148 protein-coding genes, 5 tRNA genes, 7 pseudogenes and 1 riboswitch are annotated in these 172975 nt (G+C 68.6%); of the genes and pseudogenes, 86 read left to right on the forward strand and 74 right to left on the reverse strand.

The window, feature by feature from the left end; all coding sequences use genetic code 11:
• Window positions 1-1712, forward strand: a pseudogene (locus tag J7E87_RS12065) (PAS domain S-box protein); the annotation flags it as partial.
• Window positions 1713-1851: 139 nt separating this feature from the next.
• Here J7E87_RS12065 and J7E87_RS12070 read toward each other — a convergent pair.
• The 8 genes from J7E87_RS12070 to J7E87_RS12105 form a co-directional block, all read right to left on the reverse strand.
• Window positions 1852-3498 carry a long-chain fatty acid--CoA ligase gene (locus tag J7E87_RS12070; RefSeq protein ID WP_215092956.1) on the reverse strand — a complete coding sequence of 549 codons (1647 nt, stop codon included), beginning with the start codon at window positions 3496-3498 and terminating at the stop codon, window positions 1852-1854.
• Window positions 3499-3713: 215 nt separating this feature from the next.
• Window positions 3714-4295 (reverse strand): SigE family RNA polymerase sigma factor, encoded by a 582-nt coding sequence (locus tag J7E87_RS12075; protein ID WP_215092958.1) that lies wholly within the window; start codon window positions 4293-4295, stop codon window positions 3714-3716.
• Between the two features lie 205 nt (window positions 4296-4500).
• Window positions 4501-5667, reverse strand: a complete 1167-nt coding sequence (locus J7E87_RS12080) for a lipid-transfer protein (RefSeq protein ID WP_215092960.1) — start codon at window positions 5665-5667, stop codon at window positions 4501-4503.
• Window positions 5664-6059 (reverse strand): MaoC family dehydratase, encoded by a 396-nt coding sequence (locus tag J7E87_RS12085; RefSeq protein WP_215092962.1) that lies wholly within the window; start codon window positions 6057-6059, stop codon window positions 5664-5666. Before J7E87_RS12085 ends, J7E87_RS12080 begins: the two co-directional genes overlap by 4 nt.
• Window positions 6056-7087: an acyl-CoA dehydrogenase family protein gene (locus J7E87_RS12090; protein WP_215092964.1), complete on the reverse strand. Its 1032-nt coding sequence runs from the start codon at window positions 7085-7087 to the stop codon at window positions 6056-6058. The genes J7E87_RS12085 and J7E87_RS12090 overlap by 4 nt, the downstream gene beginning before the upstream one ends.
• The gene (locus tag J7E87_RS12095) at window positions 7087-8001 is read right to left on the reverse strand and encodes a bifunctional MaoC family dehydratase N-terminal/OB-fold nucleic acid binding domain-containing protein (protein WP_374195163.1); all 915 of its coding nucleotides are present in this window, start codon (window positions 7999-8001) and stop codon (window positions 7087-7089) included. Before J7E87_RS12095 ends, J7E87_RS12090 begins: the two co-directional genes overlap by 1 nt.
• A 41-nt stretch (window positions 8002-8042) precedes the next feature.
• Window positions 8043-9233, reverse strand: coding sequence for an acyl-CoA dehydrogenase family protein (locus J7E87_RS12100; protein WP_215092967.1), 1191 nt, complete (start codon window positions 9231-9233; stop codon window positions 8043-8045).
• Between the two features lie 213 nt (window positions 9234-9446).
• Entirely contained in the window at window positions 9447-9749 is a 303-nt protein-coding gene (locus J7E87_RS12105; RefSeq protein ID WP_215092969.1) for a hypothetical protein, read from the reverse strand.
• A gap of 312 nt (window positions 9750-10061) precedes the next feature.
• Between J7E87_RS12105 and J7E87_RS12110 the strand changes: the two genes are divergently transcribed.
• On the forward strand, window positions 10062-10937 hold the full coding sequence (locus J7E87_RS12110; RefSeq protein ID WP_215092971.1) for a bifunctional DNA primase/polymerase: 876 nt from the start codon (window positions 10062-10064) through the stop codon (window positions 10935-10937).
• Window positions 10938-11355: 418 nt separating this feature from the next.
• Here the strand turns inward: J7E87_RS12110 and J7E87_RS12120 are convergent, their stop codons facing one another.
• From J7E87_RS12120 to J7E87_RS12130, 3 genes are all read right to left on the reverse strand, one after another.
• The gene (locus J7E87_RS12120; protein WP_215092975.1) at window positions 11356-12300 is read right to left on the reverse strand and encodes a hypothetical protein; all 945 of its coding nucleotides are present in this window, start codon (window positions 12298-12300) and stop codon (window positions 11356-11358) included.
• Between the two features lie 296 nt (window positions 12301-12596).
• A tRNA-Ser gene (locus J7E87_RS12125) sits at window positions 12597-12683 on the reverse strand.
• A gap of 45 nt (window positions 12684-12728) precedes the next feature.
• Entirely contained in the window at window positions 12729-14240 is a 1512-nt protein-coding gene (locus tag J7E87_RS12130) for a S1C family serine protease (RefSeq protein ID WP_215092977.1), read from the reverse strand.
• 260 nt (window positions 14241-14500) lie between these two features.
• On the opposite strand from J7E87_RS12130, the gene J7E87_RS12135 reads away from it, so the two are divergent.
• From J7E87_RS12135 to J7E87_RS12145, 3 genes are all read left to right on the forward strand, one after another.
• Window positions 14501-15301: a glycerophosphodiester phosphodiesterase gene (locus J7E87_RS12135; protein ID WP_215092979.1), complete on the forward strand. Its 801-nt coding sequence runs from the start codon at window positions 14501-14503 to the stop codon at window positions 15299-15301.
• Between the two features lie 53 nt (window positions 15302-15354).
• A complete protein-coding gene (locus tag J7E87_RS12140; RefSeq protein ID WP_215092981.1) occupies window positions 15355-15954 on the forward strand; it encodes an ATP-binding protein in 600 nt (199 codons plus the stop codon).
• A gap of 273 nt (window positions 15955-16227) precedes the next feature.
• Window positions 16228-17196 carry a DUF5926 family protein gene (locus J7E87_RS12145; protein ID WP_215092983.1) on the forward strand — a complete coding sequence of 323 codons (969 nt, stop codon included), beginning with the start codon at window positions 16228-16230 and terminating at the stop codon, window positions 17194-17196.
• A 194-nt stretch (window positions 17197-17390) separates the two neighbouring features.
• Here the strand turns inward: J7E87_RS12145 and J7E87_RS12150 are convergent, their stop codons facing one another.
• Window positions 17391-18002: a hypothetical protein gene (locus tag J7E87_RS12150; RefSeq protein ID WP_215092985.1), complete on the reverse strand. Its 612-nt coding sequence runs from the start codon at window positions 18000-18002 to the stop codon at window positions 17391-17393.
• A gap of 189 nt (window positions 18003-18191) precedes the next feature.
• Window positions 18192-18875, reverse strand: a complete 684-nt coding sequence (locus J7E87_RS12155) for a bifunctional DNA primase/polymerase (protein ID WP_215092987.1) — start codon at window positions 18873-18875, stop codon at window positions 18192-18194.
• Window positions 18876-19328: 453 nt separating this feature from the next.
• Between J7E87_RS12155 and J7E87_RS12160 the strand changes: the two genes are divergently transcribed.
• Window positions 19329-20879, forward strand: a complete 1551-nt coding sequence (locus J7E87_RS12160) for a PP2C family protein-serine/threonine phosphatase (RefSeq protein ID WP_215092989.1) — start codon at window positions 19329-19331, stop codon at window positions 20877-20879.
• Window positions 20880-20968: 89 nt separating this feature from the next.
• Window positions 20969-22426 (forward strand): aminopeptidase P family protein, encoded by a 1458-nt coding sequence (locus J7E87_RS12165; protein WP_215092991.1) that lies wholly within the window; start codon window positions 20969-20971, stop codon window positions 22424-22426.
• A 68-nt stretch (window positions 22427-22494) separates the two neighbouring features.
• On the opposite strand, the gene J7E87_RS12170 is transcribed toward J7E87_RS12165, so the two are convergent.
• Entirely contained in the window at window positions 22495-22953 is a 459-nt protein-coding gene (locus J7E87_RS12170; protein WP_215092993.1) for an ATP-binding protein, read from the reverse strand.
• Between the two features lie 192 nt (window positions 22954-23145).
• Between J7E87_RS12170 and J7E87_RS12175 the strand changes: the two genes are divergently transcribed.
• From J7E87_RS12175 to J7E87_RS12215, 9 genes are all read left to right on the forward strand, one after another.
• On the forward strand, window positions 23146-23931 hold the full coding sequence (locus J7E87_RS12175) for a hypothetical protein (protein ID WP_215092994.1): 786 nt from the start codon (window positions 23146-23148) through the stop codon (window positions 23929-23931).
• A 96-nt stretch (window positions 23932-24027) separates the two neighbouring features.
• Window positions 24028-24774 carry a YcnI family protein gene (locus J7E87_RS12180; protein ID WP_215092996.1) on the forward strand — a complete coding sequence of 249 codons (747 nt, stop codon included), beginning with the start codon at window positions 24028-24030 and terminating at the stop codon, window positions 24772-24774.
• Window positions 24775-24818: 44 nt separating this feature from the next.
• Complete coding sequence (locus J7E87_RS12185) at window positions 24819-25472, forward strand: SCO family protein (protein ID WP_215092998.1); 654 nt, start codon at window positions 24819-24821, stop codon at window positions 25470-25472.
• Window positions 25469-25954 carry a copper chaperone PCu(A)C gene (locus tag J7E87_RS12190; protein ID WP_215093000.1) on the forward strand — a complete coding sequence of 162 codons (486 nt, stop codon included), beginning with the start codon at window positions 25469-25471 and terminating at the stop codon, window positions 25952-25954. Before J7E87_RS12185 ends, J7E87_RS12190 begins: the two co-directional genes overlap by 4 nt.
• A gap of 15 nt (window positions 25955-25969) precedes the next feature.
• Entirely contained in the window at window positions 25970-27880 is a 1911-nt protein-coding gene (locus tag J7E87_RS12195) for a copper resistance protein CopC (RefSeq protein WP_215093002.1), read from the forward strand.
• Between the two features lie 127 nt (window positions 27881-28007).
• A complete protein-coding gene (efeB, locus tag J7E87_RS12200; protein WP_308312920.1) occupies window positions 28008-29252 on the forward strand; it encodes an iron uptake transporter deferrochelatase/peroxidase subunit in 1245 nt (414 codons plus the stop codon).
• Between the two features lie 27 nt (window positions 29253-29279).
• The gene (gene pheA / locus J7E87_RS12205; protein ID WP_215093006.1) at window positions 29280-30215 is read left to right on the forward strand and encodes a prephenate dehydratase; all 936 of its coding nucleotides are present in this window, start codon (window positions 29280-29282) and stop codon (window positions 30213-30215) included.
• A 590-nt stretch (window positions 30216-30805) separates the two neighbouring features.
• Window positions 30806-32083 carry a serine--tRNA ligase gene (serS, locus tag J7E87_RS12210; protein ID WP_215093008.1) on the forward strand — a complete coding sequence of 426 codons (1278 nt, stop codon included), beginning with the start codon at window positions 30806-30808 and terminating at the stop codon, window positions 32081-32083.
• Window positions 32080-32883, forward strand: a complete 804-nt coding sequence (locus tag J7E87_RS12215; RefSeq protein WP_215093010.1) for an HAD family hydrolase — start codon at window positions 32080-32082, stop codon at window positions 32881-32883. The genes serS and J7E87_RS12215 overlap by 4 nt, the downstream gene beginning before the upstream one ends.
• A 47-nt stretch (window positions 32884-32930) precedes the next feature.
• On the opposite strand, the gene J7E87_RS12220 is transcribed toward J7E87_RS12215, so the two are convergent.
• From J7E87_RS12220 to J7E87_RS12245, 6 genes are all read right to left on the reverse strand, one after another.
• Window positions 32931-33018: transfer RNA gene (locus tag J7E87_RS12220), tRNA-Ser, on the reverse strand.
• A 356-nt stretch (window positions 33019-33374) separates the two neighbouring features.
• A complete protein-coding gene (locus J7E87_RS12225) occupies window positions 33375-34082 on the reverse strand; it encodes a hypothetical protein (protein ID WP_215093012.1) in 708 nt (235 codons plus the stop codon).
• A gap of 273 nt (window positions 34083-34355) precedes the next feature.
• Entirely contained in the window at window positions 34356-35075 is a 720-nt protein-coding gene (locus tag J7E87_RS12230; RefSeq protein WP_215093014.1) for an ABC transporter permease subunit, read from the reverse strand.
• 17 nt (window positions 35076-35092) lie between these two features.
• On the reverse strand, window positions 35093-36004 hold the full coding sequence (locus J7E87_RS12235) for an ABC transporter ATP-binding protein (protein ID WP_215093016.1): 912 nt from the start codon (window positions 36002-36004) through the stop codon (window positions 35093-35095).
• A complete protein-coding gene (locus J7E87_RS12240) occupies window positions 36001-36903 on the reverse strand; it encodes an ABC transporter permease (RefSeq protein ID WP_215093019.1) in 903 nt (300 codons plus the stop codon). The genes J7E87_RS12235 and J7E87_RS12240 overlap by 4 nt, the downstream gene beginning before the upstream one ends.
• Window positions 36900-37865 carry an ABC transporter ATP-binding protein gene (locus J7E87_RS12245; RefSeq protein ID WP_215093262.1) on the reverse strand — a complete coding sequence of 322 codons (966 nt, stop codon included), beginning with the start codon at window positions 37863-37865 and terminating at the stop codon, window positions 36900-36902. Before J7E87_RS12245 ends, J7E87_RS12240 begins: the two co-directional genes overlap by 4 nt.
• A gap of 306 nt (window positions 37866-38171) precedes the next feature.
• Here J7E87_RS12245 and J7E87_RS12250 point away from each other — a divergent pair, with 306 nt between their 5' ends.
• The 5 genes from J7E87_RS12250 to J7E87_RS12270 all read left to right on the forward strand — a co-directional run bounded on the left by J7E87_RS12250 (window position 38172) and on the right by J7E87_RS12270 (window position 43450).
• On the forward strand, window positions 38172-39014 hold the full coding sequence (locus J7E87_RS12250; protein ID WP_215093021.1) for a M24 family metallopeptidase: 843 nt from the start codon (window positions 38172-38174) through the stop codon (window positions 39012-39014).
• A gap of 94 nt (window positions 39015-39108) precedes the next feature.
• The gene (locus tag J7E87_RS12255) at window positions 39109-40878 is read left to right on the forward strand and encodes an SDR family oxidoreductase (protein WP_308312910.1); all 1770 of its coding nucleotides are present in this window, start codon (window positions 39109-39111) and stop codon (window positions 40876-40878) included.
• Complete coding sequence (locus J7E87_RS12260; RefSeq protein WP_215093025.1) at window positions 40875-41792, forward strand: metal-dependent hydrolase; 918 nt, start codon at window positions 40875-40877, stop codon at window positions 41790-41792. The genes J7E87_RS12255 and J7E87_RS12260 overlap by 4 nt, the downstream gene beginning before the upstream one ends.
• A 36-nt stretch (window positions 41793-41828) precedes the next feature.
• Window positions 41829-42770 (forward strand): MerR family transcriptional regulator, encoded by a 942-nt coding sequence (locus tag J7E87_RS12265; RefSeq protein WP_215093027.1) that lies wholly within the window; start codon window positions 41829-41831, stop codon window positions 42768-42770.
• A gap of 122 nt (window positions 42771-42892) precedes the next feature.
• The gene (locus J7E87_RS12270) at window positions 42893-43450 is read left to right on the forward strand and encodes an RNA 2'-phosphotransferase (protein WP_215093029.1); all 558 of its coding nucleotides are present in this window, start codon (window positions 42893-42895) and stop codon (window positions 43448-43450) included.
• 69 nt (window positions 43451-43519) lie between these two features.
• Here J7E87_RS12270 and J7E87_RS12275 read toward each other — a convergent pair whose 3' ends face one another.
• Window positions 43520-44419 carry an LLM class flavin-dependent oxidoreductase gene (locus J7E87_RS12275; protein WP_215093031.1) on the reverse strand — a complete coding sequence of 300 codons (900 nt, stop codon included), beginning with the start codon at window positions 44417-44419 and terminating at the stop codon, window positions 43520-43522.
• Window positions 44420-44515: 96 nt separating this feature from the next.
• Between J7E87_RS12275 and J7E87_RS12280 the strand changes: the two genes are divergently transcribed.
• A complete protein-coding gene (locus J7E87_RS12280; RefSeq protein ID WP_215093033.1) occupies window positions 44516-45364 on the forward strand; it encodes a Cof-type HAD-IIB family hydrolase in 849 nt (282 codons plus the stop codon).
• Window positions 45365-45388: 24 nt separating this feature from the next.
• Here the strand turns inward: J7E87_RS12280 and J7E87_RS12285 are convergent, their stop codons facing one another.
• The 5 genes from J7E87_RS12285 to hisC all read right to left on the reverse strand — a co-directional run bounded on the left by J7E87_RS12285 (window position 45389) and on the right by hisC (window position 54121).
• Entirely contained in the window at window positions 45389-46438 is a 1050-nt protein-coding gene (locus J7E87_RS12285) for a M23 family metallopeptidase (protein ID WP_215093034.1), read from the reverse strand.
• 143 nt (window positions 46439-46581) lie between these two features.
• A complete protein-coding gene (gene cydD, locus J7E87_RS12290; RefSeq protein WP_215093036.1) occupies window positions 46582-50268 on the reverse strand; it encodes a thiol reductant ABC exporter subunit CydD in 3687 nt (1228 codons plus the stop codon).
• Between the two features lie 15 nt (window positions 50269-50283).
• Entirely contained in the window at window positions 50284-51285 is a 1002-nt protein-coding gene (gene cydB, locus J7E87_RS12295; protein ID WP_215093038.1) for a cytochrome d ubiquinol oxidase subunit II, read from the reverse strand.
• A 22-nt stretch (window positions 51286-51307) separates the two neighbouring features.
• Complete coding sequence (locus tag J7E87_RS12300; RefSeq protein WP_215093040.1) at window positions 51308-52816, reverse strand: cytochrome ubiquinol oxidase subunit I; 1509 nt, start codon at window positions 52814-52816, stop codon at window positions 51308-51310.
• Window positions 52817-53041: 225 nt separating this feature from the next.
• Window positions 53042-54121 (reverse strand): histidinol-phosphate transaminase, encoded by a 1080-nt coding sequence (hisC, locus tag J7E87_RS12305; protein WP_215093043.1) that lies wholly within the window; start codon window positions 54119-54121, stop codon window positions 53042-53044.
• Window positions 54122-54490: 369 nt separating this feature from the next.
• Between hisC and J7E87_RS12310 the strand changes: the two genes are divergently transcribed.
• The 3 genes from J7E87_RS12310 to J7E87_RS12320 all read left to right on the forward strand — a co-directional run bounded on the left by J7E87_RS12310 (window position 54491) and on the right by J7E87_RS12320 (window position 57969).
• A complete protein-coding gene (locus J7E87_RS12310) occupies window positions 54491-55603 on the forward strand; it encodes a LacI family DNA-binding transcriptional regulator (RefSeq protein WP_215093045.1) in 1113 nt (370 codons plus the stop codon).
• A 173-nt stretch (window positions 55604-55776) separates the two neighbouring features.
• Window positions 55777-56994 carry a metallophosphoesterase gene (locus tag J7E87_RS12315; RefSeq protein ID WP_215093047.1) on the forward strand — a complete coding sequence of 406 codons (1218 nt, stop codon included), beginning with the start codon at window positions 55777-55779 and terminating at the stop codon, window positions 56992-56994.
• 147 nt (window positions 56995-57141) lie between these two features.
• Window positions 57142-57969: a hypothetical protein gene (locus tag J7E87_RS12320; protein ID WP_215093049.1), complete on the forward strand. Its 828-nt coding sequence runs from the start codon at window positions 57142-57144 to the stop codon at window positions 57967-57969.
• A 49-nt stretch (window positions 57970-58018) separates the two neighbouring features.
• On the opposite strand, the gene thiC is transcribed toward J7E87_RS12320, so the two are convergent.
• A complete protein-coding gene (gene thiC / locus J7E87_RS12325; protein WP_251017323.1) occupies window positions 58019-59815 on the reverse strand; it encodes a phosphomethylpyrimidine synthase ThiC in 1797 nt (598 codons plus the stop codon).
• Window positions 59808-59965: riboswitch (TPP riboswitch) on the reverse strand. It overlaps the preceding gene by 8 nt.
• A gap of 71 nt (window positions 59966-60036) precedes the next feature.
• Here thiC and J7E87_RS12330 point away from each other — a divergent pair.
• Window positions 60037-61380 (forward strand): YibE/F family protein, encoded by a 1344-nt coding sequence (locus J7E87_RS12330; protein WP_215093051.1) that lies wholly within the window; start codon window positions 60037-60039, stop codon window positions 61378-61380.
• A gap of 11 nt (window positions 61381-61391) precedes the next feature.
• Here the strand turns inward: J7E87_RS12330 and J7E87_RS12335 are convergent, their stop codons facing one another.
• The 4 genes from J7E87_RS12335 to J7E87_RS12350 form a co-directional block, all read right to left on the reverse strand.
• A complete protein-coding gene (locus J7E87_RS12335) occupies window positions 61392-61826 on the reverse strand; it encodes an SsgA family sporulation/cell division regulator (RefSeq protein ID WP_215093265.1) in 435 nt (144 codons plus the stop codon).
• Between the two features lie 121 nt (window positions 61827-61947).
• Window positions 61948-62718 carry an IclR family transcriptional regulator gene (locus J7E87_RS12340; protein WP_215093053.1) on the reverse strand — a complete coding sequence of 257 codons (771 nt, stop codon included), beginning with the start codon at window positions 62716-62718 and terminating at the stop codon, window positions 61948-61950.
• A gap of 195 nt (window positions 62719-62913) precedes the next feature.
• Complete coding sequence (locus tag J7E87_RS12345) at window positions 62914-63126, reverse strand: DUF5326 family protein (RefSeq protein WP_215093267.1); 213 nt, start codon at window positions 63124-63126, stop codon at window positions 62914-62916.
• Between the two features lie 126 nt (window positions 63127-63252).
• Window positions 63253-63570, reverse strand: a complete 318-nt coding sequence (locus tag J7E87_RS12350; RefSeq protein WP_108150174.1) for a cupin domain-containing protein — start codon at window positions 63568-63570, stop codon at window positions 63253-63255.
• Window positions 63571-63620: 50 nt separating this feature from the next.
• Here J7E87_RS12350 and J7E87_RS12355 point away from each other — a divergent pair, with 50 nt between their 5' ends.
• From J7E87_RS12355 to J7E87_RS12370, 4 genes are all read left to right on the forward strand, one after another.
• Window positions 63621-63998: a phage holin family protein gene (locus J7E87_RS12355; RefSeq protein WP_215093055.1), complete on the forward strand. Its 378-nt coding sequence runs from the start codon at window positions 63621-63623 to the stop codon at window positions 63996-63998.
• Between the two features lie 116 nt (window positions 63999-64114).
• On the forward strand, window positions 64115-65260 hold the full coding sequence (locus tag J7E87_RS12360; RefSeq protein ID WP_215093057.1) for a cystathionine gamma-lyase: 1146 nt from the start codon (window positions 64115-64117) through the stop codon (window positions 65258-65260).
• A 318-nt stretch (window positions 65261-65578) separates the two neighbouring features.
• A complete protein-coding gene (locus tag J7E87_RS12365) occupies window positions 65579-66469 on the forward strand; it encodes a LysR family transcriptional regulator (RefSeq protein ID WP_215093059.1) in 891 nt (296 codons plus the stop codon).
• A gap of 52 nt (window positions 66470-66521) precedes the next feature.
• Window positions 66522-67001: an NUDIX domain-containing protein gene (locus J7E87_RS12370; RefSeq protein ID WP_215093061.1), complete on the forward strand. Its 480-nt coding sequence runs from the start codon at window positions 66522-66524 to the stop codon at window positions 66999-67001.
• Window positions 67002-67097: 96 nt separating this feature from the next.
• On the opposite strand, the gene J7E87_RS12375 is transcribed toward J7E87_RS12370, so the two are convergent.
• Together J7E87_RS12375 and J7E87_RS12380 are read right to left on the reverse strand one after the other, a co-directional pair.
• Complete coding sequence (locus J7E87_RS12375) at window positions 67098-68984, reverse strand: globin domain-containing protein (protein ID WP_374195164.1); 1887 nt, start codon at window positions 68982-68984, stop codon at window positions 67098-67100.
• A 284-nt stretch (window positions 68985-69268) separates the two neighbouring features.
• Entirely contained in the window at window positions 69269-69919 is a 651-nt protein-coding gene (locus tag J7E87_RS12380) for an HAD family phosphatase (RefSeq protein ID WP_215093065.1), read from the reverse strand.
• 77 nt (window positions 69920-69996) lie between these two features.
• On the opposite strand from J7E87_RS12380, the gene J7E87_RS12385 reads away from it, so the two are divergent.
• The 4 genes from J7E87_RS12385 (at window position 69997) to J7E87_RS12400 (ending at window position 72438) form a co-directional block, all read left to right on the forward strand.
• The gene (locus tag J7E87_RS12385) at window positions 69997-70542 is read left to right on the forward strand and encodes a DUF2269 domain-containing protein (protein ID WP_215093067.1); all 546 of its coding nucleotides are present in this window, start codon (window positions 69997-69999) and stop codon (window positions 70540-70542) included.
• Between the two features lie 5 nt (window positions 70543-70547).
• Window positions 70548-71402, forward strand: a complete 855-nt coding sequence (locus J7E87_RS12390) for a GNAT family N-acetyltransferase (protein ID WP_215093070.1) — start codon at window positions 70548-70550, stop codon at window positions 71400-71402.
• A gap of 114 nt (window positions 71403-71516) precedes the next feature.
• On the forward strand, window positions 71517-71975 hold the full coding sequence (locus tag J7E87_RS12395; RefSeq protein WP_215093072.1) for a MarR family winged helix-turn-helix transcriptional regulator: 459 nt from the start codon (window positions 71517-71519) through the stop codon (window positions 71973-71975).
• Window positions 71976-71985: 10 nt separating this feature from the next.
• Window positions 71986-72438 (forward strand): GNAT family N-acetyltransferase, encoded by a 453-nt coding sequence (locus tag J7E87_RS12400; protein ID WP_215093074.1) that lies wholly within the window; start codon window positions 71986-71988, stop codon window positions 72436-72438.
• 355 nt (window positions 72439-72793) lie between these two features.
• On the opposite strand, the pseudogene J7E87_RS12405 reads toward J7E87_RS12400, so the two are convergent.
• The 6 genes and pseudogenes from J7E87_RS12405 to dnaB form a co-directional block, all read right to left on the reverse strand.
• Window positions 72794-73070: pseudogene (locus tag J7E87_RS12405) on the reverse strand (hypothetical protein); the annotation flags it as partial.
• Window positions 73071-73134: 64 nt separating this feature from the next.
• Entirely contained in the window at window positions 73135-73788 is a 654-nt protein-coding gene (locus tag J7E87_RS12410; RefSeq protein ID WP_215093076.1) for a response regulator transcription factor, read from the reverse strand.
• A 4-nt stretch (window positions 73789-73792) separates the two neighbouring features.
• Window positions 73793-75301: a histidine kinase gene (locus J7E87_RS12415; protein ID WP_215093078.1), complete on the reverse strand. Its 1509-nt coding sequence runs from the start codon at window positions 75299-75301 to the stop codon at window positions 73793-73795.
• 84 nt (window positions 75302-75385) lie between these two features.
• Entirely contained in the window at window positions 75386-76615 is a 1230-nt protein-coding gene (locus J7E87_RS12420) for a Clp protease N-terminal domain-containing protein (protein ID WP_215093080.1), read from the reverse strand.
• 595 nt (window positions 76616-77210) lie between these two features.
• Entirely contained in the window at window positions 77211-78044 is an 834-nt protein-coding gene (locus J7E87_RS12425; RefSeq protein ID WP_215093083.1) for a PIG-L family deacetylase, read from the reverse strand.
• Window positions 78045-78366: 322 nt separating this feature from the next.
• On the reverse strand, window positions 78367-79833 hold the full coding sequence (gene dnaB, locus J7E87_RS12430; protein ID WP_215093269.1) for a replicative DNA helicase: 1467 nt from the start codon (window positions 79831-79833) through the stop codon (window positions 78367-78369).
• A 442-nt stretch (window positions 79834-80275) separates the two neighbouring features.
• Between dnaB and J7E87_RS12435 the strand changes: the two genes are divergently transcribed.
• Window positions 80276-81613: an MATE family efflux transporter gene (locus tag J7E87_RS12435; protein ID WP_215093085.1), complete on the forward strand. Its 1338-nt coding sequence runs from the start codon at window positions 80276-80278 to the stop codon at window positions 81611-81613.
• A 127-nt stretch (window positions 81614-81740) separates the two neighbouring features.
• Here the strand turns inward: J7E87_RS12435 and rplI are convergent, their stop codons facing one another.
• The 4 genes from rplI to rpsF form a co-directional block, all read right to left on the reverse strand.
• A complete protein-coding gene (gene rplI / locus J7E87_RS12440; protein WP_215093087.1) occupies window positions 81741-82187 on the reverse strand; it encodes a 50S ribosomal protein L9 in 447 nt (148 codons plus the stop codon).
• 17 nt (window positions 82188-82204) lie between these two features.
• Complete coding sequence (gene rpsR, locus J7E87_RS12445) at window positions 82205-82441, reverse strand: 30S ribosomal protein S18 (protein ID WP_003956534.1); 237 nt, start codon at window positions 82439-82441, stop codon at window positions 82205-82207.
• Between the two features lie 42 nt (window positions 82442-82483).
• The gene (locus J7E87_RS12450; RefSeq protein WP_215093088.1) at window positions 82484-83089 is read right to left on the reverse strand and encodes a single-stranded DNA-binding protein; all 606 of its coding nucleotides are present in this window, start codon (window positions 83087-83089) and stop codon (window positions 82484-82486) included.
• 74 nt (window positions 83090-83163) lie between these two features.
• Window positions 83164-83454 (reverse strand): 30S ribosomal protein S6, encoded by a 291-nt coding sequence (gene rpsF / locus J7E87_RS12455; protein WP_215093090.1) that lies wholly within the window; start codon window positions 83452-83454, stop codon window positions 83164-83166.
• A gap of 259 nt (window positions 83455-83713) precedes the next feature.
• On the opposite strand from rpsF, the gene J7E87_RS12460 reads away from it, so the two are divergent.
• The 3 genes from J7E87_RS12460 (at window position 83714) to J7E87_RS12470 (ending at window position 86384) form a co-directional block, all read left to right on the forward strand.
• Window positions 83714-84028 (forward strand): hypothetical protein, encoded by a 315-nt coding sequence (locus J7E87_RS12460; protein WP_215093092.1) that lies wholly within the window; start codon window positions 83714-83716, stop codon window positions 84026-84028.
• A gap of 120 nt (window positions 84029-84148) precedes the next feature.
• Window positions 84149-85267 (forward strand): peptidoglycan bridge formation glycyltransferase FemA/FemB family protein, encoded by a 1119-nt coding sequence (locus J7E87_RS12465; protein ID WP_215093094.1) that lies wholly within the window; start codon window positions 84149-84151, stop codon window positions 85265-85267.
• Window positions 85268-85352: 85 nt separating this feature from the next.
• Complete coding sequence (locus J7E87_RS12470; protein WP_215093096.1) at window positions 85353-86384, forward strand: alanine racemase; 1032 nt, start codon at window positions 85353-85355, stop codon at window positions 86382-86384.
• Window positions 86385-86495: 111 nt separating this feature from the next.
• On the opposite strand, the gene J7E87_RS12475 is transcribed toward J7E87_RS12470, so the two are convergent.
• From J7E87_RS12475 to J7E87_RS36130, 3 genes are all read right to left on the reverse strand, one after another.
• Complete coding sequence (locus J7E87_RS12475) at window positions 86496-88025, reverse strand: glycosyltransferase family 87 protein (protein WP_215093098.1); 1530 nt, start codon at window positions 88023-88025, stop codon at window positions 86496-86498.
• A gap of 112 nt (window positions 88026-88137) precedes the next feature.
• A complete protein-coding gene (locus tag J7E87_RS12480) occupies window positions 88138-90501 on the reverse strand; it encodes a transglycosylase domain-containing protein (RefSeq protein WP_308312912.1) in 2364 nt (787 codons plus the stop codon).
• Entirely contained in the window at window positions 90498-90791 is a 294-nt protein-coding gene (locus J7E87_RS36130; protein ID WP_308312913.1) for a hypothetical protein, read from the reverse strand. Before J7E87_RS36130 ends, J7E87_RS12480 begins: the two co-directional genes overlap by 4 nt.
• Before the next feature lie 406 nt (window positions 90792-91197).
• Here J7E87_RS36130 and J7E87_RS12485 point away from each other — a divergent pair, with 406 nt between their 5' ends.
• The 4 genes from J7E87_RS12485 (at window position 91198) to J7E87_RS12500 (ending at window position 95950) form a co-directional block, all read left to right on the forward strand.
• Window positions 91198-91914 (forward strand): PadR family transcriptional regulator, encoded by a 717-nt coding sequence (locus J7E87_RS12485; protein WP_215093102.1) that lies wholly within the window; start codon window positions 91198-91200, stop codon window positions 91912-91914.
• Window positions 91915-91973: 59 nt separating this feature from the next.
• Entirely contained in the window at window positions 91974-93056 is a 1083-nt protein-coding gene (locus J7E87_RS12490; protein WP_215093104.1) for an inositol-3-phosphate synthase, read from the forward strand.
• A gap of 76 nt (window positions 93057-93132) precedes the next feature.
• On the forward strand, window positions 93133-94401 hold the full coding sequence (locus J7E87_RS12495; RefSeq protein WP_215093106.1) for an MFS transporter: 1269 nt from the start codon (window positions 93133-93135) through the stop codon (window positions 94399-94401).
• A 340-nt stretch (window positions 94402-94741) separates the two neighbouring features.
• Window positions 94742-95950 (forward strand): IS110 family transposase, encoded by a 1209-nt coding sequence (locus J7E87_RS12500; protein WP_215093108.1) that lies wholly within the window; start codon window positions 94742-94744, stop codon window positions 95948-95950.
• A 153-nt stretch (window positions 95951-96103) separates the two neighbouring features.
• Here J7E87_RS12500 and J7E87_RS12505 read toward each other — a convergent pair whose 3' ends face one another.
• Complete coding sequence (locus J7E87_RS12505) at window positions 96104-97546, reverse strand: CCA tRNA nucleotidyltransferase (protein ID WP_215093110.1); 1443 nt, start codon at window positions 97544-97546, stop codon at window positions 96104-96106.
• Between the two features lie 168 nt (window positions 97547-97714).
• On the opposite strand from J7E87_RS12505, the gene J7E87_RS12510 reads away from it, so the two are divergent.
• The 7 genes from J7E87_RS12510 to trxA all read left to right on the forward strand — a co-directional run bounded on the left by J7E87_RS12510 (window position 97715) and on the right by trxA (window position 107232).
• Window positions 97715-100075 (forward strand): DUF6049 family protein, encoded by a 2361-nt coding sequence (locus tag J7E87_RS12510; protein ID WP_215093112.1) that lies wholly within the window; start codon window positions 97715-97717, stop codon window positions 100073-100075.
• Between the two features lie 45 nt (window positions 100076-100120).
• Window positions 100121-102304 (forward strand): murein biosynthesis integral membrane protein MurJ, encoded by a 2184-nt coding sequence (murJ, locus tag J7E87_RS12515; RefSeq protein ID WP_215093114.1) that lies wholly within the window; start codon window positions 100121-100123, stop codon window positions 102302-102304.
• A gap of 119 nt (window positions 102305-102423) precedes the next feature.
• Window positions 102424-104124, forward strand: coding sequence for a protein kinase family protein (locus J7E87_RS12520; protein WP_215093116.1), 1701 nt, complete (start codon window positions 102424-102426; stop codon window positions 104122-104124).
• Between the two features lie 25 nt (window positions 104125-104149).
• Window positions 104150-104854 carry an RNA polymerase sigma factor SigM gene (gene sigM / locus J7E87_RS12525; RefSeq protein ID WP_215093119.1) on the forward strand — a complete coding sequence of 235 codons (705 nt, stop codon included), beginning with the start codon at window positions 104150-104152 and terminating at the stop codon, window positions 104852-104854.
• Window positions 104851-105756, forward strand: coding sequence for a hypothetical protein (locus tag J7E87_RS12530; protein WP_215093121.1), 906 nt, complete (start codon window positions 104851-104853; stop codon window positions 105754-105756). The genes sigM and J7E87_RS12530 overlap by 4 nt, the downstream gene beginning before the upstream one ends.
• 125 nt (window positions 105757-105881) lie before the next feature.
• Window positions 105882-106856 carry a thioredoxin-disulfide reductase gene (gene trxB, locus J7E87_RS12535; RefSeq protein ID WP_215093123.1) on the forward strand — a complete coding sequence of 325 codons (975 nt, stop codon included), beginning with the start codon at window positions 105882-105884 and terminating at the stop codon, window positions 106854-106856.
• A gap of 43 nt (window positions 106857-106899) precedes the next feature.
• Window positions 106900-107232, forward strand: a complete 333-nt coding sequence (gene trxA / locus J7E87_RS12540; RefSeq protein WP_142214727.1) for a thioredoxin — start codon at window positions 106900-106902, stop codon at window positions 107230-107232.
• A gap of 84 nt (window positions 107233-107316) precedes the next feature.
• Here the strand turns inward: trxA and J7E87_RS12545 are convergent, their stop codons facing one another.
• The 9 genes from J7E87_RS12545 to rpmH all read right to left on the reverse strand — a co-directional run bounded on the left by J7E87_RS12545 (window position 107317) and on the right by rpmH (window position 114233).
• On the reverse strand, window positions 107317-107934 hold the full coding sequence (locus tag J7E87_RS12545; RefSeq protein WP_215093125.1) for a GNAT family N-acetyltransferase: 618 nt from the start codon (window positions 107932-107934) through the stop codon (window positions 107317-107319).
• A 310-nt stretch (window positions 107935-108244) separates the two neighbouring features.
• A complete protein-coding gene (locus J7E87_RS12550; RefSeq protein ID WP_215093127.1) occupies window positions 108245-109342 on the reverse strand; it encodes a ParB/RepB/Spo0J family partition protein in 1098 nt (365 codons plus the stop codon).
• The gene (locus J7E87_RS12555) at window positions 109339-110415 is read right to left on the reverse strand and encodes a ParA family protein (protein ID WP_215093271.1); all 1077 of its coding nucleotides are present in this window, start codon (window positions 110413-110415) and stop codon (window positions 109339-109341) included. The genes J7E87_RS12550 and J7E87_RS12555 overlap by 4 nt, the downstream gene beginning before the upstream one ends.
• 267 nt (window positions 110416-110682) lie before the next feature.
• Entirely contained in the window at window positions 110683-111399 is a 717-nt protein-coding gene (gene rsmG, locus J7E87_RS12560; RefSeq protein WP_215093129.1) for a 16S rRNA (guanine(527)-N(7))-methyltransferase RsmG, read from the reverse strand.
• A gap of 121 nt (window positions 111400-111520) precedes the next feature.
• The gene (locus J7E87_RS12565) at window positions 111521-112030 is read right to left on the reverse strand and encodes a R3H domain-containing nucleic acid-binding protein (RefSeq protein WP_215093131.1); all 510 of its coding nucleotides are present in this window, start codon (window positions 112028-112030) and stop codon (window positions 111521-111523) included.
• A 14-nt stretch (window positions 112031-112044) separates the two neighbouring features.
• Window positions 112045-113346: a membrane protein insertase YidC gene (gene yidC, locus J7E87_RS12570; RefSeq protein ID WP_215093133.1), complete on the reverse strand. Its 1302-nt coding sequence runs from the start codon at window positions 113344-113346 to the stop codon at window positions 112045-112047.
• 3 nt (window positions 113347-113349) lie between these two features.
• On the reverse strand, window positions 113350-113709 hold the full coding sequence (gene yidD / locus J7E87_RS12575) for a membrane protein insertion efficiency factor YidD (protein WP_215093135.1): 360 nt from the start codon (window positions 113707-113709) through the stop codon (window positions 113350-113352).
• On the reverse strand, window positions 113706-114077 hold the full coding sequence (gene rnpA / locus J7E87_RS12580; RefSeq protein WP_215093137.1) for a ribonuclease P protein component: 372 nt from the start codon (window positions 114075-114077) through the stop codon (window positions 113706-113708). The genes yidD and rnpA overlap by 4 nt, the downstream gene beginning before the upstream one ends.
• 18 nt (window positions 114078-114095) lie before the next feature.
• Window positions 114096-114233 (reverse strand): 50S ribosomal protein L34, encoded by a 138-nt coding sequence (rpmH, locus tag J7E87_RS12585; protein WP_003967884.1) that lies wholly within the window; start codon window positions 114231-114233, stop codon window positions 114096-114098.
• 359 nt (window positions 114234-114592) lie between these two features.
• Here rpmH and dnaA point away from each other — a divergent pair, with 359 nt between their 5' ends.
• From dnaA to J7E87_RS12645, 12 genes and pseudogenes are all read left to right on the forward strand, one after another.
• On the forward strand, window positions 114593-116356 hold the full coding sequence (gene dnaA / locus J7E87_RS12590) for a chromosomal replication initiator protein DnaA (protein ID WP_215093139.1): 1764 nt from the start codon (window positions 114593-114595) through the stop codon (window positions 116354-116356).
• An 850-nt stretch (window positions 116357-117206) separates the two neighbouring features.
• Window positions 117207-118337 carry a DNA polymerase III subunit beta gene (gene dnaN, locus J7E87_RS12595; protein WP_215093141.1) on the forward strand — a complete coding sequence of 377 codons (1131 nt, stop codon included), beginning with the start codon at window positions 117207-117209 and terminating at the stop codon, window positions 118335-118337.
• A 110-nt stretch (window positions 118338-118447) separates the two neighbouring features.
• Window positions 118448-119359 (forward strand): annotated as a pseudogene (gene gnd, locus J7E87_RS12600) (phosphogluconate dehydrogenase (NAD(+)-dependent, decarboxylating)); the annotation flags it as partial.
• Window positions 119360-119392: 33 nt separating this feature from the next.
• Complete coding sequence (gene recF / locus J7E87_RS12605) at window positions 119393-120559, forward strand: DNA replication/repair protein RecF (RefSeq protein WP_215093145.1); 1167 nt, start codon at window positions 119393-119395, stop codon at window positions 120557-120559.
• Window positions 120556-121110 (forward strand): DUF721 domain-containing protein, encoded by a 555-nt coding sequence (locus J7E87_RS12610; protein WP_215093147.1) that lies wholly within the window; start codon window positions 120556-120558, stop codon window positions 121108-121110. The genes recF and J7E87_RS12610 overlap by 4 nt, the downstream gene beginning before the upstream one ends.
• 486 nt (window positions 121111-121596) lie before the next feature.
• Complete coding sequence (gene gyrB / locus J7E87_RS12615; RefSeq protein WP_308312914.1) at window positions 121597-123663, forward strand: DNA topoisomerase (ATP-hydrolyzing) subunit B; 2067 nt, start codon at window positions 121597-121599, stop codon at window positions 123661-123663.
• A 42-nt stretch (window positions 123664-123705) separates the two neighbouring features.
• Complete coding sequence (gene gyrA, locus J7E87_RS12620) at window positions 123706-126297, forward strand: DNA gyrase subunit A (protein ID WP_215093149.1); 2592 nt, start codon at window positions 123706-123708, stop codon at window positions 126295-126297.
• Between the two features lie 3 nt (window positions 126298-126300).
• Window positions 126301-126984, forward strand: coding sequence for a DUF3566 domain-containing protein (locus J7E87_RS12625; RefSeq protein ID WP_374195165.1), 684 nt, complete (start codon window positions 126301-126303; stop codon window positions 126982-126984).
• 59 nt (window positions 126985-127043) lie between these two features.
• A tRNA-Ile gene (locus J7E87_RS12630) sits at window positions 127044-127117 on the forward strand.
• A 179-nt stretch (window positions 127118-127296) separates the two neighbouring features.
• Window positions 127297-127431 (forward strand): DLW-39 family protein, encoded by a 135-nt coding sequence (locus J7E87_RS12635; RefSeq protein WP_003958712.1) that lies wholly within the window; start codon window positions 127297-127299, stop codon window positions 127429-127431.
• 324 nt (window positions 127432-127755) lie between these two features.
• On the forward strand, window positions 127756-129639 hold the full coding sequence (locus J7E87_RS12640; RefSeq protein WP_374195169.1) for a VWA domain-containing protein: 1884 nt from the start codon (window positions 127756-127758) through the stop codon (window positions 129637-129639).
• A complete protein-coding gene (locus tag J7E87_RS12645) occupies window positions 129636-131057 on the forward strand; it encodes a hypothetical protein (RefSeq protein ID WP_308312916.1) in 1422 nt (473 codons plus the stop codon). The genes J7E87_RS12640 and J7E87_RS12645 overlap by 4 nt, the downstream gene beginning before the upstream one ends.
• Before the next feature lie 30 nt (window positions 131058-131087).
• On the opposite strand, the gene J7E87_RS12650 is transcribed toward J7E87_RS12645, so the two are convergent.
• Window positions 131088-132437, reverse strand: a complete 1350-nt coding sequence (locus J7E87_RS12650) for a serine/threonine-protein kinase (protein WP_215093153.1) — start codon at window positions 132435-132437, stop codon at window positions 131088-131090.
• A gap of 46 nt (window positions 132438-132483) precedes the next feature.
• Window positions 132484-133032, reverse strand: a complete 549-nt coding sequence (locus tag J7E87_RS12655) for a DNA-binding protein (protein WP_215093155.1) — start codon at window positions 133030-133032, stop codon at window positions 132484-132486.
• A gap of 180 nt (window positions 133033-133212) precedes the next feature.
• On the opposite strand from J7E87_RS12655, the gene J7E87_RS12660 reads away from it, so the two are divergent.
• A tRNA-Ala gene (locus tag J7E87_RS12660) sits at window positions 133213-133285 on the forward strand.
• 407 nt (window positions 133286-133692) lie between these two features.
• On the forward strand, window positions 133693-134058 hold the full coding sequence (locus J7E87_RS12665) for a DUF6344 domain-containing protein (protein WP_215093157.1): 366 nt from the start codon (window positions 133693-133695) through the stop codon (window positions 134056-134058).
• Window positions 134059-134113: 55 nt separating this feature from the next.
• On the opposite strand, the gene J7E87_RS12670 is transcribed toward J7E87_RS12665, so the two are convergent.
• A complete protein-coding gene (locus tag J7E87_RS12670; protein WP_215093159.1) occupies window positions 134114-134794 on the reverse strand; it encodes a DUF5324 family protein in 681 nt (226 codons plus the stop codon).
• Between the two features lie 297 nt (window positions 134795-135091).
• On the opposite strand from J7E87_RS12670, the gene J7E87_RS12675 reads away from it, so the two are divergent.
• Both J7E87_RS12675 and J7E87_RS12680 read left to right on the forward strand, forming a co-directional pair.
• Complete coding sequence (locus tag J7E87_RS12675; RefSeq protein WP_215093161.1) at window positions 135092-135625, forward strand: peptidylprolyl isomerase; 534 nt, start codon at window positions 135092-135094, stop codon at window positions 135623-135625.
• 173 nt (window positions 135626-135798) lie between these two features.
• A complete protein-coding gene (locus J7E87_RS12680) occupies window positions 135799-136698 on the forward strand; it encodes a rhomboid family intramembrane serine protease (RefSeq protein ID WP_215093163.1) in 900 nt (299 codons plus the stop codon).
• A 255-nt stretch (window positions 136699-136953) separates the two neighbouring features.
• On the opposite strand, the gene crgA is transcribed toward J7E87_RS12680, so the two are convergent.
• Window positions 136954-137211 carry a cell division protein CrgA gene (gene crgA / locus J7E87_RS12685; RefSeq protein ID WP_215093165.1) on the reverse strand — a complete coding sequence of 86 codons (258 nt, stop codon included), beginning with the start codon at window positions 137209-137211 and terminating at the stop codon, window positions 136954-136956.
• A 143-nt stretch (window positions 137212-137354) separates the two neighbouring features.
• Here crgA and J7E87_RS12690 point away from each other — a divergent pair, with 143 nt between their 5' ends.
• From J7E87_RS12690 to J7E87_RS12715, 6 genes are read left to right on the forward strand one after another with little or no spacing between them, the layout of a single operon-like run.
• Window positions 137355-138170: a DUF881 domain-containing protein gene (locus J7E87_RS12690; protein WP_374195166.1), complete on the forward strand. Its 816-nt coding sequence runs from the start codon at window positions 137355-137357 to the stop codon at window positions 138168-138170.
• Between the two features lie 33 nt (window positions 138171-138203).
• The gene (locus tag J7E87_RS12695) at window positions 138204-138890 is read left to right on the forward strand and encodes a class E sortase (RefSeq protein WP_215093167.1); all 687 of its coding nucleotides are present in this window, start codon (window positions 138204-138206) and stop codon (window positions 138888-138890) included.
• A 56-nt stretch (window positions 138891-138946) separates the two neighbouring features.
• The gene (locus tag J7E87_RS12700; protein WP_215093169.1) at window positions 138947-139120 is read left to right on the forward strand and encodes a hypothetical protein; all 174 of its coding nucleotides are present in this window, start codon (window positions 138947-138949) and stop codon (window positions 139118-139120) included.
• The gene (locus J7E87_RS12705; RefSeq protein ID WP_215093171.1) at window positions 139117-139755 is read left to right on the forward strand and encodes an aminodeoxychorismate/anthranilate synthase component II; all 639 of its coding nucleotides are present in this window, start codon (window positions 139117-139119) and stop codon (window positions 139753-139755) included. Before J7E87_RS12700 ends, J7E87_RS12705 begins: the two co-directional genes overlap by 4 nt.
• Window positions 139752-140945 (forward strand): class E sortase, encoded by a 1194-nt coding sequence (locus J7E87_RS12710; protein WP_215093173.1) that lies wholly within the window; start codon window positions 139752-139754, stop codon window positions 140943-140945. The genes J7E87_RS12705 and J7E87_RS12710 overlap by 4 nt, the downstream gene beginning before the upstream one ends.
• A 42-nt stretch (window positions 140946-140987) precedes the next feature.
• Window positions 140988-141665, forward strand: a complete 678-nt coding sequence (locus tag J7E87_RS12715; RefSeq protein WP_215093175.1) for a class E sortase — start codon at window positions 140988-140990, stop codon at window positions 141663-141665.
• 104 nt (window positions 141666-141769) lie between these two features.
• Here J7E87_RS12715 and pknB read toward each other — a convergent pair whose 3' ends face one another.
• From pknB to J7E87_RS12745, 6 genes are all read right to left on the reverse strand, one after another.
• The gene (gene pknB, locus J7E87_RS12720) at window positions 141770-143758 is read right to left on the reverse strand and encodes a Stk1 family PASTA domain-containing Ser/Thr kinase (protein ID WP_215093177.1); all 1989 of its coding nucleotides are present in this window, start codon (window positions 143756-143758) and stop codon (window positions 141770-141772) included.
• Window positions 143759-143926: 168 nt separating this feature from the next.
• Window positions 143927-145390: a penicillin-binding protein 2 gene (locus J7E87_RS12725; protein WP_215093179.1), complete on the reverse strand. Its 1464-nt coding sequence runs from the start codon at window positions 145388-145390 to the stop codon at window positions 143927-143929.
• A complete protein-coding gene (locus J7E87_RS12730) occupies window positions 145387-146796 on the reverse strand; it encodes an FtsW/RodA/SpoVE family cell cycle protein (RefSeq protein ID WP_215093181.1) in 1410 nt (469 codons plus the stop codon). The genes J7E87_RS12725 and J7E87_RS12730 overlap by 4 nt, the downstream gene beginning before the upstream one ends.
• A 25-nt stretch (window positions 146797-146821) precedes the next feature.
• Window positions 146822-148318 (reverse strand): PP2C family serine/threonine-protein phosphatase, encoded by a 1497-nt coding sequence (locus J7E87_RS12735; protein ID WP_215093183.1) that lies wholly within the window; start codon window positions 148316-148318, stop codon window positions 146822-146824.
• A 129-nt stretch (window positions 148319-148447) separates the two neighbouring features.
• A complete protein-coding gene (locus tag J7E87_RS12740) occupies window positions 148448-148963 on the reverse strand; it encodes an FHA domain-containing protein (RefSeq protein ID WP_215093185.1) in 516 nt (171 codons plus the stop codon).
• A gap of 10 nt (window positions 148964-148973) precedes the next feature.
• Window positions 148974-149831, reverse strand: a complete 858-nt coding sequence (locus J7E87_RS12745; protein ID WP_215093187.1) for a DUF3662 and FHA domain-containing protein — start codon at window positions 149829-149831, stop codon at window positions 148974-148976.
• Between the two features lie 318 nt (window positions 149832-150149).
• Here J7E87_RS12745 and J7E87_RS12750 point away from each other — a divergent pair.
• Window positions 150150-150233, forward strand: a tRNA-Leu gene (locus J7E87_RS12750).
• A 201-nt stretch (window positions 150234-150434) separates the two neighbouring features.
• Here the strand turns inward: J7E87_RS12750 and J7E87_RS12755 are convergent.
• The gene (locus tag J7E87_RS12755; RefSeq protein WP_215093189.1) at window positions 150435-150965 is read right to left on the reverse strand and encodes a hypothetical protein; all 531 of its coding nucleotides are present in this window, start codon (window positions 150963-150965) and stop codon (window positions 150435-150437) included.
• A 430-nt stretch (window positions 150966-151395) separates the two neighbouring features.
• Here J7E87_RS12755 and J7E87_RS12760 point away from each other — a divergent pair.
• From J7E87_RS12760 to J7E87_RS12780, 5 genes and pseudogenes are all read left to right on the forward strand, one after another.
• Window positions 151396-152187 (forward strand): annotated as a pseudogene (locus J7E87_RS12760) (cation:proton antiporter); the annotation flags it as partial.
• Between the two features lie 143 nt (window positions 152188-152330).
• Window positions 152331-152792: a CBS domain-containing protein gene (locus J7E87_RS12765; RefSeq protein WP_215093191.1), complete on the forward strand. Its 462-nt coding sequence runs from the start codon at window positions 152331-152333 to the stop codon at window positions 152790-152792.
• 11 nt (window positions 152793-152803) lie between these two features.
• Window positions 152804-154102 carry an SLC13 family permease gene (locus J7E87_RS12770; RefSeq protein ID WP_215093193.1) on the forward strand — a complete coding sequence of 433 codons (1299 nt, stop codon included), beginning with the start codon at window positions 152804-152806 and terminating at the stop codon, window positions 154100-154102.
• A gap of 423 nt (window positions 154103-154525) precedes the next feature.
• Window positions 154526-155695: a molybdopterin-dependent oxidoreductase gene (locus J7E87_RS12775; RefSeq protein WP_374195167.1), complete on the forward strand. Its 1170-nt coding sequence runs from the start codon at window positions 154526-154528 to the stop codon at window positions 155693-155695.
• Window positions 155692-156201, forward strand: coding sequence for a hypothetical protein (locus tag J7E87_RS12780; protein WP_251017326.1), 510 nt, complete (start codon window positions 155692-155694; stop codon window positions 156199-156201). The genes J7E87_RS12775 and J7E87_RS12780 overlap by 4 nt, the downstream gene beginning before the upstream one ends.
• On the opposite strand, the gene J7E87_RS12785 is transcribed toward J7E87_RS12780, so the two are convergent.
• Window positions 156171-156854 carry a methyltransferase domain-containing protein gene (locus J7E87_RS12785; RefSeq protein ID WP_308312917.1) on the reverse strand — a complete coding sequence of 228 codons (684 nt, stop codon included), beginning with the start codon at window positions 156852-156854 and terminating at the stop codon, window positions 156171-156173. The genes J7E87_RS12780 and J7E87_RS12785 overlap by 31 nt on opposite strands.
• A 446-nt stretch (window positions 156855-157300) precedes the next feature.
• Between J7E87_RS12785 and J7E87_RS12790 the strand changes: the two are divergent.
• The 4 genes and pseudogenes from J7E87_RS12790 to J7E87_RS12805 form a co-directional block, all read left to right on the forward strand.
• Window positions 157301-157486: pseudogene (locus tag J7E87_RS12790) on the forward strand (hypothetical protein); the annotation flags it as partial.
• A gap of 152 nt (window positions 157487-157638) precedes the next feature.
• Window positions 157639-158148: a hypothetical protein gene (locus J7E87_RS12795; protein WP_215093195.1), complete on the forward strand. Its 510-nt coding sequence runs from the start codon at window positions 157639-157641 to the stop codon at window positions 158146-158148.
• Between the two features lie 86 nt (window positions 158149-158234).
• Complete coding sequence (locus tag J7E87_RS12800) at window positions 158235-159671, forward strand: flotillin family protein (RefSeq protein WP_215093196.1); 1437 nt, start codon at window positions 158235-158237, stop codon at window positions 159669-159671.
• A 469-nt stretch (window positions 159672-160140) separates the two neighbouring features.
• A complete protein-coding gene (locus J7E87_RS12805; RefSeq protein WP_308312918.1) occupies window positions 160141-160614 on the forward strand; it encodes a DUF4142 domain-containing protein in 474 nt (157 codons plus the stop codon).
• Between the two features lie 339 nt (window positions 160615-160953).
• Here J7E87_RS12805 and J7E87_RS12810 read toward each other — a convergent pair whose 3' ends face one another.
• The gene (locus tag J7E87_RS12810; protein ID WP_215093200.1) at window positions 160954-161484 is read right to left on the reverse strand and encodes a MarR family winged helix-turn-helix transcriptional regulator; all 531 of its coding nucleotides are present in this window, start codon (window positions 161482-161484) and stop codon (window positions 160954-160956) included.
• A gap of 64 nt (window positions 161485-161548) precedes the next feature.
• Window positions 161549-162536: pseudogene (locus tag J7E87_RS12815) on the reverse strand (PP2C family protein-serine/threonine phosphatase).
• A 112-nt stretch (window positions 162537-162648) separates the two neighbouring features.
• Here J7E87_RS12815 and J7E87_RS12820 point away from each other — a divergent pair.
• Together J7E87_RS12820 and J7E87_RS12825 are read left to right on the forward strand one after the other, a co-directional pair.
• Entirely contained in the window at window positions 162649-163656 is a 1008-nt protein-coding gene (locus J7E87_RS12820) for a GlxA family transcriptional regulator (protein ID WP_215093202.1), read from the forward strand.
• A gap of 85 nt (window positions 163657-163741) precedes the next feature.
• Complete coding sequence (locus J7E87_RS12825; protein WP_215093204.1) at window positions 163742-164509, forward strand: MBL fold metallo-hydrolase; 768 nt, start codon at window positions 163742-163744, stop codon at window positions 164507-164509.
• Between the two features lie 181 nt (window positions 164510-164690).
• Here the strand turns inward: J7E87_RS12825 and J7E87_RS12830 are convergent, their stop codons facing one another.
• Window positions 164691-165752: a CdaR family transcriptional regulator gene (locus J7E87_RS12830; RefSeq protein ID WP_215093206.1), complete on the reverse strand. Its 1062-nt coding sequence runs from the start codon at window positions 165750-165752 to the stop codon at window positions 164691-164693.
• 259 nt (window positions 165753-166011) lie between these two features.
• Between J7E87_RS12830 and J7E87_RS12835 the strand changes: the two genes are divergently transcribed.
• The gene (locus J7E87_RS12835) at window positions 166012-166623 is read left to right on the forward strand and encodes a hypothetical protein (protein WP_215093208.1); all 612 of its coding nucleotides are present in this window, start codon (window positions 166012-166014) and stop codon (window positions 166621-166623) included.
• Window positions 166624-166759: 136 nt separating this feature from the next.
• Here J7E87_RS12835 and J7E87_RS34990 read toward each other — a convergent pair.
• Window positions 166760-166930 (reverse strand): annotated as a pseudogene (locus J7E87_RS34990) (class I SAM-dependent methyltransferase); the annotation flags it as partial.
• A 335-nt stretch (window positions 166931-167265) separates the two neighbouring features.
• Between J7E87_RS34990 and J7E87_RS12840 the strand changes: the two are divergent.
• Entirely contained in the window at window positions 167266-167661 is a 396-nt protein-coding gene (locus J7E87_RS12840; RefSeq protein WP_215093210.1) for a hypothetical protein, read from the forward strand.
• A 167-nt stretch (window positions 167662-167828) separates the two neighbouring features.
• Here J7E87_RS12840 and J7E87_RS12845 read toward each other — a convergent pair whose 3' ends face one another.
• Window positions 167829-168506, reverse strand: coding sequence for a flavodoxin family protein (locus J7E87_RS12845; RefSeq protein ID WP_215093283.1), 678 nt, complete (start codon window positions 168504-168506; stop codon window positions 167829-167831).
• A gap of 255 nt (window positions 168507-168761) precedes the next feature.
• Here J7E87_RS12845 and J7E87_RS12850 point away from each other — a divergent pair, with 255 nt between their 5' ends.
• Window positions 168762-170456 carry an acetolactate synthase large subunit gene (locus J7E87_RS12850; RefSeq protein WP_215093212.1) on the forward strand — a complete coding sequence of 565 codons (1695 nt, stop codon included), beginning with the start codon at window positions 168762-168764 and terminating at the stop codon, window positions 170454-170456.
• A 1670-nt stretch (window positions 170457-172126) separates the two neighbouring features.
• Here J7E87_RS12850 and J7E87_RS12855 read toward each other — a convergent pair.
• Window positions 172127-172498 (reverse strand): hypothetical protein, encoded by a 372-nt coding sequence (locus J7E87_RS12855; protein WP_251017327.1) that lies wholly within the window; start codon window positions 172496-172498, stop codon window positions 172127-172129.
• Window positions 172499-172975: the final 477 nt, after the last annotated feature.

The raw sequence follows: 172975 nt of genomic DNA on the forward strand, positions 1-172975 counted from the left end.
GGCCCGAGCTCTCCGCTGCTCCGGGCCCGAGCGCGGGTCCAGCCGCGCCCGCCGGGCGGCGGGCCAGGCGGGCGCTGGCGACCGCGCCGGCCGAGGTGGAGTCGGGGCGTACGGCGTTCGCGCTACCCCCGGCCGAGGCCGACCGGATTCCGCCGACGGCCGGTGAGGCGGATGCCTCGATGCCGGGCCGGCACGACGCGGTACGCACTGAGCCGGGCGCCGATCACACGCCGCCGCAGCCGCACCCGGTGCCCTCGGGCCGCCGCCGCGGCCATACGGAGGCGCAGGCACTGCCCGCCGAGGCACCCGACGCGCAGCCCGGCATGCAGCCGAACGGGCAGGTCCAGATGCGGCCCCTTCCGCAGCCGCAGGCACAGTCCGAGTGGACGCAGGCCGACACCTCGGGCAGCGGTCTCGCGGCGCTCGCCTCCGACGGCTCGACCGGTCAGCACCCGACACCTGTCGACGCGGCCGCGCCCGGCGCGAGCCCCGCCGCCCAGAACACCGCGAGCGCCCCGGGCACCGGGGAGACGGCCCAGGTCACCGGCTCTGTATCCCTGCCGGAACCGCAGCCGCAGCCCGCAGCCGACGGCCGGCAGGCCGCGCCGCGCGCCGCCCAGCCGCTGCCCGCCGAGGCTCCGGCTCCGGCGGACTCCACACAGGGGCGGGCGTTCAGCGTGCGCACGCTCGGGCAGGGCGTGCCGTTCTCGCAGCAGATCGCTCAGCAGCAGAATCAGACGCTCGCCTCCGGCCGCCGCCGGAAGCTGGCCACGCCCCCGGCGGGCGAGCGGCCCGAGGCCGCCGCCCGGCCGCACCCGCAGGCCTCGGCGCAGACCGGGTCGCGGCTGCCCGCCGACCGGTCCGAGGGCCGCGCATACGCGATCGGCGCGCCCGACGAGGGCGCGGAGGGCCCCGAGCCGCTCGACGGCCCGGGCGGCGCGATCGAGGTGGCCAACCAGCCGCAGCCGCAGCCCGTCGACGACGAACTGCCCCCGGAGCCGCTGGACAACCCGCGCCGGCTGCTGGTCTGGCCCGCGCCCGACGTCTCCACGCAGCAGGCACTGAGCGACCGCGGCTACCGCCCGGTGGTCGTGAACTCCCGCGAGGAGGTCGACGCGCAGATCGCAGCCTTCCCGGCGGCGCTCTTCGTCGACCCGCTGACCGGCCCGATCACCCGCACCGCGCTGCAGTCGCTGCGCCAGGCCGCGGTGGCCGCTGAGGTCCCGGTGCTGGTGACGGCGGGGCTGGGGCAGGCGACGCGGGAGGCGGCGTACGGCGCGGATCCGGCCGTACTGCTCAAGGCACTGGCCCCCCGCGACAGCGAACAGCACCCCTCGCGCGTGCTGTTGATCGAGGAGCACGAGGAGATCGCGCTCGCGCTGTCGGCGGCCCTGGAACGCCGCGGCATGCAGGTCGCCCGGGCAGGCACGGACACGGAAGCGGTCACCCTCGCCTCCCAGATGCGGCCGAACCTGGTGGTGATGGACCTGATGCAGGTACGCCGCCGCAGGGCCGGGATCATCGACTGGCTGCGCGCCAACGGCCGGCTGAACCGCACCCCGCTGGTCGTCTACACCTCGGCGGGCCTCAACCCCGCAGAACTGCCGCGCCTCTCGTCGGGGGAGACGGTGCTCTTCCTGGCGGAACGCTCCACGAGCGACGAGGTCCAGGCCCGTATCGTCGACCTGCTGGCAAAGATCGGGACCAACTGATCAAAAAGGGGCGGCAGTTGTCACTGCCGCCCCTTTTCGCTCGTACGCGCACTACTGCCGCACGCACTGCGGCCGACGCACTACTGCCGCACGCACCGCAGCCGCACGCACTGCGGCCGAAGGCACTGCGCCGCACGCACTACAGCTGCGTGACGTCCAGCTCGCCGTCCGCGTACTGCCTGCGGATCACCTTCTTGTCGAACTTGCCCACGCTCGTCTTCGGCACCGCCGGAATCACCGCCCATCGCTCCGGCAGCTGCCACTTCGCGATCTTCTCGGCGAGGAAGGCCCTCAGCGTTTCGTAGTCCGCGGTCGAACCCTCCTTCAGCACCACCGTCGCCAGCGGCCGCTCGCCCCACTTGTCGTCCGGGACCGCGACCACGGCCGCCTCCGCGACCTCCGGGTGAGCCATCAGCGCGTTCTCAAGTTCGACGCTGGAGATCCATTCGCCGCCGGACTTGATGACGTCCTTCGCGCGGTCGGTCAGCGTCAGAAAACCGTCGGGGCTGATCACGCCGACGTCGCCGGTCTTCAGCCAGCCGTCCTCGCTGAACTTGTCCTCGGGCCTGAAGTCTTCGCCGCCCGCGCCGCCGTAGTACGCACCGGCGATCCAGGTGCCGCGCACCTCCAGCTCACCGGCCGACTCGCCGTCCCACGACAGGATCTCGCCGCCGGGGCCGACCAGACGGGCCTCGACGCCCGCCGGGAAACGGCCCTGGGTGACGCGGTACGGCCACTCCTCCTCCGCGCTCAGTCCCGCCGGCGGGTGCGCCATCGTGCCGAGCGGGGAGGTCTCCGTCATGCCCCAGGCGTGGCACAGCCGCACGCCCAGCTTGTCGTACGCCTCCATCAGCGCCGGCGGGCAGGCCGCGCCGCCGATGGTGACCTGCTTCATCGAGCTCAGGTCCCGCGGGTTCGCGGTGACTTCGGCCAGCAGGCCCTGCCAGATGGTGGGAACGGCCGCGGCGTGCGAGGGCTTCTCGCGCTCGATCATGTCGGCGAGCGGCGCGGGCTGCAGGAAGCGGTCGGGCATCAGCATGTTGATGCCGGTCATGAACGTGGCGTGCGGCAGGCCCCAGGCGTTGACGTGGAACTGCGGTACGACGACGAGGGTCGTGTCGCTGTCCGACAGCCCCATCGACTCGGCCATATTGACCTGCATGGAGTGCAGATAGATGGAGCGGTGGGAGTAGACCACGCCCTTGGGGTCGCCCGTGGTGCCGGAGGTGTAACACATGGCCGCGGCGGTGCGTTCGTCCAGCTCCGGCCAGTCGTAGGTGGTCGGGCGGCCGGCGATCAGCTCCTCGTACTCGTAGACCCGCGCCTGGGTGTCGGCCAGGAGTCCACGGTCGCCGGGGCCGGACACGACGATGTGCTCGATCGTCGGCAGATGCGGCAGCAGCGGCGCGAGCAGCGGGAGCAGCGAGCCGTTGACGATGACCGCACGGTCGGCGGCATGGTTGACGATCCACACCAGTTGCTCCGCGGGGAGGCGGAGGTTGAGGGTGTGCAGTACGGCGCCCATGGAGGGGATCGCGAAGTACGCCTCGACATGCTCGGCGTTGTTCCACATCAGGGTGGCGACGCGCTGATCGCCGTCGATCCCCAGCTCGTCGCGCAGGGCGTTGGCCAGTCGGGTCGCACGCTCCCCGACCTCCGCGAAGGTGCGGCGCTGCGGCTCGGCCTCACCTGTCCAGGTGGTGATCTGCGACTTTCCGTGGATCGTCATCCCATGCTGAAGGATGCGGGTCACAGTCAGCGGTACGTCCTGCATGGTGCTCAGCACGGCGTCCTCCCGGTGGGCGCTAGCGCTACATGGCGTAAAGGTGTGAAGATTCTGCTCACATACCGCTCGGTATGTCACTACCCGGGAGTAAGGAATCGCCCCACATCGATGGACGGGGCCGGACGCACAGTGCACAGGCAGGAACTGGATCAGCGCAAGGGAGCCGGTTCGGCCTGGCCGAATCAGCTCACGCAGCCGGTTTCGGCCTGGCCGAATCAGCGCACGGGCGACAGCTCCGGGTCCTCGCGCAGTTTGCCGAGCGCCCGGGACACCGCGCTCTTGACCGTACCGACCGACACACCGAGAACCTCGGCCGTCTGGGCCTCGCTGAGATCCTCGTAGTAGCGCAGCACGACCATCGCCCGCTGCCTGTCCGGCAGCTTCATCACGGCGCGCCACATCGCGTCGTGCAGGACCTGCTGCTCGGCGGGGTCCGGCGCGGGCACCGTCTCCGGCTCGGGCAGCTCCTCGCAGGCGAACTCGTCCACCTTGCGCTTGCGCCACTGCGAGGTACGGGTGTTCAGCAGGGCACGGCGGACATAGCCGTCGAGCGCCCGGTGGTCCTCGATCCGGTCCCACGCGACATACGTCTTGGTGAGCGCGGTCTGCAGCAGATCCTCGGCGTCGCTCGGGTTCGCAGTGAGCGAGCGGGCGGTACGCAGCAGCACGGGCCCCCGCGCCCGTACGTACGACGAGAAGGACGAATAGCGTGCGCCGGGCGCATAGCGCGCGGGCGGCGCGTACGAGGGCACCGGCGCGGCGGCCTTCGAAGCGCTTGTGCAGACTGGCGTGGTCATAGGTCCACGCTAGGAGCGGGCAGTACTGTCGCGGATCGGCCCCAGGTCCCGAAGCGTTGTCCGCCTCAGGTTGTAGTGGCGGTACTGCCCCGACCTCCTGAAGGTGGAGGAGACCCTCAGGGTCGGACAGGGAAACCCCCACGGGCACGGGCACCGTTGGGCCTGCCGTTGCGCATTCCGACGCGGGGACGGCCCTCGCGGCCGCTCACCCGTCAGCGCCCAGGATCAGCCCCGACGTGGGGACGCCGGTGCCCGCCGTTACCAGCGTCCTGGCCACGCCCGGTATCTGGTTGACCGAGGTGCCGCGAAGCTGCCTGACCGCCTCCGCAATGCCGTTCATCCCATGCAGATACGCCTCGCCCAGCTGGCCGCCGTGCGTGTTCAGCGGCAGCGTGTCCGCGGCCACGAACTCCGCCGCCCCACCGGGCTCGCAGAACCCGAACTCCTCCAGCTGCATCAGCACAAATGGGGTGAAGTGGTCGTAGACAATGCCGACGTCGATGTCGCCGGGAGTGAGCCCGGACGTTCGCCACAGCTGCCGGGCGACCACGCCCATTTCGGGCAGGCCGGTTAGATCGTCGCGGTAGAAACTGGTCATCTGCTCCTGCGACCGGCCCGCTCCCTGCGCCGCCGCGACGATCACGGCGGGCGGCTGGGGCAGGTCGCGGGCCCGCTCGACGCTGATGACGACGATCGCCTGACCGCCGTCGGTCTCCTGACAGCAGTCGAGCAGCCGCAGCGGCTCGGCGATCCATCGCGACGCGGCATGGTCGGCGAGGGTGATCGGCTTCTCGTAGAAGTACGCGGCGGGGTTGGTCGCCGCATGCCGGCGGTCGGTGACGGCTACATGGCCGAACGCCTCGGGGGTGAGTCCGTACGTATGCAGATAGCGCTGCGCCGCCATGGCCACCCACGAGGCGGGCGTGAGCAGCCCGAACGGGAGGTTCCAGCCGAGCGCCGTGCCCTCGGCCGAAGGCTCCCGGTGCTGCACGCCGGAGCCGAAGCGCCGCCCGGAGCGTTCATTGAACGCCCGGTAGCAGACGACCACTTCGGCGACCCCGGAGGCGACGGCCAGGGCTGCCTGCTGCACGGTGGCGCAGGCCGCGCCGCCGCCGTAGTGGATGCGGGAGAAGAATGACAGCTCGCCGATGCCGGCCGCCTGGGCGACCGTGATCTCGGGGCTGGTGTCCATGGTGAAGGTGACCAGGCCGTCGACGTCGGCCCGGGAGAGGCCTGCGTCGTCGAGGGCCGCCCGCACCGCCTCGACGGCCAGCTTGAGTTCGCTGCGCCCGGAGTCCTTGGAGAACTCCGTCGCACCGATCCCGACGACGGCCGCCCGCCCGCCGAGCGTGTCCCGGCCGCGGATGCTCATGATCCGTCCTCCGGAACTGTCACCGTCACCGTGCCGGTCACGTGATTGCCGATGCTGTTGGCGCCGACGACCCGCACCTCGGCCCTGTCGCCCTCCACGGATACGACCGTGCCGCACAACACCATCGTGTCCCCCGGGTAGTTGGGCGCGCCCAGCCTGATCGCGACCTTGCGGAGCACGGCCCGCTCCCCGAAGCAGTCGGTGATATACCGCCCGACCAGGCCGTTGGTCGTGAGGATGTTCATGAAGATGTCCGGGGATCCCTTCTCCTTCGCGAGCTCGGAGTCGTGGTGGACGTCCTGGTAGTCGCGGGAGGCCACGGCCCCGGCGACGATCAGCGTGCGGGTAATGGGGATGCTGAGCGGTGGCAGCTCGTCTCCGGCAGCCGTCATACGGGCTCCTCCTTCGCGAGCAACCGGCCCAGTTCGGCGAGGAGTTCCGCGCCACAGCCGAGATAGGCGTCCAGCTGGCGCCCCCACAGAAAGTGCCGATGGACGGGATGGTCCAGGTCGGCGCCCGTCCCGCCGTGCAGATGCTGCCCGGCGTGGACGACACGCTTGCCGGCCTCGGAGGCCCACCAGGCGGCTGTCAGCACCTCGGCGGCCGCGTCCAGACCTTCGTCCTGCCGCCAGGCGGCTTCGTAGGCCGTGACCCTTATGGCCTCGGTGTCCATGTAGGCGTCGGCGGCGCGCAGCAGCACGCCCTGGTTGGTGGAGAGCGGACGCCCGAACTGCTCGCGGGTCGAGGTGTACTGGACGGCCCGGGCCAGCGAGCCCGCACACACTCCGGCCTGCAAGCCGGCGAAGGCCGTACGCCCCAGGGCCAGCACCGATTCGTACGCACCGGGCCCGCCGAGCCGTTCGCCCGGCGTCCCGGACAGGACGAGCCGCCCGGCCGCCCAGGGCGCGGTGGTCTCCACCTCCGACACCTGAGTGTCGGCCGTCCGTACGAGCCACAGCGTCAGGTCGGCGTCGGGGACCAGCACATGTGTGGCGTCCCGCAGCCACGGCACGAACGGGAGGGCGCCGCTCAACCGCCCTGGCGCGGTGGCCCGTACGCCAACTCCGTTCGCCGGGAACGCCCCGGTCGCCACCGCCGTGCCCCCGCGAAGTGCGGGCAGCAGCCGGGCGCGCTGCTCGTCCGTGCCGTGCGCGGCCACCGCCAGCAGTCCGTACACACAGGTCGCCGCAAAGGGCACCTGTGCGGTGGTCCGCCCCTGCTCCTCCAGGAGCAGCACCAGACCGAGCACGCCTATGTCTTCGACGGCCCCGACAAGCCCCGCCGCACACAGCGCCTTCCACAACTCGGCGTCCGTCCCCGTCCCGGCGGCGGCCAGCCGCTCATGTGTGGAGAGGTCACCGAAGATCCGCGCTGCCAGCTCCTGTGCCGCGGACTGCTCCTCGGTGGGTGTGAAGTCCATCAGTCCGCACCCCCGTCCGCGCCTTTGAAGACCGGCAGCTCCCACTCGTTGTCGACCCTCAGGAACTCGAGCCGCACGGGCATCCCGATCCGCACCTTGTCGTACGGCACGCCGACGACGTTGCTGAGAACCCGCACGCCTTCCGCGAGCTCGATCAGCCCCACCGCGTACGGAGGGTCGAAGGCAGGGAAGGGCGGGTGGTGCATCACGACGTACGAGTAGACGGTCCCCTTGCCGCTCGCCGCGACCGTGTCCCACTCCGGGGAGCCGCACGCGGCGCACCCCGGCAGCCAGGGGAAGCGCAGCGTCCCGCACCCCGCGCACCGCTGTATCAGCAGCCGGTGCTCGGCCACGCCGTCCCAGAAGCCGGCGTTGTCCCGGTTGATCACCGGCCGTGGCCGCTCGCCGCTGGGCTTCCCCTTGGGCTTCCCCTTCGCCGCCGGGGCGTACTTCAGGATCCGGAAACGGTGGGTGCCCGCCGGCTCCCCGTCCGCGCGGACCTCCATCCGGGTGGTGACGAAGTGGCCTGTCCCCAGCTTCGTCGTCTTGAGCTCCGACACCGACTCGATCACCGCGTCGAAGGTGATCCGGTCCCCCGGCCGCAGGGGCCGCAGATACTCCTGCTCGCAGTCGGTCGCGGCCACCGAGGTGTACCCCGCCCCGTCGAGCAGGGCGAACAGTTCGTCGTGCGCCGCCGACCGGTCCAAATGCCCGGACAGTCCGCCCATCGTCCATGCCTGCAGCATGGTCGGCGGCGCTATGGCGTCAGGACCGGTGTAGGCGGGGTTGGCGTCCCCCACCGCCTCGCACCAGTGCCTGATCATCGGCTCGTTGACCAGGTCCTTGCCGGTACCGGCCGTGGCCGCGGCCCGCCCCTCGTACGCCTTCAGCCGTCCGTAGAACTCCTCACTCACCACTCCCCCGCTCGTCCCTCGCCCCGTCACCACCTCCCCGCTCACCGCTTCCCCCTCTTCATGCCGAGCCGCATCGTCGCGACGATCTCCCGCTGCACCTCGCTCACCCCGCCCCCGAAGGTGTTGATCTGCGCCGCTCTGTTCATCCGCTCGAGCTCCCCGTCACCCAGAGCTCCGATGTCGAGCGAGCCGGGTGATCCGCCCCGGATCAGCCCCGCTTCCCCCGAAATTTCCTGGCACATTCGATACGACTCGACCGCGGATTCGGTTCCCGCGAACTTCACGCCGCTCGCGTCTCCGGGCGCCGGCCGGCCCGCCCCCACATCCCCCACCAAACGCCAGTTGAGCAGGCGCGTTGCCGCCAGCCGGGCGTGCACTTCAGCCGCCCTGAATTGCACCCACGGCTCGTCAATCCGGCGCTCACCCGTCACCGGATCGGGTGTACGCGCCCGATCCAGTGCCGCCTCGTAGAAGCCCTCGGCCTGCATCCCGATCGCCGCGAGCGCCACCCGCTCATGGTTGAGCTGGTTGGTGATCAGCCCCCAGCCGCCGTTCTCCTCGCCGACCAGGTTCGCGGCGGGCACCCGTATCCCGTCGTAGTACGTCGATGTCGTGGTCAGTCCACCCACTGTCTCGATCGGCGTCCATGTGAATCCGCGCGCGTCCGTCGGCACCAGGATGATCGAGATGCCCTTGTGCTTGGGCGCCTGCGGGTCCGTACGGCAGGCGAGCCAGATCCAGTCCGCGCTCTGGCCATTGCTGGTGAAGATCTTCTGCCCGTCGACCAGCCAGAAGTCGCCGTCAGGGTTGCGTTCCCGCACGGCGCGCGTACGCAGCGAGGCGAGGTCCGTTCCGGCCTCCGGCTCGCTGTAGCCGATCGCGAAGACGACGTCACCGCTGAGGATGCGCGGCAGGAAGTACGACTTCTGCTCCGCGCTCCCGTACTTCATCAGGGTCGGGCCCACAGTGTTCAGCGTCACCATGGAGACCGGCGCGCCCGCCCGGTACGCCTCGTCGAAGAAGACGAACTGCTCGTCGGGGCCCCGCCCCTGGCCTCCGTACTCCACGGGCCAGCCGAGGCCGAGCCGTCCGTCCGCGCCGATCCGTCGCAGCAGCCGGCGCTGCCCCGTCCGGTCGTCGGCGGGCGGCGGTCCGTCCGGCATCACATCTCGGAAGTACGAGCGCAGTTCGGCGCGCAGCAGTTGCTGCCGCTCCGTCGGGGCGAGGTGCACGAGGCCGCCTCCCGGGCGTACGGATCAGGATTTCTGACTGTCCGTCAGATACGTGTCCGCTGTCAAGGTCGGCGCCGGATGCGACCGCCGTGCCACAGCGGCACGCGCAGCCGCAGCAGACGGCCACCACGCACAACCGCCTGCGCGGCGGCACCGAAGTGCCACCGCGCAGGCAGTCGTTCACCCCTTGATCAATCCCCCTCGGACCGGTCCTCACCACAGACTTGTGAAGTTCACCACCGCGTTGGACTGGTCGATCACTGTGAAACCGGAGCCGTTCACGCTGGCGGTGTTGTTCTGGTTGGACGCGCCGGCGCCGCTCGCCACCTGCTGGGTGGTGGTCGAATTGCCCCAGTTGTCACCGCCGACGCCGCCGACGACAGAGGCCACCGTCGCGTTCGATCCGTCGTCCGCGAAAGCGCCGTTGTCGGCCTGGGCAATACCCGAGAAGAGGGCGGCAGCGAGGGGCAGGGCAGCGACAGCGGCGATGGCGCGGGCGGTGCGGATGCTTGCCATGTCATTTCCTCCATGAACCGGAACTGCAGAAGTACGGCTTGTTCCAAGGCAGTTGGCCGACCGCCCCGGATCGTGGTCACGACGTCGCGGGATCAGAGTTGCCCACCCAATCCCTGGCGAACCACCCCGCAGCACCCAATTCGCCCTCAAGCGTGAGGACATGTCGATAAACCTCCTTCGCGCCCCCAGAGCCTCATTTCAGGCCGGCACACACCGCAAAACCCGGCCAGGACAAGAGGGGAAGCGTTTCAGCATAATTTCGGCCAATCTCCCCCTCTTCCCTTCTTCGAACACTCGTACGAAAATAGAGCCATGGCCACCACCGACCGGCAGACCGCCACCCTGGCCCTCGCCCACGCTCTCTCCGCCGCCGAGCGCGGACTCCCCGTCATCCCCCTGTCCCCCACCAAGCTCCCCGCCCTGCGCTCACCCCACCGGGGCGCCCCCGAGCCGGTCCTGTGCCGCGGCGAATGCGGCCTCCCCGGCCATGGCGTCCACGACGCCACCACCGACCCGGCGGGCATCCGCTCGCTGTTCGCCGCCGCCCCCTGGGCCACCGGCTACGGCATCGCCTGCGGCCGGCCGCCGCACCACCTGATCGGCATCGACCTCGACACCAAGTCCTCGACCGATTCCGTGGCCGCACTACGGCACCTGGCCCTGCGCCATCTGTTCACGATCCCGGAGACGGTCACCGTCCTCACCCCGAGCGGCGGCCGCCACCTCTGGCTGACCGGCCCGCCCGACGTCGTCGTCCCGAACTCCGCGAGCCGACTCGCCCCCGGCATCGACGTCCGCGGCGCCGGCGGCTATCTCGTCGGCCCCGGCTCGGTGAGCGCCCACGGCGCGTACCGCCTCGCGCCCGGCACGGCTGAGCTGTCCCCCGCGCCGTGCCCCCGCGCACTCCTGCGCCTCATCACGCCTCCCGCACGCCCCCATCACCCCACGCAACCCGCCCCCTCCCGTCCGCCCCAGGGCCAGGGCCTGGTCCAGTTCGTCCTCGCGGCCCACGAGGGCCAGCGGAACACCCGGCTGTTCTGGGCGGCTTGCCGCGCCTACGAGAACGGCTTCGGCGACGACCTCGCGGACGCCCTCACCGAGGCGGCAGTCCGCGCGGGCCTGACCGAACGAGAGGCCCGCGCGACGATCGCCTCGGCCGAGCGGCTCACCTCGGGCCGGGGCCGCTGACGGGAACACGGGGGTTGGGGAAACAAGGGAACGCGGCCAGGCAGGGCAGTCGGCCGGTGCAGGCTGAATACAGAAGGGGTCTCTCACCGAGAGACACCCCTTCTGACCAGCACCGCTGACGACCTACGCGGTGGGTGTGGGATTTGAACCCCTCGGTGCCGTCGCCGTCACACGTTCAGGAGCGCTGTCGGCCCTCGGTGCCGAGTGTGTTCGACAGCTTGTACCGGACCTGCACGTTCCGGTGCTCCACGCCGATGTCGACCGGGTCGGGCAGGTTCGTCCTCGTGCTCACCGTGGCCGAGCGGGTGCCGGGGCTACCGCTGAAGCGGACGTCCGCCCGCGGCGCTTCGCGGAAACGGAGCCGGTCGGCCGCCACGGTGGAGGTGAACTCGATGTCCGCGTGCCGGTGTTCAGGCCTTCACGGAGGCCGGCCGTCGTCCTCCGGCTCCTGCTCCCGCACACGCTTCACCTTGCGACGAGGCGCCTCAGCGGTCCGTCGCGCCCGCCCCTCGCCACCTTCGGCGGCCCGTCGCCTGCGTGTGGGTTCTTCGCGCGCGAGCTTCCGTGCCGCGCGGCCTGTCGCGCCCCCAGGCTTCCTGGCGCGCGCGGCGCCGCCACTCTCGGCCTCCGGGACGTCGGACACTTTCTCCGCGGTGTCCGGCAGCGTCTCGCCGACGCGCGCGGCGGCTCCCTCCACCGTGGCGGCCGACCGGCTCTGTTCCGCGAGCCCCGTGACCGCCCTGCCCGTGTCGTCACCCAGGCGCTCGACCGCGGTCCCGGCCCCGCGCCCGACACCCTCGACCGCAGTCCCGGCCCCGCGCCCCACGTCCTCGACCGCGGTGCCCGCGCCGCGCCCCACATCCTCGACTGCGCTGCCCGCGCCGCGCCCCACGTCCTCCACCGCCCGGCCGGCACCACGCCCGACCTCGTCGAGCGTACGGCCCGCCCCAGTACCCACCTCACGTACGGCGGTCCCGACGCCCGAAGTCACGTCCCTGAGGATGTCCGGGTTGCGGTCGATGGTCGTCAGAACCCTCCCGATGACCTCCACGACGTTGTCCAGACGCACCTTCAGCAGCGCCTGCGCCTCCACGCCCTTGATGTCGAGGTGGACGGCGCCGAGCTCCACGTCCGCCCCCACGTTCAGCCGGAGCAGGTCGAGCACCTCCGCCTGGAGCGACACCCTCGCGCGCAGATCCTCGACGTCCAGGGTGATCTCGTCCACCTTCAGCAGCGGGACGTCGAGGAGAACGTCCGGCTCCGCGAGCTCCGCACCGACGGGTTCCTTGTCGACGTAGTCATCGACGTCATCGATGTCATCAACGTCGGTTTCCGTCACATCCTCGGTGCCCTCGTCGTCCATGCCGCTCCTCGAGAACGCGTACGTAAAGGGATCTTTCCGATCCTTCCACCGCCCATGGGAGGCCGCCACCGGTCGGCAAGCGGCCCGGCACCGCCCCAGAGGATGCTCCGGACCCCCGCGGAATGCGGCGCCCGTGACCGTCCAAGATCGCCAAGCCCCGAATCGTGGCCGCAGCTTGGCCGCACGCCCTGCTCGACACCGGGATACCTGCGCCCCAGGGTGAGACAACCTGAACGCAGAAGGGGTGTCTCTCACTGAGAGACACCCCTTCTGACCAGTACCTACGCTGATCTGGGCGGTGGGTGTGGGATTTGAACCCACGGTGACATCGCTGCCACGACGGTTTTCAAGACCGTTCCCTTAGGCCGCTCGGGCAACCCACCCGCGCCCCGGCCACCTGCGGCGGAGCGGGCTACAGACTACCGGGATCAGCTGTCGCCCGTGCGCTGGCCCAGGATGACCTCTGTCTTGTGCTCCTTGCCGTCGCGCTGGTACGTGAGTGTCACCTTGTCGCCCGGCTTGTGGTTCCAGATCTCACTGATCAGCGTCGGACCGCTGTCGACCGGCTTGCCGTTGAACTTGGTGATGACGTCGCCCGCCTTGAAACCGGCCTTCGCGGCCGGGCCGTTCGGGGTCACCGGCGGGGTGCCGCCCGCACCCTCGGCGGCGATCTTGGCGCCCGAGTCCTTGCTCGACATGTCGACCGTCGCGCCGATCACCGGGTAGACCGGCTTGCCCGTCTTGATCAGCTGCTCGGCGACGTTCTTCGCCTGGTTGATCGGGATGGCGAAGCCGAGGCCGATCGAGCCCGCCTGCGACTGGCCGACGCCACCGCTGGCCGCCGACTGGATCGCGGAGTTGATGCCGATCACAGCACCGCGCGAGTCGAGCAGCGGACCGCCGGAGTTGCCCGGGTTGATGGAGGCGTCGGTCTGCAGGGCGCTCATGTACGAGTTCTTGCCGCTGGAGCCGTCGCCCGACGCGACCGGGCGGTTCTTGGCACTGATGATGCCGGTGGTGACGGTGTTCGACAGGCCGAAGGGCGCGCCGATCGCGATGGTCGAGTCGCCGACCGCGACCTGCTCGGAGTTGCCCAGGGCCAGCGGGTTCAGCCCCGAGGGGGCGTTCTTCAGCTTCAGTACTGCGACGTCGTAGCCCTCGGCCCGGCCGACCACCTCGGCGTCGTACTTCTTGCCGTTGGAGAAGGTCGCGGACACCGTGCCACTGTCGGCCGCGGAGGCCACCACATGGTTGTTGGTGAGGATGTGGCCTTCCTTGTCGTAGACGAAGCCGGTGCCCGTGCCGCCCTCGGTCTCGCCGTTCCCGCCGACGCCGCCGCCGGCGGCCTTCGCCTCGATGGTGACCACGCTCGGCAGTGCCTTGGCCGCGACCGCGGCGACGGTTCCCGGGTCGCGCTTGAAGTCCTTGGGTGCGTCCGCCGCGGAGACGGTGGTCGAACCGGAGGTGTTGTCGTTGCGCTCGGCGGCCCAGTAGCCGATGCCGCCACCGACGCCGCCCGCCACGAGCGCGGCGGCGAGCACTGCCGCGACCAGTCCGCCGGAGTGCCTGCGCGGGGGCTCCGAGACCTGTGCCGGCGCGCCCCAGGCCGGACCGCCGCCGCTGCCGCCCCCGTAGGAGGGCAGCGGGGGCGGGGGCGGCGGCCAGCCGGCTGCCGCGTGGTGCGCGCCGGTCGGCGCTGCTGCGGGGACAGGAGGCAGCGGCGCGGTGGCAGGGTCGGACTGGGGGGAGTGCCCGTGCTGCTCGGCCGCAGCCGCTGCCGGCTCGGTGTGGTGGTACGTCCCGTCCGGTCGAGCTGATTCGGCTGCCCTTGATGTCTCGGCCCCTTGCGCCGAGACCGACGTGCCTTCGGGAGCGGCGCCCGGCACGGGAGGTACGGACGGGGCGGCCGGGACCGCAGTGCCCTCGTTCTCGGTGCTCACAGCTCTCTCCTCAGGTTCCACAGATTCCTCGTCAGCGCTCGTAAATGGCTGCCGTCAGCTTTTCCCACAACACGTCAGACCACTGTAAGCAGGACCTGTGTGTATCTCCGCAATCCTTTACGTCCGACAAAACGGACGCATCTCCAAAGCCACCGGACGACAGCCGTACGGCCGCCGGAAACCCTCCGGACAGCCCTCGAACCACCTTCCGGACCAGCCCCTCGCACGCACCTACCCAGCCTCGGTGACACCATGACGCGGTGACTCAAGCACGGCAGCACAACATCCAGGTCGTCGCCCACCGAGGCGCCTCCGAAGACGCCCCCGAGCACACCCTGGCCGCGTACAAGAAGGCGATCGACGACGGCGCCGACGCCGTCGAGTGCGATGTACGGCTCACCGCCGACGGGCATCTCGTCTGCGTCCACGACCGCCGCGTCAACCGCACGTCCAATGGCCGGGGCGCCGTGTCCGCCCTGGAACTCGCCGACCTCGCCGCCCTGGACTTCGGGTCGTGGAAGGACAGCGAGGAGAGCCCCGACTGGGGAGACCGGTCCTTCACCTCCGTACTCACCCTGGAACGGCTGCTGGAGCTGGTGGCCGATTCCGGCCGCCGCATCGAGCTGGCCATCGAGACGAAGCACCCCACCCGCTGGGCGGGCCAGGTGGAGGAACGGCTGCTCCACCTCCTCGGGCGCTTCGGCCTGGCCGATCCGACCACGGCCGACGACTCGCCCGTGCGGATCATGAGCTTCTCGGCGCGGTCCCTGCACCGGATCTCGGCGGCTTCGCCGAACATCCCCACCGTCTATCTGATGCAGTTCGTGACGCCGCGGCTGCGCGACGGGCGGCTGCCGGCAGGCGCCCGGATCGCCGGCCCGGGCATGCGAATCGTCCGCAACCACCCCAGCTATATCGCCCGGCTGCACCGCCAGGGCCATCGCGTGCACGTGTGGACCGTCAATGAACCGGAGGACGTCGAGCTCTGCGCCCGCCTCGGTGTCGATGCCATCATCACCAATCGCCCCAAACAGGTGTTGTCCCAACTGGGCCGTCTTTAACGCTCATTACAGGGAGTGCACCGGCGCGTTCGGTCCGTATTCGATCGTTACGAGTGCGTCACTGGCCCGCGCTTGGCCGGTTTCCGGTCCAGTCCATTGGGGCATTCACACCGTGGCGTGGGGCAAAGGAGGTCTCGGGGGTGGCGTTTGTGGTGGCACAGGAGGTGCCCACGTCGTCGAGCATGGCCGTACCCCATGGTCCTGCGGGCGTGGGTGAGGCGAGACACCGGATGCGTGAGCAATTGCGACGCAATGGGGTGTCCGAATCGGTCGTCGACGATGCAGTACTGATCCTTTCCGAACTGCTCAGCAATGCCTGTCGGCACGGCAGGCCGCTGGGGCACGCGGAGGTGGGCGACGGCGACGTCCGCGCCGCCTGGCGCGTCGACCGGACCGGCCGGCTGACCGTCGAGGTGACGGACGGAGGCGGTCCGACCCGGCCGGTTCCAGCCACGCCATCGGTCACCGCACGAGGCGGTCGCGGGCTCAACATCATCAGCGCGCTCGCCCAGGACTGGGGTGTCCGCGACAGCGCGGCCGGTGAGGTCACGGTGTGGGTGCTTGTCACCGAAGGGCATCGCCGCGGGGATTTCGCTACGCGCGTCGCCGGCCCCGGATTCGACTTCTCCGACTCGTACGACGACCACGACTGAGCCCGGCGCAGTCGCACGCAGTCCGGCGGAGCTCGACGGAGAGCCCCGCCGACAGCGGGGCGGGGCCCGACCGGCAGCCCCGCCGACAGCCGGGCGGAAGGCCCCGACGGGCAGCCCGACCAACAGTCCGGCCGCCAGCCCCCACCGAGCGGTCCCGGGTTCGGCTCAACTCGATGGAGGGCCCGGCCAAGCTGTACTGAACCCGGCCGACGGCTAGGCTCGCGCCCGACGACACAGCACACAGCACCGCCGTAATCGGGAGAAAGCCACACCATGGCCAAGAAGCGCCCCCAGACCAAGGCCGGGAAGCCGCAGCTCAGGGACGGAGAGATCCCCGTGGTCGGGGCTCGTGAGCCCTGCCCCTGCGGATCGGGCCGCCGCTACAAGGCCTGCCACGGCCGGGCCGCCGCGCACGCCGTCACCGAGCTGATCCAGCGTCCGTTCGAGGGACTGCCCGGCGAGTGCGACTGGGTGGCCCTGCGCGAACTGGTGCCCGCCGCGACCGCGCCGCTCACCCTCAAGGGCGGGCTGCCCGAGGGCGTGCCGTCCGTGACCCTCGCCACCGTGCTGCCGATGGCCTGGCCCGCCCTGCGCCGTGACGACGGATCCGTCCTGCTGGGCCTGCAGAACGACACCTCGTCCGGCGACCTCAGCCGCGATCTGGCCGACACTCTGCAGCGCGCGCTGACCGCTGAGCCCGGCACCCCGGTCGCCGCCCAGAGGGTGCCCGCCGACGGGGTACGGCTGCAGGAGCTGCTCGACACGGACGCCGCCTTCGAGCCGGTCGTCCACTCCGGCTTCGAGTTCTGGGTCCCGGACTCCGCGGCGAACGCCAGCCCGGAGGTGTCCGCGTCGCTCGAGCGCGCGAACGCCGCCGCGATCCCGACGGTGAAGCTCTCCGGCGTCGACGCCGCGTACTGGTGCGAGACCCCGGAGAAGAACCACCTCCGCTGGGTCATGCCGCACCCCGAGGAGGATCTCCTGGACGCGCTTGCCCGGCTGCACGCCGCCGGTACCTCCTCGATCGGCGAGGGGACCAGGCTGGTCGGCTCCTTCCGTGCGCACGGGCTGATGGTCCCGGTCTGGGACCTGCCGAGCGCGATGGGTGCCGAGGAGTGCGAGAAGCCGGCCGCCGAGCTCGCCGAGCGGCTCGCGAAGGCTCTCGCGATCGACACGCCGCTGACCGCGGAGGAGCGCCGGGCGCGCGGTGGGCTCACCAACCGCCAAGTCACCCTGAGCTGAGAGTGACGGTTTCTGTCGACCGATAGGTGACCCCAGTCACAACTCACCCTACGGGCGGGTAAATCCCTGTCCGAATACCCCAGATCGAATTTGCGAACTGCCGATCTCTTGTTACCGTTCTAGAAGCCCGGTCGCTGGTGCATCCCCCGTCGCCAGCGACCGGGCGCTTCCATTTCGCGGAACGGTTCGTTCCGTCAACCGCCCGCAGGGGACGCGGAGTTACTCCCGGACCGCAGCAGCAGCGGCCCCTCTCCGACTTCGTCCGCAGTCGCGAACTCCGCCATCGCCGAATAATCAGCGACAGCCCCGTACGAGGCCTTCCGGGGAGTTTCACAGGCGCCCGGTTCGCCCTCCGCCCGGACCACGCAGTTGATCCGCAACGTGCGCCCGCCGGGACCCATCAGAGTGAGCAAGGAAGTCAATTTCTCGCCCGTGGCATTGCGGTAGTACGTACGCGCCCAGGTCTCGCGTCCCTCGGTAAGCACGCAGGTCTGGGCCTCGACCCCGTCGGGAGAGGCGAGTTCCGGCCCACATCGCGCGGATGTGTGCGCGGCAATGAGCCCGGTCACGCCGGCGGCGGGGGACGCGCCGGGCCCGGGCAGCAGACCCGGCTTCGGCTGCGCCTCGTATGCGGAAGCGTGGCCGGACGCGGGACCGGGCGCGGGAATGACTCCCGGTCCCGGCCGGGCTTCTCCCCGAGAGCCTTCGGGCTGGGAGGTACCCCCAACCGGCCCTGCGGAGGCGGCCAGCGGCAGCAGCCCGGTGAACGCCACCGTGGCGGCGAGCCCGATCATGCGGAGATTCATGGGCCACCTGGTGACGGCGCGGGAAATCTGACGGTGGGCCGAAGATATCGACCCAATACCGCCGCCAGTGGAGCCCCGCGCCCAATTCCGGCACAACTCGGGCCGGCTCCTACCCGTACGAGTGACAGAGCCGGCCCGGATCCAGAGAGGGATCAGGGGCCCGCGATACGGCGGGCCCGGTGCACACGTTCAGTACGCGAGACGGCTGCCGCCGCCCGGCGCGCTGGTGCTCGCCTCGACCAGCGCGTCCACCACCGCCTCCACATCCGGCAGCCAGGGAGCCGCGGACCCCGGCAGCGGCGCACGCTCCCAGCGCACCTGGCCCGTCCCCGTCTCGGATGGCGGCAGCACCAGATAGCCGCCCTCCCCGTGGAAGCGCAGCGAACTCGGCACGCAGTCCTTGACGAAGAGCAGCTCGCCGAGCTGCTCGAGGGTGTACGGAGCCACCAGGAGCGACCAGCGCGTGGGCGTCGCGACCACAGGGCCGAGCCGCATGCCCATCCCGTCGAGCGCCGTCAGCGCACGGGCCCCCGCGACGGCGGGCAGGCTCACCGCGCACGGCGCGCGCCCTCCGGTGGCCAGCATGATCGGAGCGGTGGGCCGGTTGGCCCACCACCAGCGCACCATTCGCTCGTCGGTCGTCGCCGCCAGGATTCCTGGGTCGAAGGGGTGTGCGCCGGGTACGACGCACTCGGGGTCGGGGCAGGCGCAGCCGCGCGCGCGCTCTCCGCGACTTCCAGTCTCTTTCAGTCCCACACCGGGGAGTACCGGCCATTGCCAATCGCCGGCGCAGGTGAGCGCCGCTTCTAGCTGGACAGGCCCCCTCTTGCGCCGGAACCGGAGCCTGCGTCGCCTTCCGAGGATCTCGCGCATGAGCGCTCGTTCCTTTCCGTTGAACGCCGAGGTCCACATCACAACATGTGTGCAGCTCTTCACTGTGCGTACAAGTCGGCGCATCACCGCCCCTTGCCGGTGGCATGGGCGACCCCCCGCTTCGCCTGCGACAGGATCGCCGCCCGGGGGCCGAACGTGGGCTGTAGTCCATTAAACGCATGGCGAGGGGTGGCGCGCGCCTGGCGCTTGCTGTCCCGCTGAACTTTCCCCGCCACTCGGGGATGGGGCGCGGCCTCCGGCTGTTAGGACGCCAGGGTCCGCCGCCAGGTTCCGGGGCGGTCCCAACTGCCCCTGGCCATCACCGTTTACGTACCCATCACGCTTGGAATGACGCCCTACTGACCGCCCTCAGTCGACCTCAATCTACCGCCATAGGGTCCATTTTTCAGCCAAGTTAACAGTCTCGTAGACACCACCAATCCCACTGGGACAATGCTGGACATCCCCTTACGTGTGCGTGTACATGTGGATGCATTGATAGCGGCGCAGAATGACATGGGGGTTTGCGATGCTATTGAGCGAAACGCACCAGCCGGAAAGCCGGCTGCCATGAGCGCCCCTCACCTGCCGAAAGTGGCTGGAATCGATTCAGCGGTTCCCACTCCCGCGCACACTGCCCCACCCATGCCCGGCCTTTCTGCCTCAGCGCCCCCTCCAGGCGCGGTGATTCAGGACCGGCTGGCCGGCTGGGTCTCCGATCTGACCACCCTCCACGAACTCACCGAACGCCTGGCCAGAACCGCTTCGCTCGACGACGCCCTCCATGAACTGCTGCGCGCCGGGGCCGCCCTGGTCGGCGCCCGCCGCGGCATGGTCGTCCTCGAACCCGCGCCGGGCTCCTGGCGGGCCGACTGCTTCGAGCCCGACCACGGCCCCGCCCTCACCAAAGGCCTCGGGCTCACCCATGCCGAACTCGGCCATATCGAGACGGTGCCGCGCGACGCGACCGCGTACGGCAGGATCATGGACGGCCGGCTCCCCGACGGTCGCCCCGGTCCGGGCGGCCTCCCGGAGGCCGTCGCCGACCCCGACCTGCTCGCCGAGACGACCCTTGACCCCCGCCACCGCGACGTGGCCGTCCGCCTCGGCTACGCCGCCAGTTACACCCAGCCGCTCGCCTCCGAAGCGGCAGGCACGCTCGGCGCCGCCGTCTGGATGTACGACGAGCCCGCGGCGCCTGTGGAGCGCCAGCGCCATCTCGTCGGGCTCTATATGCGCTACGCCACCGAGCATCTGGCCCGGCTCCTCGAGCTGGAGCACGCGCGCGTCACCGTGACGACAGTCGCCGAGGAACTGCTGCCCAGCCGGCTGCCCCGGGTGCCCGGCGTCCAGCTCGCCGCCAGGCACCACACGGGACCGCACGGCGGCGGCGACTGGTACGACGCGCTGCCACTGCCGGAAGGCGCCCTGGGACTGGCCGTTGGTTCGGTCAGCGGCTCCGGACCCAGCGCGCTGGCCGCGATGGGGCGGCTGCGGGCATCCCTGCGGGCGTACGCCGTGATGGAGGGCGAGGACCCCGTCGCCGTACTGTCCGATCTGGAGCTGCTGCTGCGGTTGACCGAACCGGCCAGGACCGCCACCGCTCTCTTCGCATACGCCGAGCCGGCCAGGAGGAAGATCGTGCTGGCCGGGGCGGGACACACGCCGCCGCTGGTGCTCGGCGGGCGGCGCACCGAGTTCGTCGAGACGTCACTGTCGGCACCCTTGGGGATGCTTGCCTGCTGGGAGGCGCCGAGTGTGGAGTTGTCGCCCGAGCCAGGAGAAACGGTGCTGCTGTACACGGACGGGTTGCTCCGGCGTACCGGAGACCCCATGGACCGGGCGTTCGCGCGACTGCACGCGGCGGCGGCGAGTGTGCCGAAGTCACTGCGCTACGACCCGGCTGTGATCGCCGACCATGTGCTGCGCACGGTGCTTCCGGAAGGTCTGGACGAGGCCTGCGGCGGTGAGGACGTGGTGCTGCTCGCCGCCCGGTTTGACTGATATCCCACACGTTTTCCACAGGGGCACCGGGCGGTCTTCCCGTCGCACATACGATGGAAGCCGGTCCAGTGTCGTATCGAGGAGAAGACGTGGCTCAGGAGCTCACCCCGGAGATCCCGGAAGAAGAAGAGCAGCCGATCAAGCAGCGCAAGAACGGCCTGTACCCGGGCGTGTCGGACGAGCTCGCCGAGAACATGACGACCGGCTGGGCCGACACCGAGCTGCACGATCTGCAGCCCATCGCCCAGGCCCCGCACACCGCCGCCCGCCGTGCCGCCCTGTCGGAGCGTTTCCCGGGCGAGCGGCTGGTGATCCCGGCCGGCAAACTGAAGACCCGCTCCAATGACACCGAGTACGCATTCCGCGCCTCGACCGAGTACGCGTACCTCACCGGCGACCAGTCCGAGGACGGTGTGCTGGTCCTGGAGCCGCACGGCGAGGGCCACCGCGCCACCATCTACCTGCTGCCCCGCTCCAACCGTGAGAACGGCGAGTTCTGGCTTTCCGGCCAGGGCGAGCTGTGGGTCGGCCGCCGCCACTCCCTCGCCGAGGCCGAGCAGCTGCTGGGAATTCCGGCCAAGGACGTGCGCGAACTGCCTGAGCAGCTGCGCGAGGAGACCGGACCTGTCCGCGCGGTGCGCGGTCACGACGCCGGCATCGAGGCCGCGCTGACCGACAAGGTCACCGCGGAGCGCGACGAGGAGCTGCGCGTATACCTCTCCGAGGCGCGTGCCGTGAAGGACGAGTTCGAGATCGGCGAGCTGCAGAAGGCGTGCGACTCCACGGCGCGCGGCTTCGAGGACGTCGTCAAGGTCCTGGACAAGGCCGAGGCGACCAGCGAGCGCTACATCGAGGGCACCTTCTTCCTGCGCGCCCGCGTCGAGGGCAACGACATCGGCTACGGCTCGATCTGCGCGGCCGGACCGCACGCCACCACCCTGCACTGGGTGCGCAACGACGGCCCGGTCCGCTCGGGGGAGCTTCTGCTGCTGGACGCCGGTGTGGAGACCCACACCCTCTACACCGCCGACATCACGCGCACGCTCCCGGTCAACGGCCGCTTCAACGAGCTGCAGCGCAAGATCTACGACGCGGTGTACGAGTCGCAGGAGGCGGGCATCGCGGCCGTGAAGCCGGGTGCCAAGTACCGCGACTTCCACGACGCCGCGCAGCGAGTGCTCGCCGAGCGGCTCGTCGAGTGGGGCCTGCTCGAAGGACCGGTGGAGCGCGTGCTGGAGCTGGGTCTGCAGCGCCGCTGGACCCTGCACGGCACCGGCCACATGCTCGGCATGGACGTCCACGACTGCGCCGCCGCGCGCACCGAGGCGTATGTCGAGGGGACTCTGGAGCCGGGCATGTGCCTGACGGTGGAGCCCGGGCTCTACTTCCAGGCGGACGACCTGACGGTGCCTGAGGAGTACCGCGGCATCGGGGTCCGGATCGAGGACGACATCCTGGTCACCGAGGACGGCAACCGGAATCTGTCGGCGGCGCTGCCGCGGCAGGCCGACGAGGTCGAGGCCTGGATGGCCTCGCTCAAGGGCTGACCCCTCGGACACACGAGGGACAACGGCGGAGGGCGCGCGGCTCAGGACTCAGGTGGTCTCAGGTGATCTCAGGAGACCCTGAGCAGCGCGTCCTCCCGCCATTTCAGGATCTTGTCGAAGCTGACCACCGCGCCGTGGCCTGGCCGGTTGCGGAAGTGCACGTGGTCGGCGAGCTGCTCGATCAGACAGAGTCCGCGGCCGCTCTCGTCGGTGGGCGCGGCCTGCGGCAGGGCGGGGGCGCACCCGCCGTGCCGGATGGGGAATCCGGGGCCCGAATCGGCGACTTCGATACGGCACGTCTCGCCGTCCAGATAGGCGGTGACGCGATATGCGGCAGAGGCTTCGCCGAATCCCTGACCGCCGCCGTGCTCCACGGCGTTCGCACAGGCTTCGCTGAGGGCGACCGACAGATCGTAGGAGATTTCGGGGTCGACGCCCGCGGTCTCCATGGTGCCGAGCAGTAGGCGCCGGGCGAGCGGGACGCTCGCGGCTTCGCGCCGCAAGTGGAGAGACCACCAGATGCTCATGCTCCAGCCTCCTGGCTGCGGCTCGACATACCGATACGTATTGCCGCAAGACACGGTCCGTAAGCACACAGTTGACGTGATTGCGCTCATTCGGCCGACGCGCGCGGTTCGCGCGGCGATGTATGTCACCAAAGCGGATCTTCCGGACCTGCCGCACGGCGGCTCCCACCGCAGTGCGATGATGACCCGGCCATGTCGTCCATCCCCGTTGCACGCACCGGCGCCGGTCTGCGGCTGCTGAGGGCCGCGGTGTTCACCGCGGTCTGTGTCGTGCTGTCCGCGACGGGACATGCGCTGGCCGCCTGTGCGGCCGTGCCCCGGTGGACGCTGGCGGCAGGCTTCATCGGGGTATTCACGCTGGTCGCGCCGTTCGCCGGGCGGACGCGCTCACTGCCGTCCATCGCGCTCGCGCTGACAGTCGGACAGCTCGCTCTGCACGCCCTGTTCGGGGTCGCGCAGCACCGGCTGCAGCTGGCTCCGACGGCCGACGACGCGCTGATCAGAATGGCCGCGAAGCTGATGTGCGGGGCGGGCGCCGCGTCGCTGAGCCCCGTGGACGCGCGGCGGATCGTCACCACCGCGGGCCTCACCCCGCCCGGTCACGGCGCCCACGATCACATGGCGCAGACCGTCGCCGCTTCGCCTCAGCTGCTGCCGACCCTCCCCATGCTGCTCGGGCATCTGCTGGCCGCGCTCGCGACCGGCTGGCTGTTGCGGCGCGGGGATCTCGCGCTCGTACGGCTGACGCGGCTGTCGGCGGACTCGGCCCATGAGGTGGCCGAGGCGGCGTGGCTGCGTTCGCTGCGCGCCGCGCTCACTCTCGTACGGACGCTGCGGGGCGGTCTCTCTCAGGCGCCCACGGTGGATCCGCGCGCTCCCCGGGCGTCGTGCGACGCTCCCGTGCCGGCAGCCGGGGAGACGATCCAGCACACGGTGATCAGGCGCGGGCCTCCCGCGGATCTCGCTCTCGCAGCCTGACGCGGCCCACTCGACGGGAGTGGCGCCGCGGTGCCGACGCACCCCTGTGTGCGCGGCGCGCATCCACCTCTCCTGAACTGTGGAGTGTCCTCTGACATGAACGTTTCCCGCATCGTTGTCGTGTCCGGTATCGCCGCCTCCTCCGTGCTGCTCCTGTCCGGTACCGCCTTCGCGCACGTCAGCGTGCAACCGCAGGGCGAGGCCGCCAAGGGCGGCTACGCGACGGTCAACTTCAAGGTCCCCAACGAGCGCGACAACGCCTCGACCGTGAAGCTCGAAGTCACCGTCCCCACCGACCACCCGCTGGCGTCCGTGATGCCGCAGCCCGTGCCCGGCTGGAAGGTCGAGGTCACCAAGTCGAAGCTGGCCAAGCCGCTCGAGGTGCACGGCAAGCAGATCACCGAGGCGGTCTCCAAGGTCACCTGGACCTCGGACGGTTCCAAGATCGCTCCTGGCCAGTTCCAGCAGTTCCCGGTCTCGCTCGGGCAGCTGCCCGAGGACACCGACCAGTTGGTGTTCAAGGCGCTCCAGACGTACGACAACAAAGAGGTCGTGCGCTGGATCGAGGAGACCAAGGAGGGCGCTGAGGAGCCCGAGTCCCCCGCGCCGGTCCTGAAGCTGTCGGCAGCCACCGAGGATCACCACGGCGGCGGTGCCACGGACGCGGCCGCCGCGGACGGCAAGGACGCCAAGAACGCCGGGCACGACGAGGACGAGAAGGCCGAGGCCGCGTCCGACGACAGCAGCGACAGCACGGCACGCATCCTGGGCATCGTGGGCATTCTCGTCGGCGCCGCGGGTGTCGCCTTCGGCGTAGTGGCCGCACGCCGCCGCACCTCCTGACGCGCCGCATGATGGCCCGTACACCACATTTGGGATATTTCTCCATGCGCAAGAAGACTGTGCTCGCGGCCGCGCTCGTCGTGGCCGCCGGGCTCACCCTTTCCGCCTGCTCGGGCGGCGACGACTCCGGCAAGGGGCCCGTCGCCGAGATCTCCGCCCAGGCGAACCGGCCGGGGACCGTACTCGACCAGCCGTACGCCAAGCCGAACCTCGTCCTCACGGACACCCACGGCAAGAAGTACGACCTGCGCGAGCGGACCAAGGGCAAGCCGACGCTGATCTATTTCGGCTACACGCACTGCCCCGACGTGTGCCCGCTGACGATGAGCAATATCGCCGTCGCCAGGAAGCAGCTCCCCAAGGCCGATCAGGACAAGCTCCAGGTCGTCTTCGTCACGACCGACCCGGAACGGGACACCCCGGCCGAGCTCGCCAAGTGGCTGCCCAGCGCGGGCGACCCGTCGTTCACCGGCCTCACCGGCGATTTCGCGACGATCCAGGCGGGTGCGCGCCAGATGGGCATCGGCATCGACCCGCCGAAGAAGGAGAAGGACGGCTCGGTCGTCTCCATGCACGGCGCACAGGTCATCGCGTTCTCCCCGAAGACCGACAGGGGCTATGTGCTGTACGGCGAGGACACGACGGTGGACGACTACGCCAAGGACCTGCCGAAGCTCGTCCGTGGGGAGAACCCATGAACCGCCGCGCAACCTCCGCCTCCGCTCTCGCCCCCGTCCTCGCCTCCGTCATAGCCCTGACCGCGGGGGCGGCGCTGGCGGGTTGTTCCACCTCGTCCGGCAACGGGCCCGAGTTGAAGGTCAGCGGCGCGTTCATGCCGCAGCCCGTGGGGGACGACATGGCGGCCGGGTTTCTGACCGTACGGAACAGCGGAGGCGGCGCGGACAAGCTCACCTCCGTCACCAGTGACATCTCGGACGACATCACGATCCACGAAACGAACAACCAGAAGATGCAGGAGGTGAATGCCTTCGACGTGCCTGCGGACGGCGAGCTCGATCTCGAACGCGGTGGAAGCCACATCATGTTCATGAAGCTCAAGCAGAAGCCGAAGCAGGGCGAGAAGGTCGCCGTGGAGCTGCGTTTCGAGAAGTCCGGCCCGATCAAGGTCGAACTTCCCGTGAAGGAGCCCACGTACAACCCGATGAAGCACGAGCACTGAGGGACTGATCACGCCATGACAGCCACCGCCCCGCGCTTCGGCCCTTCCCCGGTCAGGCTGCTGCTCGCCGCCGCCGTGCTCATCGGCACGCTTCTCGGCGCACTCCTGGCCGGCGCGAGTCCCGCGTCGGCGCACGCCGCGCTGACCGGGAGCAACCCGAAGGACGGGGCGGTGGTCGCCACCGCCCCCAAGGAAGTCACGCTCACCTTCTCCGAGCAGGTCGCCATGGGGAACGACTCGATCCGGGTTCTCGAACCCAGCGGCAAACGCTCCGACAAGGCGAAGATCCGTGATCTGAGCGCCGGTGGCACGGTCAGCTACGGCGTCGATCTGCTGCCCGGACTGCCCAACGGCACCTACACCGTGGCCTGGCAGGCCATTTCGGCCGACAGCCATCCCGTCTCCGGCGCCTTCACCTTCTCCATCGGAGCACCCTCCAAGACTACCGTCGCCCTGCCCGACAGGGAGATCGGCGGAGGCTTCGTCGGCGTCCTCTACGACATCGCGCGCTACGCCTCGTACGCGGGCTTCGTGCTGCTGGCCGGCGGCGCGGCCTTCGTGCTGCTGTGCTGGCAGCGCGGCGCTTCCGTACGCCCGCTGCAACGCCTCGTCGTACAGGGCTGGGTGACGCTCACCGCGGCCACCCTCGCGACGCTTCTGCTGCGCACCCCCTATACCGGCTCCGGAAAACTGGCGGACGCCTTCGACCTCGGCGGGCTGCGGGACGTCCTGGAGACCAAGACCGGGGCGGCGTTGATCTCCCGGCTGCTGCTGCTCGGGGCGGCCGCGCTGTTCGTCGCCGTGCTGTTCGGGGCGTACGCGAAGCGTGAGGACGAGGCCGAGAAGAAGGACCTCACCTTCGGTCTCGCCATCGGCGGCACGGTCGTCGCGGCCGGGATCGCCGGGACCTGGGCGCTGTCGGAGCACGCATCGACCGGCATTCAGCCCGGGCTCGCGATGCCCGTGGATGTACTGCATCTTCTGGCCGTGGCCACCTGGCTCGGCGGGCTCGCGGCGCTGCTGACCGCGCTCTACCGGGCGCCGTCGATCGAGCGGGCGGCGGTGCGCCGGTTCTCCGGGGTCGCGTTCACCAGCGTCGTCGTGCTCGCCGCAACCGGGCTCTACCAGTCCTGGCGGCAGGTCGGTTCGTGGTCGGCGCTGACCGGAACGTCGTACGGGCAGCTGCTGCTGGTCAAGATCGGGCTGGTCGTCGTCATGGTCGGTGTCGCGTGGATCTCGCGGCGGTGGACGGCGCAGCTCGGGGAGGCGACGGCCTCGGCGCAGGAGCCGACGGAGGCCAACGCCGAGGAAGCAGAGGGAGCAGAGGAAGCGGCAGACTCGTCCGACCGCGAGCGGGCGGCTCAACTCACCCGCCAGAAGGCCGCGGTGGCCACCGCTCAGAAGCAGAAGGCACGGGACGCCGACCCCTCGCGTTCCGGACTGCGCCGATCTGTGCTGGCCGAGGCGGGTGTCGCGGTGGTGCTGCTGGCCGTGACCACCGTGCTGACGGCCACCGAACCCGGCCGTACGGAAGAAGAGGCTGCCCGGACCGGAGGTTCCCAGGCGGCCGCGACCGTGCCCGAAGGCCCCACCGAGATCAAAATGCCCTTCGACACCGGCGGCCGGAACGGCAAGGGGACGGTGCGCCTCAGCCTCGATCCGGCAACCCCCGGCGCCAACGAGATGCACGTCTGGATCGACACCCCGGACGGAAAGCCCCTGGACGCGCCCGAGGTGAAGGTCTCCTTCACCCTCAAGGCCAAGCAGATCGGCCCGCTGCCGATCACGCCCGACCGCCTGACGGCCGGACACTGGAGCTCGGGCGCGGTACAGATCCCGATGCCGGGCAAGTGGCAGGTCCAGGTGACCGTACGAACCTCCGACATCGACCAGACGACCATCGACAAGAACGTGAAGATCGGCTGACGTACCCGTGAGTGATCCCGTGAAAGACCGCGTGAGCGGCGGCGTGAATGACCGCGTAAATGGCGGCGGGAGTGGCCCCGCGCACGACCCGGTGAGCGACACCGCGAGCGACACCGCGAGCGACTCGGTGAGCGACACCGCGAGCGACAACGACATCTCCAGGCGGCGGCTGCTCGGCGCCGTCGGCGCGGCGGGCGCTACCGGGCTGGTGCTGGGGGCTGCGGGCGGGGCCGCAGCGCACGCCGCCGCCTCCGGCGACGCCCCCACCGCGCTGACGACCGTCGGCTCGGCCACCGTCGCGTTCCACGGCGAGCACCAGTCGGGCATCACCACGCCCCTGCAGGCCCGCGGCCATCTGATCGCCTTCGACCTCGCGCCGGGAGCGGGCCGCAGGGAAGCCGCCGCGCTGATGCGCAGGTGGTCCACGCTCGCCGCCGAACTGATGGCGGGCAGGGCGGCCGGCGACGGCGACACGGGCGTCGCACTGGACGCCGGTCCCTCGTCGCTGACGATCACCTTCGGCTTCGGCCGCACCTTCTTCGACCGTACGGGGCTGGTGACGCAGCGCCCGGCGGAGCTGGATCCGCTGCCCGCCTTCTCCTCCGACCAGCTGGACGACAGGCGCAGCAACGGTGATCTGTGGGTGCAGATCGGCTCGGACGACGCTCTGGTGGCCTTCCACGCGCTGCGCGCGATCCAGAAGGCGGCGGGCGAAGCGGCCAGGGTGCGCTGGCAGATGAACGGGTTCAACCGTTCTCCGGGGGCCACCGGCAGGCCGATGACCGCCCGCAATCTGATGGGCCAGGTTGACGGCACGCGCAACCCCAAACCGTCCGAAGCCGACTTCGACCGGCGGATCTTCGTGCCGTCCGGGACGAAGTACGCATGGCTGGCAGACGGCTCGTACGCCGTCGTACGCAGGATCCGGATGCTGCTCGACGACTGGGAGAAGCTCTCGCCGACGAAGCAGGAGCGGGTCATCGGCCGGCGCAAGTCCGACGGTGCGCCGCTGACCGGCGGCACCGAGACGACGGAGCTCGCGCTCGACAGGACAGGGCCTGACGGGAAACTGGTGATCCCCGACAACGCCCATGCGCGGATCTCCGCGCCCGAGCAGAACGGCGGTGCGGCGATGCTGCGGCGGCCGTTCTCGTTCCATGACGGGATCGACCCCGACGGGACGCCGGACGCGGGCCTGCTCTTCGTCTGCTGGCAGGCCGATCCGCTGCGCGGCTTCGTGCCGGTACAGCGCAAGCTCGACCGCGGCGATGCGCTGTCGCCGTTCATCCGGCACGAGGCCAGCGGGCTGTTCGCGGTGCCGGGCGGGCCCAAGAAGGGCGAGTACGTGGGGCAGCGGCTTCTGGAGTCGTGAATCATCGCGGCCCATTAGGGTGACGGTATGTCGGCCACGCGCTACACGTATCTCGGTCCCGAGGGCACCTTCACCGAAGCCGCCCTGCGCACGCTCCCCGAAGCCGCCACCAGGGAACTCGTCCCGATGGTGTCCGTGCCGGCTGCGCTCGATGCCGTACGCAACGGGGACGCCGCAGCCGCCCTCGTACCGATCGAGAACTCCGTGGAGGGCGGCGTCACCGCGACCCTCGACGAGCTGGCCTCCGGCGAGCCGCTGATGATCTACCGCGAGGTGCTGCTGCCCATCGCCTTCGCGCTGCTGGTACGGCCGGGCACCAAGCTGTCCGAGGTGAAGACGGTGACCGGGCACCCGGTTGCCCAGCCGCAGGTGCGGAACTGGCTGCGGAACAACCTGCCCGACGCGCTGTGGGAGTCGGCGGCCTCGAACGCGGACGGCGCACGGCTGGTGCAGGAGGGGCGGTTCGACGCGGCCTTCGCGGGCGAGTTCGCGGCGGCGCCGTACGGGCTCGAGCCGCTGGTCACCGAGATCCACGACGCGGAGAACGCGGAGACCCGCTTCGTACTGGTGGGCCGGCACGCCAGGCCGGCGGCACCGACCGGCGCGGACAAGACATCGGTGGTCATCTGGCTGGGCGACGACCACCCGGGTGCGCTGCTCGAGCTGCTGCAGGAGTTCGCTGTGCGTGGGGTCAACCTGATGCTGATCCAGTCGCGGCCGACGGGTGCGGGAATCGGGAACTACTGCTTCGCCGTGGACGCCGAGGGCCACATCGCGGACCGGCGGGTGGGCGAGGCGCTGATGGGGCTGAAGCGGATCTGCCCGAAGGTGCGGTTCCTCGGTTCGTACCCGCGGGCGGGTGTGGCGGTGGGGGATGTAAAGGAGCTGCGCGCGGGGACGTCAGACGCGGAGTTCACAGCGGCGTCGGACTGGCTGGCGCGCTGCCAGGACGGCCGGGCCTGAGGGGACGCGGGAGGCCTACGTCCCGGTCCTACCTGCAGATTTTTGTTGTCCACAGAAGTTATCCACAGGAGTGCTTCTCGACCTGGGGACAAGTCGACAACACAAGCCGACATGGTCGACAAATCGGCTCACTCGCCCCACTTCCGTCCACAGGGCCGCAGGGTGCCCCCTGTCACCTCAATTCCGTTGATCAACTCCTTAGGGCGAGGAATTCCCACCCGAATGAGTGTGTGAGGTGCGTTTGGGTGGGGAATCCTCCGGCGCACGCACGGCGCTGAAAACGATCTTTTCCGTGGCTTTCCGTGGTCCACAGATCTCACACACAGCCTGTGGATAACCTTGCGGGGAGTGGCATCCCTGTGGACAAGGGGAGCGTGAGCCTCCAACCCCTCCAAGGGTGTGGGTCAATGCCACCACTCACCTCATGGCCCATTTCGGCGAATAGCGGCGCGTTTATTGACGCTTGCGCGCTCAATCGGCACCCGATTTACCGTCCTTTCAAATTCCGACAATTGAAGCAATATGGACAAAAGGACACGCAAGGCAATATCGGGTGGGGTGCCGTCAGTCCGCACCGGTAGCCTGGTGGGGTGATTGACCTTCGCCTGCTCCGTGAGGACCCCGACCGTGTTCGCGCCTCCCAGCGCGCCCGTGGAGAGGACGTCGCCCTCGTCGACGCCCTGCTCACCGCCGATGAGCGGCGCAGGTCGTCCGGCCTCCGCTTCGACGAGCTGCGCTCCGAGCAGAAGTCGCTCGGCAAGCTCATCCCCAAGGCCACTCCGGAAGAGCGTGCCGAGCTGCTGAAGAGGGCCGAGCAGCTGAAGGCCGACGTGAAGTCGGCCGACGCCGAACAGAACGAGGCCGACGAAGAGACCAAGCGGCTGGTGCTCCAGCTCGGGAACATCGTCCACGAGGATGTCCCGGTCGGCGGCGAGGAGGACTTCGTCGTCCTCGAGACGCACGGCACGATCCGCGACTTCGGCGCCGAGGGCTTCCAGCCCAAGGACCATCTGGAACTCGGCGAGGCGCTCGGCGCCATCGACGTCGAGCGCGGCGCCAAGGTGTCGGGCTCGCGCTTCTACTACCTGACGGGTGTCGGCGCGCTGCTCGAGCTCGCACTGGTCAACGCCGCGATCGCGCAGGCCACCGAGGCCGGCTTCGTCCCGATGCTGACCCCCGCCCTGGTCCGCCCCCGCGCCATGGAGGGCACCGGCTTCCTCGGCCAGGCCGCCGAGAACGTCTACCACCTGGAGAAGGACGACCTCTACCTGGTCGGCACCTCCGAGGTCCCCCTCGCGGCCTACCACATGGACGAGATCATCGAGGCCGACAAGTTGCCGCTGCGGTACGCCGGCTTCTCGCCGTGCTTCCGCCGCGAGGCCGGGACGTACGGCAAGGACACCCGCGGGATCTTCCGGGTGCATCAGTTCGACAAGGTCGAGATGTTCTCGTATGTCGCTCCCGGGGACGCGGAGGCCGAGCACAAGCGGCTCCTGGACTGGGAGAAGCAGTGGCTGACCGGCCTGGAGCTGCCCTTCCAGGTGATCGACGTGGCGACCGGCGACCTCGGCGCGTCCGCCTCCCGCAAGTTCGACTGCGAGGCGTGGATCCCGACCCAGGGCAAGTACCGCGAGCTGACCTCGGCGTCGAACTGCGACAGCTTCCAGGCGCGCCGCCTGTCGGTCCGTATGCGAGACGGCAAGAAGGTGCAGCCGCTGGCGACGCTGAACGGCACGCTGTGCGCCGTACCGCGCACGATCGTGGCGATCCTGGAGAACCACCAGCTGGCGGACGGTTCGGTGCGGGTGCCCGAGGTGCTCCGTCCGTACCTGGGCGGGCGTGAAGTGCTGGCGCCGGTCGCCAAGTGACGTTCCCCTACCGGCTCGTCGCGACCGATCTCGACGGCACGCTGCTGCGCGGCGACGACACGGTCTCGGAGCGCACGCGCGACGCCCTCGCCGCGGCCACGGCGGCGGGCGCCGCGCACATCATCGTCACCGGACGGGCTGTTCCGTGGACCCGGCACATCCTGGACGACCTGGGGTACGACGGCCTCGCGGTCTGCGGTCAGGGCGCGCAGGTCTACCACGCGGGCGAGCACCGGCTGCTGACGTCCGTGACCCTGGACCGGCAGCTGGCCGGTCTTGCGCTCTCCAAGATCGAGGCGGAGGTCGGCCCGCTCGCGCTGGCCGCGAGTCGCGACGGGCTCGACGGCGAGGTGCTGGTCGGCGCCGGCTACCGGGTTCAGGAGAGCCCGCTGCCGGTGGTGGCGTTCGAGGACCCCTCCGAACTGTGGTCCGCGCCGATCAACAAGGTCTACATCCAGCATCCGGAGCTCGACGACGACGCGCTGGCGAGGGTGGCCAGGGCCACGGTCGGCGCCTTGGTGGACGTGGTGATGGCCGGCTCGGGCGTGGTGGAGATACTGCCGCTCGGGCTGAGCAAGGCGACGGGGCTGTCGCTGGCGGCGCGGCGGCTCGGGCTGCGGGCGGCGGACACGATCGCGTTCGGTGACATGCCGAACGACATCCCGATGTTCGGCTGGGCGGCGCGCGGGGTGGCGATGGCCAATGCCCACGATGAGCTGAAGGCCGTGGCGCACGAGATCACGGCGTCGAACGAGCACGACGGCATTGCGGTGGTGCTGGAACAGCTGCTTCAGGGCTGACGCGCCGCGGTGCAGCGGTATGCGGTTCAGCAGTGCTGCACGGTGTGCGGAGGATGCGCGGATCGAACGCGCGCGGGGTTTGCGGCCCCGACGACGGCTTAGCAAGCCGCTGCCTTACCACTCGGCCAATCCTCCGGGAGGGGGCGGCCCGCGCGGATGCGCGCTCGAAGCGGCCGCCCCCGGGCCGCTGCCTGCGGGCGGCTGTGCGGAGTGATCGGTGGCTACTCCGCTGCCTGCCCGGCGCTGCCCTGTTGGGAGCTCGACGGACTCGCACTCGTACTCTCGGTCATCGCCGCGCTCCTCTCCCGGTCGGTGGCGTCGGTCGCACTGGCGTGCGCCGGCTCAACTACTGTGCCCCGGGCGACGCTTCGAAGCCACTGATTTTCCAGGCGGCGGGTCACCATACGGCCCGGGGCCTGGACTGGGGGAACGGGCAGATGCTCGCGGCCCGCGACCGGAGGTGTGCGGCAGGCGCGGACCGCGAACCGGGATCAGCGGCGCTTACGCCGCTGGCCGCGCTGCAGTTCCCTCAGCTGATGGGCGACGTCGTCCATCCTGCTGTCCATCCGGCGCTCCATCCGCCGCATGTCGTCGGAGAGGTCGCAGAGCCGGTTGCTCATCGCCCCGACGACCTGATTGGTGGCGTCGAGCCGCCGGTCGAGACGGTCGAGCCGCACCGAGATCCCGTTGATCACGGGGCCGAGTTCCTGGAGCGCGTGTCCGACGGTGTCCAGGTTCGCCTCGACCTTGGTGACGCGCCGGTCGAGGGATGCGTAACCCTGGCGCCGGCCGCCTTCCTCCTCGGCGTCGAGGAGGTACGTGCGGACGCAGCGGGCGATGTCGCTGTCGCGAAGAAGCATCGCGATGTTGAGCACGGTCCGGCGGGTGTAGAGCCGGAGTTGGGCGCCCGCCTGTGGATAACTCTCGTCCCATGTGGCCAGAACGGCCATATGGAATCTCTGCAGTTCAGAGCCCTTGAGAGTGATCAAGCCATTGGCTTTCAGCTCGTCACGATGGCGCTTGACGACGCTGTGGACAGCGTCCCTGTGGATTTCGAAATAGCGGGCCACATCCTCTGTGCGGAGGTGAATTCCGTCCGGGAGCGTGACAAGCGCCTTCACCTTGTCCAGGACTTCGACACGCCCCTGGTGCTCGTCGCGCATCGCGCGCGACTCGAGCAGGGCGACTTCCGATGGCATGAAAATGCCTTCCGTTCGCAAAACCGATCATGGACGGCCCTGCTCCCCGGGCTTCAGGGGTGGAGGTCGGCTCACGGTGCTACTCACCCAATGACCGGCCCGGCTTTCGATCCGGCACCGGCAATCCCCAGTTTCACGAACTCTCGTCGCTACGAACTCCAGTTGCCTCCACGCACAGTGGACAACGAGCCGATAAGGTACAGTTACGCGGATATGCGTCAACCCCCGCCCATCGGACAGGGGTTGACACCCAAGAGACATGGGCCCGGCGCGTCACTCCTCGCCGGCGAGCTTCAGCACCCTCAGCTTCTGCCCCGCGTACCACGTCGCGACCACCGTGACCCCCGCCAGCAGCGCCACCGCCAGCGGCAGCCCCACGTCCGAGCCGATCAGGCCTTCCCCGCCGATCTTCTCGGCGAGCGACAGCGACCACTGCTGGACGCTCAGCGTGCGCGCCCCCGGCACCAGGCTGCCGAACAGCGTCTCCCACACCAGCGCGTAGACGAGTCCGATCACCACCGCATGCCGGCTGACCGTCCCGAGCAGCAGGAACAGCGCGCTGTACGCGATCGAGGCGACCAGCGCCGCCACCGTGTACGCCACCGCGACCTGCTGGCCGTTGCCGTTCAGGATGAATCCGGCGATCAGCGTGGGCACCGCCGAGAAGGCCATCGTGATCGCGATGGCCACGGTCAGTTTTGTGACGATGATCGTCGGCCGCTTCACCGGCTTGGCCAGCAGATAGACGATCGACCCGTCGTCGATCTCGGGCCCGATCGACCCGGTGCCCGCGATCACGCCGATCAGCGGCACCATCGTGGCGATGGCGAACCCGCCCAGGACATCCGCGGCGACCTGGTCGTCCACGCCGTTGAAGCTCCGTACCGCCGCCGCGATGAGCAGCAGCAGTCCGGGCAGTACGAACAGGATCGCTGCCCGGCGCCTGCCGAGCACGGCCCGATAGGTGAGCCGGGCGACTGTGGGGTTGTACATCTGCGTCACAGCTCCTTTCAGGCCGCTACGAGGTATGAGAAGACCGACTCGAGGGACTCGTCCGAGGGCGAGACCGTCAGCAGCCGGATGGAGTGCTCGCGGGCGACCCGCGGCAGCAGTTCGGTGAACCGGCCGAAGTCGACGGCCTGAATGCGCAGCGCGCCCTCGGCCAGGTCGACCTCGATGCCCGCCGTCGACGGGTCGGCGATCAGGGCCGCGGCGAGCGCCCGGTCGTCGCTGGACCGTACGAGGTAGCGGTGCGGCCGGTCCGTCATCAGCCGACGGATCTTGCGGAAGTCGCCGGAGGCGGCATGCCGGCCGGCCACGATCACCTCGATATGGGAGGCGAGCTGCTCGACCTCCTCCAGGATGTGGGAGGAGAAGAGGACCGTACGGCCTTCGCCGCCCATCCGGCGCAGCAGGTCCATCAGCTGCATCCGCTGGCGGGGGTCCATGCCGTTGAAGGGCTCGTCGAGGAGCAGCACGGAAGGCTCGTGGACCAGCGCCGATGCCATCTTCACCCGCTGCCGCATGCCCTTGCTGTACGTCGCGATCTTGCGGTCCTGCGCATACTCCATCTCGACGGTGGCCAGCGCCCGCTGGGCCTCCTTGGCGCCCAGATCGTGCAACTCGGCGTTGGCGACGACGAATTCGCGGCCGGTGAGGAAGTCGTACATCGCTTCCCGCTCCGGTACGACGCCGATCTGCCGGTAGACGGACTCGTTGCGCCAGATCGTCCGACCGTCGAGCGTGACGCTTCCCGTCGAGGGGGCGAGGAAACCACCCATCATGTTGATGAGCGTTGACTTTCCGGCGCCGTTGGGGCCGAGCAGACCGGTGACGCCCGGGCCGATCGTCATGGTCACGTCGTTGACGGCCACGACATTCCCGAACCACCGTGAGGTGTGCTCGATGTTGATGGTAGTCACAGCCCGACCTTTCGGTAGCGGCGCATCAGTACGGCGTACGAGCCGAGGACGAGCGCGAGAACGACGAGCAGATAGACCACGCCCGCACCGGCTCCCGGTCCCGCCTCGCCCGGGAAGGCCGAGGTCGCGCCCAGGAACGCGGTCTGTACGCCGTCGACGAGCGTGACCGGCGAGAAGAGGCCGAGCCACTTGATCACTCCGGGCGATCCGGTCTCCCAGGCGATCGCCTGGACGGTGGAGACGGCGCCGTACGTGATGGTCAGCGTCGCGATCACGGCGGCGACGCCGAAGCCGCGGCGCGGCGTGAGGGCGGCCATCACCAGGCCGAGGCCGCCGAAGAGCACGGACAGGAGCGCCACGGAGACCATGCCCTGGCCGAAGCCTTTCGTCTGGTCCGCGAAGTCCATCTTGGCGAGCAGCGAGCCGACGTAGAGGATGACCAGCGGCGCCGCGGTGAGTACGAACAGCGCCGAGGCCATCGCCCCGTACTTGGCCAGGACGTAGTCGATGCGCTCGATCGGGCGCGAGAAGTACAGCGGCACCGACTTGAAGCGCAGATCGCGGGAGACGGACTGCGGAGCCTGTGCGGCCAGGAAGAGGCCGATGACCGCCTGCGTGACGATTGCGTAGCGGGTGTAGTCGAGGGGGAGGTCCTTGAGCTTCGTGGCGACGGCGACCGCGACGATGATCGCCGCGGGCAGGCACATCACCGCGAAGAGGATCATCGGCAGCACCTTGGACTTGGCCGAGCGGCCAAGTCCGTAGGCACCGCGCAACGACTGCGAGTAAAGGGAACGGCGCGCGTACGCACGGCCGAGCCGCGGGCCTTCGTAGTTCCGGTATCCGATGTTGTGGATCCGGGTGGTGTCCTTCTGGATCCCGGTGGTCTCGATACTCATCGCGCCTGCACCTCCGTGGGCTGTGCCGCCGCCTCCGGACGGAAGACCTCCGCGATGTGGTGGCGGCGTTGTTCCATCCGTACGAGTCCGAGGCCGAGCCCGGCGACTGTGTCGCGTACGACGTCGTACGTCTCCTCGCCCGTCGCCTCGACGAGCAGGATGTGGCCGGCGCCGGGCAGACCGTCCTCCACGCGCGCGTGGAGCGTGATTCCGGCGGCGGCGAGTGCCTTACGGAGCACCGCGGTGCCGTCGGGATGCGTGTCCGTGTCGGTGACCTCGACCGCGAGGGTCGTGGTGATCTGGGTGAAGTCACTGGTGGAGCTGGAGCGCAGCAGGGTGCCGCCGTCGATGACGACGACATGGTCACTGGTGCGCTCGAGCTCGCCGAGGAGGTGCGAGGTGACCAGGACCGAGATGCCGAAGTCGGTGTGGACGCGGCGGATCAGGCCCAGCATCTCGTCGCGGCCCACCGGGTCGAGGCCGTTGGTCGGCTCGTCCAGGAGGACCAGCTTCGGGTCGTGGACGAGGGCCTGCGCGAGTTTGACGCGCTGCTTCATGCCGGTCGAGTAGCCGCCGATGGGGCGGTACCGCTCCTCGTAGAGGCCGACATGGCGCAAAGTGTCCGCGGTGCGCTCCCGGGCGGCCGTCGGCGGCAGCCCGGACATGCGCGCCATATGGACGACGAACTCGGTGGCCGAGACGTCGGGCGGCAGGCAGTCGTGCTCGGGCATGTACCCCACCTGTTCGCGGATGGCGGCACCGCTCGTGGCGACGTCGAGGCCGAGCACCGCGGCCCGGCCTTCCGTGGCGGGGGACAGACCCAGCAGGATCTTGATCAAAGTGGACTTGCCGGCTCCGTTGGCGCCCACCAGTCCGGTCACACCGGGTCCGATGTCCAAGGAGAGCCGGTCAAGCGCGGTCACCCTGGGGAACCGCTTGCTCAGGCTTTCGGTCGCGATCACAGTCACAATTCGAAGGTAGTGGCGCACGACACATGGGACGTCAGCCCTGGCGGCTGGATCGGTGTCCGACTCAAGAGGTACGGACCCGTAGGGGGCAGCGACGAAAGTGAACAGGGGCGCGGTTGTCCACAGGCCAGTGATCGCAGGCCGGCCGGCCATGGGCCGGCTGTCACATGTCAGTCGTCCACAGGCCGGTTGTCCACAGGTGATGCACGACCCTTGACGCAGCCGCCGTGCATTGTCACATTCATCAGTGTCAAGTTACGGCTGCGTGCCGCACTCGGGACGGATGGACGGGAGGGTGGCATGACTTCAGCAGTGGCAAGCGAACTGACCGCGGAACTACGGGGGTTCGCTGAAGTGCAGCGCCTCGCGTACGACTGCGCGGAGGCGGTCGCGGCGCAGCTCAAGCCCGGGGTGACCGAGCGCGGGGCGGCGCGGATGCAGCGCGAGTGGCTGCGCGAGCGGGGTGTGCGCGACTGGTTCCACCTCCCCTTCGCCTGGTTCGGGGACCGCACGGCTTTCGTAGGCTTCCGGATACCGCTGCAGTTCTTCCCGACCAACCGCGTCCTCGAAGCGGGCATGCCCTTCATCCTCGACATGGCCCCTGTGTACAAGGGCTACACCGCGGACATCGGGTACTCCGGCTGCCTGGGCCCGAGCCCTGTGCACGACAGACTGCTCGCCGATCTGGAGGCGCACCGCGAGCTGATACTGCGCGAGGTGCGTGAGCGGCGCTCGCTGCGCGAGATCTACGGGGACGTGGACCGGCTGATGGTCCGGCAGGGGTATGCCAACCGGCACCGCGCGTATCCCTTCGGCGTGATCGCCCACAAGGTCGACCGGGTGAAGGAGCGGCGCTGGTCGCCGCATCTCTTCGGGTTCGGCACACAGTCGCTGAAGGGGCTTGCGGGCGACGCGCTGCGCGGCCACCGGGAGGGCTGGTCGCCCCTGTGGAGTCCGTACAAATTCTCCGACCACCCGCCCCGGCCGGGGCTGTGGGCGGTCGAGCCGCACCTCGGGTTCAGGGGTACGGGAGCGAAGTTCGAGGAGATCCTGGTGGTCACCGACTCCAAGGACCCTGAGCAGAGCGCGTTCTGGCTGGATGACGATCTGCCGCATGTGCGGCGCTGGGCGGAGGACTCGTGAGCGACGCGCACGGGGCCGTCGGGCCGCACGCGTACACGATGGCCGCACCTCTGCGCCTCGCGGGCGCAGTGGCGAACAATCAGGAGGAGTCGGCGTGAGTCTCAAGGGCGCGCGGGAGCGCTGGGTCCGTACGGGCGGCATCGAGCTCTGCGTCGCCGAGATGGGCGACGCGACGCAGCCGACCGTGCTGCTCGTGCACGGCTACCCGGACAGCAAGGAGGTGTGGTCGGAGGTCGCCGAGCGGCTGGCCGACCGCTTCCATGTGGTGCTCTACGACGTCCGGGGGCACGGCCGCTCGACCGCGCCGGCGCCCCTGCGCGGCGGCTTCACCCTGGAGAAACTGACGGACGACTTCCTCGCTGTCGCGGACGCGGTGAGCCCGGACAGGCCGGTGCATCTGGTCGGCCACGACTGGGGGTCGGTGCAGTCCTGGGAGTTCGTGACCGTCAAGCGCACCGAGGGCCGGATCGCCTCCTTCACCTCGATGTCAGGGCCGTCTCTGGACCACTTCGGCCACTGGATCAAGAAACGGATGAGCCGGCCCACGCCCCGCAGGGTCGGCCAGCTGCTCGGCCAGGGCGCCAAGTCCTGGTACGTGTACATGCTGCATACGCCGCTGCTGCCGGAGCTCGCCTGGCGCGGGCCGCTGGGCAGGCAGTGGCCCGGGATCCTGCGACGGATGGAGAGGCTGCCCGGCGGTGACTACCCCACGCCATCACAGCCGCAGGACGCGGCGCACGGCACGTGGCTCTACCGCGACAATGTCCGCGCGCGGCTGCGCCGCCCGCGCTCCGACGCGTACGCCCACGCTCCGGTGCAGTTGATCACGCCGACCGGTGACATCTTCCTGTCCGAACGGCTCTACGACGAACTGGACGAGTGGGCACCGCAGTTGACCCGCCGCTCGCTGCCCGCCAAGCACTGGGTTCCGCGCACCAGGCCGGACCAACTGTCTTCCTGGATCAGCGAGTTCGTCCTGGCCAACGAGAACAACGCGGCCGGGGTGGCCGGGCGGGAGACCGTGGCCCGCGGCCCGTATGCCGAGCGCTTCGGGGGGCAGCTCGTCCTGGTGACGGGCGCGGCCAGCGGCATCGGGCGGGCCACGGCCTTCGCCTTCGCCGAGGCGGGGGCGCGGATCGTGGCCGTGGACCGGGACGCGGAGGGCGCTGCCAGGACCGCCGAGATGTCGCGACTGATCGGCGCGCCCGAGGCCTGGGGCGAGGCGGTCGACGTAAGCGACGAGCAGGCGATGGAGAAGCTCGCCGGCAAGGTCGCCACCGAGTACGGAGTCGTGGACGTCCTGGTCAACAACGCGGGCATCGGCCTCGCCGGCTCGTTCCTCCAGACCAGCACCGAGGACTGGAGGCAGGTCCTCGACGTAAATCTGTGGGGCGTCATCCACGGCTGCCGGCTCTTCGGCCGGCAGATGGCCGCACGTGGCCAGGGTGGCCACATCGTCAACACCGCGTCGGCGGCGGCCTATCAGCCGTCCAAGTCGCTGCCCGCGTACAGCACGTCCAAGGCGGCGGTGCTGATGCTCAGCCAGTGCCTGCGTGCCGAACTGGCCGCGCAGGGGATAGGGGTCTCCGCGATCTGCCCCGGCTTCGTCAACACCAACATCACCTCCACCGCGCGTTTCGCCGGAGTGGACGCGAAGGAGGAGGAGCGGCGCCAGAGGAAGTCGGCCCGGATGTACGGACTGCGCAACTACCCACCGGAGAAGGTCGCCGACGCGATCCTGCGCGCCGTCGTGAAGAACCAGGCGGTGGTGCCGGTGACGCCCGAAGCCCGTGGAGCCCACTTCATCTCCCGCTTCATGCCCAGGACGTTGCGTGCGATCGCCCGATTGGAGCCGCCGCTGTGAGCACCGAGGAGCGCATCGGCCGCCACCCCATCACGCCGCGCCGGGTCTCGTTCGACTGGGACAGGACCCCGCTGCACTGGATACCGGACGAGCCCACCGCCACCCATGTCATCAATGTGCTGCATCTGCTTCTGCCGGCCGGCGAGCGGTGGTTCGTCAAGGTCTTCAAGGAGGCCCTGCCGCTCGTCGGCGACCCGGAACTGCTGAAGGACGTCAAGGGCTTCATGGGCCAGGAGGCCACGCACAGCGTCCAGCACGCTTACATACTGGACCACCTGGCCGCGCAGCGGCTCGGCACCGAGGGATTCACCAAGTACGTCGACTTCCTCTTCGGGAACCTGCTCGGCGAAAGGCCACCGTTCGGAGCGCCGGTACCGGCCCGGGAGTGGCTGCGCTTCCGGCTGGCGATCATCGCCGCGATCGAGCAGTTCACGGCGGTCCTCGGCAACTGGGTGCTGCACGCCGAGGGGCTCGACCGGGCGGATGCCGACGAGATCATGCTGGATCTGCTGCGCTGGCACGGGGCGGAGGAGGTCGAACACCGGGCCGTCGCCTTCGACATGTACCAGCACTGCGGCGGCGAGGGGCTGTCGCGCTACGCCCGCCGTGTCGAAGGCATGGTCGTCACCGCGCCGGTGCTGCTCTACCTGTGGGCGTGGGGCACGGCCTTCCTGATCCGGCGTGATCCACAGCTCGCCGGCCGGCTGCGGTACTCACTGCGCGAGCACAACCGCGCGGTCGGCAAGGGGCTGCTGCCCACCTGGCGGGAGCTGGGATCGGCCATACCGCGCTACTTCCGGCGGTCGTACCATCCCTCGCAGGAGGGCTCGCTGCGCAAGGCCGTCGACTATCTCGCGACCTCGCCCGCCGCCCGTGCCGCGGCGGGGGCGGTGGGCCGCGCAACCTTGTCGTAGGCGGCCTGTCAACGAGCTGTCATCGAGGGAGCGGGCTTGTCCGAGCAGTCAGTAGCCGAGTACCGGATCGAGGATCTGGCGCACCACAGCGGCGCCACCGTCCGTACGATCCGCGCCTACCAGGACCGTGGACTGCTGCCGAAGCCGGAGCGGCGCGGGCGGGCCAATGTGTACGGCTCGACCCACCTCGCCCGGCTGCGGCAGATCGCGGACCTGCTCGACCGCGGCTACACGCTGGCCTCAATCAAGGAACTGCTGGAGGCCTGGGATGCCGGGCGCGGGCTCGGCGGGGTGCTCGGCCTGGTCGCCGAGGTTCAGGGGCCGTGGACCGACGAGGAGGCAGCCCGGATCACCCGTGCCGAGCTGGACCGGAAGTTCGGCGGGAAACCGGACGATGCTGCCGTGACGGAGGCGGTGGACCTCGGTGTGCTGGAGCGGGTCCCCGGCCACGATGACGAATTCCTGGTGCCCAGCCCCCAAGAGCTCACGGTGGCCGCCGAGTTGTATGCGGCGGGGGTGCCGCTACTGGCAATCTCCGGTCATCTGCGGGAACTTCGCGGCCAGGTGGAGCACATAGCTTCCCGTTTCCTGGAGTTCATGGCCGAGCACGTCTTCGCGCGCTATCTGGGTCACCGGCCGCCGACCGACGCGGATGCGGCCGAGGCGGCGTCGCTGGTCCGGCGGCTGCGGCCGCTCGCACAGCAGACTGTCGACGCCGAACTGGCGCGTGCGATGCGGACGTTCGCCACCCGGCACCTTCAGGAGCATCTGGGTGTACAGGGGCCGCCGCCGGTGGACAGCGAGTCGCGTTCGGTGACGCTGCCGCCGGAGACAATCCGGGCGGTGCACCGTCTGGTTGGTCTGGAGAACGCGGCTGCCTTCATCGCGGCCGCAACCGAACGGGAGGTGCAGGCAAGAACCTTGGACGCCCTGACCTCAAATAACTGCGATTCCCGGCAATTTGACCAAAGGCCCTAAAACGACGCCCTGTTGTCCACAGAAACGCCAATTCCCTTGTGGATAACTACAGTTGGCTGTGGATCAAACCTGCGGAGCGTTTTTTAGTGGCGCCGGAGCGAACCGACGTGCACGCTGACGACATGAACGCAAGTCCCGATGAACAACGCACCGTGAAGGTGTCGAAGTACCTCTCCAAGCATCTGCGGCACCAGCCGGACCGGCTCGGCATCACCCTCGACGAGAACGGCTGGGTGGCGGTCGACGAGCTGATCCGGGCCGCGGCCGCCCACGGCTTCCGGTTCACCCGCGCCGAGCTCGACCATGTCGTCGCCGTCAACGACAAGCGGCGCTTCACCATCGACGGCACGCGCATCCGCGCCAATCAGGGCCACACCGTCGAGGTCGATCTGGACCTCCCCCCGGCCGAGCCGCCCGCGTACCTCTACCACGGAACCGTCGCCCTCAGCCTGGATGCAATCCGCGCCGAAGGCCTACGCCCGATGAAGCGCCACCATGTCCATCTCTCGCCCGAGCGCGAGACCGCAACCCGCGTCGGCGCCCGCCGCGGCCGCCCCGTCGTCCTCTCCGTACACGCCGGAGCGATGCACCGGGCGGGCCACCTGTTCCACGTCAGCGCCAACGGCGTCTGGCTCACCGGCGCCGTACCGCCGGAGTTTCTGCGCTTCCCCGGCGCGTAGGCCGCCGTCAACGGGTAGGCCGCCGTCAAAAGGGGTGGAGGCCATGAGGCCGCCGCCCCGAGGCCCGGCTCAGCGGGCCAGCTGGGCGAGGCCCTCCGTCGCGATCTGCTCGAAGACCGCCTGGTCCGCGGCGAAGTCCGAGTCCGGGATCGGGGCGTGCACCGCGATCTCCGTGAAGCCGAGCTCGAAGTGCTTGCCCGCGAAGTCCACAAAGGCGTCGAGGGACTCCAGCACGCGGCCGGGTTCCGGGGTGAAACCGGTGAGCAGGATCTTGTCCAGGTCGGCCACATCCCGGCCGATGTCCACGCACGCCTTGCCGAGCTTCTCCATCTGCCCGCGCAGGGCCTCGACCGACTGCTCGGGCGTGCCCGCCTCGAACAGCTTCGGGTCGCCGGTGGTCACCCATGCCTGCCCGTGCTTCGCCGCGAGCTTCAGCCCGCGCGGCCCGGTGGCCGCGACGGCGAACGGAAGCCGGGGCCGCTGCACACAGCCAGGGATGTTGCGGGCCTCGACTGCCGAGTAGAAGGTGCCCTCGTACGTCACGGAGTCCTCGGTCAGCAGCCGGTCGAGCAGCGGCACGAATTCCCCGAATCGGTCGGCCCGCTCACGCGCTGTCCAGGCCTCCTGGCCCAGCGCCGTCGCGTCGAAGCCCGTACCTCCGGCGCCGATGCCCAGAGTGATCCGTCCGCCGGAGATGTCGTCGAGCGAGATCAGGTCCTTGGCGAGGGTCACCGGGTGCCGGAAGTTCGGCGAGGTGACCAGGGTGCCGAGGCGCAGCCGCTCGGTGACGACGGCTGCGGCGGTCAGCGTTGGGACCGCGCCGTACCACGGGCCGTCGCGGAAGGACCGCCACGACAGGTGGTCGTAGGTGTACGCGGTGTGGAAGCCGAGCCGCTCGGCTCGGAGCCACTCGTCGCGGCCACCTTTGTGCCAAGGGCGGACAGGGAGAATTACGGTACTCAAACGCATGCATCGAGCGTACGTGGTGGCCGCGGAGTGCCGTGTGCGCACTCAAATGTGCGCCCTGTCGCACGCCCGTGCGCGGGCGTACGAGAGAATGGATCTGTGACCTCAGCTACCGATCCCCTCCCGCTGCCCGCTGTCCCCCGGCTGATCGCCACCGACCTGGACGGCACTCTGCTGCGCGACGACAAGTCCGTGTCGGACCGTACGATCGCCGCCCTTGCCGCCGCCGAGGAGGCAGGAATCGAGGTCTTCTTCGTCACCGGACGGCCGGCCCGCTGGATGGACGTCGTCAGCGCCCATGTCCACGGCCATGGGCTGGCCATCTGCGCCAACGGCGCGGCCGTCGTGGATCTGCACGCCGGCGGGAAGGTGCTGGAGGTCCGCGCCCTGGAGCGGAGCGTCGCCCTCGATGTCGTACGGACCCTGCGCGACGCCGCTCCCGGTACCTCCTTCGCGGTCGAGCTGACCACCGGCATCCATTACGAGCCGGACTACCCGCCGTTCCATCTCGACCCGGGCGCGACCGTCGCCGCCGCCGAGAAGCTGCTCGACGAGGCCCGTCCCGACGCCGGCGCCCCGGTGATCAAGCTGCTCGCCCACCACCCCCAGCTGACGCCCGACGGCTTCCTCACCCTGGCTCGTACGGCCGCGGGTGAGCTCGCGTCCTTCACCCGCTCCAGCCCGACCGCACTGCTCGAGGTCAGCGGCCTGGGCGTGAGCAAGGCCAGCACGCTGGCTCTCTGCTGCGCCCAGCGCGGGATCTCCTCCGACGAGGTCGTCGCCTTCGGGGACATGCCCAACGATGTGGAGATGCTGACCTGGGCCGGGACCTCGTACGCGATGGGCAACGCGCACCCGGACGTGATCGCCGCGGCCTCCGGACGGACTGTCGCGAACAACGAGGACGGCGTGGCGGTCGTCATCGAGCAGATCCTCAAGAACGTTTAGCAGCGACCTGCCGGCAGCGGCCTCCTAGAGCCAGACGCCGTGCTCGCGCAGCCAGTTCACCGGATCCACCCCGGACCCCAGATACGGCGTGAGCCGCACCTCGAAATGCAGGTGCGGCCCGGTCGAGTTGCCCGTGGTGCCGGTCTGTGCGATCCACTGCCCGGTGCGTACCTGATCGCCCTGGTCGACGGTGACCGCCGCCAGATGCGCGTACTGCGAGAAGTAGCCGCCCGGGTGCTGCACGACGACCTCGATCCCGAAGCCGCCGCCGCAGGAGACCGAGATCACCCGGCCCGCCCCGATCGCCCGCACCGGGGTCCCGATGCCGACCGCGAAGTCCTGGCCGGTGTGCCGCTTCGCCCAGCGCTGACCGGAGCTGTTGAACCCGGCGGACAGTCCGTAGTGCTCCACCGGCGCCACCCACGCCACACCCCGCGGCGGCTTACCCCCGCTGCGGCCGAGCTGTACGGCGCCCGAACACGTGCCTGCCGCCACGCTGCGGTCCGCCTCACCCTGCAGCTTCCACTGCGCGGACTCCAGCTTCGCTTCGATGGACCGCTTGATCGTCGCCAGCCGCTCCTCGCGTGCGTCGAGCTCGCGCCGGGCGGCCTGGGCCTTCCCCTCCGCCAGGCTTACCCGCCGGCTGGCCTTCGCGGCCCGGCCGAGCAACTGGTCTACGGCCAGCTCCGCCTGCCAGGCCAGCCGCCGTCCGCGGAGCAGTTCGTCGGGATTCCTGGAGAGAAGCAGCTGAGCGGTGAGCGCGAGCGTCCCGCCGGTGCGGTACTGGGCACGGGCGACGCTGCCCACCTCCTCGCGGATCGTGTCGAGTTCATCCTGCAGGGCGTTCAGCTGTCTTTGCAGCCTGCCCGCCTTCTCGCGCTGTACCTCGGCGGTCCGCCTGCCCTGCTCATAGGTCTCGGTTGCCTTCGCGGCGTCGTCGAACAGCTGCACCACCTCGGCGCTGGTGCTGGCTTGTGGCCCGTCGGACGCCACGGCCCCGGGCGCGCTCGGACCAAGGAGCGCGCACAGCACAACCGGGACGAGCGGCAACCGGTCGCGATGTCTCAAGCGCATGCTCGGATCGTCGCCCGGAGCCGCGGTGATTCCTGGTACCCGTGAGGTGTCGTACCGCCACCTGGCCCAGTTTCCCGCCGAAGTCCGCGGATTTCCGACCGCCGTCCGAGGATTTCGCACCGACGACTCGAGGCCGGTAATGCCTATTTCACGAGGAAAGTCGCATTCCGCGGTCGGGTCGGCCGGTCATCCGGGGGCCGGGTACCCAGCAGGTCCGCCGCCCGCTCACGCTCCAGCATCCGCCGCAGCGGACCCTCGGCCGCGGCGAGCCCGGCGTAGGAACCACGCTGCACGATCCGTCCCGCCTCCAGGACGACGATCTCGTCGACGGCGTTCAGTCCTTGCAGCCGGTGCGTGATCAGCAGCGTCGTACGCCCCTCGGTCGCCGTCAGCAGATCTGCCGTCAGCGCGTCGGCCGTCGCCAGGTCGAGATGCTCGGCGGGCTCGTCGAGTACGAGTACGGGAAAGTCGGCGAGGAGCGCGCGGGCCAGCGCCAGCCGCTGCCGCTGACCGCCGGAGAGCTGCGCGCCGTGCTCGCCGACGAGGGTGTCGATGCCGTCGGGCAGCGCGTCGACCCAGTCCAGGAGTCTCGCCCTGCCCAGCGCCTGCCTGAGCTCGTCCTCCGTCGCCTCCGTACGCGCGAGCCTGAGGTTCTCCCTTACGGAACTGTCGAAGAGATGCGCGTCCTGCGCACACAGCCCGACGAACCGCCGGACCGCGTCCCCGTCGAGCGCGGCCGCCCGGACGCCGCCGATCGTGTACGTCCCCTCCCGGGCGTCCAGGAAGCGGAGCAGCACCTGCGCAAGGGTGGTCTTGCCCGAACCCGAGGTCCCCACGACGGCGATGCGCTTCCCCGCGGTCAGCGTCAGCTCGACGCCGTCGAGCGCGTCACGCTCCTGCCCGGCGTACCGGGCACGAAGGCCCCGCACTTCGAGCGGGAACGCCGTCCCGGGCGGGGTGGCCGGCGACTCCGGTTCGTGTACGGGGACGGGCGCATCCAGCACCTCGTACACCCGTTCGGCACTCCGCTTGACGCGCTGCCGGTACTGCACCGCCAACGGAAGTCCGCTGACCGCCTCGAACGCGGCGAGCGGAGTGAGCACCACGACCGCCAGGGACACCCCGTCGAGCCGCCCGTCACGCACCGCCTGCACCCCGGCGAACGCGGCGCACACCACGGTCAGCCCGCAGGCCAGCGCGGAGAGCCCGCCGCCCAGCGCGGTGGCCGCGGCGCCCTGCGAGGCGATCCGCGTCAGCCACCGGTCGGCCTCCCGTGTCCTGTCCAGCCGACCCTTCAGCGCTCCGGCGACGGTCAGTTCGGCGGTCCCGCGCAGGAGGTCGACAACCCGGGTGGCCAACGCCCCGCGCGCAGGGGCGAGTTGCCGCTCGGCCCGCCGTGCGCAGGTTCCGCTGATCAGTGGGACGGCCACCCCGGCGACAAGCAGACCGAAGGCGAGTACCGCTCCCGCCTCGGGCAGCAGCCAGGCAGTGAAGCCGACGGACCCCGCCCCCACGACGAGGGCCACACCGACGGGCAGCAGCCAGCGCAGCCAATAGTCCTGCAGGGCGTCCACATCGGCGACGAGCCGGGACAGCAGATCGCCACGCCGGGTCTGCCGCAGCCCTGCGGGCGCGATCCGCTCCAGCCTGCGGTAGACGGCAACCCGCAGCACGGCGAGCATCCGCAGCACGGCGTCGTGCGAGACGAGCCGCTCGGCGTACCGGAAGACGGCCCGCCCGATGCCGAAGGCGCGCGTCGCCGTCACGGCCACCATCAGATAGAGCACCGGTGGCTGCTCGGAGGCGCGAGAGATGAGCCAGCCGGATACGGCCATGAGTCCCACGGCGGACCCGAGAGCGAGACTGCCGAGCAGCAGCCCGAGCGCGAAGCGCCCCCGCAGTTCCCCGGCCGTCCCACGCACCCGCGCAAGGGCAACCAGGTCAGACCCGGTGGAACGCAACCACTCGGCACTGTCCGGCGAAGCCGGCGAACGCAGCCCCTCGTCCGAGCCGCCTCCCACACCGTCCGGCGAAGCCGACGGGCGTGGCAGTCCGGAGGGGGCCGGGGAACCCTCCGGTCTTCCCTCTTCCTCCAGAGGCGGGTGGGCGGGGAATTCCTCCACCCCGAAGCGGGGAATGTCCCCGGAAGGGCCGAACACCGCGGCGCTCCCAGGCTCCCGCAGTTCCACCACCGTGTCAGGCTCCCGCAGTTCCACCACCCTGTCCGCCACGGCCAACAGCGCCGGGCGATGGACCACCAGCAGAACCGTCCGCCCCTGCGCCAGCCGCCGAACCGCGTCGACGATGCCCGCCTCCGTCTCCCCGTCCAGCGCCGCAGTCGGCTCGTCGAGCAGCAGCAGCGGCCGGTCCGCGAGGAAGGCCCGGGCCAGCGCGAGCCGTTGGCGCTGACCGGCCGATATCCCCGCGCCGTCTTCCCCGAGCGGGCTGTCCGCACCCTGGGGGAGTGCGGCCACGAAGTCGTACGCCCCGGCGTCCCGCAGCGCGTCCCGCACCGCCGCGTCATCGGCGTCCGGCCGCGCCAGCCGTACGTTCTCCGTGACCGTCCCCGCGAAGAGATACGGGCGCTGCGGAACCCAGGCGATCTGCTCTCGCCACCGGTCCAGGTCGAGGCTCACAAGATCCGTGCCGCCGACCCGCACGCACCCCTCGGCCGGCTCCACGAACCCCAGCAGCACGTCCAGCAGCGTCGACTTGCCGACGCCGCTCGGCCCGACCAGCGCGACCGTCTCTCCGGGCTCCACCACCAGCGACGCCGCGTCCAACGACGCGCCGCTACGCCCCGCATGGCGAACGGTCACCCCGTCCAACTCCAGCCGCAGCGTGCCCGGGGTCTCCCCCGCACCGCCGGCCCGCGGCTCGGTCTCCAGTACCCGGAAGATCTCCTCCGCGGCCGCAAGCCCCTCGGCCGCCGCGTGATACTGCGCCCCTACCTGCCGGATCGGCAGATACGCCTCGGGTGCCAGGATCAGGATCACCAGCCCCGTGTACAGATCCAGGTCCCCGTGCACCAGCCGCATCCCGATGCCGACGGCCACCAGCGCTACCGAGAGCGTCGACAGCAGCTCCAGCGCGAACGACGAGAGGAACGCGATCCGCAGCGTCCGCAGCGTGGCCCGCCGGTACTCAGAGGTGATGGACCGGATCGACTCAGCCTGCGCCTTTGCTCGGCCGAATACCTTCAGCGTCGGCAGACCGGCGACGACATCCAGGAAGTGCCCCGACAGCCGTGACAGCAGCCGCCACTGACGGTCCATCCGCGCCTGGGTGGCCCAGCCGATGAGCACCATGAACAGCGGAATCAACGGCAGCGTCACCACAATGACAGCCGCCGAGATCCAGTCCTCGGTCACGATCCGCGCCAGGACCGCCACCGGCACGACAACCGCGAGCCCCAACTGCGGCAGATAGCGCGAGAAATAGTCGTCCAGCGCGTCGACACCACGGGTGGCGAGCGCGACCAGCGAGCCCGTGCGCTGCCGGCTCAGCCAGCCCGGCCCGAGCTCGGCGGCCCGCTCCAGCAGCCGCCCGCGGAGTTCCGACTTCACCGCCGCGCTCGCCCGGTGCGCAGCCAGTTCGGTCAGCCAGGAGACGACCGCCCGGCCGACCGCGACCGCCGCCAGCAGAGTCAGCGGCGTACCGAGTCCGGAGGTGGGGAGTCCCTCCTGGAAGGCCCCCACCACCACTTCGGCGATCAGCATGGCCTGGGCGACGACCAGCGCCGCCCCGACAAGTCCGAGGAGCACCACCGCGATCAGAAAGCGACGGGTGGCCCGGGCGTACCGGAGCAGACGCGGGTCGATCGGTTTCACGTGAAACATCCCCCACTAATGGGCATCGGCGATGTGCTGCGTACCGATCCGCTTGCGGAAAACCCAGTACGTCCAGCTCTGGTAGAGCAGCACCAACGGCGTGGCGACGCCTGCGCACCAGGTCATGATCTTCAAGGTGTACGGACTCGACGAGGCGTTGGTGACCGTGAGGTTCCATTCCTCATTGAGCGAGGACGGCATGACGTTGGGGAAGAGCGTCAGGAACAGCATCGCGACAACGGCCGTGATCGCCACGCCTGACAGCGCGAACGACCAGCCTTCACGGCCCGCCTTAATCGCCACAACAGCCCCGACCAGGGCCACAACAGCGACAATCATCGCGACCAGACTGCTGCCGTCACCGTGGGAGAGCTGGGTCCAGGTAAGGAAGCCGAGATCCAGCGCGGCGGTGATCAGCCCCAGCGTCAGCGCCAGAGCGCGGGCCCGCATCCGCATGTCCCCCACTGTCTTCAGCGCGGCGAACACCGCACCGTGGAAGGTGAACAGGGTCAGCGTGACCAGCCCACCCAGGATCGCGTACGGGTTGAGCAAATCGAAGAGGTTGCCTACGTACTCCTTCTGCCCGTCGATCTTCACGCCGCGCACGATGTTGCCGAAGGCGACCCCCCACATCACAGCCGGCACGAGCGAAGTCCAGAAGATCGCGTGCTCCCAGTTTGTCTGCCACCGCTCCTCTTCCCGCTTGTGCCGGTACTCGAAGGCGACTCCGCGCACGATCAGGCAGACCAGGATGAGCAGCAGCGGCAGATAGAAGCCGGAGAAGAGAGTGGCGTACCACTCGGGGAAGGCGGCGAAGGTCGCGCCGCCCGCGGACAGCAGCCACACCTCGTTGCCGTCCCAGACCGGCCCGATGGTGTTGATCAGGACCCGCCGCTCGGCCCGGTCCCGGGCCAGCAGCTTGGTCAGGACACCGACTCCGAAGTCGAAGCCCTCGAGGAAGAAGTAGCCGATCCACAGGACGGCGATGAGTACGAACCAGACGTCGTGAAGTTCCATGCCTCAGCAGCTCCTCAGGGCCTCAGTACGAGAAGGCCATCGGCCGGTCGGCGTCACGGTCGTCGCCGCCGATCTTGGTGGGCGGGTTGAGGTCGGCCTCGGTGAGCTCGGGCGGTCCGGCCTTGACGTACTTCACGAGCAGCTTGACCTCGATGACGGCGAGCACCGCGTAGAGCAGGGTGAAGACGATCATCGAAGTGAGCACTTCGCCCTGCGAGACGCTGGGGGAGACGGCGTCGCGGGTACGCAGCACGCCGTACACGACCCAGGGCTGGCGGCCCATCTCGGTGAAGATCCAGCCCCAGGAGCTGGCGATCAGCGGGAAACCCATCGTCCAGAGCGCGAAGATCCAGTACCACTTGGTGAGCCTGGGGTTCAGCACCTTGTTCCTGAAGAGCACCAGATTCGGCACTTCGTCCTCGCCCGTCCGCAGACCCGGCGGCAGCAGGAACTTCTTGCGGGTGAGCCAGAGCCCGATCAGCCCGATGGCGAGGGACGCCATACCGAAGCCGATCATCCAGCGGAATCCCCAGTATGTGACGGGGATATTGGGCCGGTAGTCGCCGGGCCCGAACCTCTCCTGCTCCGACTTGTTGACGTCGTTGATGCCTGGGACATACGACTCGAAGTCGTCGTTGGCCAGGAAGGACAGCAGTCCCGGGATCTCTATGGCGACCTTGTTGTGGCCCTTTTCGACGTCGCCGTACGCGAAGACCGAGAAGGGGGCGGGCGCTTCGCCGTCCCACAGTGCCTCGGCGGCTGCCATCTTCATCGGCTGCTGCTTGAACATGACCTTGCCGAGCAGGTCACCGCTGACCGCGGTGAGCAACCCGGCGACCACCACGGTTATCAGACCGAGCCGCAGTGAGGTGCGCATCACCGGGATGTGCTTCTTGCGCGCCAGATGGAAGGCGGCGATACCGACCATGAAGGCACCGCCGACGAGGAAGGCGGCCGTCATGGTGTGGAAGAACTGCGTGAGCGCGGTGTTCTGGGTCAGCACGTGCCAGAAGTCTGTGAGTTCTGCCCGCCCGCGCTCTTCGTTGATCCGGTAACCGACGGGGTGCTGCATCCAGGAGTTGGCGGCCAGGATGAAGTACGCGGAGAGGATGGTGCCGATCGACACCATCCATATGCAGGCCAGATGGATCTTCTTCGGGAGCTTGTCCCAGCCGAAGATCCACAGTCCGATGAAGGTGGACTCGAAGAAGAACGCGATCAGTGCCTCGAAGGCGAGCGGGGCACCGAAGACGTCACCGACGAAGCGCGAGTAGTCGGACCAGTTCATCCCGAACTGGAACTCCTGGACGATGCCGGTGACGACACCCATGGCGATGTTGATCAGGAACAGTTTGCCCCAGAACTTCGTGGCCCTGAGGTACTTCTCCTTCCCCGTCCGCACCCAGGCGGTCTCCAGGCCGGCTGTGAGCGCGGCGAGCGAGATCGTCAGCGGGACGAAGAGGAAGTGGTAGACGGTGGTGATGCCGAACTGCCATCGCGCCAAGGTCTCCGGCGCCAGAGCTAGGTCCACGTCGTCCTCTCCTTACATCGCCATGGTCACAGCGGCGGTTCGCCCCTTTAATCCAGTCGATCTCGGGATGACCAGGGACACGCTTGTGAACGCGTTCACATTCACAAGCATTATGGCCCATACGAAATCCGAACCTTCGAGCGGGGGGTACCCCTACCGGAGACCTTCGGAGAAGGGACCGAGGGGCGGCGCCCTCGCGCTGCCCTCGGTCCCCGCTCCGGCCGGCTAGAGGACCTTGCGGAACGCCTCGGCGGTGTGCAGGAAGATGTCGTTGGCCTCGGTCTCGCCGATGGTGACCCGTACACCCTCACCCGCGAACGGCCGCACCACGACGCCGGCCCGCTCGCAGGCCTCCGCGAAGTCGGCCGTACGGTCGCCGAGTCTCACCCAGACGAAGTTCGCCTGGGTCTCGGGCACGGTCCAGCCCTGTCGGCAGAGCGTGTCGTACACCCGCGCGCGCTCGCCGATCAGCGAGCCCACCCGGCCCAGCAGCTCGTCCTCGGCACGCAGCGAGGCGACCGCCGCGTCCTGCGCGATCTGCGTGACGCCGAAGGGGACCGCGGTCTTGCGCAGCGCGGCGGCCACCGGCTCATGGGCGACCGCGAAGCCGACCCTCAGCCCGGCCAGGCCGTAGGCCTTGGAGAAGGTACGCAGCACCGCCACATTGGGGCGGTTGCGGTAGACCTCAATGCCGTCCGGGACATCGGCGTCGCGGATGAACTCGCGATACGCCTCGTCCAGCACCACCAGCACATCCGACGGCACCCGGTCCAGGAACCGGTCCAGCTCCGCCCGGCGAACCACCGTGCCGGTCGGGTTGTTGGGGTTGCAGACAAAGATCAGCCGGGTCCGGTCGGTGATCGCGTCGGCCATGGCGTCCAGATCGTGCACGTCACCGGCGGTCAGCGGCACCTGCACCGGCTTCGCCCCGCTGATCCGGGTGATGATCGGGTACGCCTCGAAGGAGCGCCAGGCATAGATGACCTCGTCGCCCGGGCCCGAAGTGGACTGCAGCAGCGACTGCGCGATGCCCACCGAGCCGGTGCCGGTGGCCAGGTGCGTCACGGGCACCCCGAAGCGGTCGGCCAGCTCATTCATCAGGCCCGTGCAGGCCATGTCGGGGTAGCGGTTGAAACCCTGCGCCGAGGCGATCACGCTGTCCATCACACCAGGCAGCGGCGGGTACGGGTTCTCATTGGACGAAAGCTTGTACGCGACCGGGCCACCTGCAGCGGCGGGCTTGCCCGGCTTGTAAGTGGGAATGCCGTCCAACTCGGCTCGCAGCTTGGGGCTCGTCTCGCTCACCGCAGGTCCTCCTCGTGCCATCAGTTGCCATCAGTTGCCATCAGCAGCTTCGAATACTTCTCACCTTATGAGGATTCCCCGCTGCTGCGAACGGCAGCGGCCGGGAAAGGGGGGCGCTCTCTCGGGTAGCGCGCGCCGGTAGCTCACTCCGTGGCGCGCATCGCCCGTAGTAGTGAGTTGAGACCTCTTCGCAACATCGAACATTCGAGAGGCCTGCATGTCTCCACACCCGAGACGCCATGGAATGATCGCTCAAGTCCCTTGATTTCCAAGGTAGTTGAGTAGAAACGATCATGCAGAAACGTGCCTGTCAACGGGTGAATATGCGACCGGCTCAACCGCCCACCCGAGCCCTACTATCGGCTCGCCATGACAGCAGCAGGGAAGCACCAGGTGAGCCGGACGGAGACATCCCGCCGGGGCAGCAGGCGGAGTCGGGCGGGCATCCGAGACGTGGCCGCCGCGGCCGGAGTCTCCATCACGACTGTCTCAGACGCACTCAACGGCAAGGGCCGGCTCCCGGACGCCACCCGCCGCCATGTCCGCGAGGTCGCCGACCGGCTGGGCTACCGGCCCTCCGCCGCGGCCCGAACGCTCCGTACCGGAAAGTCGGGCTTGATCGGCCTGACCGTGACGACCTACGGGGATGAACCTTTCACCTTCACAGAATTCGCGTACTTCGCCGAGATGGCGAGAGCGGCGACCTCCGCCGCGCTCGCCCGCGGCTACGCCCTTGTCATTCTCCCCGCCACCTCACGCCATGACGTCTGGTCGAACGTCGCCCTCGACGGCACCGTCGTCATCGACCCCTCCGACCACGACCCCGTCGTCACCGAACTCGTCCGCCAGGGACTCCCCGTCGTCTCCGACGGCCGCCCGGCAGGCACGCTCCCGGTCACCGCCTGGGTCGACAACGACCACGAAGCAGCCGTACTCGATCTGCTCGACCATCTCGCCGCCGCCGGCGCCCGCCGGATCGGCCTGCTCACCGGCACCACCACGGACACCTACACCCGTCTGTCCACAACCGCTTATCTGAACTGGTGCGAGCGCGTGGGCCAGGACCCCGTCTACGAGTCCTACCCCGCCCACGACCCGTGCGCCGGCGCCGTCGCCGCCGACCGGCTGCTCGCCCGCCCGGACAGGCCCGACGCCGTCTACGGGCTCTTCGACCCCAACGGCACCGATCTCCTCGCCGCCGCCCGGCGGTACGGACTGCGAGTCCCCGACGATCTGCTGCTCATCTGCTGCAGTGAGTCGACCGTGTACGCAACCACCGAGCCGCCCATCACCACGCTCTCGCTCAAACCGCGCAGAATCGGCACGGCGGTCATCCAGCTCCTCATCGACGCGATCGAGGGAATCGACGAAGACCGGCCGGTCGAGCAGGTGATACCGACCGAGCTGATCATCCGGACGTCCTCGCAGCGCCGCCCTTCGCGGACGACTGTCAGCCCCCCTCGATCCCCTTCGCCGGACTAGACCTTCCCAATCAGGACGAAACAACCGGCGAACCAGGGGTGGAACCGGATTCACCACCCCTGGTGCGTCACACAGCGCGGACCTCATTCCTATGATGGGCGGACGACACCGCGGACCACCCCGACCAGGCTGGGCCGAGTGGTGAACGGCGGCGCGACGGTGTGGAGGGGTCGATGACTCAGGGGGCCGGTCAAGGACCCGTGGTGCGGACAGCGACATTGCGCGATTTCCGCGTTCCGCCCTATGCGCAAGTTCCCGTGCAGTCGCGGGTTCCCGCGCACCCGGAAGTCCCCCAGCACTCGCAAGTGCCCACGCAGTCGCCGCCGCAGGAGCACGCGCCCGGGCAGACGCAGCTGCCGCCGCAGGAGCACCCGCCCAGACACGAGCAGGTGCCTTCGCCCGCGCAGCCGGTACAGCAGTCCCCGGAGTCCGCGCACCCCGGCAACGCCGTTCCGGAGGGCGAGACGCCCGACGGCTACACCCCCACCGCGCGCGATCTGCCGGTGATCGGCCGCGGCGGTCCGGGCGACACCGTCCAGGTGCAGGTCGATGAGACGCCCGCCCCCGAAGGCCTCGGGCCGCTCTATGTCGTCGGCGACGTCCACGGCTATCTCGACGAACTCGTCGAGGCCCTGGCCGAACAGGGCCTCATCGACGCCGACGGCCAGTGGGCGGCGGGCCATGCCCGCCTCTGGTTCCTCGGCGACTTCACCGACCGCGGCCCCGACGGCATCGGCGTCATCGACCTCGTCATGCGGCTCTCCGCCGAGGCCGCAGCCGCCGGCGGCTACTGCAAGGCCCTGATGGGCAATCACGAACTGCTGCTGCTCGGTGCCAAACGATTCGGCGACACCCCCGTCAACTCCGGTCCCGGCACCGCCACCTTCAAGGCCGCCTGGCTGCTCAACGGCGGCCAGAAGACCGACATGGACCGGCTGCAGGACGTCCATCTGCAGTGGATGGCACGTCTCGACGCGGTGATCGAGGAAGACGAGCATCTGCTGATGCACTCCGACACCACCGCCTATCTCGACTACGGCGACAGCATCGAGGACGTCAACGACAGCGTCCACGCGATCCTCACCCGCAATGACGCCGACGAGTGCTGGGACCTGTTCCGCAAGTTCACCAAGCGCTTCGCCTTTCGCGACGACGCGGGCCCCCAGGCCGTACGCGAACTGCTCACCACCTACGGCGGCCGCCGCATCGTGCACGGCCACAGCCCCATTCCGTATCTGCTGGGCGAAGTGGGCACCGAGGACGGCGAGGACGGCGCGCGCCCGGTCGTCGAGGGTCCGCATGTGTACGCGGACGGGCTGGCGATCGCCATGGACGGCGGCGTGACCATGGCCGGAAAGCTCCTTGTAGTCCAGCTTCCGCTGCCCAACTGAGCAGAGCCCGACAGGCGATTTACTCAAACCCCCTGTCACCCCGTGCCGTAACCGCTCTACCATCGGCTTATCCGTAGCAGGCTCTCCTCCGTTTCTGCCCAACCGCCCGGTCGATGCGGGCAATCCGGCCCTACGGAGCATCGGGGGATGCACATGAACAGCGCTCCGCACCTGCTGACCGAGGACCGCGCCGAGTACGAGCGCATCCTCGACGACGCGCTGCGCAACGCCCATGACCGTCCGGACCTCGCTGCCGTGGGGCAGCGCCTGAACAACGAACAGCTGCGCACAATGGCCCTGAACGCGACGGCACTGATCACCACCGCCGCCGCTGCCGAGTACGAGCACTACACGAAGGTCCGCGAGGAGATGCGATCACCCGCGGCCGCCGCCTCCGTGCACAACTCTGTGCTGTCCCCCGCCATCGGGGAGGCTTCCGAACGCGGCGCGGGGTTCGCCGCCGTCATAGCCGTGCTCGCCCCTGTGCTCGCCGGGACGGCCGCGGTGATCTTCCTGCTGGTCGGCTACTTCCTGAAGATGCTCAGACCCACGCCGTCGTTCGCGGAGGCCCTGGTGTCCGCGGGCTGGTTCTTCGGGGCTCTGACGGCAGTCGCCATCCTGGTCGCCGCGATAGGGCTGCTGCTCACCGCCCTGCGCAACGGCGCGACGCAAGTCCCGGCCGAGGAGTCGACGGGCGAGCTGCCGGACGAGGTGTCGCGGGCCAAGGAAGCCTGGCGGCACGCCCTGCTGGAGCGCGGGCTGCTGCCCTTCCTGCGGGCAGCGCTGGCGGACCCCAGCGCCGACCCGGCCTCCGCGGAACCGCCGCGCCATGTGAGCCGTATCCCCAAGGTCGGCTACAGCGGCCCGGACTACTCAAGCCCGAGCGAGGGCTCGACGGCGGGACAGCGGCCCACCTTCACCAGCCCGGACTTCACCAGCCCGGACTTCGGCGGCCCCGAGCACCAGCCGGAGTGATCTCCGGCCGGCGCTCGTGGCTGCAGGTCAGTTCGCGATCACTCCGCCATCACTCGGCGATGGGCAGATAAACGCGGTTGCCCGCTGCGGCGAACTCCTTGGACTTCTCCGCCATGCCCTCCTCGATCTCCTGCTGAGACTGCTGGGGCTGCTGCTCCGGGCCGCCGTGCTGCCGCCGGATGTCGTGCGAGATCTTCATGCTGCAGAACTTCGGGCCGCACATCGAGCAGAAGTGCGCGGTCTTCGCGGGCTCCGCCGGGAGCGTCTCGTCGTGGAACTCCCGCGCCGTGTCCGGGTCGAGGGCCAGATTGAACTGGTCCTCCCACCGGAACTCGAAGCGCGCGTCGGACAGCGCGTCGTCCCAGTCCTGCGCACCCGGGTGCCCCTTGGCGAGATCTGCCGCATGCGCCGCGATCTTGTAGGTGATGACGCCGGTCTTCACGTCGTCACGGTTGGGCAGGCCCAGGTGCTCCTTGGGCGTCACGTAGCAGAGCATGGCCGTGCCCCACCAAGCGATCATCGCCGCCCCGATGCCGGAGGTGATGTGGTCATACGCCGGGGCCACGTCAGTCGTGAGCGGGCCGAGCGTATAGAAGGGGGCCTCCTCGCAGATCTCCTGCTGGAGGTCGATGTTCTCCTTGATCTTGTGCATCGGGACGTGACCGGGTCCTTCGATCATCGTCTGCACATTGAAACGCTTGGCGATGGAGTTGAGTTCCCCGAGGGTGCGCAACTCCGCGAACTGCGCCTCGTCGTTGGCATCCGCGATCGAGCCGGGCCGCAGACCGTCGCCGAGGGAGTACGTCACGTCGTACGAGGCGAGGATCTCGCAGAGCTCCTCGAAGTTCTCGTACAGGAACGACTCCTTGTGGTGCGCCAGGCACCAGGCCGCCATGATCGAGCCGCCGCGCGAGACGATGCCGGTCTTGCGGCGGGCCGTCAGCGGCACGTACCGCAGCAGCACGCCCGCATGGACCGTCATGTAGTCGACCCCCTGCTCGGCCTGCTCGATGACCGTGTCCTTGTAGACCTCCCAGGTCAGCTCCTCGGCCTTGCCGTCGACCTTCTCGAGCGCCTGGTAGAGCGGCACGGTGCCGATCGGCACTGGGGAGTTGCGCAGCACCCATTCGCGGGTGGTGTGGATGTTGCGGCCGGTGGAGAGGTCCATGACCGTGTCCGCGCCCCAGCGCGTCGCCCAGGTCATCTTGTCGACCTCCTCCTCGATGGAGGAAGTGACGGCGGAGTTGCCGATGTTGGCGTTGACCTTCACCAGGAACCGCTTGCCGATGATCATCGGCTCGATCTCGGGATGGTTGATATTGACGGGCAGGACGGCCCGGCCCGCCGCGATCTCCTCGCGTACGACCTCGGGGGAGACGTTCTCGCGGATCGCGACGTACTCCATCTCCGGCGTGATCTCGCCACGACGGGAGTACGCGAGCTGCGTCACCGCCTGTCCGGCCCGGCCGCGTCGGGGCTGGCGCGGGCGGCCCGGGAAGACCGCGTCGAGGTTGCGCAGACCGCCCCTCGGCGAGGTGTGCTTGATCCCGTCGTCCTCGGGGCGGACCGGGCGGCCCGCGTACTCCTCGGTGTCGCCGCGGCCGATGATCCAGTTCTCCCGCAGCGGTGGCAGGCCCCGGCGGACATCGGTCTCGACGGTGGGGTCGGTGTACGGGCCGGACGTGTCGTACAGCGTCACGTCCTTGCCGTTGGTGAGGTGCACCTGGCGGACCGGCACCCGGAGGTCGGGGCGCGAGCCCTCGACGTATCCCTTGTGCCAGCCGATGGACTTCCCGCCCGCGTCGTTCTGACTCGAGGCAGGCGTGCGTGCGTCCGATACGGTCATGAGACCTACTCCCTACGCCGGCATTACCCGGTAACAGGTTCGGCGGTCGACGCAGCGGCTTCCGCAGTCGGCGTACTGGCTCGGCCAGTCGGCGAATGCGGAGGTCAGCGCCCTCTCAGCCCGGTGCTCCGAGCTCCCGCGTGTGCAAAGGTGGCACCACGCTAGCGTCAATTCTGGCGCGCTGAACAGAGGGCCTCGTTCGTTCTTGCGATGATCGGTCGGTGACCTACTCGCCGACGCCCTCGCCGCAGACGCCCGAACCCCACGGCCACTCGCACAGCCATGGGCCCGCCGCGCCTGTCTCGCAGCATCTCCGCAAGATCATCGCCGCGGTGCTGATTCCTTTCGCCACCGCGGTCGTCGTGGGCCTTGTCGTGCTCTGGCCCGGCGGCGCGCCGGGCCATGAGCGCACCGGTGTCGGTTTCGACCGGCAGACCGAGCAGGGCAAGGTGGTGCAGGTCGAGAAGGTCAACTGCAAGGACGTGAACGCCGCGCAGGTCCCGCCGACCGGCGACACCTCCACGCCCGAGGGGCGCAAGGCGGTCAATTCCCAGCGGGGCAGCTGCGAGAAGGTGACGATCAGGGTCACCAGCGGTAAGGACAAGGGCCGTACGTTCACCGAGATCGTCCAGCCGGACGCACCGCGGCAGTTGGACGAGGGCCAGGGCGTGGTGGTGGCGTACGCCCCCGACGCGCCCCGTGACCTGCAGTACTCCGTGACCGATGTGGACCGTGAGTTCCCGATGGCGCTGCTGGCCGGGCTCTTCGCGCTCGCGGTGGTGCTGGTGGGACGAATGCGCGGCGTGATGGCGCTGATCGCACTGGCCGTCTCGTTCGCCGTGCTGACGCTCTTCATCCTGCCCGCGATCCTGCAGGGCTCGAATCCGCTGATCGTCGCGGTGATCGGGGCGAGCGCCATCATGCTGGCCTCGCTCTATCTGTGCCACGGCCTCACCGCCCGCACCTCGGTCGCGGTCCTCGGCACGCTGATCTCGCTGCTGCTGACCGGGCTTCTCGGTTCGCTCTTCATCGGCTGGGCGAGCCTGACCGGCAACACCGACGACAACACCGGTCTGATTCACGGTCTGTATCCGAACATCGATATGAGCGGTCTGCTGCTGGCCGGCGTCATCATCGGCTCGCTCGGCGTGCTCGACGATGTGACGGTGACCCAGACCTCAGCGGTCTGGGAACTGCGCCAGGCGGACCCGACCATGGGCCCGCGGGCGCTCTACCGGGCCGGGATCAGGATCGGCCGGGACCACATCGCTTCCGTCGTCAACACACTCGTACTGGCTTACGCGGGAGCCGCGTTGCCGCTGCTGCTGCTCTTCTCGATCGCGCAGAGCAGTGTGGGGACGGTGGCCAACAGCGAGCTGGTGGCGGAGGAGATCGTGCGGACCCTGGTGGGGTCGATCGGACTTGTCGCCTCGGTGCCTGTGACCACTGCACTCGCGGCTCTGGTGGTCTCCGCCGACCGGCCGGGATCCGCAGCCGCGAACGAATCACCGGCAAGGAGTGCACCGTCGGTGCGGAGCGGCAGGGGCCGCCGCCGCAAGAAGTAGAGGGCAGCGGCTCAGCCGGCGTTCTCCTCGGCGAGGATGCGCCCCAGCGCCGCGTCCAGACTCTCCTCGAAGTCGGCGAGCGTACGCTCCTGCCCCAGCGGCACCAGCTTGTCGGTGCGGTCGAGGAAGGCCACGAGCGGCGCCGCGCTCACCCGGAACACCGCCCGGTCGGGGCCGACCTGGAGCCGGATGGCGACGTCGGACAGCCCCTGGGGGCCGGTCGGCGAGATGCGCACATCGCCGTCCCCAATCGGCACATTGATGCCGTCCAGCAGCAGTTCACGCCCGAACGCCCAGGTAACAGGTGCATCGCCGGGAAGATGGAAGGTCATCCGCACCGCGTACGGGTCCTCCGTCTCGTACCGGAGCTCGACCGGGATCCGGAAAGCGAGCTCCTCGGAGACAAGGAAACTCATCAGGACCTCGGCCTGGACCGACTCGCGCATCATGTACCCCGCAGTGGATGAAGCAGTGAAAGAACTCAGCTGAAATTCGGCCAGGAATGATCCTCATGGCCTCTTGACGTAATCCTGCTGCAAGGGCTAGCGGATCACAAGGAGTGATTTTTCAGATACTGATAGAGAACACTATGGAGCCAAGGAGGCACTCGATCGCGTTCCGTAGTTGTTCGACCGCACGAAGCAACCGGTCTTCCTGGTCGATCGGTAGAGAAATAGCGATCGCGGCTGCACCGAATCCGGCCGTGATCGGAATGGCGGCACAGACCGTCCCGAGTGCGTACTCCCCTCGCTCCACGACCGGTTGCATCCGCTCTCTCGAGGCGAGCCGCTCAAGCAGCGTGCGCCGGTCGCACACGGAACGGGGGGTGACCGGCTGTACGGGGTGGCGGTCCAGATGGTCACGGCGGCCCTGCTCGTCGAGCTGGCTCAGCAGACAGTGTCCGAGCGCATGGGCATGTCCGGTCTCACGGAAGTCGGCCCACTCGGCGGCGGCGGGCGCACAAGGGGAGTCGGCAACGGCGACGAGCTCGATCTCACCCTCGCGGTAGACCGCGAAGTAGACGGGGGCTCCGATGGCGTCCCGCCAGTGCTCGAGCGAGTCCACCAGCGTGGTGCGACGATTCTGCAGAACGCCGCCGGCAGCGAGCCGCTCGACCGCCTCCCCGATGGTGAACACACCCTTCTCGCGGCGCAGATAGTCCTCGTGCGTCAGGGTGCGCAGCAGGTGGTAGGCGGTGGGAAGGGGAATCCCCGCCTCGCGCGCGAGCTGCTTCGCCGGGGCACCGTCCGGGTGGGAGCTCACGGTCTCCAGCAGCCTCAGCGCCCGTTGCACCGAAACGATCAAGGTAGGGGCAGGAGCGTTCGTAGCCGTGGCCATAGGTCACCCCCAGGCATGGTGACGAGCAGCACGCCCGCCCGCAGGGGCCGCCCCCGCCGCCCGCCGCGCGAACTTCCCGAGGGCGGATTTCCCAGGGGCGGCAGCGGAGTTGCCACTGTAATGGCCGCCCCGTGCGGCAGCGGGGGTTTGTCGGTGCGTTCCCCCACCCGGGCTAATGCCCCGGACGGGCACGGGCTACCAGTCGCTCCGTGAGCTCGACGACGACATGAACTTCCGTACGACGAAGACGAGTCCGCCGACCAGGGCGACAAAGACAAGGATCTTGAAAAGCAGTCCGATCACAAAGCCGACGACGCTCGTGATCAGTCCTCCGAACATGACAAGGGCGATGACGGGCACCGCGACCCACTTGATCCACCACGGCATCCCCGCGAATATCTCCCGCACAGCCATCGTCCTTACCTCGTTTCCTTGGGTTCCTGCCTCGATGCTAGGCGGGAGGAGTGATGGGCGGGGGCCCGCGAGCCCTTGATCTCCCCTGACCGAACCCCTAGGGATCGGCGGTGCTTCCGGTCAGCTCTCCGGGGGAGAGAAGACCACCATCACCCGCAGATCCTCGGTGATGTGATGGAACTTGTGGGCCACTCCGGCCGGGACGTAGACCACGCTGCCGCGTCCGACCTGCGTCGTCTCCATCCCCACCGTGATGGCGGCGCGGCCGCTGACGACGAAGTAGACCTCGTCCTGGCGGTGGGGCAGCTGCGGGTCCAGCTCGCCGGCATCCAGCGCGTAGAGCCCGACCGACATGTTCCGTTCGCGAAGGAACTGTAGATACGCGCCGTCATTGGCGGCGCGTTCCGCCTCCAGCTCGTCCAATCGGAATGCCTTCATCGTCCGCCGCCCCTGCACTTGGTCCGATCACGTCTGCCACGATCAGACACATGAAGAATTTCGTAGTCAAGACGATCGCCAACGCGGCAGCTCTGGCCGTGGCCATCTGGGTGCTGCAGGACATAACCCTGACCGGAGACAGCACCGGCAAGAAGACGCTGACCCTGATCCTGGTGGCGCTGCTCTTCGGGCTGGTCAACTTCCTTGTCAAGCCCGTCGTGAAGTTGCTGACACTGCCGCTGTTCATCCTCACCCTGGGGCTGATCACGCTGGTCATCAACGCCCTCATGCTGCTGCTGACCTCCTGGCTGGCCGACGCGGTCGATCTGAACTTCCATGTCGAGGGCTTCTGGACCGCCGTGCTCGGCGGCCTGATCATCTCGGTCGTTTCGTGGGCGATGAATGTCGCCCTGCCCGACAAGGACTGAACTCCGCGTGAGATCTGCGTATCGCGTCTGCGGCTCCGGGAGTGCATGAAGATGGTGGAGGCGGCGAGCGAGGGTCTGCCCGGCACGGTAGGGACGGCAGTCGAGGAGCGTGTGGCATGACCGAAGGAAACGGTGGCCCGGCACAGGTAGGGGAAGGAACCAGGGCGGTACGCGCAGGGCTTCCCGTGCCGGTGAAGTACGAACCGACCCTGCCGGGGCCGGTCTTCGCGGCCCACTTCCATCTGCCGGGTGAGCCCACCGGGCCGTACACCTACGGGCGTGACGAGAATCCGACCTGGTCCCATCTGGAGCGGGCGATCGGCGAACTGGAGGCACCGGGAGAACCCGTGGAGACCGTGACCTTCGCCTCGGGGATGGCTGCGATCTCGGCCGTGCTCTTCTCCCAGCTGAAGGCCGGGGACTCGGTGGTGCTGCCGAGTGACGGCTATCAGGCGCTGCCGCTCGTACGCGAACGGCTCGAGGCGTACGGCATCGAGGTCAGGACCGCCCCGACCGGCGGCGACGCACAGCTGTCCGTCCTGGACGGGGCGCAGCTGCTGTGGATCGAGACTCCGTCCAATCCCGGGCTCGATGTGTGCGACGTGCGGCGGCTGACCAGGGCGGCGCATGCGGCGGGCGCGCTGGTCGCGGTCGACAACACCCTCGCGACGCCGCTCGGACAGCGCCCCCTGGACCTGGGCGCGGACTTCTCGGTGGCCAGCGACACCAAGGGCATGACGGGCCACGGCGACATCCTGCTCGGCCATGTGACCTGCCGTGATCCTCAGCTGGCGGCGGGAGTACGGCGCTGGCGCAAGGTCGTCGGGGCGATTCCGGGGCCGATGGAGGCATGGCTCGCGCATCGTTCGCTGGCCACGCTGCAGCTGCGGATCGAGCGGCAGTGCGCCAACGCGCTTGCGCTCGCAGAGGTTCTCGGCGGGCGCGACGAAGTGACCGGGCTGCGCTATCCCGGGCTGCCGAGCGACCCGTCGTACAAGATCGCCTCGCGGCAGATGCGGCGCTTCGGCTGCGTGGTCTCGTTCGTGCTGCCCGACCGCGGGCACGCGGAGCGCTTCCTGGAGGGCCTGCGGCTGGTGGACGAGGCGACGAGCTTCGGCGGGGTGCGCTCCACGGCGGAACGTCGCGGGCGCTGGGGCGGCGACGCGGTGCCGGAGGGTTTCATCCGCTTCTCGGCGGGCGCGGAGGACGCGGAGGACCTGGTGGGGGACCTACTGCGGGCGTTGGACGAGGCGGCGGGGTAGCGCGGCCACAGGGCGTCCGGGGGTGCTGGGGGGCACTTTCCGGCCGTCGGGAGATGCGAGCCGGGGCGCGGAGCGCAGCTGCGCGGTGGACGGGGGCGTACGCCGGAGTACGCCGGATGCCGAGCCGGATTACGTACAACGGGCGGTCCGAGCCTCCCCCCTCATGGCTCGGACCGCCCTCGGTTCCCCATGCGAAGAACCATGTGACCAAGGCTAGTTGACTCTGCGTCAGTGTCCAATCACAGTAGCGACAGCGACCTATCGACATATTTATAGTTGTACAGGTCCGCGGACATCGTCGGCCGGGAGGGACATGGCATGGATCTGGCCCTGCTGCGCACATTCGTCACGGTGCACCGGGCCGGCTCCTTCACACGCGCCGCCGCGCTCCTCGGTCTCTCCCAGCCCGCGGTGACCGGTCAGATCCGAACGCTGGAACGGCAGTTGGGGCGCCCGCTGTTCCTGCGCCAGGCCCGCGGCGTGACCCCCACGACCATCGGCGACGAACTCGCGCACCGGGCAGCGCCGCATCTGGACGCCCTGGTGGAGATCACCGAGAGCGGCCTCGACGAGGAGTCGGGCGTACGGACCCTGCATCTCGCCGGTCCCCCGGAGTTCACATCGCTGCGCGCCCTGCCCGCCCTCACCCCGCTGATCTCGCAGGGGCTCGCGCTGCGGGCGACGTTCGGGACCGCCGAGGAGACGCTGGAAGGGCTGGCCGCTGGGCATCACGATCTGGCCATCACGACGGCCCGGCCGCGCGGCTCACTGCTCACCTCGACCCCGCTCTGCGACGAGGAGCATGTACTGGTGGCCTCGCCGCGCTGGGCAGCCCGGCTGGGGCCCGGAGTGCTGCGCGGTGGCCATGTGGTGCTCGATCAGCTTCCTGTGGTGGAGGTCCACGAGTCCCTGCCGCTGGTCTCGCGCTACTGGTCCGCCGTCTTCGACTCCCGGCCGCCGGCCACGGGCGCCGTCGTAGTCCCTGATCTGCGGGCCGTCCTGGAGACGGCGGCCTCGGGCGCGGGGCTCGCCGTACTGCCGCGCTATCTGTGCGAGGACGCCCTTCAGCACGGGCGGGTGGTGGCGCTCCTGGAACCTCCGGTGCCCCCGCTGCGTACCTACTTTCTCGCCGTACGCACCGGCACACTCGCCCTGCCGCACATCGCGCGGGCGCACGAGTGGCTGCTGCGCGCTGCCGTCGAGTGGTGACCGCCGGGCGGACAGGAGTTTCAGAACCTCCCTCGCGGGCCATTTTCTAGCCATGACCGAACGGCCAGTGGTCAAGCGCACCGCACGCGCCATCCTGCTCGACGGCGACGACCTCGTCCTCATCAAGCGCACCAAACCAGGCGTGGATCCCTACTGGCTCACGCCCGGCGGCGGGGTCGAGCCCGAGGACGCCACCGTCGTCGACGCGCTTCACCGGGAGGTGGACGAGGAGCTCGGCGCCAAGATCACTGATGTGGTGCCCTGCTTCGTCGACACCGTCGAGCACATCGCGGACGGCGGCGTGACGGGAGTGAAGGTGCAGCACTTCTTCGTCTGCCGGCTGGAGTCCATGGACCCCGCGCGACGGCACGGCCCGGAGATCGACGACCCCTGCGGCGAGTACGAGATCGTACGGGTGCCGTTCAGCCGGGTGGGGATCGCCGCCGTCCATCTCGTACCGCTGTCACTGCGGCACTATCTGGACGGCAATATCGAGGGGGTACGGGCGATGCACGCCCCCGACCTGGGCTGACTGCCCGATCCGGGCTGCCCAGTGACAGTTGGGCGAACCTCCGGCGAACTGGGCCGGACCCGGACGGGGGCCGGCTCGCCTTTGGCTCGTCGCGGTCTAGTCGCCCGCCGCGACGAGCTCCTCGAGCGAGTCGTGGCGGATCCGGTCGAATGGAATACCGATGCCCCGCAGCGCGTGGACGCCGCTGCGGATCATGCCGGGCGGGCCTGAGAGATAGGCGTCGTACTCGTACCACGGGCCGAACTCGCGCACGGCGTCCGGGAACTGCGCCCGGTCGTCGACCACTGCGCGGACCGACAGCCAGGGGTGGGTCTGCTGGAGCCGCAGCATGGTGTCGATGTCGTACAGGTCGTAATCGGTGCGCGCCCCGTAGAAGACCTCCACCGTGCGACGGTGACCGTGCTCGGCGACATCCTCGACCAGCGCCTTGATGGGGGCGATGCCAGTGCCGCCGCCCAGACAGAGCAGGCCGTTGTCGGTGGTGTGGTCGACGGTCATCGAGCCGGTGGGCGGTCCGAGGCGCAGCACGTCGCCGGGGCGGGCGTGGTGGACCAGGGCGTTGGAGACCCAGCCGGCCGGGACGGCCTTGACGTGGAAGGAGAGCAGGCCGTCGGTGCGGGGCGCCCCGGCGAAGGAGTAGTGCCGCCAGATCCGCGGCCACCAGGGCGTCTCCAGGCTCGTGTACTGCCCGGCCAGGAAGGCGTACGGCTGGTTCGGGCGGACGGTGATGATCGCTATGTCCGGGGTTCGGAGGTCGTGCGAAACCACCTCGGCATGCCACCAGGCGGGCGCCTGACGCTCGTTCTCGGCTGCCGCGTCGATCATGATCTGGGAGATCTTGGTGTACGTCCGCACCCAGGCGGCCTCGGTCTCCTCGTCCCAGGTCGCCGTGGCGTACCGGGTCAGCGAGCCGATCAGGGCCTCACCGACGGCGGGGTAGTGCGCCGGCTGAGTGCCGTACTTGCGGTGGCCGCGACCCAGATTCTGCAGGTAGTCGGTCAGCACGGCCGCGTTGTCCATGTGGTCGGCGGCGGTGAGCAGCGCCTTGAGGAGCCGGTCGCGCTGAGAGTCCATGGCGGCGGGGAAGAGGTCCCGCAGTTCGGGGTGGCGGACGAAGAGCAGGGCGTAGAAGTACGAGGTGACCTTGTCCGCGACCGGCTCGATCTCCGCCATGGTGCGGCGGATGAGTATGGCGTCGGGGGACGCGTTGGTCGCAGGGGCGGCGGGCTGCGGGTGGCGGGGCCGGTCTGCGGGAGTGCCGTGGGAGGCCGGAGCTTCGCGCGACCAGGGGGCTTCTCGGGGGCCGGTTGCGGTACCTGCACCGGTTCCGTGCGGATTCACGGTTTCGGGCGGCTGACCCGCCAGGTGGAGTCGTCCTGCGGACTCCCGCTGCCGGGCCGCCTCACCGGGGCGCGGCGCTTCGCGTGGGCGGGTACCTTCGCCAGGGTGCTGGGCCACGGGCGGATGAAGGGCTTCGCCGGGGTGCGCGGTTTCGCGAGTGTTCGCTCTCCGAGGAGCGGCCTCACTGTTCTCGCGGGCGCCGCGCTCCTCACGCCGAACGGAGCTCTCGTAGGCAGTGTGCCCTTCGTAGGCTCTCTGCGGCTGGCTGCGCTGATCCTGGGCCCGCTCGCCCGGGTGGTGGCCGGCGGGCGCGTGCTCGGCCGACAGGCCGTCGACAGGGGCCGCGCTCGGAGGGGTCTCATGGGTTGGAGCCGCGGACTCCCTCGCATCCCCGACCGGGGGCGGCGGGGCGGGCCGGGACGTACCGGAGCCCACCGGGCGTACGGAGGCGACAGACCGCCTCGGGGCAGCTATTCGTTCCTGATCGGCGTCATCTGCGGAAGCCCCCTCACTGGGGGCAGACCGGCCCTGGCTCGCCGGCTTTCGGGGGGTGAACCATCCGCCCCCGTTGTCATCGCCGGAAGTGCCGTTGTCGGCCGACGTGGTGGTCGGAGCGTCCATTGTGTGCCTCGCCTCGAACATCTTTCGGTCGGTCCACGCACTTCCGCTGGCTCGGAACGTGCCTCAATTCCCCGCTCTGCCTCAGGACTACTGCCAGCCCACACTAACCATGGCCGCAAGCTGAATCGGGACGAACAAGCTGGGAATGTGACATTGCCCGCAGCGCCCGTCATCGCAGCATGCCAGGCAGCGCCACCGTAGGTGACAAAGAGCAGAAAGTCCGGGCGTCCGAACCGGCATCCCCGTTAGGCTCCAGTGCCCCCATGCCATGTCCGGGGTTCCCACACCGCCTCGGGGCTCCTGAACTACCCGCGGAATCTGACCAGTTCATAGGCTTCGCGCAGATCTCCCCCCGTATACGCGTATGTCGCCAGACCTGACAGATGGTGATCTGCATTCATCGCCACCGTTGTGGGCACTACCGTGAAGATCTCCGCGTCGGACATGGAATCACCGTATGCAACACATGCGTCCAGACCAAGCCCAAACTCTGCACAGAGCTCGTCCGCGATCTTCACTTTCGCGGCTGCGCTGAGAATGCCCGATGGGTCCACGGGCCGGCTGAAGGGCAACTCGGGAAAGCGTGAGCCGTGCGCGGAGTGAGCTCCCCAACCCAGCAGCCGCTCAACGAAGAAGGACGGCGAGAGGGAAATTACTGCGCAGTAGTCGCCGCCTTCGCGGATCTCCCGCCATACCTCTCGGATGCCTTCAAGCCAGGGCGCCGCCTCGAAGGCCGCCGCAACATGAGCATCAGTGAGATCGCTCCAGAGAGCGTGTACCCGCACCGCATACTCCGGCGGGCCTATTTTGCGGGCGATCATGTCCCGCTCCAGCTCCCCGATCTCTTCCAGCAGTCCCAGCTGCCGCGATATCTCCACCGGCGCCGCCGATCCACGGATCAGCGTGCCGTCGAGATCGAAGATATGCAGCCTGCGCGTTCTCGCCCTGTCCGCCATGTACGCCGAGGCTAGTACCCGCAGTTACTCCCGTCGTCAGACGCGGTACACCGTCCCAGCGCGGCACGGTGTTTCACGTGAAACCACTCAAGCGGCCCGCGCGCCGCGCCCTCCTCGTCGTCCATGTCGCCGCGTCCGCCGGCTGGCTGGGGCTCACGCTCGGACTGCTCGCGCTTGCCCTCACCGCAGCCGGCACGGAATCCGCGTCCATGGTCGAAGCTGCCTGCCGCTCGATGAAGGTCTTCACTGACTGGCTCGTGATTCCCCTCGGGTTGCTGACTGTGCTCAGCGGTCTCGTTCTGTCGCTCGGCACCAAGTGGGGCCTTGCCAGGCACCGCTGGGTCTACACGAAGTTCTGGCTGAGCCTCATCACCCTCACCGCATCGATCTTCGCGCTCCGTCCGAGTGTCAATGACGCGGTCGAGACCGTCACCGCGAGCGCCCCGCTGGCGGACCCCCTGGACCTGGTGATGGGACCGGTCGTCTCCTTCACCGCGTACGGCTTCATGACGGTTATCTCTGTCCTCAAGCCATGGGGTCTCACACGGCGCGGCCGGCGCTTGCGCGTCTTGGCCGCTTCACGGAAAGCACTGGACGAGCGATCACTGCGTCCGACAGCCTGACCCGTATGTCGACACCGCTTTCCGAGCTGCCCATCCGCCGTCTGACCACGGACGACCGCACGTCCTGCGCCGATCTCTCCGAGGACCGCGGGTGGCCTCGGGAGGAGCACAAATGGGGCCTGCTTCTCGCGGCAGGGACGGGCTACGGCATCGATGACCCTGAGGGCAAGGGGCTGGTGACCGCCTGCATAGTGACGTCGTACGGACGCGGGCTCGCCGCGATCGGGATGATGCTCGTCGCCGAGCGGTACGCGCGCCAGGGTGTCGGGCGCCGGCTGATGAAGCACGCGCTGGCGGAGGCCGGGGACACACCGGTCACCCTGCATGCCACCCCCCACGGGCAGCCGCTGTACGAGGAGCTGGGCTTCGTGAACGTCGGCCGGGCCGAGATGGTCCGCGGCCATCTCCAGGCCCCGGCCGCTGAGGCAGAGGTGACCACCCGCCCGGCTACCGCCGATGATCTGCCCGCCCTCCTGCGCCTGGACACCGAGGTTTTCGGCCTGGACCGCCTCCACATGATCACGCGGCTGCCGGCCTTCGCCGACCAGCTCCGGGTGGCGGAGGAGGACGGCGTCCTGACGGGCTACGCGGCGGCCTGGCCGAACATGGAGACCCATGTGGTCGGCCCCCTGATCGCCAGGGACACTCGGACGGCGAAGGCTCTGATCAGCTCCCTGGCGGCCGCTACCGACAGGCCGCTCCGCACGGACATCGACGTACGTCACGAGGAGCTGCTCGCCTGGGTGAAGGAACACGGCCTGGAGACGATCGCCTTCAATGCGGTTATGACCTATGGCATCCCGGACCTCCCGGGCGACTGGACCCGCCGCTTCGCCCCGCTGTCGGTCGCGGCGGGCTAGTCCCCTTTGAAATAGGAGCGGGATCGAATAGATGCGGAGATAATTGCAAGCGCGGGCTATTGCAGTAGTCTTCTATCCTGGAGAGAAGCCGCTCCGGCCGGAGGAGGAAGACACATGACCGCGACCGACCCCGCACTCACCGCGCTCTCTCAGAGCTGGTGCGCCCTCTCCCTGCTCCACGGGAAGATCGAGGCGCACATCGAGCGCGCACTCGAGACCAAGCACGGCCTGAGCATGCGCGAGTACTCACTGCTCGACGTCCTCAGCCGCCAGCACAGCGGCCAGGGCGGCCATCTGCAGATGAAGCAGGTGGCCGATGCCGTCATGCTGAGCCAGAGCGCCACCACCCGCCTTGTCACTCGCCTCGAGGACCGCGGCCTGCTGACCCGGTATCTCTGCGACACCGACCGCCGCGGCATCTACACCGACGTGACCGAGTCCGGCCTTGCCCTGCTCGGTGAGGCCCGGCCGACCAATGACAAGGCGCTGCGCGAAGCCCTCGACGAAGCCGCCAAGAACCCTGAGCTGGCTCCTCTGGTCAGGACAGTCGAGGAACTGCGGGTCCCCGCGTAATCTGCGGATCATGAGCGATCTGGAAATACGGCCCGCGGTAATCGACGACGTTCCGGCGATTGTGGCGATGCTCGCCGACGACCCGTTGGGCGCCAGGCGTGAATCGCCCGACGACCTCACCCCGTACACCGCCGCCTTCGAGCGGCTGTCCCGGGACCCGAACCAGATCCAGGCCGTCGCCGTACGCGAGGACCGTGTCGTAGGGACTCTCCAGCTCACAATCATTCCGGGGCTGTCTCGGCGCGGCTCGACCCGCTCGATCATTGAAGGGGTACGGATCCACGCCGAGGAGCGCGGCAGCGGTCTGGGCACCCAGCTCATCGAATGGGCCATCGACGAATCCCGCCGCCAGGACTGCCAGTTGGTGCAGTTGACCTCGGACGCCTCCCGCACCGACGCCCGCCGCTTCTACGAGCGGCTCGGCTTCGAGGCATCCCATGTGGGATTCAAACTCCAGCTCTGACCAAGGGAGTTCACCGTGCACCGGATCAGTGACGAGCAGCGCCGCATCCGGCTCGGTCGCCGCCACCTGCTGGCGCCGTCCGTACGGGCGGACTCGCCGGTGGCGGCAGCCGACGCGGTGGTCGCCGTGCACGCCACCGGCGCCGCGATTCGTTTTCCTCGCCGCCTGCGCACGCCTCATCACCCGGTACCGGCGCTCGCTCCCCTCGCGGAGTTGAGACCCTACAGATGTGTAGGATTTCACGGCCCGTGGCCTAGGGCGTCGTGCTGACCAGCAGCTTCTCGGGCATTCTCACGCCGTGGCCAGACGCTGTTGTCTCAGGAGAGGTGGCATTTCCTCACGCCCGCTTCGGGAATCATGACGGCCGGGCTGCGATCTGCCGGCGGGCGGTGCCCCCAAACTGCTTCGAACTCCTCGAAGGTCACTTGCTTCGGGGCGTAGCCTTCCCACTCGGATACGGGCAGTTCTGCTGTGATCCCGAACCTGTTGTCGTACTCGTCGAGGCAGCCTGCGTCGTGGGCCTGCTGCCACTCGTCGAGGGAGGCCGCTGCGATCGGGGTCAGCTCAGGTCCTTCGAGCTCGATCTGCCGTGTCACCCAACCTTCAGCGTCGACCTCGAAGTAGAACCAGACGGCTGCCGCCCTGGTCCAGTTTGTGCCACCCCGTCCGCTTGTGCGGGACTGCGGAGGGCCAGGCTCAACGGTCGGTGAGCAGCCCGGCGTCTTGTGCGAGGACGGCGGCCTGTACTCGGTTGGCGCAGCCGGTGCGGGTGAGGATCCGGCTGATGTGCGCCTTGACCGTGCCGGCGCTCAGATACAGCTGATCGGCGATCTCCGCGTTGGACAGGCCCGTGCCGAGCAGCCGCAGGACATCCCGTTCGGCCGGGGTCAGCTCTTCGGTCCTGCGCAGAGCGGCCTCGGTGTCCCGGCCGGACCGTACATGCCGTTCCAGCAACTGCCGGGTGATCCTGGGTGCCAGGACCGGTTCACCCCTCGCGGCGAGTTGCACGGCGCGGATCAGCTCGGCGGGACCGGTGTCCTTGAGGAGGAAACCGCTCGCCCCGGCCCGCAGGGCCCGCGTCACGCTGGCTCCCTCGCCGAATGCCGTCAGCATCACGACACAGGTGCGGGGCGAGAGACGGGCGATGTCCTCGGCGGCCGCGATTCCGTCCCGGGTCGGCATCTGGATGTCGAGCAGGGCAACGTCGACGTCCTGGGCGCGGCATGCCGCGGCGGCTTCCCGACCGTCGCCCGCCTCGGCGACCACCTCGATGTCCTCGGCGTTCTCCAGGATCAGCCGGATTCCCGCACGCATCAGTGCCTCGTCGTCGGCGATCAGGACTCGGATCATCAGCTCATCTTAGGACTGCCGTCGTCAGCAGTACGACGAGGAAGCCCACCGTCGGCAGGACCACGAGCAGCGCCACGCAGCCCGATCCCAGGACTCGCGGCCAGGTCAGGATCTCGTCCGACAGCGGCGCACGGGCCCCTTCCTGCCCGATGCCGCCGGAGGGAAGGCGGGCCGTGTCCGGAGGGGTTGCCGTGTCCGGAGGGGTTTCAGTAAAGGCCCCCTCAAGCGCGGCGAATTCAAGGGGCTTGCCGTGGGTGGGCAGCCAAGCCGCCATGCGGAAACCGCCGTTCGTCAAGGCGCCCGCTTCGAACGTGCCGCCGAGCAACGAGATCCGTTCCTGGCAGCCGGCCAGCCCGCTGCGGCTTCCCCCCTGGGAGCGGTCCGCCGCGCGCGGTGGCTCGTTGGTGACGGACACCACGATCCCCTTGTCCTTGCCTTTGACCTCCACCTTGGTGGGAGCGCCGGATGCGTGTTTCAGCACGTTCGTCAGCCCTTCGCGGACCATCCGGTGGATCGCCTGACGCGTACGGAGGCCCACCTTGGCCGTGTCGGGAACGGACCAGTCCAGCTCGACGGTGCTGCCTGTCTGCCGGGATTCCGTCACCAGAGCGGTGATGTCCTCACGCGTTCCCCTCTCGTCCCCGGTCCTGTCCGTCAGGTCCGTGATGTCCACGTGCCGCAGGACACCGAGGATTTCGCGCAGTTCCCCCATGGCCGTACCGGCGGTCGTGCGCAGCAGCTCGGCCTGACCGACGAGGGCGGGCGCCTGTCGCGCGGCGGCGAGTTCAAGCGCCCCGGCGTGCACCGAGATCAGGCTCAGCCGGTGGCCCAGGAGATCGTGCATCTCTCCCGCGATCCGGGTCCGTTCCTCCGTTCGGGCCGCCGCGGCGGTCAGCGTGCGGGTCTGTTCCAGATAGACGTTGCGTTCCCGCAGCAGGCTGACCAGGGGCCGCCGCCGCCCCAGCAGGGTCCCGGCCAGGGTGGGGAGCAGCAGAAGCAGCACCGCGGAGACCGCGTTGCCGGCCAGTTCCAACGGCAAGGCGTCGGACCGGACCAGGGCACGGGCGACGGTCAGGGCACCGACGGCGGCGCAGGCCGCCCCGACGGCCTGCCACGCACGGCGCTGCGGTGCGATACGACGGGTGGCGGACAGCACGACCAGCGGCACCACCGCCAGCGTCCACACGTTGTGACCCACGAGCAGCAAAGAGGCGCAGAGGACCGCGGCGACCGGCCGGACGCGCCGAGCGGGGACGATCAGCGCCGCCCACACCCCCTCCAGCACCGCCGACGCCGGCCGTTCCGGGGGCGCCAGCAGCAGCGGTAGCAGGCAGAAGGCTGTCGCCAGGGCAAAGACCAGCGCCTCGACGACGACCGTACGGCGCTCAGCGGCACGCATCGCGGCCCAGCTCTCGACCGCCTCGCGGCGCACCCACCGAGGCACACCGGTCAGCGTGCGTCCCAGCCGCACGGACGGGCGCGGCGGCTGTGTGTCTTTGAGCACCTGACTCATGATCACCCCTGGCGCGCCACCGTGGATCTCCGGGAGGAACGGTAGCTGCTGCGGCGGCGGTCTCCGCACGGCGGGCCCCGGGTGTCATGCGCCCAGCCGGAGGCTCAGCTCTGCCCGCAACGCGGGCACGTCCACCTGGCCGGCAGCCAGCAGCCGTACGACCACGCCACCAGCCCCGGCGTCCGCATCCGTCGCCGACTCGTCGAGCAGCGCGGACAGCAGGTGGACCGTACCGACCGTGGGCGAACCGTGCTCGGCGGCGGACAGCCGCGCGACCGCCACGGTCCGGTCGGCGGCAGCGGACAGCCGCACACCGTCGCCGTCGGGAACAGCGGCAGACGGGATCGCCGAAGCCGAAGAGACCAGGGAAACCTGCCGTACGCCGTGCCGGCACATCAGAGCCGGAGCAGCGTTGGCGTCCGACAGACTCCCGGGAAGCGAGTGCCCGGCAACGGACAGTGCCCGGTCCAGGGCCAGTATCGCCAGCAGGAGATCCACCCGCTCCGCCGCCGCGCGCCCGCACCGTACTGCTTGCCGCACGGCCTCGACGGACACCGCGGACAGAACCGGTGAGCCGTTCACGGCGGCCCCGGAGGTCCACGAAGTCAGCGCGCGTGTCAGGCGGTTACCGCTCTTGCCCAGCATTCCCGCCCGGCGAAGAAGGGTGACGCCGCGGGATTCCGGTCCCTCGGTCTCCGCCGGGGCGCTCGCGTCCAGTCCGTCGAGCGCGGTTGCCGCGGCGGCCGGATCCAGCCTCTGCAGCAGCAGGGCTTCCCGTGCCCTGCTGTCCGGCAGGTCCAGCAGGGCACGGGCCGCATGCCGGCAGCGCACCGCTGTCGTCCCCTCGGCGCGGGCCGACCTGAGCGCGAGCAGCAGGCACGCGCGCATCGCCCCGGTCATCCCGGGCAGCACCGGGCCGCGCTTCGAAGCCGATCCGCGCAAACCGAGGCCGAAGCGCCACCGCGCTTCACGCCAGGCCGCATCGACCTCCACCCCATCGGCTTCCGCGCCGGGCGCGACCGGCGCACTGTGCACCTCGTCGTCGCTCACCCATCCGCGGCCCGCGCGGCCAGAGATCATGCCGCTGAGCGCACCGGCCTTCCGCATCCCCGGGGCGATCGCCGCACCGGCGTCCGTGTCCCCCATCACGAGCGCGCCCAGCAGGGTGTCCGTCCCCACGGCCGGCAACTCGCGCCTGACCGCACGGCGCAGTGTCTCCACGAGCAGGTCCATGACGTCCGGCTCGAACTCTGTGGTCGCTCCGATCACGGCCGTGGCCTCGGCGTGTGCTGCGGTCGTCCCTCGCTGATCCATCGAACATTCCCCTCGAAGCGCGGTGGCTTGGTCAGAACGACGCTAGACGCGCCCCCCGCGACACCGCGTCGGCCGACCGGCCACACTCCCGGTCCGATCGGCAAGCCGGCTACGGAACATCAGCGACCCGGCGCACCCCGTCGTACGACGACCGGACAGCGGATGTCACGCGGACCGCGGCCAGTTGGAATCGCGGTCGGCCAGGTCAGGGTTGCCCTGCCGGGGACGGACAAGGACCGACGGCCGTCCATTTCGTGCATCACCGACTCCACGCCGCAGTCGGCTCGTTGACCGAGGCCGACGCACCCCGCTCCTCTGCGTTCCGTCACCACAAGGGCAGGCCCAGCGATTCATGGCGACCAGCACCACGTTCGAACTCAACGCCGAGTCCCTGCTGCACATGGAGACAGCCACACCCGGCCCCTGCCGACGCATACCAAGCCCATCGGTCGGCCACGGACCGCGGAGACCGTCGGGATGCCCTCGACAACCTGAACGACGCGGTGGACCGGTGCGCGAGCGCGGCCGGATCGCGGTGTGGGACGTGCGTGCGCCGTGCGGTCGATGCGCTTTCCCGGCCGGTCGGACGGGCGGATCAGCGCAGTCCGGCGAAGAGATCGTTCTCGGGTATGGCCGCGCCGGTGGCGTCCTGGACACGTACGAAGGTCTCCATGCCCATCAACTCGCCGAACCTCTCCTTGCCCATCCTGAGGAAGAAGATGTTCTCGCCCTGACTGGCGTGCGCGGCCAACGCGTCGAACTTCTGACCGCTGAACGCGGTGGTGTCCACCCACGTGGTGATCTCATCGTCGGGGAGGCCGATCTCGGCCATCGCGGCGGCCTCGGCAGGATCCGGCTCCGGCATGTCCTCATGAAACTCGCGCATGATCTCGCCGAACCGCTGCATCATCGAGCGGGGCATCGTGGTCCAGTACACCTTCGGTGCCAGCGCGGTCATCTCCAGCGCCGCCATCGTGATGCGGTGGGCCTGGATGTGATCGGGGTGGCCGTAGAAGCCGTTCTCGTCGTAGGTGACGACCACATCAGGTCGGTAGTGCCGCATGAGTTCCGCGAGCCGGGCCGCGCCTTCCTGCACGGGGGTTTGCCAGAAGGATCCGGGGGCGTCGTTGCTCGGCCAGCCCGTCATCCCCGAGTCGGCATAGTCCAGCATCTCCAGATCGCTGACCTTCAGGACGTCACAGCTCGCCTCAAGTTCTTGACGGCGCATCAAGGCGACCGCCGCCGGATCGTGCCCGGGATCGCCCGGCTTGACACCCCCCGGTCCGTCACCGCAACCGCCGTCGGTACACGTCACGAGAACCGTGCGGATGCCTTCCGCCGCGTACCGCGCGAGGACCCCTCCGGTTCCGGTGGCCTCGTCGTCGGGGTGGGCGTGTACTGCCATGAGCGTCAAGGGCCGGTCAGTCATGAAACAGTCCTCCTGCAGAAATACGTCTTGGTCCGAGTGCGCGGCGGGCGTACCGCGATCTTGGGGCCCGGATCCTGGTGGGGCGCACGACCTTGTGGTCTCCGTGTTCCCCGCCCGTGCGGCGCCGGTCCCTCGGTCGGTGCAACCGTGCCGGCCGGACCGGCTGTTCCCGGCGCGGCCGCTTGGACTTCCAGACGTCGGCGTTCAACGCGAACGAGGTACAGGCGCGACCTGCATGTCTCAGCGCCACGTCGGATCCGACTTCCATCCGGCACCAGCCATGAGATTCCGACACGAAATTTGAGACCACAAAAATGCGCGATCAGGTCTGCGCCATGTCCACAAAACGGGAGTAGTGCCCCTGGAAGGCGACTGTGATCGTCGCCGTCGGGCCGTTTCGGTGCTTGGCCACGATCAGGTCCGCCTCGCCCGCGCGCGGCGACTCCTTCTCGTACGCATCCTCGCGGTGCAGCAGGATGACCATGTCCGCATCCTGCTCGATGGAGCCGGATTCACGCAGATCGGAGACCATCGGCTTCTTGTCCGTACGCTGCTCCGGACCACGGTTCAGCTGAGAGAGCGCGATGACCGGCAGCTCCAGCTCCTTGGCCAGCAGCTTCAGGTTTCGGGACATGTCCGATACCTCCTGCTGACGGCTCTCCGCGCGCTTCGAACCGCCGGACTGCATCAGTTGCAGATAGTCGATGACGACCAGCTTCAGGCCGTTGCGCTGCTTCAGCCGCCGGCACTTCGCCCGGATCTCCATCATCGACAGGTTCGGGGAGTCGTCGATATAGAGCGGGGCCTGCGACACATCCGGCATCCGCCGTGCCAGCCGGGTCCAGTCCTCGTCCGTCATCGTTCCCGAGCGCATGTGGTGCAGCGCCACCCGCGCCTCGGCGGACAGCAGGCGCATCGCGATCTCGTTACGCCCCATTTCGAGGGAGAAGATCACGCTCGGCAGGTTGTTCTTGATCGAGCAGGCCCGGGCGAAGTCCAGCGCCAGTGTGGACTTACCCATCGCCGGGCGGGCCGCGATGACGATCATCTGGCCCGGATGCAGGCCGTTGGTGAGCGAGTCGAAGTCCGTGAAACCGGTCGGCACACCGGTCATCTCGCCACTGCGCGACCCGATCGCCTCGATCTCGTCGAGCGCGCCCTCCATGATGTCGCCCAGCGGCAGATAGTCCTCGCTGGTGCGCTGCTCAGTGACGGCATAGATCTCGGCCTGGGCCGAGTTGACGATCTCGTCGACGTCGCCGTCGGCCGCGTATCCCATCTGCGTGATCTTGGTACCGGCCTCCACGAGGCGGCGCAACACCGCGCGCTCATGGACGATTTCCGCGTAGTACGAGGCGTTGGCCGCGGTGGGGACCGACTGGACCAGGGTGTGCAGGTACGGCGCCCCGCCGACCCGGGTGATCTCGCCCCGCTTGACCAGCTCGGCGGCGACGGTGATGGGGTCGGCCGGCTCGCCCTTGGCGTAGAGATCGAGGATCGCCGTATAGACGGTCTCGTGGGCGGGCCGGTAGAAGTCCTGGCCCTTGATGATCTCCACGACGTCGGCGATGGCGTCTTTGGAGAGGAGCATGCCGCCGAGGACGGACTGCTCGGCGTCCAGGTCCTGCGGAGGTACGCGCTCGAAACCCGGGGAGCCGCCGTCCCAGCCGCCGTTGTCCCTGCCGCGCTCGTGCTGGTCCTCGCGGCTCCCACGGCCGTCGCTGCGGCGCTGGCGGGAGACGGGCAGACGGTCACTGGGGCCGCCCTCGGCTGCCCACGGGTCGTCCAAGGGCTCGGAAATGCTCACCCCGGCCACCTCCTACCGTCCGCTCCGCGGACCTAACCGTGCCAATCTTTCTACGGCACGGCACTGACAAAACGAACGGCCAGACTCCGCTTCCTGCGAGTTGGGCGACGGTCCACGGTAGGCCCGGCGGCACCTTCAGCCAATCTGGTTATCCACAGGCCATGTGGACGACCGACCAGATGCTGTGGAGAACCCCGCAGAACCTGTGCACGGACCGGGGGACAGTACTGTGGACAAATTCATAGCCACTCCATCGCATGGCATCTGAGCTGCACTTTTTCCGTCCACCGGCTGTGGGGGAGAAAAACTTTCCCAACTGGACCAAGATCAGAACAAACGACGCACAGCGCGACGTGCACCATGAGGTTCAGTAAGGAGTGCAAGGCAATTGCATCTCTTACCTGTGGAAGATTAGATTGCTGCCATGACACAGGCACCAGCGGCGCCGAAGACCGTCCGACGGCGCCATGATCGAGAGATCATCGCGCTCGCCGTCCCCGCCTTCGGCGCCCTCGTCGCCGAGCCGCTCTTTGTGATGGTCGACAGCGCCATCGTCGGCCATCTCGGCACCCCGCAACTCGCCGGACTGGCCGTCGCGGCGGCCCTGCTGACGACCGCCGTGAGCATCTTCGTCTTCCTCGCCTACGCCACCACTGCCGCCGTCGCCCGACGCGTCGGCGCGGGCGATCTCGCGGCCGCCATCCGCCAGGGGATGGACGGCATATGGCTGGCGCTGCTCCTCGGCGTCGCCGTCATCGCCGTCACGCTGCCCACGGCACCCTGGCTCGTCCAGGCATTCGGGGCATCCGACACCGCCGCTCCGTACGCCACCACCTATCTACGGATATCCAGCCTCGGCATACCGGCGATGCTCATCGTGCTCGCCGCGACCGGCGTACTCCGCGGCCTCCAGGACACCCGGACTCCTCTGTACGTCGCCATCGGCGGCTTCGCCGCCAACGCCGGGCTCAACGCGGGGCTCGTCTACGGCGCTGGCCTTGGCATCGCCGGCTCCGCGTGGGGCACCGTCATCGCCCAGGTCGCCATGGCCGCCGCCTATCTGGTCGTTGTCGTACGGGGAGCACGGCGGCACGGCGCTTCTCTGCGCCCCGACGCGGCGGGCATACGAGCCAGCGCCCAGGCCGGCGCGCCCCTCCTGATCCGTACGATCTCGTTGCGCGCCGTTCTGTTGATCGCCACCGCCGTCGCGGCCCGCCTCGGCGACACCGAAGTCGCCGCCCACCAGATCGTCCTCTCGCTGTGGAGCCTGATGGCCTTCGCACTCGACGCGATCGCCATCGCCGGGCAGGCGATCATCGGTCGCTACCTCGGTGCCGATGATGCCGAGGGAGCCCGCCAAGCCTGCCGCCGCATGGTGCAGTGGGGCATCGCCTCCGGCGTGGTGTTCGGCATCCTGATCGTGGCCTTGCGACCGCTCTTCGTCCCACTGTTCACCAGCGACTCGGCGGTGCACGACACGCTGCTCCCGGCTCTGCTGGTGGTCGCCGTCTCCCAGCCGATCGCGGGCGTCGTCTTCGTACTCGACGGCGTGTTGATGGGAGCGGGCGACGGCACCTACCTCGCTGGAGCGATGCTCGTGACGCTGGCGGTCTTCGCACCCGTCGCCCTGCTCGTCCCCACCTTCGGCGGCGGGCTGACGGCTCTGTGGTGGGCCATGACGCTGATGATGACCATCCGAATGCTGACGCTCTGGCTGCGTATGCGCTCCGGCCGCTGGCTCGTCACCGGCGCCACGCGCTGACTCCACGCTCGACTATTCACCGTCTATGTTTCACGTGAAACTGGACGGCTCGCGGCACAGCGGAAGGGCCGCACCCGATGGGTGCGGCCCTTCGTGCTGCTCAGAACTGCTCAGTCGAACGCCACGCTCAGGCGGCGACGACCTCGACGTCCAGCTTCGCGGCAACCTCGGGGTGCAGACGCACAGACACCTGGTGCGAGCCCAGGGTCTTGATCGGCGAACCGAGCTCAACACGACGCTTGTCGACCTCCGGACCACCGGCAGCCTTGATCGCCGAGGCGATGTCGGCCAGGGTGACGGAGCCGAAGAGGCGGCCGGCGTCGCCGGAGCGAACAGCCAGACGCACCTTTACGGCCTCGAGCTTGGCCTTGACCTCGTTGGCCTGCTCGATGGTCGCGATCTCGTGAATCTTGCGGGCGCGGCGGATCTGCGCCACGTCCTTCTCGCCACCCTTGGTCCAGCGGATCGCGAAACCACGCGGGACCAGGTAGTTGCGAGCGTAACCGTCCTTGACGTCAACGACGTCGCCGGCGGCACCGAGGCCAGAGACCTCGTGGGTGAGGATGATCTTCATGATTCGGTCACCCTCCCTTATCGCGCGGTGGACGTGTAGGGCAGCAGCGCCATCTCACGGCTGTTCTTCACGGCCGTGGCGACGTCACGCTGGTGCTGCGTGCAGTTGCCGGTAACGCGGCGGGCACGGATCTTGCCGCGGTCGGAAATGAACTTCCGCAGCATGTTCGTGTCCTTGTAGTCCACGTATACGGTCTTGTCCTTGCAGAATGCGCAGACCTTCTTCTTCGGCTTGCGCACAGGCGGCTTCGCCATGTGTATCTCCTGTGTGATCAAGAAGTGGGGTACGGGCTGCCCTTAGAAGGGCGGCTCGTCCGAGTAGCCGCCACCGGAACCGCCGGAGCTTCCGCCTGAGCTTCCGCCCCAGCTGCCCCCACCGCCCTGCTGCTGGCCGCCGCCGGCCGGCGCGCTGGTGGCCCAGGGATCGTCGGCGGGTGCACCGCCGCCGCCCTGCTGCTGGCCACCGCCACTGGGGCCGCCGCCCCAGTTGCCGCCGCCCTGCTGCTGACCGCCGCCGTAACCACCCTGGCCACCGCGACCGGTGGTCTTGGTGACCTTGGCCGTGGCGTTCTTGAGGCTGGGGCCGACTTCCTCGACGTCCAGCTCGTAGACCGTGCGCTTGACACCCTCGCGGTCTTCGTAGGACCGCTGCTTCAGCCGGCCCTGCACGACGACGCGCATGCCTCGCGTAAGCGACTCCGCGACGTTCTCCGCCGCCTGACGCCAGACCGAGCAGGTGAGGAACAGGCCTTCGCCGTCCTTCCACTCATTGGTCTGCTTGTCGAAGATGCGGGGAGTGGACGCGACACGGAACTTCGCGACCGCCGCACCGGAGGGGGTGAAGCGCAGCTCGGGGTCGTCGACGAGATTGCCGACGACCGTGATGACGGTCTCGCCTGCCATGGGTGAACCTCTCGGCGGGGATTGCTGCTGGCTGCTTGCTGCTACTCGAACCCGATGACCTCTGAGCTAGATGCTCAGTGGGTCTCGGGACGGAGGACCTTGGTCCGGAGGACCGACTCGTTCAGGTTCATCTGGCGGTCGAGCTCCTTGACGACCGCAGGCTCGGCCTGCAGGTCGATGACCGAGTAGATGCCCTCGGGCTTCTTCTTGATCTCGTAAGCGAGACGACGACGGCCCCAGGTGTCGACCTTCTCAACCTTTCCGTTGCCCTCACGGACGACGGAGAGGAAGTTCTCGATCAGCGGGGAGACAGCGCGCTCCTCGAGTTCGGGGTCGAGGATGACCATCACCTCGTAGTGACGCATGTGGAACCCACCTCCTTTGGACTCAGCGGCCACGGTCGTTCCGTGGCAGGAGGGTCGTGATGCGTACGCAACGGTATCGGCCGCCACTGACAATCCAGGAGGATTGCTTCTGGCCAGGGCAGACACCGGTGCAGACCGTACAGACTACCCGCAGACAGGCTTCCGGTTGAAATCCGGTGAGCGGGGGACGCAATCTGTACACATCGGGTGTGCGCGGCGCTACCATGCGCCGCCTTCCGGCAACGCCAGGAGGTGCCCCATGGCACAGGCAGTGCGACGACAATCCCCCGTGTCCCTCTTCTCCACAGACGGCAAGCCTCATCCCGTCCAGGACACTCTGCTCGCGGTGACTCTGGTGCTCGGCGCCGTCGCCTTCGTCTCGGCCATGTTCTACAACCTCCATCTGCTCAGCTCCTGGGCCGGGCTGGTGGGGATCCTCACAGGCGCCTACGGGCAGTTCATCTCGGTGACGACACGCGAACGCTTCGCACTGATCATCGGTCTTGGCGCCTCCGGGTTCGGCTTCTTCCTCGGCATGGCCCACGGCGGACTGTTCGGAGGGGTCCTGGGCTAGGCGCGGTCCCTGCCCAGGTTCCCAGCAGCCATTCGGGGCGCTCCCCCAGCGCAGTAGGCTTCGGCGCGAGAGCCGGAGCCCCTGTACCCATGGGGACACACCTGCCGAGGAGCGCCACGCATGAGCTTGACCCTGAGGACCATCAGCCGAGAGCAGCATCTGGCGTATGTCCAGTCCCTGCCCGCGGCAAGTCACTGCCAGGTCCCGGCGTGGGCTGATGTGAAGACGGAATGGCGCTCGGAGAACCTGGGCTGGTTCGACAAGAGCGGTGAGTTGGTCGGCGCGGGCCTGGTGCTGTACCGCCAGCTGCCCAAGATCAAGCGCTATCTCGCGTACATGCCCGAGGGCCCGGTGATCAATTGGTATGCGCCGAACCTGGGCGACTGGCTGCAGCCGATGCTCGCCCACCTCAAGCAGCAGGGCGCCTTCTCCGTGAAGATGGGCCCGCCGGTCGTCATCCGCCGCTGGGACGCGCCCGCGATCAAGGCCGGCATCCAGGACCCGGATGTGAAGCGGCTGCGCGACGTCGAGGCGACGCATATCGAGCCTCGTGCGTTCGAAGTGGCGGACCGGCTGCGGAAGATGGGCTGGCAGCAGGGTGAGGACGGCGGCGCCGGCTTCGGCGATGTACAGCCGCGGTACGTCTACCAGGTGCCGCTGGCCAACCGTTCGCTCGACGATGTCCTCAAGGGCTTCAACCAACTGTGGCGGCGCAACATCAAGAAGGCCGAGAAGGCCGGTGTCGAGGTCGTCCAGGGCGGCTACGAGGATCTGGCCGAGTGGCAGCGGCTGTACGAGATCACCGCTGTGCGCGATCACTTCCGGCCGCGCCCGCTCTCGTACTTCCAGCGCATGTGGACGGTGCTCAACACCGAGGATCCGAACCGGATGCGACTGTACTTCGCGCGGCACAACGGGGTGAACCTGTCCGCGGCGACGATGCTGGTCGTCGGGGGGCATGTCTGGTACTCCTACGGCGCTTCCGACAACATCGGCCGAGAGGTCCGGCCCTCGAACGCGATGCAGTGGCGCATGCTCCGAGACGCCTACGCGATGGGCGCGACCGTCTATGACCTGCGCGGCATCAGCGACTCCCTGGACGAGACCGACCACCTCTTCGGCCTGATTCAGTTCAAGGTGGGCACCGGCGGCGAGGCCGTCGAGTACGTCGGCGAGTGGGACTTCCCGCTCAACAAGCTGCTGCACAAGGCGCTCGACATGTATATGTCCCGCCGCTGACGCCGCCGCGGCCAACGCCGTAACCTCGTAAATCTCGTACATACCTCAGATACACCGCAGCCACCAGAAAGGTTCCGGGCCGGCCATGGCGCTCTCCCTCTACGTAGACACCGCGCGCTGGCGGGCGCACCAGAAGTCCGTGATCGACCAGTTCCCCGGTCTCGTCCCGGTCTGCAAGGGCAACGGCTACGGCTTCGGTCATGAGCGCCTCGCCGACGAGGCCTCCCGCTTCGGCTCGGACATGCTGGCCGTCGGCACGACGTACGAAGCGGCCCGGATCAAGGACTGGTTCAGCGGTGATCTCCTGGTCCTGACCCCCTTCCGGCGGGGTGAGGAGCCGGTTCCGCTGCCGGACCGGGTCATCCGCTCGGTCTCGTCGGTCGACGGTGTGCACGCGCTGGTCGGGGCGCGCGTGGTCATCGAGTGCATGAGCTCGATGAAGCGCCACGGCGTCGCCGAGCAGGACCTGGGCAAGCTGCACGCGGCCATCGAGGACGTACGCCTGGAGGGCTTCGCCCTGCATCTGCCCCTCGACCGTACGGACGGATCCGACGCGGTGGAGGAGGTCATCGGGTGGATGGACCGGCTGCGTTCGGCCCGGCTGCCGCTGCACTCCATGTTTGTCAGCCATCTGCGCGCCGAGGAGCTGGCCCGCCTCCAGCGGCAGTTCCCGCAGACCCGCTTCCGCGCCCGTGTCGGTACGCGGCTGTGGCTCGGCGATCACGATGCGACCGAGTACCGCGGTGCCGTCCTGGATGTCACCCGTGTCACCAAGGGCGACCGTTTCGGCTACCGCCAGCAGAAGGCCGCCTCCGACGGCTGGCTGGTCGTCGTCGCCGGCGGCACGTCCCACGGCGTCGGCCTTGAGGCCCCGAAGGCCCTGCACGGCGTGATGCCGCGCGCCAAGGGGGTCGCCCGCGCGGGTCTGGCGACCGTCAACCGCAACCTGTCGCCGTTCGTCTGGGCGGGCAAGCAGCGCTGGTTCGCCGAGCCGCCGCACATGCAGGTGTCGATCCTGTTCGTGCCGGCGGAATCGCAGGAGCCGAAGGTCGGCGACGAGCTGGTGGCCCATCTGCGCCACACCACGACGCAGTACGACCGCCTCGTCGACCACTGAGGCGGCCCCGGAGAGGAGCAGGCCCCGAAGGGGAGCCTGCTCAGCCGCCCGGAGCGGCCGGCTGAGGCGCCCTGAGAGGCCTCTGGGGCCCGCAGGGTCCCCCGGACCACGCTAAGCCGACGGCCGCGCCCCGCCGGGCCCGTGGGACTGCGCCCCCCACTCCACCGCCGGCCCCACCACCGCGTGTGCCGCATGCCGCGGCGGATGCGCCGCGTGCCCCACCACGAAGACGTCCGCAGCTCCGTCGAGCACCCCGCCCGACGGATCGTCCGAGCCGTCCTTCCGTACGCCGTCCCGTTCCGGCATCAGAATGTCCCGTACGACCACGGCGCACAGGTACAGCGTCCCCAGCAGATGCAGGGCGATCGCCACCTGATAGCCCTCGGGGGGCAGCCCCTGGTGCTTGGGACTGGTCGTGTACGCGAGGTACATCCAGATCCCCAGGAAGTACATGACCTCGCAGGCCTGCCAGATCAGGAAGTCCCGCCAGCGCGGCCTGGCCAGCGCGGCGAGCGGAATCAGCCACAGTACGTACTGCGGCGAGTAGACCTTGTTGGTGATGATGAACGCCGCGACCACCAGGAAGGCGAGCTGCGCGAAACGGGGCCGCCGGGGCGCGCTCAGCGTCAGCGCCCCGATGCCCGCGCACGCCAGGATCATCAGCAGCGTCGCGTAGGTGTTCACCGAGTCGACTTCCAGCGGCTCACCCGTGCGCTGCGTGATGATCAGCCAGAAGGAGCCGAAGTCGACCTGCCGCTCCTGGCTGAAGGTGTAGAACTTTTTCCACCCCTCCGGCGCCATCAGCATCACGGGCAGGTTCACCGCCAACCAGGCACCGGCCGCTCCGAGCGTCGCGGTGGCGAACTCTCGCCATTTGCCCGCTCTCCAGCACAGCAGGAGCAACGGGCCCAGCAGCAGTACGGGATAGAGCTTGGCGGCGGTCGCGAGCCCGATGAGGATGCCGAAGGCAAGCGCCCGGCCGCGTGACCACATGAGCATCGCGGCGGCTGTGAGCGCCACGGCCAGCAGGTCCCAGTTGATGGTGGCGGTGAGCGCGAAGGCGGGCGCCAGAGCCAGCAGCAGGGCGTCCCAGGGGCGGCGACGGTGTGTGCGGGCCACACAGACGGCGATGACCGCGGTGCAGATCATCAGCATGCCCGCATTGACCATCCAGTACATCTGCTCCTGGTTCTGCATGGAGCCGCCCGCGAGATTGAGCCACGACGCGACCTGCATGAAGACGCCCGTGAGGACCGGGTACTCGAGGTACTCCATGTCGCCGGGCAGCCGGTCGAAGTACGGGATGAGCCCCTCGGAGAAACCACGCCCGAGGAAGAGGTGCGGAATGTCGGAGTAGCAGGCGTGGGTGTACTGGGAGCTCGTGCCCCGGAACCAGGCCCAGTTGTAACAGGGCATCTTCTGCACCATGCCCAGCGCGAACATGCCGATTGCCACCAGTGCGACAACGCGTACGGGAGTGAGCCGTCCGCTGCTGCCCCGCCGGGCCCAGCGGCCCGCCGGACCGCCGATCAGCTCACTGCCGGACGCGGCGACGGAGTCATTCCGTGTGGGGCGCACGTCGGGTCGCTCGGCCCGCTGCGGTCGGTCCTGGTACACGCTCGTCTCTTCTGCGCTGGGCATGGTGCACATCCTGCCGTACGAGGTCTGGGACACGGCGAGGGCCGCCGCACCCGGTACGTGCGTACCGGGTGCGGCGGCCCTCATGGAGCTGCCGGAGCTTGGGCCGGCAGTGCTAACCGCTCGGGCCTCCGAACAACCCTCCGTTGCCGTTGTTGCCATTGGTGGCTGGTGACGACGACGGACTGGTCGATGGATCGCCGCTCGGCCCGCCGTCGCCGGTGCCGCCCGGAGTGCCGCCGTTGCCGCCACCCGTGGTGGTGCAGGTCCAGTCCTTCAACGGGTTGCAGGACTGGCTCGGGTCGGGGCTGCCCGAAGGCGAGCCGGACGGCGTGCCCGACGGGGTCGACGACGGGCTGCTGGAGGGCGTGTTGGACGGCGACGGGGGCGGACTTGAGGCGCCGCCGCCCCAGTAAGCCTCGGCGTCGAGGGGCTCGGGCTCCGGGAAGGTCAGCTTCGGCTTGCCGTTGAGCGCTTCCGACATGTACGACTGCCAGATCTCGGACGGGAACGACGCACCGTGAATCTTGTCCTGGCCACCGGTGCCGTACATCTCGAGGAACTCGCGCTTCTTGCCGCTCTTCTCGTTGTCGTCGAGCCGGTACATGTCGATGGCGGTCGACAGCTGCGGCGTGTAGCCCACGAACCACGCCGACTTGTTGCCGTCCGTGGTACCGGTCTTGCCGGCGACCTCGCGACCGGGGAGGCGGGCGTTCTTGCCGGTGCCCTCCGGATCGTCGACGACATCCCTGAGCACATCGGTCACATTGCTCGCGACGGCACTGGGAAAGGCCTGCTCGAGCTTGTCGTCGTGCTCGTAGACCGTCCGGCCCTCGTAGTCGACCTTGTTGACGGAGAACGGATCCATCTGCTCGCCGTTGGCCGCGAAGGTCGCGTAGGAGCCGGCCATGCGGATCGCGCTGGGATCCGAGATACCGATCGAGAAGGAGGGGACGTTCGACTTCGACAGAGAGGACTCCAGCAGGCCTGCGTCCATAGCCGCCTCCCTGACCTTGGGAATGCCGACGTCCATGCCCAACTGCACGAAGGGCGAGTTGGCGGAGTGGATCATGGCTTCACGCAAGTTGATGTTCTTGTACGACTCATCGCCGTCGTTGCGCTGCAGCCACTCCTCCCGCTTCTCGTTCTTCCACACGGTGCCGTCGTAGTTCTTGATCTTGAGCTTGTTCTTGCCGTTGTACACGCTCTTGTCAGGGTCGATCTTGTGGCGGAGGGCCTCTCCTTGCACCGGGTCGAGCACACCGTCCCGCATCGCCGCGGCCAGTACGAACGGCTTGAAGGTCGATCCGACCTGGGCGCCGGTCTGGTCGGCGTTGTTGGTGAAGTGCTTGGTGGCGTTCTCACCACCGTAGATGGCGACGATCTTGCCGGTCTTCGGTTCTACCGAGGCGCCGCCGAACTGAACGAATGTGTCGGTCTTGGGGCGCTTGTCCGGCTTGATGTTGTCATCCCGAACCTTCTTGACCGCGGCCTCGAGCTTCTTGACCTTGTCCTTCTCAAAGGTCGTGTGGATCTCGTAGCCGCCGCGCGCGAGGTCGTCGGCCTCGATGCCCTTCTCGTTGCTGTTGAGAAAGTTCGACTTGGCGAGGGCCACCAGGTAACCCACCTGCCCGCCCAGCTGCGCGTCCTTCTTGGGCGGTTCAATCTTCGGGAGCTCGGTGTACCTGGCCCGTTCGGCGGCACTGAGGTGGTTGTCCTTGACCATCTCGTCGAGGATCCAGTTCATGCGCTCGGTGGCGCGAGCCTTGTTGGCCGCCGGTGTCGCTGCGGGGTCAATGTCCTCGGCGCCGGCGGGGTCGAAGTAGGTCGCGCCCTTGAGGAGCGAAGCGAGGAATGCGCACTGATCGGGCTTCAGCTCTTTGGCGTTCTTTCCGTAGTACGTACGGGCTGCGGCCTGGATGCCGTAGGCGCCGCGTCCGTAGTACGAGGTGTTCAGGTAGCCGGCCATGATCTCCGGCTTGTCCACGTCCGTGCCGACCCTTATGGAGATGAACAGCTCCTTGACCTTGCGGCTCAGAGTCTGGGACTGGTCGCCGAGGGCCGCGTTCTTCACGTACTGCTGGGTGATGGTGGAGCCACCCTGGGTCTGTCCGCCCTTGGCCATGTTGAACAGGGCCCGGCCGATGCCCATCGGGTCGATTCCCGAGTCGGTCTTGAACGTCTTGTTCTCCGCCGAGATCACCGCGTTCTGCATGGCTTCGGGGATCTGCTCGATGCCCACGATCTGCCGGTTGATCTCGCCACCGGTGGCGGCCATCTGGGTGCCGTCTTCCCAGTAGTAGACGTTGTTCTGCGCCTTGGCCGTCTTGTTCGGGTCGGGGACATCCACCATCGCGTACGCAATAGTCGCGGCGGCCATCAGAGTGCCGAAGAAGCCCAGGCAGAGTCCGGTGACCAGCTTCCACGACGGCACCCAGCGGCGCCATCCGTACTTGTTGTGGCGCGGGTAGTCGATCATCCGCTTGTCGGACGGCCGCCCGCCGTGACCACGGCCGGGACCGTCATGGCCCCCGCCGCTCCCGCCGCCTCCACGGCGGCCGCCTCCACGGCCTCCGTGGCCGGCGCCCTCGACTTCGTCCACGCGCCGGCGACCACCGCCGTTGCGTTGTGCGGCGCGGCGGGCCTCGGCCCGGCCGCCGTACGGACTCTCTTCGCCGGACGCAGCGGAAGGAGACCCCGGTGCTGTACCCCGGGGCGGGGCTGCGCGGCGGGCAGACGGCTGCGGGGCGGCGCGCCTGGCCCCGGCACGCCCGCCACCCTGCGACTGCGGCGGTTTGCGACGGTGCTCGCTCATCGAACGACTACTCCTCGGGCAGGCGAGACGCCTGGAAGCGGCAGTTGAGTTCCGGTCCCCCCCGAAATGAATACGGACCAGCCCCGTGAAGGGCTCATCCGCTGTGCATCCCCGACGAGGACGCTCTCAGGCGTCCCGTGGTTCCCGCTGGTCTGCATGGCGCACAGACTACGCAGGCTCAAAACCCACCCAGGCTCAAAATTCACCCCAAATCAGACAACTTGCCAGCTATGAATTGACGATGTGACGCCGTTCACCATGTCCCCTCTTGTCGCAACAGCCACGTCGTTCTATCGTGCTGATGTATCGACTCGATACATCAGCACGACATAAGTGACCGGTACGGCGAGGGAGGCGACGATGAGCAGGCGCTCCGGCATCCTCGAATTCGCCGTGCTGGGTCTGCTCCGTGAGGCCCCGATGCACGGGTACGAGCTGCGGAAACGGCTCAATACCTCGCTGGGAATCTTCCGGGCCTTCAGTTACGGGACCCTCTACCCGTGTCTCAAGACGCTGGTCGCCAACGGCTGGTTGATCGAGGAGCCGGGTAGCGCCCCCGAGGATGCGCTCGCCGCTTCACTCGCAGGGCGCCGGGCCAAGATCGTCTACCGATTGACGGCAGAAGGTAAGGAGCACTTCGAAGAGCTGCTCTCCCACACTGGCCCGGACACCTGGGAGGACGAACACTTCGCTGCTCGTTTCGCCTTCTTCGGGCAGACGGAGCGCGAAGTTCGGGTGCGGGTGCTGGAGGGCCGCCGCAGCCGGCTGGAGGAGCGTCTGGAGAAGATGCGCGCCTCCCTGGTCCGCACCCGCGAGCGCCTCGACGACTACACGCTTGAGCTGCAGCGACACGGTATGGAGTCCGTGGAGCGCGAAGTGCGCTGGCTGAACGAGCTCATTGAGAGCGAGCGAGCGGGGCGGGATCAGCGACAGCCCGCCCCTGAGAGCTCAGCTCAGCAGGACAACACATCTGGAGAGACGGGCGGCCTGCCCCGGCACAGGGGTGCCGAGTCCTCCGGGGGCACACCCCCCGGAAGCTCCACCCTGCCGGATCCGTCCGACGACACCGCCAAGTGAAGCGCTGCGATCCGCAGGGTTTCATCCGGAATACCGAGATCACACAGGGAGCAACCGGAATGGGTTCGGTTCGCGTAGCCATCGTCGGCGTGGGCAACTGCGCCGCCTCGCTGGTGCAGGGCGTCGAGTTCTACAAGGACGCCGACCCGGCCGGCAAGGTGCCGGGTCTGATGCACGTCCAGTTCGGCGAGTACCACGTCTCTGACGTCGAGTTCGTGGCCGCCTTCGACGTGGACGCCAAGAAGGTCGGCCTCGACCTGGCGGACGCCATCGGCGCCAGCGAGAACAACACCATCAAGATCTGCGACGTGCCGAACTCCGGCGTCACTGTGCAGCGTGGCCACACGCTCGACGGCCTGGGCAAGTACTACCGCCAGACCATCGAAGAGTCCGCCGACGCGCCGGTCGACATCGTCCAGATCCTCAAGGACAAGCAGGTCGACGTCCTGGTCTGCTACCTGCCCGTCGGTTCCGAGGCTGCTGCGAAGTTCTACGCGCAGTGCGCCATCGACGCCAAGGTCGCGTTCGTCAACGCCCTGCCGGTCTTCATCGCCGGTACCAAGGAGTGGGCCGACAAGTTCACCGAGGCTGGTGTCCCGATCGTCGGTGACGACATCAAGTCGCAGGTCGGCGCCACGATCACGCACCGCGTGATGGCGAAGCTCTTCGAGGACCGGGGCGTCATCCTGGACCGCACGATGCAGCTGAACGTCGGCGGCAACATGGACTTCAAGAACATGCTCGAGCGGGAGCGCCTGGAGTCCAAGAAGATCTCGAAGACGCAGGCTGTCACCTCTCAGATCCGTGACCGCGACATGGGCGAGGACAACGTCCACATCGGTCCGTCGGACTACGTGGCCTGGCTCGACGACCGCAAGTGGGCGTACGTCCGCCTCGAAGGCCGTGCCTTCGGCGAGGTGCCCCTGAACCTCGAGTACAAGCTCGAGGTCTGGGACTCCCCGAACTCCGCGGGCATCATCATCGACGCCGTGCGCGCCGCGAAGATCGCCAAGGACCGCGGCATCGGCGGCCCGATCCTCTCCGCGTCCTCATACTTCATGAAGTCCCCGCCGGTGCAGTACTTCGACGACGAGGCCCGTGACAACGTCGAGAAGTTCATCAAGGGCGAGGCCGAGCGCTAAGCGTTCGCCTGCCCGACCGAGGAGGGTCCCCTGGTAATCCGCCAGGGGACCCTCCTCGTATGTGAGGCTTGATCACATGCCTGTCGTACGTGATCTGCGCGTACTCCTGCGCCTGACGAACTTCCGCCGACTTTTGGCGGTCCGGCTCCTCTCCCAATCGGCCGACGGTGTCTATCAGGTTGCGCTCGCCACGTACGTCGTCTTCTCCCCGGAGAAACAGACTTCGCCGGCCGCGATCGCCTCTGCCATGGCGGTGCTGCTGCTGCCGTACTCCTTGATCGGCCCCTTCGCCGGCGTCCTGCTGGACCGCTGGCAGCGCAGGCAGGTCTTCCTGTACGGGAATCTGCTGCGGGCGTTCCTCGCGAGCCTGACGGCGGTGCTGATTCTCGCCTCCGTACCCGACTGGCTCTTCTACGCCTCGGCCCTGTCCGTCACAGCCGTCAACCGCTTTGTACTGGCCGGGCTCTCCGCTTCACTGCCCAGGGTGGTCGACTCCGACCGGCTCGTCATGGCCAACTCCCTGTCTCCGACGGCCGGCACACTCGCCGCGACCGCGGGCGCCGGACTTGCCTTCGCGGTGCGGCTGGTGTCCGCGGACTCCGACGCCGCGGTGGTCCTGCTGGGCGCGGCGCTCTACCTCTGCTCGGCTCTGGCCTCGCTGCGGATGCCCCGTGAACTGCTGGGTCCCGAGCCAGAGTTGGTGCAGCCGCGAATGGCCGCCGTCCTGGGCTCCACCGTACGCGGACTGATGGGCGGACTACGGCACCTGACGGAGCGCCGGGCGGCGGCGCGCGTGATGGTCGCGATGACGCTGATGCGCTTTTGCTACGGGGCCCTGACGGTCATGGTGCTGATGCTCTGCCGGTACGCCTGGTCCGAGAAGGAGTCGGATGGCCTGGCTGTGCTGGGTCTGGCCATCGCCGTCTCGGGCGCGGGGTTCTTCGCAGCGGCGCTGCTGACCCCGTGGGCCGTCGGCCAGCTCGGGCAGTTCGGATGGATGGTGGCGTGCGCGGCAGCGGCAGCCGTTCTTGAACCGGCTCTGGGGCTGCCGTTCGAGCCGGCGCCGATATTGGTCGCCGCGTTCGTCCTTGGGCTCATCACCCAAGGCGCGAAGATCGCCACGGACACAGTGGTGCAGACATCGGTGGACGACGCCTTCCGCGGCAGGATCTTCTCCCTCTACGACGTGCTGTTCAACGTCGCCTTTGTGGGCGCCGCGGCCATCGCCGCGCTGATGCTGCCGCCCGACGGCCGGTCGGTGCACCTGGTCGTCGTGGTCGCGGTCATCTATGCGGCCGTCGCGGCAACTATGGCCCGCTGGAGCCGTGTCGGCGCCGGGATATAGCGTGCGCGCGCCAAAGGATCGATTGCACACGTCTACGGGGAGTGTTCCGCATGACCTATCCGCCACAGCACGACCAAGGCTCGTACGGGCACCCTGACCCGTACGCACAGCAACCTCCTTACGTTGTTGGTGGGTTGATTCCGGTCACTCGTAGGATCGGGAGGCCCAGGGGCGCTGGGTGTGGCTGTCAAGCTCATGCCGCAGAAGTGGCTTCTACTGATTGGCCGCCCGGTGCCCCGCGACGACTCGGCCACTGATTGGGATGCGCGCGACAAGATCGCTTGGTAAGGACACGCTGGCGAGGTCGTCTGCTGGGACAAGTACAGGAACGACTTCGGAGGTGGCCGTGCCTGAACTGTGGGCCGGTACGGATGCGGGCAAGGCCGAGCATCACTGCGTGGTGATCGACACTGACGGTCAGCGGAAGCTGTCGCGGCGGGTGGCCAACGACGAGACCGCATTGCTGACTCTGATCAGCGATGTCCTCGCGCTGAGCGAGGGTGAGCCGGCGACCTGGGCGATTGACCTCAATTCCGGTGGTGCCGCGCTGCTGATCGCGGTGCTGACCGACAACGGGCAGCAAGTCCTCTATATCCCCGGCCGCACCGTCCACCACGTTTCCGGCTCTTACCGCGGCGACGGGAAGACCGATGCGAAGGACGCCTTCGTCATCGCCGACCAGGCCCGCATGCGTCGCGACCTCCAACCGATGCACCAAGGCGACGACATCGCCGTCGACCTGCGTATCCTCACCGCCCGACGGCTCGACCTGGCCGCAGACCGCATGCGGGCGATCAACCGGCTGCGAGCCCGGATGCTGGAGTACTTCCCGGCGCTGGAGCGGGCCTTCGACTACAAGACATCAAAGGCGTCCCTTGTGCTGCTGACCGGCTACCAGACCCCGGCAGCCCTGCGCAGAATCGGCAGGAACCGCCTGACGACCTGGCTGAAGAACCGCAAGGTCCGTAACTCGCAGCTCGTCGCGTCCACCGCTGTCCACGCCGCCGAGGCTCAGCACACCGCAGTCGCCGGGGAGAAGCTGGCCGCGGCCGTGGTGGCCAAGTCGGCGAGGGAGGTGATGGCCCTTGATGATGAGATCGCCGAGACCGACGCTCTGATCGAGGGTCGGTTCCGCGACCACCCGCATGCCGAGGTCATCCTGAGCCTGCCCGGCCTCGGCCCCGTCCTGGGCGCCGAGTTCATCGCCCACACCGGCGGCGACATGAGCATCTTCGGCAGCCCCGACCGCCTCGCCGGCTTCACCGGCCTCGCTCCCGTCCCGAAGGACTCGGGACGGATCAGCGGCAACATGCGCCGGCCCCGCCGCTACTGCCGTCGCCTGATGCGCGTCTTCTACATGTCTGCCCAGGTCGCTGCCCAGCACTGCCCCATCTCAAAGGCGTTCTACGAACGCAAAAGGGCCGAGAAGAAGACCCACAAGCAGGCCGTCATCGCCCTCGCCCGCCGCCTGAACGTCCTGTGGGCACTCCTGCGCGACGGTCGCCTCATCGAGAGCAGCCCACCAACCCATGCCGCCAGCCCTGCGTGAAGTGACCACAGCCAGTCACGAGCCAGGATTGACAACCACATTGGGAATCAGTAGTAGTTCACACATAGAGGGGCGGTGTTTCACGTGAAACATCGCCCCTCGGGTCATTGCTCCGGCCCCATGTTTCACGTGAAACATGGGGCGGGACCACGCTCACCCCTGTGTCGCCCACCACTCCTTAAGAGCCGCGACCGCCGCGTCATGCTTCATCGGCCCGTTCTCCAGGCGCAGCTCCAGCAGGAACGCGTACGCCTTCCCGATCACCGGACCGGGGCCCACGCCCAGAATCTCCTGGATCTGATTACCGTCCAGATCAGGCCGGATCGCGTCCAGCTCCTCCTGCTCCTGCAACTCCGCGATGCGCTCCTCGAGCCCGCCATAGGCCTGGGAGAGGGCGGTGGCCTTGCGCTTGTTCCGTGTGGTGCAGTCCGAGCGGGTCAGCTTGTGCAGCCGCTCCAGCTGCGGCCCGGCATCGCGCACGTACCGCCGTACCGCCGAGTCCGTCCACTCGCCGGCCCCGTATCCGTGGAAGCGCAAGTGCAGCTCCACCAGCCGCGAGACGTCCTTGATCATGTCATTGGAGTACTTGAGCGCAATCATCCGCTTCTTGGTCATCTTCGCCCCCACCACCTCGTGGTGATGGAAGGAGACCCGACCGTCCTTCTCGAAGCGCCGTGTCCGTGGCTTTCCGATGTCGTGGAGAAGTGCGGCCAGCCGCAGCACCAGATCCGGGCCGTCCACCTCAAGATCCATCGCCTGTTCCAGGACGGTCAGGGAGTGCTCGTACACATCCTTGTGACGGTGGTGCTCGTCACTCTCCAGACGCAGCGCAGGAAGCTCGGGCAGCACATGGTCGGCCAGGCCGGAGTCGACGAGCAGCGCCAGCCCCTTACGGGGGTGGGGGGAGAGGATCAGCTTGTTCAGCTCGTCGCGCACCCGTTCAGCGGAGACGATGCCGATACGGTCGGCCATCTCCTTCATCGCGGTGACGACCTCGGGTGCCACCTCGAAGTCCAGCTGCGCCGCGAAGCGGGCGGCTCGCATCATGCGCAGCGGATCGTCGGAGAAGGACTCCTCGGGCGTACCCGGCGTCCGCAGGACTCGCGCGGCGAGGTCCTCGAGGCCGCCGTGCGGATCGACGAACTCCTTCTCCGGCAGCGCCACGGCCATCGCGTTCACAGTGAAGTCGCGCCGGGCCAGATCCTCCTCGATCGAGTCTCCGTAGGACACCTCGGGCTTGCGCGAGTTCCTGTCGTACGCCTCCGAGCGGTACGTGGTGACCTCGATCTGGTAGCCCTGCTTCTGGCAGCCGACCGTGCCGAAGGCGATCCCGACTTCCCATACCGAGTCCGCCCAGGGACGGATGATCTTCAGCACGTCGTCCGGGCGGGCGTCCGTCGTAAAGTCCAGGTCATTGCCGAGCCGGCCGAGGAGCGCATCCCGGACCGAGCCGCCGACCAGGGCAAGACTGAACCCGGCCTCCTGAAAGCGGCGGGCAAGGTCGTCGACGACAGGGGACACCCGCAGCAGTTCACTCACCGCGCGGCGTTGCACCTGACTCAGTGCAGTGGACTTGTCTTCATTGGCGTTCGGCACAACAGAAAAGGGTACGTGCCCCGGCCGACCGCAGCGCCCTTGTTTATGACGCCGTTCCGATCATGTGGGGCACTCCGCGGCACTTCGACACAGCGCACCTCGTTACCATGCGTGGACGCAACTAGCGACACCCACCAACGACAGCAGACGACGAGGACGGATGAGCGCGTGGCCGAGGCGGCAGACTTCCAGGGGATGAATCCTTCTCCTGCCCGCCGGTGGCTGCGGCGCACAGCCTCCCTGGTCCTCGGCGTACCGCTAGTGGCCGGACTAGTGGCCGGACTGCTGTGCGGCCCCGGCCCGGCCGCACACGCGGCTGAGAACACCTCGGACTCCCGCACGGTTGATGTGTCTCTCGACACCCTGACGCCGACCACCCCTGGCGAGAGCGACACACTCACGATCTCCGGGTCGGTGCTCAACAAGGGCAAGCAGACCATCACCGACGCCGAGATCGATCTACGGGTGGGGCCGAGGCTGTCCAGCAGGGTCTCCATCGACCGCGTCGCCCAGCGGACCGACTATGCGCCGGGCACCGATGCCCCGCCGGTCGGCGACAAGTACACGGTCAAGATCCCCAAGCTCGTCTCCCACGTCAGCCGCGAGTTCACGCTCTCCGTCCCGGTCAATCAGCTCGACCTCGACGACGACGGCGTCTACCAGCTCGGCGTGTCCCTGTCGGGCCAGACCCCGGACGAGCCGTACAACCAGGTCCTGGGCATCGAGCGGACCCTCCTCCCGTGGCAGCCCGAGGCTGTGGAGAAGAAGACCCAGTTCACCTATCTCTGGCCCCTCATCTCCTCGACCCACCTCACCTCTGAGACGGGATCGGACGAGCAGCAGACCCCGGTCTTCGAGGACGAAACGCTGGCCGCTGAGCTCGCCCCGGGGGGACGGCTGGACCAGCTCGTCTCCCTCGGCAGGGATCTGCCCGTCACCTGGGTCGTCGATCCGGATCTGCTGGCCAGCGTCGATGCGATGACCCGGAACTATCGCGTCAAGAGCGGCGCCACCACCGTCCCGGGCAGGAACCAGGCCCTCGCCAAGCGGTGGCTCAGTTCCGTCGAGGCCGCGGTCCAAGGGCGCAAGGTGGTCGCGCTGCCGTTCGCCGACCCTGATCTGGCGTCCCTGGCACACCGCGGCAAGAACATCTCGGGGTCCCTCAGCCATCTGCAGCCGGCCACCAAGGTCGCCGAGACCACCGTGGAGACGATCCTCCATGTGAAGCCGTCCATCGACTTCGCGTGGCCCGTCGACGGCGCCATCGACTCCTCGATCGTCGACGTCGCCACCTCGGCCGGCGCCCACAAAGTGATCGCCCGCAGCGACAGCCTGCGGGACGACCTGTCGTACACGCCCACTGCGGCGCGCCCGATCGGCGGCGGGACAACGGCAGTGGTCGCCGACGCCCGGCTCTCCAACGCCTTCCAGGGCGACATGACCAAGACCGGGAACTCCACCCTCGCGGTTCAGGAGTTCCTCGCCCAGACGCTGGCAGTGAACCTCCAGGCCCCCGGTAACCAGCGGAGCATCGTCGTCGCCCCGCAGCGAATGCCGAGCGCGTCCCAGGCGCAGTCCATGGCACGCGCGCTGCAAGCCCTCGAAGCACAGCGCTGGACTCAGCCGATCGACCTGGTCGCTGCCGCCGGAGCCAGGCCCGACGCCAATGCCGCGACCAAGGTGCCCGGCACCTCCCGCTATCCCGAGCACCTGCGCAGGCAGGAATTGCCGCCCCAGGCGTTCCACGACATCAGGAACACGCAGAACACCCTCGACAACTTCAAGGTCATCCTCACCGCGCGGGACCGGGTGGAGACCCCGTTCGGCAGAGCGATCGACAGGGAGATGTCCACGTCCTGGCGCGGCAACCCGGTGGGGGCCCAGCTGTATCGCGACGGCGTGCGGGCCTATCTGCAGAGCCTCACCGAAGAGGTGCAGCTGATTGAGAAGTCAGCCATCACCTTGTCGGGGCGCAGTGCGACGATCCCGGTCACCGTGCAGAACAGGCTGGTCCAGGGGATCGACCATCTGGTGCTGCGGCTGACGTCGGACAACGCCACCCGCCTCAACCTCGACCAGGACAAGGCCTCCGCCCAGCAGCCGATCAAGGTCGAGGGCGGCCACAGCCAGTCGGTGAAGTTCGCAGCGTCGGCCAACGCAAACGGCCCGGTGCAGATGACGGCCCAGCTCTTCACCGAGGACGGAAAGCCGTACGGCGACCCCATGAGGTTCACGGTGAAGGTCTCCGAGATCACTCCCACTGTGATGCTCGTCATTGCCGGCGGTGTGCTGCTGCTCGTCCTGGCAGGCGTCAGGATGTACACCCAGCGCAAGCGCGCAGCCGCGCGAGACGCGACTGCGCGGGAAGCGGAAGGCTCAGAGGGTTCAGACAGCTCAGAGCCGGAGGGCCCGGAAGGCTCGGAAGGTGACATCAATAGCCTTGATCCGGGGCAGGCGAGTGACCCGACACCGGACACCGGACCGGGAAGCGGCGACCCGTCGGGCACGGGTGAGAAAGTGGACCGTTGAGCGATGTCGTGGCCGGTGGGCCGGGGACGATGAGGTGGGGTTGCAATGAACGCGCCGTACGACGGTGACCGCGGTCAGGGCGCGGGCGGAACTGTGCCCTCTCCGGGGGCGACTCCGGATCCCCCGCTGCCGGACCAGGGTCCTCCGCCGCCACAACCGGACCCCGACCCATACACACAGGATCCGTACGTCCAGGACGCCTACGCCCATGATCCTTACCGGGCGCAGGATCTCTCTGCCCAGGACCCCGTGACCGAGGCGCTGTACGACCGCGCATCCCACCCGCCGCCAGCCGTCGGCACGTACCAGGAACCCCAGCCGCTGTATCAGCAACCCCCGACACCGCAGCACGCACCGGACCCCCGCATCTGGGCGCAGACCCCACCGCCCGAGCCGGCTGGCCCGTCCCGTCATCTGCCGCACGGGGAGGACGCCGGGACCACCCAGTTCACGGGCGTGGACGAGCTGGTCACCCGGGCCGGCGAGGAGGAGCCGGAGCCCGACGCGTTCGCACACCTCTACCGGGACCAGCAGGTCTCCGGGCGGCCCACCCCGGCCCCGGAACCCAGCCCGGCGGCACCCGCCCCCAAGAAGTCCGGCGGTCGCGCCTCCGGCCTGCTGAAGTCCAGCGCGGTGATGGCGGCCGGCACCTTGGTGTCCCGGCTCACTGGTTTTGTACGCAGCCTGGTGATCACTGCCGCTCTCGGCGCTGCCCTGCTCGGTGACACTTACACCATCGCGTACACGCTGCCGACGATGATCTACATCCTCACCGTCGGAGGCGGCCTCAACTCTGTGTTCGTTCCGCAGCTGGTGCGGGCGATGAAGAACGACGAGGACGGCGGCGAGGCCTACGCCAACCGGCTGCTGACGCTCGTCATGGTGGCGCTCGGCGCCATTGTCGCCATCGCGGTGTTCGCGGCCCCGCTGCTGATCCAGCTCATGTCGGAGACGATCGCCTCCAATACGGCGGCGAACAGTGTCGCCGTCACCTTCGCCCGCTACTGCCTGCCCACGATCTTCTTCATGGGTGTGCATGTGGTCATGGGGCAGATCCTCAACGCCCGCGGGAAGTTCGGCGCGATGATGTGGACCCCGGTCCTCAACAACATCGTCATGATCACCACGTTCGGCCTCTTCATCTGGGTGTACGGCACCTCCGCCGAGTCTCAGATGGGCGTCCAGACGATTCCGCCGGAAGGCGTGCGGCTGCTGGGCATCGGCACTCTGCTGGGCCTCGCGGTCCAGGCCCTCGCGATGATCCCGTACCTGCGTGAGACCGGTTTCCGCTTCCGGCCGCGGTTCGACTGGAAGGGCCACGGTCTCGGCAAGACCGTCAGGCTGGCCAAGTGGACCGTGCTGTTCGTCCTCGCCAACCAGGCGGGCGTGCTGGTCGTCACCCAGCTCGCCACCGCCGCCGGTGAGGCGTCCGGCAGGGACGGCGCGGGCTTCATCGCGTACACCAACGCCCAGCTGATCTGGGGCATGCCGCAGGCCATCATCACCGTCTCGGTCATGGCCGCCCTGCTGCCGCGGATCTCGCGCGCCGCCCATGACGGCGACCCGGGCGCGGTGCGCGACGACATCTCCCACGGTCTGCGCAACTCCGCAGTCGCGATCGTTCCGGTGGCCTTCGCGTTCCTGGCTCTCGGCGTCCCGATGTCCAGCCTGCTGTTCGCCTCCAGTGGCCAGGAAGCCGCCCGCAGCATGGGCTTCATCCTGATGGCGTTCGGCCTCGGCCTCATCCCGTACTCCGTGCAGTACGTCGTGCTGCGCGGCTTCTACGCGTACGAGGACACCAGGACGCCCTTCTACAACACGGTCATCGTCGCCGCGGTCAACGCCGCCGCGTCCGCCGCCTGCTACGTCGTGCTACCCGCCCGCTGGGCAGTCGTCGGTATGGCAGCCTCCTACGGTCTCGCCTACGCGGTCGGCGTCGGAATCGCCTGGCGCCGGCTCAAGAACCGTCTCGGCGGCGATCTGGACGGCAAGCACGTCATGCGCACGTATGCACGTCTGTGCATGGCCTCCGTCCCCGCGGCGGCGGCCGGTGGTGCGGTTGCCTACCTGATCATCGAGGGGCTCGGCAGGGGCGCCCTTGGCGCGCTCGCAGCGCTGGTCGCCGGCGGGACCGTACTGCTGGGCGTCTTCTTCATCGCTGCGAAGCGGATGCGCATCGAGGAGCTCAACGCCCTGGTCGGCATGGTTCGCGGCCGCCTCGGCCGTTAGCGGGCGCACGGTCCCGCACAACCATCGTCGGCCGCCGTGTGTCGTGCATAGCGGCCGACTGTGGGCACAATTGGCATGGCTGTTGGATATGCGCAACGGATGGGGAGGCAGGAGCGACGGTGGCGGAACGTAGCACGGCTGCCGTCGACGTGGCCGACAACAGCGGAGACGATCCGCTGACCGCCCAGGCGGGCAAGGCCACGACCGACGGGGCGGCGGAAACCCAGGACACGGCGGAGAAGACCGCATCGGACACGGGCAGCGAACGGCAGGGGACCGAACCCGCCATCGCCACGCCCGAACTGCACAGTGGTCACAAACTCGCCAGACGCTACCGACTAGAGGAGTGCGTCACCCGTCTGGACGGTTTCAGCAGCTGGCGCGCGGTCGACGAGAAATTGCGCCGTGCTGTCGGCGTCCATCTGCTCCCCGCCGACCATCCGCGGGCCCGCTCCGTACTTGCGGCGGCCCGCTCCTCGGCGCTTCTCGGCGATCCTCGCTTCGTACAGGTCCTCGACGCCGTCGAGGAGAACGACCTCGTCTATGTCGTCCATGAGTGGCTTCCGGACGCGACGGAACTCACGGCGCTGCTCGCCATGGGCCCCATGGAGCCGCACGACGCGTACCAGCTCGTCGACCAGCTCTCCCAGGCGATGGCCGCGGCGCACCGTGAGGGGCTGGCTCATCTCAGGCTGACGCCCGGAGCTGTGCTGCGGACCTCGACCGGGCAGTACCGGATCCGCGGTCTTGCGGTGAATGCCGCCCTGCGCGGGATCACCGCTGATGGTCCGCAGCGCGCCGACACCGAGGCTATCGGTGCCCTGCTGTACGCGGCGCTGACCCAGCGCTGGCCATACGAGAACGACGCATACGGCCTCTCCGGGCTGCCCAAGGGCGTGGGGCTCATCGCCCCCGATCAGGTGCGGGCCGGTGTCCACCGCGGGCTCTCGGAGCTCGCCATGCGCGCCCTGGTCAACGACGGCGCCACTGCGTCCCGACAGGAGCCGCCGTGCACCACGCCCGACGAACTCGCGAAGGCCGTCGCTGCGATGCCTCGCATCCGGCCGCCGGAGCCTGCGTTCACCTCCCCGCCCGAATATCAGCGGACCACATACCAACAGGGCACGTACGGCCGCCCTGCCGCCCGTCCGAACGCCCCGGCCCCCCAGCCCGTGCCCGGCCCGCCCGCGCCGCTCCAGAGCCCCACTGGCAAGGTCCTCAAGTGGACAGTCGCGGCTTTGCTCATCGCAGCGCTGGGACTCGGCAGCTGGCAGATCGCCGACAAGCTGATCGACCGCGACAAGGAACCGGTCGATCCGGGCACCTCCCAGACGAACAACGGCGAGAAGAACAGCGGGGTCGAGACCGGCAAGCCGATTGCCATCACCGGCGCCCATGACTTCGACCCGCTCGGGCAGGACGGCTCCGAGAAGCCCGCCGGGATAAAGAACAGCTACGACGGCGACTCAGCCACCTACTGGAACACCGATGGCTACCTCAGCGCGGACTTCGGCCGCTTGAAGGCGGGGGTGGGCATCGTTCTCGACCTCGGCAAGGTCCAGCAGATCGGGACCGTGGACGTGTCCCTCCTCGGTGGCGAGACATCTATGGAGCTGCGGACCGCGCCCGAGGATGCCTTGTCCGAGCCGACGACCCTGGACGGCTTCACCAAGGTCTCCGACGGATCCGGTTCCAATGTGTCCCTCAAGCCCGGCAAGCCGGTGCGGGCACGATACGTTCTGGTCTGGCTGACCGAGCTGCCGCAGACCGACGAGGGCAACTTCCGGGGCAAGGTCTCTGAGATCAAGATCACCAGCTGACGGCATCAGGGGAGGGGGCTCACCGTTGGACGACGCGACACTCGGCGGCACAAGCGACCAGGACCTACTGGCCCGTCACGTCGCGGGGGACCCGGATGCCTTCGGTGAGCTCGTACGGCGCCACCGCGACAGGCTCTGGGCCGTCGCCCTGCGCACTCTGGGGGACCGGGAGGAGGCCGCGGACGCCGTCCAGGACGCCCTGGTGTCCGCCTTCCGAGCCGCTCACACCTTTCGCGGCCAGTCCGCCGTCACCACCTGGCTCCACCGCATCACCGTCAATGCGTGTCTCGACCGGGCCCGCAAGATGGCCTCGCGCAAGACTTCTCCCGTCGACGACACCGGGCGCCTGGAGCAGCTCCTCGAGCCTCATGAATCCGCCGAGGCCCCGGCGGAGCGTAAGGATCTACACCGCGAACTCCTGGCCGCGCTGGCGAAACTCCCCCTCGACCAGCGGGCAGCGCTGGTCCTGGTGGACATGCAGGGCTACCCGGTGGCAGAGGCTGCCGACGTCCTCGATGTGCCAGTCGGGACCGTCAAGAGCCGCTGTGCCCGCGGCCGGGCACGGCTGTTGCCGATGCTCTCTCATCTGCGCAGTGATGCCGGGGATAGCACCGAGCTCAGCATGGGAAGGAACCGGACGCCGGGGGCATCCGTCCCAACGGCGTCGGGACAAAGGGACGCAGGGCCAAGTGATCCTGCAGCTGTGAAGGGAGGAGGTGGGCGCGCATGACATCCACGGCCGACACGACTCAGCACCCGGACGTCTCGGAGATCTCCGACCTCACCGAGGGGCTGCTCTCTCCGTCCCGCACAGTAGAGGTGCAGCAGCATCTGGACCGCTGCTCTCTGTGCGCCGACGTCCGTGCGTCCCTCGATGAAATTCGCGGACTCCTCGGCACACTCCCCGGCACCCACCGGATGCCCGCCGATGTGGCCGGTCGCATCGATGCCGCGCTGGCCGCAGAGGCTCTGTTGGACTCCACCTCGCCCGAACAGACCGCGGATGTTTCACGTGAAACAGAGCCCGCCGCAGTGCCCGCTGCACCGTCGGCCCAGTCCACTCCGGCCGACCGGCCAACGGGACACGCGCGCGCTGCCACCGGTCCTGGCCGCGGGCGCCAGGCCCGGCGGCGACGCAAGGCTGTCCTGGGTGCCGCCCTCGGGGCGGCGGCAGTCGGTATGAGCGCCCTGCTCCTCCAGTCGTTCCAGTCCGCGAGCAACAGCTCAGCCCAGAAAGATGCGAGCGTCAGCTCCGCGGCCGGCGACTCCCACAAGTTCTCTGCGTCAGGCCTCGAGGATCGCGTACAGGCGTTGGTCGCCACGAGCCCCGCCCAAGCTGAGCCACGAATGGAGAAGGGGCCGTCCATCGAGGGCCACTCCAACACCAACTCGCCCAGGCGCACACCGAACGTCGCGGTACCCCCCTGTATCCAGAAGGGCACCGGCCGGAGCGATGCTCCGATCGCCGTTGAGCAGGGCCAGTACGAGGGTGGCAATGCCTACCTCGTGGTGCTGCCGCATTCCGCGGACAGCGACCAGGTCCAGGCGTATGTGATCGACGCGTCCTGCATCGCGACCGCGCCCGCGTCCACCGGCAAGCTGCTGCTGACGGAGTCCTACCCTCGCCGCTGACACACGCCGCCGCGCCGCTCGGACATCCCGGGAATGCAAGCCCCGTAGGATCCGTTGGGTGGGGTGAGAGTCATTGACCCGGCCCCGCAGGCAGCAGACAGTCCGCAGAAACGAGGAAGAAACCCGTGAGCGACGTCCGTAACGTGATCATCATCGGCTCCGGGCCGGCCGGCTACACGGCGGCGCTCTATACGGCGCGCGCTTCGTTGCAGCCGCTGGTATTCGAGGGCGCAGTCACCGCCGGCGGTGCGCTGATGAACACGACCGAGGTGGAGAACTTCCCCGGCTTCCGCGACGGCATCATGGGTCCGGATCTGATGGACAACATGCGCGCCCAGGCCGAGCGCTTCGGCGCCGAACTCGTCCCCGACGATGTCGTCTCCGTCGACCTCAGCGGCGAGATCAAGACCGTCACTGACACCGCGGGAACCGTCCACCGGGCGAAGTCAGTCATCGTGACCACCGGCTCCCAGCACCGCAAGCTCGGCTTGCCCAACGAGGACGCGCTGTCCGGACGCGGCGTCTCCTGGTGCGCCACCTGTGACGGGTTCTTCTTCAAGGACCAGGACATCGCCGTGGTTGGCGGTGGCGACACCGCAATGGAGGAAGCGACCTTCCTCTCCCGCTTCGCGAAGTCCGTCACGATCATCCACCGCCGCGACACCCTGCGTGCCTCCAAGGCCATGCAGGACCGCGCCGTCGCCGACCCGAAGATCTCCTTCGCCTGGCACAGCGAGGTCGCCCAGATCCATGGCGAGCAGAAGCTGACCGGTCTGACTCTGCGCAATACCAAGACCAGCGAGACCTCTGTGCTTCCGGTCACCGGGCTGTTCATCGCCGTCGGCCACGACCCGCGCACGGAGCTCTTCAAGGGCGAGCTCGACCTCGACGACGAGGGCTACCTGAAGGTCGATGCGCCGTCGACGCGTACCAACCTGACGGGTGTCTTCGCAGCGGGTGACGTCGTCGACCACACCTACCGTCAGGCCATCACCGCCGCCGGCACCGGCTGCTCCGCCGCCCTTGATGCGGAGCGCTACCTTGCCGCGCTCGCCGACAGCGCCAAGACCGCCGAGCCGGAGAAGACCCCCGCGGTCTGACCCCCGAACCATCCCTCCCACCCCGCAAAGTAAGGAGGCCGCCGTGGCCGGCGCCCTGAAGAACGTGACAGACGACACCTTCGAAGAAGATGTCCTCAAGAGCGACAAGCCCGTGCTGGTGGACTTCTGGGCCGCCTGGTGTGGTCCCTGCCGCCAGATCGCGCCGTCCCTCGAGGCCATCGCCGCTGAGCATGGCGACAAGATCGAGATCGTCAAGCTCAACATCGACGAGAACCCGGCCACCGCGGCCAAGTACGGCGTCATGTCCATTCCGACGCTGAACGTCTACCAGAATGGTGAGGTCGCCAAGACGATCGTCGGTGCCAAGCCGAAGGCCGCAATCGTCCGCGACCTTGAGGGCTTCATCGGCGAGTAGTCCGAGCACTCACAGCTCGGTTGTTTCACGTGAAACACGAATGGGCTCATCCCTCCAGGGATGAGCCCATTCTCGCGTTCGGGGTCACAGCGGCCGCAGCACCGGCTCCTTCTGTACAGCGCCCAGCAGCCGGTCCAGAGCCAGCTCCACGTCTTCCTTCCAGGAGAGAGTGGTCCGCAGCTCCAGCCTCAATCGGGGATACGTCGGGTGCGGACGGACCGTCTTGAAGCCCACGGCAAGCAGATGGTCGGCCGGCAGCACACAGGCCGGCTCCTTCCAGCGAGCGTCGCCGAACGCCTCGATCGCGCGGAACCCTCTCCGCAGCAGATCCTTGGCCACTGTCTGCACGATGACCCGGCCGAGCCCCTGTCCCTGATAGCCCGGGCTGATCCAGGCAGTCATCAGCTGGACAGCGTCCGGTGAGACAGGGCTCGTCGGGAAGGCCGTGGAGCGCGGCACATAGGCCGGAGGCGCGTACAGGACGAAGCCGACCGGCACCTCGTCGACATAGACAACCCGGCCGCAGGAGCCCCACTCCAGGAGCACGGCAGAGATCCAGGCCTCTTTCTCCAGCTCGGGCGTGCCCGCCTTTACTGCGGCCTCTCCGCTGACCGGATCAAGCTCCCAGAAGACGCACGCACGACAACACTTGGGAAGGTCCGAAAGGTTGTCCAACGTGAGCGGTACAAGCCGACGTCCCATGAAGGCTGTTCCTCACTTCCCTCACCCGCCGCGTTACGGGCGGCTGCCAGCGCGCTCCGCTCCTGGAGCAGGCTGCTGATGAAACCTCCGACTGCCCCAAGGCCCAAGCCCGCTGTCACCAGTTGGCTGCGGCTCACCGTTCGCATGGCCCTCGCTCTCTCCCTCTGAGGTGGATCAAGGTGGATGCGCCGTACCAGAACGCATCGTATCCACCCAGCCCCGGCACGGATACTCTCCTACGGCAAAGGGCGGGTCGTGTCCGGTCAATCAACCGGAGACACGACCCGCCCTTTTGCGACGCTACGCGGCCTCAGCCTTCGTCGTCCTCCTCGGGCTCCTCGGAGAGTCCCTTCTCCAGGACCCGCCCCTCCCCGGGGGCGAGGGTGCCAAGGATGCGCTCCAGATCGTCCATCGAGGCGAATTCGACGACGATCTTCCCCTTCTTCTGGCCGAGGTCCACCTTCACCCGGGTCTCGAAGCGATCCGAGAGCCGAGACGCGAGGTCCGTGAGCGCCGGCGAGAGCCGAGCTCCAGCCCGCGGGCTCTTCGGCTTGGACGTGCCCTTGGAACTCGAGTTGATCAACGTCACGATCTCTTCGACCGCCCGCACCGAGAGCCCCTCGGCCACGATCCGGTGGGCGAGCCGGTCCTGCTCCTCGGAGTCCTCCACCGAGAGCATTGCCCGCGCATGACCGGCCGAGAGCACACCGGCGGCGACCCTGCGCTGGACGGGAGGCGACAGACGCAGCAGACGCAGCGTGTTGGACACCTGCGGACGTGAGCGTCCGATCCGGTCGGCCAGCTGGTCGTGCGTGCAGTTGAAGTCCTTGAGCAGCTGGTCGTAGGCCGCAGCCTCTTCCAGCGGGTTCAGCTGTGCACGGTGCAGGTTCTCCAGCAGCGCGTCCAGCAGGAGCTTCTCGTCGTCCGTGTGCCGGACGATCGCCGGAATTCGCTCCAGATCCGCCTCGCGGCAGGCCCTCCAGCGGCGCTCGCCCATGATGAGCTCGTACCGCTCGGGACCCAATTGCCGTACGACGACAGGCTGAAGAAGCCCCACTTCCTTGATGGAAGTGACCAGCTCCGCGAGGGCGTCCTCGTCGAAGACCTCACGCGGCTGGCGCGGGTTGGGCGTGATCGCGTCCAGCGGCAGCTCAGCGAAGTGCGCGCTGGCCGGCTCGGCGGGTGGCGATGTCGCCTCCGGCTCCGGTGCCGACGTGATCGCCTCAGGAGCAGTGGCAGCCGCCGGTAGCGTCGTCACCTTGGCTGCTGCCACACCCCTTTCCGCAGTCAGCACCGGAGCCGCTCCCGGAGAGTTCGAAGCCCCGGAAGGCGGCACCTGCTTCTCCTGCGGAGCGGCAGGGATCAGCGCACCGAGCCCACGCCCCAATCCTCTACGTCGCTCGCTCACTGGATCCCCTCCGACATGTTCTGCTGGCTGTTCTGACTGCCCACATGGGCATGCTGCGGGTCGTAGTGAATCCCGACCCCCCGCAGCGCGATCTCACGAGCTGCCTCAAGATACGACAGGGATCCGCTGGAACCTGGATCGTAGGTCAGCACTGTCTGTCCATAACTCGGGGCCTCAGAAATGCGCACCGAGCGCGGGATGCTCGTACGCAGCACCTCTTCACCGAAGTGGCTGCGGACCTCATCAGCCACCTGCGAGGCAAGGCGAGTTCTGCCGTCGTACATGGTGAGCAGAATCGTCGAGACATGCAGCGACGGATTGAGATGCGCGCGCACCAGGTCCACGTTCCTGAGTAGCTGCCCCAAGCCCTCCAGCGCGTAGTACTCGCACTGGATGGGGATCAGCACCTCCGCACCGGCGACCAGCGCATTGACGGTCAGCAGACCGAGCGACGGCGGGCAGTCGATGAGGATGTAGTCCAGCGGCTGCTCATAAGCCTGGATGGCCCGCTGCAGTCGGCTCTCCCGCGCCACCAGCGACACCAGCTCGATCTCCGCACCGGCGAGATCGATAGTGGCGGGGGCGCAGAAGAGTCCTTCGACGTCCGGGACCGGCTGGACAACGTCGGAGAGCGGTCTGCTCTCCACCAGGACGTCATAGATCGAGGGGACTTCGGCGTGGTGATCGATCCCCAGCGCCGTGGAGGCGTTTCCCTGTGGATCCAGGTCAACCACCAGAACGCGCGCGCCGTGCAGCGCGAGCGAAGCGGCGAGGTTGACCGTGGTGGTGGTCTTACCCACGCCGCCCTTCTGGTTGGCAACAACCATGACGCGCGTCTGCTCAGGTCGGGGCAGACCTTCACCGGCACGCCCCAGCGCCTCCACAGCCAGCTGGGCAGCTCGGCCGATGGGGGTGTCGTCCATCGGGGGCGGTGTTTCACGTGAAACATCGTCCCCTGGCGACTCGGTACGGGGACCGGGGACCGGATCGGTCATCGGTCCCGCGATGTTGGCGTCGGACCGCAAGGATTCACTCTCCTCGACATCAGGCTCGCAGTAAGCAGAGCCTGCCATGCTTTCGGGGTCGTGAACCAGCGAGGCCCGTGGTTCTGTGGATGAATCCACCTCTGTGGACAATTCCGTAGCCCGCGCGAAGGGCTTGCGATCCCGCATCGGGGCGGCAGCACGGCCGCGGCTGATGATTCCCTGCAGCAGTGAGCGACGTTTCACGTGAAACACGATGCACGCGCCGCAGGACTAGAGACGGACGACACTCCGAAATGCGTACGTATGGAAGCTTGTATGGAGCATCGCTGATAGACAGTACGAACCGCCACGGGATCAGCGACGCCGACGGGTACGACTGGTCCGGGCGGCCTTGGCCCGCTTCGCTGCGAAGCGCACTCCGCCCGGGCTCTCCCCGACCTCCACACGCACCACGGTGGACAGCGGGTCAACGAGCCCCTCACCGACATGCAGCACCGAGGTCTCCACGACGCCGAGCTTGCTCAGCGCGGCCCGGGCTCCCTGGACCTCCTCCGCGGCCGTGTCGCCCTTGAGCAGGAGCATCTCTCCGTAGGGACGCAGTAGCGGCACCCCCCAGCCCGCCAGCCGGTCCAGCGGCGCCACGGCACGCGCCGTCACCACATGCACCGGAGTGAGCCTACCCAGGACCTCCTCGGCACGACCCCGGACCACGGTCACATGGTCCAGGCCCAGCAGTTCGACGACTTCCTGGAGGAAGTTCGTGCGCCGCAGCAGAGGTTCAAGAAGCGTGATCTTCAGATCCGGACGTACCAGCGCCAGCGGAATGCCCGGCAGGCCGGCCCCCGATCCCACATCGCAGACGGTCACACCCTCCGGTACTACCTCGGAGAGCACCGCACAGTTCAGCAAATGCCGTTCCCACAGTCGTGGGACCTCACGGGGACCGATCAGGCCACGCTTGACTCCGGCGTCCGCGAGCAGCTCCGCATAACGCACGGCCTCCGGAAAGAACTCTCCGAATACCGTCTGCGCCTCTTCTGGCGCCTGGGGAAGCTCTGCTGCCTCCGTCACGGGAACCGTCCTTCCGTCCGTACCGCATTGTCGCACTGTGGACCGTGGTGGCTGGCTGACTATCAGGCTGACGAAGATCGGCCCCGCCTGCGAACAGACGGGGCCGACAGAACGCTGCAGGTCAGGCGGGGAGTACGACGACAAAGCGCTGCGGCTCCTCGCCCTCGGACTCGCTGCGCAGACCCGCGGCGGCGACCGCGTCATGCACGACCTTGCGCTCGAACGGCGTCATCGGGTCCATTTTCACGGGCTCACCGGTGCTCTTCACCTCGTTGGCTGCCTTGGCGCCGAGCTCGGCGAGCTCCTTGCGCTTCCTGGCCCGGAAGCCCGCAATGTCCAGCATCAGCCGGCTGCGGTCCCCGGTCTCCCGGTGTACGGCGAGCCGCGTCAGCTCCTGGAGGGCCTCCAAGACCTCGCCGTCACGGCCGACGAGCTTTTGCAGATCCCGGCTGCCCGACTCACTGATGATCGAGACAGCGGCCCGGTCGGCCTCGACGTCCATGTCGATGTCACCGTCGAGATCGGCGATGTCGAGCAGACCCTCGAGGTAGTCGGCCGCGATCTCCCCTTCCTGCTCGAGGCGGGTGAGGGTGTCGCCAACCTCAGCGGCGGAGATGGTGCCTTCCGTCACGGATGGACTCCTTCTTACTTCTTGGACGACGGGTGCTTGGGCCGCTGCTGGCCCTTGCGTTGTCCGGACTTGGGCTGCTGGCGGGCGGAACCTGAAGCAGGCTTCCCCGCCGGCGTCGGCTTGGCATCTCCCCCGGAGTCTCCGGCCCCGGAGGTACCGCCAGATCGCGCATCCTTCTCGAGCGAGGGCTTCGACTCGGAGTCGCCGGACTCGGAGCTCTTGGCCACGCCCTGCTGCGCGCTGGCGGAATGGCGCTTCGACTTGGTCAGGCGCTTGGGCTGCTGCCGCCTCTGTGCGGGGCCGCCCTCGGCCTCGGCGACAGCGGTGTCACTCTTGGCTACCGTGCCGTCCGGCTGGGCAGCGAAGCCGGCCTTGGTCAGGCCCGTGATGAACCGGCGCTCGTTCTCGTTGCGGTCCGCGCCCTTGGCCACGATCGCCTGGACGACATTGCGCTTGCGACGCGAACGAACCTCGCTGTGGACGGTCACGCTCTTCAGCAGACGCTGCAGGTAGTGGTCCTGAGCCTTGCTGCCCGGCGTCGGGTTCTGGTTGATCACGTACATCTGCTGGCCCATGGTCCACACGTTGGTGGTCAGCCAGTAGATGAGGACACCGACGGGGAAGTTGATGCCCATCACGGCGAAGATGACCGGGAAGATGTACATCAGCATCTTCTGCTGCTGCATGTACGGCGTCTTGACCGTCAGGTCGACGTTCTTCTGCATCAGCTGGCGCTGTGTGTAGAACTGCGACGCCGACATCATGATGATCATGATCGCTGTGACAATGCGCACATCGGTCAGCGAAGCACCAAGGGCAGCGACCTTTTCCGTGCTGTCCGTGAACTTCGATGCCAGCGGGGCCCCGAAGATGTGTGCCTGGCGCGCACTGTCCAGCAGCGATTCATTGATGACGCCGATGGTCTTGCCCGAGGCGATGCTGGAGAGCACGTGGTACAGAGCGAAGAAGAACGGCGACTGCGCGAGGATCGGCAGGCACGAGGAGAGCGGGTTGGTGCCCGTCTCCTTGTACAGCTTCATCATCTCTTCGGACTGACGCTGCTTGTCGTTCTTGTAGCGCTCCTGAATCGCCTTCATCTTCGGCTGGAGCGCCTGCATGTTCCGAGTCGATTTGATCTGCTTCACAAAGAGCGGGATCAGACAGATCCGGATAAGGATCACCAGAGACACGATGGACAGTCCCCAGGCCCAGCCCGTGTTGGGGCCGAAGATCGCCCCGTAGACCGTGTGGAACTGGACGATGACCCACGAAACAGGTGTGGTGATAAAGCTGAAGAGACTGGCAATCGTGTCCACTAATCAGGCTCCTTGAGCATTTGGCGAGGTCTCTGCTGCCGGACTCGGGGGTTTGGGGGCCGACCCCCGGGGAGGCACATCGGCGGCGGAGTGCCCGCCCTTGCTGCCACGCAAGGCGTCACGCAGCATTTCGTGCCATCGCGGACGCTTGCGCGGCGGCACATGATCCACGCCACCCGGCGACCACGGATTGCACCGCAGGATGCGCCAGGCGGTCAGTGCTGTGCCCTTGACCGCGCCGTGCCGGTCGATGGCCGTATATCCGTAGTGGGAACACGACGGGTAATACCTGCAGACCGGCCCCAGCAGAGGGCTGATCGTCCACTGGTACAGCTTGATCAGAGCCAGCAGCGGGTACTTCATCGCGCGCCCCCTCCCAGCAGCCGCTGAAGAGCGGCATCCAGGTCTCGGGCCAAGTGTTCATAATCGGCGTCGCCCGCACCGGGCAGCGCCCGTACGACCACAAGGCTACCGGGGGGCAGCTCGGCGAGCCGATCGCGTATCAGGTGGCGCAGTCTCCGCTTGACCTTGTTGCGCACGACCGCCCCACCCACGGCCTTGCTCACGACGAAACCCGCACACGTCGGGGGAGCGCTCTCCCCAGGCGCGTGCGGGTCCGTTGAACCGCTGCGTAGATGGACGACCAGGAGCGGGCGACCGGCCCGGCGTCCTCGGCGTACCGCGGTTGCGAAGTCCTCGCGCCGCCTCAGCCGATTCTCGGTAGGCAGCACGTCATGACCTGTAGGCGATCAGGCGGACAGGCTCGAGCGACCCTTGCCACGGCGGTTCGCGAGAATCGCGCGGCCGGCACGGGTGCGCATCCGCAGGCGGAAGCCGTGGGTCTTGGCGCGACGGCGGTTGTTCGGCTGGAAGGTGCGCTTGCTCACTCGGGGGCTCCAGAAGTGGTTCGTTGGTGGCGGGACATCGCCTGGCTGTCACCGTGCGCCCACGAGTAGCTCGCGTTTCGCCCGAGTGCACCGCTTCACGATCACAGACCGTGATCATTGCCCATCGGAGGCAGGCGGCAGCAGCCATCGACAACTCGACCTGGTCACGGTACGCGCGGCTACGCCATCCGGTCAAACCAGTGTCGCGGCATGCTCCACTGTGCACAGGCTGTGGACAACAACTTGAACCGCGCGGGTCGCCCTGACTACCGTGGCTGAACTCCAATTCCTTTCCTGCCTGTCTTCCCATCCCGTCCCGAGAACCACATATTCGTGGGACCTGCGAGAGAGCGTGCCTTGTGGCTGACGTACCTGCCGATCTTGCCGCAGTGTGGCCACGAGTGCTGGAACAGCTCCTCGCCGAGGGCCAGCAGGGCATCGAACCCAAGGACAAGCAGTGGATCGAGCGCTGCCAGCCACTCGCACTGGTGGCCGACACCGCGCTCCTCGCCGTACCCAATGAGTGGGGCAAGCGCGTCCTCGAGGGCCGGCTCGCCCCGTTGATCAGCGAGACCCTCAGCCGTGAGTGCGGCCGGCCGATCCGGATCGCCATCACCGTGGACGACTCCGTGGGCGAGCACCCGGGTCCGCAGTCACCCCCCACGCAGCAGCAGGCGCCTCGCTACCCGGGTCCGCAGCACGACGATCGGCAGGGCGACCCGTACGACGACTACGGGCACCGGCCCGACGACGACCGGCTGCCCAACGTCCGCCCTGCCTACCCCGAGTACCAGCAGCGTCAGCACCAGCAGCAGCGACCGGAACCCGGCGCCTGGCCGCGTACGCAGGAGGACCTCTCCTGGCAGCAGCCACGGCTCGGCGGCTTCCAGGACCGCGACCCGTACGCCACCGCCCGGCCGCGCCAGCCCCAGCACGACTACCGGCAGCCGCCCGAGCGCCAGCAGTACGAGCAGCAGCGCCCCGAGCGCCACGACCTTCCGGATCGGCAGGGGCCCCATCGCAGCGTCTCCGGGGGCTCGCCCGGACCGCTGGGCGCTCAGCCCTCACCGGCACCCGGTCCCGGTGAACCGCATGCCCGCCTGAACCCGAAGTACCTCTTCGACACCTTCGTCATCGGCGCGTCCAACCGGTTTGCGCACGCCGCGGCGGTCGCGGTCGCGGAGGCGCCGGCCAAGGCGTACAACCCACTGTTCATCTATGGGGAGTCGGGGCTCGGCAAGACCCACTTGCTGCACGCCATCGGGCACTACGCACGCAGCCTCTACCCCGGCACCCGGGTGCGGTATGTGAGCTCGGAGGAGTTCACCAACGAGTTCATCAACTCGATCCGCGACGGCAAGGGCGACACGTTCCGCAAGCGCTACCGCGATGTGGACATCCTGCTGGTCGACGACATCCAGTTCCTGGCGAGCAAGGAGTCGACGCAGGAGGAGTTCTTCCACACCTTCAATACGCTCCACAACGCCAACAAGCAGATCGTGCTGTCCTCGGACCGGCCGCCCAAGCAGCTGATCACGCTGGAAGACCGGCTGCGAAACCGCTTCGAGTGGGGTTTGACCACCGACGTACAGCCGCCGGAGCTGGAGACGCGGATCGCGATCCTCCGTAAGAAGGCGGTGCAGGAGCAGCTCAACGCCCCGCCGGAAGTGCTGGAGTTCATCGCCTCCCGGATCTCGCGCAACATCCGCGAACTGGAAGGCGCGCTGATCCGGGTGACCGCCTTCGCTTCGCTCAACCGGCAGCCGGTGGACCTCGGTCTCACCGAGATCGTGCTCAAGGATCTGATCCCGGGCGGGGAGGACGCGGCTCCCGAGATCACCGCGAGCGCGATCATGGCGGCGACGGCCGACTACTTCGGTCTGACAGTGGAGGATCTCTGCGGATCGTCGCGCAGCCGGGTGCTGGTGACCGCCCGCCAGATCGCGATGTACCTGTGCCGTGAGCTCACCGACCTGTCGCTGCCGAAGATCGGGGCGCAATTCGGAGGCCGTGACCATACGACCGTGATGCACGCGGACCGCAAGATCCGCGCGCTGATGGCCGAGCGACGCTCCATCTACAACCAGGTCACCGAGCTCACCAACCGCATCAAGAACGGCTGACGCGACGTTTCAGAAGCCTTCGAGGGCGCCCCGGGACAAGGTCCCGGGGCGCCCTTCGTCGTTCCGGAGGCATCGCCGTACCCCTCCCGTGCCTCTCCTCCAGATGTCCGGTGTTCGAATAGTCGGCGACCGGGAGGTGTTCTCCACAGATCTGGGGACGATCTTCCGTCCACAGCCTGGGGACTGGGAAGTTGTCCAGATTGCGTCCACAGGCGCGGTTGCTGAGACTTCATCACGCCAGGTCAGACGGTTGTGGATTTGTGGCCAACCGTGCTCCACAGACTGTGGACACAGCAGCTCTCCACAGGGCGGGATCAAGGTTGTCCACCGTCGGCCCACAGGCAGAGCCCCGTTGCCCACAGCTTCTCCACACCCCTGTCCACTGTTCGGCAACGAAACACCCGAGCTCACCGCCTCGAGTGAAAGCCGTCACACCAAGGGGGTCGGTTGGCCTGTGGGGAACGTGGGTAAAGCTGGGGACGGCGCTGGGGAGAAGTCCCCTCGGCCTGTGTATCGGATGTGCAGAACTTTCCGGCGTCCACAGAACAGCCGGGTTGTCCACCGGCTCCGCCCACAGGCCCGGTGGACAAAAAAACGGGTCTGACCTGCATGGACGACGTTATCCACGGTTTCCACAGGCCCTACTACTACTCCTACCTAGAGTTACCGGGAAATTCGCTTCGAAGAAGGCCCTGTGCACAACTCGAGCCCGGAGCGCCCGACCCCTCTTGCCACGACTTGACCCCGACCCGCACCGACTGTCGGTGCCGTACGTCAGACTGGTCCCCGGCGACACAGCCGACGACGAAGGCCAGCAAGGGCGAGCCAGCAACAGCAGGAGGCGGTTCCGGTGAAGATCCGGGTGGAGCGCGATGTACTCGCGGAGGCGGTGGCCTGGGTGGCCCGGAGCCTCCCGGCCCGTCCGCCGGCGCCCGTACTCGCGGGCCTTCTTCTGAAGGCGCAGGACGGCGCCCTCAGCTTCTCGAGCTTCGACTACGAGGTTTCGGCCCGCGTCTCCGTGGAGGCGGAGGTGGACGAGGACGGCACGGTCCTGGTCTCCGGCCGACTGCTCGCTGACATCTGCCGCGCCCTCCCCAACCGGCCGGTGGAGATTTCCACAGACGGTGTACGGGCGACCGTCGTCTGCGGCTCCTCGCGATTCACACTCCACACCCTGCCTGTGGAGGAGTACCCGGCGCTGCCGCAGATGCCGACCGCGACCGGCACTGTGCCCGGTGAGGTCTTCGCCTCCGCCGCCGCGCAGGTCGCCATCGCCGCGGGCCGCGACGACACGCTCCCGGTGCTCACCGGTGTACGTATCGAGATCGAGGGCGACACCGTCACGCTGGCCTCCACCGACCGCTACCGCTTCGCGGTCCGCGAGTTCCTGTGGAAGCCGGAGAACCCGGACGCGTCAGCTGTCGCGCTGGTGCCGGCCAAGACGCTGCTGGACACCGCCAAGGCGCTGACCAGCGGTGACACCGTCACGCTCGCGCTCTCCGGCTCGGGCGCCGGCGAGGGGCTCATCGGTTTCGAGGGTGCCGGGCGGCGGACCACGACCCGGCTGCTCGAGGGCGATCTGCCGAAGTACCGGACGCTGTTCCCCACCGAGTTCAACTCGATCGCCGTGATCGAGACCGCGCCCTTCGTCGAGGCCGTCAAGCGGGTGGCGCTCGTCGCCGAGCGGAACACCCCGGTTCGGCTCAGCTTCGAGCAGGGCGTGCTGATCCTGGAGGCCGGATCCAGCGACGATGCACAGGCTGTGGAGCGCGTCGACGCGAACCTGGACGGCGACGACATCTCGATCGCCTTCAACCCGACCTTCCTGCTCGACGGCCTGAGCGCCATCGACTCGCCGGTGGCCCAGCTCTCGTTCACCACCTCCACCAAGCCGGCGCTGCTGAGTGGCAAGCCGGCACTGGATGCCGAGGCGGACGAGGCGTACAAGTACCTGATCATGCCCGTGCGGCTGTCGGGCTGAGCCCGGCTCATCACCGACTGAGGACGACGCCCGGCTGATCCCGACGGGCCTGCTCGCGCCGGAGCAGGCCCGTCAGGCCGTGGTTACCGGCCGGGCGTAGGCTCGGATCCGGTACGAATCGGCATACAACGCTTAAGGAATCTGTGATGGAGCTCGGTCTCGTCGGCCTTGGCAAAATGGGCGGCAATATGCGCGAGCGCATCCGCCGCGCAGGCCACACCGTCATCGGCTACGACCGCAACCCGGACGTAGCCGATGTCCACAGCCTCGAAGAGCTTGTGGGCAAGCTGAAGGCCCCGCGGGCCATCTGGGTGATGGTCCCGTCCGGAGCCGCGACCCAGGCCACCATCGACGAGCTGGCCGATCTGCTGTCCCCCGGCGACATCGTGGTGGACGGCGGCAACTCCCGCTGGACGGACGACGAGAAGCACGCCGTAGAGCTGGGCATCAAGGGCATAGGTTTCGTCGACTGCGGTGTGTCCGGTGGTGTCTGGGGCCTGGAGAACGGCTACGCGCTGATGTACGGCGGTCATGCCGAGCACGTCGCGATGGTGCAGCCGATCTTCGACGCGCTGAAGCCCGAAGGCGAGTTCGGCTCGGTGCACGCGGGCAAGGTCGGCGCCGGCCACTTCGCGAAGATGGTCCACAACGGCATCGAGTACGCCATGATGCAGGCCTACGCCGAGGGCTGGGAGCTGCTCGAGAAGGTCAACTCGGTCACCGACGTACGCGCGGTCTTCCGCTCCTGGCAGGAGGGCACCGTCATCCGTTCGTGGCTGCTCGACCTGGCGGTCAAGGCGCTGGACGACGACGAGCACCTGGACAGCCTGCGCGGTTACGCGGAGGACTCCGGCGAGGGCCGGTGGACCGTGGAAGCCGCGATCGACAACGCGGTGCCCCTGCCGGCGATCACCGCGTCGCTGTTCGCGCGGTTCGCGTCCCGTCAGGAAGACTCCCCGCAGATGAAGATGGTCGCGGCGCTGCGTAACCAGTTCGGCGGCCACGCGGTCGAGAACAAGTAGTAACCCAGAGCTGGGGGAGGTCGGCGTACCACCATGCACGTCACGCATTTGTCGCTGGCCGACTTCCGCTCGTACGCCCGGGTCGAGGTCCCACTCGACCCGGGCGTCTCCGTGTTCGTTGGGGCGAACGGGCAGGGCAAGACCAATCTCGTCGAGGCGGTCGGCTATCTGTCGACGCTGTCCAGCCACCGGGTGTCCTCGGACGCGCCACTGGTGCGGATGGGTGCGGACCGGGCGGTGATCCGGGCTGCCGTCACGCAGGGCGAGCGCTCCCAGCTGATCGAGCTGGAGCTCAATCCGGGGAAGGCCAACCGGGCCCGCATCAATAGGTCTTCGCAGGTCAGACCACGTGATGTGCTTGGGATAGTACGGACGGTGCTGTTCGCGCCGGAGGATCTGGCACTGGTGAAGGGCGATCCGGGCGAGCGGCGGCGGTTCCTCGATGAGCTGGTCACAGCTCGCTCGCCGCGGATGGCCGGGGTGCGCTCCGACTACGAGCGCGTGCTCAAACAGCGCAACACCCTGCTGAAGTCGGCGGCGATGGCGCGGCGGCACGGCGGGCGGGCGGAGGGATCTCCCGCGACGAAGTCCGGGGGGTCGGATCTGTCGACGCTGGATGTGTGGGACCAGCATCTCGCGCGGGCCGGCGCGGAGTTGCTGGCGCAGCGGATCGATCTGATCGCCACGCTGGAGCCGCTGGCGGAGAAGGCCTACGAACAGGTCGCGCCGGGGGGCGGGCCGGTTGCGCTGGAGTACCGCTCCTCTGCCGGTGGCGGCGCGGGTGTGGCCGGAGTGCGAGGGCGCGAGGCGCTGTACGAGCAGCTGATGGGCGCGCTGGCGGAGATGCGCAAGCAGGAGATCGAGCGGGGCGTGACGCTGGTCGGGCCGCACCGGGACGACCTGGTGCTCAAGCTGGGGCAGCTGCCGGCGAAGGGCTACGCGAGCCATGGCGAGTCCTGGTCGTACGCGCTGGCGCTGCGGCTTGCCTCGTACGACCTGCTACGGGCCGAGGGCAATGAGCCCGTACTGGTGCTGGACGACGTGTTCGCGGAGCTGGACGCCCGGCGTCGGGAGCGGCTGGCGGAACTGGTGGCTCCGGGTGAGCAGGTGCTGGTGACCGCGGCGGTCGAGGACGATGTGCCGGGAGTGCTGGCGGGGACGCGGTACATGGTGGCGGACGGGGCGGTGGAGCGCGCATGAGCGAGGAACCACGCGGCGAGCCTGTGGAGACACCGAAGGTGCCCGAGTCCTCCGGCGTCGACCTGGCGCGGGTCGCGCTGCGCGCGGCGAAGGAGCAGGCGAAGGCGAAGGGTGCGGCGGCGCAGCAGAAGAAGCAGGCCAGGAGGGGCGGGGGGCTGCGGTCGGGAGCGCGTGCGGACGGCCGCGATCCGTTGCCGCTCGGTGCCGCGATCAACCGGCTGATCACCGAGCGGGGCTGGGAGACGCCGGCCGCGGTGGGCGGGGTGATGGGACGCTGGCCGCAGATCGTGGGCGAGGACCTGGCGAACCACTGTGCTCCGAAGCAGTTCGACGACGATCCTTCTGAGCGTGTCCTGACGGTGCAGTGCGACTCGACGGCGTGGGCGACGCAGCTTCGGCTGCTGGCGCCGAGGGTGGTGGCGCGGCTGAACGAGGACTTGGGGCACGGGACGGTACGGCTGATCAAGGTGCTGGGACCGGGTGGGCCGCCGAAGAGGTACGGGCCACTGAGAGCGCCGGGCAGTGTGGGGCCGGGCGACACGTACGGCTGAGAGGGTTTCTCTCCCCACCACCCGTCGCGTCCCTTCCCGGCCCCCCGGGGCCCGGTCCCCGGCCCCGGATCCGGGGCCGGGATTTCCCGGCCGCCCGGCTCCAGGCTGCGCCCCGGACCCGTCCCGCCCCTTGGCGCCGCGGGTCCCGGTCCGCACGCGCCGGACGCTGCGCCCATGGCGGACACCTCCACCCGTAACGAGAGAAACTCCACGAGGCGTGTGAGGTGTCTCTCACTGAGGCCGGGCCATAGCCGGACCGTAGCGAGTGGTTGACAGGCCGAAGCGCTCAACGCCCGCGTGAGCCCCTTGGAGCCCCTTCCTGGATATGGGGAGTCGGACCATCACGGTTCAGGGCGGCACATGCGGACTCAGCTACCGGCAAACCCCCATTCGGGTCGGCGGTACCGGTAGACTGGTGGACAATCCCGCCCACCCGCGGAACATGTCGAACGACGCAGCCGCTCCCGCCTGCCCGGAGAACGGCTTGTGCTGTGCCAGAAAGGGCGCTTCGTGGCCGATTCCGGCAACCCCAACGAGATCATTCCGTCCACTCCTGCCGGTGGGAACGGCGAGGTAACCGCCTCGTACGACGCCAGCGCGATCACCGTCCTCGAGGGTCTGGACGCGGTCCGCAAGCGGCCCGGCATGTACATCGGTTCGACCGGTGAGCGTGGACTTCATCACCTTGTGTACGAAGTCGTCGACAACTCCGTCGACGAGGCCCTCGCCGGGCACGCCGACAGGATCGACGTCATGATCCTCGCGGACGGCGGCGTACGCGTTGTCGACAACGGCCGCGGCATCCCGGTGGACATCGTCCCGTCGGAGAACAAGCCGGCCATCGAGGTCGTACTCACCGTGCTGCACGCCGGCGGCAAGTTCGGCGGCGGCGGCTACGCCGTCTCCGGCGGTCTGCACGGCGTCGGCGTCTCGGTCGTCAATGCCCTGTCGTCGAGGGTCTCCGTCGAGGTCAAGCGCGACGGCTACCGCTGGACGCAGGACTACAAGCTCGGTGTTCCGACCGCGCCCCTCGTGCGCAACGAGCCCACGGACGAGACCGGCACCACGGTGACGTTCTGGGCCGACCACGACATCTTCGAGACGACCGAGTACTCCTTCGAGACGCTCTCACGCCGTTTCCAGGAGATGGCCTTCCTCAACAAGGGCCTGACCCTGACGCTGACGGACGAGCGCGAGTCGGCGAAAGCCACGGTGGGTGCCGACGCCCCCGAGGAGCCGGACGAGGAGCCGCCCGCACGCACGGTGACGTACTACTACGAAGGCGGCATCGTCGACTTCGTCAAGTACCTCAACTCCCGCAAGGGCGAGCTCATCCACCCGACCGTCATCGACATCGAGGCCGAGGACAAGGAGCGGATGCTCTCGGTCGAGATCGCGATGCAGTGGAACTCGCAGTACACCGAGGGTGTGTACTCCTTCGCGAACACGATCCACACCCACGAGGGCGGTACCCACGAGGAGGGCTTCAGGTCCGCTCTGACGGGCCTGGTCAACCGGTACGCGCGCGACAAGAAGCTGCTGCGCGAGAAGGACGACAACTTCTCCGGCGAGGACATCCGCGAAGGTCTGACCGCGATCATCTCGGTCAAGCTGGGCGAGCCGCAGTTCGAGGGCCAGACCAAGACCAAGCTGGGCAACACGGAGGCGAAGACCTTCGTCCAGAAGGTCGTGCATGAGCACCTCACCGACTGGTTCGACCGCAACCCCAACGAGGCCGCGGACATCATCCGCAAGTCCATCCAGGCGCAGACGGCGCGTGTCGCGGCCCGCAAGGCCCGCGACCTGACCCGTCGCAAGGGCCTGCTGGAGTCGGCGTCCCTGCCGGGCAAGCTGAGCGACTGCCAGTCCAACGACCCGACGATGTGCGAGATCTTCATCGTCGAGGGTGACTCCGCCGGCGGCTCGGCGAAGTCCGGCCGTAACCCGATGTACCAGGCGATCCTGCCCATCCGAGGCAAGATCCTGAACGTCGAGAAGGCGCGGATCGACAAGATCCTGCAGAACACCGAGGTCCAGGCACTGATCTCGGCCTTCGGCACCGGAGTCCACGAGGACTTCGACATCGCGAAGCTCCGCTATCACAAGATCATCCTGATGGCGGACGCCGACGTCGACGGCCAGCACATCAACACGCTGCTGCTGACCTTCCTCTTCCGCTTCATGCGGCCGCTGGTCGAGGCCGGGCACGTCTATCTCTCACGCCCGCCGCTCTACAAGATCAAGTGGGGCCGGGACGACTTCGAGTACGCGTACTCGGACCGTGAGCGCGACGCGCTCGTCGAGCTTGGCAAGCAGAACGGCAAGCGGATCAAGGAAGACTCGATCCAGCGCTTCAAGGGTCTTGGCGAGATGAACGCCGAGGAGCTGCGCATCACCACGATGGACGTGGACCACCGCGTACTCGGCCAGGTCACGCTCGACGACGCGGCCCAGGCCGACGACCTGTTCTCGGTGCTGATGGGCGAGGACGTCGAGGCGCGGCGCTCGTTCATTCAGCGCAATGCCAAGGACGTCCGCTTCCTCGACATCTGAGTCGGTCTGTCGCTGACCGCTTCGAAAGGATTTTGACCAGCAATGGCCGACGAGAACACTCCCGCCACCACTGAAGAAGAAGAGCCGGTGCTGCGGATCGAGCCCGTCGGGCTCGAGACCGAGATGCAGCGCTCGTATCTCGACTACGCGATGTCCGTCATCGTCTCGCGTGCGCTGCCGGACGTACGGGACGGCCTCAAGCCCGTCCACCGGCGCGTGCTCTACGCGATGTACGACGGCGGCTACCGGCCCGAGAAGGGCTTCTACAAGTGCGCCCGCGTCGTCGGTGACGTCATGGGTACGTACCACCCGCACGGCGACTCCTCGATCTACGACGCGCTCGTACGTCTGGCCCAGCCGTGGACGATGCGCATGCCGCTGGTGGACTCCAACGGCAACTTCGGTTCCCCGGGCAACGACCCGGCCGCCGCCATGCGGTACACCGAGTGCAAGCTGATGCCGCAGTCGATGGAGATGCTCCGGGACATCGACGAGGAGACCGTCGACTTCCAGGACAACTACGACGGCCGTAACCAGGAGCCGACGGTCCTGCCGGCGCGCTTCCCGAACCTGCTCGTCAACGGCTCGGCCGGCATCGCGGTCGGTATGGCCACGAACATCCCGCCGCACAATCTGCGCGAGGTCGCGGCCGGCGCGCAGTGGGCGCTGGAGCACCCGGAGGCCACCCACGAGGAGCTCCTCGACGCGCTCATCGAGCGGATCAAGGGTCCGGACTTCCCGTCCGGCGCGCTGGTCGTGGGACGCAAGGGCATCGAGGAGGCGTACCGCACCGGTCGCGGCTCCATCACGATGCGCGCGGTCGTCGAGGTCGAGGAGATCCAAGGGCGGCAGTGCCTGGTGGTCACCGAGCTTCCGTACCAGACCAACCCGGACAATCTCGCGCAGAAGATCGCCGACCTGGTGAAGGACGCCAAGGTCGGAGGCATCGCCGACGTCCGCGACGAGACCTCGTCCCGTACGGGCCAGCGCCTGGTCATCGTGCTCAAGCGCGACGCCGTTGCCAAGGTCGTGCTGAACAACCTCTACAAGCACACCGACCTCCAGACGAACTTCGGCGCGAACATGCTGGCGCTGGTCGACGGCGTGCCGCGCACGCTGTCGCTGGACGCCTTCATCCGCCACTGGGTGCACCACCAGATCGAGGTCATCGTCCGGCGCACGAAGTTCCGCCTGCGCAAGGCGGAGGAGCGGGCGCACATCCTGCGCGGTCTGCTCAAGGCGCTGGACGCGATCGACGAGGTCATCGCGCTGATCCGGCGCAGTGACACCGTCGAGATCGCGCGTGAGGGCCTGATGGGCCTGCTGCAGATCGACGAGCTCCAGGCCAACGCCATCCTCGAGATGCAGCTGCGCCGACTGGCCGCCCTGGAGCGCCAGAAGATCGTCGCCGAGCACGACGAGCTGCAGGCCAAGATCAACGAGTACAACGCGATCCTGGCCTCGCCCGAGAAGCAGCGTCAGATCGTCAGCGAGGAACTGGCAGTCATCGTCGAGAAGTTCGGCGACGACCGGCGCTCCAAGCTGGTGCCCTTCGACGGCGACATGTCCATGGAGGACCTGATCGCCGAGGAGGACATCGTCGTCACCATCACGCGTGGCGGCTATGTGAAGCGTACGAAGACGGATGACTACCGCTCGCAGAAGCGCGGCGGCAAGGGCGTACGCGGCACGAAGCTGAAGGAAGACGACATCGTCGACCACTTCTTCGTCTCCACGACGCACCACTGGCTGCTGTTCTTCACCAACAAGGGCCGTGTCTACCGCGCCAAGGCGTACGAACTCCCTGACGCCGGCCGGGACGCGCGTGGGCAGCATGTCGCCAACCTGCTGGCCTTCCAGCCGGACGAGCAGATCGCCGAGATTCTGGCGATCCGCGACTACAACGCCGCTCCCTACCTGGTGCTCGCCACCAAGGGCGGTCTGGTGAAGAAGACATCTCTGAAGGATTACGACTCGCCCCGCTCGGGTGGCGTCATCGCGATCAATCTCCGCGAGACGGAGGACGGCAGCGACGACGAGCTGATCGGCGCCGAGCTGGTGTCGGCCGAGGACGATCTGCTTCTCATCAGCAGGAAGGCGCAGTCGATCCGGTTCACCGCGACCGACGACGCGCTGCGTCCGATGGGGCGTGCGACGTCGGGTGTGAAGGGGATGAGTTTCCGCGAGGGCGATGAACTGCTCTCGATGAATGTTGTCCGGCCAGGTACGTTCGTGTTCACTGCCACCGATGGTGGGTACGCGAAGCGGACCGCCGTCGACGAGTATCGCGTCCAGGGTCGCGGCGGCCTCGGTATCAAGGCCGCCAAGATTGTGGAGGATCGCGGTTCGCTCGTGGGTGCGCTGGTGGTCGAGGGGACGGATGAGATCCTCGCCATCACCCTCGGTGGCGGCGTGATTCGTACGCGAGTCAATGAAGTCAGGGAGACGGGCCGTGACACCATGGGCGTCCAGCTGATCAACCTGGGCAAGCGCGATGCCGTGGTGGGTATCGCTCGTAACGCCGAGGCTGGTCGCGAGGCCGAACAGGTCGACGGGACCGAAGAGGCCGACGTTGTGGCGGTCGAGGCGGTGGTCGAGGGCACGGAGCCTTCGGCCGGGGAGCACGAGGAGTAAAGCGTGAGTGGAGCCACGGGCGCCGGATCGGCCGATTCCGGAGCGAACGGTGCCCGTGGCCCTGCCGCGGACTCCCAGGGTGGGGGCACTCCCGCCGAAGGCAGGGGAATTACGGTGACGGACACCCGGGGGCAGATGCCTCCGTACGACAGATTCGGCGGCGAGCAGCCGGCGCCGCAGCATGCCCCGGCGCCGCAGCAGGCCGGGCAGCCGTACCACCCGCCGCAGGCGTACCCCTCGCCGCAGGGCGGTGGCGGAATGCCGCAGACGGGTGGCGCTGTGCGCCGGCCGCGGACCGGGGCGCGTACGACGCCGCGTACCCGCAAGGCGAGGCTGCGGGTGGCCAAGGCCGATCCGTGGTCGGTGATGAAGGTCAGCTTCCTGCTCTCCATCGCGCTCGGCATCTGCACGGTGATCGCGGCCGCGGTGCTATGGATGGTCATGGACGCGATGGGCGTCTTCTCGACTGTGGGCGGGACGATCAGCGAGGCCACCGGCTCCAACGAGAGCAATGGCTTCGACCTTCAGTCGTTCCTTTCGCTGCCGCGAGTGCTCATCTTCACCTCGGTCATCGCGGTGATCGATGTGGTGCTGGCCACGGCGCTGGCGACGCTCGGGGCATTCATCTACAACCTGTCCGCAGGTTTCGTGGGTGGCGTCGAGCTGACCCTGGCCGAGGACGAGTAACCAATTTTGGTACTCCCCTGGACGTGCGCTAATCTTCAGAGGTCAGCGCGCAGCGCGGCGGGGCTATAGCTCAGTTGGTTAGAGCGCATCCCTGATAAGGATGAGGCCACAGGTTCAAATCCTGTTAGCCCCACAGTTGTGATTCGGCCCGGACGGGGATTCTCCGTCCGGGCCGATCGCTTTGTCCGGGGCCCGAGTTGGGACGTTCGCCGGTCCCTCGCGCGTCGCACGCAGGTCACCGATCGGTATCGGTCGGTGTGTATAGTCGGGCGCCAGAAGTCCTCATACGTCAAGGAAAGACGAGGTCGCGCGGTGAAGAAGCTTCTCCTAGTCGCACTGGCCGCCATCGGCGGGCTCCTCGTGTACCGCCAGATCCAGGCGGATCGCGCCGAGCAGGATCTGTGGACGGAGGCGACCGACTCCGTGCCCGCAGGTTCGGGTGTGTGAGACGCAGCAGTCTTGGTACGAAGCCCCGGTCGCTGAAGCGGCCGGGGCTTCCTGCTGTCCGCGGCCTGCCTGCTGCATACAGCCTCGTCCGCCGTTGCGTGACCGTGACAATCCTGCCCTTGAGTTCGCCTCAGCAAATCACTAACTTGCAAGAGCAAACTCAGGGGACTCGGGAGGGGAACACGGGTGCAGGCACAACTGGGCCGCCGCGCGACGGTGGCAACGATCGGCGCGGCGCTGCTCGCACTGTGGGCGAGCCCGCTGTCGGCGGCGAACGCGACCGTGCAGGTCGGGCACGCGGTGGAGAACCGGCAGGCGGGGAAGGTGAGTCGGGCCGGGGAGGTAGGTCGGGCGGGGGAGGCGACTCGGGCGCGGGAGGCGCGGCAGGATGAGGCGCCGGACGGCAAGAGCGGCCTCGTGATGGTGCTCGACTCCTCCGGCTCCATGGCCGACGACGACGGCAGTGGACAGACGCGCATGGCCTCCGCCCGCGCGGCAGTCGGGACGGTCGTCGACGCCCTCCCCGACCGCTTTCCCACCGGTCTGCGGGTCTACGGCGCCGATCAGCCCAAGGGCTGCACCGACACCCGGCTGGTCCGGCCCGTCGAGCCGCTCGACCGTGCGGGCTTGAAACAGGCCGTGGGGGCACTGCGGCCCAAGGGCGACACCCCTATCGGGCTCTCGCTGCAGAAGGCCGCCGGGGACCTGCCGAAACCCGCGGACGGCGCGATCGGGACCCGTACGATCCTGTTGATCTCCGACGGTGACGACAACTGCGGCTCCCCGCCGCCCTGCGAGGTCGCCCAGCAGCTCTCGAAGGACGGCGTCGGGCTGCGCATCGACACGGTCGGGTTCCAGGTGCGGGGCGCGGCAAGGCAGCAGCTGGAGTGCATCGCGGAGGCGGGCAACGGGCGCTACTACGACGCACCCGACGCCAAGGCCCTCGCCCGCCAGCTGCAGCGCTCGGCCCAGCTGTCGGCCGACGGATACCGCTTCCGCGGCAAGCCGGTCGAGGGCGCGCCGCGGCGGGACGCGGCGCCCTCCGTCGTACCGGGGCAGTATCTGGACACGATCGGACCCGGCGAGCAGCGGTACTACGCGGTCGGCCTGGATGCCGAATCCACTGTGGAGTTCTCCGCGACGGCGGTGCCGCAGCCGGGGGCAGCGGTGGACACCTTCGACGCCCTGCGCACCAGCATTGCGTACGGCACCGACAGTGCCTGCGCCACCAGCACCGAGCGATTCTTCCAGAAGGAGGGAGCGACCCCACTGACCTCAGCCGTCGCCCGGATTCCGAGCGAGAAGGGCACGAGCGGCTGCGACAAGGCGGGCCGGTACTGGCTGGTCGTCGAGCGGGAGAGCAAGAAGGGCTCGGACGCCGGGCGCTGGCCGCTGGAGCTGACATACGGCGTCGAGCAGCCGCTGCCCAGGAATGTGACGCCGGCTCAGTCGCAGCCTGAGTACGGGGAGGGCGACAAGGACGCCCTGCTGCCGACCGGGGATCCGCGTGACGTGGCGGGCGGCACAGGCTTCAACGACGCCAAGGAGATCGGGCAGGGCATCTGGAGGGACAAGGTGCTGCCGTCCCAGACGCTCTGGTACAAGGTCCCGGTCGGCTGGGGGCAGCAGCTGCGGTACGACGTGGAGTTCGCCAACGAGCCCACTGTGGACGGCTCTTCGTCGGTGTGGTCCTACGGAGCGACTCAGGTCTTCACGCCGGGGCGGTCGCCGGTCGGCGGCGGCACAGGGGAGTTCAGCCCGCAGACCGTCTACAACGGCCGGCCCACGGCGCTGGAGATGGGCACCGTGCCTGTCGCCTGGACCAACCGCCACGAGTCTCACCCCAATGTCGTCCCGGTGCACGCCAAGGGTGGTTTTTACATCGCCGTCACGCTGGGCGCGAAGGCCGCCGAGATCGCCGAGAACCCACGGATCGGTGTGGTGCTGAGGGTGGCGGTGATGGGCGAGGAGCTCGCCGGGCCGCAGCACAACGCGCCCGCCCTCGCGAACAAGGCGGACAAGAAGGGCGATGCCGCTGCCCGCGCAGACAGTGAAGCGACCGGCGGGGCAGGATGGACCGGCACCGCGATCGCCGCGGCAGCAGGCGGGGCGGTCATCCTGATCGCGGGCCTGGTGCTCGTACTGGTACGGCGCAAGCCGGCGACGGGTGCAGCCACGGACACGACCACATCAAGGAGAAGCGCGTGAAGAGGCAGCGCGGCAGGGGCCGGGTGGCGCTCGCCGGCATGGCGGCGATGTGCGCTGTGGCGGCGCTGCCAGGGCAGGCGTGGGCGGTCGGCGAGCCCCATCCGTACGCCTTCGACAGCGAGGCCAAGGCGGTGCGGGGCTCGGCCGTCAACAGCGACGGGCCGCCCCTGACGGCCGGATCGACCTACAAGGACACGATCAAGCCCGGCGAGAAGCGCTACTACCGTGTCGACCTGGACACCAAGACCAATGCGTATGTCTCGGCGGTGGCCGTTCCCAAGCCGGCCACCAAGGTCGGGTACGCGGACAAGCTGACGGTCAGCATCGAGGACCGCTCGGGGACCAAGTGCGGTGACGGCTACGCCCAGTTCGGCTCCGCCACGTACGCCAGGCCGGTCGCCTCGTACGCGGAACGGACGATCGACAAGGACAGCGGCAGCTGCCAGGAGGCAGGCGCGTACTACGTGCTTCTGGAGCGGTCCGGTGAGGCCACGTCGACGCCCGAGCCATGGGATATGGAGATCCGTTTCGCCTCGGAGCCGGGGCTGAAGACCGCCGGCCCGACGGCACCGCCCGAGACCTGGCCGTCCGCATCGCCCGCCGTGCCCGCCGGCGGCCCGGAGAAGCGGCAGGGCGGCACGAGCTTCACCGACGCCACCGGCCTGACGCAGGGCGAGTGGCAGGACAAGATCACGCCCGGCCAGACGCTCTTCTACCGGGTGCCGGTCGACTGGGGACAGCAGATCTTCGCCAGCGCCGACCTCGGCACCAGCGCGGCGGACGACAGCGCGGGGGGCGTCGGCAACGCCCTCGTGCTGGCTCTGCACAACCCGACCCGCGGGATCGTGCAGGACGCGTCGAGCGTGTACTACGACGGCAAGCAGAAGTCGCTGGCGTTGGATCCGCTGCCGCCGGTGGCGTACGAGAACCGCTACGACTCCGACCCCTCCACCAAGGCCATGCGGTTCGCCGGCTGGTACTACCTCTCGGTCACGCTCAGCCCGGAGGTCGGCGAGGAGTTCGGCGAGAAGCCGATCCCGCTGACCCTGCGGGTTAATGTCGAGGGCCAGCCGGATAACGCTCCGGCGTACGCGGGGCCCGCGGGGGACTTCGAGGTCACCAAGGACGACCAGGAAGCCGCGGACAGCGGCAAGAGCGCGCCGGAGGCGGCGAAGGGCGACACGATGCAGCTGGTCGCCGCCGCGGGCATTGGCGCCGGGACCGTGCTGGTGCTCGGGCTCGGGGCGTGGATGCTGCTGGCGCGGCGGCGGACGGCGAATGCGGCCCCGGACGCGACAGCGGCCCCCGCCGCGACCGCCGCCCCGGGCGTGGGGCCCGTGCCGGGCCCTGTCGGTCAAGGACAGGTGCCAGGGCAGGCGCCGGGGCAGGGACAGTACGGGCCGCCGCCCGCCTGGTAGTTCAGGACTGGCCGCTCAGACCGGCGGGGCTCAGGCCTGGGTCAGCGCCCAGATGCCGACCGCGAAGCAGAGCAGAGCGACGAGCAGCACCGGGACCGCAACCTTCGGGGGCGGTCCCGGTCGCTTTGTGGCCGCCGCCGGAATCGGGGCGTGCGGGAGCGGAACCTGCGGGCTCTGACCGGTGTAGGCACGAGTAAGAGCTTGTTCGTACTGCACCGGAGCGGTCGGAGCAGTCTGCGACTGCGCGGGCTGCTCGGGCGCTGGGGCGTAAAGGGGGGAGGCGCTGTGTACCGGTACGGGCGTGGGGGTCGGCGTTGGCTCCGCGGCCGCAGGCATGGGAGGAGGAGTGGACGGCTGTGCCGCGTACGGCAGTTGTGCGTTGTGCTGCTGTACGGGCGGCTGCTGCGGCGGTGGGGCCAGATGGAAACTGCCCGTCTCCGACGGGGGGAGCGGCTGCTGCGCGGGAGCCTGCGCTCCCTGGTGGCCTGTCTGGGGGGCGGCTACGGGACCGGTGGGGCCGAATCCCGCGGGGAGCGGCCCGATCTGGTCGAAGACCTCGACCGGCTCGTCACCGGCTCCGGCCTCCGGCAGCATCTCCACGGCCGCCGTGAGCGCTTTGCGCGCGCCCGTGGCGGTACGGAACCGGGCCTGCGGATCCGGCTGAAGCAGACCGGCCAGCACCTGCCACAGCGGTTCCGGGATGCCCTGGGGGGCGCCGGGAGTGCCGTGGCTGGCGAAGTGCTCGACCAGAGCCCGGGAGTCGGGCTTCTGGCCCTGGAGCAGATAGAGCGCGACCAGGCCGACCGCGAAGAGATCGGCCGTGAAGTCGGGCTCCGCGCCCATCATCTGCTCGGGCGCGAAATATCCGGGCGTGCCCACCACGTAGTTGGTCTCGGTAAGCCGCGGCTCACCCTTGCGCATCGAGATCCCGAAGTCGGACAGCCGCAGATGCGGCCGTCCGGTCCCGGTGGCCTCCAGCAGGATGTTCGCCGGCTTGATGTCGCGGTGCACGACCCCCTCGGCGTGCACCGCTGCCAGGCCGGAGAGGAGCTGATCGAGCAGGGTGCACACAAAACGGGACGGCAGCGGGCCGTAGTCGCCGATCACGTGCGCCAGCGACCCGCCGCTCACCAGATCCATGGTGAACAGCACCTTGTCGTCGTCCGCGGCCCAGCTGGCCGGGGCGAGGACATGGGGATGATCGATCCGCAGGGCCTGCTCGCGGACGAAGCGCAGCAGGGTGTGCGCATCGCTCTGCTGCAGCACCTTGGCCGCCACATAGCGACGGCGCCGGTGATCCCAGGCACGCCAGACCGCACCGACACCGCCGCGTCCGATCGGGTCGATCAGTTCGTACCGACCAGCGAAAACCTCACCCATTGCGCTGCGCCCGCTCCCCGTTCCCAGTTGAGGCGTTCTGCCTCGATCAGCTCTGGTGCGACTCGTAGTGGGCTACCGCGTCCGCCGTGCGCCCGGCGCCGTACACCCGGAGGAACTCTGCCAGCTCGGGGTGGCTCGGGGCGAGCGAGTCCGCCGCATCGATGATGTCGCCCGCCGCCGAGACCGAGCGCAACAGCGACTGGATCTCGCGTACGACGCGGCGCACCGTCGGCGCACCCGAGCTGCTCGTGGTCTGGCTGGTGCCGGTCAGAACGGAGCCGCCCTGCGACTTCTTGATCTCTTCCATCCGGTCGGTGGCCTCGACCGCACTGACGCTGCCGTCGGCGACCAGACTCGACAACTCCTGCAGCGCCTGCACCCGTTGGACCACAGCGGGGTTGCCGATCTTGGCCCGCTGGCCGCTCATCAGCTGGGAGAGCATCGGCGCCGACAGCCCGAGCACCGCCGCGAGGCGGGCCTGGTTGAGACCCAGATCGTCGATGAGCCGACGGAAGAGCGCCCCCAGCGGCTCTCCGTACCAGCTGCGCTGCAACTCTCTGGCTCTCGCGGTCGTTTCCTGCTGTGCGGCGTCCATCGCGTCTCCCCATCGCTTCCCCAAGCGGGCTTCGCTGCTGCGAACCTCGCCGAGCATCTTACGGAGCGTGGTCGCCGACCGGGAGTCCCAATCCTTTTGCAGGATCACGGGGGTCACCCGGTACTCTGGTCTGCGGCGGTGGCCGAGGCAGGAATCTGCTCGGTCGTATCCACCATTCCCGGGGCCTTAGCTCAGTTGGTAGAGCGCTGTCTTTGCATGGCAGATGTCAGGGGTTCGACTCCCCTAGGCTCCACGCTTCAGGACCCCCTTTGACCTGCGGAAACGTGGTTGGAGGGGGTCTTTTGCGATCGCCCCGAAGGCGTGCGAAGACATGCGAGGGCACGGCGTCGCGCTCCTCAGCGCGCGGCAGCCGCCCGCACGGCCGGGCCGGGCCTCCGGACTGCAGCGCAGTCGCTGCAGTCGCTGGCCCGTGGTCGAAGTCGTGCCTCGGGCCCACCACCGCCGGTCCTCGCCCATTCTGTAGAGCACCGTCATCAGAGCACCGTCATCGGGGCCAGGCCCGGCTTTGGGGCCGGATGGGCCGTCCGGGTGGTGTTCATCCGAAGAACTGCACGGCGGCGGCGTAGCTCCCCCACTTCCCAAGATGCGTACACATCATGAGGAAGGTATGTAGATCGCTCAACCCGAAAGCGAGGGGTCATGGCCGCGTTCCAGGTCAAGAATCTGTGGTCCGTCTTCATCACCGCGCTCTTTGCGCTGCTTGCCTCGGTGGGGCTCACCACCGCCGCCGGCGCCGCTCAGCAGCCGGCAGTGCGGACGCCGGGCCGGCTGGACCTGCCGAAGCAGGCGCGTCCGCAGGGCCTCTGGGCGACGGTGCCTGCCCCCAGCACGCGATGGAGCCCCACCGCGCGCGGCAGATCACTGCCGCCCACCATCAAGCAGCGCATCCGCGCCGAGGCCCATGGCTCCTCACCCGCCACCCGGCAGCGGCCCGAGATCGACGCCGAAAGCGTGCTGAGTACCGCATCCACCCCCGGCGCGAATCCGGCGCTTGCCGCCGTATGAGGCGCCGGGAGCTCGCACTCCTCCCGGCGCCACCGGCCACACGGGCGGTATGGGATCAGCGGCGGTCGTCGCCGTCCCCGGACTCCGCCTCGGCCTGCTTCGCCTGGACCTCAGGATCGAGATCTCCCTTTCCACTGCCGTCGACGGACTTCAGCGGCGCGCGGTCGGAGACCTCCGTAGCAGCGGGCGGTTCCACCAGCCAGTCGGGGTTGGCCTGCTTGTCCCACCACTTCCAGGCGGCGAAAGCTCCACCGGCCAGCATGCCGATGATCGCGAGACCCTTGACGGCACGTCCGGCCCTGGTTCGCCGTTCGTGCTTCCTCACCAGCTTCTGAATCTCCTTCGCCGTCACTTGTCCACGCAGAGCGGCCAGCGCGGCAGCGGAGCGGGCCACAGCCTCCTCCCGTACGGGCTGAGCGACCGCCACCGCGTGCTCGACACGTGGAACGGTGTAGTCCGCCGCCTGACGAGCGGCCTTGCGGGCCTGCTTCGCGGCTCGGTGTGCGGCCTTGTCGACCTTGGGCGGCACATGCGGCGCTACACGCGCGTCGTACTGAAGACGGGCCTCATTCGCGGCCTTGGAGACTGTGGGCGCGAGCCGTACGCGAGCCTCGTGTGCGTAATGCGCGGTTTGGTTCTTGGCCGTGCCGGCGTAGGGCGCCACCACTTCCGCGGCGTGCAGCACGCTGTCCTTCGCCGTACCGGTCGCGGCGCGCACGCTGTCCATGCGGGTCACGGGATCCTCCTCCTCGGTGGCGTTCTGGGGTGCTGGGGTTCATCCCCAGTTGGGCACACATTCGCCTATCCACCCGTTTGAAAATCATGCCTGTTGAGAGCCGCCTCGGCATGCGGGGCGGGCATCCGGGTCATATGGGGGCGGGCATCCGGGTCATGTGGGGAGCTTTGTGGACGACGATGCCACGGTTCGCACCGCAACGCGCCGGTCACGCGACGACTGGACGGCTTTTATCCGTGCGCGGCCCTTCCATGCAAGGATCGGGCGACGGAAGAGAAGACTTACGGAAGGCAGACCGTGGCCGAGCAGCTTTACGCCACCCTGAAGACCAACCAGGGCGACATCGAGATCCGGCTTCTGCCGAACCACGCGCCCAAGACGGTCAAGAACTTCGTCGAGCTCGCCAAGGGCGAGCGTGAGTGGACCCACCCGGCGACGGGCAAGAAGTCCACGGACAAGCTGTACGACGGTACGGTCTTCCACCGCGTGATCAGCGGCTTCATGATCCAGGGCGGTGACCCGCTGGGCAACGGCACCGGCGGCCCGGGATACGAGTTCGGGGACGAGTTCCACCCGGACCTGGCCTTCGACAAGCCGTACCTGCTGGCCATGGCCAACGCCGGCCCGGGCACCAACGGCTCGCAGTTCTTCATCACCGTGTCGCCCACCGCCTGGCTGACGCGCAAGCACACCATCTTCGGTGAGGTCACGAGCGAGGCCGGGAAGAAGGTCGTGGACGCCATCGCGGGCGCCCAGACCAACGCGCGCACCGACCGCCCGGTCAACGATGTCGTGATCGAGTCGGTCGTCGTCGAGACCCGCGAGGGCTGATCCCCCGGATCCCAGGGAGTGATCCGCGGGCGTGAACCCGTGTGATCCCCTGCGCGCCCAAGCAGTGATCCCCTGCCGTGATCTCATGCGTGATCCCAGGGAACCTTTTCGCCCCGCCCGTCCGTATGGATGGGCGGGGCGGTGTGTTGAGCCGGAGAGAATGAGGGGACCTCATGGACCAGGCGCCAGGCAGTCCGCAGGAGCCGCAAGGCACGCAAGGCCTGCCGAGCTGCTACCGGCATCCGGGCCGCGGGACGGGCATAAGCTGCACCCGCTGTGAGCGGCCGATCTGCCCAGACTGCATGGTCAGCGCCTCCGTCGGATTCCAGTGCCCGGAGTGCGTCCGTACCGGATCCGGTACGGGACACTCCCCGGCCGCCAACCAGCCGCGGACGATCGCGGGCGGCACGGTCACCGCTGATCCGCGCCTGCTGACCAAGCTGCTGATCGGGATCAACCTCGCCGTCTTCCTGCTGCAGCTGTCGCTCGGGGACCGGTTCACCGACCAGTTCGACCTGATCGGGCGCGCCTTTGTCCCGCTGCTCGGAGATGTCGAGGGCGTCGGGGAAGGGCAGTGGTACCGGCTGCTGACGTCGATGTTCCTGCACGGCAGCTATATCCACATCGCCTTCAACATGCTCAGCCTGTGGTGGATCGGCGGCCCGCTGGAAGCCGCCCTTGGGCGCGCGCGCTACCTCACCCTGTACCTGCTCTCCGGCCTGGCGGGCAGCGCGCTGACGTATCTGCTCGCCGACGCCAACCAACCCTCGCTCGGCGCCTCCGGCGCCGTCTTCGGACTCTTCGGCGCGACCGCCGTGCTCATGCGGCGAATGAACTACGACATGCGGCCGGTCATCGCGCTGCTGGTGATCAACCTGATCTTCACCTTCAACCCGGCGTTCAACATCGCCTGGCAGGCCCATATCGGCGGGCTCGTCGCCGGTGTCGCGGTCGGGTACGCCATGGTGCACGCGCCGGCCGAGAGCCGAGCTCTGGTCCAGTACGGCACCTGCGCACTGATCCTGATCGCGGTGATCGTCACCGTCGTGGCCAGGACCGCCTCGCTCACCTGAGCGAGACCTTTCCCCAAAGTTGTCCACAGCGTGTGGCGGATCCTGTGCATGCCGTGTGGAACAAGCGTGCCCCTTGTCGCTGAGCTGGGTTTTCCCAGCAGGGACAAGGGGCGCTTTGCTTCACCAAGATGGCCGAGCAGTCACACCGGCGTCAATGCTCCGAGAGTTATCCACAGATCGTCTGACCTTTTCCCCACTGTGGACAACGCTGTGGATAACCTCAGGGCAGGGCTTGACGGCAGGGCTGCGGAAAAGCTACTTCCACTGGGTGGAGACGCCGAAGCCGGCGGCGATGAAGCCGAAACCGGCGACGATGTTCCAGTTGCCGAAGCTCTTGATCGGCAGGTCGCCCTCGGTCACGTAGAAGAGGACAATCCAGGCGAGACCGATCAGGAACAGCGCGAGCATCACCGGTGCTACCCAACTACGGCTGGTCAGCTTGAGGCTCGTCGCCTGCTTCTGTGCCGGCGGCGGCGTGAAGTCGGCCTTCTTGCGGATACGTGACTTCGGCACGAGGGACTCTCCTGTCGATGCGCTGCATGACCGCGCAGGGATCTGTGGCTGGCGCCGGGGGCTGGAGCGCGAGGGGGACGGCTGCCTCCCCCGGGCGTCCGTTAGCGTAGTGCTTCCACGGCGCCTGAGGAGATAAGGGTACGTTGAGCAATTCTGCCGACTCCCCCCAAGGGCCGGTCAACAGCTTCGACGGACAGGAAGGTGGGCGAAGCTCGATGAGGGGTGGTGGCCGGGTGACGGGCGGGACTGCCCGACTGCTGACTGCTGCCGTCTTCGCCCTCGCCGGGCTGATCTTCGTGACCAGCTTCAACACGGCCAAAGGCACCAATATCCGCACGGATGCCTCGCTGCTGAAGCTCTCCGACCTGATCCAGCAGCGCAGCGCGAAGAACGGCGCCCTCGACGAGTCCACCGCGGCGCTGCGCAAGGACGTCGACGCCCTCGCCCGGCGCGACGACGGCTCCACCAAGGCCGAGGACGAGAAGCTCGGCGCCCTGGAGAGCGCCGCGGGCACCAGGAAGCTCAGCGGGCCCGCCCTCACGGTCACGCTCAACGACGCCCCGCCGAACGCTCCGGCGGCCCCCGGCTACCCCGAGCCGCAGGCCAACGACCTGGTCATCCACCAGCAGGACCTGCAGGCCGTCGTCAATGCCCTGTGGAAGGGCGGCGCCAAGGGCATCCAGGTCATGGACCAGCGGCTGATCTCCACGAGTGCCGTGCGGTGCGTGGGCAATACGCTGATCCTGCAAGGGCGTGTCTACTCCCCGCCTTACAAGATCACCGCTATCGGTGACCAGGGCGCGCTCAAGAAGGCCATCGCCGCCTCTCCGGCGATCCAGAACTACCAGCTGTATGTGGAGGCGTACGGCCTCGGCTGGAAAGTCGACGAGCGTAAGGCGGTGACTCTCCCCGCCTACTCGGGCACAGTGGATCTCCACTACGCGAAGCCCGTTGGGTAGCGCTTGCCCGTCGGGTAGTGCCTGGGGGATCCGGTGTCGGTGCGTCTGGTCGTCAGGACCTTCAGCGAACTCTGCATCACTGTCGGCACCTTGATGGTGCTGTTTGTGGCGTATGTGTTGTTCTGGACCGGCATCAAGGCAGGCGGCGCCACGGACGGCCAGATCGACCGGCTCCAGGACGAGTGGTCTCAGGGCCCGTTCGCGGCTCCCGTGCCCGAACGGACGGTGCCGCCGGCTCCGAAGGCGTACGAGGACGGCAAGCCCTTCGCCGTCATGTACATCCCCCGCTTCGGCGGGAGTTGGGACTGGCCGGTCCTGGAAGGCACCAGGGCCGGAACCCTCAAGAAGGGCCTCGGGCACTACGCCTCCACCGCCGCGCTCGGCCGTAGCGGCAATTTCTCGGTCGCCGGCCACCGGCGCACATACGGCGATCCCTTCAAGGACTTCCCGAAGCTGCGCGCCGGGGACGCGGTGGTGCTGACGGACGGGACGACCTGGTTCACGTACCGCATCGAGAAGGAGCCCTACCGGACCGTGCCGAGCGATATCGGTGTCATCGACCCCGTCCCGCGCAGGTCCGGCTTCGACGGGCCGGGGCGCTATCTGACGCTGACCACCTGCGATCCGGAATGGGGCAGCAGCCACCGGCTGATCGCCTGGGCGCATCTGGACGCCACCCAGCCTGTGACCGACGGCAAACCGGAAGCTTTGCGCAGCTGACCCATGCGCCCCTGCCGCCCTTTAGTCTGGTGCGGTACCGAACGGAAAGGGACAGCATGTACGGCTGGATCTGGCGGCATCTGCCGGGCAACGCATGGGCGCGGGCGTTCATCTCGCTCGTGCTCGCCCTCGCGGTCGTCTACGTGCTGTTCCAGTACGTCTTCCCGTGGGCGGAGCCGCTGCTTCCGTTCAACGATGTGACGGTCGACGGGGCGGGGGCGGCCCGATGAGCGCGCGCATCCTCGTCGTCGACAACTACGACAGCTTTGTCTTCAACCTCGTCCAGTACCTGTACCAGCTCGGAGCCGAGTGCGAGGTCCTGCGCAACGACGAGGTGGCCCTCGAGCACGCGCAGGACGGCTTCGACGGCGTCCTGCTCTCCCCCGGGCCGGGCACGCCCGAGCACGCCGGTGTATGCGTCGAGATGGTGCGGCACTGCGCGGAGACCGGCGTTCCGGTCTTCGGCGTCTGCCTGGGCATGCAGTCCATGGCGGTGGCGTACGGCGGTGTGGTGGACCGCGCCCCCGAGTTGCTGCACGGCAAGACCTCGCCGGTCACGCACGAGGGCAAGGGCGTCTTCGCCGGGCTGCCTTCGCCCTTCACCGCGACCCGCTACCACTCCCTGGCCGCGGAGCCGGCGGAGTTGCCGGACGAGCTGGAGGTCACGGCACGGACGGCGGACGGCATCATCATGGGTCTGCGCCACCGTGAACTGGCCGTCGAGGGCGTGCAGTTCCACCCCGAGTCGGTCCTGACCGAGCATGGGCATCTGATGCTCGCCAACTGGTTGGAGCAGTGCGGCGACACCGGGGCGGTCGGGCGTTCCGCGGGGCTCGCACCGGTGGTGGGCAAGGCCGTGGCGTGAGTGGTCAGCGCCCTGATGACGGGTATGAGTACGACCCGCTGACGGGCCCGTTGCCGCCGGGGGAGCAGAGATCGCCGTGGTTCCGGGAGGAGAGCGTTCCGGAGGAGGAGCAGCCCCCGCCGCCCCCGCAGGAGTGGCCTGGCTACGGCCAGTACTCCGCGGACGACCCGGCGGGCTATCAGGGGGACTGGTACGCCCAGCCGGAACCGGTGCAGATACCGCAACCGGCCCCCGTACCCCTGCCGCGACGTGAGCCGGCTTCTGCTCCGATTCCGCAGCGGACACCCGAACCGGTACCGGTGTCCGAGCCGATTCCGGTGCCGGACGACGAGACCGTGGCTCTGCGTACGGCTGACACCCGTCGCGCGCTGGAGACCCCCGCGGGTCCCGGCCGGGCGGAGCGCCGCCGGGCGGCCAAGGGGCGGGGCCGTAAGCGCCCTGAGGCCGCCGCCCCGGCGACGTCCGAGTCCGGCAGACCCCTTTCGCGGGTCGAGGCCCGCCGAGCCGCGCGTGCGGCGAAGGACAGCCCCGCCGTCATCGCCAGCCGCGCCATAGGCGAACTGTTCATCAGCTTCGGCGTGCTGATGCTGCTGTTCGTCACGTACCAGCTCTGGTGGACGAACATCCGCGCGGGCCAGCAGGCCAACCAGGCGACGAACAAGATCCAGGACGACTGGGCGAACGGCCGCAAGCCCGGTGTGTTCGAGCCCGGGCAGGGCTTCGCCATAATGCACATCCCCAAGCTGGATGTGGTCGTCCCGATCGCCGAGGGCATCAGCAAGCCCAAGGTCCTCGACCGCGGCATGGTCGGGCACTACTCCGACGGGAAGCTGAAGACGGCGATGCCCTCGGACAAATCGGGCAACTTCGCGGTCGCGGGCCACCGCAACACGCACGGCGAGCCGTTCCGGTACATCAACCGTCTCGAGCCGGGGGACCCGATCGTTGTTGAGACGCAGGACGCGTACTACACGTACAAGATGGCGAACATCCTTCCCCAGACCTCGCCGTCGAACGTGTCGGTGATCGGTCCGGTGCCGCAGGGCTCCGGGTTCACCGGGCCGGGCCGGTACATCACGCTCACGACGTGTACGCCGGAATTCACGAGTACGTACCGAATGATCGTGTGGGGCAAGATGGTCGAGGAACGGCCGCGCAGCAAGGGCAAACCGGACGCGCTCGTCGGCTGAGACGCCGAGGCGCTATGAGACTTCAAGACGGGAAAAGGTGCAGTGGCACGTGCTCGTGGCCGGATCGCCGGCGTCATCAGTGTCTTCGGCGAACTGCTGATCACTGCGGGCGTGGTGCTGGGGCTCTTCGTCGTCTACTCACTGTGGTGGACGAACGTTCTCGCCGACCGTGAGGCCTCCAAACAGGGCAACGAGATGCGCGATGGCTGGGCGAACCGGGGCCCTGGCGCGCTCGACACCAAGGACGGCATCGGCTTCCTCCACGTACCCGCCATGGGCGACGGCGAGGTGCTGGTGAAGAAGGGCACCGACGCCGAGGCCCTGAACAACGGTATCGCCGGCTACTACACCGCCCCGATCAAGTCGGCGCTCCCCTGGGACGACAGGGGGAACTTCACGCTCGCCGCGCACCGCGACGGCCACGGCGCGAAGTTCCACAACATCCACAAGCTGAAGGACGGCGACCCGATCGTCTTCGAGACGCGGGACACCTGGTACGTCTACAAGGTCTACAAGCGGCTCCCGGAGACCTCGAAGTACAACGTGGATGTGCTGCAGCCGGTCCCGAAGGAGTCGGGGAAGACCAAGCCGGGCCGGTACATCACGCTGACGACGTGCACGCCGCTGTACACGTCGGACTACCGCTACATCGTGTGGGGCGAGCTGACACGCACGGAGAAGGTCGACCACGACCGTACGCTGCCGGAGGAGCTGCACTAGCCCGCACGGACGCGGCTAGCCCGCCCGCACGGACGCGAGAAGCCCCGGCACCCTTGGGTGGGTGCCGGGGCTTCTTTCTCGCCGTACGGAGCGCTGCCGGTCGGCTAGCCGCCGGCGCCGCCGAAGAATCCGCCGCCGTCGTTCCCGCCGTTGTTCCCGCCGCCGCCACCACCGATCGTCGTGATCGTGATCGTGGTGGTCGCCGGGTCAACCTGGGTGCCGGGCTGCGGGTCGAGCCCGGTCACTATGGCGTTGTCGTCCGTGGGGCTGCCGGGCGCGAACGTGACGCTCCTGAAGCCGCTCTGCTCCAGGATCTTCTTGGCCTCGGAGAGCTTCTTGGTCCTGATCTCCGGAACCGGCACCAGCGTCTGCTGCGGGCCCTTGGAGACCTCCAGCGTCACCTGCGTGCCCTTGGCCGCCTTCTGGCCGCCTTCCGGGCTCTGCTTGACGACCTGGCCCGCAGGCTGGTCGGAGTCCACATCCACCCGCGCGACCGTGAACTCGAGGGTCTCGAGCTGACCCTTGGCCGCATCGAACTGCTGGCCCACGACCGGAGGCACGTCGATCTTGGACTGTTTGGCCACGGTGAGGGTGACAGTCGAGCCCTTCTCGGCCTCGGTGCCGCCCTTGGGGTCCTGTTCGAGCACGGTGCCCGGGTCCTCGTCGGACTCGGTTTCCCTGACCTCGACCTTGAATTCCTTGCCGCTCAGCTGTTCCCTGGCGCTCGCCAGGGACTTCTCCCTGACGTCGGGGACCTCGACCTTGGGCGCGCCCTCCGAGACGACCACCTGGATCGTCTCGCCCTGCGGCATCTTGCCCTCGGCGGGCGTCTGGCTGCAGATGCTGCCCTTGGGGTACTCGCAGCGCTTCGTACCGGACTGCGCGACCTCGACGCCTGCGTTGCTCGCGAGCGTCTGGGCTTCCGCGAACCGCTTGCCCACCAGCTGCGGCACCCGCACATCGCCGTTGCCGCCGCCGTTGCCGTCGAAGACCGACTTGCCGATCAGCACCGCGCCGACCAGCACCAGAATGCCCGCGAGCACCAGCAGGATCGTCGAGGTGTTCGACTTCTTCTGGCGGCGGCGGTCCGGTCGGTCGTCGTAACCGCCGTAGCCCCCGTCGTCCGGGTTCATCGGCGGGAGCATCGATGTCTGGCCGCCCGGGTCTGCCTGGCGCAGCGCCGTGGTCGCCTGGTCGTCCGGGGGGTATCCGCCGTAGCCGACCGCGCCCATCGCCGCCGTCGCCGCGACCGGCTGGCCGTCGAGGCAGGCCTCGATGTCGGCGCGCATCTCGTCGGCCGACTGGTAGCGGTAGTCGGGGTCCTTGACCAGCGCCTTCAGCACGATCGCGTCCATCTCGGGCGTGATCTCGGGGTCGAAGTTGCTCGGCGGCTGCGGCTCCTCGCGTACATGCTGATACGCCACCGCCACCGGGGAGTCGCCCACGAAGGGCGGACGCACGGTGAGGAGCTCGTAGAGCAGGCAGCCCGTGGAGTACAGGTCTGAGCGCGCGTCGACCTGCTCGCCCTTGGCCTGCTCCGGGGAGAGGTACTGGGCGGTGCCGATGACGGCCGCGGTCTGGGTCATGGTCATGCCGGAGTCGCCCATCGCACGGGCGATGCCGAAGTCCATGACCTTGACCTGGCCGGTGCGCGTCAGCATGACGTTCGCCGGCTTGATGTCGCGGTGGACGATGCCGTTGCGGTGCGAGTACTCGAGCGCCTGAAGGATGCCGATGGTCATCTCCAGCGTGCGCTCGGGCAGCAGCTTGCGCCCGGAGTGCAGCAGCTCTCTGAGCGTGGACCCGTCGACGTACTCCATGACGATGTACGGGATCGACACCCCGTCCACGTAGTCCTCGCCGGTGTCGTAGACAGCGACGATCGCGGGGTGGTTGAGCGAGGCGGCCGACTGGGCCTCACGGCGGAACCGGGCCTGGAAGGACGGATCGCGGGCTAGGTCGGCCCGCAGCGTCTTCACGGCGACGGTGCGGCCGAGCCGGGTGTCGTGGGCGAGGTAGACCTCTGCCATGCCACCACGGCCGAGCACCGAGCCCAGTTCGTACCGGCCGCCGAGGCGACGCGGCTCTTCCATAACTGTTCCAGCCCTCTCCGTCAGTCCCGACCGCACCGGTGTGTGGTCCGGCGGTGTGCTGTTCGCGCATACGCTACCGGGCACGCCGTACCTGATCCGCCCGTGACCGTCACCTGATACCCGACCGGTATCGCAATGTGCAGGTATGGGCCCCAGACGTGATCCGCGTCACTTCTTGCTGTCCAGTACCGCTTTCATCACGGCCTTGGCGATGGGGGCGGCGAGACCGCCACCGCTGATGTCGTCCCGCTTGGCCTCGCTGTCCTCGACCACGACTGCCACGGCGACCGGGGATCCGCCGTCGGGGGACTTCGCGTACGAGATGAACCAGGCGTACGGGTTCTTGCTGTTGTTCTCGCCGTGCTGAGCGGTACCGGTCTTGCCGCCGACCTCGACGCCTTCGATCTTGGCGTTGGTGCCGGTGCCCTCCTTGACGACGTTTTCCATCATCTCCTGGAGGAGCTGCGCGTTCTTCTGGGAGAGCGGGCGGCTCATCTCCTGCGGCTCGTTCTTCGTGATGACGTCCAGGTTGGGCGCTTCCAGCTGGTCGATCATGTACGGCTTCATCAGCTTGCCGTCGTTGGCGATCGCCGCGGTGACCATGGCCATCTGGAGGGGGGTGGTGGCGGTGTTGAACTGGCCGATGGACGACAGGGCGTTGCCCGGGCGGTCCATCGTCTTGTCGTAGACGGAGGCGGCGGCCCGCACCGGAGTGTCGATCTCGGGGTTGTTGAAGCCGAACTTCTGGGCCGTCTCCACCATCTTGTCCCGGCCGACCTTGTCACCGAGGTTGGCGAAGACGGAGTTGCAGGAGACCTTGAGCGCCTGGTTCAGGCTGGCGTTCTTGCAGCCGTTGGCGTGGTTGATCATCGGCGTGCGGGTGTTGGGCAGGATGTACGGCTCCGGGGTGTCCGTCGGCGCGTTGATGTCGTCGACGGCGCCGTGCTCGAGGGCCGCGGCTGCGGTGAGCACCTTGAAGGTGGAGCCGGGCGGGTAGACCTCGCGCAGCGCGCGGTTCAGCTTCGGCTTGTCCTTGTCCCGCTCCAGCGCCAGCCACGCCTTCTCGTCCTTGCCGGAGTAGCCGGCGAAGGTCGAGGGGTCGTACGAGGGGGTGGAGGCCAGCGCCAGGATCTTGCCGGTCTGCGGGTCGATCGCCGCGACCGCGCCCTTCTTGGAGCCGAGGCGCTCGAAGGCGGCCTTCTGCGCGGCGCCGTTGAGGGTGGTGACGACGTTGCCTCCCACCTTCTTGTCGCCGGTGAACATCGCCATCGTGCGGTCGAAGAAGAGCTGATCGGAGTTGCCGGTGAGGATGCCGTCCTGGAGCTTCTCGATCTGGTTGGCGTCGAAGGCCTGCGACGCGTAGCCCGTGACCGGCGCCCACATGGGGCCGTCGACGTAGGTGCGCTTGTACTTGAAGTCCGTGTCGTTCGTCTCCACGGAGCCGGTGATCGGCTTGCCGTCGACGATGATGTTCCCGCGCTCTCCGGCGTACCGCTCGATCAGGACACGGCGGTTCTTCGAGTGGGTGTTGAGTTCCTCGGCCTCGACGTACTGGAGCCAGTTCGTGCGCGCCAGCAGGGCCAGCACGAGGAGCCCGCAGAAGATCGCGATCCGGCGCAAGGGCTTGTTCACGGTCGGACCACCTGGGTCATCTCGGCATCGGGGGACGGGGCGGGCGCGGGAGCGGGACGGCGGGCCGTGTCGCTGATGCGGATCAGGATGCCGACCAGGGCCCAGTTGGCGATCACGGACGAGCCACCGTACGCGACGAACGGCATGGTCATACCGGTCAGCGGGATGAGCCCCATCACACCGCCGGCGACCACGAAGACCTGGATGGCGAGGGCGCCGGAGAGGCCGATCGCGAGGAGTTTGCCGAACGGGTCGCGGGCGGCGAGAGCGGTGCGTACGCCGCGCTCCACGATCAGGCCGTAGATCATCAGGAACGCCATCATCCCGGCGAGACCGAGCTCCTCGCCGAAGGTGGAGAGGATGAAGTCGGAGTTGGCGGCGAAGCCGATGAGGTCGGAGTCGCCCTGGCCGAGGCCGGTGCCGAGCGTGCCGCCCGAGCCGAACGACATCAGGGCCTGGCCGATCTGCTCGCTCTGCTCCCAGGTCTTCTCGGCGAACGGATTGAGCCAGAACTCGACGCGCTGCTGGACGTGCGGCTCGAATGTGGCGACGCCGACCGCGCCGACCGCGGACATCAGCAGACCGAAGACGATCCAGCTGGTGCGCTCGGTGGCGACGTACAGCATGATCACGAAGAGGCCGAAGAACAGCAGCGAGGTACCCAGGTCGGTCTCGAAGACCAGGATCAGGATCGACATCACCCAGACCACGAGAATGGGTCCGAGGTCACGGCCTCGCGGCAGGTACAGGCCCATGAACCGGCGGCTGGCCAGCGCCAGGGCGTCCCGTTTCACCATCAGATAGCCGGAGAAGAAGATCGCGATGATGATCTTTGCGAACTCGCCGGGCTGGATGGTGAAGGGGCCGAGGCTGATCCAGATCTTCGCGCCGTTCACCGCGGGGAAGAACACCGGCATGATCAGCAGGACCAGCGACACCGCCATCGAGATGTAGGTGTAGCGCTGCAGGATCCGGTGGTCCTTGATCAGGATCAGTACGCCGACGAAGAGGGCGATCCCGATCGCTGAGTACAGCAGCTGCTTGGGGGCGTCGGGGCTGAAGCCTCCGAAGAGCGTCTTGGCCCGCTGGATCAGCCGGGGCGACTGATCCAGGCGCCAGATCATCACCAGGCCGAGGCCGTTGAGCAGGGTGGCCAGCGGCAGCAGCAGCGGGTCCGCGTACATGGCGAACTTGCGCACCACGAGGTGGGCGACGCCGGCGAGCAGGCCGAGGCCGAGCCCGTATCCGAGCAGACCGGCAGGCACTTCGCCGTTCAGGGCGAGGCCGACGTTGAGGTACGCGAATACCGGGATGACGACGGCGAAGGCGAGCAGCGCCAGTTCGGTGTTGCGCCGGCTCGGTGCTTCGATCGCGCCGATCGTGGTGGTGTTGGTGACAACGCTCATGGTGGAGAGGGCCCCCTACGGCCGATTACTGCTTTCCGCAGTTCGAGGCCAGCTTCTGCTCCTCCTCCGAGAGGGTGGGCCCCGGAGAGGGAGTAGCTGCGGTCGGCTTGGTCTTGGCGGTCTGGGTGGTCGGCTTGCCGGTGGTGCCACCGGTGTCGCCCTCGCCGGGCGGCGGGGTGCTCGCGCGTTCTGCCGCCTCGTGGCGCTGCTCGTCCTTCTTGCAGGCGGTGGCCTGGACGGCGAGCTCGTCGATCTTCGCGCGTGCCCTGCCGAGGCTCTCGGCGGCGATCGTCGCCTCCACCTGCTTGCGCTGGTAGGGCGGGAGGTACTTGAGTTCGATCTCAGGGTGGTCCTTCTCGACCTTCGAGAGGGAGACCCAGGCCAGGTCCTGGCTGATGCCCTGGTAGAGGGCGACGTGCTCATCCTGGGAGCCGACGTAGTACTGGGTCTGAGTCCAGCGGTAGCCGCCGTACAGACCGCCGCCGACAACCGCCAGGGCGAGCACGATGTAGAACGATCTCTTCAGCCACTTGCGGCCGCCGCGCGGCTTGATGAAGTCCTCGTCGGTGTACGCCCCGAAGCTGCCCTCGGGCGGCATGCCGCCGTATCCCATGCCGTCGCCACTGCCGGGCGGGCCGAAGCTGCCGTTCGGCTGGGGGGGCACGGGGCGGCCGAGGCCGGCCGCGCGTCCCGCCGGGGTCTGCATGGCGCCGCCGTCGTTCAGCTGGAGCTGGTTCTCGGCGACCGCGCCGACGACGACCGGGGTGTCGTTGAGCTGCACGGCCAGGGTGTCGTTGGAATCGGTGTCGAGAACGTCGGCGACGATGCAGGTGATGTTGTCGGGGCCGCCGCCGCGCAGGGCGAGCTGGATCAGGTCCTGGACAGTCTCCTGCGGGCCCTGGTAGCTGGCGAGGGTCTCCTCCATCGTCTGGTGGGAGACGACGCCGGACAGGCCGTCGGAGCAGATCAGATAGCGGTCGCCGGCGCGGACCTCGCGGATGGAGAGGTCGGGCTCGACATGGTCACCGCTGCCCAGCGCGCGCATCAGCAGGGAGCGCTGCGGGTGGGTGGTCGCTTCTTCCTCGGTGATCCGGCCCTCGTCGACGAGGCGCTGCACCCAGGTGTGGTCCTGGGTGATCTGCGTCAGCACGCCGTCGCGGAGCAGATAGGCGCGCGAGTCGCCGACATGTACCAGGCCGAGGCGCTGGCCGGTCCAGAGCAGGGCGGTGAGGGTGGTGCCCATGCCTTCGAGCTGGGGGTCCTCCTCGACCATCAGCCGCAGCTGGTCGTTGGCGCGCTGCACGGCCGTACCGAGCGAGGTGAGGATGTCGGAGCCAGGCACGTCGTCGTCGAGCGTGACAAGCGTGGAGATGACCTCCGAGGAGGCGACCTCGCCGGCGGCCTGGCCGCCCATGCCGTCGGCGATGGCCAGAAGGCGGGGGCCGGCGTAGCCGGAATCCTCGTTGCCCTCCCGGATCATGCCCTTGTGAGATCCGGCGGCGAAGCGCAGAGACAGACTCATGCGCACCTCGCCCGTCGACTCGGGGTACAGCCGGTCTCGAGCCACACTGCCCACCCTCCGGTCGGGAGCCCGTCCCGGTCCGCTGTCGGGACCGCGGCGGCTCGCTCGCTCCGCTCGCTCATTGTCGTACTACTTCCGCAGCTCGATGACGGTCTTGCCGATGCGGATCGGCGCGCCCAGCGGAATCGGTGTCGGGGTGGTGAGCCGGGTCCGGTCGAGATATGTGCCATTGGTGGACCCGAGATCCTCGACGATCCACTGGCCGTCACGGTCCGGGTAGATCCTGGCATGCCTGCTGGACGCGTAGTCGTCGTCCAGCACGATCGTGGAGTCGTGCGCCCGGCCCAGCGTGATGGTCTGGCCCTGCAGGGCGACCGTTGTGCCCGTGAGGGTTCCTTCGGACACAACCAGTTTGGTGGGCGCCCCACGGCGCTGGCGTCCGCCGCTCGCCTGCTGGCGCTGCTGCGGTGGCGCGGTGGTCTGGCGCGTCTGCTGGGGACGCGCGTCGGCGTTGCGGCGTGAGCCGCGCTGCGTGACGCGCGTACCGAACAGGTCGCTGCGGATGACCTGGACGGCCACGATCACGAATAGCCACAGAACGGCCAGGAATCCTAGCCGCATGACCGTAAGGGTCAGCTCTGACATTGCCCCCGCTTCACCCTTCGGCTTGCCGGTAAACGATGGTGGTGTTGCCCACGACGATCCGCGAGCCGTCGCGGAGCGTAGCGCGGGTTGTGTGCTGCCCGTCTACCACGATGCCGTTGGTAGACCCGAGATCCTGGATCGTCGAGGGCGTTCCGGTCCGGATCTCACAGTGCCGGCGCGATACGCCGGGGTCGTCGATCCGCACATCGGCGTCGGTGCTGCGACCCAGCACCAGCGTCGGGCGGGAGATCTGATGGCGTGTGCCGTTGATCTCGATCCAGCGTCGCACTTGAGTGCTCGGCATGGGGCCCGGGCCGGGTGCCGGGCGGCGGTCCCCGAGGGGCGCGGGACCGGGTCGGCCGCCGCCCGGAGGCGGCGCGGCCGGCATGGGAGGTGCACCGGCGGGTGGGTAGCCGTAGCCGCCGCGGGCGCCGCCCTGAGGGACCGCGGCCGGCCCCGGGCCGGCGGGGGCCCGCTCGGACGACTGTGACGTACTCGACGCGAGGGTGCGGCTGCGCACGCGGTACAGACCGGTGTCGAGGTCGTCCGCCTTCTCCAGGTGGACCTTGATGGGGCCCATGAAGGTGTAGCGCTGCTGCTTGGCGTAGTCGCGGACCAGGCTGGAGAGCTCGTCGCCGAGCTGGCCGGAGTACGGGCTGAGGCGCTCGAAGTCGGGCGCGCTGAGCTCCACGATGAAGTCGTTGGGGACGACAGTCCGCTCGCGGTTCCAGATCGTCGCGTTGTTGTCGCACTCCCGCTGGAGCGCGCCCGCGATCTCGACGGGCTGGACCTCGGACTTGAACACCTTGGCGAAGGTGCCGTTGACCAGACCTTCAAGTCGCTGCTCGAACTTCTTCAGGACTCCCATGGGGCACCTCCTCCGTCGTTGCCGTCCTGGTACTGCTTACTGATCGTATCCACGCGTCGGGAAATCGGCTGGTTCCCCTTGTCTGCCCCGTCGATGAGTGTCACCTCTCACACGGATCGTAGAGGCGGCCTCCTGACAGTGTCCCGCACCCAGGGTGCACCCAGGAGGAGTGGGGGGCGGCCGCTCTCCGTTCCCTGTTCCTTCGTCCGCTTCTTCGAAACAATCGAGTGTGAATCCACTCAGGCCCGCGTGCTAATCTTCTGGATGTCGCCAGGGGGTCACACCGAGCAGGTGTGACCCAAGGCGGCAACACCCAATGCGCGGGTGGCGGAATAGGCAGACGCGCTGGATTCAGGTTCCAGTGCCCGAAAGGGCGTGGGGGTTCAACTCCCCCCTCGCGCACAGAGAGAAACCGACGAAACGGGTCTCTACCAGTGACGAAAGTCCTGGTGGGGGCCCGTTTCTCGTTGAACGGGAGTGCGACGGCCCGAGCTTGGCGCAGTGCGGGCGATTTGGACGTGAATGAGCACACACCGTGGCATTGGTCACGATGCGGGCCCTGATCTTCAGATGATTCTCATCCAGTGCGGCCGGAGCTGATCGCTAGCCGGTCGGTGCGAGGTAGCCGGTGGGGGTCCAGATGCCCAGTGGCTTGGTTCTCCGCCGGTGGTGGGTGCGTCTGCGGGGGCGCTCTCCGTTGAGGGCGAGGGTCTCGACCCAGTTCTTGATCTTTCGGCGGTTGGCGTGGGCGAGCTGGAAGACGAGAAGGATGGTCTGGGCGGCGATGCCGCGGATGCGGCGGGTGCCGGATGCTTCGATGGCTTCGGCGAGGGGATTCTTGGCGTAGCCGTTGTAGCCCTCGACGCTGTTGCGGAGGCGGAAGTAGACCTTCTGCCATTGCTGGTCGCCGTACTCGAGGGCCTGCCAGTGCTTGGCGCCGACGTCGGGGGCGACGGTGATGCTGCGCTGCTTGCAGACCCTGAAAGGTCCGGTGGGGTTCGGCTCCGGGTCCACCAGCGGCAGGTGGATGCCGCGGCCGAGCGAGCGCGGCTTGAGGGGGCACTGGACCTTGCCGGCTTCGGCCGGGCACATCAGTCGCTGGTACCCGTCGGTGTCCTTGTTCTGCTTGGGCATGAGGCGGTAGGCCTTGCGGGCTTCGATGGGGTGGGCTTGTTCTTCCGTCGCTTCTTCGGAGGGCGCATCGCGTCTGCGACGGGGACGGTGTCGGGGTCGCGGTGGTCTCCTTCGCGGACGTACGGCCGGCGTCGGGGTCGGTGGAGAGTTCGGGGCCCCCGTTTTTGAGGCCGCATCGAAGGTGCGGATCGGTAATGCCATCCACGGCCAGGGAGCCGTCGGACAGCTCGTCCAGCGGTCCTTTCAGGGGACGTACCGAGGCGTCCAGGACGAACTCGAACGTTGCTGGAATCCGGCAGCGTTCGCCGCCGCTCGGTGCACGGCGACCAGCTGTCAAAGACGCGTAAAGATCCTGTACGGTCCCCCGTGGTGTGCCGGGAAGCCTGGTCGGCGAACAAGGGATCAATCTCTTTTCCGATCGGGGGCTGTCGTGGTACTCACTCTGGTTTTCGGAGTCGCTCTGCTGATCGCGGTGCTCCTGTCCGGTCTCGCGGCTCGCACAGTCCTCTCCACTTCCTTCCTCTTCCTTGTCGGCGGAGCGCTGGTCAGCGACGGTTTCCTCGGGCTGATCCACATCACGCCGGACAGCGGCATCGTCGCGGTGACGGCCGATCTCGCGCTGTTCGCCGTGCTGTTCACCGACGGAATGCACGTCTCCTTCCCCGCGCTGCGCCGCGCCTGGCGCAACCCGGCCCGTGCCCTGGGGCTCGGCATGCCGCTGGCGTTCGTCTTCATGGCGCTGATCACCCACTACCTCGTCGGTCTGGACTGGATCACGTCGTTCCTGGTGGGCGCGGTGCTGGCGCCCACCGACCCCGTGTTCGCCTCCGCGATCGTGGGACGTAAAGAGGTCCCCGCTCGCCTACGGCAGTTGCTGAATGTGGAGAGCGGTATCAACGACGGCCTCGCACTGCCCGTCGTCCTGCTGCTGATCGCCGCGGCCGGCCCGGCGGCCGGGCACGCGCAGGCATCGGCTTCGGCGATCGGGCTCGAGCTGGCGATGGGCCTGGCCTTCGGGATCCTGCTGCCGCTGTTCGTCAACGGCCTGGTGCGGTTCCGCCTGCTGGGGGCCGAGCCCAAGCTCCAGCCGCTGCTGCCGCTCGCCACCGGCGTGATCCTTTACGCGCTGTGTCACCTCACCCACGCCAACCCCTATCTCGCTGCCTTCTCCGCGGGCGCGGTCCTCGCCTCGGTATCGCCGGAGTCCAAGCACGCCTTCGACCATCGCGTTCTCCATCGTGGCGCACAGCAGCACGGACGTACCGGTGGCCCGTATGTTCCACGTCAATGACCTGGTCGGCATTCCGGACGCGGATGACGCTGTGGCCGAGGCCAAGGACGTACCGGAGCAGGGAGGAGCCGACCGTGCGCGCACGTGATCTGGCAGTGGAGTACGAGACGGTGAGTGTGGACGACGATGCGCTGGACGCGGCCCGGCTGATGGCCGAACACCAGTTGCCGGGGCTGCTCGTCCTCGACGCCGGAGGGGAGCCGGCCGCGATCCTGCCGGCCTCCCAGCTGGTCAAGGTGCTGGTCCCCGCCTACGTGCTGGAGGACCCGGCCCTCGCCGCGGTGGTCGACGAGCGGCACGCGGACCGGCTCTGTGCGGCGCTGGCCGGGCGCACCGTCGGGGACTGTCTGCCGAGCAAGGCGGGTCCACCGCCGGTCGCCGCCCCCGACGACACCGCCCTGGAGGTCGCCGCCCTCATGGCCCAGGTGCGCAGCCCCTTGGTCGCCGTGGTCGACCGGGACAAAGCGGGTCCGCACCTGCTCGGCGTCATCACCGCCTCGCACCTGCTGAACCGACTTCTCGCGGTACACCCCTGATTGGAGACCATGTGAGCGGCTGGCAGAGCTGGGCGGCGATCGCCGTCTTCCTCGGCACATACGCCCTGATCATCAGCGAGCGGATCCACCGGGTCGCCGCCGCGCTCGGCGGGGCCGGGCTGATGCTGGCGATCGGGGCGACGGACGACGTCTCCGCCTTCTACCTCCAGGACCGGGGCATCGACTGGAACGTCATCTTCCTGCTGCTCGGCATGATGATGATCGTCGGTGTGCTGAAGAAGACCGGTATGTTCGAGTACCTGGCGATCTGGGCGGTCAAACGGGCCAGGGGCAAGCCGTTCCGGGTCATGGTCATGCTGATCGTGATCACCGCGGTGGCGTCGGCACTGCTGGACAACGTCACCACGGTGCTGCTGATCGCCCCGGTCACCCTGCTCGTCTGTGAACGACTCGGGCTGCCGGCCGCGCCGTTCCTGATCGCCGAGGTATTCGCCTCCAATGTCGGCGGCACCGCTACCCTCGTCGGCGATCCGCCCAACATCATCATCGCCAGCCGGGCGGGGCTGACCTTCAACGACTTCCTTGTCCACCTGGCACCGCTCTCCGCGGTCCTGACGGTGGTCCTTATCGCCCTGTGCCGCTTCCTGTTCCGGAAGCACTTCGTGTACGACGAGGACCGCGCCGCCGAGATCATGACCCTGGAGGAACGCGAGGCCATCCGCGATCCGCGCCTGCTCGTCCAGGGCCTGGCCGTTCTCGCACTGGTCGTCGCGGGCTTCGTCCTTCATCCCGTACTGCACTACGAGCCGAGCGTCGTCGCGCTGCTGGGCGCCGGACTGCTCGTGGCGATCTCGACGGTGGAGACCAACGACGTTCTGGCCGAGGTCGAATGGCCCACGCTCGCCTTCTTCGCGGGCCTGTTCATCATGATCGGCGGGCTCATCGACACCGGGGTCATCGGTGAGGTGTCGAAGTCTCTCGCCGACGCCATCGGAGACCGTGAACTCGGCGGCTCGATGCTGATGCTCGGCGCCTCGGCGGTGCTCTCCGGTGTGGTCGACAACATTCCTTACGTCGCGACGATGGCGCCCATCACCGACGACCTGGTCAAGGCGATGAACGGTGGAGCGGACCATGTCATGTGGTGGAGCCTCGCCGTCGGCGCGGATCTCGGCGGGAACGCCACCGCGATCGGAGCCAGTGCGAACGTCGTCGTGCTCGGCATCGCCGAGCGCAACCGCACACCGATCACCTTCTGGCAGTTCACCAAATACGGCCTCGTCGTCACCGCCGTCACCGTCGCCCTGTCGGCGCTCTACATCTGGCTGCGCTACTTCGCCCTGACCTGAACGCCCTTTGCGCGCCGTGGCTCTGCGCTGCTCGGGTGCCCCTTGGTGTGTCCTGCGACTCGGTGGGCGGGGCGTGCGGCACGTTCTGACCAGGGCCCACTGTATGGACGGGCCACGTCGCAACCACACCGAGGGCTGATGGACTCCGACGGGGAAGAGCGGGAACGCCAATCTGACAGGGCACCCCAGCCGCCCGAACGCGAACAGGCCCGATCCGATCCTCCGGCGGGCGAACGGAGGGACGGCCAGGCTGGCGCCGCTGCGGCATCCGATTCGAGGCCGGCGCACGGGCATGCCGGAGGATCGTCGCCGAAGGTCCGGGGGCCGGGGCGGCTTCGCTTCGCTCTGTCATCGGGGCCGCCGCCGGGTCCGTCCCGGCCGGAGTTCTGGCGCAGTCCACTGCGGGGGCCGTGGCTGACTGCCGTGCTGGGGCTGATTCTGCTGTTCGGGATCACGATCCTGTTCGTGACCGGGCTGCTGTCCTACGCCGCCTACAATCCAGATCTCGCCCGGATCAACGACGAGACGCCCGACAAGGGTCTGCTGGGCTTCTACCTCTTCTCCTGGCCGACATCGCCGTACTGGCTCTACCGGCTCACCCAGGGCGTCCACGTCACGCTCGGCATCGTGCTCATCCCCGTACTGCTGGCCAAGCTCTGGTCGGTGATCCCCAAGCTCTTCGAGTGGCCACCCGCACGCTCGCTCAGCCACGGCCTGGAGCGCCTGTCCCTGCTCCTCCTGGTGGGCGGCGCCGGATTCGAATTCGTGACGGGCATCCTCAACATCCAGCTGCACTACATCTTTCCCGGCTCCTTCTACGTCCTGCACTACTACGGCGCCTGGGTCTTCATGGGGGCTTTCGTCGTGCACGTGACGTTCCGCCTGCGCCGCGCGCTCCGCGCGGTGAGGCCCCGGGGCACTTCGCCGGTACCGCAAGAGACCTTGGGGCTCGTCTCCCCCAACCCGGCCGCGCCGACCATCTCCCGTCGTGGCGCACTGGGCCTGGTGGGCCTGGGATCTGCAGCGCTGCTGGTCGTGACAGTCGGTCAGAGCGTGGGCGGCTGGTTCCGGAAGACGGCCGTACTCGCCCCCCACGGACAGGAGCCGGGTTCCGGGCCGAACGGATTCCAGATCAACAAGACCGCAGCGTCGGTCGGGATCCGGGCGAGCGACATCGGCCCGGCCTGGCGGCTGAGTGTGCGCAACGGCAGCCGCCAGGCCATCCTGACGCAACAGCAGCTGCTCGCCCTGCCTCAGTTCGAGTCCGCGTTGCCCATCCAGTGCGTGGAGGGCTGGTCCACCACCGATCAGCTGTGGAGCGGGGTGCGGCTTATCGACCTCGCCGCCCTGGTCGGACTGGGGACGAACCCGCCGAAGGTTCTGATCGAGTCCGCGCAGCGCGGCGGTGCGTTCAGCTCGGCGGTCCTGCGGGACAACCAAGTGCGCGACGGGCGCTCCCTTCTCGCTCTGCAAGTGAACGGGGCCACGCTTTCGCAGGACCACGGCTATCCCGCGCGGATCATGGTTCCCGGCGCGCCTGGAGTCCACAACACCAAGTGGGTCACCCGGCTCAGCTTCGGGGAGCAGGCATGAGCCACTTCCGCCGCCGCTACGGCGCGTCGCCGCTGCACCTGCTCCTCGTCCTGTGCTCCTTCGCCCTCGCCCTGTACGCCGGCGTAAGACTGCTCAAGGGCGACGCCTGGGGCGTGGCCATCTGGTTCGTCGGAGCAGCACTCCTCCACGACCTCGTACTGCTGCCGCTGTACTCGGTGACCGACCGGGTGATGCAGTACGTGCTCCGACCGTCGGGTGGTCCAAGTACGCGGACACCGCTGATGAGCGTCAACTACCTGCGCGTCCCCCTCTTCGTCTCCGCCCTCCTGCTGCTCGTCTGGTGGCCTCTGATCCTCCGCCAGGTCAGTCACTTCACCGTCGCCACCGCGCTGTCGGCCGATGTCTTCCTCGGGCGGTGGCTCGTGATCACCGCGATCCTGTTTGCAGCCTCCGCGCTGTGCCTGCTCTTGCGCGCGCGGGCCGCGACCCGGCCGGCACGGCGAGCGGCCCGCGCTCAGCGTGCAGGGCGCAAAGCCGCGAAATGACGCCCGCCGGCTGTGCTCCACCGGTCCACCGCGGTCCAGCCCGCGGCCTGTCCGTACCGGGTCAGAGCCGTGCATCCGACAGTGGCCCAGGGAAAGGTTGCGCAGAGCGCGCGGCGGCCGTCATGGAGGCGAACCCGGTGGCGCCCGTCGACTTCGGCGGCAGAGGTCTCCACGAGAAGGAAGCCCTGGTCGTGCACCAGGGCCCGGATCCGTTCCAGCAGTCTCTGCGGGTCACCGCCGATGCCGATGTTCCCGTCAAGGAGCAGGGCTGTTCCCCAGTGCCCCTCATTGGGGAGTGAGGCAAACACGGAACGGCACAGTGCGGCTCCGCCGCGGCCCATGGTCGAGTTGACGGCCGACGGGCAGAGGTCGATCCCGAGGGCACGGTGTCCCCGCCGCGCCAAGGCTTCGACCAGGCGTCCGGCGCCACAGCCGATGTCGAGTACAGGACCCGCACACCGCCGCAGTAAGGCCAGGTCACAGGCATCTGCACGGGCGCACCACCGGGCGACGTCCAGCGGCAGGTGCCATCCGTTGGCGTCGCGCAGGGACAGGTCTCCGTGCCCGGAGTGAAGGGCCTTCGCGTAGGAGCGACTGGTCCAGCTGGCCAGGGAGCCGTCCGGATCCGTTCCTGCGATTCCTGCACTGGGCACCTGACGAGCATGCTCAGGAGCACGCTCGTCGGCCAGACCAGTGCGGCCGTTCGTGTACCGGGGCTTCGTCCGGCCCGCTCGCGATGCCGCCTAGGGCTCGCGCCTGTGTGATCAGCGACGAAGGCGGTGAGCAGCCCAGCGAGCAGCGCCGCGCCCACGCCACGTGGCCTCCGTCGTGGCCGCCTACGGCCACGGCAGCTACCAGTGACAGGTGCGAAGCCCCGACGGCCATGGCTGTCGGGTTGAAGAGGAAGCGCACCGCTCGCTGCGCAGTACCGGGATGCTTCATCTCGGCCAACGCGGTTCTGGTGACCAGGATCGCTGTGATGGTGACGCAGGCAAGGACCGCTTGCGATGCCACATCCCCACCTCGCTGGTCCAGGACCGCCCTCTTTGCTCCACGGCCCACCAGGGCCGCTTCTTCCCGGGTGCCCTGGTCGCCCCGGGTCGCCCTCGACACCACTGCCCCCGCCGACCGCCGTCCCGACCTCGCCACGCCGCACCCCGCCGATGGGGAACAGCACTCCACCGGCCTGGTCTGGGACCTGCACCCCGGCTACGTACTGCAGCCCGGGGACCGTGTCGTTCTGGCTGCCACGCGTCGGGGTCTCGCCGAGATACTCGGACGGTAGACCCGGCCCCGCAGCGATGGAGCGCGGACGAGCTGAGCCGACCGGCATCAAAGAAGCGTAAAGATTGCCTGGATCCGGCAATGAATCTCACTGGGCGCACGTGAGACGCTCCCGTTCAACGGGGGAATCACCGGCGATCACGGGAGGCATGCATGAGTCTGTTTCTCGGTCTCGGCATTGCAGGGATCGTTCTTCTCGCGCTCTCACTGGTCCTCGACGGGGTATTCGAGGGCCTTCTCGACGGCGCACTGGAAGGGCTTTTCGACGGGTGGCTGTCGCTTCCCGTGATCGCGGGATTCATCTCGATGCTCGGCTTCACCGGCGCGATCGTGCTGGGCGCCACCGGCCTCGGGGCAGGTGCGGCCACAGCGGTAGGTGCGGCTGCGGGTATCGCAGCCGGCTGGGGGACCTGGAGGCTGAGCCGCTCACTGATGCGGGATCAGTCCGCCGTCATCCCGCGCGCCGACGACCTGATCGGCATCGCGGGGGCCGTCGTCACCGCCATCCCGGCGGATGGCTACGGCGAGGTGCTGCTGCACCTCGCAGGCCAGCCGGTGAAGTTCGCGGCCAGGAGCGCCGACCCCGTTCAGCAAGGCGCAGAAGTCTGGGTCGAGGCTGCCCTGTCGACCACCTCGGTCGCCGTCCGGCCCGTCACCCACTGACGAGACCCCTTGTCCGGACGCACGCCCCTTGTTCACCACTCACCATTCGATCTGCCGTTCCCCCGGGAAGGCAGGGGGGATCACCCATGAGCCCAGTCGTCACCGCAGTCGTGGGAGTCGTCGTACTCCTCGTCCTGCTGGCCCTCGTCGTCATCACGCGCTACAAGGTCGCGGGGCCCAGCGAGGCCTTCATCATCACCGGGCGCCGCGGCAAGAGGTCGACCGACCCGGAGACGGGCCGCATCAGCATCGACAACAGCGGCCAGAAAGTCGTCGTCGGCGGCGGAGTGTTCGTCGTCCCGTTCGTCCAGCAGAAGTTCACCCTGGACCTCTCCAGCAGGCACATACCGGTCGCGGTGCGAGGCGCCGTCACCCTGCGCGGCGTCAAGGCGCACCTGGAAGGCGTCGCGATCGTCAAGGTCGGCGGCAACGAGGACGCCATACGGGCCGCCGCCCAGCGCTTCCTGCAACAGCAGAGCGGCATCGTCGGCTTCACCCAGGAAGTACTCTCCGGCGCGCTGCGCGCCATCGTCGGCCGCATGTCTGTGGAGGACATCATCCGCGACCGTGCCGCGTTCGCCGGTCAGGTCGCGGAGGAGGCCGAGGCTAGCCTGTCCGGTCAGGGACTCGTCCTGGACGCCTTCCAGATCCAGGACATCACCACCGAGGGCTCCTACCTGGAGGACCTCGGGCGGCCCGAGGCAGCCCGCGCCAAGCAGGAAGCGGACATCGCCGAGGCGATCGCCAAGCGTGCTTCCGAGCAGGCCCGGCTGAAGGCAGCCGAGGAGATCGCCATCGCCGAGCGGGCGTTCTACCTCAAGCAGGCCGAGATCCGCGTCGAGACCGAGGCGGCCGCGGCCAGGGCCAACGCCGCCGGCCCGCTGGCCGAGGCTGCACGCCAGCAGGATGTACTCGCCGAGCAGGAGAAAGTGGCGGAGCGCCAGGCGGCACTGACCGACCGTCAGCTCGACACCCAGGTCCGCAAGCCCGCCGACGCGGCCCGCTACCAGGCCGAGCAGGAGGCCGAGGCCCGCAGGATCGCCCAGGTCAAGCAAGCCGAGGCAGACGCCCAGCGCTCCCGGCTCACCGGTGAGGGCGAGAAGCTCCACCGTGCCGCGCTCGCCGACGCCGTACGCATCGAGGGTGAAGCGGAAGCCGCCGCCATCGCGGCGAAGGGCTCTGCCGAGGCCGAGGCCATGCGCAAGAAGGCAGACGCTTTCGGCCAATACGGCGAGGCAGCCGTACTGCAGATGTTCGTCGAGGTGCTTCCGCAGGTCGTAGCCAAGGCGGCCGAGCCGCTGAGCGCGATCGACAAGATGACGGTCATCTCGACCGACGGTGCAAGCCAGCTGTCCCGTACGGTCGCGGACAACGTCGCCCAGGGCATGGAACTGCTCAACTCTACAACCGGCGTCGACCTCGCCGAATTGCTCAAGGGCATCACCCGCCCGCGCGGCGGAACAGCTCCGGCCGCGGAGCACGCATCGGTCAACGGAAAGATCGAGATCACCGACCAGGCATAGCGGTCCTCTCCGCTCCCGGGCGCCGCGCAGTCGTGCGCGCCCGGGATCCGATACGTGCACGGCATAGCCGTGGCCGCTCCGGATCGTGATGTGCCGTGCGGACGGCCTGCATTCAGGACCAACCCCGTTCGCTGAACATCCCGGTGGTCCCATCCGTATCTCTGGTTGCGTGCCGTGCCAGCCGCCATGAAATGCCAGCTCCCGTCGACATGAAGAAAGAGCTCTCTATGCCGAACCGGGAGGCATCATGCGTCCGAGCCGACGCGCAGCACCGTCCAGGGTTTCGATGCGGACCATCGCGATCATCGCTACCGCGTGCGCCGTTGTCGCCGCCGTTCTGATAGCGATCCGGGGCAGTGGCGGGGAAGCTTCAGCCGACCAGCTGAACGCGGGGCTGCCACAGCACAGTGGCGGCCACTACGACGCCTCGGGCACATCCGGGCAGAGCGCGGCAGGTGGGGTTCAGCCCGTGACACAGGTGGATCGCACCTTCCTCGTGAAGGTACGACAGGCCGGGCTGTGGGAGATTCCGGCCGGGCGGCTGGCCCAGACGCACGCATCCAGCGATGCCGTGCGGCGCGCGGGACTCCATCTGATCGACGGACACAGCAAACTCGACCAGCTGGTCCGTGAGGATGCCCAGATCCTCGGCGTCGAGTTGCCGAACGAGGCCACACCCGAGCAGCAAGGGTGGGTCAAGCAGCTCGACGAAGCCCAAGGGGACGAATTCGACCGTCTCTTCGCCAATCTGCTGCGCGCCTCACACGGAAAGATCTTCGCCACCATCGGCGAGGTGCGGGCCGCGACCCAGAACGACCTGATCCGCCGTCATGCCCGCCAGGCCAACCAGACCGTCCTGGACCACATGGAGGTGCTGGAGGACACCGGCCTGGTCGACCCCAAGACGTTCCAGGAGGTCGAGGCCGCCGTCGCTCCGAAGTAGTGGACGGCGCGGGGACCGGGCATCGCCACCGGGTGGTGGCCGTCGCCCGGTCCTGCGGAGCCTGCACCGGTTCCAGGGCCCAGCCTCAGCCTGGCACGTGAGAGATGAGGGGAATCCCGGGGCTGTTGAACCCTGGCAATAATCCTTTGCACTGTGCAATGATGCATGCCGGGGGCTGGTCGAAGGTCGGCCCCTGGACGGGAGCGGCACTGGCACGGTGACGCAGCTCAAGTCCACATGACTGACCGTCGACCGGCCTCCACCTGTTTGTGGGGTGTGAGGGCGGGCGCCGATCGCGTGACATGCACCTCGGGTCGAGCCGCGAGGTCGCTCGATGATCTAGCCGCGGCGCGGCGAAGCATCCGTCCAGCCGAGCGGATACATCCCGGGGTTCTCATCCGGAACCACCGGTTCACCGCCCGCCTCGCTGAACGCCGTCAGCGCCCCGATGAGAGCAGACCGCTGCTCCGGGTCGAGGCGTTCCACGATCGAGGCGATCTCCGAACGCCGCCGCGCGGTGACGTCCTCGACCAGCCGATGGCCGTCATCGGTGAGCCGCAGGACCGTCTCGCGCCGGTCCTCGGGATTCGTCCGGCGATCCACCAGACCTGCCGAGACGAGCCGGTCGATCATGCGCATCGCCGTCGACGGGTTCACCCCGAGCAGGTCGGCGAGGACCACGAGTTTGGCGGAGCCATGAGTCGACAGCACCACCAGAAGCCGGAACTGGGGAAGCGTGACGCGGTCCTCGACGGCTGCCAGCGAGCGGGCAGACACCGCCACCAACAGCCGCGACGCGGTCAGCACCGCGCGCGTGACGGCGTCGACGTCGTTCACGCTCTCCGCCTGCGCGCCTCGGGGCTCGGTCATACCTCTTTCTACCGTGCCGCTTGATCGTGCCGGCATCGTGGTTGCCCATTTGACATGCCCTTGACTATTCGCGGTAGCGCAGCAGAAGCATGGAGGCATCGTCGTGGGCCGGTCCGGCAGCATGGTGCGCCAAGTCCGTGCGCAGCGCCTCCAGTGCGGCCACCGGGTCGGGGTCCTTCAGGAGATGGGCGCGCTCACCGAGGGGGTAGAAGCTGCCATCCTGGTTGCGGGCCTCGGCGACTCCGTCGGTGTAGAGGAGCAGCTGGTCTCCCGGCCCGATGTCAATCCGGTAGGGGTGCGGCCCATCGGCGCCGTGGGCGCCGAGTCCGAGTGGCAGCGCGTATTGATCCGGCTCCGGAAATTCCGAACGGCCGTCGGACCGGACGACCATGGGGGCGGGATGCCCGTAGTTCAGCAGCACTGCCTCATTCCCGGGCTTGATCTCGGCGAACAGTGCGGTGACGAACTTCTCGCCCAGCAGTTCCCGGTGGACGGCCCTCTCCACGCGGTCGCCGACGCCCGCAAGGTCCGGTTCGTCATAGGCTGCCTCGCGGAAGGCGCCGAGGACAGCTGCCGCGGTCTCCACTGCCTCCAGGCCCTTGCCCTGGACATCGCTGATGATCACTCGTACTCCGCCCGGCGCGGCCACGACCTCGTACAGATCGCCGCCGATGCGCGCCTCGGCCACTGCGGACGTGTACGAGACGGCAGCCCTCAGATGCGCGGCACCGGCCGCAGCAGCACACGGTGCGCAACCTCCGCGATGGATCGCACACTGGCAAGTTCGGCCTCGCGCCGCTGCCGCATGACCACCGCAACCAGGCCCGCGGCCGTCACTCCGCCGACCGAGGCCAGTGCGGTGTAACCCCGCCGGGACTGGAACAGCCCGTCGTAGAAGCCAAGCGCCAGACACAGGGCGAGCGCTACGGCGCCGATCAGGGCCGTACGCCGCCGGCCGCCGACGAGTCCGGAGAAGGCCGGGCCGAGCGAGACCAGTGGCAGGAACCCGACACCAGTGCCTGTGGCCACACCACCACGCCCACGACACCCATGACACCGAAACCGCCAGGCAGTTCCCGGTGCGAACCGGAGCAGCAGTGCATGGCTGTTTCTGACAGTTCCTGGTCATTGCAGACGGACCTGCCGGGACGTGAGGATCGTGGCATGACCGCACCGCGCAGAGTTGTCATCGCCGCTTTCCCGGGCGTCGAGCTGTTGGACGTCACAGGGCCGGCGGAGGTGTTCTCCATCGCTTCGCGTCTGCTGGGCCCCGACAAGCCCGGCTACCGGGTGGAGGTCGCGGCGGCAGCAGCTGGAGAGCTTCACACCTCCGGCGGGATACGTCTGGTGGCCGACGTGGCGCTGGAAGCGGTGGGCGACGGGGTGGACACTCTGCTGGTGGCAGGTGCGATGGACCTGTCGGCGGGCCGCGTCGAGGCGGTCGTGGACCCGGTCGTGGCCGACTGGCTCACCCGGGCTGTCCCGGGGACACGCCGGGTGGCAGGGCTGTGCGCGGGCGCGCACCTGCTCGCCGCCGCCGGAATGCTTGACGGCCTTTCGGCCACGACGCACTGGCTCACCGCCGAGCAGCTCGCCGCCGACTATCCGTCGGTTGCCGTCGACCCCGACCCGATCTTCGTCCGGGCCGGGCGGGTGTGGACGTGCGCCGGTGTCACCGCAGTCCTGGACCTGGCGCTGGCGATGGTCGCGCAGGACCACGGCCAAGCGCTGGCCCTGGACACGGCCCGCGCGATGGTCATGTACCTCAAACGCCCCGGCGGGCAGAGCCAGTTCAGCGTTCCCCTGTCCCTCCAGGCGCCGGCCGACGACCGGATAGACGGCCTGCGCCTGTGGATCCAGGACCATCTGGCCGAGGACCTGCCGGTCCAGGTCCTCGCCGACCAACTGCACCTGAGCGTGCGGCACTTCTCCCGGCTGTTCCGCAGCCGGGCCGGCCGCACCCCCTCCGACTACCTGGAAGCCGTCCGGCTGGAGGCCGCCCGACGCCTACTGGAGGAGAGCGACCGGACCCTGCCGGGCATCGCCGCCGACACCGGCCTCGGCTCCGTCGAGACCCTGCACCGCGTCTTCAGGAACCGACTGGGCACCACTCCGGCCGAGTACCGACGCCGCTTCCGCTCGCCAGACGCGACCGCAAGCCCGGCCGCCTGATCATCCTCACCACGTACGGCAGGACGGCGCCCGCCCGGGCGCGGCCTGTCCGTCTCGCCCTGCCCACAGCGCAACGGAGCCCCTCATGTCACGCACCAAGGTCATCGCGATCCCGGTCCTGGGCAAACACGCCATCAACGCCTACCTGCTCCTGGGCCGCCACCCGGTGGTCGTCGACGCCGGCACCCCCGGCAGCGGACCCTTGATCCGCGACGCCGTCGCCCGCCGCGGCATCGACCCCACCGACGTCAGGTTGATCGTCATCACCCACGGGCACATCGACCACTTCGGGTCCGCCGCCGAACTCCACCGCCTCACCGGCGCCCCCGTCGCCGGCCACATCGCCGACCTCCAGCCGTTCCGCACCGGCCGGGTCCGCGAGCCGTACCTGCCGACCGGCCCAATGGGCCGCCTGATGGACCGCAACCCCAAACTGCATGCCACTGCCGAACCCTTCGAGCCCGACGTCCTGGTCCGCGGGGAGACGAGCCTGCACGACTTCGGCGTCGACGCCCGCATCATGCCCACTCCCGGACACACCGCCGGCTCGATCTCCGTCCTCACCGACGGCGGAGACCTGGTGGCCGGCGACCTCGTCGCCAACTCCTTCATGGGCCTGATCCCCGGCCGCCCCGCCAACCCTCCCTTCCACGACGACCCTCAGCGCAACCTGGCCAGCTTGCGCGAGATGCTCGCACTCAACCCGACCAGGCTTCACGTCGGGCACGGCATCCCCCTCGATCCCGCGCGCGTCGGCACCTGGGCCGCGGCCGAGCAGCGTCGCCTGGACGCGCTGGCGGCCGCCGGCCGTCTGCGCGTGCGGGAACAGAGCTCCGACCCGCACGCATGCTGACCGCTGCCCGGCCGGGACGCTGCCGGACAGCGGATGCGGGCCCGAACAGCCGGACCGCCGCCCGGCTGTTCGGCGGCGGCGAGCCGGTAGCTGTGCCGGCATCCGCAAGGGCTGCTCAATCAGCTGAACTCTTCGGGGCGCCGAACCGGAGCCCGTCCGGGCCCACCGACGGCCTGACCCCTCAGAGCTCCTGAGCCGGCCAGTCCAGGAGCCGGGCGCCGATGACCGCTGTCTGGAGGGTGTAGCGGTGGACGGGGTCGCTGGGATCGGCTCCTGTCAGTTTGTGGATGCGGTCGAGCCGGTACGTCATGGCCCGCACGCTCAAGGAGAGCCGCCGGGCCGCCTCGGCGGCCACGCAGCCCGCGTCGAAGTACGAGGTGAGCGTGTCGATCAGTGGCTGGGCTCCGCCCCGGGCCTCCTGGAGCGGACCGAGAACGCTCCGCACGAGGTCGGCCATGGCCTGCCGGTCCCGGGTGAGCACCGGGTAGACCAGCAGATCGGCTGCGTGCAGAACCGGGCCTTCGAGGTGCATGCGTGCGGCCAGGTCGAGGGCATTGAGTGCCTCCTCGTAGGAGTGGACAACTCCTCCGGCGCCGGGGTGGGCACGGCCGATGGCCACGCGGCCGCCGTCCGTCCCCGCGTATGCCTGCTTGGCGAAGAAGCTGAGCACATCCGGCTGATCGCCGGGCGCGATACAGATCAGCCGGCCGTCCTTCGTGGTGAGCAGGATGCGTCGGTCTCCGAAACGGGCAACGAGGGACGACTCGATTCGCCGGGTAACGGGGTAGCCGTCGTCGTACTGCTCGGCGCCTTGCGCCACGGCGACCGCGTGGGCGTGGGAGAGAAGCAGTCCGAAGCGCTCGGCGCGTTCGGCGAGGCGGCCGAGGTCGCTGCGCCCGTACAGCAGGTCGTCGATGAACTCGCGGCGGGCCGCCTCCTCCTGGCGTACCGCCAGACGCTGTGCCCGTTCATGGCCTTCCGCGAAGGCGTCCACGGCCTGCTCGACGGCGGCAAGGAGATGGTCGGCGGCGGAATGGGGCAGCTCGGGTCGGACGGCCTGGGCGGCACAGAGGTGGGCTCGGACCAGGGCACGCAGCCCGATGCCTGCCTCTGCGGCCCGCTCGCCCCGGGTCCGGAGCGATTCCAGTTCGTCGCGGGTCAGATTCCGGCCGGTGGCGCTGGCACGTGCCAGGACCTGGGCATACCCCGCCAGATACTCCTCGGGTATCCCCTGCTCGGCCATGGGCCCCTCCCCGTTCTTGACGCGCCGATGGCGACTTCCTACGCACGGAGCTCAAGGGTGGCACGCCCAGGGGCGGTGACCGGCATCAGGGAGCCATAAAGATTGCCGGTGTACGGCAATGCGAACAGGCGTGCCGCACTGTCAGCATGAGCTGGGCCGGGCGGAGGGACAGATCTTCTGCCGGAAGCCGGAAGAAGCACGCTGCTCCGGGATCCAGCGGACGTGACTTGAGAGTCCGACGCATGAAGGGGGATGACCGATGACTGAGTTCCTTGATGCGGCTGTCGGGTTCCCTACAGTGCTGTGCACATCGGCGCTGCTGGTCATGATCGGCTTCTGGCTGCTTGTGCTGCTCGGCGCCGCCGAGTCCGACATGTTCGACACCGACGTGGACACCGACGCGCTGAGCCTCGGTGGAGTGCCTGTCTCGGTGTCGGCCTCGCTGGTGATTGCCCTGGCTTGGTTCGCCAGCTTCACAGGCTCCGTACTTCTCAACCGTACGGGCATGTCCGGTGCCCTCCTCCATCTGCTCGGCGCGGCTTTGCTCTTCGCGTCCCTGCTCTTCGCGTGGCGCGTGACACGGCTGCTCGTGCGGCCGCTGGCGAAGCTGTTCCCCGATGAACCCGGGCCGTCCCGCCAGGACTTCGTCGGGCTGACCTGCACCATCCGCACAGGGTGGGTGGACGCTGACTTCGGCCAGGCAGAAGTCGTCGCGCAGGACGGCTCCACGGCCGTCATACAGGTCCGCCAGAGCGGCACGGACGCACTGGCATGGGGCAGCACGGGGCTGCTGTACGCGTACGACGACGCCGGCAAATACTTCTGGGTCGCTCCCTACGACACGGCGCTCGAACCCCCTTCCGCCGCTTGAGCCTTCGCTCTTTCTCCCCTCTCACCCGAGGACTTCTCATGGATGCCATCGCCGTGGGCATCGGCCTGCTCGTCGCCGTTGTCCTGATCATCGCCATCGCCATGCTCCTACGCCACGTACTGGTGGCAGTCCGTCCGCCGATGTATAGGTCCGGCCCGCGGCAGCGCTCCGGCACCGTGAGGTCCGCTTCGTCCAGTGCCGCGCACCAGCGCTCCACCTCCAGCGGCAGCCGCCAGCCGTCCGCGCGGCGCAGGAACAGCGGGCCGCGACCGGTCAGCAAGGCGTCGGAGCAAGGATCGGCCCGCACACCGCAGCAGTGTGCGTTCCCGTCGGTACCGTCGCCGTCATTGCGCTCCCGCCTGCGTCAGCCGCGCCACTGCCGTGGCCAAGTGGCTGCCCGGAGTGTCGGCCGCCACCTCACGCGCGTCCTGAGGTCCGGTGGGCCGGTCGTACGGGGCATCGATCGTGTCTGCCGCGACGACAGCGCACCCGCTTCAGGGACACCAACGCCTGCCAGGCCCACGTCCCGTCGGCCGACAGCTGTGTGGGCACGGCCACCGTTCGGCTACGACCACGGGAGCAAAGGGATCGTGGGCCCGGTCGGGCCGTGACGTGACAGGGACCGCACGGGTTGTCCATGACATGGAAGAGAAGGCGTACCAGACGCGTCTCGAGCGGATCCTTGGCGTTCCGCTGGCCGAGAGCGCGGTGCGGCAGTGGCCGCAGAGTGGCGAACTCATCCGCGGCAGGTCCCGCATCGCGGACGTGGAGTCCCACTTCGTCGGCCTGAGGCTCGGTGTCGGCAGGCGCCACGTTTGCGGCGACATCCTCGTTGTGGAGTGGAGCACGGATTACGGCGACGGCCGGGTATACCGGAACGTGTCCGTAGCTGACCTGGCGGCAGGGGAGGCCGTCCGGGTGACCGACTACTGGGGCGAGCCGTTCACACCGCCGGAATGGCGGCGGCCCCTGTCCGAACGGCTGGAGATGCCGGACAACGGCATCTGGCCGGCCTCCGACACCCTCACCCAGGACTGACGGGCCCGGACACCCCCTGAGACCGTGACGAGGTCAGAGCCCGTCGGGAAGCCGAAGGAGACGACACGCTGCCGGCTCACACCGAGCTGATGCTCGTCCCGGCCAGCTACCGATCACCTCAGCCGAACACTGGGCCAGGACACCCCGACAGCAACTTCCCCAGGTCGTCAGCGGTGTTCGGGGTTGGGGTAGTCGGAGCGGCAGCCCGCGTCCCACTCGGAGCGCTGGTTGCCGTGTGCGGGGATGCCGCCGGCCTGCTTGAGCATGGCGGCGAGGTGCAGCAGGTTCCAGGTCATGAAGGTGGTGTTGCGGTTGGTGAAGTCGTTCTCCGGGCCACCCGACCCGGGATCGAGGTACGAGGGTCCGGGCCCGGCCTCGCCGATCCAGCCCGCGTCGGCCTGCGGCGGGATGGTGTAGCCGAGGTGCTGGAGGCTGTAGAGGACGTTCATGGCGCAGTGCTTCACGCCGTCCTCGTTGCCGGTGACCAGGCACCCGCCCACGCGTCCGTAGTACGCGTACTGTCCACGGTCATTGAGCAGTGACGAGCCTGCGTAGAGCCGCTCGATGACCTGCTTCATGACGGAGCTGTTGTCCCCCAGCCAGATCGGCCCCGCGAGCACCAGGATGTCGGCCGCCATCACTCGCTCGTACAGTGACGGCCACTCGTCGGTGGCCCACCCGTGCTCGGTCATGTCCGGCCACACGCCGGTCGCGATGTCGTGATCGACGGCCCGGACGAGCTCGGTGGCGACCCCGTTCGACTCCATCGCCGAGCGACTCCTGTCGATCAGCCCCTGGGTGTTGCTGACGTCGGGAGTTCGCTTGAGCGTGCAGTTGATGAACATCGCACGGAGACCGTCGTACGAAGGGGGCGGCTGGGTGTTCACAGAGTGCTCCTGGATCCTGCCGCCGTGGCGTTCACAGCGGTGCGACGCCCTCCATCGTGCGGGCTGGGACCGTCGCCGTCTCCGTATCGGCGCAGGAAGACGATGACGATCACTCCGACGGCCGAACTGTCACGGCGCGACGGCTGACGGGCGTTCACCCGGCCGGGCGCCGGTGCCTGGTCCGTGCGCACTCGCCATGCCTAGGTTCGGCCCATGGACACTCACCACCGCCCGGGCCCGCAGAGCTCCGGTACTGCGACCGACGACGTCGCCCATCTCATGGTGCGCTGCCTGGAGGCCGAGAGCGTGGAATACGTCTTCGGGATCCCGGGGGAGGAGAACATCCGGTTCGTCGACGCCCTGAACGGCTCGGCCATCCGGTACATCCTGGTCCGTCACGAGCAGGGTGCCTCCTTCATGGCGGAGATCTACGGGCGGCTCACTGGCAAGGCGGGGGTGTGCTCGGCCACACTGGGCCCCGGGGCCATCAATCTGGCACTGGGCGCCGCTGATGCGATGACGAACAGCACCCCGCTGGTGGCGCTGGCCGCGCAGGGTTCGCTGGGCCGGGTCCACAAGGAGTCCCACCAGGTCATCGACCTGGTGTCCATGTTCGCTCCGGTCACCCAGTGGTCGGCAGGCGTGCAGAGTCCCGAAGCGGTGCCGGAGATGGTGCGCAAGGCGTTCAAGACCGCGCAGAGCGAGCGTCCCGGGGCGGTCTTCCTTGCAGTCCCGGAGGACATCGAGGCCTCGCGCACCAGGACGCCGCTCGCTCCCTTGCAGGTCGATGCGGTCTACGCGGATGCTCCGTCGTCGTCGCAGGTCGCCCGCGCCGCGGAGGTCGTCGCGGGGGCGCAGCATCCGGTGGTGCTCGCCGGTCATGGTGCTGCCAGGGCGGGTGCGTCGGCGGCCCTGCTGCGTTTCGCCGAACGGCTGAACGTCCCGGTGGCGACCACCTTCCACGGAAAGGGGGTCTTCCCGGACGACCACGCGAACGCGCTCGGCGCGGTGGGCTTCATGCGCCACGACTACGCCAACTTCGGATTCGACTCGGCAGACGTCCTGATCTGCGTGGGTTACGAGATCCAGGAGTTCGACCCGGTGAAGGTCAACCCGGACGGTGACAAGGGCATCGTCCACCTGCACCGCTTCCCCGCGGAGGTCGACTCCCGCTACCCGGTCACCGTCGGCGTCGAGGGCGATCTGTCACTGGGGCTGGACGCGCTTGCCACCGCGCTGCCGGACGACCTCACATTCGGAGTGGGAGCCGGTGAACGCATCCGCTCCCTGCTTGCCGAAGAACTCGACTACGGCCGGAACAACGACGCCTGCCCCCTCGTGCCGCAGCGCGTCGTGGCGGACGTGCGGGCCGCGCTCGGCCGGGAGGACATCGTCCTCGCCGACACCGGCGCCGGGAAGATGTGGATGGCCCGGCTCTACCCCGCCTATGCGCCGGACACCTGCCTGGTCTCCAACGGCCTTTCCACCATGGGCTTCGCCCTGCCCGGTGCGATCGCGGCCAAGCTGGCCCGTCCGGAGCGGCGCGTGCTGGCCATGATGGGGGACGGCTCGTTCCTGATGAACTCCCAGGAGCTGGAGACGGCCGTCCGCGAGCGCATCCCCCTAGTGGTGCTCGTCCTGGTCGACGAGGAGTACGGCCTGATCACCTGGAAGATGGAGCTGGAACTCGAGCGCCACAGCCACACCCACTTCACCAACCCCGACTTCGTCTCCTACGCCGAAAGCTTCGGCGCGCGCGGCTACCAGATCAAGGCGGCCGACGAGCTGCTTCCGACGCTGCGGCGTGCACTGGACGACGATGGGGTCTCCGTGATCGCCTGCCCGGTCGACTACTCGGAGAACCTGCGGCTCACGGATCGGCTCGGCGAACTCCACGGGCCTTTCTGAGCTGCCGGAGAGCCTTGCCAGACCTGGCCCAAAGTCGCGGAACGGCTATGATGGCCGCGTCCTGAGCTCAGCTGTGGCGGTACGCGCCGATGACGATCACTCCCCGGTGCACGAGCTCGTCCAGGAAGGGATTCGGCCGCAGAGCCGATCCGTAGGCCCAATCCATGTCGAGCCACATCGGCGGGCGACGAGTCGGCGCCCAGCAGTCGATGCGCGAACGATGCGGCCGCAGCAACCCTCAACGGATCGGCCCACAGCCTCGCCTCCTCGGCGAAGACCGAACTCCGGCGCGAGCGCAGGTTGCACAGGAGCGCCTGATCCTCACCGCGGCGGTCATCATGGCCGGAGTCAGCAGCATCGTCATCACCGCGGTCAAGGCCACGAGCTGTCGGTCGCTGGCGCCCGGCTTTCCCTCGAGCCAGGTATTGATGCTGCCCGCCGGCCCAGCCCCACAGATCGGCGAGCTCCGTCGGGCTGGAGGGCGGGTTTGCGCCGGACGCGGATAGCTCCGCGGGCTTGCCGGTCCGGCAGTCGCTGCCGATGACGAGTTCACGCAGGCGCAGGAGTCGGGAGCGGTAGTTCCGGCGGGTCGACTCCTTCACCTGGGGGCAGCCGACGGCGATGAACCGCTCGATCACCTCCCGCGACAGCCATACGTCAGCAGACGCGGGCAGGCCCTCGCCGTCGCAGAAGAGCGCCAACTGGGACAGCGCCCCAAGGAGTTCACGGGCTTTCAAGGTCGTCAGGGGCGCCATGCGTTCTGAGCTGGACGGTAAGACTTGACCGGCAAGGGCTGCAAGGCCTGCGCCGACAGCAAACGTGCCGCGCATGCACAGGGCCGAGTCCCCAGCCCGCCGACGCCTCGGCTGCCGACGAGAACGGGCGCAGGTGCCACGCCAAGGCGACACAGGTGGTAACCGGCGGCGAGCCCCGCCGGGCCGCCGATCACCAACACCTGCGTCTGTGGGGCATGCGGCGTCCTGCGCCTCGTCGCCTCGGCCGGGCACGAAGATGAGCGCCCCAGTGCCAGGCCCACGACGGCACCGACGAGGCGAGCGCCGATGAAGCCGCGCGTTCGTACGGACATCCTGACCGGCGGCCTGGAGGCACTCCCAGTGACCTGGTGATCAGGCGGCGGCTCGGGGTGGGTTTCGTACATACGGAACGCCACGAGGATCCCGGATGCTGCAGTGAGGGCGGCGTCTACGGCGGTGGCCAGGAACGCGGCCTGCGGCCGCCGATCAGGCCGCCCGCGCCGCAGGCCAGACCGAGGAACCAGTCCGTTTGATTCTTGCCACCCCAAAGGGGGCATGGTCGGTAGCGACCGTCGAAGTACTCAAGCAGCCCTGGGTGGTGGGAAACGATCAAGGTATTCGCTGGGAACGATCTTGATTGACTGTGCGTAGGTGCTGACCAGCGCATTTCGTCGGTTGCCCACAGAGAGAAACCGACGAAACGGGTCTCGGCCGGTGACGAAAGTCATGGCTGGGGCCCGTTTCTCGTTGTCCGGGGCGCCGCGGTCCGAGTTGAGGGCGGATTCGGGCGTTTCGGCGTGAAAGGTCACACACCGTGGCATGCGTCACGATGCGGGCCCTGATCTTTGGTTGATCTTCAGCTGGTGCGGCGGAGTTGATCACTAGCCGGTCGGTGCGAGGTAGCCGGTGGGGGGTCTACATGGCCAGCGGCTTGGTTCTGCGCCTGTGATGGGTGCGCTTGCGTGGGCGCTGCCCGTTGAGGGCGAGGGTCTCCACCCATTCCTTGATCTTCCGGCAGTTGGCGTGTGCCAGTTGGAAGGCCAGGAGGATCGTCTGGGCGGCGATGCCGCGGATACGCCGGGAGCAGGCCGCTACACCGGGAGCCGGCCGCCTCGATGCCCTCGCCGAGGGGTTCTTCGCGTAGCCATTGAAGCCCTCGACGCTGTTCCGGAGCCGGAAGTAGATCTTCCGCCATTCCTCGTCGCCGTACTCGAGGGCCTGCCAGTGCATGGCTTCGGAGGTTGGGGCGAGGGTGACGCTGCGCTGGCGGCAGACCTTGTGAGGCACTTGTTCGCGATTCCCCTACCAGCCACGTGGCCGGAGGCTCCCCGCCGGTCGGCGGGGGTGGTTCGGACACGTGACGGATGGTTGAAATCAGTATTTTTTCGGAGCCTGGAAGCATGGGATACGGCCTTTCAGCTCTGGGCCAGGCCGTCCGTGTCGCCAGCCTCGGACGACCCTTCCTTGTGTACGCCCTTCTATGCGTGGGCAAACGGGCGATTGATCGGTCGCGATCCGATCTCCGTACCGGGTGGCTGCCGCTGCCCCTGGCCGGTCAACCGGCGGGCGGGAGGCGCTGGGCGCCGCTGTTGGTGTCACGTCCCGATGTGCGCAGCAGGGGCGTGACGGTTTCGGCGGTCATCCGACAGTGGACGGCCTGACTGGAGGCGACGGCACATGTCTTCCGAGACCACGACGGGCACTGATGGTGCAGCGGTTGGCGCGGAAGGGCTCCTGGCCGGGGTTCTGGCGGGTGTTCTGCGT

It is taken from the genome of Streptomyces sp. ISL-1 (assembly GCF_018614585.1).
GTDB classification, from domain to species: domain Bacteria; phylum Actinomycetota; class Actinomycetes; order Streptomycetales; family Streptomycetaceae; genus Streptomyces; species Streptomyces maoxianensis.

Coding starts and splice junctions, on each gene's coding strand:
- J7E87_RS12075 (WP_215092958.1), bottom strand. CDS start 4,295: ATGACCACGCCAGTCTGCACAAGCGCTTCGAAGGCCGCCGCGCCGGTG.
- J7E87_RS12080 (WP_215092960.1), bottom strand. CDS start 5,667: ATGAGCATCCGCGGCCGGGACACGCTCGGCGGGCGGGCGGCCGTCGTC.
- J7E87_RS12085 (WP_215092962.1), bottom strand. CDS start 6,059: ATGACGGCTGCCGGAGACGAGCTGCCACCGCTCAGCATCCCCATTACC.
- J7E87_RS12090 (WP_215092964.1), bottom strand. CDS start 7,087: ATGGACTTCACACCCACCGAGGAGCAGTCCGCGGCACAGGAGCTGGCA.
- J7E87_RS12105 (WP_215092969.1), bottom strand. CDS start 9,749: ATGGCAAGCATCCGCACCGCCCGCGCCATCGCCGCTGTCGCTGCCCTG.
- J7E87_RS12110 (WP_215092971.1), top strand. CDS start 10,062: ATGGCCACCACCGACCGGCAGACCGCCACCCTGGCCCTCGCCCACGCT.
- J7E87_RS12120 (WP_215092975.1), bottom strand. CDS start 12,300: ATGGACGACGAGGGCACCGAGGATGTGACGGAAACCGACGTTGATGAC.
- J7E87_RS12145 (WP_215092983.1), top strand. CDS start 16,228: ATGGCCAAGAAGCGCCCCCAGACCAAGGCCGGGAAGCCGCAGCTCAGG.
- J7E87_RS12150 (WP_215092985.1), bottom strand. CDS start 18,002: ATGAATCTCCGCATGATCGGGCTCGCCGCCACGGTGGCGTTCACCGGG.
- J7E87_RS12155 (WP_215092987.1), bottom strand. CDS start 18,875: ATGCGCGAGATCCTCGGAAGGCGACGCAGGCTCCGGTTCCGGCGCAAG.
- J7E87_RS12160 (WP_215092989.1), top strand. CDS start 19,329: ATGCTGGACATCCCCTTACGTGTGCGTGTACATGTGGATGCATTGATA.
- J7E87_RS12170 (WP_215092993.1), bottom strand. CDS start 22,953: ATGAGCATCTGGTGGTCTCTCCACTTGCGGCGCGAAGCCGCGAGCGTC.
- J7E87_RS12175 (WP_215092994.1), top strand. CDS start 23,146: ATGTCGTCCATCCCCGTTGCACGCACCGGCGCCGGTCTGCGGCTGCTG.
- J7E87_RS12180 (WP_215092996.1), top strand. CDS start 24,028: ATGAACGTTTCCCGCATCGTTGTCGTGTCCGGTATCGCCGCCTCCTCC.
- J7E87_RS12185 (WP_215092998.1), top strand. CDS start 24,819: ATGCGCAAGAAGACTGTGCTCGCGGCCGCGCTCGTCGTGGCCGCCGGG.
- J7E87_RS12190 (WP_215093000.1), top strand. CDS start 25,469: ATGAACCGCCGCGCAACCTCCGCCTCCGCTCTCGCCCCCGTCCTCGCC.
- J7E87_RS12195 (WP_215093002.1), top strand. CDS start 25,970: ATGACAGCCACCGCCCCGCGCTTCGGCCCTTCCCCGGTCAGGCTGCTG.
- pheA (WP_215093006.1), top strand. CDS start 29,280: ATGTCGGCCACGCGCTACACGTATCTCGGTCCCGAGGGCACCTTCACC.
- J7E87_RS12225 (WP_215093012.1), bottom strand. CDS start 34,082: ATGCCATCGGAAGTCGCCCTGCTCGAGTCGCGCGCGATGCGCGACGAG.
- J7E87_RS12230 (WP_215093014.1), bottom strand. CDS start 35,075: ATGTACAACCCCACAGTCGCCCGGCTCACCTATCGGGCCGTGCTCGGC.
- J7E87_RS12240 (WP_215093019.1), bottom strand. CDS start 36,903: ATGAGTATCGAGACCACCGGGATCCAGAAGGACACCACCCGGATCCAC.
- J7E87_RS12250 (WP_215093021.1), top strand. CDS start 38,172: ATGACTTCAGCAGTGGCAAGCGAACTGACCGCGGAACTACGGGGGTTC.
- J7E87_RS12270 (WP_215093029.1), top strand. CDS start 42,893: ATGAACGCAAGTCCCGATGAACAACGCACCGTGAAGGTGTCGAAGTAC.
- J7E87_RS12275 (WP_215093031.1), bottom strand. CDS start 44,419: ATGCGTTTGAGTACCGTAATTCTCCCTGTCCGCCCTTGGCACAAAGGT.
- J7E87_RS12285 (WP_215093034.1), bottom strand. CDS start 46,438: ATGCGCTTGAGACATCGCGACCGGTTGCCGCTCGTCCCGGTTGTGCTG.
- cydB (WP_215093038.1), bottom strand. CDS start 51,285: ATGGAACTTCACGACGTCTGGTTCGTACTCATCGCCGTCCTGTGGATC.
- J7E87_RS12310 (WP_215093045.1), top strand. CDS start 54,491: ATGACAGCAGCAGGGAAGCACCAGGTGAGCCGGACGGAGACATCCCGC.
- J7E87_RS12315 (WP_215093047.1), top strand. CDS start 55,777: ATGACTCAGGGGGCCGGTCAAGGACCCGTGGTGCGGACAGCGACATTG.
- J7E87_RS12320 (WP_215093049.1), top strand. CDS start 57,142: ATGCACATGAACAGCGCTCCGCACCTGCTGACCGAGGACCGCGCCGAG.
- thiC (WP_251017323.1), bottom strand. CDS start 59,815: ATGACCGTATCGGACGCACGCACGCCTGCCTCGAGTCAGAACGACGCG.
- J7E87_RS12335 (WP_215093265.1), bottom strand. CDS start 61,826: ATGCGCGAGTCGGTCCAGGCCGAGGTCCTGATGAGTTTCCTTGTCTCC.
- J7E87_RS12340 (WP_215093053.1), bottom strand. CDS start 62,718: ATGGCCACGGCTACGAACGCTCCTGCCCCTACCTTGATCGTTTCGGTG.
- J7E87_RS12350 (WP_108150174.1), bottom strand. CDS start 63,570: ATGAAGGCATTCCGATTGGACGAGCTGGAGGCGGAACGCGCCGCCAAT.
- J7E87_RS12355 (WP_215093055.1), top strand. CDS start 63,621: ATGAAGAATTTCGTAGTCAAGACGATCGCCAACGCGGCAGCTCTGGCC.
- J7E87_RS12360 (WP_215093057.1), top strand. CDS start 64,115: ATGACCGAAGGAAACGGTGGCCCGGCACAGGTAGGGGAAGGAACCAGG.
- J7E87_RS12365 (WP_215093059.1), top strand. CDS start 65,579: ATGGATCTGGCCCTGCTGCGCACATTCGTCACGGTGCACCGGGCCGGC.
- J7E87_RS12370 (WP_215093061.1), top strand. CDS start 66,522: ATGACCGAACGGCCAGTGGTCAAGCGCACCGCACGCGCCATCCTGCTC.
- J7E87_RS12375 (WP_374195164.1), bottom strand. CDS start 68,984: ATGTTCGAGGCGAGGCACACAATGGACGCTCCGACCACCACGTCGGCC.
- J7E87_RS12380 (WP_215093065.1), bottom strand. CDS start 69,919: ATGGCGGACAGGGCGAGAACGCGCAGGCTGCATATCTTCGATCTCGAC.
- J7E87_RS12390 (WP_215093070.1), top strand. CDS start 70,548: ATGTCGACACCGCTTTCCGAGCTGCCCATCCGCCGTCTGACCACGGAC.
- J7E87_RS12395 (WP_215093072.1), top strand. CDS start 71,517: ATGACCGCGACCGACCCCGCACTCACCGCGCTCTCTCAGAGCTGGTGC.
- J7E87_RS12400 (WP_215093074.1), top strand. CDS start 71,986: ATGAGCGATCTGGAAATACGGCCCGCGGTAATCGACGACGTTCCGGCG.
- J7E87_RS12410 (WP_215093076.1), bottom strand. CDS start 73,788: ATGATCCGAGTCCTGATCGCCGACGACGAGGCACTGATGCGTGCGGGA.
- J7E87_RS12415 (WP_215093078.1), bottom strand. CDS start 75,301: ATGAGTCAGGTGCTCAAAGACACACAGCCGCCGCGCCCGTCCGTGCGG.
- J7E87_RS12420 (WP_215093080.1), bottom strand. CDS start 76,615: ATGGATCAGCGAGGGACGACCGCAGCACACGCCGAGGCCACGGCCGTG.
- J7E87_RS12425 (WP_215093083.1), bottom strand. CDS start 78,044: ATGACTGACCGGCCCTTGACGCTCATGGCAGTACACGCCCACCCCGAC.
- J7E87_RS12435 (WP_215093085.1), top strand. CDS start 80,276: ATGACACAGGCACCAGCGGCGCCGAAGACCGTCCGACGGCGCCATGAT.
- rplI (WP_215093087.1), bottom strand. CDS start 82,187: ATGAAGATCATCCTCACCCACGAGGTCTCTGGCCTCGGTGCCGCCGGC.
- rpsR (WP_003956534.1), bottom strand. CDS start 82,441: ATGGCGAAGCCGCCTGTGCGCAAGCCGAAGAAGAAGGTCTGCGCATTC.
- J7E87_RS12450 (WP_215093088.1), bottom strand. CDS start 83,089: ATGGCAGGCGAGACCGTCATCACGGTCGTCGGCAATCTCGTCGACGAC.
- rpsF (WP_215093090.1), bottom strand. CDS start 83,454: ATGCGTCACTACGAGGTGATGGTCATCCTCGACCCCGAACTCGAGGAG.
- J7E87_RS12460 (WP_215093092.1), top strand. CDS start 83,714: ATGGCACAGGCAGTGCGACGACAATCCCCCGTGTCCCTCTTCTCCACA.
- J7E87_RS12465 (WP_215093094.1), top strand. CDS start 84,149: ATGAGCTTGACCCTGAGGACCATCAGCCGAGAGCAGCATCTGGCGTAT.
- J7E87_RS12470 (WP_215093096.1), top strand. CDS start 85,353: ATGGCGCTCTCCCTCTACGTAGACACCGCGCGCTGGCGGGCGCACCAG.
- J7E87_RS12475 (WP_215093098.1), bottom strand. CDS start 88,025: ATGCCCAGCGCAGAAGAGACGAGCGTGTACCAGGACCGACCGCAGCGG.
- J7E87_RS12480 (WP_308312912.1), bottom strand. CDS start 90,501: ATGATCGACTACCCGCGCCACAACAAGTACGGATGGCGCCGCTGGGTG.
- J7E87_RS12485 (WP_215093102.1), top strand. CDS start 91,198: ATGAGCAGGCGCTCCGGCATCCTCGAATTCGCCGTGCTGGGTCTGCTC.
- J7E87_RS12490 (WP_215093104.1), top strand. CDS start 91,974: ATGGGTTCGGTTCGCGTAGCCATCGTCGGCGTGGGCAACTGCGCCGCC.
- J7E87_RS12495 (WP_215093106.1), top strand. CDS start 93,133: ATGCCTGTCGTACGTGATCTGCGCGTACTCCTGCGCCTGACGAACTTC.
- murJ (WP_215093114.1), top strand. CDS start 100,121: ATGAACGCGCCGTACGACGGTGACCGCGGTCAGGGCGCGGGCGGAACT.
- J7E87_RS12530 (WP_215093121.1), top strand. CDS start 104,851: ATGACATCCACGGCCGACACGACTCAGCACCCGGACGTCTCGGAGATC.
- J7E87_RS12545 (WP_215093125.1), bottom strand. CDS start 107,934: ATGGGACGTCGGCTTGTACCGCTCACGTTGGACAACCTTTCGGACCTT.
- J7E87_RS12555 (WP_215093271.1), bottom strand. CDS start 110,415: ATGGCAGGCTCTGCTTACTGCGAGCCTGATGTCGAGGAGAGTGAATCC.
- yidD (WP_215093135.1), bottom strand. CDS start 113,709: ATGAAGTACCCGCTGCTGGCTCTGATCAAGCTGTACCAGTGGACGATC.
- recF (WP_215093145.1), top strand. CDS start 119,393: ATGCACGTCACGCATTTGTCGCTGGCCGACTTCCGCTCGTACGCCCGG.
- J7E87_RS12610 (WP_215093147.1), top strand. CDS start 120,556: ATGAGCGAGGAACCACGCGGCGAGCCTGTGGAGACACCGAAGGTGCCC.
- gyrA (WP_215093149.1), top strand. CDS start 123,706: ATGGCCGACGAGAACACTCCCGCCACCACTGAAGAAGAAGAGCCGGTG.
- J7E87_RS12650 (WP_215093153.1), bottom strand. CDS start 132,437: ATGGGTGAGGTTTTCGCTGGTCGGTACGAACTGATCGACCCGATCGGA.
- J7E87_RS12655 (WP_215093155.1), bottom strand. CDS start 133,032: ATGGACGCCGCACAGCAGGAAACGACCGCGAGAGCCAGAGAGTTGCAG.
- J7E87_RS12665 (WP_215093157.1), top strand. CDS start 133,693: ATGGCCGCGTTCCAGGTCAAGAATCTGTGGTCCGTCTTCATCACCGCG.
- J7E87_RS12680 (WP_215093163.1), top strand. CDS start 135,799: ATGGACCAGGCGCCAGGCAGTCCGCAGGAGCCGCAAGGCACGCAAGGC.
- J7E87_RS12700 (WP_215093169.1), top strand. CDS start 138,947: ATGTACGGCTGGATCTGGCGGCATCTGCCGGGCAACGCATGGGCGCGG.
- J7E87_RS12705 (WP_215093171.1), top strand. CDS start 139,117: ATGAGCGCGCGCATCCTCGTCGTCGACAACTACGACAGCTTTGTCTTC.
- pknB (WP_215093177.1), bottom strand. CDS start 143,758: ATGGAAGAGCCGCGTCGCCTCGGCGGCCGGTACGAACTGGGCTCGGTG.
- J7E87_RS12730 (WP_215093181.1), bottom strand. CDS start 146,796: ATGAGCGTTGTCACCAACACCACCACGATCGGCGCGATCGAAGCACCG.
- J7E87_RS12735 (WP_215093183.1), bottom strand. CDS start 148,318: ATGAGTCTGTCTCTGCGCTTCGCCGCCGGATCTCACAAGGGCATGATC.
- J7E87_RS12740 (WP_215093185.1), bottom strand. CDS start 148,963: ATGTCAGAGCTGACCCTTACGGTCATGCGGCTAGGATTCCTGGCCGTT.
- J7E87_RS12745 (WP_215093187.1), bottom strand. CDS start 149,831: ATGGGAGTCCTGAAGAAGTTCGAGCAGCGACTTGAAGGTCTGGTCAAC.
- J7E87_RS12755 (WP_215093189.1), bottom strand. CDS start 150,965: ATGCCCAAGCAGAACAAGGACACCGACGGGTACCAGCGACTGATGTGC.
- J7E87_RS12780 (WP_251017326.1), top strand. CDS start 155,692: ATGAGCCACTTCCGCCGCCGCTACGGCGCGTCGCCGCTGCACCTGCTC.
- J7E87_RS12795 (WP_215093195.1), top strand. CDS start 157,639: ATGAGTCTGTTTCTCGGTCTCGGCATTGCAGGGATCGTTCTTCTCGCG.
- J7E87_RS12800 (WP_215093196.1), top strand. CDS start 158,235: ATGAGCCCAGTCGTCACCGCAGTCGTGGGAGTCGTCGTACTCCTCGTC.
- J7E87_RS12810 (WP_215093200.1), bottom strand. CDS start 161,484: ATGACCGAGCCCCGAGGCGCGCAGGCGGAGAGCGTGAACGACGTCGAC.
- J7E87_RS12820 (WP_215093202.1), top strand. CDS start 162,649: ATGACCGCACCGCGCAGAGTTGTCATCGCCGCTTTCCCGGGCGTCGAG.
- J7E87_RS12825 (WP_215093204.1), top strand. CDS start 163,742: ATGTCACGCACCAAGGTCATCGCGATCCCGGTCCTGGGCAAACACGCC.
- J7E87_RS12830 (WP_215093206.1), bottom strand. CDS start 165,752: ATGGCCGAGCAGGGGATACCCGAGGAGTATCTGGCGGGGTATGCCCAG.
- J7E87_RS12835 (WP_215093208.1), top strand. CDS start 166,012: ATGACTGAGTTCCTTGATGCGGCTGTCGGGTTCCCTACAGTGCTGTGC.
- J7E87_RS12840 (WP_215093210.1), top strand. CDS start 167,266: ATGGAAGAGAAGGCGTACCAGACGCGTCTCGAGCGGATCCTTGGCGTT.
- J7E87_RS12845 (WP_215093283.1), bottom strand. CDS start 168,506: ATGTTCATCAACTGCACGCTCAAGCGAACTCCCGACGTCAGCAACACC.
- J7E87_RS12850 (WP_215093212.1), top strand. CDS start 168,762: ATGGACACTCACCACCGCCCGGGCCCGCAGAGCTCCGGTACTGCGACC.